Genomic DNA, 230,686 nt, shown 5'->3' with positions numbered 1-230,686 from the left:
TATAAGTAACAGCCCTCTCCAACACACTCACCTCACCATTCTCTCTTTATATCCTATTCATAGAGCGCTGCGCCGTGACAGCCGCCCAGGCGATATACACATTCCGATGTTTTCTGACAAGATCGGGGCTGGTCTTGTTGAAATCTGCGCTTTCCCGAGAAATACTTTATTTCTTATTGTATTCAGGTAAGCTGTGCGGACAAACCAATTTTTTTCTTTAATTTTGTTTGCCTTTCCGATAGATCAGCCATCCGATCAAAATCATCAAGAGTCCTGATGCATCATAAGCGAGGTCAAAGAAGAGCCGGTTCGGGCTGACCGGGTTGACGTGATGAATTTGGAGAAGATGATGGTTGATGATGCCTTCCGCAAAATTAAACCAGCCCGCTCCAAGCAAAAAGGCTCCCCAAAATATATGCTGCGGACGGAGATTATTAAGTTCTCCCCTGTTCCACAGCAAGATTCCCCCGATGAAAAGGATGACGAGGGAAAACAGATGGAAAAGTCCATCGCTCACGATTTGATGGGGGCGGTCCGTATTCATGTATACGCTGTGCCATTGAAGCACTTGATGAAAAACGATGCCGTCGATCATGGCGATGATTCCGGCGCCAAACAGAAATGGCCCCCAGAAGTGTTTGCTGTTTTTCATACATATCCTCCTTTAAATTGTTTATATGTTTTGTACCCTGTTGCACAATGAAAAAACCACATATTTACATTTCTTTCCCTGCGGTTATTTACCTCTTTTTTCATCTTATAAAAAAGCCCATCAAAATGATGGGACAGATGTATAGTTTACATAATATTATTATAATCAATTAATTTTCAGCAAATAAAAAAAGCCATTTTTATCAAAATGACTTAGGGGCTGCAATTGCCGTATGCAAGTAAGAAAGTTTTAAACCACACTCCTCAAAGTGGGTGTCTGCAGAAACTTTCCTGCCGTCCTTTCGAAGAAGGCTTGGCATTCCAGGTTCGATATAAAACTCCCTATTACAGCTTAAAGGTTAAAACTTAATTATCATTACGTACAATGCAGCGTATTTGAATTATAGTATAAATAAAGAAAAAAAGCAACCATTGATTGACGAGGGTCAATAAAAAGCTGAATATTGACAAAATTCTGTCATCCAGTGACAAGCGTACAACCCTTACGTACAGGCTTTTCATAGACTGTTTATTGAGGTGATGTCTTGTGGTTAAAATTTTCATCGATCCTGGTCATGGCGGCACAGATCCTGGTGCATCCGGCAATGGTTTGCAAGAAAAGCATCTAACATTGCAAATCGCCTTGGCGCTAAGAAACATTTTGCTTGATGAATATCAAAATGTTTCTGTGCAGTTGAGCAGGACAAGCGACCAGACCGTCAGCCTGACGCAAAGGACGAACGCCGCAAACAGCTGGGGTGCTGATTTTTATCTTTCGATTCACGTGAATGCCGGAGGCGGCACAGGGTATGAAGACTATATTTATTCCGGTGTCGGTGCTCCTACCAGCACCTACCGGAATGTCATTCATGAAGAGATTTTAAAAGTCGTCGATTTCAGGGACCGCGGAAAAAAAACCGCCAATTTTCATGTGCTGCGCGAGACGGTGATGCCGGCGCTGCTCACTGAAAATGGTTTTGTAGACAATACAAGCGATGCCAATAAACTGAAATCGTCCACTTTTATACAATCAATCGTCAGAGGCCATGCGAATGGCATCGCGAGGGCATTGAACCTTTCAAAAAAAGCGGCAGTTCTTTATAAAGTCCAGATTGGCGCTTTTGCAGAGAAGGCGCATGCCGATTCTCTTGCCGCCCAGGCGATTGCCAAAGGTTTTGACGCCATCGTCATGTATAGAGACAGCCTTTATAAAGTACAAATCGGCGCTTTTTCCTCTAAAGCGAATGCTGAAGCTCTTGCTCAGCAAGCAAAAAATGCGGGATTTGATGCCTTTATTTATCAGGATTAAGGACAATCATCCGAAAAGCCTGCAACCTTTCCATGAGATTGCAGGCTTTTTTTATGCTTTTACGCCTTCACTTTTGAACGTCGTTTTTTTATTCGATACATAGCTGTTCAGCATCATCCCGATCACGACAAGGGTGATTCCGGCCCAGGATATGGCGCCGGGCAGCGGGCTTGAAAGGATGGCGATTTCTCCCGCTGCGGCAAATAGGACTTCAAATGATTGTGTCGCTTCGACTGCCGCTAACCTGCGCATATCCCCTTTGACAAGATCTGTTGCGGCAAAGAATAGAATGGTGGCGCAGATTCCCGAAAAAACAGCCACTAAGCCGGATTGAAGCACTTGCCGGCCGCTTGGCGGGCCCGCTGTCGCAAGCCCGTACAGCGAGAGGATCAGCCAAAACGGAAGGCTTGCCAGCGTCATCCCTAATACCCGCTGATAAGCATCCAGACGCCCTTTGCAAATCTCCATCATTTGTCGATTTCCAAGCGGATATGCAAATGAAGCGAAGAGTACTGGGACAACACACAGCACCATCTCATGTAAAGAAAGCTGTGCCGCATGTTCCGCCTGCATCAGCACAACTCCCGCTAAAATAATGAGAGACATCAGCAGTCCCTTGTAAGGAATTTTCCCTCTTATATGTACGGGCCCGGCTTTTGTTTGTACCGTTTCATAAAAAAACGGGGCCAAAAGGGAGCCTGATATGATCGTCACTTGCCATGTTCCCGCTATCAACCAGCCCGGACCGTAAGCTGCAGCGAAACACAGCGGGGCATAAAAAAAGCCGAACCCGATGATGCTCCATTTCAGCCAGTCGAGCGGCGCTTTTTTGATCTCCCGAAAGACCTGCCCTACATTTCCTCTGGCCCAAACGATGATCATGAGGAGCGGCACCATTAGAATGAACCGAAGAGAAGCGCTCCAGATCCAGCTTCCTCCCTCAAGCTCCATCGCCCTGTTGAGAACGAATGTAAAGGCAAAAAAGAAAGCGGCGCAAATGCCCAAAATAATCGGCCTCACTTTACCTCACTCCTTTTCCTGATGTCCGGCCAATCGTTCTCCAAGGCTCAGCCAGTTTTCCTCTGCAAGCCTGGCTGCCGTTTCAGCGTTTCCCTGCTTGCACGCTTCGATGATTCTCACGTGCTGTTCAACTGATTGGCTGCTGCTGATGGAAGAAAACTGAGACATTTCAAGCCGGTAAATCTTTGAGGCGATTCTTTCCAATGCGCGAATGATTTCCGGATTTTTGGAAGCGTTTAAAAACACGCGGTGAAATGCCTCATCTGATTCAATTGCCTCGATAATGTCCCCCTTTTCAAGCGCAATTTCCAAACTTTTATTGTGGTTCTCCAATTCTCTTATGTTCGTCTCTGTTATGAAAGGGATCGAAATCCGGACCGCCAAAGCATGCAAAGCCGCCGTCACGGGAAATGCATGCTTGGCCTCCTCCGGATTCAGCGGTGCTACGCGCGTCGCCGACCCCGGAACTGCTTCGACAAGCCCTTCATCCTCAAGCCGTTTGAGCGCCTCTCTGACCGGTGTGCGGCTGATGCCGAACTGCTCTGCAAGCACCTGATCATGAAGGCGCTGGCCAGGCTTCAATTCCAAATGGACGATCGCGCGTTTAAGCGTCTGGTACACTTCTTCGCGAAACGAGATCCGTTTAATTGGTTTAATGTTTTTTTTCATCATAAAACCAATATATCGCATTTTGGTTTTTTAATCAATAAAAAAAGAGATCCGGCTTTCAGCCAAACCTCCTGCTTACTTGTTTTTCTTTCTCTCTAGACAATCCTTGCAGATGCCATATAACTCCAAGCGATGATGTGTCACTTTAAACCCTGTCATTTGCGAGACAAATTCCTTTACTTGATGTATGTACGGATCATAAAAATCGACGATTTTTCCGCAAGATTCACATATGACATGGTCATGCTCATCTTCAGCTAAGTCAAAGCGGGCCGGCTCATGAAATCCCATTTCTTTTATGAGGCCTTCTTGTTTAAAATAGCGGACCGTATTATATACGGTTGCCGCGCTGGCGGCCGGAAATTCCGCTTTTAATGACTGATAGATGTCAGCTGCGGTCGGATGATTCCTGTTCGCCAAGAAAACATGATAGATGGCCAGCCGCTGGGGTGTGACCCGAATTCCTTTTCGTTTCAGCTGTTTCAACGCTTCTTGTTTCACCACAGACGATACTCCTTTGGATTCCTCATGCCTGGGCGGCCTGAACGGAAGATCTTTGTGTTGATGTTTTTTGGATGTATTTGGTTGCTAGGCTCATACACATATCGTTCTGTCCAACGATCACATTCTCCTCCTTCTGGACCCGAAAAAATACAGAACCCCGTTCTAGTCTTTCGTTCCATTACTTGTCCTTTCTCTTATTCGATCGAAAGCCTGCCACGGCATGAGAGCGCAGTTATGTCGCGCCCTGAGCGGATGAACTCCGATAAGGGAAATCGCATCTCCTAAAAGGTCCTCCTCCGGTTCTTCCCCTTTTCTGATCATGTCTTCCATCGCTTTGCGCATGTCATCGGCCTCTTTTATGGTTTTACCTTTTAACAGTTCAGTCATGATCGATGAAGAAGCCATGCTGATGCTGCAGCCTTCTCCGATGAAAGCTGCATCCTTTATCTTCCCGTCCCTTATATCAATAAACAACGTGATCACATCACCGCATGTCGGATTTTTATAATGAACAGACGAAGCTGCAGTTTGATCGATTTGTCGAAAATTCCGCCTGTATTTTGAATGGTCCATGATCACGGATCGATATAGATCCTTCAGCATGAGCATGATTGATACTCCTTTCCTCCCGCTCTAGCTTTTGATTGAAAAGAAAAGCGGATTTGTTTATAATTCCGTTATAAATCGTAATTATTACGATTTAATAATAACCGATTGAGGAGCTTGGTGCAAATCATGAAGTCATCCATTTGATGAATCCGGTCTGCGTTCAGGAAGAAATAAATGCACGGCGCTTATCTGTTTTCGCCAGACCCGTCCAAAACGGGAATAAACGAACTTAGCTTAAAAGCGGCATTCCAGATTGGAAGCAGCACCGGACTATTTATCAAAGGGGATTGTTCAGCACGTCAGCAAAGCATATAACAAGGAGGAATAGCGGGTGAAGCAGCCATGCCATATTCAGCTTGATTCTTTTCATATCACGGTTTTATCTGATGGAGTATTCCCGGTTGAAAAGTCTTTTTTTCTGGCGGGGGCAAGCCCCCGGGAAAAAGAGCGCTACCCTGAACAGTTTGAAGCAGCTCTGAACTTCGTCTGCTTGGAGACAGACGGCAAACGAATTTTAATTGACGCGGGATTTGGAGAAACAGGCGGACAAGAATCAGGCCATTTGATTCAACACCTAAAGCAAGCGGGAATCCGGCCTGAATTGATAGACTATGTCATTGTGTCGCACAGCCATTTAGACCATATGGGAGGCCTCATGAAAAACGGAAAACCCGCTTTCCCAAACGCGGTTCACCTCATGAGCGAAAAAGAGTGGGAGTACGCAAAACAAACCCCGAATTCCAAACAATTGCAAATTTTGTCCGCCATTCAGCCGCTTTTCAAGCTTCTTACAGAGGACACTGAACTATTGTCAGGGCTGAGACTCATCCATACACCCGGTCACACACCGGGCCATCTGACGGTTGAAATGCAGACAAAAGACGGCGTCTGTCTGATCGTCAATGATGTATTTCATATCCCAGAAAGCATTTCCAATCCGGAGGTGCGGGTGTCGCTGGAGAACGATCCCGCGCATGGAGAAAAAACGAGGAAACAGCTGACTCAGCGGGCTTATGAAGAAGGTGTTCTTCTTCATGCCTGTCATTTTCCCTATCCCGGCTTCGGCATCATTGAAAAGCCGAATTCGGATTTTCAATGGCGGCCGGTACAATATGAAAAGAAAACTCGCTGAATCAGCGAGTTTTCTTTGTCTGCCGGGGTTATCCCCCATTTTCAATTAAACTACAATATCAACGACAAACTGTGACCATGATTCAAGTCTGTCATAGACGTTTTTCTCTTTAAGGTCAGACGCTTTCATCCAGCGGCCGGCAATTTGATCCTTTTCTTTCACTTCAACATGTGCGCCCGGCTTCAGTTCAAGTGCGGAGAGAATGCCGATATGTACTTTGCCGACGTTGTTTTCATCATCGTTAATCAGCCCGAGCGTCACCATTTTTTCTTTATCCGATTCCTCGATCAAAAGTTCTTCATCAAGCTCCCGATCTGTATTCAATTTCAGCATATCGGAAAAGCCAAGGCCTTCCGCAAAGTTCATATGTCCGCCGAAGCCGAGTGAAAGCTTGTTGTGAAGCCGCGCTTCCCCGCCGCCTGCAAGCCGTTCATAAACGAATATTTCATCATCTCTTTTAATGACAACATAAGGGATCGGCTGTTTAAAAGAAGGGTTCTCTTCAGCGTCGCCTCTTCTCATTTCGCTGAAATGGCGCTCAATATGTGTCATGATCTTCTGAATCGATTCTTGGTCGCTATTGACGCCTTGAAAGGTCAGCGTTTCATTTGCAAATACGTCTTCCCGCGGCGCCACGAGAATCATTTCATCCATTTTTCCCATCGTTTCGTTTCCTCCTCAAGATAAAAGAGCAGATCTGTTCTGCTCTCATTTTGCCGTGCCTATTTTTCTATCCTTTTGTTTCCGCCGAAAGGCCGGCGGCTTGGGGCGCGCTTAGGATGCCCCGACACCGCCTTACTTTTCGTCAAAATAAAAATCGTCGTCTTTTAACGGTTCAACGGTTGCTTTTTTATAGCCGTTTCCTTTCATGGAGAAGAAGTCGTGCGATTTCGTTTTCGTATTTAACCCGTTCAATACGATCGGGTTGATCTCTTCTTCTTCGAAATATGCTTCAAAGCCAAGATTCATCAGCGCTTTGTTTGCATTGTAGCGGATGAACTTTTTCACATCGTGTGAAAGGCCGACTTGATCATACAAATCTTCTGTGTACTCAAGCTCGTTTTCATAAAGCTCTTTCAATAGATCAATTGCAAACGAATAGAGCTCCTCTTTCATCTCCGGTGTCTGCTGGTTGTATATTTCCTGAGCGAGCAGACCGACATAGACACCGTGGATCGCTTCATCCCGCAGGATCAGGTTGATGATTTCACCGCTCTGCATGAGCTTTCCCTGTCCGTAAAAATAAAGCGGATAGTAAAAACCGCTGTAAAACAGAAAGCTTTCCAAGTAAACGGACGCGACCATCGCTTTAAACAGCGATATTTTGTCGCCCTGGCGGATTTTTTCATAGAGCCCAACGATGATTCGAGCTTTCTTTTGCAAGTATTTATTTTGTTTGACCCATTCAAAGACCTCATTGATCGTCTCTGTCGGGGCCAGCGTCATGAAAATGTTTGAATAGGATTTGGCGTGAACCGCATTTTCCATCATCGCCATGAAGTTCAGCACCGCTTTGCGCTGATGGCCTTCAATATGCTCTGCAACGAGCGGCATTCCGGTGTTGCCCTGTTCTGTATCAAGAAGGGTCAGCCCTGCGAGCACTTTCATGTATGTGTCCTGTTCATTTTTGCCCAAGTACTTCCATGTGAGGAGATCGCCGTTCAAGGCGATTTCCTCCGGAAGCCAAAACTGCTTTACATTTTGATTGTAAAACATCTGGGTAAAATCATCTTCATGCTTTGACCAGTTTGCTGCATCATATATTTTCGTCACTTTCGCATACTCTCCTTTAATCAAACGACACAAGAAAGGCAGCCTTCTTGCCCTGTATCCTTCGTTCTTGCATAGTAAAGTGTTTTAATCCCTTTATGGTGGGCATAAAGATCGATCCGGTTCAGATCGCGTGTCGTCATTGTATCTTTCAGGAACAATGTAAAGCTTATGCCTTGGTCAACATGCTGCTGGATCGTTGCGATCATATCGACGACTCTAAACATGTCCATATCATACGCTTCTTTGTAGAAGAACCAGTTGCTTGGCGCCAGACCAGGCATTGGATAGTATGTTTTCGAATTGCCGTATGTTCTTTCTTCAATCCGCTCCATAATCGGCATCACCGATGCGGTGCTTGACTGCACATATGAAATAGATCCTGTCGGTGCGATGCACAGTCTGTAGCTGTGGTACAGCCCGTGCTCTGCGACAAACTCTTTCAATCGCTGCCAGTCTTCTGTTGTCGGGATGTGCATGCCTTCAAAAAGCGCTGCAACCTTTTCGGATTGAGGCGAAAAATCTTTTGTAACATACTTTTCAAAGTATTCTCCCGTCGCATAAGCTGAACCTTCATACTGATGGAACGTCTCCCCTTTTTGTTTGGCGATCTCTGCCGACCGTTCAATGGAGTAGAAGTTCATCATCATAAAGAAAGTGTTCGCGAAGTCTCTTGCTTCTTCGCTTTCATAAGCGATATTGTTTTGCGCCAAATATCCGTGAAGGTTCATCGCTCCGAGACCGATTGACTTCATCGCTTTGTTTGCCTTTCTGACAGCCGGCGCGTTCGTGATGTTTGTTGTTTCCGATACGTGCGTCAGCGAGTCTGTCGCAAGCTTCACCGTCTGCTCCAGCGATTTGTTTTTCATCACATTCAGGATATTCAAAGAACCCAGGTTGCAGGAGATATCCAGCCCGATTTCATCTTCCTCGCCGTAGTCGGTATACGATGATGCTTGGGAAGCCTGAAGAACTTCCGAACAAAGGTTTGAAAATTTGACCTTTGAAACATGATTAAGCGCATGGGCTTTATTGACGTTGTCCTGGAACATGATGTACGGGTACCCGGATTCAGATCTTAATACCGCAAGCTTTTCAAGCATTTTCCGCGGGCTTACTTTTTCTTTCTTGACCCTTGGGTCTTCCACCAGACGGTCGTACATCTCGTTCATGTCCATTTCATCCAAATGCTCGCCGTACGCTTTATAAACGGTGTGAGGATAGAATACATAAGCCGCTTTATCCTCTCTCGCAAGCTCGATGAATTTGTCGGGAATCACAACCCCGATGGACAAGGTTTTCACCCTGACATCCTCATCAGCAGATATTTTCTTTGTATCAAGAAAATCATTGATATCGCGGTGAAAAATGTTTAAATAGGCTGCTCCGGAGCCTTGTCTCTGCCCCATCTGATCAGCATAGCGGAACGCGTTGTCTAGAAGTTTCATCACGCCGACGACGCCTTTTGTGGCATTTTCGACGTCTTTGATCGCTTCGCCCTTCGCACGAAGTTTTGACAGGTTCAGCGACACGCCGCCGCCCAGCTTTGAAAGCTGCATCGAAATGTCAACCGCTCTGGAGATATCGTTTAAGGAATCATTGACTTCCAGCAGGAAGCAGCTGACCAGTTCGCCCCGGCGCTTGCGTCCGGCATTTAAGAAAGTTGGCGTGCTCGGCTGATATTCCTGGTTGATCATCATTCTGACAAATTCCTTCGCCTTCTCCTTATCTCCGTTTGCAAAAAATAAAGCAACGATAGAGATCCGGTCTTCATAGCGCTCAAGAATTTTTTTCTTGTCGTTTGTTTTGAGCGCGTAGTCATTGTAAAACTTAAAAGCGCTCATAAAAGACGGGAATCTGAATTTTTTTGCATAAGCCTCTTTGAAGACTTCCTTGATTTCTGCAAAGGTGTAAAGGCTTAAAAACTCTTCTTCATAGTAGTCATTCTTTATTAAGTAATCGATTTTTTCTTTCAGATCATGGAAAAAAACCGTATTTTGGTTGATATAGTCTACAAAATAACTATGTACAGCTTCTTTATCTTTATCAAACTGGAATTTCCCGTCTTTTTGAATCATGATCTCATTGTTTAACTGGATCCATTTTGGCACCTGATTTTGTGACAACTCTTTCTACCTCCTGAGTAAACAGTTCAACATCTTTGGCCGTCCCGCTGAGCTCGAATTTGCGGAGAATCGGAACTTGATACTGTTTCGATATTTTTTCTGCGCTCTTCGCATAATTATCTCCCCAAACCTTGTTTCCGCTTGCCGCCACTCCTATTAAAAGGTGGGCGTTTTTCTCAAGAAACATCTCAGTTGTTTTCGGAACTTCCCCAAAACCTGTCGTGTACGTGATTAAAACAAACGGTTCGTCTAGATATTCCTCTGTGCTGACCTTCCGTTTATTTCGAAAAGGCGTTTTCTCCACAAAGCGCTGAACGTTTCCCGTTTTTGAATCAAATACGATCTGAATCATCATTATCACGACCTATTAAAATTGTTCCCGAGTCTCTCAACTCGATCCTTTCACAATATATAGTATACCATCATTCGAAAAAACACAATATATTGATACGCAAGTTGAGAAAGTTCACAATTTGTTTCAGTTAGGGGGCCTAAATGCCAAAGAAATATGAGTAGAATGAGAGCCGTTCGCTCACCCTACTCATTAAACCGAAATCTATCATAACATGAAAAAAATTGTGTTAGTAGACTAGACTTTTTCGCTTATTTTTTGTAAGTGTCGCAACACTTGTTCTCACATACTTCTTTAATATCGGCTTCAATGCCGAGTTCCTTAAGGACGGATTGAACGGCGGTCAGGATTGACGCTTCTCTGACAAGTTCTTTTCCGTTAACGAGAATACTTGTGCCGTATTCAAAGCACGACTCATCTTCACAGGTTTCTTCCCAGTGGTTAATGACAATTTTAGGTTTCATCGCTCACTCATTCCTTTGCATTTTAAAACTGATTTGAAGTAAACACTACTTAGTTTAGCGGTTAGTTGCCGCTTTGTAAATTTGAAAGCATCGGGATTTCACAGGACGTGATGACGGCGGCGTTCAGACAGGACGTCTGAGCAGTTAGCCGCCGTTATTAACACCGACTCGGCAGGCTCGACAACGACTGCAACGCTTTTAAGAGAACCTTGAAAATACCAAAAATACCAAAACTTTAAACCGTTTTAGGATTTTGACAGGCAATCTGAAAAAGACCATGCAAAGCATGGTCTTTTCGTCCGTGAATCGCTATTCGAGTTCGAGCTGAACGTTTTTTTGCGGGGCGAATGTCGAAATGGCATGTTTGTATATAAGCTGCTGCTTTCCTTCCGATTCAATCAATACTGTGAAGTTGTCAAATCCTTTTACTTGACCGCGCAGCTGAAATCCATTAAGTAAAAAGACCGTGACAAATGTATTTTCTTTACGAATCTGATTCAAAAACTGATCTTGAATATTTATCGATTTCATAATTCTGGTCCTCCTTGTTTCTCTATATCATATTGTTTCGATTAAAGTTCGAGCTTTCCTGCTATACAACTGAAAATTTCCTGTTTTTTCTGCTCGATTTTGACAGGGGGCGTCATATCAAACCAGGCGACATCCATTTTATTCCTGAACCATGTCAGCTGCCGTTTGGCGTAGCGCCTTGAGTTTCGCTTGAGCGTCTCGACTGCCTCTGGCAGCGATGCATTGCCTTCAAGATACGCATAAAGCTCTTTATATCCGATCGCCTGAACAGACTGGCAGTTTCTTACTTTTTCATCATAGAGCTGTTTCACTTCTTCCAAAAGCCCCTCATCCATCATGTGGTCCACACGCTTGTTAATTCTGTCATACAGCACATCGCGATCCATCGTCAAACCGACAAGGGCCGTGTTGTACAAAAGTTCTTTTTGCTGTATTTCCATATGATCAGACATGGTTTTTCCGGTCGTATGTAAAATTTCGAGCGCCCTGATGACTCTGCGCATATTGTTTGGGTGGATGGATTTTGCCGCTTCGGGATCGCGTTCTTTCAGAAGGCCATGGATATAATCAGAGCCCTTCTTCAAAGACAGCGCCTCCATCTCCGTCCGAAATCCGGGGTCGCCCGCTTCCTCTGTAAAGGAGTAGTCATAAAGGACGGACTGGATATAAAGTCCGGTTCCTCCGACGATCATCGGAAGCTTTCCGCGGCTTTCAATTTCGGCCATTTTCCCTCTTACAATCTCCTGATATTCAGCGACAGAGAAAGACTCCGTCGGCTCTTTTATATCAAGAAGATGATGCGGTATTCCATTCATTTCCTCGTCTTTGATTTTGGCTGTGCCGATATCCATTCTTTTATAGATCTGCATCGAATCGCCGCTGATAATTTCAGCGTTCAAACTCGCGGCCAGCATAATGCTTAATTGTGTTTTTCCGACAGCGGTCGGTCCGATCAAGACGATGACCGGCGGCTTCTTTTTATTCACTGATGATCACTCTCTTTAAACAAGCTCCTCCCATTATACCATTTTCACGATCAAAAACATCCATTTCATTTTACCCATTTTTATAGAATGGTAAACATTCCCTCACCAGCCGAGCGGCTCATTTCCGACGATCTCTCTTGTGATTCCTTTATATGAATGTCTGTGCCTTTCCTTGAAGCCGTCGCTTACATAAACGACCCCTCCGTATCTGATCGGGGGGGCGGCTGAGTACGCCAAATAAGTGGCGCCTTCGATCTCATGGTAGTGAGCCCCGTCAGCCCGCGGAATCGCGGGGCCGGTAATCCCGTAGTATCTGTGGTAATGGCCGTTATCAAATGAAGTGATTCCGGAATAAAAATGAACGTGCTGATCTGTATTGCTCCCATTCGCGGGCTGTGAAAATCCTTCAATCAAATGGTAATGGCCATTGGCTGTGGTTGTTCTCGCCCTGTACGCATGCGCATGAGCGGGCGCTTTTGCCCAATCCGACTGATACAGCGGCATGTCTGCTCCCTCCTTTCAAGGGCGGCTTTTAAAAGCTGGCCGTCTGCCCAAGCAAAAACAGCTGGGCAGAATACATTGGTGTTAGTCAGGTTTCATTTTATTAATGGAGGGGTTTTTTTATGAATCATTTCAGCCACAATCATATATATGGCGGGGAAGATCAGCGAATCATCGGCAGACCTTTCTTCGGGGGGCCTTTTGGCAGACCTTTCTTTGGCGGACCTTTCGGACGCCCGTTTTTCGGACCAGGCCCGTTTTTTGGAGGATTTCTCGGCGGCCTTACAGCGGGAGCGCTGCTCAGTCCGGCGGCATACCCTTATCCGCCGTATCCTTACTATCCGTACTACTAACAAATAAAGGCTCTTCAAGGGGCCTTTTTACATAAATTTTTTCTTGACTCAGAACTTTAGGATCACTTATGATGGACTTTACCAATCGGTTAGTAAAGCGGGGGTTTTTTTTATGTCTAAAAAAGATGAAATCTTTGAAGCGGCCTCTAAAACGATTACGGAAAAAGGTCTTAAACACCTGACTCTAAATTCGGTCGCAAAAGAAGCGAACATGACGAAAGCCGGTCTTCTTTATCATTTTTCAAGCAAAGAAGAACTGATCAGGGAAATGAATCAAAATGCCATTTCCAGCTTCCGTTCTCTCCTTCAGCAATACCAGGCGAAACTGGGGCCATGCCGGGGAGCATACGTAAAATCGTTTATGTTGGCTACGCTTGACGATTTCAGAATGAAAAATACGATTCAGCTATGTACAAGCGTCCTTGCTACGGCAGCTTATGATGAAGGGCTTCTTAAACCATGGCGCGAATTTTATGCAGAGTTCAAAAAAAGAGCTCTAAAAGAGCTGTCCAATCCGGCCTTGGCTCATCTGATCAGGCTGGCATGCGACGGCATCTGGTTTTCAGAAATGTTTCAATTGGAACCGCTGGATCATGAAGAGAAAGCTCTCCTTTTGAATCATGTCATGAAATTGATAGAGGAGGATTTTATATGATGGCAGGCTACATTTTTCTTCTTATTGCCATCCTGTCAGAAGCGGCAGCGGCAGCCATGCTGAAAGCGTCTGACGGATTTGCACGCTGGCAGCCGGGAATTCTCGTTGTGATGGGCTACGGCCTCGCCTTTTACATGATGTCTTTGACATTGAAATTCATTCCGCTCAGCCTCTCATATGCGACATGGAGCGGAGCGGGCACTGTATTAACGGCCATCATCGGCGTCATGTGGTTTAAAGAAAAACTGAGCCGACGGGCGATCGCCGGCATCATCTGTCTTGTTTCAGGTGTTGTCCTGATCAATCTGACATAAGGAGGAGATTCCCATGAAAGGCATTATATTTTTGGCGGCAGCCATTCTTTCAGAAGTATTCGGAAGTACGATGCTGAAGCTTTCAGAAGGTTTCAGCGCCCCTGGCCCCGCAGCTGGAGTCGTGGCAGGCTTTGCGGCGTCTTTTACGTTCCTGAGCTTTTCTTTAAAAACGATGTCCTTGTCTTCAGCCTATGCGACATGGGCCGGAACAGGGACTGCCTTGACGGCGGCTATCGGATATTTTATGTTCAATGAACCATTCAGCATGAAAACGTTGTTTGGACTTATCCTGATCATAGGCGGCGTCTTTTTGCTCAATTCAAAGCATGCTGACTCGGCGGATACCGAGCCTAGCCTCAGCATCGAAATGTAAGGCCGATCAAACGGTCACGGGAATGACCGTTTGAGGATGGTTAACGCATCGTCTTTCCAGTGATAATCTCAGGCTTAAGTTCAATGGCCACATTTCCTTGAACAGCCCTTGAGATCATACATGATGACTCCGCTTTTTCAGCCAGTTTTTCAGCAAGTTGAACCTCTTTTTCGGAAGCGTCTTTTTGCAGGCGGATCAGGGGTCTGTGAATGATTTTTTCATATGTAAATACGCCCCCTGTCACATCGACAACAGCTTCAGATTCCATCGTCAGCTCTTCTTTTTCAAGCCCGCTTCTTTCCATCATGGCAGCAAGTGTGATGATATAGCATGTCGCAGCCGCGCCAAGCAGCATCTCATCCGGATTTGTTCCTGCCCCCGGGCCGTCCATTTCCTTCGGTATGGATATGTTGGTTTTTAAATTTCCGCTCTCAATCCTTCCGACTCCGTTTCTGTTTCCAGGCCAGTCTGCCTGTAAATAAAAATGATGTTTGGCCATCTTAAACACACTCCTTCTTTGATTTCTCTTTTAGTCTACTGATGCTGCGCCTTCATGTCCTTTTATTTGCTTGGTGAATATCCTAAATCGTGACACCCGTCTAACACGCAGGACATTAGCGGAGCATACGATACAACGAATCCTAGCGAGAAAGGACGAAAGTGATGGAAAACAAAGAAAATATGCATATGATGGGGCCCGCGCCCCAGCCTCAACCGAACGTACAATTTCCGCAATATCCGCAGTCCGAAGCTTTAGCACATCACATCAAATGTCCATTATTTCCTCACCTTAAACCGGTCACACTATGCACAGTCGCACCCTTTGTTCATTATGGGCTAAATGAAGCGCAAGCGACTTCCTACCACCATGCAATGGAAGAAGTGGCAGCGATGGCATATTTAATGGGGATGGGAATGGATCCTCACACGGCTTACTGTACAGTTGAATCTTGGGAGATCAATGAAAAGTTTTATTGAAAAATTCGAGACTGAACGGTCAAAAAAGGAGAAACGACCGTTCAGTCCAAGCATGAAAACCGCAACCTTTAAGGGCCACTAAAAATAAGTCCCGCTTTGTACCAAACGTATTATACAGGCTCTGATGTGCTATGCCCAAATGACTGAGTAAACCCTGAAGCGACGCTCCTTCATAGCCATACTGTCCAAATACCTCCATCTCCTTGCGCAGGGCAAGGGCGGCATCAAATTCTTTGCTCCTTCCCAATTCGCACATCACTTCCATTAAGATGAAGAAGACAAAACAGTCAAGAAAAATTCCCCGTTTCTCTCAAGGGACCGGCCGACGCCCCTACTTCAGAAAAATCAGAGCATGATCTTTCCGCGCCAGACATAGACATAGCGTAAGATCCCACGGTCAAAATCAGAGGAATAAAGGAAGTGTGACAGTTGTTTATTTATACGGTTCAGCCTGGAGATTCATTGTTTGTCATCGGTGCCAAGTTTGGGATTTCGATTGATCAGATCCGAATGGCGAATGGGTTGGTCGAAACGAATATTGTCCCCGGACAGGCTCTTCTCATTCCGCTGTATACATACACCGTTCAACCTGGAGACAGTTTTTATTCCATTGCCCGTCAGGCATTTGTATCCGCAGAAAGCCTGCAAAGGGCAAACCCGGCCATAACACCTGGCAATATGAGACCCGGTATGAAAATGACCATTCCTGAACTGCCGACAAAACCGATTACTGCTTTAGGTTATTACACATTGAGAAATCCTCAGTTGGATCAGGAACTGATCAATGATTTTGCTCCCTATGCCACCTATTTGGCATTTTTTGAATATCATTTTTCAAGCGATGGATCGTTAAGCGAGCTCAATGATCTGACGGCAGTACAAACGGCATGGCGGCGCCGGGTCCCGCCTCTCATGACTGTCACCAATTTAACAGAAACAGGCTTTAGCCCCTCTCTGGCGCACCAAGTGTTAAATCAGCCTGACGCCAGAAAAAATCTGATAGAAAATATTTTCCTCACGATTTCAAGAAAAGGGTACGCAGGTGTCAATATTGATTTCGAACAAATTATGGAAGAAGACAGAGATTTATTTTCGGGTTTTCTGCGGCAGCTGAAAGAGCGCCTTCAGCCGTCCGGTTATGTATTAACGGTTGCCGTCCCGCCAAAAACAAACGAAAATATCGCCTGGCTAAAAGGTTATGATTACGGCGGAATCGGTTCGGCCAGTGATCTGATGTTTATCATGACCTATGATTGGCACCACGGGACAAGCGAGCCGGGGCCTGTTGCACCGATCAATGAAGTGCGGCAAACCATTCAATTTGCCCTCGGCCAAGTCCCAAAGCAAAAGATCATTCTTGGTTTCCCGCTTTACGGTTATAACTGGACGCTTCCTTACGAGCCCGGGACCGTCTACCCGGGAATTGCAAACCAGGATGCTGTTCAGCTCGCGATGAAACACCAGGCCCCCATTCAATACGAAAAACAATATGAATCCCCATTTTTTAAATATACAGATGAACAAGGCAAAAGGCATATCGTATGGTTTGAAGACGCGCGAAGCATTGGAAAAAAACTGCTGCTTATGCGCGAGTATGACCTTGACGGCGGAGGTGTATGGCAGCTAACCTTGAGTTTTCCCCAAGGAACATGGCTGTTGACCAAATTCTTTCGCGTCAGAAAAGTCTAACCCATTAAAAATGTAATGAATTACAAAATGATAAAACGGATAATCTGAAAAGATATATTGATAATAAATCACGAACAACAAAAAAATGTTTGAAAGGAATGTTTACTTATGAACAATGCGATCCATGAGACACTGGAGCTCCATGAGCTTCTTATGTTTAAAAATCTTTGTCTGACAAAGTCTTCAACGATGACCGGACTGGTGAAGGATCAGGAGCTTCGGGATATATTGGAGCGGGATGCCTCGCAAACGAAACACCAGATTGAGCATTTACAGGGCCTTTTGTCTATGAGGGGTGAAACAATATGAATGAATTGATCCAAAACATGACGGGAATGGGCGCAATGACTGAACAGGTCATCGCCACCGATTTTTTGATTACGGCGAAAACAGGTGTTAAAAACATCGCCACAGCCATCACAGAAACCTCTTCCCCTGAAGTGCGGGAAACACTGAAACAGTATTTAAATGATGCGATTGATACACATGAGCAAATCACGAATTACATGATATCCAAAGGCTACTATCATCCGGACAATTTGGACGAACAGCTTCATTTGGATACACAAGCTGCAGAAACGGCTAAAGATTTGCCTCAAATTTAAAAAAACGCATGAAGGAACCTATTTTACAGCAGATTCTCCAGAGAAAGTGAGGGTACTGACATCTGTCAGAAAAGCCCTCACCTTTTCTATTTCACAAGCTCCGGGTATTGTATTTCTGATTCATTCTATATGAGTGTACTTAAAATGTAAAAACGGCTGCCGAGATTTCCCCGACAGCCTAAAGAACCTGTAAACAGCAGGTTCTTTCTCCATTAAACCGTTTCTTCTTTTTTCTCATCATAATCGATAGCGGCTTTTGGCAAGGCCGTATATTTCGCCCAATAAAATATGCCGATTGAGCCCGCGGCGATCACTATCAGATCAAACGGTGTCCCTAACAGGCCCAACCCGTTTCCGAAAGACCCGAGGTAAGACAAAATCAAAAGCATGATGTAGTAGCCGACGAGCCACCAGCTTGATTTAAGCTGCTGAGCGAACGGAACATCGTCTGTCGGAACAAATTTTTTACAGGCCCAGTAAATCGCAAACATCACCAGCTGTGATCCGAGCAGCCATGACACCGTATTCCAGCCCGACCAGTAGACAATGTATGAGGCAAAAACGAATGAAATCGGCGTAATAACCGCCATTCCTTTAATGCGCAGCGGTTTTTTTAAATGTTTGGCATTGAGATTTAAAGCCGCTGCTGATACAGGAGCAATCGCATACGAAAGTATCAAGGCAACCGAACACACATTGACGAGCGCATCCCAAGACGGAAAAGGAAGCGTCCAGAAAACGGAGAGCGCAAATGACAGCCATAAAGACGGGCGGGGAATGCCAGTCGGCTTATTCACCTTTGTAAATACATGAAACAAAGTGCCGTTCCGCGCCCATGCATAAACCAAACGGGAAGTCGTATTCATGAAGATATTTCCGTTCCCGCCCGGAGACAAAATCGCGTCCAGCACAACCAAAGCTGCAAGCCAGCCCATACCAAGCAAAACGGCGATATCTTTAAACGGCAGAGAAAATTCCCTTCCAATCGCCCGCCAGCCATCCTCAAGCATATTTGTCGGAATCGCCCCGATAAACACGACTTGCAGAATCGTATAAATACAAGCTGAAACGATGATGCAAATCATCAAGGCAATCGGGATGTTCCGCTGCGGATTTTTAACTTCTCCGGCAACCGAAACAATCGGGTGAAGCCCGAGATATGCGAACATCACCCCTCCCGTTGATATGGATGCCTGAACACCGGCAAAGCCAAACGGCGAAAACTCCCCCACTGCAAAATTCGCCGCCTTAAAATGAAACATGAGGACAACGATGATGGTCAACGGAACAACATATTTAAAAATGGAAATAATCAAATTGGATTTGGCAAATGCTTTCACACTCCAATAATTCAGCAAAAAGAACAGACACAATAAAGCAAACTGCAAAAGCCAGCCGATGATCGTCGGTGATTCAGATCCTTCGATCGTCAAACCGGGAAACCAATAGGCCACATATTGCCGGACCGCCGTCACTTCAATTGAAATCAAACTCGTATACGCAACGATCGTAATAAATGAAATTAAGTATCCGACAAGATGGCCATGCGTATAGACCGGATAGCGAATAATCCCTCCCGTACGGGGCAGAGCAGCGCCGAGTTCAGCATAAACGAGTCCGATTAAAAGAATAATCACGCCTCCGATGATCCACGAAAAGCTTCCGGCGGGGCCTGCTTTTGAAGCGACATTGCTGACGGCAAAAAGCCAGGCGGACCCGAATATCGCACCCATCCCGATCAAGATCAGATCCAACAGTGAAATCGTTTTTTTGAAATTCCCCCGTTTTTCCATTGTACTTCCTCCTAGTCACCTGCGTTCTTAAAAATTCACCTATGAATAGAAGGTAGTATGTTCAAAACGCGATACTGTATACTTATTAGCTCCCTTTGTCTCCTCAATATAAAAAACCCGAAGAACTTTGACAGTTCCCCGGGCTAAAGCCTCTTACAACATTCACTTTACAGCAGCCAGCGCTAAAAACGCCTCAATTTCATCGGCGGCTCTTTCTGCGCCTCCGGCATCTTTTATGTTCTTCTGCATGTCTTTTACCCGTTTGATCACTTCCAAATCGCCATCTACTTGGCAAACGGCTTCCCGTAGCGAAGCAACAGTTGTTTCTTCAGGTTCAAGATGCGTTCCTAATCCAAGCTCTTCAACGCGGCGCGCAGTGATTTCCTGTTCAGGCATTTGCGGAACGGCAACCAGAGGAACACCTGCATTCAAACCTTCCATTGTACTGTTCATTCCCCCGTGGGTGATAAACAGCTGGGCTTTTTCAAGGATTTCAAGCTGTGGAACGTGCTGATGAATTGAAAAATTTTCAGGTATGTCTTCAAAGCGATCAGGATCAATCGTGGTGCCGACCGCCATCACGACTTGCCATTTTGTACCGCGAAACGCCTCAATGCACATCTGATAAAACTCTGGCCAGGCATTGAATGCCGTCCCCAACGAAATCAGCATAACAGGACGGCCGTTGTCGTTCAGCAGCTCTGTGTCTTTTTCTTGAAATTTGCGTTTAGCAAGAGAAGGTCCGACAAAAGAGAACCGTTCATCAAACGTATCGCCATAGGGTTGAAAAGCACGCGGCATAAAGACGATGTTCAGTTTTGCCGGCTTAAATGCGTCTTCAAAGCTAAACGACGGAAGATTCGCATTTTTCAAAGCGGCTTCTTGTTCAGACGTCAGTTCTATCTGAAAGTCTTCTTTAGAAAAATCGCTGAATTGGAAATGGTCGTTTTGCGCATATGTCGAGCACAGCCGAACCGCTTTTATTCCAAGCTTTTCCGCCAACATTTTGCCCGTCATCGCCATAAAGTCAAAAATGATGAGATCGGGCTTGTCATTCTCATACATCTCTTCAAACTGCGGCATCACTTCTTGAACCTCTTTCATAAACATCATCGGAGCTTGTGACATGTCTTTTTTATTTTTCATGAGCTCTCTGATTTGGCGGGGATCCATATTTAATGTTGAGTGGTAGCGGAGCGGCTCTGCACCTGTTTCTTCAATCGCCTTAACAAATTCATCTGTTACCGGGTATGTCACCCTGTAACCACGATTGACGAGATTCGCCGTTAAAGCAAGCGTGGGGTTGATATGTCCGTGAGCCGGGATATTCAAGATAGCGATATGTTTTTGTTCCATTTTTAAAAAACCTCCCATTATTTTTTCAGGGAATTTTCGAAGCATGTGAGTTGCCGGTTTGACATGGCCTCCTTTTTTACGTAATCCCTTCCATACATATTAATGAACATATTATAGATAATAAAGGAAAAAGCTTTTAAAATTAAACTAAAATTGAAAAATACTAATATAGTCCTTTTCTTCATGACAACTCTCAGATCTTTTGCCCTAACTTTAAGATGCACCTTGACTTTTGTCCTCATTTCGATACAGCAGACTTATATTTCAATAGTTTTCTATAAAAAAAGACACCGGAAAACTAGTGACCTGTCCGATGTCATAAATTTGTCTTATTTTAAATTTAGTTTAAATTATACTGTAAATGATGGTAAACATAAGAAAATTTTTATAATGTTATTTTGTCGATATTCCTTTCACAACATATCGTTTGCGATTCCATCCAACAATACTAGATATGAGAGGACTGGTTTTATTGGTACATACAGATGAACATCTCGATACTTACTTAATGGAACAGGCATCCAAAAATCATTTCCACGGCAGCATCCTGCTGGCAGACCGTAATGGAATAATTTTATCCAAAGGATATGGATACGCCAATTATAAAGAAAAACACAAAAATGAACCGGCTTCGCGGCATCAGATCGCTTCCTTGACAAAGCAGTTTACAGCAATTGCGATCATGCAGCTGCACGAAAAAGGGCTGCTCAATACAGCCGATCCCATTCAAAACTATTTAAACAACTATCCAAATGGAGACAGGATCACCATTAAACACTTATTAAGCCATACTTCGGGAATTCCGGATTTTTTAGAGGAAGAATTGCTCGATATTGAATTGGAACTAGCGCCGCTGGATCAATTTATCTCCCGTTTTATCGATAGGCCGCTCGAATTTAATCCAGGCCAAAGATTTAATTACAGCAATTCTGGATACATACTGCTTGCGAAAATCATTGAAACGGTCATGAATGATTCTTATGCGAACACCATTCAAAAGTTGATATTTGAACCTTTAGGGATGAAAAACTCCGGTTTTTTCACTTCTCCGTCAGATATTTCTCCAACCGTTGGATATTTAAGCCTTAATCGGGAAATGATCAAGGCGCCCAACGTATACGGCTATGGAGAAAGCGGCCTCTACTCGACTGTCGAGGACTTGTATTTATGGGACAGGGCGCTTTACACTGAGAAACTGGTCACAAAAAGCGCGCTGAAAGAAGCCCTTTACAGCTGTGTGAAGAAGCCTGCTTTTCCAACTGAAGGCCCTTCTCCGGCGCTCATTCAAAATAATTCGATCGGATATGGATGGTTTATTAATAAAGAAAACAAGTATAAAATATGGCATGATGGGGAAATTCACGGGTTCTTCAGCTCTATCAACCGATACATGGATCAGAAGAAGGTCCTCATCATGCTCAGCAACTGCAATCTGTCAAAAACAGACGAGATCTTGGCTTATTTAGAGCAGGCTTTGTTACAAATATAGATTCAGAAATTAATGTATAGAAAGGCAGCGGATGCGGTATGATGAAAAAGCTGTTCAGTATGATCGCCGTCATCGCCATCATGGCAATTGGATTGACCCATAAAGATTCCTGGCTTGACTTGATCAAAGCGGGAGGCATCTATTCTGTTTTGTTCAGCGTACTCTTTGTGGCGGCCTGCGTGTTTTTTCCGATCGTTCCATTTGCGATTATCGCCGGTCTGAACGGAGCCTTATTCGGAATCATAAACGGTGTATTGATTACATTGTCAGGGTCAATGCTCGGCACGATGCTGCTGTTTTTCCTTGCCCGTTATGGATTTAGAGATTGGGCGAGGATGAAATTAACGAAATACCCGAGAATACATGAATATGAAGCTTATTTTAACCGGAATGCCTTCACTGCCGTGCTTTTAGGCAGGCTGATACCAGTCGTTCCTTCCGTTGTCATGAACATCGTCTGCGGTTTAAGCAAAGTCAGATGGGCGGTCTTTTTTACGGCTTCAACGCTCGGAAAAATCCCGAATGTTCTCGTCATATCGATCGCCGGCGCCAATTTCAGCCAAAATAAGCTGATATCTTTCGGCATCTATGGAGTATACATGCTGATCATTGTATTGATGATCTATAGAAAATACCCTCATCTGATCAGTAAACATAAGGAAACAAGCCATCAGGAGAAAATGCCTTAGCATGTAAAGGCGGCCGCGTTGCACAGGCTGCCGCCGTATCTACTCATGCTCCAAAAAACGAAGAGCCGCTAATCGATTAAGACAGCCGTCCCATAGCCGATTAATTCTGACGTGCCCTGTCCTGCAGCAAGTTCAAATCTCAATCCGACGATAGCGTTTGCTCCTTGCGCTTCCGCTTGCTCCACCAAGCGTTCCTTGACGGCTTTTTTCGAGTCTTCAAGCATTTGCGTATAATTTTTCAATTCTCCGCCAATGACCGACTTCAGTCCAGAAAGGATATCCTTTCCGATGTTCCGCGACTGAACGATACTGCTTGTGACGATTCCTTTTACCTCTGCAATGTTTTGATTTGCAATTGTATCTGTTGTTACGATGAGCATAAAATATCCTCCAATTCATCATCTTACCGGTTATCATACCACATCACCGCTTAAGCGGCATTCAATCTATCCATGATATCGGCCATTTTGTATAAATGTTAAGTTTTACTTGCCGTTATTTTGATCAAGGCGCCTGATTTTTATTTGCACGTTTCACAAGCGGCTGGCGCCTTCCATATGTCAAACTGCGCCACAGCCATTCGGCAGGTCCGAATTGAAATGTTTTAAGCCAAAGGCCGCTCCCCCATATTTGCAGCGCAAAGAGCACAAGTGTGATGATGACCCAAAAAAGCGGGCCGAGTTTGCCGTATAAGCCGAAACCGTAATTGTAAAAAATCGTCGTACAAACGACAGACTGAATCAAGTAGTTGCTTAATGCAAGTCTTCCAACTGCCTGCAAAGGAGACAAGATTCGGTTCCAGACCTTTTTTTGACACAGCAGAATGATTGACGTCATATAAAAAAAGCAGAGCGCCGGCCCCCCTACCGCCATGCCGGCATAGTATGCCATCCACAATCCCGATCCGACGGAATCCAGCTGAACATAGCTGTACACAGCGAGGATATTAAATGGCAAACCAATCGCCAAGGTGATCAGCCAAATTTTTTTGTAAAAAGGAAGCTGGGCTGAAATCTGCTGAAAGCGGCCGGTCTTCGCGATATACACCCCAAACAAAAACATGCTTAAAATGATCGGAACCATGAATGCATAATTGGTCAGCATAAGGGAATAATCAGCAGCCCGCTGCCCCATAATCTCAGTAAAGGTGCCTGATCCATATGCAGCCAGCGATCCGCTTATTCTTTCTTCTGCAAATGCAGCGCTTTCCGCTCCAGAAACGGCTGCGCCTCCTTGAGCCGAGAGGACCAGAACGAAAAACAGAACCGCTGCCACGGGAATCAATAATACAAGATAAGCCCATTTCAGCACCGTTTTAGCTTTTCTTCTGCTGAATAAAAACAGCAAAACGCCTATCACCGAATAGACAATTAAAATATCTCCATACCAAATGCCGAATGCGTGAATCAGACCGATCCCAAACAAGATGACAAGCCTTCTAAAAAATATTGTACGCGGCCGGCTCGTTTTTTGCTCGACCCTCTGCAAAAAAATGATGAACCCTAGACCGAATAAAAAAGAAAACATTGTAAAAAATTTACCGGAAGCAAAGAACAGAATCAGCACTTCAGCCGTTTGATGCCACAGTTCCGGCCACCACTCCGTTTTCGTCATGACCATATAGACAGAAGGTGCTGCAAAATAAGCCATATTTGCCAGCAGGATGCCGAACAAAGCAAAACCGCGTATGATATCAAGCTCACGTACTCTTTCTCCCTGGGATACCGGCGCTATCAACGATTGGTTATTCACTCGTGTCTGTACCTCCTATTGGTGTTGATTTCATCAAATAAGCTCCCCCTTAAGTGCCGCAAGCCAGGGAGGACTTCTCATTCATCATATTTGCAAGTCTTGTACGATATTCATTGAAAGCCGAGATGTGGGTGCAGCCGGGCCAACGATCCATAGAGAAACCGAACTGCCGATGCATTTGAACCATAAAAAAAGTGCCGCTGAATCAATCAGCCGCACAACAAGACAAATCTTATTTTTTCAAAAGTAAGGCGAATAGAATCCGTTTCCTCCGGTCCATGATCCCCGCTTTTCTTGCGAGCCGGAGGAGTTAACACGCCTGATCTATTTGCCAAAGAAACCAATCTTCATCTGAAGCCGTCTGGGGTTTCCATTTATAATGGATGTCCCGGAAGAACTTCAAGTGCTGAACTTTTATCACTGCTAAACCAGTAATCTCTGAAAGCCGAATTGTGAAGTTTCCAGCGGCACAGACAAATCGTTCACGAATTTCATCATCGTCACTCTCTGTCCATTTTGCTGTGGGCCGGCAGATTCTCATCATCATAATATAACGCTTCTGGTTTATCCCGCAAATCACACAACGCTATGATTTATCAAGTTCCATATCATATACACCATTATCTAATACCTTTTTGTCATCATTATTCATGATGACCGCTGTAAAAAACTTATGACCTTGCGAGAAACTGTATCAGCTTCTTTTCCAAGCCATATTAAATGGCCCCACGCATCCGCCTCATACAGCTCTGATAAAGGGATATGTTCTTGTGCATGGTAAGCATGTTCGTTCGGAACAAGGCGGTCATGCTGACAATACATGATTAACACCGGACAAGAAATCATGCCTAAGTGACGGATCGATATTTCGTCAATGTTTTTTAAATCGATCAGAAACCCGCGGCCTGAACGCTGTCTGTTATTCATTTTTCTCATTTCTTCAATATCCCCCTCATTTATTTTCAGCATGGCCTGATCGACTGAAAGCGTCGTGAAGGACGATATCATTTTCTTAAAAATCCACTGCGGAAATCTGTTGTTCAGCGCAGAAATCAATTTCCATGCCGCCTTTTCAACAGGCGGACGAAACATGATGTTTCCGACTTTATATTCAATATCTTTCGGTATCAGCCACTCTTTTGTGACAGCACTTTGTAAAATCAAAGATTCCACTCTGTCAGGATATTTTGCTGCAAAATAAATTCCGCTGGGGCCGCCGGCAGACATGGCAAGCACATGAACCTTTTCCACTTTTAGTTCATCAAGCAGTTTCATATAATAATAACAGGCAAGCTTCAATTCAGCCCCGATTTCTTTGGATGTCCGGCCATAGCCCGCGCGAGTCGGAGTGATGATGGAAAAGCCGTTTTCATAAAGGCTTTGATAGCCAAACTCTTCGTGACAATTTGAGTGCCCCCCGTGCATCACAAGGATAGGCTTGCCTTCGCCTATCAGCGAATACTCAATTGTCATTCCGTCCATTTCAAAGATACCGATTTTTCTCTCCATGACTTTTCTCCTCTCAAGAAGCTTTCATGATATACGTTTTTCACCTTAATATGTTTCAATTTTAAAGAAATGTCAGCCAAAAAAGCGGCTGGGCTGTCCGTCCCGACTGCCAAACATACAGGATGTCTTTATTTTTTCTTCAAATGAAGCTTTGCCTTCCCCATCGATCCAGAACAACATATTGAACAGGCGGCGGCCTTAGGATGCATACATGATATCTTAAAACTGTTTTTCTTTTCATCTAGACGACAAACAAAACAGGCGCAGCCACTCAAAGCATCTATCAATTTCTCTATTTTTCGCCTAAAACCTTTTTCCCAAATTGGTAGCACAACGTAGAGATCGACCATTATTCCTGTCCGGTTTTCCATTCATTACAAAAGACCAATTAAGAATACTGATTCAGTAACCTTAATTGGTCTCTAAAAGGTGTAAGTGATGTGCTGAGCAAGCCTGGCTTGAAGTGTTCCAGCAGATTACCCAAATTCCCTATTCAAATATTTTTTCAATTCTCTTTTTCTTTTCTTTTTTACGAGAATATAAAGAATGTCTCCTGATTTAATTGTCGTTTCTCCATGCGGTGTGACCAGGTCGCCGTTCCGGATGATCGCACTAATCAAGGCGTCTTTCGGAAAGCTGATTTCTTTCAGTTTCTGCCCTCTGATGACGGTTGTATCATCAACTTCAAACTCGATGATCTCGGCATTTGCCTTCCCGATGGAAACGAGTTCTAAAGAATGAGGGGCTTCTACTTTCTTCGGACCATTCAAACCTAATGTTTCGGCTACGAACGAAATGGTTGAACCTTGGATTAAAGCGGATGTCAACACGACAAAGAACACGACATTAAAGAACAATTGGCTGTTTTCAAGTCCCATCGTCATCGGAAACGTAGCAAGTACGATTGGGACCGCCCCTTTTAATCCTGCCCAGGATAAAAAGATCTTTTCCTTCAAATGAAACCCCATTTTAATCGTCGAAAGAAATACAGCGACAGGCCGGGCAAGGAAAATTAAGATAAGAGAAAGCAAGAACCCTTTGAAAATGATGCCGAAGGATAAAAATTGGGCGGGGAACACCAATAAACCGAGGATGATGAACATCAGAATCTGCATCATCCATGCGAAGCCTTCATTAAATCTGAAAATGGAATGGCGGTATGTTAAATCTTTATTCCCAATGACAAGCGCGGCAATATATACAGCAAGCAGGCCGCTCGCCCCGATTAAATCTGTAAGGCTGTATGTAAGGAGCGCGAATGCAAGCGTAAAGATCGGATAAAGACCGCTCGAATCTAAATTGATTTTATTGATAGCAAAGCTGGCAAAACGGCCTAGTAGAAATCCCAGCAATAGTCCGATTCCCATCTGCCAAAAAAACGAACCGATCAGCACAAAAATGCTTGAGTTTTTGGCCGTCATCAATTCAATAAACGATAAGGTTAAAAACATTGCCATCGGGTCGTTCGTGCCTGACTCTGCTTCAAGTGTGGCGCTAAGCCTGTCGCGGATGTTCTGGCCCTTTAATACGGCAAATATAGCCGCAGCATCTGTGGAACCGACAATGGCTCCAAATAAAAAACCTTCCATCCAAGACACATTAAAGATCAGCTTCGCGGCAACAGCAATCACGATTGTAGTCAGCAACACGCCAACTGTTGCGAGCGATAATGAAGGAGCTGCTACAGCTTTAACCGATGACCATTTCGTTTGCAGTCCCCCTTCAAAAAGGATGATAACCAAAGCAATAATTCCAATTAGCTGTGCCAGCTCAGGATTATTAAAATAAATGATCCCGAGCCCGTCACTCCCCATGATCATCCCGACAAGCAAGAACAGCACAAGGGCAGGCACCCCTAACCGTGTAGAAAACTTCGTTGTCAATACACCTATTATGAGCAATAATGCCGTAAGCAAAATAAAATGTTCCATATTAATATGTTCCATATATCCTCCTCCCAAGAATAACCGTGTCTATATGCTTTGTTTGGCAAAAAAACCTCACCTGTTCTTTTACCCGCCAATCCGTTTCTGTAAAACATCATTTCAACCATGGCGCGGATGCGTTTAGCTTTCATCGTTTTGGATTCGTTTCAACTTGCGTTTTTGCCATGAAAGCGGGTGATGGCAAAAACGATGATTCCGATGATCATCACGATCGGAAGCCAAATCACAGCGAATGGACATACCGGTTCGGCAATCGCGGCAATCACGGCGCCGAGGCAGTATAATACAATCGTTAAGGCGCGGAGCAACGCATCTGTGTGAAGGATTTTTTTGTTGTTTATGCTGAGGGTCCGTTTTGTGACATCTTCAAAAAAGGTGGCGAGCGTACCTGTTAAAACGGTCGTGGAAATACCTGCTATATCGAGCTTTCTGGCTGCAGTTGTCTGAAGACCCATCGCAATGCTGAGCAGGATGATCAGAAAGTGTGCTGAACCTCGAAACAGAGACAGACATGCAAAAAGCAGTAAAACGAATGCCTCAACCACAAGTGTGACCGTGACGCCGGAAGGCCAGAAGGATTTTTCCTGTTTTGCGACAATTGCCGATGCAATGATCACGCCAATGATAAACCCAAGCAATGCGGTCAGTGAATACATGACTGTCTTTTGGAGAGAGTTGCCGATGGCTAAGCCTAAAAGGACGATGTTCCCGGTCATATTAGCGGTAAATACGTGACCGATACTTAAGTATCCAATCACATCGACAATGCCAGCTGTCAGACATAGAAGCAAAATCATGGTGTTTCGATATTGAGCCGCTTTCAATGTGATTCAAATCCTTTCTTGCTATTCTGTCCTGGGGATTCCATCCAGTATGTCATCGGGGGAGCGGAAACCAGCTTGCGATCTTGATGTATCACCCTTTTCCGTCTCATGTATCAAATTAAAATGAGATCAAACGAATACGTTGGTATGTAAAGGTTTTAAATGGCGGGGCACTTCAGGTTCAAGCAGAATGTAAAAACGGATCTTATATCTTTTCACAACCATTTTTCTCATCCTACCCTTTGCATTCTCCACTTTATTGTATCATAAACTTTAAAAATTTTTATAATGAAGCCTGTCCTTGAAATGAAGTTTTTCGGAATCTCCTTTTCATTTTGTTTAGGAAAGAAAAAACACGCTCGATGATTGAAAGTGTATGTAAATATTTTTTGTGCAAAGCGGCTCACCTCTTTAGAGAGTGATGATGATAGGACAACATTCGAAAGGTGACTCCTGCTCTATATCTGTTTTGTATAAGACTCATAGCCGCCGGCATTTTTATAGGTGGATTGTAGATTGCAGCTATAAATTCTCATGCCGCAATAAAAACACGACTCCTGCATATAGAAGATGCCATTTATATTCCGAATAGTTTGATTATTCAATTATATGGAACCAGCTGAATTCCTCTAAGCGAAAATCAAAAATCATCCCGGCTATCCGGGACTTGTTGACAGCGTGCACATCATGATGTTTTTCGAACGATGTTTCCTCCCTTTATATAAAAAACCTTCAAGCTGAAAGCTTGAAGTCAGACTGTTGAACATTTCTTGACTTAAAATCACAAGGAGAAAATGAGCTGATTCTTATGTTTAAAAAACGGCTTCTGTTGAGCGGGATAAGATATGATCTCTTGCCTCGACTGCTCTTTTCCTCACTTTATCAAGATCCACATCAACCAATTTGCCATTCTGCTTCAGTGCTTTTCCCGCAACATATACGGAGTCTACATTACCGGGATGAGTGCACTGAACGATAGCCCCTACCGGATCAGAAAAAGGGAGCAAATTGAGACTGTCGGTTTTCACCATGATAAAATCAGCTTCTTTGCCAGGCGAAAGCGAACCGATTTTGTCATCCAGCATTAAAGCACGCGCGCCGTCAATCGTAGCCGCTTCGAGGATTTGTTCGGCGAATATACCCAATTCAGGACCCGGCATGACGCCTTCTTTGAGAAGTGCTTCATTTTGTTTTGCCCGTTCTGCCTGAAGGGCAAATTTCATTTGCGCAAATAGATCTCCCCCCGTTGATGTGACAACATCCACACCAAGCGTAGGACGCACCCCGTGTTCGAGGGCAAATCCTGTGACAGGGTAGCCATGCCCCATCATCATCTCAATTTCCGGTGTAACAGAAATCGAGCTTCCATGCGCCGCCAGCATCTTCATTTCCTCTTCACTAATGGCATTGACATGCACCATATTCAAATCGGGACCGAGCAGCCCGGCTTGATGCAGTTTTTCAATTGAACGGTCTTTCGCCCCCCAATTGCCAAACGCAATATGCATGCTGCATAAGGCATCGAGTTCCCGGGCTGTTTTGATTTCAAAGACCGACGTATCCCATGATGAAAACTCAGGACCGCGAATCGCAAGCCCCATCGTCAGAAGCTGGTCTTTTGACTGAAAGTAAGCTTTTTTCACCCTCTTCGCTTCATCCATATTGGAAAGGGTGCTTTCTCTGTCCCAATAGGCGGCATCGCCTGATGTTCCAAAGGCAAATACAGCGCGAATCCCTGCTTGTTGGAGACCGGAAATTAGCTGATCGGTGTGATCAGGAGATTCGATCATCGTCCAGTCCAGCAAGGTGGTCACGCCTGCATCCAGCGCCTCAAGCGCTCCTAAATAGTTTGCAATCCAATCATCCTCAGGCCTGCGCATCGCACCATAATTCCCATAGTAAATCCGGTTCAAATAGGTTTGCAGCGACCAGTCCGCACCGACTCCTCGAATGACGGACTCCCATACATGACGATGCGTATCAACAAGCCCCGGCATGATCACCATATCAGAGGCATCAACAACCTCTGCGTCTGAAGCTTCAATAGACCCGGCAACATCCAAAATCGTTGAACCCTCAATCAGCATGTCTCCTTTTTCGATATGTTTAAGCTTCGGATCAAGGGTAAGTATCGTTGCATTTCGAAAAAGTGTTTTTCGCATGGCGATTCTCCTTTCTTAAGTGACAAAACAGTGCACAGTATTCTCAAATCCAGCAAGTTTTACCACTTATATACCATTTTAAAATAAAATAGATAGCAATCATATAAATAAGCTCACGAGTACTTCATTCTGAACTAAGCGGGCCAGCCATAAAGGGTCGATATGATGGTTGTGAAAGATCATGATCGGCTGACCGATTGAGCATGACACATTCAGGCTTCATCCTGGGAGGAATTGCTTTTCCGTGCAAGCAGGGGCTCACCGCTCGCGTTCCCCGTGACTATCGTACGCAATACTGCATAGACTCCAGCCGATCCTTCTGTGAAGCTGACGGCAAACATCATCATTCGATACATCCGGGTACACGAGAGATGCGCGTCTCCAGTTTTAATTAAAAAAGCGGCCACCAATCAGCTGCACAACATCAGTGTACAAAAGATCAGCGTCCGCAGGCTCTCCGTCTTGGACTTAGGTATTCATGTTCGTTTTTCTTGTCTTTATCTTATGACAAAATGGAATATAAAAAGTCCCCCGTTTTATCCTCCTTTTTTTCGGATTTTTCTCGGATTTGAACAAAAAAAAGCACTCAATCAGAGATTAAGTGCTTGAAAATGTGATTATTCCTCTTCTTCATACTCTCGTAGACTGTTGATTAGTTCAGTGAAGCTATCGCATATATAAAATACAGCTTTACCTGAATTCTCAAAGGCAATTTCATGATCCCAAAAACATATTGTTGGGTTATGCTGATTTTTTCTGAAATCAAAGCAAATCTCATTACCAAATGCATCATCCGCAAAGGGAATTAACCCCTTTGCCATTCTTCCATCTCTATATCGATTATAGGCATTCATAATATAAGAGTTACTATCTTCATGAAAACTATATAAATAACCAAAGACTGCTTCTTTTCTTTTACCAGCATCGAAAACTTCAGGAGTAGGCGTGCCACCCCCATTTTTTTTAACACACTCTATATAATCTGTAGGAAATTTAATTCCAAGTTTTGATTCAATCTTATGAATTTGATCCTCACTTACAGGTGATTCTGCAAAATCCCATTCAACCATTGTAAATTCCTCCATAACTATCTATTTTGGGAACCTCCACCCCAAATATTTCTTCCACCAGTATGACCCGTTTTACCGTGGATATCCGAATCGACAAGTTGCATAACTCCTTCTTTTTGATGATGATGCCAAGTATATCCTTCTGGTCTTTTTCCTTTGGAGATTTGTTGCAATTGCCTATCAGAAAAGTTCTTTTTTAATTCAGGGTTTTTCATTATCTTTTCTTTTAATAGTAATGTTGCCTGTCTAAATTGTACAGGATCAGAAGCATTGTAAAATTTCTTATCGATCTTTACTTCCCCAACATGTTTAAAGATTGGGAATCCATCTTTATCATACTGAACGCCAGTGACAGGATGCTTCTTGTTTTTAAGATGTCCCATTTTTAAATTGATTGTTTTCGTTACTCCTGAAGGGTCTTTAAATGTGTATGGAGCAGCTTGTACAAGCACACTTTTCTTTTTATCCTCGGCCAATTCTTTTAATATAGGCGGCGTATTCTTCACATTAATAGAATTCGGCGCATCCTGAAGAATCCCTTCCAATGCGGGAGTGTATCGATTAATAGGCGGCTTTACAAATTGTTTTACGGACTTATCGGCTTTCTTCACCTTGCTAACCGCGGTTTTCCCAGCCTTGACAAGGTCTTTCGATCCCGTTGAAGCTGAAGAAGGTCCGTCTTTCAAGCCCCAAAGACTCCCAATCAAGTAAGTGAAATAGTGCGCCCTTGAATACGCGTCCCCATTTACTACTTTTTCATCCCACTGTTCAACTAAGGTATCAACCATACTTTGAAAGGCGCCTTTATAATCGTATCGAAGAACTGTGTCTAAAACGACTTTCGGGTCTTTATGTAAATGGTCGATTGTCCATCCAACATTCCAACCCAGCTGTAATCCGCCCTCAATAAAATCCTTTCCAAGATCCATGGCACCGCCAACAATGCCGTCTTGAATATCAGTACCCATTTTATTAAATTTAGACAGATTGTAAATTACTTTCTGTTCAGTTGTCAGATTGTCATATCCGATCTCATCAGCAATTTTAATATATTCACCATTGTCAATTGTTTTATCGAGTTTCTTCTTTAACTTGTACATTTTAACATCATGTTCACTAACTTCGCTAACTTCTTTTTCGAGCTTTGATCTCTTATCAAGCTTATCCAACATGACTCCCATCGCTGTCTCTTGATTCCCGCGCAAAGCATCCATCTCATCCGGCTTTAAAATCGAGCCTTTTTGATAGCCGGCGATTTCAATTTTAGGGCCTGTATACATTTTTTCAAGCCTGGTTATGTATCTTTGCATGGTCTCAAGGTCACTTTCAGCGGTTTTGAGAGCGTTGGTCTGTTCGCGGTCAAAAGCGTGCAACTTTTCAATTGTCTGATTGATTTCCTTTAAGGCTTTCTGATTCTGCTCGTGAAAATCGTTGTCATTCAAATCAGGCAAATCGACAATATGACCGACTTTAGCGATCGTTGCGTTGGCTTTTGAGACCAAATGCTTCGTGATCCGATCAGCTGCGTTTAAGCCTTGTTCCAGATCGTGTTCGAGAAAGGCTTGCGAAATATATCCGTTGTGATTGGGTTCAAGTGAGTTGAGTGCATTTTTCATTTTTTTCAAAACCGATTGATATTCTTCGATGAAAGATTCATAGAAACGCAAAAACGGGGTGTGGCATTCTTCGTAGAAGGCGCGAATGGCGTCCCCGCCTTTTCCTTTTAAGGCATCATCAAGAGATGTGATGCCGTCGACGCTTTTTTTGACCTTAGCAATTTCATCTGATTGTTTTTTTAATTGTTCCAGCGTATCATCTATTCCATCGCGTAACGCCTGAACATCCAGAGTCTTCATAGCATTCTCCTCTATTTTGTTTTCATCGATGAAGCCAGCTGTTTGTCGGTATCCTTGATTGCTTCAACGGCTGATTCAGTTTGGGCGATTTGTTTTGAAAAAGCAGAAGCATAAGATGCAGCGATCTTATTGATCGACTGATTTAATTCCTCTATCTTTTTCGCCGTATCTAAATGATTCTGACCTTTGACATCCGTCGGAACCGACGCTTTCATTGAATCGCTTGAATGCTTCAATTTAGAAAGTGCTTCTTTGACTTCACCGGTCTTTACTTTAATTTCTTGACCCATTTTTCATTTACTCCTTGTTCTGAGTTTCTTTTTTCTCTCTTTCAATCTTTTTCTCTAGTGAGTGGATTTCTTGTCCGAGTGAGTGAATCTCTCCGTTTAACGCTTTGATTCGTTCATCGATTTTTTCCAGAACGTCTGAAAGCTGCTTGCCTTTAATATCATGAAAGGATGCCTTTATATCCTTTCTAATACGTTCAAATGATTCGGCAAGGCTGCCTTGCCATGTGTGAGACGCAAGCTCGGGTTCTGTGATCATTTTTTTGGAATCAGAGAACTCTGTTTTGTCGTTTTTCAGTGCTGTGCGGCAAGCTTTCAACTCTGCCAAAAATTCTTTTTTCATCGATAAATCGACTTTCATGATATCCAAAGCCAGCGTTTCTCCCAGGATAGAACCGATCATTTTCAACACCTCGCTTCCCGAAAAATGCATGACAAAAGTAATAGCCAGTATAGAGTTTACCACTATACGGAAAGGAATTGGTGAATAAATCCTGATGATCCATGAAAATGAATCTTATTGATCAGGTCAAAAAACCCAATTCAAAATGATGGCCTTTTCAAAATTCCAAAAAAGGAAATCTATCACAATTTTCAGTCTTTATGCCGCTGCCTTTTTTAAATGAGGGTGAAACTGGGAAATCAATTTATATAGAAGAAATATTTATTACATCAATCAGTATTCCATATCGTGGATTCCAAAGGAGACACAGACTTTATTAAATTTGAGGATGGTTTTGGTGTGAAAAAATAGGCCCTTAAAGAACTTGAAGGTTTAAAACTAATCAAAAAATAAGAGTGCAGTTTTCACCTGCACTCTTATTTTTTACCAGTTACCTGTTATCTTACATGCTTTTTTGATGCTTTCGTGTTTCTTTCCAAGTGCGTGAATGCTTTATAAGACCTAAAGTGTACAACATTCTGGAGCTAACATACTCCGCAGAGTCGATCGATTGAGATGCAGTTTGTTCTTTAGCTTCAGGTACTTCTTTTAGCATCTATATTAAAAGGAAAAAAGGCGATCATTTAATCAAAAAGCATGTTAGTAAAATAGATGAGGAGTCGTTCCAACATTTAAGTCTACGACATACCTAGGCAACAATAATGCTGAAAATTCAAAAGCACTTAGAATTTAATGTGGTCAATAAACGTTTTAACCGCTCATAACCGTTGATGTATCAGGGATTATGAGCGGTTGATCATTACATCACCCGTTTAAAAACAGCATTTCGTGAACATTCGTTTCCTTTCGATAGCTAAACAATTCTTAAGTTTGTATAAACATCATCTCTTCTTATTTTCATGTTTTTTCAAGAATTTTAAAAATTTGTGGTCATTTTGGTGGTCACGCTTAAATATGTGGTCAATAAAGCTCTACACTGCCAGTGTAGATAATGCCTTCTGAACAAATATATTGTATATTCAATTCTGATCCCCCCTTTTATTTCAAAGGCTATTGGATTGTACATCTGATGACTTCTGAATGAAAATGATGATTGTTGGCAGAATTGGACAACAATTCGCCAACAGTCTTCCATATAACTGCATATGGTGGAGAAGAAAAATCCCCCCTTTAAATTAAGGGGGGCCGGGGCAGATCACTGTCTTCCTCAACTTTTGGAGGGTTAACATACTCTATCTTGACGATTTTATTACCGTCTACCTACACACTGTAAGCTATGCCATCTAAAAACTAGTCATTTTTTATTCAGATTTAAGTTTTCTTCTTTCTATCAATTGGAAGTTTATGCAATATTGTACAAGTGTTTGTTTATCATGCTCATTCATCCTGATAAATTCAACTGTCATGATCTGTTTGTTTGTTCTACGATCAAGGTAAGTGCGTTTGACTTGAGCATGAACGTCAATCACAGTTTCATCATGCCCCTCATTTGGTAGAGAGATACTTAAATTCAAATCCTCTTCTGGTTTGTGTTTTTGCGTCTCTTCAATGATTAATGCAGCGCCTCCAGCACTGATATTTGTTGTATATGTTTTATACATTGAGCCAGATCCATATGGACGAACAGTGACAGGAATCGTTGTATTTACTCTAAAAAATTGCCGCCTTTGAATTTTTGTCATTTGATCTTCTTCAGGTAAATACACATTTAATATAGGTATATAACGATGGGTCTCTCGTCCTTGTATTACACTAGTAAATTTATATAGGACTTGTTGCTTATTCACGAAGTGAATCGTGACAATTGTATTTGTTGGAATAATAACAGTTCTTCCCGTTTCTACATCAACAGGATAATGTACTCTTAAAACATTTTCTTCAATAGATGACACTTTGCTTTTCGCAATGACATTTTCTTGATTTTCGTTTTCGAACTCTATTGTTATGATATCTCCTAAGGATAACAATGGGCATCACTCTTTCAATTCTACTTAATTATTATATCGGTACTATGACACATAAATTAAAGAAAAGAAAGGAGGAGACATTGAGAGTCCTTTCTTTTATCTTAAAATTTAAGTAGTCAATAAACGGTTAATAAAAAGATTTGGACATATGAAACTCAAAAGCCTTACTCCCCACCTCATAACAAAATATTATAATGATCTTTTAAGTGAAGGATTGACACTAGAGTACATTCAATATATACACTCTATCCTCAAACATCATCTAGGGTAGCTGTGGAATGGAAGTATCTAAAAAATAACTTTATGGATCATGTTAAAGCGCCAAGGCGTACTAAAAAATAAGGACTTGTGTTGCAATCTACTAAAACGAAAAGCGGAAATAGAAACATAGCCATCACCAAAGAAGATATTGAAGAATTATAAGCGTACAAAAGCAAGAACAGCTCTTAAAAGTAGGAATGAACCTTACAGGAAATCACTTTGTAATTTCTGCATTTGGCGGTGAACCAGTAAACCCAAATACAATTCACAAACAATTTTTATATGACATTAAATTGGCTGGTGTTAAGCTGATACGATTTCATGATTTACGACATACCCATGCAACAATAATGCTTGAAATTGGAGAAAATTCAATCGTTGATATATAAGGGATTATGAGCGGTTGAAAATTACATCACCCGTTTAAAAACGGCATTTCGTTAACAATCGTTTCCATTCAATTTTTGAACCACATAAGATTTTTTATAAACGCCGTTTCTTGTTATGTTCATGTTTTTTCACCGTGTTTTGAAAAATTTGTGGTCATTTTGGTGGTCACGTTTAAGTACGTGGTCAGCGCTACACTGCCAGTGTAGATGATGCCTTCTGAACAAGTATTTTCGATTCTGACCATTCCTTTTATCTCAAGGGCTATTTAATAGTACATCTGATGACTTCTGATTGAAAATGATGATTGTTGGCGGAGTTGGACAACAATTCGCCAACAACATTCCATTTTGCTACATCGTTTCATCAATTATGTTTAAGGTTTCCAAATAAACTCGACCAATGACCTCTTCCTTACCTTGGAAGAGCATCTTGAAAGTGATTCCCACATAGATGTAAATACACTTCAGCGACTAAAAACTCTAGATTCACTAAACCATCTTCTCCGTTATGTTATGTTAATTTTACAATAAACATTTAAGGGGGCGAACTTAATGAATAAAACAGACCGTTTGTTAGCCATCGTGCTCGAGTTACAACGTAAAGACGTTATACGGGCCGGAGATTTAGCGACCCAATTTGAAACTAGCGTACGAACGATCTACCGCGACATCCAAGCACTGTGTGAAGTAGGTGTACCGATAATAGGGGCACCTGGGACAGGATATTCCTTAATGGAAGGCTATTTCCTACCCCCAATTAGTTTCACGGTTCAAGAAGCCGTGAGTTTGCTGATTGGAATGGACTTTATCGAACAACAATTTGATGATGATTATCGTGTCAATGCTCAAGATGCCCGCTACAAAATAGAGGCCATTCTACCGGAGAGTGTACTCATTGAAACATCTCGTGTACGCAAGGTTATGCGTTTGCTCAATTCTGATAAGGATCATCAGTTAAAAGAAAAAGAATATCTAGAAAAGATCCGTCGAGCGATATTAGAAGAGAGAAAGATCGGCTTTCATTATTTAAAAAAATATGCAGATTCGGAGGGGAAACGGCATAGTGTTCGTACTGTTGCTCCCTATGGGTTGGTGCTAGTTGAAGGATCATGGATGCTTGTAGCCCAGTGTGATCTGCGTCAAGAAATTCGTCATTTCCGCTTGTCCCGAATGACAGAATTGATAGATTTGAGGGAACGATTCGAATTACCGATGCATTTTAAACTAAGTAAGTATACCCCACTGGATGATCGACACCTACTCGTCCGAATTCGGTTCAACCATGAAATCGCTGATAAGGTGAAGGAATCAAACTATCATTACATAGAGGATATGGAAGATCATCAAGATGGATTTCATGTGGTCTTACGTGTTCGTCACTTGGACGAAGTTTTGCAATGGGTCCTTGGTTGGGGAGCTGATGCGATTGTTTTGGAGCCTAAATCATTCCAGAATCGGATTCGTGAAGAAGCCCAAAAAATCTTAAAACGCTACTGACATACTGGTGTCAGTAGCGTCATTTTATAATCGGAGTAAGTAAACATAAAGGGGTGAGAGATAAATGCAAAGTTTGTCTTGCATCAGTAGGAGGACACTGACAATTAACATTGAGGTGAATTAATTTATTTCATTTGGATTAATTGAGAAACAGCCAGGCATCAAGCGTGGTCGAGGACCAAATGGTTCAGTTTCTAATTAATCGGACCTTTTAGGGAGCTTCGAGTGTTCTGACCCAAATTGATAGGATGGGATATTGTATCATTTATTATAGGAAGGATGGTATTTGTGAATTTTGCTTCTGTTCGTATCATTACTGAAGACGTGGATCGTCTTGTCCAATTCTATGAAAAAGTCTTGGGTGTTTCGGCTGAACACCCTGCGCCTGTCTTTGCCGAACTTGTTGTACCATCGTGTACTCTTGCGATCGGCCACTCGCAGACGGTGCCACTGTTCGGTACTGGTTCTGCAGTGGCGGCCGACAATCACTCCGTCATTATTGAGTTTCGCGTCTATAATATCGATGCCGAATACGAGCGCTTGAAACCGTTTGTAGACGAGTGGGTAAAGGAACCGACCACGATGCCGTGGGGGAATCGTGCTATGTTATTCCGTGATCCCGACGGAAACCTAATTAACCTCTTCGAGCCGGTAACCGAGGCGGCTATCAAACGGTTTAGCCGAAGGGGTTGAGAGAAACGTTTGAATGAGGCCTCAATTCGGGGTACTTTAACAGTATGTAAAATATATGGAATTTTAGCAAACGTACCTATAACATTTGTCTGGTGATAACATCTTTCATCGTTAGACAAACCACTAAGAAGCTTTGAACAAAAAAGGCCCCTCTCACAATAGATGGGGCCCTTTTATCACTTCAATAATGCTTCAAGTTTAGCTTTCGTTTTTGCACCATAAATGAAGTTTCTTTTTATCATGAACAGACAAAAAATCTCTTAATTTCATACTCATTTCTCCTTACCGAATAAACACCACCTTGCGCTATTCGCTTTTTTGATATAAAAATGGCTCCGGCAAATCTCCAGGAGGACGCAAAGATTATTGGAGCCATGTGAAAATGACTTCCTGTGCAAGTGGGATTTCACCGCTTGCGTTCCCCGTGACTATCGCGCGCAATCCTGCATAGACTCCAGCCGCTCCTCCTGTGAAGCTGACGACCTTCATCACCATTCGATACATCCGGGTACACACTTGATAAGGGAAAGGTGTGTCTCCCATTCTGGCCAATAAAAAAGCGGCCACCAATCAGCTGCACAACATCCGTGTGCAAAAGATCAGTGTCCGCAGGCTCTCCGTCTTGGACGTATTCAAAGGTTACGTTCGTTTATTTAAGTGTTCACAAATAATTAACATTTTTTTACAAGGTTTTTTCTTACAAATGAAGAATTCATTAAGTGTATTAAATCTAAAAAAGGGGTGTTTAAAATGAAATTGAAAAAAGTATTAACTGGTTCAGCTTTATCACTTGCTTTACTTGTTTCTGCAGCTCCAGCTTTTGCGGCTAGTCCAAATCCGAATCCTCAAAGTTCTTCAACTGAAGATTTTACGATTCAAACTTGGAAACAGTTTGAAAGTAAAACTGGAATTTTTGCAGAATCCTTTACGTTAAATGGTGTTAAATACATTTTCAAATACAGAGAGTACGACTATAATAGAGATATTTGGATTGGTCACTATAAATCCGTGGATTAAATTTTAAAATTTGCTGTCGAGATTATCTCGACAGCTTTTTTATCGTTAGGTTATCCATATTACCTCACCTTCCCGTCACAGGCCGTTTAATATAAAACTTTTTAGATTCGAAAGTGCCGATGTATTTGTTTTTAGCTGAATCCGTGTAACAGTCAAACTGGATGGCATAAGTCCCTTTTCCGGTGCGCTTGCGTATCTCGCTGACGCTGAAAGACTTCAATGGCATTGAATGGTTGAAGTATCCCCGCTGCACAAGGTTTGTATCAGTCAAGCCGCCGCCCGAGCGTTTTTTGTAGACGCCTGCCGTATAATAAAGTCTTCCTGATCCTTTCTTTTCAGCCCGCCAGTCAACCGTTTTCGCTCCTGAATAGTAATAAGGTGTCGTCAGTGAATATACGCGCTGTATGATAGAATATATGTACGCAATTCTCTGTATTATATTTCTGGTCAAGGACTTGTGTTGCAATCTACTAAAACGAAAAGCGGAAATAGAAACACAGCCATCACCAAAGAAGATATTGAAGAATTAAAAGCGTACAAAATCAAGAATCAAGAACAGCTCTTAAAAGTAGGAATGAACCTTACAGGAAATCACTTTGTAATTTCCGCGTTTGGCGGTGAACTGGTAAATCCATATACAATTCACAAACAATTTTTATATGATATTAAACCGGCTGGTGTTAAGCGGATACGATTTCATGATTTACGACATACCCATGCAACAATAATGCTTGAAATTGGAGAAAATTCAAAAGTTGTATCTGAACGGTTAGGCCATGCAAATACCTCTATAACTCTAGATAAGTACAGTCACGTAACAAAGAACTTACAAAAATCCTCTGCAGAAAATTATTCAAAAGCACTTAGAACAGACCAATTTGACAATTAATGTGGTCAAAATGTGGTCAAAAAACATACTAATCGCTCATAACCGTTGATGTATCAAGGGTTATGAACGATTAGAAATTACATCACCCGCTTAAACATCTTCTCCATCTCATACGTCGAATAATGAATAATAATCGGGCGGCCGTGCGGGCATGTGAAGGGGTCGGCCGTCCGGCGCAGTTCGTCGAGCAGGGCGCTGATTTCGTCGTCGCGCAGGTGGTGGTTGGCTTTGATTGATCCCTTGCAGCTCATCATGATCGCCGCCTCTTCGCGCAATTTTTTGATGTCGATGTTTCGGTTATCAAGGACTTGCTGGATGATGTCTTCAATGATCATCATTTCCTCGCCCTTTGGAAACCATGTCGGATGGCAACGGACGATATAGCTGCCCGCGCCGAAAGCCTCTAGAAAAACGCCGACCTTGGCCAGGTCTTCCAAGTGCTCTTCGATGATCATCGCTTCATTTTTTGAATAATGGAATGTCAGTGGAACAAGAAGATCCTGAACATTCGGTTCGACTTCACCGACTTTTTCGCGGAAGTATTCATATTTAATCCGCTCCTGTGCGGCGTGCTGGTCAATGATATACAGTCCATTTTCATTTTGCGCGAGAATGTAGGTGCCGTGCATCTGGCCGATCGGATACATGATCGGCACCCTTTCTTTTGGCACCGCTTCTTCGTTCAGCTCCGGCTCGTTTTGCGGAGGCGCTTCCTCCTGCTCATCCAGCATCTGCTCTTCCACAGCCGGCGGTTCGGGCTGTACGTCTCGCAGAGGGGCTTCCTTCTCTTCCTCCGGCGGGAGCGGCGCTTCCTTTACAACCGAACTTAGTTTCATCGCTGAAAAAGAAGGCGCTTGTTTTGGCTCTGTTTCAGTCTCAACCTTCGGCACAGGTGTATTGTCGAAATTCAATTTTTGCTGCTCGGGCTTCACAAGCGGAGGCGCCGTCTTTTTCGGAATTTGCGCGCTCGGGATGAGCTGCTGCTTTTTGAATACGTCTTTGATCGCATCGCGAATCAATTCGTGGAGCTCGGTCTCTTTGCTCAGCCTGACCTCAAGCTTGGACGGATGCACATTGACGTCGACAAGGAGCGGATCCATATTGATTTCAATAAAAGTGATCGGATGGCGGCCGATCGGAAGCAGTGTGTGGTAGCCCTCGTGAATCGCTTTAACGAGCGGGAAATTTTTAATGTATCTGCCGTTGACGACAGATGACATGTAATTTCGCGACGCCCGGGTGATTTCAGGGAGCGCGATATAGCCCTTCACTTCAAAATCAAGGGAACTGGCGTGAAGCGGAAGCATTTTTCTCGCAACCGCCGTTCCATAAATCGCTGCCAGCACATGGCGGACATCCCCGTTCCCGTTTGTCTGCAGCAAGGTTTTCCCTTGGTGGCGCAGCCTGATCGATACTTCCGGATGCGCCAAGGCGATTCTGTTGACCACATCTGTGATGTTGCCGAGCTCGGTATGGATCGTTTTCATATACTTCAGCCGCGCCGGCGTATTGAAAAACAAATTCGATACCGTCATTTCCGTTCCTCTCCGGCTGGACGATTTTTGCTCGGAAATGATTCTTCCTCCCTGAAGCGTCAGATGGGTTCCCGCTCCTTCTCCGGTGCTTGTTTTAATGGTTAAATGTGAGACAGATGCGATACTTGGCAAAGCTTCTCCGCGGAATCCGAGCGTTCTGACGCGGAACAGATCGTTTTCATCTTTGATTTTGCTTGTCGCATGGCGCAAAAAAGCCGTTTTGCAGTCCTCCGCATCCATCCCTTCGCCATCATCAAGAACTTTAATGGAAGAAAGTCCGGCCTCTTCGACATCGATTTCAATGACCGAGCTGTTTGCATCGATCGCATTCTCGACAAGTTCTTTAACGACCGATGCCGGTCTTTCCACAACTTCACCCGCCGCGATTTTATTTGATAAATCATCGGGAAGCTGGATAATTCTTGCCAAGTTGGGTCACCTCTCTTTATCTTAGTTTCTTTTGCAGCTTGTACAATTCATTCATGACTTGTAATGGCGTCATATCCAACAGGTTCATAGTTTTAAATTCCTCCAAAACGCCCTGTTCTTTCTTAGACAGCTTCACTTGCTTTTCCTTAGGCTTGTCCGTTTCAAAGAAAGACAGCTGGGCGGTCTCCTTGGCCGGCGGCGCCGGGATTTCCTCAGGAGTCTCTTTTACAGCTTCCGGAGCTGTTGAAACAGCCGATTCCTTTGCACCAGCTTCAAGCTCTTTCAAAATCGTTTTCGCCCGGCTGATTAAACCGTCCGGAAGTTCAGCAAGCTGGGCGACATGTATCCCATAGCTTTTGTCTGCGGCCCCTTCTTTGATTTGATGGAGGAATACGACTTTTCCTTCGTATTCTTCTGCACGGACGTGGACATTTTTCAAGTCGGCGAGCTTTTCTTCAAGCGCTGTCAGTTCATGATAGTGTGTGGAGAAAAGCGTTTTTGCGCCGATATGGTTATGAACGTATTCGATGATCGCCTGTGCAAGCGCCATTCCGTCGTAAGTGGATGTGCCGCGGCCGATCTCATCAAATAAAATTAAGCTGTTTTTGGTCGCATGGACGATCGCATTTTTGGCTTCAAGCATTTCCACCATAAAGGTGCTTTGGCCTGATATCAGATCATCGGCGGCGCCGATTCTCGTAAAAATCTGATCAAAGATTGGCAGAACCGCTTTTTGAGCTGGAACAAAACAGCCGATTTGCGCCAAAATCGAAAGCAGCGCCATCTGTCTCATATACGTACTTTTACCGGACATATTCGGCCCTGTGATCAACAGCATCTGTCTTCCGCCGCCCATTTCACAGCTGTTCGGCACATATGACTGGCTGTCCATTACTTTTTCAACGACCGGATGCCGCCCGTCGACAACTTGAACAATGTCATCAGAAAACTCCGGCTTCACGTAATGGCGATTTTCGCTGATGGTTGCAAAGCATTGCAGAACATCAAGCTCACTCATCATTTTCGCCAGCTGCTGCAGACGAGGGATATATTGCTTCACCTGATCGCGCAGTTCTGAGAACAGCTCGTATTCCAGCTCGCTTATATTGTCTTCCGCTTCAAGAATCAAAGTTTCTTTTTCTTTGAGTTCAGGTGTGATATAGCGTTCAGCATTCGTTAAAGTCTGCTTTCTTTCATATCGGCCTTCTTCAAGCAGGTGGATGTTCGCTTTCGTCACTTCAATATAGTAGCCGAAAACTTTATTGAAGCCGACTTTTAAAGAGCGGATGCCGGTGTATTCCCGCTCCTGCTTTTCAAGCCTTGCAATCCAGTCTTTTCCGTTCTTGCTTGCATCCCTGTATTCATCAAGTTTCGCATGATAGCCGTCTTTTATTAAGTTTCCTTCTTTTAAAGAAAGCGGCGGATTCTCATAGAGCGCGTCTTCTAAAAGCTTTAGCAGATCGCCGCAAGGGTCGATTCTTGCAGCGCGCTCTTTCGCTTTCGGGTGATTGAGAGAAGTGACAAGCTGTTTAATTGCCGGGACTTGTTTCAACGACTCCTTCAGCTGGATCAAATCCCTCGCATTCACGTTGCCGTAAGCGACCCGGCCGGCAAGCCGCTCAAGATCGTACACTTCCTTCAGCCGCTCGCGCAAATCTTCGCGTTCAAACAAATGGGCAATCAGCGTTTCCACGATTTCCTGGCGCTCTTTGATCTGGCCCTTCCTGATCAGCGGTCTGTCAATCCATTGTTTTAACAGGCGTCCGCCCATTGCCGTTTTGGTTTCATCCAAGAGCCAGAGAAGCGATCCTTTTTTATTTTTGGAACGGATTGTTTCAGTCAGTTCAAGATTGCGCTTGGAGTACAGGTCGATTTTCATCGCTTCTTCCAATTCATAAGGCTGCACATGCTGAAGGTGGTCAAGGTTTCTTTTCTGGGTGCGTTGTAAATAGGTGTAAAGCTTTAAAAACGTATCAACAAGCTCTTGAGACGGCAGGTCTTTTACAATGTCAGGCCTCTCATCTGCTTGTTCGTCTTCGAAGGAGATCGTCGCTCCGCACCGCTCTTTTAAAATTGTGATGTCCTTCTCGCTCAGATTTCGGCTGACGACGATTTCACGCGCACCGACTGAATAAATCTCAGAAACGACATCATCCAGCCTTTCGATTGTCGTCACTAAATTTTCGCCCGTCGTTAAATCTGAAAAGGCGAGTCCGTATGTATGCTGAAAACCGCTGACAGAGGCGATAAAGTTATTTTCATTTTCATGAATGCCCTTTCCGTCCATGACGGTGCCGGGTGTGATCAGCTGAACGACTTCCCTTTTGACAACTCCTTTTGCTGATTTAGGATCTTCCACCTGTTCACAGATCGCTACTTTATAGCCTTTTTTGATCAACTGTTCAATATAAGAAGCGCACGAATGATAGGGAACCCCGCACATGGGGATTCTTTCGCTCGATCCGCCGTCTCTGCTCGTTAACGTGATTTCCAGCTCCTGAGATGCTTTTTTCGCATCTTCAAAAAACATCTCATAAAAATCTCCTAGACGAAAAAATAAAAAGGCATCCTGATACTCTGCCTTAATCTTTAAATATTGCTGTATCATTGGCGTGTAGCCAGCCATATTAATCCCTCACTATGTCATAACGTTTCTATTGATTCCATCATTCATTATACCATAAAGATTTCCGCTAAAAAAAAGAAACTAGGGCGGTGTTTCCCTAGCTTCCTTTTACTCTTCTGGATCTCCGACCAAAAACTCAGGATTGATGTCTTCCAGTTCTTCGTCCAGCTCTTCTTCCCATGCTTCTTCATCATCGCTTTCTGTCCATTCGGAATTGACCTCGACGACGATTTTCGTTTCGCCGACCACTTCTGATAAAAATTCCCTTTCGGCTTGAACCACCACTTTGTTTCCGTTGGGAGAAATGGTCACTTCCAGGCAGTTCGGCTGCTGAAGCACCTTCGCAATCACTTCATGTTCATCATCTAAGTAATTTTTGTCGCGGTAGCGGAGCTTAATGACATCAACATAAGAGACCCGTTCTGTCACAACCTCGGTTTTTGTGTTGTCGGCATAGGAGTACCAAACATTAATATCATATGTCCCTTCAATTTCAACCGTTTTGCCGACTTTTTCGGCATCATACTTATGATTGATAATCCAACCGCCCAAAATACTGGTTGGCTTTTGCGAAGGGGAGATTGTATGGGTGCACTGGGTGAATTTCCGGCCTTTCGCGACTACCGCTTTTGTAATAATTTCCCTGTATTCAGACATTCGGTCATGCCTCCTTGTTTTTCCTCGTATTATCTTATGCTGGGCATTCGTCTAATGTGCGTTCCTGGAGAAATCAAAATAAATTCCCATTTAATGAATCTGTTTAAGTGTATGCAGATGAGCGGATAAACTTGACTTAAATCATTAAAGAAAAGACAGACCGAACGCCGAATCTTTTAAATAAGCCGTCGAGCGGCGGACATTTAAATAAAAAAACGACGCCTAGAAAGGCGCCGAATTATAATGAACAGCTCGGTGATGAATTTTTGAGTTTTGAACCGGTCTCGCCTGTCAGCAGGTCTCCCCCGGTCGATGTTATGATCTCATTTGTGACTTTGTTTGATATTGTATGGGCGACAAGCTGGAGAAGATCGTTGACTTCCATTTGGGAGTCTCTGAACTCCTGGATGATCGGAATCTCGTCAAGCTCTGCCTGAAGGGCATCGATTTTCGCTTCCGTCTGTTTCAGCGCTTCATGCTTTTCATAATGTTTAAAGTTGACGGCTTGCTTTTGCAGGGCTTTGATCTGATTAATGATGCTCGTAATCTTGGCATTTTCATTAATCTGCGCCTCAGCCTTTTTGAAGAAGTCGACTTCTTCTGTTTCTGCAATCATTTTGGCAAGCTCGCGCGCTTTTGTAACAATATCTTTTTTCGTGTAAAGAGTCATCTTATTTCACCTCGATTGCTTCTCCTACCATTTCTCCGTCAAGCGACCACGTTTTCGCCTGATGGATTTTCACGTTGACAAGCTGACCGATCGCTTCTTTTGGTCCTTTAAAGTTCACAAGCTTGTTTTTCCGTGTGTAGCCGGCAAGAATATCAGGATTGTTTTTACTTTCACCCTCTACTAATACTTCGACAACCTGCCCCTCGTATTCCTTCATTTTCTTGGCAGAAATTTCGTTGACAACTTCATTCAAACGCTGAAGACGTTCTTTTTTCACCCTCATCGGAACATTGTCTTTCATTTTTGCTGCAGGCGTTCCTTCACGAGGCGAGTAGATGAACGTATAGGCGCTGTCGAATTCAACTTCCCTGTATAAAGAAAGCGTTTCTTCAAATTGTTCATCCGTTTCATTAGGGAAGCCGACGATGATGTCTGTTGTTAAAGAAGCGTTTGGCATCGCTTTTTTAATTTTGCCGACAAGCTCGAGGTAGCGTTCACGGTCATATTTGCGCGCCATCAGCTTCAGTACTTCAGAGCTTCCAGACTGAACAGGCAGATGGATGTGATCCAGCAGGTTGCCGCCTTTTGCAAGCACCTCGATCAGATGGTCGTCAAAGTCGCGCGGATGGCTTGTTGTAAAGCGGATTCGCGGAATATCGATTTTGTGGAGTTCATCCATCAGGTGGCCGAGACCGTATTCCATGTCATCAAAGTCTTTACCGTAGGCATTGACGTTCTGCCCGAGAAGCGTGATTTCTTTATAGCCTTCAGCCGCAAGTCTTCTGACTTCCTGAATGATTTCCTCCGGCCGTCTGCTGCGTTCTTTTCCTCTTGTGTACGGCACGATGCAGTACGTGCAGAACTTGTCACAGCCGTACATGATGTTTACCCAGCCTTTAATTTTGCCGTGGCGGACTTTCGGCAGGTTTTCAATGACGTCTCCTTCTTTGGACCATACTTCGATGACCATTTCTTTTGACAGATAGGCTTCTGACAAGAGTTCCGGCAGACGGTGGATATTGTGTGTACCGAAAATCAAATCGATGAACGGATGTTTCTTTAAAATCCGGTTGACGACTGATTCTTCCTGGGACATACAGCCGCAGACACCGAGGATCAAATCTGGATTATCTTTTTTCAAAGCCTTTAAATGGCCGATTTCACCGAACACTTTATTTTCCGCATTTTCACGAATGGCGCATGTGTTTAACAGAATGACGTTGGCGTCTTCTGTCGAATCGGTCGGCTCATAGCCGAGCGTCATGAAAATGCCGGCCATGACTTCTGTATCATGCTCATTCATCTGGCATCCGTATGTGCGGATATAAAACTTCCGCCCCTCTCCAATGCCTTTGTACTGCTCAGATATTTTAAAATCGCTATGGTATTTAACGGCTTCTTTGCCGCGTTTTTTTGCATCCTTTAATGAAGGCGGAACATAAACAGCTTCAAAGTACTTGCTGTAATCCTTCTCGGATTTTTTGTCCGATGGATTGACCTGTCCGCTTTCAGTTCGCTGTTTTTCATTCATGTTTTTTTCTCCTTTCAAACAAAGCTCCACTCTTCAGTATAAAGGTTCTTAGCTGTCAGCACAACCGAGAACCCATTATTGTACACTAAATGAAAATGATTATCAATGGTAATTTGCTCTGTTTAAAAAGAAAACCTTCATCTTAAAGAAGACCCGCTTTGCGAGCACCGGTTTCGATGATCTCAAGCGCTTTGTCAAGCTCTTCTTTCGTATGCTGTGCGGTCATCATGGTTCTGATTCTTGCTTTTCCTTTCGGAACTGTCGGAAATACAATGGCCTGTGCAAATACGCCCAGCTCAAACAGCATATGGGAAAAGCGGCATGTCTCCGCTTCATCACCGATTAAAATCGGTGTGATCGGCGTCTCGCTCTTGATCAGCGGAAGCCCGATGTTTTCAAGCCCTTTTTTGAAATAGGCCGAATTATCCCAAAGCTTTTTGATGAATGAAGGTTCCTCCATCAGCACATTGAGCGCTTCAATGCAAGCTGCGGTAACGGCCGGCGGATGAGAGGTGCTGAACAGAAACGGACGGCCTTTATGTTTTAAATAGTCGATCAGCACTTTTGATCCTGCGGCATATCCTCCTAAGACGCCGATCGCTTTGCTGAGGGTGCCGACTTGAATGTGTACCTTTCCATCCAGACCGAAATGATGAACCGTTCCGCGCCCGTTTTCGCCGAGAACGCCGGAAGCGTGCGCATCGTCGACCATGACAAATGCATCATATTGCTCTGCAAGCCGGACAATGTCAGGAAGCGGCGCGATGTCGCCATCCATCGAAAACACACCGTCTGTAACGATAAGCCGTGTTCTATAATTCATCGACTTTTTCAAAATCTTTTCTAAGTCTTCCATATTCGCATGTTCATATACTTTTCTGCCCGCTTTGGTAAGCCTGATCCCGTCTATGATGGAAGCGTGGTTTAATTCATCAGATATCACGATGTCATCTTTTGTGAGAATGCTTGAAAGAATGCCCTGATTTGCTGTAAAGCCGGACTGAAATACGAGCGCCGCTTCCGTTTTTTTGAATGAGGCGAGCTTTTTCTCAAGTTCGGCATGCATTATGAAAGTCCCGGCGATGGTGCGGACCGAACCGGTTCCCGCCCCATATTGCTCCACCGCGTCTCTTGCCGCTTTTTGAAGCCGCGGGTGTGAGGTCAGTCCCAAATAATTATTGGAAGAAAGCTGAATGATATCTTTTCCTTTCATTTTGACAGTTGATCCTTGAAGCGATTCTATAATCGGCAGCTCTTGAAATGTGCCGTTTTCTTTCATTGTTTCAAGCTCTGAAGCTAAAAAAGTAAATTCCTTCATATTAATCTCTCCTTTCTAAGGTATCAATATAACTTTTCCACACTGCCCTTCCTTCATCAGCTCAAAGCCTTTTTCATATTCTTCAAGTGAAAAATGATGGGTGATGACAGGTTTGATCTGAATTGTACCGGCGTGCAGCAGTTCACTGACCTGTCTCCATGTTTCAAACATCTTCCGGCCGGTAATTCCTTGAACCGTAAGTCCTTTAAAGACAATGTCATTCGTCATGTCGATGCATACGGGATGCTCCGGCAAACCTAAAATATGAACCCTTCCCCCGTTTGCCGCCATTTTTAAGCTTTGCCGGATGGCTGTCGGATGGCCGGACATCTCACAAACCAGATCGACACCCTCTCCGTTCGTTAAAGCGCTTACATTTTTAAGCGGATCTTCTTTTGCAATGGAGATGGTTTCGGTCGCACCCATTTGTACAGCCAAGTCAAGTCTGTACTCGTTTTTATCGATCGCGATCACTTGAGAAGCGCCGGATGCTTTTGCCACCGCCACAGCCATCAGTCCAATCGGCCCGCAGCCGACAACGGCTACTTTCACTCCTGCCGTAATACCCGTCAGCACTGTATGAACGGCATTTCCGAGCGGTTCTTGGATGGAAGCAAGATCCTCAGGCATGCCAAGCGGATTTTTCCAAATGTTTTCCGCCGGAACCTTGACATACTCGGCGAAACAGCCTTCTATATCAACGCCGAGAATCTGAGTATTTCTGCAAACATGTTCTTTTCCCGTCAGACAGGGCACGCACTTGCCGCAGACGATATGCGTTTCGGCTGATACATACTCTCCCACTTTTACTGAAGTGACATTCTCCCCGACTAGAGCGACTTCACCGGAAAATTCGTGGCCAAAAACATAGGGCGGTTTTACTCTGTTTTTCGCCCATTCATCCCAATTATAAATATGAACATCGGTTCCGCAAATCGATGCTGCTTTGACCTTGATAAGCACTTCGTGTTGATCGATTTTCGGAATCGGAACGAGCTCACAGCTGGCGCCAGGCTCCCCCGGCTTCTTGATAAGCGCTTTCATATTTCCGTTCACTACGAACAGCCCCCTTTTCAAGAAATCGCTTTACAAAAGGATTGTAGCACGATTTCACATCTCGGTAAATACCACTGTCCGTATGAAGAGGACATTTGAGCGCCCTCTGAAAAATAACGGATATTTTTTAAAAAGGGATTCGGCTGACGAAATTTTCAAAGAGAAATCGGTTCACTTGTCTTGATGTAAACGAGCGTTCCAATGCTTCGATCAGGTTCTCATAATCCTTGTGGGATTCCAGATCCGGAATCACCCGGTCGATGCCGTCAAAATCCGACCCGAAGCCGATATGCCGTTCACCGCCTAAAGAACAGACATGATCAATATGTGAGAGTATATCTTTAATCCTCGGCGTTCCCCTGTGTTTCACAAATTCAGGAACAAATGTCAGGCCGATGACACCGTCTTTGTCAATGAGCGCTTTGATTTGATCATCCTTTAAATTCCTTGGATGGGGACAAAGACTGTATGCATTCGAATGGGAAGCGATCGGATACTTCGCAGCCGCAATCGCATCCCAAAAGCTGTTTTCCGACAAATGGGAGACATCTGTCCAAGCCCGGTTTTTGTTGGCGATTCGGATTAATTTTTTCCCCCAAGACGTCAGGCCGGCATTCCTTTTTTCTAAAGCGCCGTCAGCAAACGCGTTCGCCCAGTTCCATGTCAGGCCGAAGCTTCTGACTCCCAGCTGAAAAAAGACATCAAACAGCCTTAGGTTTTTTGAAATTGGCTCACAGCCTTCCATCGTTAAAATAATGCCTGTTTCATCACTCTTTAGCGAATCGATGTCTGTTTTGCTTGTGATCCGTTTAATCCGTTCATATTTGGAAATTTTTTCTTGAAACAATTGGATTTGAACAAGCGCCATTTCAAGGCGCATATTGGCAGGAACGGAATCGGGCAGAAAAATCGCTAGACACTGCACTTTCGCCTTACCGTTTAAAAGCGCTTTGAGCGGTGTTTGTAATGAAGGATCATGATATTCATCAAGCTTTGGATTTTTCCAGAGCTTGAAAAGCAGGTCGGAATGGGCATCAAAAATATTCAAGTTCATCCTCTCCCAGCTGCATGTTTTCAAAGCCAAACAAACCAAAAACAACCCGCTTACATGAAGTAAGCAGGTTGAAGCATGCTAAATATGATGTTCTTTTTCTATCAGCGAGGTTCTACAATCAATTTAATCGCTGTTCGTTCTTCACCGTCAATTTGAATGTCCGTAAACGCCGGAATGCAAATCAGATCAACTCCGCTTGGCGCTACAAACCCTCTGGCAATCGCGACCGCTTTAACAGCTTGATTCAAAGCTCCGGCTCCGATTGCTTGAATTTCTGCAGCACCTCGTTCTCTCAAGACTCCTGCGAGCGCACCTGCGACCGAGTTTGGATTTGATTTTGCTGAAACCTTTAATATTTCCATTCCTGCTCCCCCTTAATTTTACAATGGATAAGTGAGTGTTCATTAGAACAATCATTATTAGATGTTGCTATTTTCAAAGCCATCCCCTTTTAATTGCTTTTCAAAAATAGCAGGGTACCTTCCATTTTTACTATATTCACTAAAAGACCGGGATATTCCTGCTTTCTTTTTAATATTTTTCTAAAATGATTTTCTGTTCAGTTATTCAAAAAACATGTGGTCGTCATTGATTAATATCCGCTCAATTTTTACGGCCTTTTTGCTTTGGTCATCAATGTCAATAACGACTCCGCTTAAGGTTGTCCGGCCTTCTGCAATCTCAAAGCGGACAGGCAGACTAGTTTTGAACCGTTTGATAATCGTCTCTCGATTGACCCCGAGAACTCCGTCATATGGGCCTGTCATGCCGACATCAGTGATATATGCGGTACCCTTGGGGAGCACGCGGTTGTCCGCTGTCTGTACATGTGTATGCGTCCCGACAACGGCTGAAACCCGTCCGTCCGTATACCAGCCGATCGCCTGCTTTTCACTCGTCGCTTCAGCGTGGAAATCGATAAAGATAAACGGCGTTCTTTTAGACGCCTCTTCAATCAATTCATCCGCTTTTCGGAACGGGCAGTCGATCGGAGGAAGAAATGTCCTTCCCTGCAGATTGATCACAGCCAGCTCTTTGCTGCCGTTCGTTCTTATGTATGTAATACCTTTACCGGGGGTGCCTTCAGGAAAATTGGCGGGTCTGATCATTTGAGGGGCTTCATCAATAAAATCAAAAATTTCCCTTTTATCCCATGTGTGGTTTCCCATTGTGAGAACATCGGCTCCCGCTTGAATGAGCTCATGATATATTTTTTCGGTGATGCCCTTTCCATGCGCGGCGTTTTCTCCGTTAACGATGACGGCATGCGGTTTATATTTCAGCTTCAGTTTCGGCAAGTAATTTTTGATCATCTCTCTGCCGGGTGAACCGACGATATCTCCAATAAATAAAATTCGCATAATTTGACCCTTTCTTTTTTAAAATAGGATTCTCTAATAGTGTTACACAAGGAAACAAAAAAATAAAGTGATGCATTCGCATCACTTTATTTTGCGTATTCAACGGCTCTCGTTTCCCTGATCACGGTTACTTTAATATGTCCAGGGTAGTCAAGCTCGTCCTCAATTCGTTTTCGAATATCCCGCGCCAAACGATGGGCTTCAAGATCGTTGATCGAGTCTGGTTTGACCATAATCCGCACTTCTCGTCCGGCCTGTATCGCAAATGACTTTTCAACACCTTCGTACGATTCAGAGATTTCTTCCAATTTCTCGAGCCTGCGAATATAGTTCTCGAGAGTTTCGCTTCTAGCGCCAGGTCTTGCGGCTGACAATGCATCAGCTGCGGCTACAAGCACCGCGATGATGGAAGTCGGTTCCTGATCTCCGTGGTGTGATGCGATACTGTTGATGACGACTGGGTGCTCTTTATACTTGGTGGCCAGCTCCACGCCGATCTCAACATGGCTTCCCTCCACCTCATGGTCGATCGCTTTCCCGATATCATGAAGAAGTCCTGCTCTTTTGGCAAGTGTAACGTCTTCTCCGAGTTCTGAAGCCATAAGACCTGTCAGAAACGCCACTTCCATTGAATGTTTAAGCACATTCTGTCCATAGCTTGTTCTGAACTTCAAACGGCCGAGAATTTTGATTAAATCGGGATGGAGACCGTGGACTCCAACTTCAAACGTCGTCTGTTCACCCATTTCGCGAATATAATCATCCACTTCACGTCGGGATTTCTCAACCATTTCTTCGATTCTGGCAGGATGAATACGGCCATCCTGAACGAGTTTATCAAGAGCGATCCTGGCTGTCTCGCGCCTGATCGGGTCAAATCCTGAAAGGATAACAGCTTCCGGCGTATCATCAATGATAAGATCGATCCCCGTCAATGTTTCCAGCGTACGGATATTTCGTCCTTCACGTCCGATAATACGGCCTTTCATCTCATCATTTGGAAGATTGACAACTGAAACCGTTGTCTCGGCCACATGATCAGCGGCACAGCGCTGTAAAGCCAGTGAAAGAATATTTTTTGCTTTTTTATCAGCCTCTTCTTTCGCACGATTTTCAGTTTCTTTCATCATGATCGCGATGTCATGGGAAAGCTCATTTTCAACTCGTTCCAGAATGATTTGCTTCGCTTCATCACGAGTCAGACTTGAAATACGCTCCAATTCTGACTGCTGCATACGAATCATTTCATCCACTTTGCTTTCCATCTCTTCAATATGTTGTTGTCGTTCATTCAGAGAATGATCTTTCTTCTCCAACATCGCTTCCCGTTTATCTAATGATTCATCTTTTCGGTCAAGGTTCTCTTCCTTTTGAAGTAAACGGTTTTCTTGTTTTTGAAGCTCATTTCGTCTTTCACGAACTTCTTGTTCAGCTTCTATCCGAAGCGTGTGAATCTCGTCTTTTGCTTCAAGAAGGGCTTCTTTTTTCAACGCTTCAGCATCCCGCTTCGCGTCTCCAAGAATTTGTTCGGCTGCATGACGCGCACCTGAAATTTTTGCTTCGGCAATGATTTTACGAACATAGTAGCCAACAACTAAACAGAATAGGCTCAGCAAAATGGAGATGAGAATTGCTAAAGGACTCATAACTTTCACCTCCTCTTGCTATGAACTTGTTTCTTGCTAAAAGTAAGTGTCGGCATGTACATTGTACTTTCTTCTCAACATACAGAACCTTCACAGGGAATGAAGAAGCTTCACTGCCCTTGTCAAGTTTAAATGTTTATCAATCATGTTAAGAAAAACAAGTGATACAATTTCATTGTAATTGTGTGGGAAATACTTGTCAAGCTTGCTGTCTTAACGTTTACAAGATATTCGCTTTTTTCAAACCTATTCACTTGGGATTCCTTTAGGATTGTGAAGCGGGGCTTGCTTGCTGAGGATCGGCAAAAGAAAGCGAAAGGCTGCCGACCCGGGGTCAGCAGCCTTATAGATGTTTGTGATTAAAATTCGAGTTCTTCCTGGGCTTCTTCTTCCGGTTGAGAAGCGGGACTGCCGCCCGTATCCAAACCGTAGTGCTCCCGGATTTGCTCTTGAATCATCAACAGGATATCTTTGTTTTCTTTTAGAAACTGCTTTGCGTTTTCACGGCCCTGCCCAAGACGTTCCTCCTGATAAGAGTACCATGATCCGCTTTTTTGCACGATGTCAAGCTCTGTTCCAAGGTCAATGATTTCCCCTTCTTTTGAAATCCCTTCACCGTACATAATATCAACTTCAGCTGTCCGGAAAGGAGGCGCCACTTTGTTTTTCACGACTTTAATTCTCGTCTTGTTCCCCATGACCTCATTGCCTTGTTTCAGCTGTTCGGCACGGCGCACTTCAAGGCGCACAGAAGAGTAGAATTTCAGCGCTCTTCCGCCTGGAGTCGTCTCTGGATTGCCAAACATGACCCCGACTTTTTCACGAATTTGGTTAATGAAAATCGCGATGGTCTTCGATTTATTGATCGCTCCGGAAAGCTTCCGAAGCGCCTGGGACATCAGTCTGGCCTGCAAGCCGACATGGGAGTCTCCCATGTCTCCTTCGATTTCCGCTTTCGGGACAAGGGCCGCTACCGAGTCGATGACAACGATATCCACTGCTCCGCTTCTGACAAGGGCTTCCGCAATTTCAAGCGCCTGTTCTCCTGTGTCAGGCTGTGACAGCAGCAGCTCGTCAATGTTGACGCCGAGCTTTTGGGCGTAAACCGGATCAAGCGCATGTTCGGCATCTATGAATGCCGCCTGTCCTCCCTGCTGCTGAACTTCGGCAATCGCATGAAGCGCCACCGTCGTTTTACCGGAACTTTCCGGTCCGTATACTTCAATAATCCGGCCGCGCGGATATCCGCCCACTCCAAGGGCTGTATCGAGCGCTAAAGAACCGCTCGGAACGGTTGAAATTCTTGTTTCAGTTTGTTCGCCGAGCTTCATAATCGAACCTTTACCAAACTGTTTTTCTATTTGTTTAAGCGCCATATCTAAGGCTGCCTGACGATCACTCATTCTATTTTTTCCTCCTTTATCACTTCCGCTATATCTACTATACCTTGTTTGCGCGAATTTGCCAAGAAAAAAGCGAACGCATATTCGATTTTTTTGAAAGATAAAAAATGATTCCTGCAAGCGGAAGGTTCTTTTTTAAAAGGAAGATCTTCCGAAAAAGCTGTTATCGCTTATTTTTCTAGTATTTTCAGCAGCAGATGGCAGCCGTATTTGGCGGACCTCTTCCGGATGCCGGATCTGGAGCCGGCGAACATGAATTCAAACGACTCTTCATCTCTGCCCTTTACAGAGATGCCGATTAATACCTTTCCGGCCGGGTGGCCTTCCTGGGTATTCGGCCCCGCGACTCCCGTAAAGCTGATGCCGATGTCGCTTCCCGTTTTGTCTCTGATGCCTTTGGCAAGCTCTTTTGCGCATTGCCCGCTGACTGCGCCAAAGCGGTTCAGCGTATCTTCGGAGACACCGGCGGCTGAAACCTTCAATTCGTTCGTATAGCAGACAGCGCCGCCTTTAAAATATTGGGAAGCCCCGCTGATTTCTGTCAGCCAGCTTGAGAAAAGGCCCCCTGTAAAACTTTCCGCAGCAGACAGGGTGATCCCTTTTCGGGTGCATGCCTTCGCAAGCTCTTCCACAAGCGATGTATCATCATATCCGTAAAAGAACTCTCCGACGCGCTCCAAAATGCGGTCTTCCGTTTCTTTCAGCAGACGGCTTGTTTCATCCGGATCAGCGTGCTTGGCCGTCAGCCTGAGGGTGACTTCCCCATCTGCCGCCAAAGGGGCGATCGTCGGATTCGTCTGCGCATCAATAAGGTCTTCCAAATCCGTTTCAAGCTGGGATTCTCCGATGCCAAAAAACCGCAGCACCCTTGACACGATTTTTTCCTTTGAGCCGAGTTTTTCTAGAATCAGCGGCTTCGCTTCATTTTCAAACATCGGTTCAAGCTCTTTCGGCGGCCCGGGAAGAAGCATGTAGAAACGCGATTCATGTTCCAGGAACATGCCCGGAGCCATGCCGAACCGGTTTGGCAGGACATCCGATCCTTCAAGGATCAGCGCCTGTTTACGATTGTTCGGCGACATCGTGCGGTTTGTTTTTTTGAAATAATCCTCGATCGATTGAAAAGCATCCGCATCAAGCTCAAGGGGACGCCCGACAACCTCGGCGATTGTTTCTTTGGTCAAATCGTCTTTTGTCGGTCCGAGCCCTCCTGAAAAGATGATGAAATCAGACCTTTTCTGTGCGGTTTGAATCACTTGTTTGAGACGTTCGGGGTTGTCTCCGACCGCTGTATGATAAAAGACGTTCATTCCGATTTCGGCCAATTGTTTGCTGATAAACTGCGCATTCGTATTGGCGATTTGTCCGAGCAGCAGCTCTGATCCGACAGCGATAATTTCTGCTTTTCTTTCCAATTTCATTCTTTCCACTTCCTCACGCGTTTAGTTCGATGTTTTTAAAGCATCCCAGTTTTTAGCGAAATAATCCCAGCCTGATACGACGGTGAAAAAGACAGCCACCCATAAAGCAAGAGAGCCGAATGGGAACGAGACAAGCTCGAATGGAAGGTTGTGAAGCAAGAGAGCTGAGATGGCAATGATCTGGGCCCATGTTTTCACTTTTCCAAGCATGTTCGCTGCCACGACTTCCCCTGTCCCTGCCAATACGAGGCGAAGCCCTGTCACGGCAAATTCACGGCTGATAATGACAATCGCCATCCATGCCGGTGCAAGATGGTAATGAACCAAAATAATCAATGCCGATGATACGAGCAGCTTGTCGGCAAGCGGGTCAAGGAACTTTCCAAAGTTCGTCACAAGGTTCAGCTTTCTCGCGTAATAGCCGTCAACCCAATCGGTAACAGAAGCAAAAATGAACAAAAGAGCGCCGATTAAATGGGCGACTGGAATCGACTCGCTTCCAAAAGATAAGGATCCCCATTGAAATGGAACAAGCATGACGATCATGAAAATAGGAATTAATGCAATTCTTGAAAGCGTGATTTTATTTGGTAAGTTAAACATAAAGGTTCCTCCATATGTATCGTTTTACGAATGATGAACGCAAGAAAAAGTCATCTGGCATTTAAGATGACTTTTCCTCCTTTTTATTTTGAATCGTTATGTTTTGTGTCATCACATTCTTAGGATCTAGTTCATAGGAAAGAGCTTCTCCGTTGATTTTAATTTCCACACCGGGCGCATAGCCAATCCGCAGATCAATCTGTTCTTGCTCGGTTATATTCTTTTGAAAGGTTTCTCCTTTTTTCATCATGCCTTCTTTAAGAGAACTCCCTTTCTCATCCCTCACCCTCACCCAAGAGTCTGCCGATGCTTTCACCTCAAGCTCAAGCTTGTCGGCTCCTGAAATTTCATAGGTTGTGGAGGTGCCTTCACTGCTGACGGCTTTAATGCTCAGCTTTTCCTTCTCATCAGACTGCTGATCATCTTTTTCTTTGTCATCAGCGCCGCTGTTTTTATCAGCATTCGCATCTTTCTGATTTTCCTTTGTCAGCGGTGAATCCTTTGAGACGTCATACTTGCTTTGCGACTCTTCTGTTTTAGGCTGCTCGGCCGACTGCTGATTCCCTCCGCTGTTTACGGCTTGAATAATGACGTAAATGATCGCAACCACGACAATGACGCCGGCTACGACAAGCAAGGTGGGCAGAAGTTCGAGCGCTTTTGACGCTGACTTGGGAAGCTCCCTCTGCGGCTTGATTGAAGAAAGTTTATCAGAAACCTCATCATTGTAGGAATTGGGGATATCTTTTTTAAATTCTTCAAATAAGAGCTCTGAGTTCAGTCCGACAGCTTCCGCGTACTGTTTAATAAAAGCTCTCACATAAAACTTTCCCGGAATAATGTCATAGTTTCCTTCTTCAAGGGCTGTTAAGTATCTTTTTTGAATTTTCGTAGCCGCCTGAAGATCGTCCAATGACATCCCTTTTTCCTCTCTGGCTTCTTTCAGCCGATTTCCTAGTTCAGTCACAACAAACACCTTCCATTTTAAAAATCAAAACCGGAAAAACCAGAATGGTCAAACATTTGCGGTTCCTCGGCATGTTCATATGTAATAACCTCATCAGGGCTGTTACGCAATTCGATAATGTAATCAAAATCATCCATCGTATATTCCGTATTTTGCACAAAAATATCCGGATGCTCGACAACTTTGGTCGCGGGCAGCCGCATAATTTCACTGACGAGCTGCAAATGGCGCTCAGATCCTCTTCTTGTCGATACGATGCCGTCCAAAATAAAAACATTCTCCGGGCTGTATTCGTCGGCAATCAGCTGGCTTCTGATCGTTTGTTTCAAAAGCGTCGAAGACACAAAAAGCCATCTTTTGCTTGCACATACGCTTGAAGCGACGATTGATTCCGTCTTGCCGACGCGGGGCATTCCACGGATTCCGATCAGCTTATGTCCGTCTTTTTTAAACAGTTCGGCCATAAAATCGACAAGCAGGCCGAGCTCGGAGCGTTCAAAACGGAACGTTTTTTTGTCATCTGCATCCCGCTGAATATAGCGGCCGTGTCTGACAGCGAGACGGTCTCTTAATTTCGGCTCTCTCAGCTTCGTAACTTTTATCGTTTCCATCGTGTTTAAAATGGATTCCAGGCGTTTAATCTGATCTATATGACGGCATTTTAACAAAAGGCCTCTTCTTGAAGTATCAACCCCGTTAATTGTGACAATATTGATTGAAAGCATCCCCAGCAAAGAGGATATATCTCCCAGAAGTCCGGGACGGTTGACTTGGATTTCATATTCTAAGTACCATTCGAGCTTTGCCAAATGATAACCTCCCTATCCATCATCGTGGCAAAAATTTACCTTCCTTTATCATAAAGCATTTTAACTTAATTAGAAAGCAGAATGTTGTGATTAAATAAGAAAAACGTCCGTTTCCCAAATTCGGGAAAAAACGGGCTGCATCGTGTACTGAATCCTTTTTACCCTTTCTGCCTGAAAAGAAAACGCCCGAAGTGCTCAACCTTATATCAAATGATGGCAAATACCGAGGCATAAAACCTACAAAAAAGAGAGAGTGAACCACTCTCTCCTTAATGTGAGCTGTTGTTTTCAACAAGCTTGACCATCACGTTCGCAATGGCGTGCTGCTCTTCTTCTGAAGCAACGCTCCAAAGATCAGCGAGCACTCTTTCCTGATGGTTTTTTGAATCTACCTCACCGGCTAAATAATCACCGATCTCATATGCAAGATCTGAGATGGTTTCGTTTGACATTCCTCTTTCATGGGCGTAGTTGAGGCGGTCGCCCAAAAAGTTTTTCCATTGATCCCAATTATCCAGTACGGACATATCAGGCCCCTCCAATCTCTTAAAGTTACAGTTTTATTATTCTCGGAGGGATCATTAACTATACATTTTTTTAACAATGCCAGCCGCCATTTACAGATAATATCTGGCCTGTGATATATGAGGCTTTTTCTGAAAGCAAGAACTCGACGGCGTCAGCGACTTCTTCGGGTTTTGCGAGCCTGCCCATCGGAATGTCTTCTGTGATCATCTCCTCCTCCTCATTTGAGAACGCCCCCATCATCTTCGTTTTGACCGCTCCCGGGGAAACGGCGTTTACTCTGATGCCGCTTGGTGCAAGCTCTTTTGCAAGGGCTTTGACAAACAGGTTTTGCGCTCCTTTTGTCATGCTGTATAAAACCTCGCACGATGCACCGGTTTCGCCCCAAATCGAGCTAATGGCGACGATTGCGCCCGATTTTTTCCGAAGCATGGCCGGAAGCAGGTTTCTCGTTAACAGAAACGGGCTTGATACGTGAAGCTGAACCATTTCTTGAACAGCAGTGTCTGGCATATCGGTTATAAGACCGTGAAAGCTTTGTCCGCTGTTTAGCACGATAGCGTCAAGCGCCCGCCCGCCAATGGAGGCGGAGACGGTCTCAACACCGTCCGGGCCGGACAGATCGCTGTGAATGATTTCCGTTTGAATGCCGTATGTATCAGTCAGCCTGCCGCCTAAGGAAACGGCCTCTTTTTTGTTTGCATTGTAATGAAGGAGCAAATCGAAGCCGCTTTGCGCAAGCTTTTCGCTTATGCTTTGACCGATTCCGCCGCTTGCGCCGGTTACAAGAGCCAGTTTTGACATATTTCCCACCCTTTTTCGCAAAAAAGAAAGGTTCAGCATGGATTCTGTCCACACTGAACTTCTTGGTTTTTTTATGATTTTGGAACGACTTTGCAGACGGTGATCCTGTCTTCTTCAATTTCTTCTTCAATGGCCCTGTGAACGTCTTCAAGTGTAATGGACTCAAGAACGGTGACAATATCGAACAGACTCGTCTCCAAAAATGCGTATCGCGTGAATTGATTGGCAATGTATTCAGGCGAGTTCATCGATTTTAAAAACGTGCCGATTTTTTTCTTTCTCGCCAAATTCAATTTTTCGGCTGTGATCGTCTCTTTTGCCTTAAAGAGCACCTGCTTCAGTTCCTCGGCAAGCTGATCGGGTTCAGGCGTGTCGCCTCCGACAGATGCGAAGCCAAAGCCGTGTTCTTCTGTGTAATCATAGCTGAATGTCTCGTCAATGTAGCCTTTTTCATAAATTTTTTCATAATCGGCGGAGCTTTTGCCAAACAGACACTCGAGAATAATGTTCATGGTCAGTTCATGTTTTAGCATATCGTTTCCTGTATTTTTAGGGTTGACGCTTTTTAAGCCGACCAGGCATTTCGAGCTTTGAACATTCATTTTGATTTCCTGTTCTTTTCGGTATACAGCGGCAGGCTCCTCTACCTCTTTGCGGACGATTTCAGGCTGATCCGTATACGGCTTTTTCTCCTGATTTTTGCGGACCTGGCTGATCATGGCTTCTGGGTCTACCGGTCCGACGACAAACAGCAGCATATTGCTTGGGTGATAAAACGTTTCATAGCATTCATACAAAAGATCCTTTGTAATATGTGAAATGCTTTCAATCGTCCCTGCGATATCAATCCGGACGGGATGCTCTTTGTACATGTTTTCAATCAAGCCGAAGAAAAGGCGCCAATCAGGGTTGTCGTCGTACATATTGATTTCCTGTCCGATGATGCCTTTTTCTTTCTCAACCGTCTTTTCTGTAAAATAAGGGTCCTGCACAAAATTGACGAGCGTTTCAAGATTTTCTTCTACTTTTGATGTGCTTGAAAAAAGATACGCCGTTCTTGTGAAGGAGGTAAAGGCGTTGGCCGAAGCCCCCTGTCTGCTGAAATTCTGAAAGACATCCCCGTCTTCTTTTTCAAACAGCTTATGCTCCAGAAAGTGGGCGATACCGTCAGGCACGCGAACCATTTCTTCTTTTCCGAGCGGGACAAACTGATTGTCAATAGATCCGTATTTTGTCGTAAATACGGCATATGTCTTGTTGAATCCTTCTTTCGGAAGGACATAAACATCGAGCCCGCCGGGCATTTTTTCATAATATAGCGTTTCCTTCAGCTGTTCAAATTCGATCGTTTTCGTCAAGATGCTCCCTCCGTCCCTTTCAGAAAGTACGTTGTATCCAATTCGATTTTCTTTCCAACTTCAATAATGTCTTCTTTAGTGACATCGTCAATGCGCTGAAGCCACTCTTCCAAAGAAAATTCGGTTTGGGCGGCAGCCTGCTGATAAATGAATTCGATCAAGCCGTATGGTGTATCAATGGTTTCAAGAATCTGGTTCTTAATGACCGCTTTCGTCTGACTGATCGCCTCTTCCGTAAAGCTGCCTTTTTTCATCTCCTGAAACTGCTCCTTGATAATGTCGACCGCCTTTTGATAATTGCCGACTTCAATACCCGACATGACCATTAAAAGCCCTTTGAAGCTTTCGATCCTGGATGCAGCGTAATAGGCAAGGCTTGCTTTTTCCCTGACATTGATGAACAGCTTTGAGTGGGAAAAGCCGCCGAATAGTCCGTTGAAAAGCTGTAAAGCCGGATAATCCTCATCTGTGAAATGCGTATTTGTCCGAAAGCCCATGTTCAGTTTGCCTTGCTTGACATCTGAATCTTCAACGACTTCTTGAGGCTCGGGGCTGTAATTGCGCTGAATCTGGGGAGCCGGCCCGGCCTCCCGCTCTTTCGTGTTGAAATAGCTGGAGATGTATGCTTCCACCTGTTGTTCATCAACATCGCCTACGACGTAAATATCCAGCTGATCTTCATTGATCGCTTTTGTGTAAGCTTCGTACAGGCTCTGAGGTGTGATGTCTTCCACATCCTCAAGCTCACCGTTCACATGGAGGGCGTAGGGCTCATCTTTGCACATTTCTTGAATGAGCCTCAGATTGGAATATCGCATTTTATCATTGTATACAGCTTGAATTCTTTGCTTTAAAGTTCGTTTTTCCTGAGAAACATACAACGGCTGAAATGCCCCTTCTTCAAGCGCCGGCGAAAAAATAATCTCGGAAAGAAGCTCAAGTCCTTTTTCCAAAAGCGGAGTCTGATCTTTTAAGTATTTTTCATTGGCGATATCCAGCCGGAACGAAATGATATGCTGCTCCCCTTTTTTAGAGAGATCTGTGGATACAGAAGTGCCATAGAGCTCATCAAGGTACGTTCTAAGCTCAGCCGTCTTGGGGTGCGTGCTTGTGCCGCGCAAAAGCACATGCGGAAAAAGAGACCTGTTTGTCACATCTGCTTTTGTTAAAGGGGCAAGCATTTTAAAAATAATGGAAACGGTTTTGAACTTTTCCGTTTTCACGATATGGCTCGTTATCCCGCGATGTTCTCCTTTTATTTCATTAAGATATGTCATAAAGAACCTCCTTCGTCCTTGTTTATATTATGTATTATGACCCGATTGAAGCATATGCTTCTGAGCTGTTTGGTTGTAATTATATCAACTGGAGGGGATTTAAGGAAACTAAAACCCTTGTGAAAAAAAGAACGGTGCAGATTCACACCGTCTTTACCGTTTCATGATCATTTTCCTTTGGATCAATATTAAACAATACAAGCGCCAAAGCGGCCAAACTGCACAGAAGCGACACGATGAAAATCAGCCAGCCCGCATTAGTCATCATGTAGGCAAAGACCGGCGGGCCGAGAGCTACTCCGATAAACCGCATGCTGTTGTAAAATGACGATATCGTTCCGCGTTCTTCTTTTTCGATTCCCTCTGTAATCAGAGCATCAAGTGAAGGAAGGGATATCCCGATTCCGATGCCGCCGATACTCATAAACAAAAATAATGGATAGAAGCTGTGGTTCCACCATAATCCTCCGAAAGACAAAGCAAGCAGGATCATCCCGATGAGCACACAAATTTTCATTCTGATTTTATTGTTGCCGATCAGCTTGCCGGCGAGGTATGAACTAACGGATAGAAAAAGCAGCGGAATGCTGAGCAGCGCCCCTTTTACAATCCCTTCAATCTGGTACTCTTTCTCCAGGTTATCTGACAGGTAAAACAGCACCCCGAATAAAAGAAACATAATAATGCCGCCGATCATAAAGATGGACACCAGCCAGCGTCCTTCCCTTTTAAATACCTTCCTCACATTTTTCGTAAAATCTTTGAACGATCTCTTCTCATCACTTTTCTCCTTCGGCTTCGGCACAAAAAACAATACGAGAAAAAAGCTGACCAGAGACACAATCGGAATAAACCAGAACGGCATGAACCAAACCCATGATGCTAAAAAAGCCCCTAAGATTGGGCTTAATACTTTTCCGGCAGTATTTGCCGTCTCAATGTCTCCGAGACCTGCACTGATCTCTTCATCGTTTTGAAACAGATCCCCTATAAACGGCATGACGATCGGAGCAGCCCCCGCTGAACCGATGCCTTGAAGAACCCGTCCCGCTAAAATCATGGCATACGGCTCTTTGAAAAAAGATGAGGCAAAGCCTGCGAGAGCGCCTCCGGCTCCGGCAATCACCAAACATGGAAGCATGACCTTTTTTCTTCCAAACTGGTCGGACATATAGCCGGTAATCGGAATGCATATAATCGCAACAACCGAGTAAACCGTAATGATCAAAGAAACTTGAAAGGAAGAAATGTTTAATGTTTTTTCAATCACCGGCAAAACGGGAATCAGCATCGAGTTGCCAAGCGTCATGACAAGCGGGACCGAAGACAGCGCGATAATGCTTTTAACGCCTTTTTTTCTGCTCAACTTTTTTCACCCAATTCATTCATATTTCCAGCCATTATTGTGGCTTAGTGTGGGTGTATTTATGTATGACATGCAAAAAAACAGCCGCTCGTTCTGAGCGCCCGCCTTTATTCAAAACGTTTTCTGACGACATGAAACCTGAATTTATCAGCCCGAAAATAGTTTAATGAATATAATACTGGCCTGTCATTTTGATCATAATGGATCTGCTTTAATAGCAAGAGAGCGGTCTCCGGATCACACTCAAGAATTTGAGAGACCGTATCATGATAGCCGATTGGCACGATGTCTGCAACCGCATAGCTGATGACCGCACCTGACTTATTCTCCAGCCATCCAAACATCGATTCCTGCTCATGTGAAAACCCTTTGGGCAGAATCGCCATCGGTATTTTATCAAGGCAATAGACAACGGGTGTCCCATTTGCCGTTCTCACCCGCTCCAGCAGGAAGATTTCACTGTCTTCTGTAAGCTGAAAGCGGAGCATGTCGTCTTCAGTCGGATGGGTCACCTGTGAAGACATAAAAATGGTTCCCGGGGTCATGCTTGCCTGTTCAATCATTTTCGTGACGCTGTTCAGCTGCTCAATACCTGACAGGAATAAAGGCTTTGGGTTTACAAAAGTGCCGACGCCATGCCTTCTGACGATGACATTTTCTTCTTGCAATATGCTGAGCGCTTCCCGCAAAGCCGTTCTGCTGACGCCCATCATTTTTGACAGCTCGAATTCAGAGGGGAGCTGCTCATTTTCACGATAGACTCCGTTTTGTATATCATCTTTTATCCGATCAATCACTTTAAGACATAAACGTTGATTGTCAGCTTTTATCGACATGTTCTCCCTCCGTCTGACCAGATCAGATTCAAATTACCTTTAATTGAGGATAACTATATCATGTTTTGTCAAATAAATAAATAGACGCTTTTTCACACGAACAGTTTACATAATATTTTTATAGGAAACTGAGCTCTCTTCTCTTAAGAAGAGAGCTCTTCATATTGTTCTTTTGACATCAGAACTTCGCGGGGCTTTGATCCTTCATAAGGACCGACGACGCCCCGTTCTTCCATCGCATCGATCAGCCGGGCCGCCCGCGTGTAGCCGATGCGGAACCTTCTTTGCAGCATGGAAACGGAAGCCGTCTGCATGTTGACGACAAGTCCGACCGCTTCATCGTAAAGATCATCTGTCACTTCACTGAGCGTTTCCGTCGTTTCCTCAGGAATCATTTCCTCTTGATACTGGGCCTTTTGCTGAGTAATGACATGGTCAACGACTTTTTCAACCTCTTCATCTGATAAAAAGGCTCCTTGAACGCGAAGCGGCTTGTTGGCTCCGACAGGCAGAAACAGCATGTCCCCTCTTCCAAGAAGCTTTTCAGCGCCCCCCATATCGAGAATGGTTCTGGAATCTGTCTGTGAAGATACACTGAAAGCAATCCTTGAAGGAATATTGGCTTTGATCACACCAGTGATGACATCGACTGACGGGCGCTGCGTTGCGATGATCAGATGGATTCCGGCTGCACGGGCCATTTGCGATAGCCTTGTGATTGAATCTTCAACATCTGAAGAAGCGACCATCATTAAATCGGCAAGCTCGTCCACAATCACGATAATATACGGAAGCTCGGGCTGCTTTGCTTCTTCTGATGCATTCATCCGTTTAATGTAATCATTATACCCTTCGATATTTCTCGTCCCCGTGTGTGAAAACAATTCATAGCGACGCTCCATTTCATTGACGACTTTTTTTAAGGCCTGTGACGCCTTTTTCGGATCAGTCACAACAGGAGCAAGCAAATGAGGAATCCCGTTATAAACGTTCAGTTCGACCATTTTTGGATCGATCATCATCATTTTGACTTCATGCGGTTTTGCCCTCATTAAAACACTTGTGATAATACCGTTGACACAGACGCTTTTTCCGCTTCCCGTCGCACCTGCGACAAGAAGATGGGGCATTTTGTTTAATTCAGCCAAAACCGCTTCTCCGGAAATATTCCGGCCAAGTCCGATCATCAGCTTTGCATCTGGCCGGTCATTCAGCTTGGATTCGAGCACTTCTTTCAGGGAAACCATCGCAACCTCTGCATTCGGCACTTCGATGCCGATCGCCGATTTCCCGGGTATCGGCGCCTCGATGCGGATATCCTTGGCAGCAAGGGCCAGCGCCAAGTCATCGCTCAAATTGACAATCTTGCTCACTTTGACGCCGACATCAGGATAGACTTCATATTTCGTCACTGCCGGACCGAGGTGGACCTGGGTCACTTTCGCTTTGACCCCGAAGCTTTGGAATGTTCTCTCAAGCTTTCTCGCATTATCATAAATATTTTTTTTGTCGGTCTGCTGTCCCGTATGCTTCGGATCATCTAATAAATTGATGGATGGGAGCTGATAGTCCTTATTTTCAAGCTCTGTAAACGTAATTTCCGGAGCGGTTTGCATGTCCCCATCCGCTTCGGGTTCGGGAGCTGTTTCAGCCGGCTCTGGCGTTTCATAAGCTTGTACATCAGATGTTTCGTCACGGTCGGAAAAACTTGAGATTATCGGTTCGGATTGAATAACCGGATCCGGTTCCTGATCGGGTTCCGGCTCCTGTACAGGGTCTTCAGCAGCGGTGGGTTTCCGCTGCGTTTTGCGTTTTTTTCCTGATTTCTTTTTTGGTGTATTGTTTTTCAATTGCTTGAGATCGGCAAGAAACGCATGCCATTGATCTTTGATGAAAGACGCAACCGGAGCCGTCCATTTAATCAGCGTCTCCTGAAGCGAACGGTCAGTGATCAGCAGGAGGCCGATCAGAATCAGAAAAATGGCAATAATTTTAGATCCGGCAGAGGCGAACAGGAAATATGATGCCGCAAACAGCACCGCTCCAATCATTCCGCCGCCAAGATCAGGCGAGCCCGTCTTGCCTTTCAAGTCCATCATAAACAGCTCCCACGTATTTTGTATCACGCTAGGAGACTGGATCATTCCCCTGTCTGCCAAGTGCTGAAACAGCTGAACATGAGACAGGAGCAGAATGCTTGCAATGATGCAATAAAGCCCCGCTTTTCTTCTCGTCAGAAAGCTGGGCGTTTTTTTCTTCCAAAACAGCGATACACCAGTTAAAAAGAGAGCTAGCAGACACAGGATAAACCATTCTCCTGCAAAAAAACGGAACATGTAAATGAACGTTTGACCTGCAACACCAAGCTGTAAAACTGCAATGATCGATATGGCGATACAAATTAAACCGTACAATTCAAATTTAAGATTAATCCGTTTGACCTGTTTTTGTTTCTTTTTCGATTTTCTTTTTCTTTTTGCCATGTTCCATCACCTTACTGCATAATAAAAAATATAAAAACAAAGAGAAAGCAGCCTGCTTCCGGCTGCAATTTTTCCTCTGGATTCCCCTATTATAGCATATTTATCCTTGTGACACTTCAGCTATTTATAAAATGTCAGTTTCAGCGTCTGCCCTGGGGCTGTCTCCTGTTTTAAGAAATCCATTGGATTTGTGCTGAGAACCTGAACCACTCTGGCTTCTTCTCCATTCATTTCAACCAGGAGCGGGACGCCGTTTACATCGATTTGTCTCAAGTTCGTTCCTTCTGACTGCCCGGCGAAAACGATTTCCTGCGGCATGGTCGTATACAGAATCATTGAATCATCCTTTCCTCACCGCCGCGGTTCTGTTCAATCAATTCATTGAGCTTATTGATCGCTTGGCCGACTCCGCCCGTCTCATCGATTAAACCATCCTTGACCGCATCCTTTCCGACGACATTTGTTCCGATGTCACGGGTCAGATTCCCTTTTGAAAACATCAGCTCTTTAAATTTGTCTTCCGAAATGTTTGAATGGCTTGTCACGAAGTTAATAACTCTTTCCTGCATTTTGTCAAGGTATTCAAATGTTTGCGGCACACCGATAACAAGCCCTGTCAGTCTAACCGGATGAATCGTCATTGTCGCGGTTTCGGCGATATAGCTGTGGTCACAGGAAACGGCAATTGGAACACCGATTGAATGGCCGCCTCCGAGCACGATTGAAACCGTCGGTTTTGACAGCGACGCCAGCATTTCAGCTATCGCCAGTCCTGCTTCAACATCGCCGCCCACTGTATTCAATATAATGAGCAGCCCTTCGATTTTAGGATTTTGTTCTACTGCGACAATCTGCGGAATCACGTGTTCGTACTTTGTCGTTTTATTTTGGGGCGGAAGCTGTACATGCCCTTCAATTTGCCCGATGATGGTCAGACAGTGAATGTTTGAGTCCTGCCCCATTTGCGGAAGCGTCGTTTGGCCAAGCTGCTGAATTTTGTTGACAAGATTGTCTTTACCGTCCTGCTTGTCCGGCTGCCCTCCTTGTCCGTCCCCGTTTTGTATCCGGTTTGAATCCATCTGGCTCACCTCTTTCTCGAGTTTCTTTTGTATTATGGACAATGGCGTTTTTTTCATACAATATAAAAAAACCAAGAGGGATCCTCTTGGTTTCAGCTTGTTGAGAAACGCTTGCATTCGTCGTCACGGCTGCGCTTCGGTGCTCACGTATCAGTCATACGCTCCGCTCCGATGCTCGCCGTTCCTAGACTTCAAGCGTTTTCAAGCCAAGCTGGGCTTTAAGGTAAAAAACCAAGAGGGATCCTCTTGGTTTTTCTTTATACTTCCATGATGATTGGGATGATCATTGGTTTTCGTTTTGTTTTTTCATATAAGAATTGATTCAAGGCGTCGCGCATGGTTTGTTTTAAGGCGGACCATTCGACGACTGCGTTTTCTGTGCTTTCTTTGACGATATCTCTGACACGCTCTGTCGCTTCAACGATCAGCTGTTCAGATTCCCTGACATAGACAAAACCTCTCGTGATAATTTCGGGTCCTGATACAAGATATTTTTTCTTTTTATCAAGGGTAATGACAACGATTAAGATTCCGTCCTGGGAAAGGAGACGCCGATCTCTGAGTACGATGTTGCCGATATCGCCCACACCGAGCCCGTCAATCAGAATGTTGCCTGACTGCACCTTATCGCCGATTTTGACGTTTTGGCCGCGAAACTCAACGACATCGCCTTTTTCAACAAGAAAAATGTCGCTCCGCTTCATTCCGATTTCTTCAGCAAGCTTGGAATGCGCTTTTTGCATTCTGTATTCGCCGTTTACAGGAATTAAATACTTCGGCTTCAGAAGATTCAGCATCAGCTTCAGCTCCTCCTGGCAGCCGTGCCCTGAAACATGGACGCGTTTTTGTGCGAATACAACGTGGGCACCCGCTCTTGTCAAAAGATCGACGGCTTTGGAATACACCAATTCCTGGCCCGGTACTGGAGAGGATGCGATTAAAACGGTATCCCCTTCTTCAATATCAATCTGCTTATGCCCTTGTTTTGCGATTCTTGTCAAAGCAGCCAGCGGCTCTCCATGATTGTCTCCGGTCAAAATGGCAACTTCTTTTTTCGGGTGCTTTTTGACTTCCTGGACAGGGATGAACATATCCTCGTCTGCCGTTACATAGCCAAGCTTAATGGCGAGCTGCAGGATGGCGGAGATATTTTTTCCTGAAACCGCAAGTTTTCTGCCGTTTTGAAGAGCGGCATCAATCACCTGCTGAATCCGGTTAAAGTTTGAAGCGAATGCAGCAACGATCACACGGTTTTCCGCGTTATACATCACATCGGAAATTTCACCGCCCACAACGGCTTCTGACGGCGTATAGCCCGGCTTTTCAGCGTTGGCGCTGTCAGAAAGCAGACAAAGTACACCGCTGTTGCCGATTTTGGCGATTTCGCCGATGTCGCTCGTCTGGTTTAAAACTGGTGTTTGGTCAAATTTGAAATCGCCTGTGCTAACGATGGATCCAAGGGAAGTTTTAAAGCTGACACCGACGGAATCAGGGATGCTGTGGTTTGTTCTGAAAAATGACACTTTTGTTGACTCAAATGTAATAACGGACTTGGAATGGACCTCTCTTAAATCAGCTTTTTTATTTGAACCGTACTGCTTCAGCGTTTCTTTTAAAAGGGCAAGCGTCAGTTTTGTTCCGTAAACAGGCACGGATAGTTTGTTCAGGCAGTAAAAAACGCCTCCGATGTTTTCTTCATGTCCGTGTGTCAGAAAGATCGCCTTTACGCGGTCAGATCGTTCGATTAAATAGGAAATGTCAGGGATAACGACATCGATTCCCAACATTTCATTTTCTGGATGCATGAGTCCGGCATCAACCACGAATATGTCAGAGTCGATTTCAATGACATAAAGGTTTTTTCCGATCTCCCCGACGCCTCCTAAGGCGATGATTCTAATATTTTCTGTATTTTTTTTCAAATTGTAATCCTCCTAATCTAAGTACCCGTCCATCATCACTTGTCCCTATTATACCTGAATTTAATTTTAGAAAACAAGAACCATTATGTATATAACAAACGGCCATCCCCTCCAAAAGAGAATGACCGTTTTCGTCCGTATTGGTTTTTACAAGCCGTTGATCAGGCTGCTTAAACGGAGTCGTTCATCTTCATTTAGCGGAATCAAAGGGAGCCGGACAGATCCGACGTCAAGACCCTTCAGCTGAAGAGCCGTCTTTAAAGGAGACGGATTCGGAGCTGCGAAAAGGCCTTTCATCAGCGGGAGAAGCTTCTGATGGATCAAGGCTGCTTGTGCCGTATTCCCGTCGATATAATGTTTGATCATCTCCTGCATTTCCGGCCCGATGATGTGTGATGCAACGGAAACGATTCCTCTGCCTCCGACAGACAAAGCAGGCAGGGTGAGGCTGTCATCGCCTGAATACACGGCAAAATCATCAGGTGTTTCAGCAACGATTTTCGTGATGGCGTCGAGATCGCCGCTCGCTTCTTTAATCGCAACGATGTTAGGAATTTCCGCCAGACGGATCGTCGTTTCAGGAGCAAGCGAAGCCACCGTCCTGCCAGGCACGTTATAAAGCATGACCGGCAGCGATGTTTCTTCTGCAATCGCTCTGAAGTGGCGGTACATCCCTTCTTGAGAAGGCTTGTTATAATACGGCGTCACGAGCATCACGGCGTCTGCTCCGGCTTCTTCAGCTTTTTTTGTCAGTTTGATCGACGCCTTCGTGTTGTTGCTTCCTGTGCCGGCGATAATTGGCGCACGGCCGGCAGCTTCCTTGACGGAGTATTGAATGAGCGCTATTTTTTCTTCTTCTGACAGTGTCGGCGATTCCCCGGTTGTTCCGGCAACAACGAGGGAATCCGTTCCATTGTTCAACAAATAATCAATCAGCTTTGACAATTTATGAAAATCGATATTTTCATTTTTGTCAAAGGGTGTAACCATTGCAGTTGCAATATTTCCGAAATTCATTTTTTTCACCTCATCATGATTCAATCACATTTATTTTGATAGTTCAAACACTTCATGCAGCGCGTTTACGGCCGTCGCCATATTTTCCTCGTGAACAAGCACCCAAATCGTCGTATGGCTGTCTGCCGACTGAAGAATCGGAATGCCTTTTTCCGATAGGGCGGTAACGATTTTAGAGGTGACGCCCGGTACACCCATAATGCCCGCACCGACGGCTGACACCTTCGCACAATTTCTCGTTATGGCGGGTTCATAGCCCAATTCTTTCAGTATCCCGAGCGCACGGTCTGTCATGTTTCCGGCTACCGTGTATACAATTTCACTTGGGGTAATATTAAAGAAATCAACACTGATGCCGGCATTGGCCATCGCTTTAAACACTTCGGTCTGTACATTGTATTGTCCTTCTTTTGCCGGAACTTTAAACTGGGTCACGTCTTTTACATGGGCAATCCCTGTGATGAGCCGCTCAAACACGTCGCTTCCGGCCTTTGAAGTGTGGTGACTTGTCACAAGCGTTCCGGTTTCCTTTGAATATGTTGACCGAACCCGAATCGGCACCTTCGCCTGCATGGCAATCTCCACCGCTCTCGGATGGATTACCTTTGCACCTTGATAGGCTAAATTGCAGATTTCCGTATAGGTGATCACGGGCAGCGGCTTTGCTTTTTCAACGATTCTCGGATCTGCGGTCATGACGCCTTCTACATCTGTGAAAATATCTATAAATTCTGCGTCCAACGCGGCTCCAAGGGCAGCGGCCGATGTGTCGCTTCCGCCCCGGCCGATCGTTGTGATGTCCCCTTTTGCCGTGGCGCCTTGAAAACCGGCGACGACAACCGCATCATGTTCGGCCAGCATGCTGACAAGACGTTCCGGTTTCATTTCAAGAATTTTTGCGTTCGTATGCTGGTTATCTGTTAAAAAGCCGGCCTGTGCGCCCGTCAAAGCCGTAGCTTTCATTCCATTTTCCAAAAGCATGCTTGCAAATACAACTGAAGAAATCGTTTCACCGCATGACAGCAGCAAATCCTGCTCCCGTTCAGTGATCGCATCCTGTCCGCCGTAAAGCAGATCAAGCAATGAATCGGTTGCGTAAGGGTCTCCCTTGCGGCCCATGGCTGATACGACAACAACCGCTTTGTACCCTTCATTGACCGCTTCTTGAATGTGACTTAAGGCCAGTTGTCGGCCGCGGTCATCTTTTACAGACGTTCCGCCAAATTTTTGAACGATGATTTTCAATTTATTTCACTCCAAGTTCATTTCGGACGTAACAGAAGAGAGCAGGCTGATTTTAAGCCTTACTCTCTTCTCACATCTCCCGTTAGAAATCTTAACATATTTAAACTAAGTTTAAAGCTTTTAAGCTTTCTGCGATTTGAACGGAATTCCATGCCGCCCCTTTCAGCAGGTTATCGGAAACAATCCAAAGATGAAAGCCGTTCGGACGGTCGAGATCTTTGCGCACCCGTCCGACAAACACATCTTTTTTCCCTACTGCATCGGCAGGCATCGGATATACCTGTTCGGCCGGATCATCTTGCAGGATGACGCCAGGAGCTTCTTTTAACAGGTTTTGTATGTCTTCTGCAGTTACATCGTCACGGTCTGTTTCAATGTAGACGGACTCTGAATGCCCTGTTGCAATCGGCAGTCTGACACATGTCGCTGATACTTGAAGTTCAGGCATGTGCATGATTTTTTTTGTTTCATTTATCATTTTCATTTCCTCAAACGTAAACCCGTTATCCTGGAATTTATCAATTTGAGGAACAGCGTTAAATGCGATTTGATAGTGTTTTTCATCGCTCTTCACCGGCATGATCTCAGGCTCGAACGGCTTGTCGTTTAAAATGGCTTCCGTTTGGCCGTAGAGCTCTTCAACAGCTTCATTTCCGGCTCCTGATACCGCTTGGTAGGTCGACACGATGATTTTATTTAAACCGAAAGCCTTGCGGATCGGCTCAAGCGCAACAACCATTTGAATGGTTGAACAGTTCGGGTTTGCAATAATGCCGTTATGCTGATGCAAATCTCCCTCATTGACCTCAGGAACGACGAGCGGAGTGTTTTGATCCATCCGAAATGCGCTCGTATTGTCAATGACAATCGCACCGCGTTTGACAGCTTCATGAGCAAGCGCCTGTGAAACGCTGCCTCCAGCGCTGAACAGCGCGATGTTTACGCCTTCAAAGCTTTCTGGACGAGCTTCCTGCACAGTATACTCTTTACCTTTAAATGTAAGCTTCGTACCTGCTGAACGCTTTGAGGATAATAAAGTCAGTTTATCCAGTTCAAAATTTCTGTCTTCTAGTGTTTTTAACATTTGCTGTCCTACAGCGCCTGTCGCACCAACTACTGCTACATGTAATCCTCTGCCCAATTGTAAAACTCCTTCCACCTTAATCGTCGTGACGATTGGTTGACTATGCATTTTACATTTTATTTTAACATAGAAGTGAGCCGGGTGATTGATATTTTTTGTTACATCTTTATTTTTAGAAAGATTTATTGATCATTGTTTATCAGAACGGGCTGGATTTGTTTATAGGATAGCGCTTCTTCGACCGCCGGCAGCAAAAGATCCATTTTGGCGACGAGTGAATTCGGCTTTTGATAAGGGTCATCCTGACCGAACGGAATGAAGAAGATGTTTTTTGTCGTCATCAGTCTCATCAGGTTGACACCGTTAAGACCGAGCGCATCATTTGTTGATATGCCCAGGACGACCGGCCGGGAGTTTCGAATCGTCGCCTTGGCCGCCATGAGAACCGGAGAGTCCGTCATCGCGTTCGCAAGCTTGCTCATTGAGTTTCCCGTCAAAGGCGCAATCACCATACAGTCAAGCGGTGTTTTCGGCCCGAGAGGCTCCGCTTTCGGAATGGAATCAATCACTTCAAAACCTGTCAGCTCTTCAATTTTCTTCACCCACTCTGCCCCTTCTCCAAAGCGTGTGTCCGTCGATTTTACAGTATGCGTCACGATCGGTCTGACTTCCGCCCCTTTACTTACAAGCTCTTCAATTTGCGGAAATACGGCATCATACGTGCAATGTGAGCCTGTAAGGCCAAATCCGATTCTTTTCCCTTTGATCGACATTATGACAGCCCCTTTCGGTCGGTTGTTGATTGTGACAGAAGGTTACACAAAACATTGGCGATGATCTGACCTGCCGTTTTAGGCGCGACAATGCCGGGAAGTCCTGGAGCGAGCAGCGCTTTAATGCCCTGTTTCTCGGCAAAGTCAAAATCAGTCCCTCCTGGACGGGTCGCTAAATCAAGAATCAGGGTTCTGGGTGTCATTCGTGAGAGGACGTTTTTATCGAGAATGAGGCTTGGAATGGTATTGATGCAAATATCAGTATCTTCAACATGTTCTCCAAGTTCGTTTGTATGGAAAGGAGTGAGGCCCATTTCCATAATTCTGGCGAGGTGGGCGGAATCGCGGGCGCCGACTTTAACACGCGCTCCGAGAGCCGAAAAAGTCCGGCTGATGCTCATTCCTGTCCGCCCGAGCCCGAGAACCATGACATTTGAGCCGTGAATCGTATAATCAGTATGCTGTATGGCCATCATGATGGCCCCTTCAACTGTAGGTATCGAGTTGTAAATCGCAATATCGTCTCTTTCAAAAAGCTTGATAAGCCGGCGGTTTGCCCCTTTTGCCATTCCGTCTAAATATTGATTTGAAATCCCCGTATAGATGGTGCAGTGAGGCTCGGTTTTTTCCAAATGCTCCTGTTTTAACTTCACTTCTTCATTGGAGAAAACAGTCGCAACCGCACCTTCTGCGGATGTGCCTGATACAGGCAGAATCAAGCTGTCTACTGTTCCAAAGTCCAGTTCATTTAACTTTAATTTTGTAGCTCCGGTAAATCCGTGGTCAAGCTGATCAAAACCGACCAAAAAAACGTTCGCGTCCTGTTCCGTCAGCTTGCGGATGATTTCAAGCTGCCTCGCATCACCGCCGATGATTGCAATCGTCAATCCGGTTAACATGGCTCTAACATTCACCTTCTTTTTGACAAGGATCTAATTCCATAAGCTAATTTCATCATATGACAAAAAGGAAATAGCGGTGAATTGAAATAAAATTTATCAGAAGGAAAAATCATAAAACCCGCGGGCGGGGAATCCAAGAATATAAAAAAACCGGCTGCCGCCGGCTTATTCGTCTTTTATTCCGCTGTCTTCAGGAACATCGAGAATGATTATGTCCGATCCGATTTTTTGAATCTGCGCCCAGGGCACCTTGATATCATTTCCCTGTTTTCTGCCAAGACCGAACCATTTAACCGAAGGGATGATGAGGGCCGTAATCTGCCCGTCCTGTTCGTTGATCTCGAGATCTGTCTGCCCCAGAACGCCAAGGCGCTCAGCCCGCTTGATATCTACGATTTCTTTTCCCGAAAGTTCGCTCAGCCTCATGAAAAAACCCCCTTTTGTATGATGTATGTACGAACAGCAAAAAACATGCCTGCCTAAAAAGACAAGCATGTTTTCATGTTTATTTTGGAAGTTCCCCCGTCGGACTGATCAAAGCCGAAGAATAATCGTCCGTAAAAATCCGGTTTGCAAGGCTGTTGACCCGCTCGAGATTCACGCCGTTCAATTTTTCGATAATCTCATCCAGCGTCCGGTGTTTTCCAAGCAGCAGCTCGTTTTTCCCGTTTCGGCTCATTTTGCTGTTTGTGCTTTCAAGGCTGAGCATTAAGCTGCCTTTCATCTGCTCTTTGCTGTTTTCAAGTTCTTTCGGTGTGATGCCTTCTCTTTTTAACACGCGAAGCGTTTCGTGAATCGTTTCTGAAAGAACCTGAAGCTGGCCGGCGCCGGTTCCCGCATATATCGTCATCATACCGCTGTCTTCAAATGAACTGTGATAGCTGAACACGGAATAAGCGAGTCCTTTATCTTCACGGACATCTTGGAAGAGCCGGCTGCTCATGCTTCCTCCCAAAATATTATTGAGCACGATCAAGTCATAAATGTCAGGGTGCCCGGCCTCCAATCCATCGAAGCCGAGGCAGAGGTGGGCTTGTTCGGTTTCTTTTTTGCGCGTCATTTTTTCATGGTGAAAATCAGGTTTTGACATCCCCGTTCTTTTTCCTTTTGCTTCATAGGAGCCGAAATGCTTTTCAGCTTCCTGAATAAAGCGCTCAGGAACATTGCCGGCAATCGAAATGACGACGCGATCCGGCGTGTAATATTCGTCCATATATTTTCTTAAGGCATCACCGTCAAATTCAGCAAGCGTTTCTTCCGTGCCGAGAATCGGATAGCCGAGGGAATGGCTTCCGTATGATGCTTTGCTGAGCAGATCGTGGACGATGTCATCAGGTGTGTCCTCATACATTTTAATCTCTTCATAGACGACGTTTTTTTCTTTTTTCAATTCTTCCTCGTCAAATGTTGAATGAAAGAACATGTCTGAGAGCACTTCCAAAGCATAGTCCGCATGCTCATCAAGAACTTTGGCATAATAGCACGTATACTCCTTTGAGGTAAACGCATTGACCTGACCGCCTATTCTGTCAAAAGACTCCGCGATATCTCTGGCCGTGCGCGTTTTTGTGCCTTTGAAAAACATATGCTCCAGAAAATGCGAAATGCCGTTAATCTCCGGTGTTTCATGTCTTGATCCCGTTCCAATCCAAACTCCGATAGCCACCGACCGGACTGTAGGATTGTTTTCGAATACGATTCTTACCCCATTTTGACAAGTATACCGTTTAATCAAATCTGTTCCTCCTATTCAAAGAACGGGCCGCACATCCTATTCTTCAACAAGCCTTTCTTCATTGAGAAGCTGTGAGACAGTTCCGATTCGATAGCCTTTTTCATGCAGGTTTTGAATTAAAACATCAAGGCTTTCGGCAGTTGGATCTGTCGGATGCATTAATATCATGGCGCCGTTATGTACTTTGCTTAATACCCGCTGCTGCAAGACGGCCGGCTGCGGTTTCTGCCAATCGATCGTATCAACTGTCCACATCACCGTTCCCATTCCCATTGAATGGGCCTGATCGACGACCTCTTTGCGAAAACTGCCGCTCGGGGGTGCAAACCACTTCGGTTTTATCCCGAGGGTGTCTTTAATTTGCTCATTTGTCATCCTTAGCTGCTCTGAGATTCGTTCTCTCGTCAGTTTGCTCATATCCGGATGATTGTATGAATGGTTTCCGATTTCATGCCCGCCGCTTAAGACGGATTTCGCCAAGGCCGGATGATTCTTCACCCATTTGCCTTCCAGAAAGAAAGTAGCTTTCACATGATGTTTTTTAAAAACGGGAAGCATTTTTTCCAAATATTCATTTCCCCAGGCGACATTGATGAGAAACGATACCATCGGTTTATCAGGATGCCCGCGGTAGATCGGTTCGGGCTTCAGGGACGATAAATGGACTTCAGGTCTGACTTGGTCGTAGACAAGAAGCTTTTCATGAAATGCGCCGGCCCGTTTCATTTTTTTGTATGATTTTTCGATGTTCACTTTTACACCATTATAGCCTGGCATCGCTTTCCAAATCTTATCGATTTTTGCGTTTTGCGCTTTCACTTCGTATTCAGGCGCTTTTTGCAGCAGCTCCTGGTATAGATCGTCCTTTTGGGCTGCAACAGTGACCGCGTCTTTTCTCATCGCATCTATGTAATTTGGTGAGTATGGATGTTTCATCATCTGATAAGACATCACCATAAGAAAGATAAAAGCAGCAAACCGAACAATCGTTCTTTTCAATTGCCCTCTCCCCCCTTCCCCACAAAAATATGTGAGAAAAGGACAAGATAGAACCGATCCGTTTTTAGGCCTTAAAACAAAGAAGCCAGGTCACCCAGGCTTCTTTTTTGTTTTGATGACTATGACAGAAGAAGGACAGACTACGAATTTTGTTCTTCTTTTTCCTTCTGTTCGCGCAAGACAGCTTTTCTAGATAAGTTGACGCGTCCCTGTTTATCGATTTCCGTTACTTTTACAAGGAGTTCGTCGCCTATCTTGACGACATCTTCAACTTTGCCGACACGTTCAAGCGCAAGCTCTGAAATATGGACTAAACCGTCTTTTCCGCTGAACAGTTCAACGAAAGCGCCGAATTTTTCAATCCGTTTGACTTTACCTAAGTAAAGCTGTCCGACTTCAACTTCTCTGACAAGGTCTTCAATGATTTTCTTCGCTTTTTGGTTCATGCTTTCATCAGTGGAAGAAATAAAGATCGTGCCGTCTTGTTCGATGTCGATTTTAACGCCTGTGTCTTCAATGATCTTATTAATTTGTTTTCCGCTCGGCCCGATGACATCGCGGATTTTATCCGGATTAATCGCCATTGTCAAGATTTTCGGAGCATACGGAGACAGCTCTTTTCTTGATTCAGCCAATGTGCTCATCATGCTGTCAAGGATCTCCATTCTGCCTTTTTTCGCCTGCTGAAGGGCTTCTTCCAAAATTTCTCTTGACAAGCCGGCAATTTTAATATCCATTTGCAGGGCGGTTACGCCTTTTGCAGTTCCCGCTACTTTAAAGTCCATGTCTCCAAGGGCATCTTCCATTCCCTGAATATCCGTCAGGACCGTATAGTTTTCGCCCGATTTGACAAGGCCCATTGCAATTCCGGCAACCGGCGCTTTAATCGGCACCCCGGCATCCATCATGGCAAGCGTGCTTGCACAAATGCTCGCTTGGGAAGTCGAACCGTTTGACTCAAGTACTTCAGAGACAAGCCGAACTGTGTACGGGAAGTCTTTTTCAGACGGGATAATCGGTTCAAGCGCACGTTCTCCCAGTGCACCGTGCCCGATTTCGCGGCGTCCCGGTCCGCGCATCGGTCCTGTTTCCCCGACGCTGAACTGCGGAAAGTTGTAGTGGTGCATAAAGCGTTTTGATTCTTCAACGCCGAGACCGTCCAGAATCTGAACATCACCGAGCGCACCAAGCGTACAGATGCTGAGCGCCTGAGTCTGTCCCCTTGTAAAGAGTCCTGATCCGTGCGTTCTCGGAAGCAGTCCGACTTCTGAAGAAAGCGGTCTGATCACATCGACACCACGGCCGTCAGGGCGTACCTTGTCTTCGGTGATCAGGCGGCGCACTTCGTTTTTAACAAGCTGTGACAAAATGTCCTTTACTTGTTTCAGTGTGTCTTCATCATGCTCTTCTTCCTCAAATTTGGCCAAGACTGCTTTTTTCACTTCGCTGATCGCGTCTTCGCGCGCATGCTTTTCGTGAACCTGAATGGCTTTTAAAAGATCGCTTTCAGCCATTGCCTTCACTTTGTCTTTCAGATCGGAATCGATCTCATACAAGGTGATTTCTGATTTTTCTTTTCCGACAGCCGCGACGATTTCTTCCTGGAAGGCGATTAAACGCTTAATTTCTTCATGTCCGAACATGATGGCTTCAAGCATGATCTGTTCGGGAACTTCCTCTGCGCCCGCTTCCACCATGTTGATGGCGTCCTTCGTTCCGGCTACGACTAAATGGATATCGCTTTTTTCGAGCTGCTCAAGCGTCGGATTGATGATAAATTCGTTGTCAACCCGGCCGACTGTCACACCGGCAATCGGTCCTTCAAACGGAATGTCTGACACGCAAAGTGCAAGGGATGAACCGAACATCGCCGCCATTTCTGACGAACAATCCTGATCAACACTCATGACGATGCTGACAACTTGAACTTCATTTCGGAAACCGTCTGCGAACAGCGGGCGAATCGGCCGATCGATTAAACGGCTGGCGAGAATCGCTTTTTCGCTTGGTCTCCCCTCTCTTTTAATAAATCCGCCCGGAATTTTGCCGACGGCGTAAAGCCTTTCTTCATAGTTCACGGTTAAAGGGAAGAAATCAACGGTTTTAGGTTCTTTTGAAGCCGTGGCTGTGCTGAGTACCGCAGTATCTCCATAACGCACCATAACGGCTCCGTTTGCTTGTTTGGCAAGCTGGCCGGTTTCAACAGTCAGCTTTCGTCCGGCCCAATCTATGGAAAAGACGTGTTTCTCTTGTCCCATTCTTATATGAACTCCTCTCTTCGGATAGTTTTTAGGTTACTCCTATTATGAACGAAATGAATTGAACATATCAATGGCAAAGTGCTATGTAAAGATTGAATCATGTCATTTATGATCATTTATATGAACAACGTATTTTGGAATTGCCGGATATTCGTTCTTATACGATAAAAAAGCGGGAATCCTCCCGCTTTTTACGATTATCGACGTAATCCAAGTTTGTTGATCAACTCACGGTAACGAGTTACGTCTTTGTTACGAAGATACGTAAGAAGATTACGACGTTTACCTACCATTTTAAGAAGACCGCGACGTGAGTGATGGTCCTTCTTGTGAGTGCGTAAATGCTCGTTCAGATTGTTGATTGAATCTGTTAGGATAGCGATCTGAACTTCCGGTGATCCCGTGTCAGATTCGTGTGTTTTGAACTCATTGATGAGTTGGTTTTTACGCTCTTGAGTAATTGCCATCCTGTTTCACCTCCATATAATATTAGCCCCGGTTACCTAGCAAACGCCGGTGATTCGATTTGCCAAGTGAGCGGTTTTAAAGCTACAGACAATATGATACTAGAAAGACAGCCTTTATGCAACTATTTATTATTCACTCTTCATTGTTGACGAGTATTTGCTTTTCAATACATATTTTTGAAATATTCAGCAGCCTTCCGCTCTTTAAAAAAGCGGATCGCTTCTGCTTTGTCTTTTGAGATCTGTTCAACCAGCTCATCGACACTCCCGAATTTTTTCTCGCTTCGCAGCCGTTTATACCATTCGATCTTCATTTCGCTTCCGTATATTTCTCGATTAAAATCAAATAAGTTCACTTCAATTGAAGGCTGGCCGGGGCGTTGTTCGTAAAAAGTCGGCTTGTATCCGACATTGCAGACGCCATTGAATGATGATCCGGCTATTTCCGCTTTGACGGCGTACACGCCTGTAGGCGGCACAATGTATGTGCCTGAAAGGCCGATGTTGGCCGTCGGGAATCCGATCGTACGCCCTCTTTTATCACCGTGGATGACAACGCCTTTCACATAGTACGGTCTGCCGAGCAATTCAGCAGCATATTCGACATCGCCGGCTCCGAGAACGGAGCGGATCCTTGTGGAGCTGACCTTTTGATCCTGATCTGAATATTTTTCGACAGCCGTGCTTTTGACGCGGCCTTTTGCATACTCCTGGAAGTTTCCCATTGTGCCTTTTCCAAATTTCCCGAAGGTAAAATCAAAGCCTGCGACGACATGGGACACATTGAACCCGAGTATATACTGATCGATAAAGTCCTCCGGTGCGAGGGAAGCAAATTCAGGGCTGAATTCCACGATGTATAAAAAATCGGCTCCTAACTCTTCGATGATATTTACTTTTTCGCTCAAAGGCGTAATTAAGTCTTTCGGCTCCCGGCCTTTTTTCAGAACGGCTGAGGGATGAGGATGAAAGGTCATCACAGACGTTTTGACGCCTTCTCTGCCCGCCGTGTTTTTGGCCGTAAGAATCACTTGCTGATGTCCCAGGTGAACACCGTCAAAATAGCCTAATGCCATAACTGATTTTGGAAAATCCTCACGCTTCAGATCGTGGGGGTGGGAAATATGTATCGTCTTCAAGAACGGTCACCTTTTCTTATTGTTCGCTTTTTTGCACAAGTACTTTTGCCGGCTTCAACAGGCCGGGTTTTGTCGGATGCGGATAATAGATGGCTGTACACCGGCCCGCTTCTGTCAAGACTGCAAGACGGTCATCGCTTGTCAAGTCAGAAAAGCTCTCAGGTGTTTCCAGCACTGCTCCATTTTCCACTTTCTTAGCTAATGTATCACTAATTATCCATTTCGGCAAATGATCAAGCGCACGCTCGACTGCAACGAGCTGTTCAGACAATGTGCCGTTTTCAATACATTCTTTAATCTGTTCAAAGGTCAGACATTCATCAAGCGAGAATGGGCCTGATGCCGTTCTGATCAAGTGGGACATATGGGCGGGAAGCCCGAGCTTTTGCCCTATCGTGACCGCCAATGTCCTGACATAGGTTCCTTTTGAACACGTCACGCGAAACCGGAAGCGGGCCGTATCATGTTCGCGGCTGATCGCTGAGGCCAGTTCAATATGATGGATGGTGATGGTCCGCTTAGGTCTTTCAACCTCGATTCCCGCTCTTGCGTACTCATACAGTTTTTTTCCGTTGACCTTAACTGCAGAATACATCGGCGGGACTTGTTCGATCGTTCCTTCAAGACTTTTGAGGACGCTCTCAACGGTCTTTTCATCAGGCGGTGTGCCGACAGGTGTCTTTTCCGTGATCTCTCCCGTCTGATCCTCTGTCGTCGTTGAAAAGCCGAGGGTAATCTCGGCATCATATGTTTTTGATTTTTCAGTCAGGTACTCGACAATTTTGGTTGCCCTCCCGATACAGATGGGAAGAACACCTGACACTTCAGGGTCCAGTGTCCCTGTATGACCGACTTTTTTTGTTTTTAACAGTTTGCGGATCTTCATGACACAGTCATGGGATGTCATGCCGACCGGTTTATGTAAAAGCAGGACTCCGTTGTACATGCCGTTTTTCGCCCCTTTCTGATGTCAGCTAAAAAGGACAGGCAGTCGACCGCCTATCCTAGATTAGCTTCTTATTCTTCTTTGTTTGAATTCAGCTCGTGAATCAATGTTTCGATACGGTTTCCGTAATCGATGGATTCATCGAATTCAAACTGGATTTCAGGTGTTTTGCGAAGCCTGATTCTATTCCCCAATTCAGAACGAATGAAGCCCTTCGCTTTTGCCAAGCCATGCAGTGTCTCTTCCCTTTTCTTTTCATCGCCAAGAACGGAAATATACACTTTGGCAATTTGCAGGTCACCTGAGACTCTGACATCTGTTACTGTTAAAAATCCGATTCTCGGATCTTTCAGCTTTCTTCCGATAATGTCGCCAAGTTCTTTTTTCATCTGCTCCCCCACACGGGTAGCTCTCATCGTCATGATCATACCACCTCTACGTTAAAACCACTCTGTTCTCGTGATCGTCCGTTCAATTTCCGGAAAAGAGTCGATAAAGGCTAGAACCCGCTGCAGCTCTTTTTCCGTTTGAACGCGAGAGGAAGAAACGGCGGCGATTCCGAAGCTTGTGTGCTGCCAAGTATCCTGGTAGTCAATTTCTGAAACAGAAACGTTAAACTTCGCGCGGACTCTTGTGATGATCCGCTTCAGCACCGCCCGTTTTTCCTTGAGTGATGATGCATCATATATGATGCACTCGCATTCAACGAAACCGATCACTTTCTTTCAATTTCTTGCATAACATACGCTTCAATCATGTCGCCTTCACGTATGTCATTGTATTTCTTAATGGTGATACCACATTCATACCCTTGTGAAACTTCTTTTACATCGTCTTTAAAGCGTTTGAGAACATCAACTTCTCCTTCAAAGATGACGACGCCGTCGCGAATTAAGCGGATTCCGCTGTCACGCGTGATCGTTCCTTCCGTCACATAGCCTCCGGCAATCGTACCGATTTTGGAGACTTTGAATGTTTGACGGACTTCAACCATTCCGATCACTTTTTCTTCATACTCGGGATCAAGCATGCCTTTCATGGCCGCTTCAATCTCATCGATGACTTTATAAATGATACGGTGAAGGCGGATATCCACATTTTCGGCTTCGGCGGTACTCTTAGCATTTCCGTCAGGTCTGACATTAAACCCGATGACAATTGCATTTGATGCAGAAGCTAAAATAATATCTGATTCGGTAATCGCACCTACGCCTGTATGAATGATTTTTACTCTGACGCCTTCGACTTCGATTTTTTGCAGTGCTGCGGCAAGGGCTTCAGCAGAGCCTTGAACATCTGCTTTGACAACGAGATTAATGTCTTTGACATCGCCTTGTTTGATCTGTTCAAATAAATCGTCAAGGCTGAGCTTCGCTTTATCGCTGCGCTGTTCTTCGAGCTGTTTCGAAGCGCGCGCTTCTCCGACTGAACGGGCTGTTTTTTCATCTTTGAACACAAGGAACTGGTCCCCTGCATTCGGAACTTCGTTTAGCCCTGTAATTTCTACAGGAGTTGACGGGCCAGCTGATTTCACGCGTCTGCCGAGATCGTTGACCATCGCGCGCACGCGGCCGAATGTATTTCCAACAACGATCGGATCACCGACCTGCAGTGTTCCGTTTTGAACGAGCAATGTCGCCACAGAACCTTTTCCTTTATCAAGCTCGGCTTCGATGACCGTTCCTTTCGCTCTGCGGTTTGAATTCGCTTTGAGCTCCTCGACTTCACTGACAAGCAGGATCATTTCAATGAGTCCGTCGATTCCTTCTCCTGAAAGTGCTGAAAGCGGAACGAAAATCGTCTCGCCCCCCCATGCTTCAGGAACAAGGCCGTGCTCTGTCAGTTCTTGCATGACGCGGTCCGGATTGGCCGCCGGTTTATCGATTTTGTTGACGGCGACGATAATCGGCACCTCAGCCGCTTTAGCATGGTTGATCGCTTCAACAGTTTGAGGCATAACTCCGTCATCTGCCGCTACAACGAGAATCGTAATATCGGTTACTTCCGCTCCGCGGGCGCGCATTGTTGTAAATGCAGCGTGCCCCGGTGTATCGAGGAATGTAATTTTCTTCCCGTTTTCTTCAATTTGATAAGCGCCGATGTGCTGTGTGATGCCTCCCGCTTCACCTTCAACAACTTTCGTTTTTCTGATGCTGTCGAGAAGCGTTGTTTTCCCATGGTCTACGTGGCCCATGATCGTAACGACAGGAGGGCGGATTTCAAGATTTTCCTCTTGATCCGGCTCTTCGTATTTTTCAAATTCGGTCTCTTCATGGACGATCACTTCTTCCACTTCAACACCGTATTCTGAAGCGATCAGTTCTACCGTATCTTTGTCAAGATCCTGGTTGATCGTCGCCATGACGCCGAGCAGCATCAGTTTTTTAATGATTTCTGACGGCTCTTTTCCGAGCTCTTCAGCAAGAGCACCGACCGACATCGAATTCGTAAATTCAATTTTTTCAGGCAGCTCTTTTTTCGGCTTGAACTGTTTCTCCTGCGGAGACTGATGGTTTTTATTGCGCTTGTTCTTTTTGTTGTTGTTTTTGTTGTTGTTGTTTTTCTTTTTGTTTTTATTGTTAAATTGAGTATTCTGCACGTTATTCTTCTTTCCATCTCGATTTTTGTTTGGTTTAGTTCCGGCATTCTGTTTTGCGGCTTCTTGCTGCGGCTGTTTTTGGCCGCTTTGATCGGCGTTCCTTTTGTTTCCGGCCTGCTTATTTGCGGCAGGCTGGCCGCCTTTTTTGAATTTTTGGTCAAGCTGTCTGATTGCATTTTCTTCAATCATCGCCATATGGTTATTGACTTCAATATTCATACCTTTTAGTGCCGCTATAATATCCTTACTTGAAACATTTATGGCTTTTGCATATTCATAAACTCTCATTTTAGCCATTCGTTCACCCCCAAAAAAATTAATCGAGCTTTCGGAGCAACGTATTCGCAAAACCTTGATCAGTTACGGCGACAACCACACGGGAGTCTTTGCCGATTGAACGGCCCAGCAGCGTACGATCTGCGATTTTTCTGACAGGCACATCGTAGTGTTTGCATTTGTCTGTTACTTTTTTCTCCGTGTTAGCCGAAGCGTCGTCTGCAAGCAAAACAAGCTTTGCGCGTGAATGCCTGATTTCTTTCACAACCAGGTCTTCTCCGGACACGACCTTTCGAGCTCGATTCGCCAGACCCAGCAAGGAAAACCATTCTGACTCCGACATTTATCTGTTCTCCTTTTCTGCCAGTTCCAGCAATTCATCAAAAATCTGATCATCAATTTGTGCTTGAAGCTGATTTGCTAAGCTGTTTTTCTTTTTTGCAGTTAAAATGACGTCTTTCTCAAGCGTAAGGTAAGCTCCCCGGCCGTTCTTTTTGCCAGTCGGGTCTACGGAAACTTCCCCTTCTTTCGAACGGACGACGCGGATAAGCTCCTTTTTAGGCTTCATTTCCCCTGTTACGACGCACTTTCTAAGCGGGATCTTCTTTCGGCTTTTCACCAAAGGTCACCTCTTATTCATCTTCATCCGATTCTGGAGTTTCGCTTTCTAGGAAAAGCTCTTCAGGCTCTTCTTCAAGCTCCCTTGGATAAATACCAAGTTCTCTTGCATCTGTTTCGCTTTTAATATCGATTTTCCAGCTTGTCAGCTTTGCCGCTAGGCGGGCATTTTGACCCCTTTTGCCGATCGCCAGTGAAAGCTGGTAATCAGGAACGACGACCGTTGTCGCCTTGTCTTCCTCATTGACGATGACATCAAGCACTTTAGACGGGCTTAACGCATTGGCGACAAATTCCACCGGATCGTTTGACCAATGAACAATGTCGATTTTCTCGCCTTTCAGTTCATTGACGATCGCTTGGACGCGCTGGCCCTTAGGTCCGACGCAGGCACCGACCGGATCGATATCTTGATCATCTGTCCGGACGGAAATTTTGGAGCGGTCTCCCGCTTCTCTCGCCACAGATTTAAGCTCGACCGTTCCATCGTAAATTTCAGGGACTTCGATTTCAAAGAGCCGTTTTAATAAGCCTGGATGAGTTCTTGAAACATAAATCTGCGGACCCTTCGTGGTTTTTTCCACTTTTGTGATAAACACTTTGATTCGGTCATGAGGTTTGTAGACTTCATTTGGCATTTGTTCTGAGGCCGGCAGAAGCGCCTCGATTTTGCCCAAAGATACATAGATGAACTTACTGTCGATCCGCTGGACGATACCTGTCATGATATCTTCTTCACGGTCGATAAATTCTGAATAGATGACGCCGCGCTCCGCTTCACGGACGCGCTGAGTGACCACCTGCTTGGCTGTCTGGGCGGCGATGCGTCCGAAGTCCTTCGGTGTCACTTCTATTTCCACGACATCTCCGACAATATAGTTCGGGTTGATGCTTCTCGCGTCTTCAATCGAGATTTCCAGCCGCGGATCATAGACTTCATCCACGACGTCTTTGCGGGCGAAAACGCGGATTGAACCGGTGTCGCGATTCAAGTCGACCCTGACGTTCTGCGCCTGGTTAAAGTTCCGCTTGTAGGCGGAGATGAGCGCAGCTTCAATCGCTTCAATAATAATGTCCTTACTGATTCCCTTTTCTTTTTCAAGAACAGTCAGGGCATCTAACAACTCACTACTCATGTTTATGGTTTCCCCCTTAAACAGTCAAAAATTAATTGAACGTAACAGCCAGCCTTGCTTTGGCTATTTTTTCATATGGAATATTGATTTTTTTCTGCCGTGTTTTGATCGTGACTGTAATCTCCGCGATTTCACCGTCAAATGCAGAAAGCTTACCTTCAAACTCTTTATTGCCTTCAATAGGTTCATACGTTTTAATATATACGTTTTTTCCGAGCGCTTTCATGAAATCGGCTTCTTTCTTTAAAGGCCGTTCAGCTCCGGGAGATGATACTTCAAGAAAGTAATTTTGCTTGATTGGATCAGCCTCGTCAAGCTTTTCACTAAGAGCTTCGCTAACCTTGGCACATTCTTCGATGTCAACGCCGTCTTCAGAATCAATAAACACGCGAAGGAACCAGTTTGGACCTTCCTTGACAAATTCGATGTCAACGAGTTCAAGCTGAAGATTGTCTAGTATAGGCTGGACCATTTCGCTAGCGGTATCGATCACTTTGTTACTCATTCTTTTCCTCCTTGTGCAGGCTACAATTCATCAGCTCTCTCGTAAAAACCCTGCTTCATAAGCAGGGATTATAGAAAAAACGATGAACATGTCGAGACAAAATTGCCTGTTCAATACAAAAGAGCGGGTTTCCCCACTCTTCGCCTCGGCTATCGTTAGCATTTCCAATAAAACTATACCATAACCATTTTTTTAATGCAAATCATGACAGTGTTCAGTTAGGCTTTTGCCTGCGCACTGCTGATGGGACGTGCCCGTTTTTTCGTTCATCCGTTTGGCGTGTTCGGAAATGACGGAAGCGGCAGAACTTGGATAAACGATTCGAAAGCCGTCATAATCCGGGTAGAGAGTGCCGTCATCCTGAATGCCGGTCAAAATCCAAAATTGGCTCCCCGCTCCGCCTTGCTTTTCAATGAGATCAAGCCATGTTCGATAGACGTCATTCCGCCTTGTTTGATCCTGGTAGCCGTACTCCTCTAAAACAACGGGTTTGCCGATTTCTTTTCCATCGTTAATATGGTCTTTGATCCACTGATTCCCCCATTCAGCGGTTTTGCCCCAATGGTCTGGATAAAGGTGGTATGTGCCGTAGTCAATGTGGGGAAGCGCGGCAAGCCTTTTCCAATCAACGCCTTCTCCCCCGCCATACTGCCAGTCAGGATGTCCTTCTATATGATAAAACCCTTCATCTCCCACTGCGACAAGATGGTTTTTGTCAATGGATTTGATAAACGCACTCATCTCATCAGCCCATTGAACGAGCGTATTTCCGCTCCTGTCTGACTGCACCCTCGGCTCGTTGGCGAGCTCCCATGCCATGATCGCAGGATCGTCTTTATACTTGACGCCTGTATAAGTGTTGACCCGATTCAGCATATAGGACACATAGTCTTTATATGCCTGCTTAATGCCCGGATGTGTGTAAAATGTGTCATGTCCATCCGCCTGAAACCATCTGACATACTGATTCATTCCGCCAAAATCATCCCAGTTGTTCACAAAGGGGATGACAAGTTTGATTCCTGTTTGACCCGCCTTATAAATGGCGTAGTCAAGCTTTGAAAAGCCTGATTCATCATATTCGCCCGGTCTTGGCTGCATCACGGTGTTTTCCTGCGGCTGGCCGTCGAGAAATCCCCAGATGCGAATCACTTTCAAATTCATCGCTTTCATATCTGCAAACACATCATCAACCATTTTTTTAGATTTATAATGAAAATAATAGTTATTGGTCCCGGCAAAATAAAAGTCTTTTCCGTTTAAAACGAATCTCGTTCCAGATTTCTCAACAAAAGGAGATGCAGCAAATGCCTGCCGGGAGTATCCGGACTGAATGGCGGAGAGCGCCAGCAAAAACAGCATCAGCCATTTCAAAAAACCTTTTCTCATCGCTTTTCCCCGCTTTCTTCAAGAAAATATTAGAGGACGGCGGCATTTTAGAATATGAGCCGCCGTCCTTTGTCCAGGCAAATGTAGAGCCCTCAGATTCAAGGCGTTACTTTTACTTTCACGACTGCCTCGACGCCTTTCGGCCACATTTCAAAAGTGAAAGTGGAATCGCTTTTCAAATACTTTAAAACACGCTCTCTCAAATACAGATCTCCGTCTTTTTCGTAAAAATCTTCGTCATAGTTTAAATACGGCGTCCATGACCATACGTCTTCAAGAACCGGCCTTCCGGTAGAGTCGACGACTCCTTTAACAGTAGCCAGCTTCGTTCCGTTTAATGACGCCGGGATTTTGAGATCGCCGTCCACTGCCGATTGACTGATTGTAAATTCGCTTTTTTCAAGCTTTGGCGCATCATAAAGAATGACATCCATGACCTGGTTTGCACCTTTATCAAACGTAAAAGTGAGCTGTGCTTTTGTACCCGGCTGTTCCGACCCCGCAATCAGCTTTTTCAGAAAGGATGCTTTGATCTTGACTGTTTTTCCGTCATCAGCAACCGTATAGTCGCTTCCTTCCTGCAGCTGCTCAGATTGCCGGTAGATGCCGGTCAGCGTATTTCCGTTCTGCTGAATGTCTGTCGTCTGATCGCCAATGCTTTTCCCCTTCTTTATAAAAAGATCCGCCGGTTGGATGATCGCGTTGGGGACGCCGCGCCCTGCCTGAATGACCATGTCTTTTACGACAGGATCGCGCCATTTTCTCGCCATCCGGTCAAACTGGTCATTCCCGTTGTCCCACCACATCGGGATCATTTGATATTTATGGGCGAGACGGACAACCGTATCATGATACAGCCGCTTTGAATGATTTTCATTGGCGCCGAGGGTGCCGTACTCACCGATGATGACCGGGTATCCTTTGTTTACAAAGGTCTCATAGACCGGCCTGATGTCCTGTTCCATCTCTGCGATTTCTTTTGCTGCCCCCCAAGTCGTCCGGCCCCACCAGTTTGACACATAGTCCCACGGCGAATAGTAGTGATAGGTGAGAACGATCCGGTCATCATCAGGCGGCTCAAACGAATTGAGCAATTCATCTTTGTTATCTTCAAGTCCGCCGACAATCACGAGCCGCCGATCATTGTTGCCGCCGGTCGAACGGATGATGTTCAACATCTCCCTGTTAAGCAGGTTCAATTGATAGGCGCTCATTCCAGTCGGTTCATTGACAATTTCAAACAGCAGTCGCTCACTTTTATGTTGAAAACGCTCGGCAATCTGCCCCCAGACTTTCCCCAGTTTATCTAAAGTCTCCTGCTGGCTGTTTCCCATGCGGCTGATCCAAAGCCAAGAATCGTGATGAATGTTTAATACGACGTAAAAATTTCTTTCTAATGCCCAGTCCGTCACTTCTTCCACCCGGTTCATCCAAGCGGGGTCAATCGTATAATCGGGAGCGCTGCCGATGTGCGAATCCCATGTCACAGGAATGCGGACGCTTCTAAATCCCGCATCTCGAATATCATCAAACGTATGCTCTTTGACCGGCGGATTGTTCCAAGAGCCTTCTGTCGGGACGGCGTCAAGCGTGTTGCCAAGGTTCCATCCCGGACTCATGTTTTCCAAAAGATCTGCCGGCGAACTGAGGCCCTGCTTGTTTGCCTTCACTTCCCCGCTTGTTCCAAAAGCGTTCGGAACTGCGGCTGAAAAGGCCGTTCCCATGATCAAAAATAATAGTATGATCGATTTTAAACATAAGGTTAAGCGCTTTTTTCTCAATCTTTCAATCTCCTTTTTAGAGGATTCACGCACGGAAAACGTTTATATTTTTCTCCGCAGCTGTCTGTTGCTGATTTCATCATAAAGGCGGCTGATTTCAGGCGCCCTGCCTAAAACGCCGCCCTAAATGTTCTATTGACGCTTTCTGAAGCCAAAGACCTGGTTCATTCTCTTATATCTCCAACATTCTTTTTCTAAGCATCTCCGATTAAACGGTCATATTCAGCATAAGCTGTCGCCATATCAACCTGAGACCAGAAACGGTGATAAACAAAAGTTGGCAGGCCATTTTCCCATTTGCCCGTATTCGGATTCCATGAGGTTTGGTATTTATTTTCTAAATAAGCCCACATCGGATCGTTTTTTATTTTCGGACGTAGATCCGTATGACTGATATAGACGCCGTTTCCGCCTTTTGCCGGATCAGACGGCACAGTATTCGGCCCCGGAATGGTGTTGCCCTGGCCATTTCTTCCGCTCCAGCCATTCGGAAAGTAGATCTCCTTCGTAAAGTAGCGGATATAATCTTCATGTTCTTCTTCTGCTGCGATTCCGATTCCGTCATTTTTATTCCACGCCGTATCAAGCAGTTCTTTTGCCAGGTCTTTAGCTTGGTGTCCGAGATCAGTAAAGCTTGCGGTTTCAGCTTTTGTTCCGGCTGCAAAGAAGACGAGCGTTTTGATATAGCTGCCGAGAACGCCGACATCCTGAGACGGATTCTTAGTCGTGACACGCAGATCCGGATTTCCTGTAAATGAATCAAAGCCCTTCCACGGATCAGGCTGGCCGTTCCATTCAAGGTTCGCGGGAACCCAGAATTCGCCCGGGTCAGATTGTGCGGCAATCTGCGGGTTTTTGCCGCCAAGGACGCGTTCTCCTGCTTCGTTTAAATAGTAGCCTTCTTCATCAGACATCGGCCGTTCGTTGACAAATACATAATCCATTGAATATGCGACCCATTTTTCAATTACGTGTTTTGCCATTTTAAAGTTTTCTGACGATTTGTCGCCTTTCTGCGCAAAAATATAATACAGTTCCGCCACCCTTTCTATCGGCCAGACTTGCATTCCGAACCAATTGTTAGAAGGCGGATCATGATATACAGGCGCTTCAGTGTATGCCATGCCGTAAAACGTGCTGATATTCTGCGGGTATGCACTGTAGTTGCCGTTCCAGCTGTTTGTGGCGCCTCCTGCAACCGCCCCTTCTGAAGAAAGCAGCCATGTGTAGAGTTCAAGCTGCCTTTTCAGCGTCGTTTCCCAATCGCTGCGCGCTGAAGGTGAATTTGGAATCAGCCCCCCTTCAGCCGAAGACAGCGCATACGAGGCAACAGGGTTCTGATAGCCTTGATGCACATGGCTCGCGCCGATCCGCCACGCCCAGTTCGCATACTGCCCCAGTCCGCCTCCCCAAGCGGTGTACCAAGCCATTAAATAATGACAGGCATTCTTTCCAGAACCGCGGGAAGGAGAGCCGTCGGCAGCGCTTCCAATCTCTTGAAAGTATTTATCATACATGCCGTAGCGGAGAAAATCCCCCATCTTTTTGGCTTTATCTAAATACTTTGTATTGCTGTAGCCCCATTGTTTGGCCCAGTACATCGCCTGAACGGCGCGGGCATCGGCGTCTGTCGCGTTCGTATAGCGCCATTGCGGTGCAGGGGCCTGATTTTCTTTTGTAAACAGACTCATAAATCCTTCATTCGGTTTTCCGAATGTCTGATTATCCTGAGACGGGTGCGGAACCGTTTCCCAAACCGACTCCTGTTCACCGCGCTGATAAGTGTTGACATAAACGGCTGTATGCGGTGGGTTCAGCAGATTTCCGAATTCATACCAGTTGTCAACATCCAGCAGCCAGTGCATTAAATACGTTTCATTGCTTCCGTAAGCGGATCTAAGCTCTCCGTCAAGCGGATCGTTTCCGGCTGGGTATTGTCCGGTCAGCGCTGAAGGATAAAGGTCTGGGTAGGGATGTTCGGCGGCATATGTGGCAGGACTTGAGGGGTTGTAGTAGCTCATCGTCGGCTGTTCTTCTTTTCCATCGCCTTCATTGACCGGGATGATATATTTCTCCATATTGTCCCAAGCGGCTTCAAGCCTTGACCAGTCTTGCGTGTAGCGGCCATACATCGCTTCAAGCCACAGCCAATAGCTGTATGCTTCTGATGTCGTCATATGACCATAGTCAGGCGCTTCACATATAAGCGTTTCAACAGCGTGATAAGGAATACCTTCAGGTGAAAAATAACCGTTTTTCGGACTTTTTATTTGTTCATACAATTGCATAAAGCGTGTTTGATTGTCCACGATACGTCCTCCCTTTTGAAGCTGAGAGCTTCCGTTTCAATGTTTGGAACGCCGGGCATGTAATGACCGGCTTTTATGAGTCGGGTTCTTTTCCGAAAACAAGCCGTCCTTCATCATAAACAGGTATATATCGGGTTTTCGCAAGCGAATGTGAAAGCCCCTGATAAGAGTAGTCATTTTCCGGATTCCAAAAGGTTGTTCCAGTCGGGGCCGACATGCGGAACTGAACTTCTTTTTTATGGGCCGATTGACCGCCGGGATAAATCATTACCCCGCTGAAGCTGATTTCCGTATAATAAACATGTTTGCCGCTATGGTGAGGCTTCAGCTGGGACACTGTAGCCCCTTCGTTGTATCCTCCGATTTCGACCTTTATATGTTCGGGAGAATATCCGGCCTTCGCCGCTTCGGTCAAGTCAACGTAATAACGGAAAGACAGTTTATCGGTTTTCCTTGCCGGCCACCCTGACCGGTTATTGAGCTGCACCCTGATTTCTGAATAGCTGTCTCCCGAACTGTTGATGGATGCCTCTGCAAAAAACTCATCTTCAGGTGTTTCCTTTTCCGGAAAATGAGGAAGAGGCGTTTGTCCCGCGCCATACAGCTGGAACATTTTCGCTATATTACCGGTAAATGCGGCATTGTAATCGATCGCAACTTCGTTTGACACATAATCAGATATTTCATCCCGGTACGAATCATCTCTTCCCGGTCCGCCTACTAATGCGCCGTAAAGGGTATGGCGATGGTGTTCAGGCACATTCATTTGATCTGCCCACGAACCATGTGCTGTACGGTGATGCGGGTGCTTCGGCGGATTGGTTCCGTATCCGACAACAAAGCTGCGGTTATGAGGGTTATCTCCGAGCATATAGTTCATTTGCTGAACCGCAAAATCCCGATACCTGTTTGCTTTATCGGCATCTTTTACCCAATCGGAATAAACAAATGCGAGAAAAGCGGCATTTGAAGCATAGCGCAGCGCTCCCCACTGCTCCAGCCAGGCCAGCCCGCCCGGCGTATAAGTGATTCGCTCTGTGCTTCCATTTTGGCTGTAACCTGTCGACCAATAGTCAAGGTTGCGTTCGACAGATGCGGTAAAACGGGAATCATTCGTCAGACGGGCCAACAACAGCTGTGCCCCGTATGTGACGTCATCCCATGAAAGCGTCCAGCGGTAAGGCCAGCTTGAGAGTGCACCCCAGTCAGAGACCGAGACCAGCGCTTTATCCAAATATTTTTGTTCATCAGTTGCCAAATACAGCCAGACGGCTCCCCATGTCAGTTCATCTTGATATCCGCTCCACGAATTATAGTATTGCTGTGCGTCGGTAATGCAGTCTGAATATTTGCCGCGGTAGCGGTCGGCAAAATCGTACAGCTCTTTGGCATGTGATAATAGTTTAGTTGAATAAGAGGAATCTGTCGGCTTGAAGATGATCGATGCTGAAGCAAGCGCTGCAGCTGTACCGCCGGCCAGGTCTGAACCCGGGCAGCTTGCATCAATCTTATAGGCCGGCCGCTTCATCGGCATCACTTCAGCCGGTCCCCACCAGGCATGATCTTGTGCTCCATTGCCGACCTGGCCCCATAATTCGTTAGGGGCTGTATGCGCCTTCATAAAATAGTCTGTTGCCCATTTTATATTGTTTAATATCGCATCAAGCTGTCCTGCCTCTTCATATGCATCACGGTATTCATAGACAGACCAGGATAGGACAGCCGCAGAATAAGCCATTGGCAGGCCAAACTTCACATGGTCTCCGGCATCATACCATCCTCCTGTCAAATCATGACCGACATCTTTTCCATCCTCAAGAGCCGAGTCTCCTCTCCAATTCAGCCGACTATTTTCCGAAAGCTTTCCAGAGCGCTGTGCCTCATAGAATAAAATCGATTTTTGCAGCAGTTCGGCATAATTTTGCGGGTTCCCTTCCGCATATACCGCACCGGATCTGTCAGCAGCCGGCATCATCATGCCAAACACAAGCAGTAATCCGAAGAAAAACGTTTTCATTTTTAAATAAGCGTTCTGTTTCAACTGACTCCTTCCTCCTCACCGATGTTTTCCTCATGAAACAGCCAACTGTTTACATCACACTCACCCCCTTTTAGTGAAAAACGCATGGTGTCTGCCGTTAAATGGAGATATGGCCTGAATGTAACTTTAAAACAGCTTTTAGAGAAAATAGAGTAGTTGATTTTGAATAAATGAAATGGTTTTATTTTTGAGGATTGACAGCCGCTCAATATAAATTTTTAGGTTTAAGAAGAGGTAAACCTTTGCAGGCTGTACGATTGAAGACTTAGTTTGTTCATGCAAGAAACTAACTTGTGAGATATAACAGCGGGCTCTGCTTATCGATCTGACATTACTTTGAAAATATTAACATTACTGTATATTCATTGTCAATGGATCTGACAGCCCTTTATGGCGGATGTGACAGCCGCCTTCGTGATCCGTTAGATGATCTTCAGCCTTTATTCAGTATAAAAAGAGACTGCCGAAAACAGTCGGCAGTCTTTAGAATTTAGAATAAAGAAAGCTGGTTTTGATCTGGAAGCGACTCTAAACAGCCGTGACGATCCAGATATTCCATAATCGTTTTTGAAACCTTTCCTCTTTTTTGCAAATCCTCTTTTGAAAGAAATTCGCCTTCTTTCCTTGCATTGACAATATTCAAGGCGGCGTTTGTCCCAAGGCCCGGGATAGAATTAAAAGGAGGAATCAGGCTGTTTCCGTCAATGATGAATTCAGATGCACTCGAACGGTAAAGATCGACTTTTTGCAAAGAGAAGCCTCTTTCACACATTTCAAGCGCCAATTCAAGTACGGTGAGCAAACTCTTCTCTTTCGGAGAAGCGTCAAGCCCTTTGCTGTTGATGTCATCCATGACGGCTTTGATCGCGGTGGAGCCTTTGATCATCGTATCAATGTCAAAATCATCCGCACGCACTGTAAAGTAGGCTGCGTAATAAAGCAAAGGATGATGGACTTTGAAGTAGGCGATCCGGACGGCCATCAGCACATATGCCGTGGCGTGGGCTTTCGGGAACATGTACTTGATCTTTTTACAAGAATCAATATACCAGTCCGGAACATTGTTATTTTTCATTTCTTCTTCCCACTCAGGTGTTAATCCCTTTCCTTTTCTGACGAATTCCATGATCTTAAAGGCGAGGGAGGGCTCAAGCCCCTGATAGATTAAGTACACCATAATATCGTCACGGCAGCCGATGACTTCGCTCAGCTCGCAAATTTTATTGTGAATCAGCTCTTGTGCGTTGCCGAGCCAGACGTCCGTCCCGTGTGAAAGACCGGAAATCTGAACAAGCTCGGAAAATGTCGTCGGTTTTGTATCCTCAAGCATCTGCCTGACAAAACGGGTTCCGAATTCAGGGATGCCAAGCGTTCCTGTTTTACAGCCGATCTGTTCTTCAGTCACGCCTAAAGACTCCGTTCCCTGAAATATTTTCATCACCTCTGGATCGTCCGTTGGAATCGTTTTTGGATCAATTCCGCTTAAATCCTGGAGCATGCGGATCACCGTCGGATCATCGTGTCCGAGGATATCCAGCTTCAGCAGGTTGTCATGAATGGAGTGGAAATCAAAGTGTGTCGTTTTCCATTCCGAACCTGTGGCATCTGCCGGGAACTGAATCGGTGAAAAGTCATAAATATCCATGTAATCGGGAACAACGATAATTCCGCCCGGGTGCTGGCCCGTCGTCCGCTTGACGCCTGTGCAGCCCTGTACGAGGCGGTCGATTTCCGCACCGCGCATATGCAAGTTGTTGTCGTTTGCATATCCTTTAACATATCCGTAGGCCGTCTTTTCAGCAACCGTGCCGATCGTTCCCGCACGGTAGACGTTATCTTCCCCGAATAATACTTTCGTATAGTTATGGGCGTGCGGCTGGTATTCTCCCGAGAAGTTCAAGTCGATATCCGGAACCTTGTCCCCTTTAAAGCCGAGGAACGTTTCAAACGGAATATCGTGGCCGTCTTTTTTATAGGCGGCTCCGCATTTCGGACAGTCTTTATCAGGAAGGTCAAACCCTGATCCGACAGAACCATCGTTGAAAAACTCTGAATGGCGGCAATCCGGGCAGACATAGTGCGGTGCCAGCGGATTGACCTCGGTAATTTCCGTCAATGTTGCGACCAGTGAAGAACCGACAGATCCCCTTGATCCGACGAGATAGCCATCATCGAGAGACCGTTTTACGAGTTTATGAGAGATCAGGTAAATGACGGCAAATCCGTGGCCGATAATGCTTTTCAGCTCTTTTTCAATCCGCTCTTCCACAATTTCGGGAAGGTCGTCGCCATAGATGCTTCTCGCTTTCTCATAGCTCATGCGGCGGATTTCTTCGTCCGCTCCGTCGATTTTCGGTGTATAAAGATCATCTTTGATCGGTTTGATTTCTTCGATCTGCCCGCTGATCTTCCGGGTGTTGGCGACAACAATTTCTTTCGCTTTTTCCTCGCCCAAAAATGAAAAGGCATCAAGCATCTCATTTGTTGTGCGGAAGTGAACATTCGGCAGCTCGTGTCTGTTGAGCGGATTTGCGCCGCCTTGCGAAGCAATCAAGATCTTCCTGTAGATCTTATCCTCGGGATTCAAATAGTGGACATTTCCCGTTGCCACAACAGGTATATCCAGTTTGTCGCCAAGCTTTGTTATATTTGTGATGATTTCTTTCAGCGCTTTTTCATCCCTGACCAGTTCAAGCTGGAGCAGATGGCGGTAGACCTCCGGCGGCATCACTTCAAAGTAGTCATAAAATGAAGCGATCTCTTCTACTTCTTCCGGCGATTTTTGCATCATGCCTTCAAATACTTCGCCCTTGTCACACGCCGAACCGATTAAAATGCCTTCCCTGTGCTTTTCAAGCTGTGATCTCGGAATTCTCGGCACCCTGTAGAAATAATGGATGTGTGACAGTGAGACAAGTTTAAAAAGGTTTTTCAGCCCTGTTTCGTTTACTGCCAGAAGGGTCGCGTGATAAGGTCTTGAACGCTGATAAGCATTGGACTGCCCCATATTTTCATTGAGCTGGTCATGATACAGAATATTTTTTTCAGCCGCGTCTTTCAGCATTTTCACGAGAAGATAGCCCGTCGCTTCAGTATCATATATCGCCCTGTGGTGCTGTGTGAGATCAATATCGAACTTTTTACAGAGCGTATTCAGCCTGTGGTTTTTAAACTCCGGATAGAGAAAACGCCCCAGTTCGAGAGTGTCAATGACAGGGTTCTGCACTTTTTCCGTTTTCAGCAGCCGCTTATAGGCCACATTGATGAATCCTATGTCAAAGCTTGCATTGTGCGCAACAAGCGTGTGATCCCCGATCCATTCCTTAAAATCTCTGATGACCTCTTCAACTTCAGGCGCATCTTTCAGCATGTCATCCGTAATTCCCGTCAGCTCAATAATCGTAGCTGATAAAGGGCGGTGCGGATTCGCAAACCGTTCAAATCGCTCAATGATTTCCCCGCCTTTTACTTTTACCGCGGCCAATTCGATGATCGTATCGTAGACAGCCGACAGGCCCGTCGTTTCGACGTCAAATACGACATAGGTTTCCTCTTCCAGAAGGCGGTGTACGGGATTGTAGGCGATCGGCACGCCGTCATCGACAAGGTTGGCCTCAAGTCCGTAGAGCATTTTCACACCATGCTTTTTGCTTGCCGCATAAGCATCTGGAAACGACTGTACGACAGCATGGTCTGTGAGAGCGATAGCAGGATGCCCCCATTTTTTTGCCTGTTCGACAAGCTTGCCAATGCCTGAAACGGCGTCCATCTGACTCATCGGCGAATGAAGGTGGAGCTCGATGCGTTTTTCTTCATCCGGAGCTGTATCCTCACGCGTTTTCGCTTTTATTTCATTGACATCATTGGCAATCATCACTAAATCACGGACGAACGTATCGTTCTGGATGCTTCCTCTCGCTTTCACCCACATGCCTTTTTTCAAGGATTTCATCAAGGTCGCATCTTCTTTTTCTCTGGCAAACATTTTGATGAGAATGCTGTTTGTATAATCGGTAATTTTAAAGATGCAAAGCGTTCTGCCGCTTTTCAGCTCTCTTGTTTCAGCATCGAACACATAGCCTTGAACCGTGATTCTCCGCTCTTCATCCATGATGCTGTCAAGCGTTCTGATTTCCTCCGAGTCTTTAATCTGATAGCCGATCTGAAGCGGGCCTGACGGTGTTTCATCATCTTGAGCTTCTTTATCCTGCTTCTCCATTTCGATTAAAGCCTGGAGAGCTCTTTCCTGATCTTCAGCCTGTTTTTGCTCTCTGAATTTCTGAATCTCTTGATCTGAGACAAAAATTTCAGTATCAAGCTGAAACTCTGGAAAACCGAATGTCCGATAGCTTGACTGAATGAATGAGCCGTATTTTTTCTTTAAAGCGGAAGCTTCTGTATCTGTTTTCGTTTTCAGCAGTATTTTGTTTCCTGCAAGCTTTGGTTTTTGCTCATTCAATAGCGTTAAAATCGGCGGAGAAATGCCGTCCAATTCTTGAATACAGCGCGTCCAGTAGTCTTGGACAAGCTGTTCGTCCACCGATTGGTCCTCAGCTTCAATTGAGCAGGTGACTTGTGCGATATGGGAAAAGGTGCGTGTCAGCTGAAGGTGAAACCGCTCGAAGATCTGATAAGGCAGCACTGCTTTTAATCTAAAGTGAAAATGCCATGTCTTCTTGTGCTTATGAACGGTCAGCTTCATGATTTGTCCGCCTTCAAGATGGCGGATCAATGTATCTTCCGTTAAATTCAGCTGCTGCAGAAGAATTTGAAACTGTCTTCTGTTGACAGAAAGCTGGTCTTCCAAGACAGATTCCTCCCTAAAAGAAAATCATAATTGAAGGTACCTCAGAGGGAATTTCCGAGGTACCTTCCTTTACCCTAGTTTAACATGTTTATGAGTGAGAAGATAAGCTCTTGACTTGCTCTTCGATAAAGCCAAACAGCTCGTCACAAGCGATTTCAAAGGATTCACCGTTTTGGCGGATTTTCACTTCCACTACTCCTTCATCAGCTCTTTTTCCGACTGTAATGCGAATCGGCAGCCCGATTAAGTCAGAGTCGGCAAATTTAACGCCGGCCCGCTCAGCACGGTCATCAAATAAAACATCAAAGCCTTTCGCTTGAAAATCTTCATACAGTTTTTCCGCAAGCTGAACTTGTGCATCGTTTTTCATGTTGAGCGCCAGAATGTGAAGATCATACGGACTTACGGCCAGCGGCCAAATCAAGCCTTTATCATCATGATGCTGTTCGACGATGGCTGAAAGGGTCCGTGAAATTCCGATTCCGTAGCAGCCCATCAGCATCGGTTTGGCGCGTCCGTTTTCATCCAGATAAGTCGCATCCATCGCCTCTGAATAGCGGGTGCCGAGCTTAAAGACCTGCCCGACTTCGATCCCTTTTGCAAAATGAATCGTTCCTTTGCCGTCAGGCGATGGGTCTCCCTCCTGAATCAAGCGGAGATCAGCGTAAGTCACATGGTCGGCATCACGGCTGACATTGACATTTTGATAATGGTGATCGGTTTTATTCGCTCCTGCCACGGCATTTGCCATCGCCTTCACGGCAAAATCAGCGTATATTTCGATTTCAGTGTTCAAGCCGACCGGTCCGACAAATCCCGGTTCTGTACCGGTGATCTCCGCCACTTCTTCAGGGTTTGCGAACTCAATCGTTTCCGCATGAAGCAGATTTTTCACTTTAATATCGTTGACTTCATGATCCCCTCTTGTCAAAACGAGCACAAACCGGCCGTCTGCCTTGAGCAGGATAGATTTAATGCAGTTTGACGGAGAGACGCTTAAGAATGCGGCCAGCTCTTCTATCGTCTTCACGGAAGGTGTGTGAACTTCCTGCAATTCTTCCATTTCCGCATTTTGCGCCTCAACCGTTTCCGCTATTTCAGCCATTTCGATATTGGCGGCGTATGAAGACTGGTCAGAATAAGCAATCGTATCTTCACCGATATCAGCCAGCGCCATGAATTCATGGGTGTCTTTTCCGCCCATCGCGCCGGAATCTGCGATAACCGGTCTGAAATTCAAGCCGCAGCGCGTAAATACATTCGTATAGGCCTGATACATGTCTTTGTATGTCTCATCAAGGCTTTCGGCAGAAGCATGGAACGAATACGCATCTTTCATGATAAATTCGCGGCCTCTCAGCAATCCGAAGCGGGGGCGCTTCTCATCGCGGAATTTGGATTGAATCTGATAGAGGGTCAGCGGAAGCCGTTTATACGATTTCACTTCGTCTCTCACAATGCTCGTCATGACCTCTTCGTGTGTGGCGCCGAGTGCAAATTCACGGCCGTGGCGGTCTTTCAGCCTCATCAATTCAGGACCGTACGTATACCATCTTCCTGATTCCTGCCATGTTTCCGCCTGCTGCAGCGCCGGCATCATCATTTCAACAGCATTTATGTTTTCCATTTCTTGACGGACAATGCCCTGGATCTTTTGGATGACTTTATTGGCAAGAGGCATATAGCTGTATACGCCGCTCGTATTTTGTCTGATAAACCCTGCTCTGAGAAGAAGCTGATGGCTTTTTGCTTCCGCATCAGCCGGCACTTCCCTGAGCGTAGGAATTAGCGTCCTGCTCTGTCTCATTTCGTTCGCACCTCATTTATTCAGTTGGTTACTTTTTCAGTCGGGAGTGGCTTCCCTAAAAAAGAGCCTTTTAAAAGGCTAGACTGCTCTTTAAAAAGGCAATGGATATTATAAGAATAAGCGTTGGATATCGTTCCAAGTGACGACAAGCATCAAGAGCATCAAAAATGCCACGCCGATAAAGACGACAAACGCTTCTTTTTCGCGGTTGATCGGCTTTCCGCGGATCGCTTCAATAAACAGAAACAAAAGTCTTCCGCCGTCCAAAGCAGGAATTGGCAAAAGGTTGACGATTCCGAGGTTGATGCTTAAAAATGCTGCCAGCTTCAGCAGGTTGATGACGCCTGTTTTCGCCACTTGATCTGTCATATCATATATTCCGACAGGACCTGCCAGCATGTCAATTGAAAATTGTCCCGTTACAAGTTTACCGAGGTTGGTAAAGATATTTTGCGCCACGGTCACAGTTTCGGTCGCACCGTAAGAAATCGATGTGAAAATGCCTTTCTGCACGGGATTGTAAGCGCCGAAGCGGCCGATGGTCTCGTCTCCCGATTTAACTGCTTCCGGGGTCACATATTTCGTCAGTTTGACATTGTCGCGCATCAGGACGACCTTCAATTCCTTTTCAGGGTTTGCCCGGACCGTGTTGACAATATCCGTCCATGAATTCGTCTTCTCTCCGTTGATGTTCTGAATGCGGTCACCTTCTTGAAGCCCGGCTTCAACGGCCCGTCCGTTGTCAATCAGTTTGCCGAGTACAGGCTCGTCTGACGGTACGCCTTGAATCAACCCCAGAAGGACGAGTATCACATAAGCTAATATGAAGTTCATGAGCGGGCCTGCCGCAATCGCTTTAATGCGCTGCCAAACCGTTTTTGAATGAAATTGGCGGTTGTAAGGGGCAATCTGCACTTCTTCACCGTCTACAATGAAAAAGGAAGTCTCACTGACAGAAAATGAAGCAAGATGATCTTCATTGCCTTGCTCATAGCCCGTGATTCTCATCTGATGCTCCAAATCAGCCTGTTCGACTTCAATGACCAGTGCATCAGGATATTTTTCTTTTTGGTTCAAAATGATCTTTTCGACTTTGTTTTCTTTGTTAAATAAAAGTCCAACCGTATAACCGGGCTTGACTTCAATCATTTCGGGATCTTCCCCGGCCATTCTGACAAAGCCGCCGATCGGCAGCAGTCTGATGGTATAAACGGTCTCATTTTTCTTGAATGAAAAGATTTTCGGACCGAAGCCGATGGCAAACTCCCGGCACAGTATTCCAGCTCTTTGAGCAAGGATCAAATGTCCCAGCTCATGGAAAAAAACGAGCGTTCCAAAAATAAGAATAAACGCTATCACAGTATTCACGAACATACCACCTTATGTGAGTAATGTTTGGGCAAACTTTCTGGCCTCTTTGTCCACTTCACGGATCTCCTGAAGGCTTGGCTTTAAAATGACCTGATGACGTTCCAAAGCTTTTTCGATGATGTCTTCGATTCCGAGAAAAGTAATCTTGCCTGCCAAAAATGCCGCAACGGCTTCTTCATTGGCCGCATTTAAAACAGTCGGCATTGTACCGCCTATTTTACCTGATTCATAAGCGAATTGTAAGCAGCGGAACCTTTCAAAATCAGCTTGGGCAAAATTCAGCTGGCCGATTTCCCAGAGGTCGAGGGACTTTGCCTCCTCAAACGGCAGGCGGTCAGGATAGCTCAGCGCATATTGGATCGGCACTCTCATATCAGGGGTGCCAAGCTGGGCGATGACGCTTCTGTCATGGAATTCAACCATCGAATGGATGATGCTTTCTTTGTGGAGCAGCACATCAATCTGATCGTAAGGCAGATCAAAAAGCCAATGCGCTTCAATAACCTCAAGCCCTTTATTCATCATTGTAGCCGAATCGATCGTAATTTTTGCACCCATCGACCAATTCGGGTGATTGAGAGCCTCCTCCACTGTCACGCCTTCAAGCTCTTTTCTCGTTCTGTCCCTGAAGCTGCCGCCGGAAGCCGTCACGATCAGCCGTTTGATATGTTTCGGATTTTCTCCTTGAAGAGCTTGAAAAATCGCAGAATGTTCACTGTCGACAGGCAGTATTGGAACATGATATTTTTTCGCGTGTTCTTTCACTATATGACCGGCTGTTACGAGAGTTTCCTTATTTGCGAGTGCAATCGTTTTTTTATGCTCGATCGCCTTTAGCGTCGGAAGAAGGCCGACGCTTCCGACAAGAGCGTTGACGACGATATCCGCTTCGGGGATAACGGCCGCCTCGATTAAAGCTTCCTCCCCTATTCCCGTTTGGAATGAATGGGAAAAAGAATACTGTTTGAATGTTTCATATGTATGCTCATCTCCGACGGCTACATACTGCGGTTTAAATGTTTCAATGATTTCAGCCGCTTTTTCCGCATTTTTGCCGAATGTCATGGCTGTGAGCCGAAATTGATCGCCATGCGCTTTGATCACTTCAAGCGTCTGTTCTCCGATGGAGCCTGTCGCTCCCAATAGACATATGTTCTTCAATATTGCCGCACCTCTGTTTCTTTCTAGCTATCAGTACACTTCTATATCATAGCCCGAACGGCTGAAAAAGAACAAGCAAGAAGTATAAAACTGGCATGACAAATAAAAAGCTGTCAAAGCGGTCCAGCATCCCGCCGTGCCCGGGGAGGATCCGGCCCGAGTCCTTTACTTGGTAATGCCGCTTAAACGCTGATTCCGCCAAATCGCCGATCTGTCCGACGATCGACAGCAGCACGGTAATCAGCAGTACAAACAGATAGGCGTGCGGAAAACCTGTGGCGGCCTGATAGATGGCCGAAAAAATGACCGCTGTCAAAATCCCGCCCCAAAAACCTTCGACTGTTTTGTTGGGGCTGATTTCAGGCCAGAGCTTTCGTTTTCCAAATGCCTTCCCGATAAAATAAGCGCCGGAATCTGTCGACCAGACGACCCCGATGGCAAAAAAGACATAGCTGAGGCCGATGTTTCTGATTTCGATAAAATAATAAAAGCCAAATCCGATATAGATTGCAGCCAATGTAACAAACGCCGCCTCATCAAAAGAAAATGAGTTTTTGCTGAGTACCGTAAAGGCCAAAAGGAGAAGAACTGCCAAAAACACGGTCTCTCCTTTGGAAATGCCCAGATTCACGGCTTCGCCAAGCTGGTTCGGATATAGCAAAATCCCTAAAAGCAAGAGGCTTATGACGCCCGGAACGCTTAAAAGCTTCATGCCTTTCATTCTTAAAAGTTCAAAAAGAGCGAGTATGCCCATTGCATAGACCAGTACGGTGAACGGCAGCTCGCCTAAAATTACGAGCGGTAAAAAAATCGCTGCCGCTATAACACCCGTCAATATTCTCTGTTTCATCTGCACCATCCTCTAAATTCCGCCAAACCTTCTCCCGCGACGCTGATATTCTCCGATGGCCTGAAGAAAATGAACCTCTTTAAAATCAGGCCATAATACATCAGTAAATAAAAATTCACTGTAGGCAAGCTGCCAAAGCATAAAATTGCTCAGTCTGATCTCACCGCTTGTTCGAATCAGCAAATCGGGGTCCTGCAAAGTTTCTGTCATTAAATAATCAGAAAAAAGCTTTTCATCGATCTCTTCAATATTTAATGCGCCATTTTTTGCTTCTTCGGCAATTTTCTTTGCAGCTCTGGCGATTTCTGCACGTCCCCCATAGTTCAATGCAAAATTAAGAATAAGTCCGTCATTGTTTTCCGTATCGCGGATGGCTTTTTCAACCGCGCGGATCGTGTGGGGAGGCAGGCCTTCCTTATCACCGGTAATGCGCACCTGAACATTCTCTTCAATCAGTTCAGGCAGATACGTGTTGAGAAACTCTTCAGGCAGCTTCATCAGAAAATCAACCTCAAGCTTTGGCCGTTTCCAATTTTCAGTAGAGAAAGCGTACAAAGTCAATGCTTTGACACCCAGTTCATTTGCAAGCTTTGTTGTCGCTCTGACCACCTTCATACCTTCATGATGACCCGCAATGCGGGGCATCGCACGTTTTTTTGCCCAACGGCCGTTTCCATCCATGATAATGGCGATATGTTCAGGAATTTTTCCCTTTAAAATATTTTCTTTTGTGTAACTTTCCATGTTGGAAGCCGCTGAATGCTGATTCTTCCAATTTTTGAGTATATTGAGCATGAGATTCCTCCATCACCCAAAAGGTTGCTTTCCTGTTATATCCCGCTAGATAACAACAGTATTAACAAAAAAACCCCCTGTAAACATGAGAGGGTCTTTTCACTATTATCTATTGTACAGAGTTTTTCATTAAACTTCCATGATTTCTTTCTCTTTATCTTTTGTGATCTCATCAATTTTTGACACATATTCATCTGTCAGCTTTTGCACGTCTTCCGTTGAAGAGCGCAATTCATCCTCAGTCATTTCACCATTTTTCTCTAATTTTTTCAGGTCGTCGTTTGCATCGCGGCGGATGTTGCGGACAGCTACTTTAGCTTCTTCAGAGTATTTTTTCACAAGCTTGACAAGCTCTTTTCTCCGCTCCTCTGTTAATGGAGGAATGGTAATCCGGATAATGCTTCCGTCGTTTGTCGGAGTGACGCCTAAATCGGCTTTTTGAATCGCTTTTTCGATGTCTCCGAGTGCTGTTTTATCATAGGGTGTGATGACGAGCATGCGCGCTTCAGGTACGTTGATGGACGTAAGCTGATTCAATGGCGTCTGCGCTCCGTAGTATTCAACTGTTACTTTATCCAAGAGCGATGGATTCGCACGTCCTGCACGGACGGTGGCCAATTCGCGCTGATACGCGGATGCCGCTTTTTCCATCCGTTCTTTTGTTTCATTCATCACTTGATTTGACACGTTATTTCCCCCTTACAATTGTTCCGATTGGTTCGCCGATAACGGCTCTTTTAATGTTTCCTTCTTCCATGATGGAAAAGACGATCAGCGGGATGTCGTTATCCATGCATAGAGATGAAGCGGTTGAGTCCATGACGGCCAAACCGTCTTTTAATACGTCGAGATAAGACAATTTTTCATATTTTACGGCATTTTCGTCCGTTCTAGGATCGGCATTGTATACACCGTCGACATTATTTTTGGCCATTAAGATGACATCGGCCTCAATTTCAGCCGCTCTGAGCGCTGCTGTCGTGTCCGTTGAGAAATATGGATTGCCTGTACCGGCAGCGAAGATGACGACGCGCTTTTTTTCAAGGTGGCGAATCGCTTTTCTTCTTATGTATGGCTCAGCGACCTGCCGCATTTCAATCGATGTCTGAACTCTTGACTGAATTCCGAGTGTTTCAAGGCTGTCCTGAAGGGCAAGGGAATTCATGACCGTTGCAAGCATTCCCATGTAGTCCGCTGTCGCGCGGTCCATTCCCAGATCACTGCCTGTCTTTCCGCGCCACAGGTTGCCGCCTCCGACGACAACTGCCACTTCAACATCAAGCTCGGCAATTTCTTTCACCTGCTTGGCGATGGACTGGATCACGGTCGGGTTGATGCCGTTGCCCTGTTCGCCCGCAAGCGCTTCTCCGCTAAGCTTTAATACGATACGATTATACTTTGGTTTTTCCATAATAACCTCCAAGTGCATGCTTGCCGTTATTTATTATGCAAGAGAAAAAAAGGTTTGTAAACTGTTTTAAAAATAGGGACACAAATTGTGTCCCCTATTTTCCTTGAAAAGATCCTGCCGTGTTTTCAGCAAGCGGCTTTTCAATCTTATTTTTTCACTTGGTTCATAACTTCTTCAGCAAAGTTTTCTTGGCGTTTTTCGATTCCTTCTCCAACTTCGTAGCGGATAAATGTTTCAACTGTCGCGTTTTTCGCAGCAACGACTTGCTTCACTTTTTCATCCGGGTTTTTAACGAATGCTTGATCAAGCAGGCAGATTTCTTCGAAATATTTGTTCAGACGGCCTTCAACCATTTTAGCCACGATGTTTTCAGGCTTTCCTTCTTGAAGCGCCTGCTGAGTCAGAATTTCGCGCTCACGGTTCGCTTCTTCCTCAGACACTTGATCACGGGAAATGAAGCGAGGGTTGACAGCTGCAACGTGCATTGCGATGTCTCTTGCTGTTTCTTCATCAGTTGTACCGTTTAGCACAGTAAGTACGCCGATGCGCCCGCCCATATGCAGGTATGAGCCAAATGCAGCGTCATCGCCTTTTGTCAAGACAGCGAAGCGGCGAAGCGTGATTTTTTCTCCGATTTTAGCAACAGCGCTAGTGATATATTCTTCAACAGTTGAACCGTTTGCCATTTTTTGCTCAAGAGCGGCTTCAACGCTTTCCGGTCTTTCGGCAAGAATATGTTCAGCCAAGTCGTTTAAAAGCTCTTTAAACCCTTCGTTTTTTGCAACGAAGTCCGTTTCAGAGTTCACTTCTAAAATGACGCCTGCGTTGCCGTCAGTTTTAATTAAAGTCAATCCTTCAGCAGCGATGCGGTCAGCTTTTTTAGCAGCTTTTGCAATGCCTTTTTCTCTTAGAAGCTCGATTGCTTTTTCCATGTTTCCGTCAGTTTCAGTTAACGCTTTCTTGCAGTCCATCATGCCCGCCCCGGTTTTTTGGCGAAGCTCTTTTACCATTTGTGCACTAATTGCCATTTTGATTTCCTCCTTATAATCCAAACAAAATATGTAAGTTTTTATCTGGTGAAAAAAAAGGTGATAAAAGGCAGTTCCCCCTTATCACCTTTTGATCAGGTTAAGCAGTTGTTGTTTCAGTTGTTTCTGCTTCTTTTTCTTCTGTTTCAGCTGTTTCTTCACCTTGTTTTGCTTCCAGAATTGCATCTGCCATTTTAGAAGTAAGCAATTTAACAGCGCGGATCGCGTCATCGTTCGCAGGGATAACAACGTCGATTTCATCCGGATCACAGTTTGTGTCAACGATTCCGATGATCGGAATGTTCAGCTTGCGCGCTTCTGCAACAGCGATGCGCTCTTTACGAGGATCGATGATGAACAGTGCATCAGGAAGCTCTTTCATGTCTTTGATTCCGCCTAGGAATTTTTCAAGACGCTCTAATTCTTTTTTCAATTGAACGACTTCTTTTTTAGGAAGTACGTCAAATGTGCCGTTTTCTTGCATTTTTTCGATATCTTTAAGGCGTTTGATACGCTTTTGAATGGTTTCAAAGTTTGTTAATGTACCGCCAAGCCAGCGTTGGTTGACAAAGTACATTCCAGAACGTTCCGCTTCTTCTCTAACAGAGTCTTGAGCTTGCTTTTTCGTACCGACGAAAAGGATTTTTCCTCCGTCAGCTGCAAGATTTTTTGTAAAGTTGTAGGCTTCCTCAACTTTTTTAACTGTTTTTTGAAGATCGATGATGTAGATTCCATTACGCTCTGTGAAGATGTAACGTTTCATTTTTGGGTTCCAGCGGCGTGTTTGGTGGCCGAAGTGAACACCAGCTTCAAGCAATTGCTTCATAGAAATGACTGACATGTGTTATTTCCTCCTAATATAATGGTTTTTTTCCTCCGCTTAGGTCATTTTTATGCAGGACTGCACGAGCCTCGCACAGCACCGCTTGCATAAATCGTTAAGCGTGTGTAATTAACACCAAGAATTAATATACCATAAGCTTTCCCGACAATCAAGAATCGTTTTTCATCTTTCCGCGAAATTTTAAGAAAAGCTCAACCTCTGTTTTGCCGGTTTTTAATTGTCTTGCAATGTCTTCAGGAGAAAGGCCCTCTTCATATAAAGCCGAAGCTTTTTCTTCAAACGAGGCGGAGTCTTCATGTTCCTGCTGATGAAGCTCATCCTCTTTTCTTTCAACTTCATCGATCATCGATTCAATATGAAGCGGCAGGCCGGCGGTTTCTTCCGTTTCAGGGAAGACGGAGCCGGATTCGGCAGGAGTCTCCGACTGATGGGTCTGATGTTTTTCTTTTTGAGGCTCGCGTTCGGCATCCTGCTGAAACTCCCTGACGAGTTTTTCATTTTCGTCTTTCAGCTCCATCAGAAATGCGGTCAATGTATTCTCGGTTTCTTCCAGAAGCTGTTTTTGCTCTTTCTCTGCGGCCTTAAAAGCGCTGAGCCTCGCATTCAGAATGATGACAAAATAGATCAGTATACCGTGGAGCGTAAAGCTCACAAGCCATAATATTGTTGACATATTTTTCACTCGCTAACCATGAATTTTTAAAATGTCTTTTCAAAAGATGTTCCCTGAAAACAGCCTAAAAAATGCTGCCGGCGAAAAGCCAGCAGCTTACATATTATTGTACCACTTTATCAAGAAGATGCTTCAATTTAAAAAGCGCCTTGGAGTGAATCTGGGAAATGCGCGAGGTCGATAAGTTCAGAACCTGGCCGATTTCCGTCAGCGTCAGCTCTTCTTTATAAAATAAGCTGATAACAAGCTGTTCTTTTTCGGAAAGCTCATTTATTTTTTCGGCAAGCTGGGAAATCAGCTCGTCTTTGAGCATTTTTTCTTCAGGTGTGGTCGTTTTGTCATCCCTTATCATCACTTGGACATTCTCACCGTCTTCATGGTCGTGAAGCTTTTCATCAATTGAAAGGAGGTTTGCAAAAAAACCTTCATTAATTGTCGTCACGACGTCTTGCTCCGTCATTCCCAATTCCTCTGCGATTTCGCTCGGCGATACATTTCTTAAATAGCGCTGTTCAAGCTTTTCAATCGCAGCTTCGACTTTTTTTGTTTTTTCCCGGGATGTTCTCGGAAGCCAATCTTCTTTTCGAAGGCCGTCGATAATAGCGCCTCTGATTCTGAATGAAGCGTATGTATCAAACTTCAAATCCCTTCCCGGATCAAATTTTTCAAGGGCATCGTACAAACCCAGCATGCCGAGGCTTACCAAATCATCTTTGTGAACGGACTTGGGCAAGCCGACGGCTATCCGGCCGACATGATATGTGACAAGCGGCATATAGCGGCGGATTAAATCATCGCCAGCCTGAGGATCTTTCCATTCTTTCCATCGCGACCAAAGCATCTGATCTTCATAGTTCAAGGATTGCATCTTTATCCCCCTAAATTGCATATTAAATCGTTGTTACACCTTGTTTAACTGTCCGGATGACAAGCTCAGCTGATTGCGGATCAAACTCGATGGTCCTTCCGCTGTTTCCGCCTGTATCCTCGCTTACAATCGGAATATTCAAGAGAGATAGATGTTTTTTAATCGCAAGCACATTTCTTGGCCCGACTTTCATCAAATCATTTGTCATCTTAAACTTAAACATTTCGGCTCCCCCGGCCATTTTCGCTTTCAAGGCGAATTTTCGGCAGCCTGCTTCAAGCAGCATGTTGACCGTTGCCGCCACAGCGGTGTCTGCGTATTTTGCCAGATTGATATCCGGCGTCTTTGAAAGGGAAGAATCGGGAAGCATGACATGGACGAGCCCTGCCGTTTTTGCTTCCAGATCATAAAGCACAAGCCCAACGCAAGAACCGAGTCCTGATGTTCGGATTCGATCGGGAGTACGGACTATTTTTACATCGGCAATGCCGACTCTGACAACAGATGTCTCTTTTTCTATGATTTTCATAGTGCAGCACCCAATGAATGAAAGAGCTTTTCAAAAGAATCGTAGTCGGGCAAAAGGAATAAATGCGCTTTTACCTTCCGGTTGTGCTCTTCATCAAAAATCGAGTTGTCAATGACGATGACCTGGTCTCCGACTTGGCTGAGCTCGATCAGCCCCTCGCTGATGACAGCTCCAAACATATCGAGCGTCAGTTCCGGGACGCTCGGGTACATTTGCCGGTTTGTCAAATCAGCTAACGCGGTCAAATATGAGCCAGCCATTATATTCCCCAGCTCGTGCAGGGCGGAGGCCCCTATATCGTCAGGGGTCATGCTTTCGATTTCAAATTCGGGGTTGCAGACAAGCTCTCTGATCAATTGTTCAGCCTCTGAAAAAGGCATAATAACGAACATCGAGCCCGGAAAATCCCCTTCCATACGCAGAAAGATGCTGGCGACGGGAAGGTCTGCACCGCCGAAAAGGTTGACGAGCTCATCAAACGACATGAGCTTGACAAACGGCACTTCCATTTCGATTTTTCTGTTCAACAAATTTGCCAAGGCAGAAGCGGAATGGCCCGCTCCTATATTGCCGACTTCCCTTAAAATATCAAGATGCTCTTCTTTAATTCCGTTAAAAATGCTCATCTCGAGGCTCCTTATTTCTTAGCACTTTCGGAAGCTGCAACAAGGCTTGACTTCCTATTTAAAACAGCTTCAGAGTCGATCAGGTTGAGTAGTCTGGAGCCCTGTTTTACAATGCCTTTAATCCATTGTCTGCCGTCTTTCCCAACCGTTTCAGGAGCCGATTCAATCTCCTCTTCTTCGACGGTGATGACGTCGTTCGCCTCATCTACCACCCAGCCGACTTCAATGTCCTGATGGGTGATGATGATGATTCTTGTTTCATCCGTAATTGTGTCTCCCGGCGCCTCAATCCGCTTTCTCAAATCGATGACAGGTGTGACAACACCTCTTAAATTAATGACGCCGCAGATATATGGTTCGACTCCGGGCACCCTTGTAGGATGCTGCCATTTTTCAATGGACATGACTTCTGAAACAGATATGGCATACTCTTTATGATTCACTTTGAATACGATCATTTTTTCACCGGTGGTTGTCTGTATGGTCAAGAGGATCGCTCTCCTTTCGCTTTCTATTTAATAAGGGCGTTGCAATCAATGATCAGCGCAACTTGTCCGTCTCCCAAAATCGTCGCTCCAGAAATGGCAAAGACATTTGTTAAATAATCACCTAATGATTTTAATACGACTTCCTGCTGTCCGATAAAGGAATCGACGACAAATGCAGTCAGCTTGTCTCCTTTTTTCACGACGATGACATGAAGCTGGTCAAGGTCATCTGAAGAATCCTCAACTTTAAACTGCTCTTTCAGGTAAACAACCGGTACGATATGGCCCCTGAAATCAATCACTTCGCGGTCATGTGTCTGAAGGATATCTTTCTTTTCAACGACAGCCGTTTCTATAATAGAAGAAATCGGGATCGCGAATGTTTCTTTTTCAAGTTTGACTAAAAGCACGGAAATGATCGAAAGTGTCAGCGGCAGCTGGATCGAAAAGAGCGATCCTTCACCTTCGCTTGATTTAATGCTGACAGATCCGCCCAATGATTCGAGCTTGCTTTTGACAACATCCAAGCCGACGCCGCGCCCGGAAATATCTGAAATTTGATCAGCGGTTGAAAATCCCGGAGCAAAAATCAGCGCATCGATCTCATGATCTTCAATTGTTTCCGCATCCCGTTCAGTAATGACGTTTCGTTCGAGCGCTTTTTCGAGCACTTTTTTGCGGTTGATCCCCGCTCCGTCATCCTCAACCTCGATAAAGACATGGTTTCCGCTGTGATATGCTTTCAGGCGGACTTGACCTGTTTCAGGCTTTCCGTTTTTAACCCTGATTTCAGGTGCTTCAACACCGTGGTCAAGGCTGTTTCTTAATAGATGGACGAGCGGATCGCCGATTTCGTCGATGACCGTCCTGTCAAGTTCTGTATCCGCTCCGAATATGGAAAGTTCAATCTTTTTATTTAATTCCTTCGTCAGCTGGCGGACCATGCGCGGGAAGCGGTTGAAGACAGTCTCAACCGGCACCATTCTCATATTCAGGATGATCGATTGCAAATCTCCGGAAATCCTTGTCATTCGCTCGACGGTTTCCGTTAATTCACTGTGCTCAAGTTCTTTGGCGATTTGTTCCAAACGCCCCCTGTCAATGACAAGCTCTTCAAAGAGGTTCATGAGAGAATCGAGGCGGTCGATGTTGACGCGGATCGTTTTCGTTCCTCCGCCTGCTGCCGGTTTTGCAGCTTCATTTTTGCCATTCGCCTGCTTTGCCGGTTTTTCCGGCTTTTTCTCCTTTTCTGTTGGAGCTGCTTCTTTTTCAGGGGCCGGCTTTTCTGGTTCGGCCGCCGCTGAAAAATCGTTTTTCAGCTCTGTTACATTTATTTTCTCGATTTCAGAAACGCTGTTTATTTTATTGAAAATCTCCTCTTCCGTAAGTTTGCTTAAAAAGCAAATGACAAACTCGGAATCAAAATCCTCCGCCTCAAGCACTTCCGTGTCCGGGATGGTTTTGACGACCTCGCCGATATCGTTCAGCTGTTCGAAAACCATGTAGACCCGAACGCCTTTTAATAGGCAGTCCTCTTTAAGAGAAACGGAAATTTCATAGCATTTAAAGCCTTGCTCCTCCGCTTCGGCAATGACCGTTCTTTGGAATTCGTCATACGACCATTTCGTTTCCGAAGATGCTTCAGCTGTTTCTGCTGCTGCAGTTTCTTTGCTTGCACCGGTTACATCGAGCTTGGCGCAGACTTCGGAGACATCCCGCTTGCCGTCGCCTCCCTCAATGATCGAAAGGACGATCGCTTCCAGGTCATCAAGCGCTTCAAACATGACATCCATCCATTCGGGAGTAATCGTCATCTCCTCATTGCGGATGGCATCCAGCACATTTTCAAGGGTGTGTGTTAAATGAGCCATATCTTCATAGCCCATTGTTGCGCTCATGCCTTTTAAGGTGTGAGCCGCTCTGAAAATATCATGGACAAGCTGAAGATCTGTTGGATTTTTTTCGAGTTCGAGCAATTTTTCATTACAGGTTTGCAAATGTTCTTTACTTTCTTCAATAAAGACGTCTAAATATTGATTCATATCCATATGAGTCACGCCCTTTCTTTTTTCATATACGTCATAATAGCTGCAGCAATCTCATCAACATGTCTGATCTCATCTGCAAGTCCGGTGTTTATGACCGCCTTGGGCATCCCGAATACGACGGATGATTCGGCAGATTCGGCGATAACCTTGCCGCCCGCATGTGTTAAAAGACCTTTGACGCCTTCAGTCCCGTCGCTTCCCATTCCTGTCATAATGACGGCGATTTTTTCAAAATCTCTGAGAGATGCGAGCGAGCTGAACAAGTAGTCGACAGATGGTTTATGGCGGCTGGCTGTGTCGCGGTCATCGAGTGAAATCACCAGTTCGCCCTGCTCAAGATGCACTGCCATGTTTTTTCCTCCGGGTGCAATATAGACCCAGCCGTCCTGAGCTCTCTCACCGTTTTCAGCCTCCTTCACGGTTACTTCTGAGAGGTGGTTCAGCCTGTTTGCCAATGAGGCCGTAAACCCTGCGGGCATATGCTGAACAACAAAAACAGGCGCCTTTAGGGTTTTGGGAAGCTTAGGGAGCACTCTTTGCAGCGCTCTCGGTCCCCCTGTTGATGTACCGATGCAAACAAGCTGTTTTGCAGCTGGCGAACGGACGGGCCGGCTGCCGCTCATCAAAACTGGTTTTTTATCTGATGCAGGCTTTGGCTCCGGTGCAGGTCGGGCCTTCACTTTCGCCCGTCCAGCTGTCAAAACCTTTTCAATCATGATGTCCCTTACTTTGTACAGGTCGATGGAAATGGAACCTGAAGGCTTCGCGACAAAATCAACCGCTCCGTGCTCCAGACACTCAATGGTGATCTCCGCTCCCTGCTGCGTCAGGCTCGAAACCATGATCACGGGAAGAGGATCTGTGGCCATGATCCTTTTTAATGTTTCTTTTCCGTTCATCACAGGCATTTCCATGTCTAATGTGACCACATCCGGACGGAGTTCCTTGATTTTTTGGAGCGCTTCCTCTCCGTTTCTCGCCGTTCCTGCTACAGCAATCTCATGATTGGAGGTTAAAAACTTGGTGATCATTTTTCTCATAAAAGCAGAGTCGTCAACGACAAGAACACGAATCATAATGTATTGCCCCTCCTCAAAAATGAAGATAATTTATCGATAAACGACCGATTTTCATCGCTGTGTGCCCTGCCGTCTTCAAGCAGTGAATCTGCCAAAAGGTAAACCGCCCTGCTCAGTTTTGAGCGCGGGTACTTAAGGAGAAAAGGCTGCTGTTCAACAACAGCTTTTGATACTAAAGGGTCTTCAGGAACCGGCCCTGCATATGCCAGCTTTTGCTGCAAAAAAGCGTTTACCGTGCCGGAAAGGCGCATAAAGGCGGATATTCCGTCTTTTTGGTTTGTGCAGCGGTTGACAATGACCTTGATCTTCAGCTTCTGTCCGGTTAAAGCTAAATGCTTAATCGCACTGTAAGCATCCATAATCGATGTCGGTTCCGGAGTGGTGACAACCAGGATTTCATCCGCTGAAAGGACGAAGGGCAGCTGATTTTTTGACAGCCCTGCTCCCATGTCAAACAGTACATAATCAAAATTCCCCAGAACAGATGCCAGTTCTTTGAGAAAAAACGACCAGTTCTCTCTGTTCAATTCGAACATCGCGTTCAGCCCCGTCCCTCCGGAGATATATTGAATGCCTTCCGGACCTGTTGACACAGCGCGGTCAAAAGGCAATTTTTGATTCAGCACATCCACCATGGTATAGAGCGTCTGCCGGCCGATCAGAATGTCAATATTACCCATTCCGACATCAAGGTCGATCAAAAGTACGTTTTTCCCTTTTTTTGAAAGCGCAAGAGCCGTATTCAGCGACAGGTTGGATTTTCCGACACCGCCCTTGCCGCTTATCACCGCCAGCGTTTTCGCTTTTTTTTGGTAGACGGCGGGCGGTTCGGCAAGCCGAAGCTCCATTCGTTTTCGTAAGCTTTCTGCCTGATCCATGTTCAACACCCCGTAAGCAGTCTGGCAAATGATGCATTCGACAAGTAGCGGATATCTTCAGGGACGTTCTGGCCGTTTGTCATATAGCCGAGGCCGATTTTCGATTCAGCAAGCAGGTTCATGACGCTCCCCAATGAATCGGTTTCATCCACTTTCGTAAAAATCAATTGATCGATCGGGATGCTTGAAAACTGCCTGATAAGCTCTTTCATATCTTCGTATTTGCTCGTTGCGGACAAAACGAGAAATGCCTGAATCCGCCGCTCAAACGGAATCATGTCCTTCAGTTCCTTGACATATTGTCCGTCTTTAAAATTGCGGCCCGCCGTATCGATAAAGACATGGTCGAAATCAGCGAATTTTTGCTGTGCAGCTTTAAATTCCTCTTTCGTATAGCACACTTCAAGCGGAGCGTTCAGCAGCTCTGCGTATGTTTTCAGCTGGTCGACCGCCGCTATCCGGTACGTGTCTGTCGTAATAAAGGCGATCCTTTTTTGCTCTTCCAAAACAGATGAAGCGGCAAGTTTGGCTAATGTCGTTGTTTTGCCGACTCCGGTCGAGCCGAAAAGCACGACATATTGAGAACGAATCGCCAAGCCTTCATCAAGATTTTCGGGAAGGAGCTCGGCTAAAGCGTCTGTTAAGCGTTGAAGCGCCTTTTCTTCCGTCCATTCTTCTCCGTTTCTTAAAGAAGTACTGATCAAACGGCCCAATGCTTTCGTTCGGATGGCTGGCGATACCCCTTGTTTAGCCAGGAGCTGGTCTGCTTTTTTCAGCGGCTCTGGCAGCACATCGACAGGCTGTTCATGATCGCGCTTTTCCAGCAGTTCTTTCAGCTCTTTTACCTGATTGGCCAAATCAAGCTGATCAGACTTTACAGGTAAAGGGCTTTGTTCAGGCAATGCAGCCTTTGGCTGCTTTGGTTTTTTCGCATCGGAGAAGTCCTGATCCAACACAGCTATCACTTCAACACCTTGTTTTTTGATCAAGCCGAAACATTTTCTCTTCTCAATCTTTTTGGAGTTTAAGATAACGGCGTCATTCCCAAGCTCATGTCTAATTTGCTTTGTGGCTTCCTGCATCGAACCAGCTACAAATTTTTTGATTTTCATTGAATATCCACCACTCCGATACTTTGAACTTCTACATTGGCCTCCAGTTCGTTATATGAAAGAACCGGAAGATCAGGGAAATAGCGTTCCAAAAGCTGTTTGACGTACATCCTCACAGGCGGTGAGCAAAGCAGAATCGGCACTTCCTGCCTCAATGAAAGCTGCTCGATTTCCCTTGCTACAGACTGAATGATATTTTCAGAAATGACCGGTTCAAGAGATAAATAGTTGCCGTGTTCAGTCTGCTGGATGCCTTCGGCAACAGCCTTCTCAACGCGTCCAGAGCAGGTCACCACTTTCAGCGTCTCATGTTCCCTTGCATATTGGGCTGTAATCTGCTTAGCGAGAGCCTGTCTTGCATACTCTGTCAGCATGTCTGAATCCGTCGTCAGTTTTCCGTAGTCAGCCAAGGTTTCAAAAATCGTCACCAAGTTCCGGATGGACACTTTCTCTTTCAGCAGTTTTGCCAGCACTTTTTGAATATCACCGACAGACAGCGGATTCGGTGTTACTTCTTCGACCAGGACAGGATACGATTCTTTCAAATGGTCGATCAGCTGTTTTGTTTCCTGTCTGCCAATCAGTTCATGAGCGTGCTTTTTCACTTGTTCCGTAATATGGGTCGAAACGACGGAAGCTGGATCGACGACCGTATACCCGAGCATTTCGGCCTGATCTTTTTGAGATTCGGAAATCCATTTAGCCGGGAGGCCAAAGGATGGTTCGACCGTGTCAATCCCTTCGATCTGATCATCTTCGCCAGTCGGTGACATCGCCAAAAAGTGATCAAGGAGAAGCTCGCCTTTAGCCGCTTCATTTCCTTTGATTTTCAGCCGGTACTCATTCGGCTGAAGAGCGATGTTATCCCTGATCCTGACCACCGGAATGACAAGGCCGAGCTCAATGGCAAGCTGCCGTCTGATCATGACGATTCTGTCCAGCAGGTCACCGCCTTGATTCGTATCAGCAAGAGGGATCAGCCCGTAGCCGAATTCGAATTCAATCGGATCAATATCAAGCAGATGCACAACGCTTTCCGGACTTTTTAACTCGTCCACTTCCGCTTCTTCCTCTAAGATATCTTCCACTTTTTCCTTTTCTTCTCCAGCTTTGGAAAGCATGTAGCCGCCAAAAGCGAGCAGGAACGCCAAAGGTCCTGTCAGCAGAATACCGATCGGCGTGAAGATTCCGAGTAAACAAATCGTTCCGGCTGTCACATATAGGAGCTTAGGATAGGCAAACAGCTGGCCGGTAATATCGTGGCCAAGATTTCCTTCTGAGGCGGCTCTTGTCACGACAATCCCCGTCGCCGTTGAGATCAGGAGTGCAGGCAGCTGTGATACGATCCCGTCCCCTACAGACAGCAGCGTAAAGTGCGATGCGGCATCCTGAATGCTCATCTGCTTTTGCAGCATGCCAATGACAATTCCGAAAATGACGTTGATGAGAACAATAATGATGCCGGCGATCGCATCTCCTTTAACAAATTTGCTGGCACCGTCCATCGCTCCATAAAAGTCTGCTTCACGCGCCACTTTTTCACGACGGACTTTCGCTTCCTGCTCGGTCACCATCCCGGCATTGAGATCGGCGTCGATGCTCATCTGTTTTCCCGGCATGGCATCCAGCGTAAATCTCGCAGCAACTTCTGAAACCCGTTCCGCCCCTTTGGTAATGACGATAAACTGGATGATAATTAATATGATGAAGACGACGAGACCAACCAAAACGTTGCCGCCGACAACGAAAGATCCGAAAGTCTCGACTACTTTTCCCGCATCTCCGTTTGACAGAATCGAACGTGTTGTCGATACATTGAGCCCTAAACGAAACAGCGTAAGCAGCAGCAATAAAGAAGGGAAAATCGAAAATTGCAGCGGTTCTTGCATGTTCATTGTGGTGAGAAGCACGATCAACGCAAGAGAAATATTAACGATAATTAAGATGCTCAACATCCATGTTGGAAAAGGAATAATTAGCATTGACACAATGAGGACAACGCCGGATAAAATAGATAAATCTCTTGCAGACATGCTGTTTCTCTCCTTTTAAAACTAAAAAATTCACTAGATTTTTTGCTTTGTTTTATACACGTAGGCTAAGATTTCGGCAATGGCCTTAAAAAATTCTTCCGGAACGGCCTGGTCAATCTCAACCTGATCATAAAGCGCTCTAGCCAACGGTCTGTTCTCGACCGTCATGACATCATGCTCTTTGGCGATCTGCCTGATCTTCAGCGCCATGAGATCGACCCCTTTAGCCAGGATAAACGGCGCATCCATTTTGTTTTCGTCATATTTAAGAGCGACGGCATAATGGGTCGGGTTCGTGATGATGACGTCCGCCTTCGGAACTTCCTGCATCATGCGGCGCATCGCCATTTCTTTTTGTTTTTGCTTGATTTTGGACTTAATCAGCGGATCGCCTTCAGTCTTTTTATACTCATCTTTAATGTCCTGTTTAGACATTCGAATATTTTTTTCATAATCGAACTTCTGATAGAGATAATCGAGAACTGCAAGAAAAATCAATGCCACCGCTGCCGAAACCCCCATTAAAAAGGTGAGCCAGCCGACAAATGATAATGCCTCCCCCGGAGACAAAAGCGGGGTTCTGAGAATCTTGCCGAAGTTCAGCCATAAAACGGCGAATGTCACTCCGCCGACGATGACGATTTTCAAAATGGATTTTAACAGTTCAACGATCGCCCTGATACTGTAGATCCGCTTGAATCCCTTGATCGGGTCGAGCTTTTTTAAATCGGGTTTAACCGCTTCAGGAGCAAATAAAAATCCGACTTGCAAATAGTTGCTTAAAATACCTGAAATGAGCGCCGTCAGCAATATCGGGCCCATGAGCAGGCCGCATTCCAGCACCAAGTCGCGAAACAGCCCGGGAATATTCGCCACCGTCACCTTCATCGTGATCGAATCTTTATAAAACCTCTCGATCAAGCCGATCAAACGATCCCTCATCAATGGCCCGATAAACAATAAGGCCATAAAGATGATGAGAAGCGTGACCGCTGTATTGACATCGGCGCTTTTGGCAACCTGTCCTTTTTTCCGCGTCTCGCGCCGTTTTTTCGGCGTCGCTTTTTCTGTTTTTTCACCTGCGAAAAATTGCAAATCCAACGTCAGCTTCATCCTGCCACCCCAAGCAAACTTAATAGATCTCTCATTGTCCGAATGGCAAATTCGAACACATTCTGCATCATGCTGAACATCACTGCCATACAGATGATGAGCATGATAAAGGTGACCGCGATTTTCAGAGGAAGCCCGACGACAAACACGTTCAGCTGCGGTACCGTTCTCGCCACAATTCCCAGTGCCAGATCGACTAAAAACAGACAGGCCACAACAGGTACAGACAGTTGAAAAGCCGTAATGAACATCGTGTTGAAGCTTTTCGCGATAAACTCTGCAAACTCTTCACTGCCAAACGACAGCGCCAGACGGTCGACTGGGATGTATTGATAGCTGTAGTAAATTCCGTCAAGCAGCAAATGGTGCGCATTCAAGCTCAGCATGAGAAGCAGAGCCATCGTGTACAAAAATTGTCCGACCAGAGGGCTTTGCGCGCCTGTTTGAGGATCAATCACATTTGCCACAGCAAATCCCATTTGAAAATCAATGAATGATCCGGCGATTTGGACGGCTGAAATCATCATGTAGGCAATCAGCCCGAGAAGAAGTCCGACCAGCGCCTCCTTCATGATCAAAAGCATATAAAGTCCGTCAACATCAAGCTGAGGAGGCTTTTCAATCGTGCTGAAACTGACAATCGCAAGAAAAAATGCAAAACCTATTTTATGAACGGCTGGAATTGACCGATAAGAAAATAGAGGCACCGTGACATAAAATGCCGTAATTCTGACAAACACAAGCAAAAAGGCTGGAAATGATTCAATAATTGACATCATGTTAAAACTACCCTGCAAAACGATTTAAATTGGAGAACAGCTCAGTCGCAAAAGACAAAATTGTCGACAGCATCCACGGTCCAAAAATGATCAGTCCCACCAAAACGGCGACAATTTTCGGTATAAATGCGAGAGTCTGTTCCTGGATTTGGGTCGTTGCCTGAAAAACGCTGACGATCAGCCCAACCGCAAGAGCGAGCGCCAACAGGGGCCCGCTGATGAGCAAAGTCACGTACACCGCTCTTTCAGCCATCGATATAACAAATTCTGAATTCATGTTTAGCACCTACTCTAAAAGCTTTGCAGCAAAGATTTAACGATTAAATACCAGCCGTCTACAAGGACAAAAAGCAAAATTTTAAACGGCAGTGAAATCATGACGGGCGGAAGCATCATCATCCCCATCGACATCAAAACACTCGCCACGACCATATCGATAATCAGGAACGGAATAAAAATCATAAATCCCATTTGAAATGCGGTTTTCAACTCTGAGATGACAAACGCGGGAACCATTGTTGAAAGAGGTATATCCTCAACCGCTTCAGGCGTTTCCATCTTTGCGTAATTCATAAATAAAGCTAAATCCTTCTGCCTTGTATGCTTGCTCATAAACTCTTTGATCGGAGCTTCAGCTTTCGTATATGCTTCATCTAAAGTGATCTTGTTGTTCATTAAAGGGGTCAGAGCGTCTTTATTAATCTCTGAAAACGTCGGTCCCATAATGAAAAACGTTAAAAATAAAGCCAGTCCGATCAGCACCTGGTTTGGCGGCATTGACTGCGTCGCCAAAGATGTCCGGACAAAAGACAACACAATGACAACCCTTGTAAAACACGTCATCAGGATCAAGATTCCCGGCGCGATCGAAAATACAGTTAAAAGCAGCAAGAGCCGGACGCTGGCGCTGACATTTCCCGCATCGCTTGAATTAAATAAATCAATAAACTCATTCATGTTGATTTTGGCCTTTCTTTCTGCCTTTTGCATGATTTTGTTTCAGTTCCGAAAGCTGTGCTTTTAATGATTCAGAAAAAGAAGCTTTAACGCCTTGTTTTTGCGCACCCGGAACTTTGACTTGATCCACCCATTTCTGCCATTCGATCTTGCTGCTCACAGCTGCTTCATGCTGTGCGAGAATGTCTTCATATTCTTTTTCATCATCAATCTCTTTCAACAGCTGGATGTTTTCGCCGACACCGACGACAAGCACCCTGTTCCCCACTTTAATCAGCTGCACGGACTTGTTCTGGCCGAGCGAAGTTCCGCCGATATTTTCGACATACTGAAAGGGTTTTAACAGGCGGTTCCGTTTGTTCATAAATTTAACCAAAGCGTAAATCAGAAAAATCACGAACAGCAAGGCGCCGATCATTTTTACAAAATCGAATATGGAAACGGAAGGAGACGGGGGATCGCTCTCCGTCTCTTCCTTAATAGAATGGCTGCTTTTATTCTCGGTTTTGTCTTCTTTTTTCTCCTTGCTTTTGCCGGTATCCTTATCAAACAGCTGATCTACCGTCTGATCGGCGGATTCCTCAGCAGAAGCGGAGGAATGGGGCATGGCGAGAAAGAGAAGAAGGCAAATGCCGGCTATGAAAATAAGAGATTTCTTAAACAAGTTGTACACCCTTTAGCTTAGCGTTTTGTTGATCGCTTCCATGACGCGGTCAGCTTGGAACGGTTTGACGATAAAGTCTTTTGCTCCCGCCTGGATGGCGTCGATTACCATGGACTGCTGACCCATTGCAGAACACATGATGATTTTTGCCTGCGGATCGATTTCCTTGATTTCTTTAAGAGCGGTGATTCCGTCTTTTTCCGGCATCGTGATATCCATTGTGACCAGGTCAGGTGAATGCTCTTTAAATTTTTCAACAGCCTGAGCTCCGTCTTGCGCTTCTGCAACCACTTCAAAACCGTTTTTCACCAAAATATCTTTGATCATCATTCTCATAAATGCTGCATCATCAACTACTAAAATCTTATAAGCCATTATTAATCTCTCCTTAATCAAATCTGTTGTTATCTTAATTTATTGATTCGCTCCGCCTGACTTAAAATGTCCGTTACCCTGACGCCGAAGTTTTCATCAATCACGACGACTTCTCCTTTTGCGACAACACGCTGGTTGACGAGGATGTCTACGGGTTCACCAGCTAATTTGTCAAGCTCAATAATGCTGCCGGAGGACAGTTCAAGCACCTCTTTCACACTGCGGTTAGTCCTGCCAAGCTCGACTGTCACCGATAAAGGAATGTCCATGAGCATGTCAAGATTATTGAGATGCGGCTGTGCTTCTGCCTGAGAATCAAACGAGGCAAACTCAGCAGGTGTGACCTGAACAGGCTCAGACACCTTTGTTGTTCCCTGCCGCTTAGGAGCAGGCTCTTTTTTCGGACTCGGCGTTGGCGTTGGTGCCGCTGAAGCGGCCGCTTTTTCCTGAACAGGCGGTGCTTCCTCAGTCTGGACCGGCTGTTCCCCGCTGTCCTGATTCGTTAGTTCATCGATCAGATCTTTCGCAAAGGTGAGCGGATAAAGCTGCATAATATGAGAGTCGATCAGTTTTCCGACTTTCAATCTAAAGGAAACTTTGACAAGCGGATCTTCCTCTGGGATATGATCTGTCCCTTCTCCTTCTTTCACATCGAGAAGATCAACCTCAGGCGGAGAAATATCAATCTTTTTGCTGAAGACGGTGGACATGGATGTGGCCGCTGAGCCCATCATCTGGTTCATCGCTTCCTGAACCGCGCTTAAGTGGATTTCGCCAAGCGACGGATCGGCGTTTGTCCCGTCTCCCCCCATCATCAAATCAGCGATAATCGCGGCGTCATCTTGTTTGATGACAAGAAGGTTGTTTCCTGAAAAACCTTCTGTATAGCTCACACCGATCGATACGTAAGGATGAGGAAATTCTTCGTTCAACTGACTTCTTTCAACAACCGTCACGGTCGGTGTTGTAATTTCTACCTTTTGATTTAACAAAGTGGACAAAGCTGTTGCAGAGCTCCCAAAGGAAATATTTCCGATTTCCCCGATCGTATCCTGTTCCATCGGGGACAATCCTGATTCTGGCTGCTCCCCATTATTGTCATCGCCGCCTTTAAGCAGCGCATCAATTTCATCCTGTGATAACCTATTGTTATTCTCCATATTCTTCACCTCTTATGTCGTGATCTAGAATTTGAATCGCAGTTTTTCGATTCATTCGGCCGGCTTGTCCTAGAAATTTCGGTTTATCTCCGACCAAAACAGTAAGAGGTTCTGCTACTGATTTGTCCAAAGTGATACAATCTCCAATTTCTAAATTTAAAAACTCTTCAATGGTCAATTCTGATGATCCGAGTTCTGCGACAATTGGAATGCGCGCCGTCATAATCCGCTTTTCTATCGACTTTGTTTCCTCCGGTTTTGGTTCAATTCTGTCTGACTGCATCCAATAATGGACGGAAAGCTTCGGAATAATCGGTTCAAGCACGACATGCGGGATACACAGGTTGATGACCCCGCTGATATCTCCAATTTGTGTGTTCAATGAAATGACAACGACCGTCTCATTAGGCGAGACCATTTGCACAAACTGCGGATTCACTTCAAAATCGGACATTTCCGGCTCGATTTCTGTGATGGACTCCCACGCATCTTTATAATTCGTGAGGCAGCTTTCAAATAAATTGGACATGATCTTCGTCTCGATTTCCGTCATGCTGTCAATTTTGTTATGGCTTGCGCCGATCCCGCCCATCACCCTGTCCATCATCGTATAGGCGATGGTCGGGTTGATCTCCATCATGATTCTTCCTTCAAGGGGGCGAACCTCAAAAAGATTGAGGATCGTCATGTTCGGAATCGATCTGATAAATTCCTCATACGGAACCTGATCAACCGAGCTGACAGAGATCTGGATATAGGTTCTCAGCTGCGCTGAGAAATAGGTCGTCAACAGCCTCGCAAAGTTATCGTGAATCCTCGTCAGACTGCGGATCTGATCTTTTGAAAAGCGGAGCGCCCGTTTAAAGTCATATACTTTGACTTTTTTAACGGCCTCTTCTTTTTTCAGCTCATCGGCATCCATTTCACCGGTCGATATCGCTGAAAGTAATGCATCGATTTCATTTTGGGAGAGCACTTCTCCTGCCATCTGTTTTTCACCTCCATGGTTCTGTCGAATATCTTTCCTACTGCAGATTAAAGGAGGTAATGTATACTGTTTTTACTTTGCCCTCTTTCATGTAGTGCGAGTTCAGCTTTTCTTTCAGCTTTTCTTTGAAATGCTCTTTTCCCTTGTTTCCTTCAAGATCATCAGCATTTGTATTTGCCAAAAGGGAGATCACCGTATCTTTGATTTGGAAATCCCGTTTTTCAAGCTCTTCTTTCGCTTCTTTAGAATCGGTTTCAAGCTTGATTGACAGGCGGACAACATGATCGGATTTTAAGTTTGTCGTGATTTCGTCGACTTCAACTGAAGATTCCACCACTTCATCGATCGACGGTTCTTGATGTTCATCCTTTTCGCTTGCGCTTCCTTTGATGACAAAGAACGCAGCGGTTCCCAGCACAGCAATTGCCAAAATAATAGTCATCATGATTCCTAGAAGTTTTTTATTCATTCAGATTCCTCAATTCTCTGGTCACAAGAAAGTATTTGGATTTTTTGATAGAAGGACACAATATGGTCTACAACTGTATCTTCATCTTCTCTGACAACAAATTTCTTTCCGTTTGACAATGTGATCGTCGTATCCGGAAAACATTCAATTTGTTCAATCAATATTGCATTCAGAATAAAGGGCTGTCCGTTTAATCGCGTAACTTTAATCATGGTTTACCGAGGGGCGGCCTAAGGGGACGCCCCCTCCCTCCTTATCGCTTCAGATTGACGAGCTCCTGAAGAATTTCATCAGAGGTTGTAATGATTTTCGCATTCGCTTGGAAACCGCGCTGTGAAATAATCATTTCGGAAAATTCTTCGGAAAGGTCAACGTTTGACATTTCTAAAGCACTTGTTTGCAGCTTGCCTGATGAACCTTCTCCAGGTGTAACGACTTGCGGATTTCCAGAGCTCAATGAATCGCGGTAAAGGTTGTCGCCCGCTTTTGTTAATCCGGCTGTATTGCTGAATGTCGCAAGAGAAATTTGGCCTGCCGGCTGGTTCACGTTATTCTGATCTACATATGTCACCGTTCCATCTGTTGCGATGCTGAAGCTTTGCGCATCTGCCGGAATATTAATTCTCTGATCGTCTGCCGTTAATACGAACAGCCCGTCAACAGTGACTAAATCACCTTCGTCGGAAAGATAGAAGTTACCTGACCGTGTATAGTATGTCTCATCCCCTGTCCCGACGCGAAAATACCCGTCTCCTGTAATCGTCATGTCAAGCTGGCGGCCTGTTGTGGACGGAGCAGAATTTGTATGGATGATATCGATTGAGCCGATTGTGCCACCAAGCCCTACTTGCTGGCCGTTGACCGAGCCCCTGTCAGCAGTTGAAGCAGATGCACCTGCAAGCTGCTGGCTGACAATATCTTTAAAGGTAACCCGGCTTTTCTTATATCCGGCAGTATTGACGTTTGAAATATTGTTAGCGATGACATCAAGCTTTGTTTGAAAGTTTTTCATTCCGCTAATTCCTGAGTATAGTGAACGTAACATGATTAGTCCTCCCTGTATTCTCTGTTTTTATTTGTCAGAATCGCCGACCGCGGTCACATTCCATGGACTGACTTCGGTTCCGTCGTCAAGGACAAGCAAGTATTGGCCCTCTGCGCTTTTGACTGATTTGATAAGCGCTGTTTTTTCCTCTTCGTTGGCATCCTCAAATGTGACTTCTTTTCCAATCCAGCCGACATACATTGACATCGGGTCTTGAAGTCCGACAAACGACGACATCGTTTTATTTAAGTTGGTTAATTGCTCAAGGCTTGAAAAAGTCGCCATTTGCGAGATGTATTCGCGGTCATCCATCGGGTTTAAAGGATCTTGATATTGCAGTTGTTTCATAAGCAATTGCAAAAATTCATCCTTCCCCAAATTTGAGCCGCTTGATTTCTCCGTTTTTTTTGCATCAGACAAATAATTGGACGTTGTCGACTGCGTTTTTGTATTTCCTATTTGGGTCCTTGTGTCAACTGATGTATCAGACATTAGATCTCCTCCTCGCTATCCTGGACTCGGGTCTCGATCAGTTCATCCAAAAATTCTCGAAAATCGTCGTTTTCTTGGTCTTTTTCCTGATCCTGCTTCTGCTGCTGGTGATTTTTTTGATCATCACTCGATTGGCCTAAGGTTTGATCTCCATTTTGAACCGGCACGCCAAAGCGGTCTATTTGCACAGCCATGTTTGGCAGGGCCTGTTTGAGATGTGTCAGATTGTGTTCCAAAAGCTCTTTTGCCGACTCGGTCGAGGCAATGATTTTGCTGGAAAACATCCCGTGCTGTTTGACCAATTTAATCGTAATAAATCCCAGATTTTCAGGATTCAGACGGATCGTAAAACTGCCTGTCGATCTCCCGAACGGTGTGAACTTCATCTGTTTCCAGGAGCTCAGAATTTGTTCCGGGAAGCTTTTGGGCTGAGCTGAAGCTTCATCTGCGGTCCCCGTTTGAAGGCCCTGAAGCAGAGCTGTGCCTGTCCGATGCTGGTTCATCAGTCCATTAGATTGAATCGGCTGTTCGTGAAGAACCGGCTTCCCGTTCTCTTGAATGTCTCTGTTTTTCAGAATAAATGACAGAGGTTTATCAAAAATCGGGATATCGGTTTTCTTGTTCATCAGCATGGCTTTCAGTTCGCTTTCCGCCAGCTTCCACTCTTTTTGCCCCGTTTCGGAGCTGTCATTCATCATCTGCTCCATTACACTTTTCAGGCTTTTCAGTTCAGCAGTTGACATGGCCAAAAGCTGAGACTGGCTCGGATCTTTTGTGAAAAATTGGCGTTTGAGCTCCTCTGCCAGCCCCTCGGAACCTGCTTTTGTCTGCAGTGCAGCGAGAAATGCAGGCGCCTTCTCGAATAATTCGGCAATCTGAGAAGCTTTTTGTGACGGCTGATTCTCATGGATCATCAGAGAAAGCAGCTGCTGTATTTGACTAAGAGCGTTGCTATCCGGCAGCTTCGGCTCTTTTGTTTCAGGTTCTTCGCCAAGGGATGCCTCTTCGTTAAACGTTTCCGTTTCTTCAGATGGCTGCATTTCAACGGCATCCCCAAGGAGCGCCCTTAATTTATGTAAGAGTTGTTCGGCCAGTGCCAGTTCTTCTTGAGAAGCGGACACATCATCAAGCGATTGAAAGGCGCTCAGCCAGTCTTCGTCCAATTCAGCTCCGTTCTTTCCGGAGAGGAAATTTTCAAGCTCCTTAAGCAGCTGTTCCAGCTGGCTTTCTGAAGAGTCCTCTCCACCTTTTTCACTGACGGAGAGCATCCCGTTTTCTTGTTGCAGCACGTTCTGAAATAAGGAGCCTGCAAATGTCCGGCTTGTTGTTTTTGCAGATGCATTCTCCGCCGGCGGTAAAGCATCAAAAGAGATCGTGTCAAGAAGCCTCAACCTATTCCCCCCCTTCTTTTTCCTCTTCATTTTTTGCCAGCTTCTCAGTGAAGAGAGCCGCTTTATCAGGAGACATTTTTGAGAGGATTTCCGTCACTTTCTTTTTGCTTAATGAATCTAAAATCTTGATTGCCTCTTGCTCTTTTAATTCGCTTAATATCTTTGCAGCTTTATTGCTTTGCATGCTTTCATAAATTTTGACGACTTTTCCGACCTTCTGATCTTCTGCGTTTTCGCCATCCTGCTCTTTTTCGTCTTTTTCCGTTTTTTCCAGTGAGCTGATTTTTTGTTTGAGCCTTTTAATCTCGGTATCGCTCGTTTTTAAGTCACTCGTCAGCGTTTCGATTTCACTTTTTTGTTCATCGATTGTTTTTTGAAGCTTATCCGCTGTGTTTTCCTGCTGCTTCGCTGCACGATCTTTCTCCTGATTCTCGTCCTTGTTTTGAACAAAATCCTTTACGACGGGAATTTTGGAGGCTGCATCCTGAACGTTAACACCTAAAAGCCACATGCCGACGAACCCTATAATGACTATAAAGATCAGCGGAATGACGACCACAAACAAAAATGTCTGAAATTTACCGGTTTTTTTTTCTTCGGCCATCGTTTTTCTACTCCTAGTTTCCTTGAGTCATGAATTGGGTCATGGAGATGTCGTCCATTTCTTTCAATTCATTTGCTTTGTTTTGTAATGCGTACATTTCAAACTGCTTCTCTCTCATTTTTTCAAATTTTTTGAGTTCAATATTTTTTTCTGTCAGGTCGTTTTGCTTTTCATTCATTTCGTTTCTTTTCATCATGACAAGCTTTTGATAATGGAAAATGGTCGTCTCAAGGTTTGTGACAAACTGCTGATAATGTCTCATTTCCTGAACGCTCATCCCCGTCTGGAGCTTGCTTTCTTTGTTTTTCTCAAGCGTTTCTTTTTGATGCATGCTTTCATAGAGCTTTTCAGCAACCTTTTCAAATTCAGAGACTGAATGTTGATATTCAGCGAATGATTGGTCTTTTTCATTTTCTTTAAGCTCTAACAGCTTTTGAAATTTAAATGAATAAGCCATTCTTAATCCTCTCTTCCTATAAGACTCTTTAATAAGGAAATGCTGTCTTCCAGAACTGCCGCTTCATCGACTTCCTGCTTCAGAAAGCTGATCAGCTTGGGATGAAACTGTATGGCTTCATCAATTTCTCGGGAAGATCCTTTTTTATAGGCTCCGATGTTGATAAGATCCTCTGAATTTTGATAGGTTGACAGCATCTCTCTGAACCGGTTCGCCGCTCTTATATGGTCTTTATCAGCAATATTGGCCATGACCCTGCTGATGCTTTTTAAGATATTGACTGCGGGAAACTGGCCTTTATTCGCCAGACTCCGGTCAAGGACGATATGACCGTCCAAAATCCCTCTGACAGTATCGGCAATCGGTTCATTCATATCATCACCATCGACAAGAACCGTGTAAAAAGCCGTAATCGATCCGCTTTCGGTTGTCCCCGTTCGTTCTAAAAGCTTAGGTAAAATAGCGAACACCGAGGGTGTATAACCCTTTGTTGTCGGCGGTTCTCCCGTCGCTAAACCGATTTCTCTCTGAGCCATGGCAACCCTTGTCACCGAATCCATCATAAACATGACATTTTGGCCTTTGTCGCGGAAATATTCGGCGATTGCCGTTGCGGTATAAGCCGCTTTCAGTCTCATCAACGCGGGCTGGTCAGAAGTCGCCACAACGATGATCGAGCGCTTTAACCCTTCTTCGCCAAGGTCTTTCTCAATAAATTCCCTGACTTCCCGTCCCCGCTCTCCGACTAGGGCGATAACATTCAGATCTGCTGCCGTTTGCCTCGCAATCATTCCCATCAGCGTGCTTTTCCCGACACCGCTTCCTGCGAATATTCCGACGCGCTGTCCTTTTCCGACGGTTAACAAACTGTCAATCGATCTGACGCCAACCGCCATTTTTTCTCTGATCGGCGGCCTTTTCATCGGATTGGGCGGCGCCTGATCTGTTGAAACAGGAGCCAGGCCTTTGGGCAGTATACTGCCGTCAAGCGGGGTGCCGAATGCATCGACTACCTGCCCGATCAATCCGGAACCGACCTTGATCCGCAATGATTCGCCAGTTGCTTCAACAATGCTGCCAGGAGCGATGTTTGATGCTTCAAGATAAGGCATGAGAAGAATATTTTGGTCTTTGAAACCAACGACTTCCGCGGTGATTGCTTTCGGACTGTCTCCTTTTGTATAAATCTTGCAGACGTCACCGATCGAGCATTCGGGTCCTTTTGATTCGATCATTAAACCGACGGCCTGTTTGACTTTGCCGTATCGCTTATAAGAATCCGCCGTTTCAATACATTCAAGCAGCTGGCTGAGCATCAACGTCCTTCACCTGCCGTTTCCAGCAGACTGATAAGTTTTTGTTTCAGCTGCTGCAATTGCGTATCGATCCCTGCATCGATTCTTCCGAAGGCCGTCTCAACATAACACGTTCCTTTTGCCGCTTTGTCATCGGCATAAATCGCTATATGGGAACCGTATTGGAGAAGCGCTTCGAGTTCGTTTTTATGGCTTTGAACTTCTGTATAGTAGTCCGGGTCCACATAAATCGAAATGTCATCAAACTCTTTCATTTCAGACAGCACCTGTTTCACAAGGGTCATGAAAGCTGCCTTGTCATCAGACTTTTGACCCCATACCTTTTTGGCCAGGGAAACGGCAAGTGTGACGATTTCTTCGGCAGATTGCTCAATTTTTTCTTCGTAGTCCCGCCTTGCTGTTCTGACGATGGTATTGGCATCTTCCAAATAAGATTCATAGGTTTTTCGAGCCTCATTCTTTCCCAGTTCAAACCCTGCCTCAAATCCTTCTTTTTTTGCCTGTTCAATCAATGCCTCGCGTTCTGTTTCCCAGCTCGATCTTTCCTCTTCGATTTGCCGGCGGATTTGTTCAAGTTCAGCATTGGCCTTTTCATATATTTTGCCTGCCTCTTGCTGAGCAGATTTGAGAAGAAATTCCGGATCCTGCTCAGCGGAAAAGTCAGCCTCGCTTTCGGGAAGTTTGATTTCCCTTAATGAAATCGTCCGCCGTTTCTTTTCCGGCATTGATGATGATCGCTGTTTAATAATATTAGACAATGATATCATCTCCTCCGCCTCTGGCGATGACGATCTCACCTGCTTCTTCAAGTCTCCGGATGACGCTGACGATTCTTGACTGAGCTTCTTCTACATCACGCAGACGCACAGGCCCCATAAACTCCATTTCTTCCTTAAATGTCTCAGCCATACGCTGCGACATGTTGCTGAAGACAATGTCTTTGACCTCTTCGCTGGCCACCTTCAGGGACAGCAGCAGGTCATCGTTTTCAACGTCGCGGATAACCCTTTGAATGGCTCGGTTGTCAAGTGTCACGATATCTTCAAAGACAAACATCCGTTTCTTGATCTCATCGGCCAGCTCTGGATCCTGAATCTCAAGGGCATCAAGGATCGTTTTCTCCGTTCCTCTGTCAACTCCGTTTAACACTTCCACAACGGCTTCGATGCCGCCGGTCTGTGTATAATCCTGAGTGAAGGTAGATGAGAGCTTCTGCTCTAAAATCTGTTCGACTTCATTGATGATTTCCGGTGATGTCCTGTCCATGACAGCGATCCGCCTTGCAACCTCAGCCTGTACGTCCTGGTTCAGTTCAGATAAGATCTGCCCGGACTGCACAGGGTCTAAGTAGGATAAAATCAGAGCAATGGTTTGCGGATGCTCGTGCTGGATAAAGTTCAGGATCTGCTCAGGGTCTGCTTTTCTGGCAAAATCAAACGGCCTGACTTGAAGAGATGATGTAAGCCGGTTGATAATGTTGGCGGCTTTGTCTTCACCGAGCGCTTTATCAAGCACCTGCTTTGCATAGTGAATCCCGCCTTGTGAAATATATTCCTGAGCGACAGCCGTTTCATGAAATTCCTGGATGATATCATCTTTTTTCTCAGGTGATACAGATCTGACATTTGATATTTCAAGGGTCAGTCTTTCAATTTCTTCATCTGTTAAATGCTTGTAAACCGAAGCTGACACATCGAGCCCTAAGGATATCATGAGAATGGCCGCTTTTTGTTTGCCTGTAAGCCTGTCTTGTTTCGATTTTGCCATTTCAATACTCCTCCTAATCCTCGGTCAGCCAGCTGCGCAGTAATTTAGCGAATTCTTCAGGCTTATCTTTCGCCATTTTTTCAAGCTGTTTTCGTCTGACAGTTTCTTCCGTCTCTTTTTCATTGTTAACATCTTCAACCCTTATTGGTTCCTGCGGCACCTCATACCATTCTTCCTCATACTCTTCATCTGCATTTTTGCGTCTTCTTGCCAGCCAGATGATGAAACCGATCAGCGCAATCAGTAGAGCTCCGCCTGCAATATAAGCCCAAAGCGGAATGCCGCCTGTTTCTTCCTCTTGATCCATTGTCTGCTTGCCGTCAAACGATTGAACAGATACAACGATTTTGTTTTCAACATCTTCGTCTGTCAGAGGCTCTTCCTCATAGTTTTTATCAATTGATGTTTTAACAATCGTAGAGAGGATTTTCTTAATGTCATCTTCCCTTTCGGCAGGGAGTGACTGCGGATTGTCGGCATCAGGCGGTTCAACCATGACCTGAACACCCAAATCTCTGATTTTATAAGGGCTCTCAGCGATTTCTTTGTGAATTCTGTTGACTTCGTTATTAATTCTTTCTTCGCTTTTTTCGTAGTCTCCGTTGCCGTTTTCGCCTTCTGCTTCGGCATAGTTGGTCACATCATTTTCGCCTGTTCCGTTGATGCCTCCGGCTTGTGCTCCCTGTCCGGAATAGGTTTCACTGACGCGTTCTGCACTGACGGTGATCCCTTCCATGTTTTCTTTGTCAACGGGCTCGACCAGGTCTTCCGTCCTGTTTTCTTTTGTAAAATCGATGTCAGATGTAACGGATACAACCACTTTATCCTGTCCCATCATGGTGCCCAGCATCGATTGAACTTGTCTTTGAAGGTCCTTTTCGATTTGAGCCTTGACTTCCCTCTGGGAAGAGTAGCTGTCCGCATAAGAGCCTGATTCTTTGCCAGTTTGATCGTAGTATGTGGAGTTTTGGTCCATAATGACGATGTTTTTCGGATCAAGGTTTGGCACACTTTTCGATACGAGATGATAAAGGCCGTTGATTTCATTCTGATCAAGCGTATAGCCCGGCTTCACTTGAAGCACGATCGAAGCCGAAGCTTCCGGCTTTTCCTCCCCGACAAAAACGGAGTCTTTCGGAAGGTTGATCATGACTTTTGAATCTTTAATGCCCTCGATGCCCTTTATGAGATTTGAAAGCTCGGTTTGGGTCGCTTTCACTTTCAAAACATCAAATTCGTTGTCCGTCATACCAAAACCGGCGTTTTCGCCAAAGAATGAGTAATCGATGCTTCCGCTTTTCGGAAGGCCCTCTGCCGCCAGATCAACTTTCAGTGTATCGACTTTTTCTTCAGGAACTTTGATGACAGAACCGTCGGTTGCAACTTCTGAAGGAATTCCTTTTTCATCGAGGACTTGTTTAATTTGGCCGGTTTCTTCAGCTGACAAATCCTTATATAGCGGCGCCATCTTATTTGACGAGGCAAAAATACCTATGATGATCGACAGGATGACCGCTGCAGCAAAAACGCCGACAATCAGTGTTTTCTGCAGTTTAGATCGATTTTTCCAAAAATCAGTTATTTTCGTTTTAATTTGCAATAAAGTACGATTCATCTTACTCCCCCGGTAGTTACACTAATTCTCTTCGCTTTCAGACTCCTTTCCTACATTTGCATTCTCATGATTTCCTGATAAGCTTCGACCGCCTTGTTGCGGAACTCTGTCGCTGCGGTTAGTGTAACACTAGCCTTCTGAGACGCGATCATGACTTCGTCCAGATTGACATCCTGACCGAGTGCAAGCGCGTTTGTCAGTTTATCAGATTCATTTTGAGATTGGTTTAAAGCATTGATAGAATCTTTCAGCACGTTTGAAAAGCTGACTTGGTTTTCAGAACCGGTCGGCTTGTTATGGATTTGGCTTGTTACGTTTGTTCCCGCTTGTGCGGATTGTACTTGAAACGGAGAGATTCCGTTGATCATCAGTGTCATCACCCTACTTTCCGATTTCTAAAGCTTTCATGAGCATTCCTTTCGTTGCGTTCATCGCAGTGACGTTCGCTTCATAAGACCTTGTGCTGCTCATTAAGTCCACCATCTCTTTTAGAGGATCGACATTTGGCATCTGAACATAGCCATCTTCGTTGGCGTCCGGATGTGTTGGATCATATACGAGTTTAAACGGTGTTTCGTCTTCGCTGATATTTGTCACCTTTACCCCTTCACCGATTCTGCTTGAGGCATTCATTGATGATTGAAGGACGGATGAAAAGGATTCGCCTTTCGGAGCTGTCGATACGAGCTTTCTTCTGTAAGGCTGCCATTCTCCGTCCACTCGTTTCGCTCTTGTTGTATCCATGTTTGCCAAGTTGGAAGAAACGGTATCCATTCTGACCCGCTGTGCAGTCAGAGCTGAAGCTGAAATGTTGATGCTATTGAATACCCCCATTATTTACCTCCCGTAATCGCACTCTTGAGTGAATTGAGTTTTCCGCTCATTCTTTCGACTAATGCTTGGTATTGGATCTGGTTTTTCGCCATGTCGCTCATTTCCTTGTCAATGTCGACATTATTTCCGTTTTCCTGATATGATGTCTGATTACTCGACACGACTGAATAATTTGACTCATTGCTTTTAAAGTCAATGTGTCTATAGTCTGTTTTTATAGCATTAAGGCGAGAGGACTCCTCATTCAGCACGTTTTTGAAAGATACTCTTTTCGCCTTATAGTTCGGTGTATCTACATTAGCGAGATTATTGGTTATGACTTTTTGCTTAACATTCGCTTGTCCCAAGGCTCCCTCTAGTCTATGTATTGTTCCTGAAAATATATCCACCACCAAATACCTCCAATCTTTTTCCAGCTGTCTTAAAATCTTGTCGAGAATTGTAAAAACCATAAGCCTATTGTAAGGAATAATAGGCTTAAAGTCTATGATCTGAGCGTAAAAAAAAATCGTAATATATATCTATTTTACGAATAGGTCTTTTGTACTAGATTATAAGGACTATGTAATGTTACAGATGTTAAACTTCTTGAAAATTATACTAACAAAACTTTATTTCGGTAATTCATCGCTTTGAATAAGCATTAATAGCGTTTTAGCTGCGAAAAAAATTACTATAGTATAATTAAAAAATGAAATAAAAAAAAGCTGCAGAACATATCGTTCTGCAGCGTCTTTCTTTAATGAGATTTCAACTTTTCTAATTCCATCAGGAATTTGTTGTTTAGGACTTTGATATACGTGCCTTTCATCCCTAACGATCTTGATTCGATGACACCGGCGCTCTCCAATTTACGCAGAGCGTTAACGATCACCGAGCGCGTAATGCCGACGCGGTCTGCAATTTTACTTGCGACGAGGAGACCTTCATTTCCGTCCAGCTCTTCAAAAATATGCTCGATCGCTTCAAGCTCACTGTATGACAATGAGCTGATCGCCATTTGGACGACTGCTTTGCTCCGCGCTTCCTCTTCAATTTCCTCAGCTTTCTCCCTCAGAATCTCCATTCCGACGACTGTTGCTCCATATTCAGCAAGAATGAGGTCATCGTCTTCAAATTTTGCTTGAAGACGGGAAAGAATTAAAGTTCCCAGTCTCTCGCCACCGCCAATAATCGGAACAACCGTTGTCAGCCCCGCTTGGAAAAGGTCGCGGTTTTCTACAGGAAATGCCGTATATTCGCTGTTGATATCAAGGTTAGATGATGTTTCCGGAATGTTGAACAGGCTTTTCGTATAATCTTCGGGAAATTGGCGTTCTTCAAGCATTTTCTTCATCCGGTCATTTTCAATCTGCTGATTAATAGAGAAACCGAGAAGCTTTCCTCTGCGGCTGACGACGAAAATGTTCGAATCAATTACATCGCGAAGCGTTTCAGCCATTTCTTTGAAGTTAACCGGCTTCCCTGCCGCGTTTTGCAGCATTGCATTAATCTTTCTTGTTTTTTGTAATAAAGCCATAATAAATGATCCTCCTAAATTACTCATATTTAATTGTTTATAAAATAAACTGGCTTAAATCCTTATTCTTGGCGATCGAACCTAGCTTTTCTTCCACATACTGCGGTGTGATGACGACTTGTTCCATCATCACGTCCGGAGCCTCGAATGACAGTTCTTCCAAAAGCCGTTCCAGAATGGTATGAAGCCTTCTCGCCCCGATGTTGTCTGTGTCCTGGTTCACATGATAAGCCACTTCTGCAATCTTACGAATAGCATCGTCAGAAAATTCAAGAGATATACCTTCAGTCTTCAATAAAGCTTTGTACTGCTTAAGAAGAGCATTGTCCGGTTCAATTAAGATTTTCACAAAATCTTCGATGCTCAGCTTTTTCAATTCAACCCTGATCGGAAAACGGCCCTGAAGCTCAGGAATTAAATCAGACGGCTTTGCCATATGGAATGCGCCTGCCGCAATAAAAAGCATGTGATCTGTTTTGACTGCGCCGTACTTCGTCATAACGGTCGAGCCTTCGACAATCGGCAGGATATCGCGCTGCACGCCTTCTCTTGAGACGTCCGCTGAAGAAGATGCTCCGCTTTTTTTGGCGATTTTATCGATTTCATCAATGAAGATGATGCCTGATTGTTCAGCTCTCAGCACAGCTTCCTGAGCGGCTTCATCCATATCGATCAGCTTTGCCGCTTCTTCATTTGTCAGCACCTTTCTCGCTTCTCTGACAGTAAGCTTGCGGGGTTTTTTCTTTTTCGGCATCAGGCTGCTGAGCGCATCTTGCATGTTCATGCCCATCTGTTCCATACCCGAGCCTTGAAGCATATCAAACATCGATGGCTGCTGTTCCTCAACCTCGACTGTGACATAATGGTCTTCAAGTTCGCCGAGGGCAAGCTGATGGGCGATCCGTTTCCGGTTATTTTCAATGTCTGCTTCTTCTTGTTTTTCCGCATCATCATTTTGCTGGTCCTGATTTCCGCCAAACAGCATTTCAAAGGGATTTTTTGCGCCCGACTGTTTTTTTCTTCCCGGTACGAGCAGGCGGACAAGCCGTTTATTTGCATTTTCTTCGGCGATGCCTTTTACTTCGTTCATTTTTTCTTCTTTGACGAGGCGGACAGAGGTTTCAACAAGATCTCTGACCATTGATTCAACATCTCTGCCTACATAGCCGACTTCCGTGAATTTCGTCGCTTCGATTTTCACGAACGGAGCTCCGACGAGCTTTGCGATCCGTCTTGCAATCTCGGTTTTCCCCACTCCCGTCGGGCCCATCATGAGTATGTTTTTCGGAACGATTTCTTCGCGCAGCTTTTCATCAAGAAGACTTCTTCTATAGCGGTTTCTTAAAGCAACGGCAACCGCTTTTTTCGCTTCGATCTGGCCGATGATGTACTGATCAAGCCGTTCGACAATCTGCTTCGGAGTCAGCGGCTTTTTTTCCATATGCCTCATATCCTTTCTACTCAAGTTCTTCTACAATGATTTGATCGTTCGTATACACACAGATTTCGCCCGCAGTTTCAAGAGCAGCTCTTGCAATTTGTTTAGCCTCAAGCTGTTCACCGGCATGACGTTTCAGCGCCCTTCCCGCAGCGAGGGCGTAATTTCCTCCGGAGCCGATCGCCAATATGCCGTCATCAGGTTCAATCACTTCCCCTGTTCCTGAAACGAGCAGAAGATTGTCGGCATTCATGACGATCAGCATCGCTTCAAGCTTTCGGAGAATTTTATCGCTGCGCCACTCTTTCGCAAGCTCGACAGCCGCCCGCTGCAAATTGCCGTTGTACTCCTCCAGCTTTGCTTCGAACTTTTCAAAAAGCGTGAAAGCGTCTGCAACAGAGCCCGCAAACCCGGCCATCACTTTTCCGTTAAACAGCTTCCTGACTTTTCTTGCCGTATGTTTCATGACGACAGCCTGGCCGAAGGTGACCTGGCCGTCTCCCGCCATCGCGCTTTTTCCGTTATGCCGGACGGCAAATATCGTTGTTGCGTGAAAAGATGACATAAATGAACCTCCTTTATTTCCCTTTATGTGCCCGAGGGTGATGAGACATATATGTCTTTCTGAGCATATCTTTAGATACATGCGTATACACTTGGGTTGATGAAAGATTTGAATGTCCAAGCAGTTCCTGAACGCTTCTGAGATCCGCCCCCTCATTTAATAAATGGGTGGCAAATGTATGGCGAAGCATGTGCGGATGTATATGTAATGTACCCGAAGTCTTCTTGACCAGTTCTCCTAAAATATAACGGACCCCCCTCGGGGTTAAAGGCCCGCCCCTTTGATTCAAAAAGACAAAGGGCCCAGGCTCTTTTGCTTTTGCCAGAAGGATGCGTCTTCCATTTTGAAAATATAGATCCAAAGCATCTCGGGCGAAAGAACCGAACGGAACATATCTTTGCTTTTTGCCTTTCCCGTGAACCAGCGCCGTATCTAAAAACAGGTCCACCTCAGATTCCTTCAAACTGCAAAGTTCGCTCACCCGCATGCCCGTAGCATAAAGAAGCTCTAACAGCGCCTGATTTCTTTGCCCAAGCGGAGTGTTCAGATCAGACATCCCGAACAATTCTTCAAGCTCCTTTTCATATAAAAACTTCGGAATCCTTTTATCCTGTTTCGGGAGACTGACAAGCAGAAACGGGTTTTCTTTTACTAGGTTTTCCCTTAACAAAAACTTATAGAAGCTTCGCAGAGCTGAAAGCTTTTTACTGATCGTTCTGCGAGTGAGGCCTTTTTCATGAGCTTCCGTCAAGAAAATTCTCACGTCCGTATAGGTCACGTCCTCAAAGCCCTTGATTCCCTGAACGCTTAAAAACAGTTCAAACTCTTCAATAGAAGAAATGTAACCCACAATTGTATATTTTGAATAATTCTTTTCTATTTGTAAATATTCAATGAATAAAGTTAAAAAATTCTTAACATTTGCCATGACTCCACCTCTTCGAAAAGGGCTTTTAAATGTTATCACATAACAAGTTGATCTGGCAATGAATAACTATAGCGTTTTCGCAATATTTCGAATTGTCTCTAATGCGCGCGAAGCGTACTGTTCATTTCGCTCCTGCTTATTTTTGATTTTAACCCCCAATTCCTTGAAAAGCCCAAAATTCGCATTCATCGGCTGAAAGTTTTTCTTGTTCGTTTCCGTAATGTAATGGGCCATGCTGCCGATCGCCGTCTCATTTGAGAATGTGACCGGTTCTTTTCCCAGGACAAGGCGAGCTGCATTGATGCCGGCGGCAAGCCCTGAAGCCGCTGATTCCACATAGCCTTCAACCCCTGTCATCTGTCCGGCGAAAAACAGATCGTCACGCTTTTTAAACTGATAGGTTGCGTTTAACAGACTCGGCGAATTGATGAACGTATTTCTGTGCATCACCCCGTAGCGGACGATTTCAGCCTGTTCCAATCCGGGAATGAGACGGAGCACTTCTTTTTGATCGCCCCATTTGAGGTGGGTTTGAAAGCCGACAATATTGTAAAGCGTCCCTGCAGCGTCGTCCTGTCTCAGCTGAACGACGGCATAAGGGCGTTTATCCGTTTTAGGATCTTCAAGCCCCACCGGCTTCATCGGGCCGAACAGCATCGTTTTTTTGCCCCGTTTGGCCATGACTTCGATCGGCATGCATCCTTCAAAAAAGATCTCTTTTTCAAACTCTTTCAATGGAACGGTTTCCGCCGACACAAGGGCGTCATAGAACCTGTCAAACTCTTCTTCTGTCATTGGACAGTTCAGATAGGCGGCCTCTCCTTTGTCATAGCGGGATTTTAAATATACTTTGTTCATATCAAGGCTGTCTTTTTCAACAATCGGTGCGGCGGCGTCATAAAAATACAGGTAATCTTCGCCTGTCAGCTGCCGCAGCTGTTCAGAAAGAGATTCAGAAGTAAGCGGGCCTGTCGCGATGATTGTCGGCCCTTCCGGAATGCCCTTCACCTCTTCGTTGAGGACTGTGACATTCGGGTGATTTTTGACCTTTTCGGTTACATTTGCAGCGAATTCATGCCTGTCAACGGCAAGCGCTCCGCCGGCAGGAACTGAACATTGATCAGCGGCATCGATAATCGCAGAGTCCAAAATCCGCATCTCTTCCTTTAATACACCTACAGCATTCGTTAAAGAATTGGCGCGAAGCGAGTTGCTGCAGACAAGCTCTGCGAATTTATCCGTATGGTGCGCCGGTGTCTGTTTGACAGGCCTCATTTCATATAAGCGGACATTGATTCCGCGTTTGGCCAGCTGCCATGCCGCTTCGCTTCCGGCAAGTCCTGCACCGATCACATTAACTGTTTGATTCATATTTACATCTCCTAATATTATGAATTGAATTGTCCTTTTAACACAACAAAGAAGGTGAGCAAAGTCCTGCTCACCGCTACTTTTGTTGTTCTTCCTTATAATCGCAATTCACGCATTGTACCTGAACACCTTTTTTAAGCTTTTTCTCTACAAGCATGTCCTCGCATTTCGGACATTTTCGTTCAAGCGGTTTATCCCAGGATACAAATTCGCATTCAGGATAGCGGTCACATCCGTAAAAAATACGGCGTTTTTTCGATTTACGCTCGACAATGTTGCCGGTTTTGCAGGATGGACATTTAACCCCGATCTCTTTTACGATCGGTTTTGTGTTTCGGCAGTCTGGAAAATTGGAGCACGCCATGAATTTTCCGTAGCGGCCCATTTTATATACCATCGGGTTGCTGCATTCTTCACAATCGACCCCGGCATACTCAGGTTCGATTTCGACTTCCTGCATCTCGGCTTCCGCTTTTTCAACGCGCTTTTCAAAGTCCTTATAGAAGGAATCGATGATCTGCACCCACTGAATGTTCCCGTCTTCAACGCCATCCAGTTCTTTTTCCATTTTGGCCGTAAACTCGACGTTAATGATTTCAGGGAAAAATTCCATAATCAAGTCAAGCACGATTTGTCCGAGCTCTGTCGGTAAAAAGCGTTTATTATCAAGGGCTACATATCCCCGTTTTTGAATGGTGTCAAGCGTCGGAGCGTATGTGGAAGGACGCCCGATGCCCAGCTCTTCAAGGGTTTTGACGAGCCTTGCCTCCGTATAGCGCGGAGGCGGCTGGGTGAAGTGCTGTTCAGGTTCGATATCCTTCGAAAGAACAGTGTCACCTTCAGCCAAGTTAGGAAGCATTTTATTCTTCTCTTCCATCTGGTCGTCTCTGCCTTCAACATAGACTTTCATAAAACCTGAAAACTTGACTTTACTCCCGTTTGCGCGAAATGTCAACCCGTTGTTTTCAAGGTCAACGCTCATCGTATCAAGGATAGCCGGAGCCATTTGGCTTGCCACAAAGCGCTCCCAGATCAGCTTGTAAAGGCGCAGCTGGTCTCTTCCCAATAAAGCCTTCAGATCAGCAGGCTTTCTCATGACAGAAGTCGGCCTGATCGCTTCGTGCGCATCCTGTGCATTTTCATTTTTTTTGGCCGGCTTTCTTTTGTTCCCCAAAAATTCTTTGCCGTAATTGTCGCCGATATATGATGATGCCTCTTCCTGAGCAGAGTTTGAGATCCGGGTTGAATCCGTTCTCATATAAGTGATCAGCCCGACTGTTCCTTCTTTTCCAAGGTCGATCCCTTCATATAGCTGCTGAGCGATCATCATCGTTTTCTTCGCCCGGAAATTCAGTTTTCGCGCCGCTTCCTGCTGAAGCGTAGAAGTTGTAAACGGCAAAGCCGGGTTTCGTTTACGTTCTTTTTTCGTTACCTTTTTGACATCAAACGCATTGCCTTTGATCTGTGAAAGAATTTTTTTGACATCATCTTCGCTTTTCAGCGGATGCTTTTTGCCGTTCATTCCGAAGAAGCTGGCTTCAAACGATTCTTTTCCTTTTAAAAATGTGCCTTCAATCGTCCAGTATTCTTCCGGTTTAAATTCGTTGATTTCTTTCTCGCGGTCAATGATCAGGCGGAGTGCAACCGATTGTACGCGTCCGGCGCTCAGCCCTTTTTTGACTTTTTTCCATAATATCGGACTGATCTTATAGCCGACAAGCCGGTCAAGAATCCTTCTCGCCTGCTGGGCGTCGACAAGATCCATGTTGATCATGCGCGGATGCTTAAATGAATCTTTGATCGCTTCTTTTGTGATTTCATTAAACACCACTCGGCAGTCAGAATCCAAGTCCAAATCAAGACTGTGGGCAAGATGCCATGCAATGGCCTCCCCTTCTCTGTCGGGGTCGGCTGCAAGAAAGACTTTTTTAGCTTTTTTTGCGGCTGTTTTTAATTCCTTCAACACGGGGCCCTTCCCGCGGATCGTAATGTATTTTGGTTCAAAATTCTGCTCGATGTCAACTCCCATTTGGCTTTTCGGCAAGTCTCTGACATGGCCCATCGATGCTTTGACTTTGTATTTTTTTCCTAAGTATCGTTCAATCGTTTTGGCCTTCGCAGGCGATTCCACGATGACTAAGTATTCGGACATAACATTATCCCCCTCAAGAGGTCTTCTCTCTCTTTTCAATTTAGCCTTTTTATTGTATTCATCATAATCGTCGTTTATATAGTCATTATTTTAATAAAAAGCGTCTGAATGTAATCTTCCTATATGATGAACGCCGATTAAAGCGTTTAAACTTGAAATCCTCACTATTATTAAATATTCGAATACAGTTTGTCAAACGATAATTCTAAACAGGTTCCGTATATTGAACATTGGAAGGCGGAAGTTCGCTGAGAATATCATTGATATCACATACAAGTTTCGCCCCTTCCTGAATCAGCCTTGCGGGTCCCAGCGAGTTCCTGTCAAAGATTGAACCCGGCACTGCAAACACTTCCCGCCCTTGTTCAAGTGCCTGATAAGCTGTGATGAGCGAACCGCTTTTTTCCTTTCCTTGGATGACAATAATTCCTTCTGTCAAACCGCTGATCAGCCGATTTCGCATTGGAAAGTGCCATTTTTGAGGTTTTGTGCGGGGAAGGTGCTCAGATACCAAGAGGTGGTCTTCAGCCATCTGTTCGGCAAGCTGGCGGTTTTCACGGGGATATAAGTGGTTGAATCCGCCGGCGATGACTCCGATTGTCGTTCCATTTGAACGGATGCTCTCTTGATGGGAGAGGCCGTCGATTCCTTTTGCAAGCCCGCTGACGATCGTCCAGTCTTTTTTACTAAGCTCCCTCGCCAGGTAGGCTGCGGCTCTTTTCCCATATGAAGAAGGATTTCTCGTTCCCACGATGCCGATCAGTCTATGCTGATCAAGAAGTTTTTTATGGCCTTTTAGAAAAAGTACAGGGGGCGGGTCATGGATCATTTTCAATGAGGGCGGGTAATCAGGAGAGGAAATCGCAATCATGTCCACTCCGTCTGCCTGATAGGCTCTGATGAGGCGCTTGACATTTGGGAGCTCTTTTTCGGCAAGCTTTCGAATGGCGGATAGATCAGATCGATTGGCCGAAAGCTTTGTTAAAGGGTGTGTGTTTTTGCCTGCAAGTGATAAAGAAGGGTCTGCTTTCCACCATTTAGAAAGCTGAACAGGGGGGAGAATGCCGTGAAGGCGGAGCAAAATCAAAAGTTCGCTTTTTTCATTCATTCAAAAACCTCCATAAAGATTGATCACGAAAACATTCGGAAAGTACCATACAAACATCATCAAGATCAAAAATCGGGAATAGACCATCCGGCCTATTCCCTCATCACCTGAAGTTTAGTGGGTCTTGCATTTTTCGTAAAGACCTTTTTCTTTTAAAACGTTGATGAGTGTTTCACCCATGACAGAAGGCGTTTCCGCGACTTCGATTCCACAGGCGTTCATCGTTTTAACTTTTTCATCTGCCGTTCCCTTTCCTCCGGAAATGATGGCGCCGGCATGCCCCATCCGTTTTCCTGGAGGAGCCGTTTTTCCGCCGATGAAGCCGACAACAGGTTTGGTCATATTTGCTTTGACCCATTCAGCCGCTTCCTCTTCAGCCGTTCCGCCGATCTCTCCGATCATGATCACGGCATGTGTATCAGGATCTTCATTAAATGCTTTCAACACATCGATGAAGTTCGTGCCGTTCACCGGATCTCCGCCGATGCCGACTGCCGTCGACTGACCGACCCCAGCTTCAGAAAGCTGATGAACCGCTTCATATGTAAGGGTTCCTGAACGCGATACGACACCGACGTGACCTTTTTTATGAATGTAGCCGGGCATGATCCCTATTTTGCATTCCTCCGGCGTAATGACTCCAGGGCAGTTCGGACCGACAAGACGCGTTTTCTTGCCTTCCATATACCTTTTCACTTTCACCATGTCAAGCACCGGAATATGCTCGGTAATGCAGATGACGAGATCAAGCTCTGCATCTGTCGCTTCCATAATCGCGTCTGCTGCAAAAGCTGCCGGAACATAAATGACAGACGCGTTCGCTCCTGTCTCTTTTACAGCGTCTTCCACCGTGTTGAACACAGGCACTCCTTCAACCTCTGTGCCGCCTTTTCCCGGTGTCACACCGCCGACAATTTTCGTGCCGTATTCAAGCATCTGCTTTGTATGAAACAAAGCGGTTGAACCTGTTATCCCCTGAACAATGACTTTTGTGTCTTTATTAACAAATACACTCATTTTGGTCCCCTGCCTTTCTTACTTCACTAAGGATACGATTTTCTGCGCGCCGTCAGCCATTGATTCCGCAGACGTAATATTGAGTCCTGAATCATCGAGAATCTTTTTGCCGAGATCTACATTTGTTCCTTCCAAACGAACGACAAGAGGCAATGTCAGCCCCACCTGCTTCGTCGCTTCAACAACACCTTCGGCAATGATGTCACATTTCATGATGCCGCCGAAAATATTGACAAAGATCCCTTTGACATTTTGATCTGATAGAATGATCTTGAACGCTTCCGTTACCTTTTCTGCTGTTGCGCCGCCTCCGACGTCAAGAAAGTTGGCCGGTTCCCCTCCGTAATGTTTAATAATGTCCATGGTTGACATCGCAAGTCCCGCTCCGTTAACCATGCAACCGATGTTTCCATCGAGTGAAATGTAGCTTAAATCATATTTTGACGCTTCAATTTCTTTAGGATCTTCTTCATCTAGATCTCTGTACTCCAATATGTCTTTTTGCCTGTATAATGCATTGCTGTCAAAGTTAAGCTTGGCGTCGAGCGCCATCACTTTTCCGTCCCCTGTCACGACGAGCGGGTTGATTTCAGCAATGGAACAATCCTTTTCAATAAATGCTTTGTACAAGCCCATCATAAACTTAACGGCCTGGCCGACAAGTTCTTTTGGAATATTGATGGCGAAAGCGATTTTTCTCGCTTGATAACTTTGCAGTCCGACAGCCGGATCGATTACTGTTTTGACGATTTTTTCCGGCGTTTTTTCAGCGACTTCCTCAATTTCTGTTCCGCCTTCTTCAGAAGCCATCAGGACGATTCTCGAAGTCGCCCTGTCAAGGACAAGACCGACATAGTATTCCTTTTTAATGTCGCAGCCTTCTTCAATAAGTAAGCGTTTTATTTCTTGGCCCGCCGAACCTGTCTGGTGTGTGACAAGCGTTTTGCCCAGCAATTCATCCGCATAGGCCTTTACTTCGTCTTTTGATTTTGCAATTTTTACCCCGCCTGCTTTGCCTCGGCCGCCTGCGTGAATCTGAGCTTTCACGACATAAACCGAGCTGGTCAGCGCTTCTGCCGCTTTGACCGCTTCATCTGCTGTAAAGGCCACTTTACCTTCCGGAACAGCCACTCCGTATTTTCTGAGGACCTCTTTCCCTTGGTACTCATGGATATTCATTTCCCATCCTCCTAACTTATGTAGCAAAAATAAAAATAGACTGCGCTTTCATTTTATATAATCATAGAAAGATTGTCTAGGTTTCGATGAGAAATCGTAAAATCCTTCTAAACATTCAAACTTTTATTTTATTAAAAATATAAAAATTAATAGAGGGAATGTCCTTTTTCACAAGGTCATTCCCTCTTTTTCATCTTTTCGTCAAGCGTATAGATAAATGAAAAAATCTCAGCGACGATCTCATAGAGCGCTTCCGGAATATGATCGTCAAGCTCCAAATGGCGCATTAATTCGACAAGAGTCGGATCTTCCTGAATCGGAACCCCTGCTTTTTGCGCCTCTTCAATGATCTTTTCGGCTGTGTATCCAGAGCCTTTGGCCACCACTTTGGGCGCTTTGTCTTTCATCTCATTATAATGCAGTGCAACGGCTTTTCTTAATGGAGAAGATTCCTTCATATTTTCACATCCAAGGCACTTTCTGTGACCTGTTCAAACTGGCTTTCCATAAACGGGGCGATTTCAATGTTCTCCCGTTTTTTTGCGGTGACGCCCGATAGACTGTAGCCTAATTTTTTCAGGTTTTCCTTTAAAGGGGGGATCAGCGGTTCGATGAGCGGCCCCACATCATAGCCGGTCTCAAGCGTGACGGTCATGACGTTTTGCTGGATCAAGCAATCGACCACCGTCTCTTCCAGCGCCTCCAATTGAAGATAAAACATGAGACGGCATTGGGAAGGATCAATTTTTCCGTCCTCTTTCTTTTGTCCTTTCAAGAAAACCGTTAAATCTTGCACCCCATTCTTTGAAAACAGGGGGTATGAAAGAAACAGCTGGTTTTGGGCCGACTGGTCATTCTGCAAAAACAGCTGTCCGTTTAAGCGGTGAAAAATTTGGTCGGCTTCCTGCTTGACAGGTGCGGGAAGATCGGATGAATGCCTGATTTCATTGAGCACTAGCTTTAAAGACTGAAGCCCTTGATCTTTGAGTGTACCTCCGTTTTCAATCGCTTTCAGAAAAGAGAGTTCATCTTTGACGCCCAAAAGGGTTTTCATTTTGGCAAGAACAGCTAGTGCATCCGCTTTATTCGTCAATGCGGGCGCTGTTTCTTTGATGATATTCTGCAATACTTCCTTTTCTTTGTTCGTTAAACCCTCCAAGCCGGTTTGAGCCGCTGCCGATTCCCTCGCTTCCAGCGATTTGATCCAGTTTGCCGCTTCTTTGACCGGAATTGTTCCGTTTCGCTCAGCGAGTGCGGTCAATTTTGCGAGCAGCTCTTTTGCAGCCTCTGCTTCCAGGCTCTGCGACTTCGGAAGAACACCTTTTGCTTCTTGTCCGGCAAAACTCGCCGGGATTTCGGCTGCCGTTTTTGGCTGGGAAAGTCCCCGTTCAGCTGTATGTGCCGGCTGAAGCGGCTGAACGTTCTGCTGCTCTTTGCCTGCCGGACTGAGTTGCTCTCTGAGCGTTTGCATCAGCTTTTCGGCATGCACTTCAGTCTCCGCTTCCAAAATCGGCAGCAGCGCATTTTTTAATTTTTCCAAGCCTGCCGTATGCTGCTGCTCCCGGCTCGCCATTTCATAAGTCCGGGCGATCTGCCGGTTGAGCGGCACAGGATCTTTCACGGCCAGAATGGAATCAAGCACGCCCGGATGGACGGGAAGCTCGCGCTTGATAGCGAACATAACGGCATCCGCTCCTTTTTGAGCGTCAGCCTTCGGCAGGTTTTCAAGCCATTTGATGGCTGCCTTTAAATCATTTTCTCTGATGGGCTGCTGCTCTTTCAGCAAAGCCCCGACTAAAAATACGGCTTCCTTCGTTCTTTTCAGCGAGAGCCCGTTTAACAGCTTGTGGGCGGCATCCTGCACCGTCTTTGGGTTTTTGTCAAACGCTTCAACGACCTGAAGGCGGCCCATCTGTTCATCAAGCTGTTTTTCATATGAAAACCAATAGTGCGCGCCTGCTTTAAGAGGCGCTTCAAGCTTTCCTTGCCATTTTGTATTGCCGATCTGAATTTCGGCAAACTGCTCACTGATGAAGCGAAGCACTTTGCCGAGCACCAGTCTTTTCTGGTCCGTCTCTGTCCCGCTGATCCGTTGGAGAGAATCGGCATGTTCAAGTTGTTTTGTTAAGCTGTTATGTATATCGTTCAGCATCATCAAAGTCCGTCTCCCTCCGGCAAGTTATTCATAAGCTTTAACAGGGGCGAACGATCTTCGGTGAATCGGCGACGGTCCGTTTTTGGCAAGGGCTTCGAGATGCTCCTTTGTTCCGTAGCCTTTATGCTTATCAAACCCGTAGAGCGGATACTTTTCAGCATATTCATCCATCAGCCTGTCTCTCGTCACTTTTGCAATGCATGCACCGGCAGCGATAGACGCGCTTTTGGCATCCCCTTTTATGATCGAGGACTGCTGTATATGTAGAGGAAGTGACATCGCGTCGATTAATAGATAATCCGGATCGGTATTCAGCGCTTGGACCGCTTTCATCATCGCCGATTTTGACGCTTCATAAATATTCAGTTCATCGATCTCTGCTGCGTCCGCAATTCCGACGCCGATAGCGAGCGCTTCTTCCATAAGGTATGAATAGTAGTCTTCTCTTTTTTGTTTTGAAAGCTTTTTCGAATCCGTGAGCCCTAATATTTCACAGTCTTTTCTTAAGATGACGGCGGCGGCAACGACCGGACCTGCCAAAGGGCCCCTTCCGGCTTCATCGATTCCGGCGATGTATTGATAGCCGCGTTCACTCAGCGAGTTTTCAAAAGACATCATCATCCGCCAATCTTCCTGCATGGCCAAAAGCCTTTCATTTTTCTTCAGCCACGCGTTTATGAGCGTTTGAACGCTCTTTCGTTCATCTTTTTTGCACTGTGCTATAAAAGGGTCTTTTTCATCCTTCACCGATTGAAGATGTTCTTTAATTTCTTTTACGGTTAATGTTTTCACTTTCTCTTCTCCCCTAGTTTTCTTATCGGCGCTCCTCTCCCAAAAATAAAGGCCCGCCTTTTTTAAAAGCGCGCCTTTTTTACATGTTTTCCGGTTTTTCAAAAGAGAGCGGGCCGAACTTTTCCGTACGGATATCCCGAATGATCACTTCTGTCGTCTTGTCATAATTAATGGCGCCTCCCGCCATGAGACAGCCGCGTTTTTTTCCGATCTCATCAAACAGCTCTGCGATTTCTTGAGGAATTTCAGCTAAGTCATAACGTTTTTTTAAACGATCGGGATAGTGTTCTTCCAAAAAGCGCAGACCGAAAACAGCGACATCCTGCAAGTTGATAATGGAATCTTTAATGGCGCCTGTTGCCGCCAGCTTTAACCCGACAAGCTCGTCCTCAAACTTCGGCCATAAAATCCCCGGCGTATCGAGAAGCTCAAGCTCTTTTCCGACTTTCACCCATTGCTGGGCAGTCGTGACGCCCGGTCTGTCACCTGTTTTGGCGATATTTTTTTTCGCGAGACGGTTGATCAAGGTCGATTTACCGACGTTTGGAATGCCGACGATCAGCGCCCGGATCGCCCGCGGCTTCACACCTTTCGCTTTCATTTTATCAAATTTTTCTTTGAGCAGCTCTTTGGAGGCCGGAAGAATTTGATTCAGTCCCTGTCCGTTGACCGAGTTAATGGCGAGCGAGGGAATCCCGTCTGCTTCAAAATGCTTTTTCCACTGGTTTGTCACGGCCGAATCTGCTTTATCGGCTTTATTGAGCAGCATGATTCTCGGTTTGTTTTTCAAAATGTCTTCGATCATCGGATTTCTTGAAGACATCGGAAGTCTGGCGTCGACCAATTCATACACAATGTCGATCAGCTTTAGTTTTTCCGTTACTTCCCGCCTGGCTTTGGCCATATGCCCGGGAAACCACTGGATTGCCATATGATGGACACCTTCTTTCTGTTATTGCTATTCTTTTAATGGTGCGGTGCATTTATACTTCTTTTACAAAAAAAGAGCTTGTTATGGTTAACAAGCTCTTTTCGTTCGTTATCATTATCGTCTGATTTCTTTAATACGAGCCGCTTTTCCACGAAGGTCGCGCAAGTAATAAAGTTTCGCACGGCGTACTTTACCATGACGGACAACTTCGATTTTCGCGATTTTCGGTGTGTGCAATGGGAATGTACGCTCAACTCCGACACCGTAAGAAATCTTACGAACTGTGAAAGTTTCACTGATTCCGCCACCACGACGCTTAATCACAACACCTTCAAATACCTGAATACGCTCACGGTTACCCTCGACAACTTTAACGTGTACACGTAAAGTATCACCAGGACGGAACGCAGGCAAATCAGTGCGCAATTGTTCTTTTGTGATATCTTGAATCAATTTTTGCATCGTCTTCAACTCCTTCCAACAGATGCTCATGAGCGAATAGCCGCCACAGCGGAACATCGTTTTCAAACTTGAACGAGTTCGCCCGTTCAAGTCACAAGTAGTATCATATCATACCTTTTCACAAGGTGCAATAGAATCTAGCGGTTTTCCCACTCAGAAACCCATTTTCTTTCTTCATCTGACAAAGGATAGTTTTCGAGAAGGTCGGGCCGTCTTAAAAAGGTTCGTCTGAGCGACTCTTTCCGTCTCCATTCTTTGATTTTCGCATGGTTTCCGGATGTGAGTACATCTGGCACCTTTAAGCCATTATAATCTGCCGGCCGTGTGTAGTGAGGGTGTTCGAGCAGCCCGGTGCTGAAGGAATCTTCAAGGTGTGACTCTTCCTTGCCGAGCACACCCGGCAAAAGCCTGACGACGCTGTCGGCAATCATCATCGCCGGCAGCTCTCCGCCTGTCAGCACAAAATCCCCGATTGAAATCTCGTCTGTTGAAAGGTGCTCTCTGATCCGTTCATCATACCCTTCATAATGGCCGCAAATGAACATTAAATGCTTTTCTTTCGCCAGCTCTTCCGCTTTCCTTTGTGTATAGCGCTCCCCTTGGGGGCAGACAAGAATGATTCTTGGAGATCCTCCGGCTTCATCGGTCAGCTTTTCGACCGCATCAAAGACAGGCTGCGGCTTCAATACCATACCTGCACCCCCGCCGTACGGATAATCATCCACTGTCTGATGCTTATTGTCGGAATAAGCGCGGAAATTCACCACATGAAAATCGACGGCGTTCTTTTCCTGTGCCTTCTGCAGAATGGACGAGCCAAGCACACCTTCAAACATTTCCGGAAAAAGCGTTAAAAAATCAATTCTCATTCGTCAAGTAACCCTTCCATGATATGAATCTTGATTGTTTTGTCTTCGATGCTGATGTCTTTGACGACGGCATCGATATAAGGGATGAGCGCGTCTTTCTTTCCAGGCCTGGCCACCACCCAGACATCATTGGCGCCTGGCGTTAAAATTTCTTTTACCTTGCCGATTAAATCCCCGTCTTCTGTGAAAACGTCACAGCCGATAATCTCATGAAAGTAGTATTCGTCTTCTGCCAATTGGCTTAATTGATCTTCGGGAACTTTAATCAAGGCATTTTTTAGTTTTTCGGCTTCCGTAAGCGTTGGGACCTCTTCAAATTGCAAGAGGTGAAATTGTTTATGAAGCCTGTGTGTGCTGACGGTTGCCTGAACAGGCTCCTCTTTTCCCTCCATAAACAAGTACAGCGTGTTTCCAGGCTTGTACCGTTCTTCGGGAAAATCGGTTCTAGAAATCACGCGGACCTCACCTTTTACTCCATGAGTATTTACAATTTTCCCTACATTAAACCATTGTTTCAGCATTTCTTCACCTCGGACGAATTTCAATGACGATTCCGTCTTCAATCACGATTATTTTTCCAGCCGTCATATCATGCCAATTGTCACCGACTTCAATGTTCAACAAAGCATCAATTTCTTTCTCTTTCACTTCACTGCCTAATGGAAGTGTGTGAATTTGATTGATTTGAAAAACGATCATTTTGATTTTGTCCTGGCGTTTTTCAATTTCTTTTTTAAATGATTCAGTTGCTGCCGGGTTGTGGTGTTCCTTTTCGTGTTTTCTGAGCTGAAAATAAAGCTGGTTGCATTCGCGCTCAAGAATTTCTTTTCGTTCTTCAAAAGAAGACAGCAGCTTTTTCTTGCTGTTTTCAGTTAAAACTTGCATGACGGTAACACGTTGGATAATTTGCATGGCATCATCACCTACTGTCCCGTGATTTTTACTTCCTCTGAAATCTGGCAGCCTGGCATGCTGGCAATTGGAATCGTTCATCTTTTTCTATTTTTCTCTCATGATAAAAAAGGGGGAGGTTTTCACCCTCTCCCCTTAGTCTGCGATCTCAAGTTGAACTTTCTTAGAAGACTGTGCGCCGGCCGCAAATACGACAGAACGTATCGCTCTTGCAGTCCGCCCTTTTTTTCCGATGATCTTGCCGGTATCCTCTTTGTTGACAGAAAGGCGGAAGATCATCCGTTGAGGATTTTCCTCTTTGAATACCTGAATATCATCCGGGTGATCCACAAGCGGTTTGACCAATGATACAATCAGCTCTTCCAAGTGCAGATCACTCATTACTTGCTTTGTTTAGCGTTGTGGAATTTTTCCATAATGCCTTCTTTAGAGAAAAGGTTGCGAACCGTATCAGACGGTTTAGCTCCTGTTTGAAGCCATTTAAGCGCAAGCTCTTCGTCAATTTTGACTTCCGCTGGTTTTACCACCGGGTTGTAAGTTCCGACTGTTTCGATGAAACGGCCGTCACGCGGTGAACGAGAATCTGCTACAACAATACGATAGAAAGGAGATTTTTTAGCTCCCATACGTTTTAAACGAATTTTTACTGCCATTTTACTAGCACCTCCGAAAATATTTCAACAAGATAGTATATTAACAATGATAAAAGTGTTTGTAAAGTGTTTTTTCTTAACAACGTTTTTATCATTTGAAAACAGGTTACATAAAGGGCAGTTTAAACCCTTTTTTCTTCCCTTTTGACATGTTTGTCATCTGTTTCATCATTTTTTTCATTTCTTCAAACTGCTTCAAAAGACGGTTGACTTCCTGGACGGATGTTCCGCTTCCTTTTGCAATTCGTTTGCGTCTGCTGGCATTGATGACCTCAGGCTGCTCTTTTTCTTTCCCGGTCATCGACCTGATGATGGCTTCCACATGGCTGAGCTGCTTTTCGTCAACCTGCACGTTTTTCAAGCCTTTCATCTTGCCTGCCCCGGGCATCATTTGAATCAGCTCATCAAGCGGTCCCATATTGCGGACCTGTCCGAGCTGTTCTAAAAAGTCATCAAGCGTAAAGCTCATATTTTTCATTTTCTGCTCGAGCTCTTTTGCCTTTTCTTCATCTACGTTGGCCTGGGCTTTTTCGATCAGGGTCAGCACGTCGCCCATGCCGAGAATCCGCGAAGCCATACGCTCAGGATGAAACGGCTCAAGCGCATCAAGCTTTTCGCCCATTCCGGCGAATTTGATCGGCGTGTTGGTCACAGCGCGGATCGACAAGGCCGCACCGCCTCTTGTGTCGCCGTCGAGCTTTGTCAGGATGACGCCCGTCACACCGAGCTGTTCATTAAAGCTTTTGGCAACGTTGACAGCATCTTGACCTGTCATGGAGTCAACGACAAGGAAAATCTCTTCCGGCTGAGCGGTTTCTTTTACCTTTTCAAGCTCATCCATCAGCTCTTCATCGATATGAAGGCGTCCGGCCGTATCGATGATGACATAGTCGTGGTGGTCTTCTTTCGCCTTTTCGATCGCCTGTTTGGCAATATCGACAGGGCTGACCTGATCCCCCAGTGAAAATACAGGCATATCAAGCTGCTTCCCAAGCGTTTCCAGCTGTTTGATTGCAGCCGGGCGGTAAATATCTGCTGCGACGAGCAGCGGGCTGCGGTTATGTTTTTTGCGAAGCAGGTTGGCAAGCTTTCCTGTCGTCGTCGTTTTACCGGCCCCTTGCAGACCGACCATCATGATGACGGTTGGCGGACGTTTTGCAGCCGCGATTTTGCTTTCTTCGCCGCCCATCAGCTCCGTCAGTTCTTCTTTGACGACTTTAATGACCTGCTGCCCCGGTGTCAGGCTTTGCATGACGTCCTGTCCGACAGCGCGTTCGCTTACCTTTTTCACAAAGTCTTTGACAACTTTAAAGTTGACATCCGCTTCAAGAAGCGCTAAACGGACTTCGCGCATCATCTCTTTGACGTCTTGTTCCGTTACTTTTCCTTTTCCGCGGATTTTGGAAATCGTTTGCTGCAGTCGGTCGGCTAATCCTTCGAATGCCATATTAAGTGCCGCCTCCTAATCTAATTTCTCAAGCGCATCAATCAAGGAAGCTGCTTCAGGCTGACCGTCAGCCAGCTCTCTCAGCTGCTCGAAAATCTGTTTGCGCTCTTGAAATTTTTTAAACAAAAGTAGCTTTTCTTCATATTGCTCAAGCATTGCTTCGGTCCGTTTAATGTTATCATAGACAGCCTGCCTTGAGACATGATATTCTTCAGCTATTTCGCCAAGGGAGAAATCGTCTAGGTAGTAAAGCGACATGTAGCTTTTTTGTTTTGATGTCAACAACGACTGATAGAAATCAAATAAATAATTCATTCTCGTTGTTTTTTCAAGCGTCATGAGACTCTCCCCTTTGTTAAGTCAAATCCCTTTACGATACATTAGTTTACGCTGAAATTTTTCATCTGTCAAGTTTTTATCTTGTCATGATGATGTTTGTTTTGATTGAAAAAGAACCCCCCGGAAAAAGGAGGTTCTCTCGCGCCTATTCTTCGTTCTCGATCAGATCGGAAAACAAGCCGTACACATAAGATTCAGCTTCAAACGGCTGCAAGTCGTCCATTTTTTCTCCGAGGCCGACAAACTTGACCGGAATCTTCAGTTCGTGGCGGATGGCGAGGACGATTCCGCCTTTTGCCGTTCCGTCGAGCTTCGTCAAAACGATCCCTGATACATCTGTCGCTTTAGCAAACTCTCTCGCCTGTGTCATCGCATTTTGGCCTGTTGTCGCATCCAATACGAGCAGCACTTCATGAGGCCCTTCAGGGACTTCGCGCTGAATGACGCGCTTTACTTTTTCAAGTTCTTTCATCAAATTCACCTTGTTTTGCAGACGGCCTGCTGTATCGCAAAGCAGAACATCGGCACCGCGCGCTTTTGCAGCTTGAACGGCATCATAAATGACGGCTGCGGGATCTGAGCCTTCCGCCTGTTTGACAACATGAGCCCCGACGCGCTCCCCCCATACTTCAAGCTGATCGATTGCTCCGGCTCGGAATGTGTCTCCGGCCGCAAGCACAACGTTTTTGCCTTCTTTTATAAACTTATGGGCAAGCTTGCCGATCGTCGTTGTTTTTCCGACACCGTTGACTCCGACAAACAAAATGATGTTTAAGCGGCCGTCTTCAACGCGGAGCTCTGATGCTTCATGCTCCCCGCCTTCATAAATGTCGACAAGCTTTTCAGAAATGACGGACTGAACCTCTTTCGGATCCTGGATATTTTTTAATTTGACCTCCCGCTTCAGTTCATCAATCAGCTCCATCACAGTTGCAACGCCGACGTCTGCTGAGATTAGAACTTCTTCAAGCTCTTCAAAAAAGTCTTCATCCACTTTTCGGTAGCGCGAGATCAGCTCATTGACCCGCTCCTGAAAAGAATTTCTCGTTTTGGCCAGACCCTCTTTAAATTTGCCTGAGACCGAATCGGTCTGCTGTGTGATTTTTTCTTTCAGTTTTTTAAAAAAGCTCATGACTGGTAACCTCGCTTTATTGAACTAATTCTTTTGTTTCTTCAAGCTTGACTGAGACAAGCTTGGAAACGCCTGATTCCTGCATCGTCACGCCATAGAGAACATCGGCTTCCTCCATTGTCCCTTTTCTGTGCGTGATGACGATAAACTGGGTTTCATGGCTGTATTTTTTCAAGTATTGTGCAAAGCGGAACACATTCGCTTCATCAAGCGCAGCCTCGACTTCATCCAGCACGCAGAACGGGACCGGTCTGACTTTGAGGATCGAAAACAATAGTGCGATCGCCGTCAGAGCCCGTTCTCCTCCCGAAAGCAGGCTTAAATTTTGCAATTTTTTCCCCGGCGGCTGTGCGATAATATCGACGCCGGATTGAAGCAGATCATTCGGATCTGTCAGTTTCAGCTCGGCTTTTCCTCCGCCGAACAGCGCCCGAAAGACGTCTTCGAAATGGGAGCGGATTTGCGAAAATGTCTCTGCAAACCGCTTCGTCATTTCCTCATCCATTTCTTCAATCACTTGAAAGAGCGTATTTTTCGCTTCAATCAGATCATCTTTCTGCTCTGTCAGGAAGACGTAGCGTTCATTAACTCTTTCATATTCTTCAATGCTTCCGAGGTTGACTGTTCCCAGCTCTTCAATCGCAAGCTTGATCAGTTTGACGCGCTTTCTCGCTTCTTCAGAAGAAAGCTCCAAAGGATATTTTTCTTTAGCTCCTTCAAATGACAGGCCATACTCCTCGCGCAGGAATGAAAGCAGGTTGTCCAGTTCCACTTCCATGCGGCCGAGCTTGACCTCTTCATCTTTGAGAAGCCCTGCCATCTGTTTATACTGGCGTTTCATTTCTTTCAGCTCGAGCTCTTCTGTTTCAAGTCCTTTTTGCAGCTTTATCCGCTGTTCTCTTCTTGAAGCGATAAGCTCGGCTGTTTTATTTTTATCGTTTAGTTTCTTTTTCGCCGCTTCTTCCAGCTTTTCCTCACCTGATGAATTGGATGACATTTCGGTTGTCAGGAATGAAAGATCTTCTTTTGCCATTTGTAATGCTTCGTCATTCTCAGCATACTCTTCTTCCAATCTGCTGAGCTTTTCCCGCTCATTTGCACACGATTGCTCCGTTTTTGCGAGCACCACTTTCAGATCGATCAGCTCGCTTTGGAGCGATTCTTTCGTCGAGGTCTGCGTCTGTTTTCTTTCGGTCAGTCTCTCGATTTCTCCGTCGAGCTGCTTCAGATGTTCAGAAATGGCTGCAAGTTTTTCTTCGAGCTTTTTTTTCCGCTGCTTCTTCTCTCCGTCCTCTTCCAAAAGCGCCGATTTTTCCTGGTCATAAAGCTCCAAATGGCTGTTGACGTTTTTCTCGGCGATTTCAAGCTCATACAGACGGCCTTTGATCTCCTGCTGTTCAGCCCTCAAATGTTCTCCGTCTTCGCGCAGGGATTGAAGCTCAGAATCGACCTTCTGGATCGTCTGCTTTAAGCCTTTTACTTCGCTTTCAAGCGTTTCCGTTTTTTCTTCCATCTCGCCAAGGCGCTTTGTTAAATCTTCCAGCTCTCTGCCGCGGCCCAACAGCGAGCTGTTTTTCTTCTTGACGGCTCCGCCTGTCATGGAACCGCCGGGATTGACGACATCCCCTTCAAGCGTAACGATGCGGTATCTGTGGCCGAGCCGTTTGGCAAGCTCATTGGCTCCTTTTAAATGTTCGGTGATCAGAACGGTGCCGAGCAGATTTTGCACGACCGTTTGATACGCAGGGTTAAACGAAACAAGTTCGCTCGCAATTCCGATAAAGGACGGGTTTTCTTTTGCCGCCTCAATGTCCTTGGGCTGAATGCGGCGCTCTTTGATAACCGTCAGCGGGAGAAAGGTCGCCCGGCCGAATGAATGTTTTTTCAAGTATTGAATCGCGCGTCTTGCGGCATCTTCGTTTTCTGTTACAACGTGCTGGGCTGATGCGCCCAAAGCGATTTCGACGGCCGTTTCGTATCTTTGATCCGTCTTGATAAGCTCAGCGATTGCCCCGTGGATGCCCGGCAGTTCGCCGCGGGCCTTCAATACTTCTTTTACACCTTGGTAAAATCCGGAAAAATCCTCCTGCATCGCCTCAAGCATCTCTTTTTTCGAGCGCGCCTGCTGTACATATTGATACGCCTGGTAAAGCGCGGATTCCTTCTTTTCATACTCGCTTTTTTTCTGTTCATATTTTTTTTGCGCGTCCCGATATGCCTGGATCTGGCTGTGCAGGCGCTCATCAAGCAGGCTGAATTCATGCTCGGTTTTTTCTTTTTGTCGGGCAAGCTCCCGGCGTTCGATTAAATACTTCTCGTTGTTTTCCGCAAGCCGTTTTTGCTGGCTGGCGGACTGGGACATTTGGTCTTCCAAAAACTGAAGCTCGTTGCGGATGGATGCCTGTTCATTCAACAGTTCGAAATAATCGCTTTTCAGCTGTTCGATTTCTTCCTCGACGTTTTCGCTGTATACAGAAAGAGACTGATTTTTTTCCTTCACCTGCTTTGTCAGCTCTTTTACTTCGGCTTGCAGTTTGTCGAACACAAGCTTCTGCCCGGCTATTTTTTCCTGTAAGCTGCGTTCTTTTTCCCCGCGCTGAACGATCGTTTCTTCAAGCTGGGTTCTGTTTTGGGTTGCGTTCTTTTTCCGTTCTTTCAGAACTTCTTTTCTGCCTTCAAGCTTTTCCAGCTCCTCGCTTGTCAGGAGCAGCACCTGCTGAAGCTCGTCGACCGATTCGTCGAGCGCATGAATTTTATCTCTCGCTTCTTCAATTTTCGCTTCCTTTGTCTGGATAGCTGAAGAAGAGGACATTTCCTCGTCTTTTGCCTTTTCGACTTTTTTATGGAGCGACTCCCATTTTTGGTGAAGCTCTTCTATATCAAACGCCGTCAAAGCGATTTCAATTTTTTCGAGCTCGTCCTTTTTCTCAAGGTAATCTTTGGCAATCGATGCCTGGATCTTTAACGGCTCCACCTGATCTTCAAGCTCATGGAGGATGTCTTCCACCCGGTTCAGATTATCCTGGGTTTCAAACAGCTTGTTTTCGGCTTTTTTCTTTCTTGTTTTATATTTTAATACGCCGGCCGCTTCTTCAAAGATGCTTCTTCGCTCTTCAGCCTTGCTGCTTAAAATCTCTTCGACTTTCCCCTGGCTGATGATCGAAAACGCTTCTTTTCCGAGGCCTGAATCCATAAAGAGATCGATGATATCTTTCAGGCGGCAGGATTGATTGTTGATGAGAAATTCGCTTTCTCCCGATCTGTACACCCGTCTCGTCACGCTTACTTCGTGAAAGTCGATCGGCAGGAAGCGGTCGTCATTATCAAGCGTCAGCGTCACTTCGGCGAGATTCAGTTTTTTGCGCGAGTCGCTTCCGGCAAAAATGATGTCTTCCATTTTGCCGCCCCTGAGCGATTTGGCAGACTGTTCCCCCAGCACCCAGCGGATCGCATCGGTGATATTGCTTTTTCCGCTTCCGTTTGGGCCGACGACGGCTGTCACGCCTTTAACAAAATCTACAGAAATTCGTTCTGCAAATGACTTAAATCCTATTACGTCTAAACGTTTGAGGAACATCGTGATCCTCCTTATGTATTAAAGTATTCCAATTCTATCATACCCTAAGGCAAAGGGCTTCAAATATACCGAAATCCCCCTGATTTTTAGCAAGGGGGATTTATTGTTTCATATGGTGTTTTTGCAGCTTTGCAAGTGCTTCCTGAGCGGCATGCTGTTCAGCTTCTTTTTTGGAACGGCCGGTTCCCACCCCAAGCACTTCTCCTTTTAGCGATACGTTTGCTTCAAATTCACGGTTGTGCGCCGGGCCTTTTTCGTGAAGAATCTTGTATTCTAAAGTGCCGCGTCCATCGCGCTGTACAAATTCCTGCAGCTGGCTTTTAAAATCCATCACATGAGAAAAAGCACCATCGTCGATTTTAGGGAAAACGTATGCTTTCAGGAAGTCAACAGCAGAATCAAGCCCTTGATCCAGATAAAGCGCGCCGATAAAGGCTTCAAACACGTCGGCTAAAAGCGCCGGCCGCTTTCTGCCGCCTGTCATTTCTTCTCCTTTTCCAAGAAGAACAAGCTCTCCGAAAGAAAGCTCATGGGCGAGAGAAACCAAAGAAGGCTCGCAAACGATCGCCGCTCTCAATTTTGTCAAATCGCCCTCGCTCATCGCCGGGTATTTGGCATATAAAAATTGAGAAATCGTCAGTTCCAAAACAGCGTCTCCTAAAAATTCAAGCCTTTCATTATCTTCATACGGCTTCTTCCGATGCTCATTCACATAAGATGAATGTGTAAATGCTTGATGTAAAAGCTTCTCATTTTGAAATTGAACCGAAATTCGTTCTTGAAATTTTTTAAACTGCTCCGCTTTCTTTTGAAACATTTTTCTGTCTCTGAAATGTGAATTTTTTGACATAGCAACCTCCGTATGGGCACATCAAGTTCACCTCACCTCCCGTAAAAAAAGGCAGGTTCTTTGTATCATTCGGCAAAACATTAAAAATGAAAGCCGCATTTATAAAGGGATAAAGCCCCGTCTTTAAACGGGACTTTAAGTTAGCTTACTGCTTACTATTTATGTAGTTCACAGCGTCACCGACTGTTGCAATCTTTTCAGCATCTTCGTCAGAAATCTCCATATCAAACTCGTCTTCAAGTTCCATGACAAGTTCAACTACATCCAGGGAATCAGCACCTAAATCCTCTTTAAAAGAAGCTTCAAGAGTGACGTCAGCTTCGTCTACGCCAAGGCGGTCTACGATGATTTTTGTTACACGCTCTAATGCGTCTGCCATAGCTATTCACCTCCCCTCAAGTATTATAGTTGATTCGTTTTTAAAAAACCAGCGATAATTAAAATTTTGGCTATGTTTATACCATGACCATTCCGCCGTCGATCGTCAGCGTCTGGCCGGTCATGTAGCGCGATTGGTCAGAAGCAAGGAAAACAACGACATTGCTGATGTCCGCTGGCTCGCCGAATCGGGCAAGAGGAATCTGCTTCAGCATTTCATCCTGAACGTCTTTTGTCAGCTTGTCCGTCATTTCCGTCGAAATAAATCCAGGAGCAATCGCATTGACGGTAATGTTTCGTGAAGCGAGTTCCTTTGCCAGCGTTTTCGTTAAGCCGATGACACCTGATTTGGCAGCGACATAGTTGGCCTGTCCGGCATTTCCAATCACGCCTACAACTGAAGCCACGTTGATGATCCGGCCGCTTCTTTGCTTCATCATCTGCCTTGTGACGGCTTTGGAACAGTTGAAGACACCTTTTAAGTTTATGTTAATGACTTCGTCCCATTCATTTTCCTTCATTCTCATGAAAAGGTTGTCTTTTGTTATGCCGGCGTTGTTCACAAGAATGTCAATTGAACCGAAGCGCTCAATTGCCTCTTTCATCATCGCCTGAACCTCATCCGCATTTGAGACGTCGGCTTTGACAGCAAACGCATCGCGGCCGAGCGCTTTAATTTCATCGACGACTTCATTTGCTTTCGCTTCATTTCCTGCATAATTGACGACGACATTCGCTCCGTTTTTAGCGAGATCAAGGGCGATCGCACGTCCGATTCCTCTTGAAGCGCCGGTGACGACGGCTGTTTTATTTTCAAGCATTTTCATTTTCCTCCTTCAGCGTTTGAACAGCAAGTTCGATTGTGTGCGGGTCTGATACAGCAATCGTTTTGACTCTGCGGTTTACTTTCTTCACAAGCCCCGATAAAACCTTTCCCGGACCGATCTCGATGAATGTTGTGACACCTTCGTCAATCAGCCTGCTGATCGTCTCTTCAAACCGTACAGGCGAGTACAATTGCTCGATCAGCTTGTCCTGAATCTCGGCTTTGTCTGTTACAATGTCGGCCGTTACGTTTGAGATCACGGGAATCGATGCATTGTTGATGGTGCACGCATCAAGGACTTCGCGAAGTTTTTCGGCTGCCGGCTTCATCAGTTCAGAGTGGAACGGTCCGCTGACTTCAAGAGGAATCGCGCGTTTCGCGCCGTTTTCTTTGGCAAGCTCTGAAGCGAGCTCCACCCCTTTGGCTGTACCTGAGATGACGATTTGTCCAGGGCAGTTCAAATTAGCCAGCTGAACGAGGTTTCCTTCTTCAGTCACCTTGTCCGTCACTTTTTTCAACGCTTCACTGTCCATGCCCAGAATCGCAGCCATTGCGCCTTCTCCGGCCGGAACTGCTTCATTCATGAATTCGCCGCGTTTTCTGACGGCGTAGACGGCGTCTTTAAATGACATGGCGCCGGCGGCCACTAGAGCGGTGTATTCGCCAAGGCTGTGTCCCGCCGCAAAATCGGCTTTAATGCCGTATTCCTTTAATTTTTCAAGCGCTGCGATGCTCGCTGTCAAAAGACTCGGCTGCGCATTGTATGTAAGCGTTAATTCTTTTGCATCTCCTTCAAACATAAGAGAGCTTAAGCTGGTTTCAAGCGTCTGATCCGCTTCTTCAAAAATCTGCTTTGCTTTCGGCTCTTTCTGATACAATTCATGTCCCATGCCGATATGCTGTGAACCTTGGCCTGGGAATAGAAAAGCAATCTTACCCATATTATAAACCTCCAGACTATTCATCTGCTTTTTGTTGAATTTTTTCTTCAATAAATGCCGCAACATTTTGGCTGACCATCTCTCTCGCCTGGCGGATGGCATGGTAAACGGCCCGGCCATCGGAAGAGCCGTGCGCTTTGATGACTGGCGCCTTTAAGCCGAAAAGCCCGGCACCGCCGTATTCGGAGTAGTCCATTTTCGTTTTCATTTCTTTCAGCTTCGGCTTGAGCGCGGAAGCCGCCAATTTCGCTGTAAAGCTCGATGTCAGCGTGCTTCTCAGCATTTTAAAAATGGACAGAGCCGCTCCCTCGACCGTTTTTAAGGCGACGTTTCCGGTAAAGCCGTCTGTCACGATGACATCTGCGACTCCGTCCAGCATGTCGCGCGCCTCCACATTGCCGATGAAATTCAAATCGGTTTCCTTCAATTTTTGAAAGGTCTGCTTGGCAAGCTCATTGCCTTTTTTGTCTTCTGTGCCGACATTTAAAAGTCCGATCCTCGGATTTTTGACACCGAGAACCTGCTCTCCGTAAACAGAACCCATAATCGCATATTGGACGAGGTGCTCAGGCTTTGCATCCACATTCGCTCCGACATCAAGAAGGAGAAAACCGTCTCCTGATACTGTCGGCAAAGTCGGCGCCAATGCCGGTCTTTCGATTCCTTCAATTCTGCCGACGATAAATAATCCGGCTGTCATTAAAGCCCCGGTATTGCCTGCGGAGATGCAGGCGTCCGCCCTGCCTTCTGCAACTTCTCCGGCCATCAGAACCATCGATGAATTTTTTTTTCTTCTCACGGCTCGGACAGGTTCGTCAGTCGCTTCGATCACTTCTTCCGCGTGTTTGACGGTGATCCGCCCGTGTTCTTTTAAATGGGCGGCAATTTTTTCTTGATCTCCGATGAGTGTGACTTCAAGGTCTCCGAAGTCTTCGACCGCTTTCATCACTCCGTCGATGACCGCTTTGGGGGCATTGTCGCCTCCCATGGCATCTACAGCAATTCTCATGACTTACGCGCCACCTTCTATGATTGTTTTGAACGATACATCACAAATTCACCTGAAAAAACAGGCTCTTCGCCAACATAGCTGTTGACTTCAACAACCGTTCTGCCTTTTTCTTTACCAAGTCTACCGACCTTCGCTTTGGCAACGACCCGTTCGCCTTGTTTGACCTGCCTTGTAAAGCGGATGTCCGCTTTGGCGGTTAATGCAAGCTCATCATCAATGACGGCTACTGCGAGCGAGTTGGCCTGGGCAAACAAATGGTGCCCCCTGGCAATTTGATTGCGGCTGAAAACGTGCTCCCTTCTGATTTCAAGAATTGAAATCGCCTGCTCATCCAGCTCAAGGTCAATGATCTCTCCAATGACCTCATCAAGCGGAAGGGATTTGACTTCATCTTCAAGAGATTTTTCGGCAACACTTTTAATTCTTTCTCTGAGTTCAGGTATGGAAAGTTCTAAACGGTCTAAACGAATCGTCTGAATGCTGACTTTAAATTTCTCCGCCAACTCCTCGTCTGTAATGAACGGGGTTGTTTTGATCGTCTGCTGCAGCAATTCTTGGCGTTCTCTTTTACTTTTTCTCATTTTTTTAAACACCATCCGCACAATTGTGACTAGGTACTAATAGTAGTATATAATTTCATAGATTGGAATGCAATCTTTCTTTATCCGCTAAAAGACCATTTTTCCCGAACACCGGTCAGCTCAGCTTTTCGCCGTCCATGATTCCGCTTTTTTGCAAATGCTCTCTTAAAACCGCATATTCGGCATCCGTCCAGAACGCATTTGACGAAACGAGTTCTGCGGCGTCTCTTCTTGCCGTCTCCAGCGCGCGGTAATCGTGAACCATATCTGCGACTTTAAATTCCGGCATTCCGCTTTGCTTCTTGCCGAAGAAATCGCCGGGCCCTCTTAATTCCAAATCCTTTTCAGAAAGCTCAAAGCCATCCGTTGTCTCCGACATGATGCTCATCCGTTCTTTGCCCGTTTCAGATTTAGGGTCTGCCATCAGAATGCAATACGACTGATGATCGCCCCGTCCGACACGGCCGCGAAGCTGGTGAAGCTGTGAAAGGCCGAACCGGTCGGCATCATAGATCAGCATGACGGTCGCATTCGGAACGTTCACACCGACTTCAACAACAGTTGTTGAGACGAGTATTTGGCACTCGTTGCTGCTGAACTGCCTCATCACCTGTTCTTTTTCATCATTGGACAGTTTTCCGTGCATCAAGCCGACCTGCCATCTTCCCCCCAGAGCATGAGTCAGCATGCTGTGCACATCGATCGCATTCTGTACATCAAGCTTGTCTGATTCTTCAATCAGCGGACATATGACATACGCCTGTCTGCCTTTTTTCAGTTCTTTTTCAATAAAGGTGAGAATCCGTTCCAGCATATCGTGCTTGACCCAGTATGTCTCGATCCGCTTTCGCCCCGCCGGCATTTCATCGATGACTGAAACATCCATTTCTCCAAACACCGTGATCGCAAGTGTTCTCGGAATCGGCGTCGCTGTCATAAACAGAACATCGGGGTCTTTCCCCTTGCTTCTTAATTTTTTTCTCTGCTCAACGCCAAAGCGGTGCTGTTCATCAGTGATCACAAGCCCCAGCTGTTTAAAGTGGACATCATCCTGAATCAGAGCATGTGTGCCGACTAATATATCAATTTCCCCTTCTTTTAATCTTTCTAAAAGCTCTCTTCTTCTCTTCCCTTTAACAGAGCTTGTTAACAGCGCAACATTGATATTGTGCTTTTCAAACAGGGAAACCAATGAATCTGCGTGCTGTTCGGCCAAAATTTCAGTCGGCACCATCATCGCCCCCTGAAAACCAGACAGAAGGGAGGCATATAACGCGATCGCGGCGACGGCCGTTTTGCCTGATCCTACATCCCCCTGAAGCAGCCTGTTCATTTTATACTCGGAAACCATATCTCTTAAAATGTCGCCGAGCGCTTTCGCCTGAGCGTTTGTCAATGTGAACGGAAGGCTTTTGACAAACGCATCCACATCACCTTGTTTAAAGGTGTGTCTGATCCCGTCAGACTGTTCCCGCTCAAATTTTCGCAGAGCCTGCATTTTGAGCTGAAACAGCAAAAATTCTTCGTAAACAAAACGGCGCCGCGCTTGTTTTAAAGCTTCCCTTGACTCAGGCTTGTGAATCGCTTTTAACGCATCCTGGTAAGAAAGAAGCTTATAGGAGAGACGAAGCTTTTCAGGCAGGGGATCTTCGGCAAACTGTAAATAGCTCTGGACGGCTTCCTGAATCAATTTCCTCATCGTCTTCACCGTGATATTTTCTTTTACAGAATAGACGGGTTCAATCGTCTGGTCACCTTGATGCGGCCCGTTTTTAAGCTCCTGGACCATCACCGACTGCCGATGCTTGTCCCATTTTCCCGAAATGGTGGCAACCGACCCGATGGCCAGTTTCTTTTTCAAATACGGACGGTTAAAGCAGACCGCCGTGATCAGATAGTTTCCGACCAGCAGCCGAAACGTGAGGCGGCTTCGCTTTTTTCCGTAATAGGTAAGAGAAGGTTCGCTGTGAACCTTCCCTTCAACCGTCACTCTTTCCTCGTGTGCCACTTCTTCCAAATCGCGCAATTCATAATCGTCATATCGGTACGGGAAGTAGTTCAAAAGATCGGAAATGTCATAGATGCCAAGCTCGTTTAATGTTTTTTCCGTTTCCGTCCCGACTCCTTTTATAACAGATATACTATTTTGCAGATTGTTTTTCACGTGCAGCTGACGCCCCTCCGAATATTTTTTTCTCCAGTTCTTTCCCGGTCGGCGTTGCGGCGAGGCCGCCCCGGCCTGTTTCTCTCAATGCCGTCGGCATCGTCTGGCCGATTTTATACATCGCATCAATCACTTCATCACACGGAATGCGGCTTGTAATACCGGCAAGCGCCATATCTGCCGCAACCATTGCATTTGCGGCGCCCATCGCATTTCGTTTGACACAAGGAACCTCGACAAGGCCTGCGACAGGGTCGCAAACGAGGCCGAGCACGTTCTTCAAGGCGATTGCCATCGCTTCGGCACACTGTTCAGGTGTTCCTCCCGCCATTTCCACGATAGCCGCTGCCGCCATTCCGGAGGCTGAGCCGACTTCAGCCTGACACCCTCCTGCAGCTCCTGAGATGCTTGCATTGTTGGCGACGACAAATCCGAACGCCCCTGATGTGAATAAAAAACGGACCATCTGCTCTTTTGTCGGATGAAGTTTGTCTTTAACCGCGAACAACGTTCCGGGAACAACGCCTGCCGAACCCGCTGTCGGGGTTGCACAGATCGTTCCCATCGCGGCATTGACTTCATTTGTCGCGACCGCTTTGCTGACAGCATCAAGGATGACATCTCCAGAAAGTCCTTTTCCCGATTTGAGATAAGCGTGAAGCTTTACAGCGTCTCCTCCCGTCAGTCCGGAGTGTGAGACAACACCGTTGATTCCTTTTTGGACAGCGTCTTCCATGACGGTTAAGTTGGCTTCCATCTGCTTGAAGATTTCTTCCCGCGTCCGGCCTGACACCGCGATCTCCTGGGTGATCATGATTTCGGATATGGAGACGTTCTTCTCTTTTGTCAGCTGAATTAATTCTTTCACATTTCGAAACATCTAATCTCCCCCTTCCATGTCCTTTTAGTCTGCGATCTGTGTCACCTCAATGATATTCGGCAGCGCTCTCAATTCTTCAAATACGGACGGATCGATCATTTGATCGATTTCAATGGTCATGAGCGCTTCCTGGCCGATGTCTTTGCGGGCCACTTCCATATGGCCGATGTTGATCGCAAATTTCGCCAGTACATTGGCAACGCCTGCGATCGTTCCATACCGATCGTTATGGACGACTAAAATGGCGGGGTGGTTTCCCGACAATCTCAATTTAAAGCCGTTCAGCTCGATGATTTCGATTTTCCCCCCGCCGATTGATATGCCTGCAAGCTCTAGGGAGCCTTCATCATCTGAGATGAGGAGGCGGGCTGTATTCGGATGTTTGGGCACCGCTTCTTCTTCCCGGAACTCTAAGTCAATTCCCTTTTCTTCGGCAAGGCGGATCGAATCTTTGATTCTTTCATCAAATGTATCAAAATCTAAAACGCCGCCGATGATCGCCACATCTGTTCCATGTCCTTTATAGGTCTCGGCAAAAGAGCCGTAGAAGGAAACTACGATTTTTTTCGGTTCTCTCCCAAACACGCTTCTGGCGACCCTGCCGATTCTGGCTGCGCCGGCCGTATGGGAGCTTGACGGACCGATCATGACGGGCCCGATAATATCAAACACACTTCTGTACTTCATCATTATCCCCCTTTACACAGAGATTCCCCCGCTTTACGGAGGAAAAAAGCCGTTTTTTTTAGACTAATCGATCACACAGCAATTGGCAAGCAGACAATCGCCCTTTAGACTTTTAAGGCTTTAAAAAAAGCCAAAAGAAGAGAAGGGCCTCGGAAAAATGCCCTTCTGCTTCAATCATTATTCCGCAGCCAAAATATAAGAATACAGCGGCTGATTTCCGTTGTGAACTTCAACTTCAACCTCTTCATAAGTTTCACTGATGAATTTGGCAAGCTCTTCCGCCTCTTCCGCTGAAGCGTCTTCGCCTTTGATGATCGTGACGATTTCACTGTCTTCATCGATCATTTTCGCCATCAGTTTTTTGGCCGCCGTTAACTGCTCAGGTGCGGTTTCAACGATTTTTCCATTTAATATGCCCATAAAGTCGCCTTTTTTGATGTCGATGCCGTCTATGTTTGTATCTCTGACAGCGTAGGTGATTTGTCCGCTTTTGACATCATCTTTCGCTTCAAGCATGTTCGTCTCGTTCTCTTCGGCATCCAGAGCAGGATTGAATGCGAGCAATGCAGCCATCCCCTGAGGAACGGTCTTTGTCGGAATGACGATGACGTTTTGTTCAGCGACGTCTGCTGCCTGGTTTGCCGCCATGACGATGTTTGAGTTATTCGGCAGAATCACGACGGTTTCCGCATTGGCATCTTGTATCGCCTGCACGATGTCTTCTGTGCTTGGATTCATCGTTTGGCCGCCTTCTATCACAGCTGTAGCCCCGATGCTTTCGAAAAGCTCAGCAATTCCTTCTCCCATCGCCACCGTGACAATGCCGTACGGCTGTTTTGCAGCGGCAGTCTTTGGCGCCGGAGCAGCGGTCTCGATTTTATTTTGGCTGAGGATCGCGCTGTGCTGTTCTCTCATATTTTCAATTTTCATATTGATCAAGCTGCCGTACTTTTGAGCATAGGTCATGACCTCTCCGGGATATTCGGCATGAATATGCACCTTGGAAAGGTTTTCGTCTGACACGACAAGCAGAGAATCCCCGAAGCGGCTTAAATCCTGACGGAAAGTGTCTTCATTAAAGCTTCTTTTACCTTGATCAAGCTTAACCATGAACTCCGTACAATAGCCGAATTCGATGTCTTCGGTGTTCATTTGGCTTTGCGCATTTTTGTGATGTTCAGCGCTGACAAGATCGTCCAATGATGGAAGAGCGGCCCCCTTATCAGAAAGCTTTTCTCCTTTTAAGGAAGCAAGAAATCCTTCATATACGTAGAGAAGCCCTTTTCCGCCGCTGTCCACAACACCGACTTCCTTTAAAACAGGGAGCAGTTCGGGGGTCCGCTTCAATGAAGCGGACGCTTCACTTACCACGGCTTCCATAACACTGATGATATCGGTTTCAGTTTGCGCGGTGTGGACGGCTTTTTTGGCCGCATCTTTGGCAACCGTCAAAATCGTGCCTTCAACAGGTTTCATGACCGCTTTATAGGCGGTGTCAACCCCTGCCTGAAACGCAGCGGCAAATTCCTTTGCGTTGATTTCGCTCTTTTGTTCAATCGACTTTCCAAAGCCTCGGAACAGCTGGGACAGAATAACCCCTGAGTTGCCGCGCGCTCCCATCAAGAGCCCTCTTGAAAGGCTCGCCGCCACTTTTCCGATATTTTCAGTATCGATTTGCTCCACTTCTTTTGCACCTGAAGTCATCGATAAATTCATGTTTGTTCCCGTATCTCCATCTGGAACCGGAAATACATTTAACGCATCAACTACATTTGCGTTTTGAGACAGATGGTGCGCACCGTACAGAACCATGTCTGCAAAAGCTTTCCCATCTAAAGTTCGCATAGACACTCTTGTTTTCCTCCTAACTACGGGTTCGTCACTCGTACTCCTTGAACGTAAATATTTACAGAATCAACTGCAAGACCTACTGTGTGGTCCAGCGTGTATTTGACTTTTGTTTGAACATTGTGTGCCACTTCTGAAATTTTCGTTCCGTAGCTGACAATGATGTACATGTCAATATGAATACGATCTTCTTCCTGACGGACAATAACACCCCGGCTGAAGTTTTCTTTTCTGAGGATTTCAGTCAGTCCGTCTTTGATTTGGTTTTTAGATGCCATACCTACGATCCCGTAGCAGTCGATCGCCGCACCTCCGGCAACCATGGCGATGACTTCATTTGATATATCAATCTGTCCGTATTTTGTTCGAAATTCAATGGACACGTCGGTTCCTCCTTTTTGAGTCTGCAAGACCGAGTTATCATCATTCTACTATAAGGACCTTCTTTTTAAAAGAACAGGCAAGCTTCTGTCTAACCTAACCCTACTTATACTACAGCGCGTTCATTTTTTCAAGATGTCAAGTGATTATTCTTGAAAGTATCGTAATCAATAGTTGCAAACGGTTTTCAGCTGTGGTAAATTATTAAAGTATCTGAAGCATCACAATGATCAAATCGATAAAGAATGATGATGTTTTTTTGAGAGTTAGGAGGGAAACAAATGGCACGTAAATGCGTTGTTACAGGCAGAAAAGTACGTTCTGGCAATTCTCGTTCTCACGCAATGAACGCTTCTAAACGCACATGGGGCGCTAACGTTCAAAAAGTGCGTATCCTTGTGAACGGCAAGCCTAAAAAAGTATATGTATCTGCTCGAGCTTTGAAATCTGGAAAAGTTGAGCGTGTATAAGAAAAAATAAACGCCTGCCTAAGCGACTGTATCCTAAGGCAGGCGTTTTCACGTTCTTTTTTAGTCCGGGAAGGAGCAGCCGATTTTAAAAAAACACTCAAAAAAAGCGCACGGGCGCTTCTAATCTTTCCGAAACGAGCCAAGCATCGCCCGGACGATCCCCCCTAAAAACTTCGGTAATTTAATGGTATAAAATTTCATTGCGTTCCCTCCTCAAGAGTCCCGTAACCGCATGTATCGCCAGTCTTTTCTGACAACCGGATCTCCAAACATCCGCCGAGCGGGTAGCCAGGATATTTTAATCAGTGCTTCTTATCATTATTAATATGCCTTCTGTAAACGAAAAAGCACCTTGTGAATGGATGAGTTCGTTACTAATACATAGTGTGGAACCGAGAGCAATATGACACTTATTTAAAGAATACTTAAATCCTTCGAGAGAAAGGTTTTTAACCGTTTCTGCAAACGGCAGGAATGAGACATACGGCTTTGTTTCATCCTGCTTGACGGTATAGGAGCCCGGGGAAAACATGCTGATCTCATTCTGCCGGTCGATCATCACAGTAGTGACTTTTTTTGGGAGCGTTTGATAAAGAAGCTGCAGATTTCCGAGAAAATGATCTGCTCTTCCTCCCGAAATGCCAAACATCCTGATGGAAGAAGGCTGCTGCTCGATCGACCAGCTGAGTGCGAGGTCCAAATCGGTCTTATCTTTTTCTGCTTGATAGATATGAAGGCGGGGGGCGGCTTTTTCAAGCGCTTTTTTCTGCTCTTCTGTAATGCTGTCAAAGTCTCCAAACGCTTCATCGGGCACGATTCCTGCTTCAAGAAGCGCCGCCGCGCCTCTGTCGACGCCGATCCAAAGTGTATTTTTTTCTTGATACAATGACAAATCAGGAATGAGATGGCTGGGTCCTCCAGCTACAATATTGATATTCTTCATCGCTTTATCCTTTCTGTACCCGCTCTAAAAAAGAGCGCAGCTCAGGGAGCCGGCTCTTTTTTTAGAGCGGAATACGCCTGAACGTTTCTATTCAGAGCGCTCCTTTTATGTCGGAAATCGCTTTTTTACGGTCTTTTTCATTATAGATGGCAGAGCCCGCGACAAGCAGGTTTGCCCCCGCCTCTATACACTGGGCCGCAGTCTCTCTGTTGACGCCTCCGTCAACTTCGATCAGCAGGCCGGAAAGCCCTTTTTGTTCAGCAAGCTCTTTGACCTGCCTGATTTTCGGAACGACTGAAGAAATAAACGACTGTCCGCCAAATCCCGGATTCACGGTCATCAGCAGCACGAGATCAAGGTCTTCCAGCACGTGTTCGATCAGCTGAACAGGGGTATGCGGATTTAATACGACACCCGCTTTAATTCCTTGTTCCTTGATCAGCTGGATTGTCCGATGAAGGTGCGGACAAGCTTCGGCATGAACGGAAAGAATGTCCGCTCCCGCTTTTGCAAATGCAGGGATATAGCGATCCGGATGCTCGATCATCAAATGAACGTCAAGCGGAAGTTCCGTAATCGGGCGGACGGCTTCAACAACAAGCGGTCCAATGGTCAGGTTTGGAACGAAATGCCCGTCCATCACATCAATGTGGATGAAATCGGCACCGCCTTGTTCAACATCTTTGATCTCTTCCCCTAAACGGGCAAAATCGGCTGAAAGAATCGAAGGAGCAACATATACCATATCTTAATACCTCGGCTTTCTATCTTTTATCTCTGTTAAAAATTCAACGTAATGATCATATCGGTATGAAGCGATTTCCCCGTTTTCCACCGCTTTTTTAACGGCGCAATTCGGCTCTTTTATATGCAGACATCCGCGAAATTTGCATTCTGCGCTCTTTTCGCCGATCTCCAAAAACGTATATCCTAGGTTTTCTGCTTCAATGCCTGTGAACTCAAGCGAACTGAACCCCGGTGTGTCAGCGACAAGCCCTCCGTTTATATGAATCAGCTCGACATGGCGCGTTGTATGCTTTCCTCTTCCCAAATGGGCGGAAATACCGTCGGTTTTCAGTTTAAGGTCCGGACTGATTGCATTTAAAAGCGAAGATTTTCCTACGCCGGACTGGCCTGCAAAAACGGTGATCCGGTCTTGAAAGTGAGGTATAACCTCTTCCATGCCGCTCCCGCTTTCGGTTGACGTCAAATAAACAGGATACCCGATATTTCGATAGTCTTCCGCATACTGATGAATCTGCTCTCTCGAATCCTCTGCCAAATCCATCTTTGTAATACAAATAATCGGTTGAATATCATTGGCCTCAACAAGCACTAAAAAACGATCCAAAAGCGACGTGCTGAAAGTCGGCTCTTTCGCTGAAAATACGAGAACAGCCTGATCCACATTGCTGATCGGGGGCCTGACCAATTCATTGACTCTTGTCTTGATTTCAAGAAGATAGCCTTCCTTATCATGATCCGCTTGATACACGACATCGTCACCGACAAGAGGGGTTATTTTGTTCTTTCTGAAAACGCCTCTTCCTCTGCACTGAATCACTTTTTCGCCATCCAATACATAGTAAAAGCCGCTTAATGCTTTAATGATTTTGCCCTCAGGCATACTGCACCTCCTTTATTCTTCATCAGGATATTCAATCGTTTTTGTCCTGACTACTTTATTATTGACGGTTACTTGATAATACCCTTTTTGGCCTGGTGCAATCCTGAATTTGATCGTGCGCTCGGCCGGCGCCGTGATTTTGAAATTTTCATAGACATCAGAAATGCTGTGCTCTTCATCATCGATCGAGATCTGGACCGTCAGCTCCTCCCCCTCCGTATCCGGATCATAGGGGATATCGATTTTTTCAGTCACCGTTTTGACCGGTTTTTTTTCAGGGCCTAGAGAAAATGTAACCTCTACTTTATCTCCGGGTTTGACAGTCGATCCGGCTTCCGGCTTTTGTTTGATGACTTGGCCTTCGGGAACGTCTTCAGAGTGTGCTTCCTTTTCAACGAGGACGAGCTGATGATCTTCCAAATAGCCTGAAGCCGCTTGTTTGCTGTATGTTTTTAAATCTCTTAATGTAATATCTTCCGGTCCGAGGCTGACCGTTAATTTGATCTCATCGTCGCCAGGGATGATCTCCGTTCCTGCCGACGGCTGCTGTTCAATGATGGTGCCTGCTTCCTCCTCATCATGCACCTCTTCTGTCTTTATATGTTTAAAGCCTTTTTGCTCAAGAAGCTTTTGGGCGGCATCGGCTTTTTGGCCGACGACATCGTCCACTTCTTTTTTCTCTTTCCCTGAGCTTTTATAAAGCTTGACTGTCGAGCCTTCCTTCACGACATCGCCGGCTGCCGGGTCTGATTTGACGATCAGCCCTTCTTCAATTTTTTCGTCGGCCACATCTTCGGCATTCGGATCAACTTCAAACCCTTCCCCTTCAAGCGTTGTGACGGCCTCTTCATAATCAAGTCCCGCAACATTCGGAACCTCTACATCTTTAGGCATGAACAGCGATGGAAATACCGTCAGAGCCAGGATGGCTGAGGTGATCAGAATGAAAAACAGCGTCAGCAAAACAAGAGGCCATTTCTTTCTTTTTTTCTTCTTGTTTGCTTTTGCCTGTTTCTTTTTTTCTTTTTTTGATAAAGCCGGAGCCTCCTCCGCGTCATCCGGGGCGCCGGCTTGTCCATCCGTGTCTTGAGGCAGATCTTTGATGACCGGGATAGCTTTAGTCATCTCATCATCAGACGGAATGGCGAATTTTTTTTGATTGATTCTGTCCGGATCAAAAGCCGCCTTCAAGTCGCTTTCCATTTCTTCGGCTGCATCATACCTGTGGAACGGATCTTTGGCCATGGCCTTGAGCACGATGTTTTCTATGCTTTGCGGCACGGCCGGATTCCACCTTTTCACTGAAGGCGTTTCCGATTGCAGATGCTTGAGTGCGATGCTGACCGCTGATTCTCCTTCAAACGGGGTGCGCGCCGTCAAAAGCTCGAACAGCACAATGCCAAGCGAATAAATATCTGATTTTTTCGTAGACAGTCCGCCCCTTGCCTGTTCAGGCGACAGATAATGGACAGAGCCTAAAACGGAGTTGGTGTGCGTGATGGTCGTTGAGCTTAATGCCATGGCAATGCCGAAATCGGTCACTTTAATGTGCCCCATATGGTCAATCAGAATGTTGTGAGGCTTGATATCCCGGTGAACGATTTGATTCTCGTGGGCGTGCGCGATGGCGGACACGATCTGCTCCGTGATTTGGACCGCTTCTTTTGGATGAAGGGGGCCGGTTCGGTTTATGTATTCCTTCAGGGTCATCCCCTCTACATGCTCCATCACGATATAATAGATGTCATCTTCTTCCCCGACATCATAAATGCTGACGATATTAGGGTGATCGAGGCTCGCAGCGGATTGTGCTTCCCTTCTGAACCGCCTGATAAAATCGGTGTCATGAACGAAGTCAAACCGCAGAACTTTAATCGCGACTTCCCGATCGAGTATGATGTCCTCAGCTAAGTAGACGTTAGCCATTCCTCCGCCGCCGATTGCGCGCAGGATTTGGTAGCGTCCGCTGATCCTTTTGCCGATTAGCACTTGTCTTCACCTTCTTCATTTTGTGAAGGAAGTTCCAATAACGCAACGGTTATGTTATCTTCACCGCCGTTGTCATTAGCCATCTGAACAAGCTGCTCAGCTTTTTCCTCAAGAGAGGAAGAAGCTTGAAGCAGCTCTTTCAGTTTCACATCATCGACTTTGTTCGTCAGACCGTCAGAGCATAAAAGCACTTGGTCACCAGGTTCGATTTCAAAGGAGTGTGTCTCGACCTGCACTTCCGGATCTGTACCGAGCGCTTTTGTCAGCACGTTTTTCCGCGGATGGTGTTCAGCGTCTTCTTTCGAAATCCCCCCTGTCCGCACAAGTTCATTGACAAGTGAATGGTCTTCGGTCAGCTGAGTCAAGCTTTCTTCATGCAGGAGATAGCAGCGGCTGTCTCCGATATGGGCGATCGTCAGCGTTTTCCCCGTATAAAAAGCGCAGACGACAGTCGTCCCCATTCCCTGGCATTCTTCATGCGCCCTTGAATGGTCATAGATTTTTTGATTGACGGCTGTAATCTGCTCTTTCAGCCATGCTTCGCTCTCAGCCGGTGCCGCCGGAATATCCTCGGTCTGCTCCCAGATGTCTTGAAGGGATAAGACCGCCATCCTGCTCGCCACATCGCCGGCAAGATGACCTCCCATTCCGTCGCAGACAACGGCCAAAATAAACTCCTCTTTTTTTGTAAAAATGCCCGCATCATCTTCATTGTGCTGGCGTATTTTTCCCCTGTCCGTCTTTAAGGCTGTCTTCAACCTTTTTCACCTCGTCTCTTCTTGTCGCTCCTTCGCACGCAGCTGTCCGCAGGCAGCGTCAATATCATGGCCTTGCTCTCTTCTGATCGTGACATTTACTCCATGAGACTTTAATGTTTTTTCAAAGGCGAAAATCTGTTCTTTAGGTGTTCTGACATAGTCTCGTTCAGGTACATAATTGACGGGAATCAAATTGACATGGCATTTGACTCCTTTTAACAGTTCAGCCAGTTCTTCCGCGTGTTCGACCTGATCGTTGACACCGCCGAAAAGGCCGTATTCAAAGGAAACCCTTCTGCCTGTTTTCTTAATGTAGTAATCGATCGCCTTCATCAGGTCTGGAAGCTTGTATGCTCTATTGATCGGCATCAGCCTGCTTCTGATCTCGGTGTTTGGCGCGTGCAGTGAAATCGCAAAGTTGATTTGCAGTTTTTCATCAGCGAACTCATAGATTTTCGGAATGATGCCGCTCGTTGATACTGTGATGTGACGGGCTCCGATATTCAGCCCTTTATCATGGTTGACGATTTTTAAGAACGCAAGCATTTCCTGAAAATTATCGAACGGTTCACCGATCCCCATGATGACGATTGAGCTGACGCGTTCATCTGTTTCATCAAGCGCCTGCTGCACCTTGACAACCTGTGCGACGATCTCGCCTGCTTCCAGATTCCGCTTCAGCCCCCCGAGCGTCGACGCGCAAAATGTACAGCCAATTCGGCAGCCTACCTGTGTTGTGACACAAACAGAATTGCCATAATCATGCCTCATTAATACGGTTTCGATCGTGTATCCATCATGCAGCTCAAATAAAAACTTCATCGTTCCATCCTGAGATGTCTGCTTGACGGCCGTTTTCAGCGTTGTTAATACAAAATGCTCCTTCAGCTTGGCGCGAAGCTCCTTTGAAAGATTTGTCATCTCATCAAACGAAGTGACTCTTTTTTCATAGAGCCATTCGAAAACCTGCGAGGCGCGGAAAGGCTTTTCGCCGTTTTCCGCAAGCCAGCTTTTTATTTCATCTATTTCAAAAGAATAAATGGACGGTTTCTCTGTCCGCAATTCTTTTCTCACTTTTTGTTTTGATTCCATCATTGTGATCCCTTCTTTCTCATGCTGCAAATAAAGAAGCCGTCTGTACCGAAATAATGAGGAAGAATTTGAACGCTCCCGCTTTGCACATAAGGCGCCGCTTTTTCCGGCAGCCGTTCTGAAAGGCTATGGTCAGGCTCAAATTCATCGTGTTCTTCTAAAAAAGCATGCATGACTTGTTCGTTTTCTGTCCGGTCCATCGTACACGTACTGTAGACCAGTGTTCCGCCTTTTTTCAGCAAAGGTGCGATTTCGTTTAAAATCGCAAGCTGAATCCCGGCAAGACGGGCGCTGTCTTCGGGTGTTTTGCTGTATTTGAGATCCGGTTTTCTGCGAATAACGCCAAAGCCTGAGCATGGCGCATCAACGAGAATCCGGTCAAACTGCTGCGGCTGAAAAGCTTCCCCCGCTTTTCTGGCATCCATCGCCTTTGTTTCGATGTTTGAAAGCCCGAGCCGCCCCGCAGCTTCCCTGATCAGCTTGACTTTATGCTGATGAAGATCAAGGGAAACGACCTTCCCTGTATTCTGAAGGAGCTCGCTGATATGGGTCGATTTTCCGCCCGGAGCTGCACACGCGTCAAGCACGGTTTCTCCCGGTTCAGGCCCGAGGGCCCTTGCAACGAGCATCGAACTTTCATCCTGAATGGTTACATCGCCTTCTTTGAAAAAAGGACTCGCGGCAATGGTTCCTTTTAGCAGTTTTACGGCGTCTTTGGACAAGTCGCCTGCTTCCGCCTCGAATCCTGCTTCACTGAGGCGTTTGAGCAGTCCGTCTCTGTCGTTTTTCAAGGTGTTGACCCGAAGCGTCTGCTTCGGCGGAATCATATGGACCCGGCAAATTTGCTCGGCCGCTTCAAATCCGTAAGCATCGGTCCATTCACTGACCAGCCATTCCGGATGGCTCGTTTCAACCGCCAATCGCTCAATCGGGTCGGCAATCTCATCAAAAGAAGGAACACCCTCCCTCTGAACGGAGCGCAGCACCCCGTTAACGAATGAAGAAATGCCTTTATGTCCGCGTTTTTTCGCGATTTCAACCGCTTCAAAAAGTGCGGCGCGGTCAGGTATTTTCTCCAAGTATTCCATTTGGTACAGCGACATTCTTAAAAGGTGAATCACCCATAGTGTCACCTTTTCCGGCTTTTTCATAAACGGCTTCAGCATATAATCGAGAGCAAGCTTGTTTTGAAGGGTTCCGTAAACGAGTTCTGTCAGCAAACCTCTGTCCTTATCGTTTAAATCGTTCGCTTTCATGACGGACTGGAGCAAAAGGTTGCTGTATGCCTGATTTTGGTCGAGCTTGATCAGCGCATCGAGAGCAACTTCTCTGACATTACTTTTCTTCATCGTTATGACCTAATTTCATTCCGGGCTGAAGGGCCGCACCCCTTACAAAATCTTCGCCCTTCATTCTTTTTTTGCCTGCAGGCTGCACTTCCGTCAATTTTAATGCCGTTTCATTTCCCGAAGCGACGACAATGCCGTCTTTTTCAATGCTGATAATCTCTCCCGGCTTTGCCTGTTTTGCACCCGCAGCCTTTTGAGCCGCCCAGACTTTCAATGTCTGGCCGCCGAGCAGCGTGTAGGCGACAGGCCAAGGGTTTAAGCCCCTGACTTGGTTGTATAGAATTTCGCCGGGCTTTGACCAGTCGATCTGCTCTTGCTCCCGTTTAATGTTTGGCGCATATGTCGCTTTTTCTTCATCTTGTTTTTCAGGAGTCACTGAGCCGTCAATGACTTTCGGAACCGTTTCAGAAAGAAGCGCGGCTCCCGCTTTGCTCAATTTATCATGAAGCGCGCCGACATTATCTTCTTCCTCGATTTCAACTTCGACTTTGGCGAGCATATCACCGGCATCCAATTTTTCGACCATGTACATGATCGTCACGCCTGTCTTAGTTTTGCCCTCGAGAATGGAGTAATGGATAGGCGCTCCTCCGCGCAGCTCCGGCAGAAGGGACGCATGGACATTGATGCAGCCGTATTTTGGATAATCCAAAAGCTTCTTCGGCAGGATTTGGCCAAAAGCTGCCGTTACGATTAAATCCGGCTCAAGCTGAAGAATCCTGTCCGTCTCCTCCTCTATTTTCACTTTTTCAGGCTGAAGCACAGGGATGCCGTGTCGCAGCGCTTCTTCCTTAACCGGAGGCGGTGTCATGATTTTTTTTCTGCCTTTCGGACGGTCGGGCTGAGTGACAACACCCACCACATCATAGCCGTCTTTAATCAGCGTATTGAGCACCGGAACTGAAAAATCCGGCGTCCCCATAAAAACGATCCTTGTCATCCAATCATCCTTCCATTTCCTCAAGTTCTTTCACATCATAATAGCGCGTTACCTTTGATGTAAACAAAATGCCGTCTAAATGGTCGATTTCGTGCAGCAGCGCTCGCGCCAAAAAACCTTCCGCTTCTATTGTGAACGATTTTCCGCGGCGGTCGAATGCCTTCACCTTTACATAATCGGACCGCTTCACTTCACCGTAGAGATCAGGAAAGCTCAAGCAGCCTTCAGGCCCCGTTTGTTCGCCGCTTTGCTCGATGACCTCCGGATTAATCAGCTCGATTTTTCCTGTTTCATCGCCGATATCGACGACCGCCGCTCTCTTTGAGACGCCGATTTGCGGGGCGGCAAGTCCGACTCCATCGAGTTCAAGCATCGTATCGTACATATTATCGAGTAGTTTTTTTAATGATTTATCAAAAACCGCAACGGGCTCGGCAGGGGTTTCCAAAACTTCTGCCGGGTACGTCACGATCGGTTTTACTGCCAATCTAAAAGCCCTCCATCACGCTGTTATTTCTTACATCATCATATAAGGATTCATATCAATCGAAATCGTCAGCTGTTTTTGTTCAATATCGCGTTTGTAATGATCCATAATGGTTTTAAACAAAGATGCAAGCTGGTTTTCCTGTTTGTATTTTATCACGCATTGATAGCGATATCTATCTTTGATCCTGGCGATCGGCGAGGCGACAGGTCCGAGGATTTTCGCATCGCCGGTAATGTTCGCTTTTAAGTAGTGGGCGATTTTTTCCGTGACAAGCGCCGCCTTCGTCACTTCCTCGTGTGAAACGCTGACAAGCGCCAAATAATAATACGGCGGATAAGCCTGTTCCTTCCTGTGCAGCATTTCCTGCTGGAAAAACGTTTCATAGTCATGCGTTTTCGTCAGCTGAATGCTGTAATGTGACGGAGTATAAGTTTGAATAATGACTCTGCCCGGTTTTTCGTGGCGCCCCGCTCTTCCGCTGACCTGTGTCATCAGCTGAAACGTTTTTTCAGCTGCCCTGAAATCGGGGATGTGAAGCATCGTATCGGCGCTCAGCACCCCGACGAGCGTGACGTTTTCAAAATCAAGCCCTTTGGCGATCATTTGCGTGCCGAGCAATATATCGGCTTCCCCTCTTCCAAAGGATGAAAGCAGTTTTTCATGGGCTCCTTTTCTTGAGGTTGTATCGACATCCATGCGAATCACCCTGGCTGCCGGCAGTATTTTCGTCAATTCTTCTTCAACCCGCTGTGTTCCTGTTCCAAAATAACGGATGTGCTCGCTGCCGCATTCAGGGCAGCTTGACGGCATCCCGGTTTCATAGCCGCAGTAGTGGCATTTAAGACGTTGTCCAAACCTGTGGTATGTCAGGGAAATTTCGCAATGCGGACACTGAATGACATAACCGCAGTCCCTGCACATGACAAACGAGGAATAACCTCTTTTATTTAAAAACAGGACGGCCTGTTCACCTTTTTCAAGCGTTGCTTCAAGCTCTGCCATTAAGTCTTTGGAAAACATGGAGCGGTTTCCGCTTCTCAATTCCTCTCTCATATCGACGAGAGAAACGTCAGGCATGACCTGATGGTTGACGCGGTACTTGAGAGAAAGAAGCTTGTACACGCCTTTTTTGGCCCGAGCAAATGATTCAAGCGTCGGTGTCGCACTGCCGAGGACGACCGGACACCGGTGGTATTCGGCCCGTTTAATCGCCGCTTCTTTCGCATGGTATCTCGGCATTTCCTCCTGTTTGTATGATGTTTCATGCTCTTCATCGATAATGATCATGCCGAGGTTTTCAAACGGGGCAAAAATGGCCGACCTTGCGCCAACGACAAGACGGACCTCTTTGCGGTGGATTTTCCGCCATTCATCGTATTTTTCCCCTGTTGAAAGTCCGCTGTGCAAAACCGCCACCTGTGAGCCGAAGCGGCCTTTAAAGCGGTTGACCATCTGCGGCGTCAGAGAAATTTCAGGAACGAGGACAATCGCTTCCTTACCGGCTTTCAGCACTTTTTCAATCGATTGCAGATAGATTTCCGTTTTGCCGCTTCCGGTGACACCGTGAAGAAGAAACACGTCATGAGCCTGTTTTTCGATCGCTTCTGAAATCGCTTTGTATGCGTGCGCCTGCTCTTCTGTTAAAGCAAGCGGTTCGGTTTTTTTGAACATTCTGTCCTGATAAGGATCTCTGTAAACCTCCTGCTCGCTTTCCTTCAGCAGGCCTTTCTGGATCAGCGCTTTTAAGGATGCCGAAGACCCTCCGGTTTTGCCCAAAAGATCCTGTGCCGGCACTGCCATCCCCTCATCACTCCCGATGAAAAACTCAAGAATCACTTTTTGTTTAACAGCCTGCGGGGAAAGTTCAGTCAGCGCTTCTTTTAATTCTGTTTTCGAACAGAGGGGCGTTATCGTTCTGCGCATTTTCTTGTTTGTTTTTTGCTTTACCTTGTATGCCACTTCAAGGTTGCCCTCTTGAACTTGACGCTGGATAAGTTTTAACAGCCGGTGATCTTCTATATCAGAATAGGAAAGTGCTTTTTTTTCCGAAAACAGGCTCTTGAGCGGTTCAGGGAGCGGAAGGTCTCCGATCACCTTGATTTCTTTGCCGTACTTCGCTTTCATTGCCGCAGGCAGCATCGCCTGCAGCGCCGTAATTTTATAAGACAGCGTTTTTTCTGTCAGCCAGTCAGACAATTCAAGCAGCTCTTCCGTTAAAACAGGCGTCAAGTCAAGGATTTCCTCGATCTCTTTGACCGAACGCCCAGCGAGATCTGAAGCTTCTTTTACACGAATGACAAATCCTTGTATTTTACGGGCGCCAAAAGGAACGATCACCCGCATCCCTTTTTTGATCATCCCCCTCCATTTCTCGGGGATGCGGTAGTCAAACGGTCTGTCGATATTTTTTGTGGTGACATCGACGATCACTTCTGCGAAATTCATGAAGATTTCCCGCTCCGTCCGGTAAGCTCAGCGGCTTCCTTTAAGATTTCAGCGGCAACCTCTTGTTTCGTCATCAGAGGGTGTGCTGTCTTTCTCCCGTCTTGATGATAAACCGTTACAACGTTGGTCTCCGTTCCAAAACCGGCGCCTTCTGCTGTGACATTATTGGCGACAATCATATCGGCGTTTTTTGCTGTCAGCTTTTTTTTGGCATAGTCTTCAACACGTTGCGTTTCGGCAGCAAAGCCGATCAGAATTTGCTTTGTTTTCCGCTGGCCCAGCTCTTTTAAAATATCCTTTGTCCGTTCAAGTTCAATCACCAGATTGCCGTCTTTTTTCTTCATTTTGTGGTCGTGGACATATTTCGGCTTATAATCCGCGACAGCCGCGGTTTTAATGACAATGTCGCTGTCTTGGAATACGGATAAGACCGCATGATACATCTCTTCTGCCGATTGGACTTGTACAACGTCAACCCCTGCCGGAGCTTCAAGCGATGTCGGCCCGCTAACCAGCGTCACGCGCGCGCCTTGTTTAGCCGCTTCTTCAGCAAAGGCATAGCCCATTTTCCCCGTCGAACGGTTTGAGAAAAAGCGGACAGGGTCGACTTGCTCCCTTGTCGGACCTGCTGTGACCACAACATGTTTCCCGGCTAATGAGGCGGTTTTGGCGACTGCAAAATGCTCTTCAGCCAATTGGACGATCCGTTCCGGCTCCTCCAGTCTGCCTTTGCCGACATAGCCGCACGCAAGATAGCCTTCACTCGGTTCGATAAACCGGCAGCCGTCATTGTAGAGAACGCTGATATTCCGTTTCACGGCCGGGTGGTCATACATATGAACGTTCATGGCTGGAGCGATCCACACAGGTGCTGTTGTCGCTAATAGCGTCGTCGTCAGCATGTCATCAGCAATCCCTGAGGCAAGCTTGCCAATGATATTGGCTGTTGCAGGTGCAACAATCACCAGATCAGCCCAGTCCGCAGCGTCGATATGGGCAATCACGCGAGGATTCCGCTCTTCAAATGTATCTGTATATACGTCATGACGCGAGAGCGCCTGGAAGGTGAGCGGGGAAACAAATTCGCAGGCGGATTTTGTCATGATAACTTTTACATTGGCACCTGCCTGCACAAGCTTGCTTGTCAATGCGGCTGCTTTGTATACAGCAATTCCTCCGCTTACACAGAGCAGGATGTTTCGATCTTTCAGCATCGTTTTCTCCCCCTTATGTTCTGTTGGATGGCCCTGAAAAAAATAACAACCTAATGTATAGGTTGCTATTTTTACAGCTATTAGCGATTTTCTTTTTCAAAAGTAAGCAGGCCGGCATCAATTTCTTCCAAAGCTTTGCCGACATATTTATGCGACTTCGGATTTTCGATATGCTGATTTTTGTTTATCTGCATTTCGCGGGCGCGTCTTGCTGACACAGTCACAAGTGTATATTTCGAATCCAGTTTATTCATTAAAGAGTCAATTGACGGATCTAGCATAAGTTATTCAACCTCCAGCATTTTCTTATATCTTGGGGCAACGCGGTCACGCCTTAAATGTTCAGCGAGAACGATTGCTTTGATTCTTTCGCATGCAAGTTCGATATTGTCATTTTCGACAACATAGTCATAGGCGTCCATCAGTTCGATTTCTTCCTTCGCCGCGTTCATCCGGTTTTCAATCAGGGCTTCTGTTTCCGTCCCTCTTGTCACGATCCGGTTTTTCAGCTCGGAAAGGCTCGGCGGCGCCAAAAAGATAAACAAGCCTTCAGGAAAAGCCTTCCTGACCTGAAGCGCACCCTGCACCTCGATTTCAAGAAAAACATCCTTTCCGTCCTCTAGGGTCTGTTCAACGTAATCGACCGGCGTTCCGTAATAGTTGCCGACATATTCGGCCCATTCGAGCAGCTTGTTATTCTCGATCATGTTTTCAAACTCTTCACGTGTTTTAAAAAAGTAATCGATGCCGTCTCTCTCGCCTTGCCTCGGCTTTCTGGTCGTCACCGAAATCGAATATTCAAATTTCGTGTCCTCCTGAGCAAACAGCGCCTGTCTGACTGTTCCTTTTCCGACGCCTGAAGGGCCGGAGAGAACGATTAATAATCCTCTTTCTTTCATATAGCTCTTATCCCTGCCCTTCATCCATAATTTCTTCTTTAACGGAAAGCCTTTGTGCTACTGTCTCAGGCTGGACGGCAGATAAGATGATATGGTCACTATCCATTATAACAACCGCACGGGTTCTTCTTCCATATGTAGCATCTATAAGCATGCCGCGGTCTCTCGCGTCCTGGATCATCCGTTTGATCGGCGCGGACTCCGGACTCACAATCGAGATGAGCCGATTCGCGGATATGATATTTCCAAAGCCGATATTAATCAGTTTAATCGTCATCTTATACGTTCCCCCTGTACTTGGACGTCTCTAGTTTAACCTGTTGAGATCGTCCGTAAACAATACGCACAATCGCTATTCTATATTTTGCACTTGTTCTTTTATTTTTTCAATAGAGCTTTTCATTTCGACCACATGTTTTGTGATTTGGTGATCATTTGCTTTTGAGCCGATCGTGTTGGCTTCGCGGTTGAGCTCCTGAACGAGAAAATCGAGTTTTCGCCCTGCCGCGCCGCCCGTCTCGCAAATATCGCGGAACTGGCGGAAATGGCTTTTCAGCCTTGTCACTTCTTCCGTGATGTCGGAACGGTCAGCAAACAAGGCCACTTCAGTCAGCAGGCGGCTCTCATCGAGACGGTCTGACGACCATTCTTCAAGCCTCGCCTCAAGGCGCTCCCGATAATGGTCGACAACCCTGGGAGCGAGCTTTTCGATGTCGTCTGTCAGCTTTTCAAGCTTAGCAATGTGCAAAAGACAATCTTCTTTAAGCCTCAGCCCTTCTGCTTCGCGCATGGTGCACAATTCAAGAACAGCCGCCTCAACCGCTTCAAGCAGCACCTGTTCAAGCTGTTCATTGTGAACGGGCTCCTCTTCGATTTGGATGACGTGTTCAAACTGAAAGGCGTCATGTAGCGTAATCTCGCCTGACAGCCGGCAGCGGTCTTTCATTTCGCCTGCGGCTTTCAGGTACTCATCAAGCAGCGGCCAGTCAACCTGGATTTTCCGGCTGACCAAAGCCTCGTCATCAACCGAAACGAACAGCTCCAGCCTTCCTCTTTGTATATGTTTAAAAATCGTTTGCTTTATTTTGTCTTCTAAATAGAGCAAAGTTCTTGGCATGCGGGCGTTCACTTCTTTAAACCGATAGTTGACAGATTTCAGCTCAACAGCTGCTGTCAGCCCATTCTTCGTTTTGCTCGCACTGCCGAAACCGGTCATACTGCGTATCATAAAACACACCCAATTCTGTATAAGTGAAAAAGACTTCAATTTAAATTTACGCAAGATGAAAAGGCAATAGAAACCTCTATTACCTTTAAGATTATATCATACAAGCCTATTTTTTTCTTGTCAAAAGTGACCCGGCAAGCAAAAAAGTTGGAATGGCCGACATGCCGATAATCAAGAGCCAGTCTGCCATTAAAATCGGAACAGTGTGGAAGATCGGCTGAAGCGGCGGATAATAAATCACAACCAGCAGCAATAAAACGGAAGACAGCACAGCACCGAGCAAATACAGGTTCTCAAACGGATTTCGGTCAAAAATGGACCGCTCACTCCGACAGTCAAACACATGAATAAGCTGGGCAAGCACAAGTGTTGCAAAAGCGACAGTTTGAGCGTATTCAAGCGCTTGCGGATTGCGGTTGTAAATAAACATGAACGCTCCAAGCGTTGCAGCCCCGATTAAAAACCCGCGCGAGACAACTTTCCAGCCGAGCCCCCTCGCAAACACGCCCTCTTTCGGGTTCCGCGGTTTTCTCTGCATGACATCGCCCTCAGGCTGATCCATTCCAAGTGCCATGGCAGGAAGCCCGTCTGTCACAAGGTTGACCCAGAGAATTTGAATCGGCACCAGCGGCAGCGGCAGGGCCAGCAGCATCGCAAACAGCATGACAAGAATTTCTCCTACATTGGATGCGAGCAGATATCTGATGAACTTTCTGATATTTTCATAGATGTTCCGTCCTTCCTTGATCGCCGCTTTGATTGTAGCAAAGTTATCATCTAAGAGAATCAGTGACGAAGCTTCTTTGGCGACATCTGTCCCGGTGATCCCCATGGCGACCCCGATATCGGCCTGCTTGATGGCCGGCGCATCATTGACGCCGTCTCCCGTCATGGCGACGATATGGCCTTTTTCCTGATAAGCGGTAACGATTTTCAGCTTGTGTTCGGGCGATACTCTCGCAAACACGTAGACATCGTCAACGATATCAGTCAGCTCTTCCTGTGAGAGCTCGTTCAGCATCTGCCCGTCCATGACTTTTCCGCTTTTCGGCAAGAGGCTCAGGTCTTTGGCGATCGCGGTCGCTGTCGTTACATGATCTCCGGTGATCATCACGGTTTTGATGCCCGCTTCCCGGCATTCTTTGATGGCTTTTTTCACTTCCGGCCGCGGCGGATCAATCATACCTAAAAGGCCGATAAATGTTAAACCGGATTCCGCTTTTTCAAGCGCAAGGGTCTCTGTTTCCTTTATCGGTTTATAAGCGACAGCGATGGTCCTCAGGGCCTGTGAGGCGAGCCGCTCCAGTGCTGCGCTTGTTTCTGCATGCCTTTCTTTTGTAAACGCCTCTCGTTTCCCCTCTTTCAGCGTGTGTGATGACCTTTTCATCAAGACATCAGGGGCGCCCTTTGTAACGACAAACCGCTTGCCGCTTCTGTCTTCAACAATGACCGACATCATTTTCCGCGAGGAATCAAACGGATACTCTTCGATCACTTTAAAATGTTCGTCAACATACCGATCTGTAAAACCCGCTTTTTTGGCCGCCGTCAGCAAGGCGCCCTCTGTCGGATCTCCGTCCAAGCGGAATTCGCCGTCTTCTTCGATGATTGAAGATGAATTGCATAGCGCACCGAACAGCAGCACCTGCTGCAGCGATTTGTGATTTTTGATTTGAATGCCGCGCCCGTTTATGCTGAAAGAGCCTTCAGGATCATACCCGATGCCTGACACGTTCCACGTATTTCCCCCAGACCAGACATGTGTGACCGTCATTTTGTTTTGCGTCATCGTCCCCGTTTTATCGGAACAAATAATGGAGGCACACCCTAGCGTCTCGACAGCAGGCAGCTTTCTGACGATCGATTTCTGCTTGATCATCCGCTGTACGCCGAGGGACAGGGCGACCGTGACGATCGCAGGCAGCCCTTCAGGTATAGCGGCGACGGCGAGTGAAACACCGGCTAAAAACATACTGTACAGGTCATGACCTTGGACCACACCTGCCACGACAACAAGAAGCGTTAGCAGAAGGGCGGCCACAATCAGAATCTTGCCGAGCTCTTCCAGCCTTCTTTGCAGCGGAGTCGCTGTGTTTCCGGCCGATTCAAGCATATCGGCGATTTTCCCCATCGCTGAGTTCATTCCAGTGCCTATCACAACACCGGTGCCGCTCCCCCTTGTGACAAGGGTTCCCATAAAGGCCATATTCGTTAAATCGCCCAAAGAAACGTCGGAAGCCTGAAACACGTCCGAATGTTTCGATACAGGAAGCGATTCACCGGTAAGTGCCGATTCTTCAATTTCAAGGCTTTTCGTCTCGACGAGCCTGAGATCGGCGCCGATTCTGTCGCCGCTTGAAAAGCGCACCACATCGCCCGGCACAAGCTCTTTTGAAGGGACTTTAACCCAGCTTCCCTCCCGAAGAACGGTCACTTGAGGGGCAGAAAGCTCCTTCAGTGCCTCAAGGGATCTTTCCGCCCGCCTTTCCTGAAAAAATCCGAGAATACCATTCACAAAGATGATCGCAATGATGGCGATCGCATCAATATATTCTCCTAGAAAACCCGAAATCAGCGTCGCCGCCAGCAGCACAAGAACCATAAAATCTTTAAATTGAGAAAAAAACAATGCGAGCGCCGAGGTTTTTTCCCCTTCTTGAAGTTCGTTTGCCCCGTGTCTTTCAAGCCGCTTTTCGGCCTCTTTTTCTGTCAAACCTTTGTTAATGGACGTTTTTGTTATGTTTAACAATTCGGTTTGTCCCATCTCGTGCCATTTCATTGAATCGTCCACTCCTCCTGCCCTTAAAGCTTTCTGAGAACCCCGTCTCTTATAAGTCAATTTATTCAGACTCGTCCCAAATCATGCTATAATTATTGAATGGTCATTTGACGTTAGAGGAATAATGAGAAAAGGGTGTTTTGAATATGTCTTTCGACGGCATTTTTACATATGGAATGATAGAAGAATTAAACAAAACGATTCAGGGCGGGCGGATTGCAAAGATCCACCAGCCGTTTAAGCACGAGCTTGTTTTCCACATCAGGGCGAACGGGCGGAATGTTAAATTGCTGCTCTCCGCCCATCCAAGCTATGCACGGGTTCACCTCACAAACGAAACATATGATAATCCGAGCACTCCGCCGATGTTTTGCATGCTGCTTCGCAAGCATCTGGAAGGCGGATTTATCGAACACATTGAACAAAACGGAATGGACAGAATGATGGTTTTTCACATTCGAAGCCGCAATGAAATCGGCGATACGCTCATCAGAAAGCTTTTCGTTGAGATTATGGGAAGACACAGCAACATTGTCTTGACTGACGGGGAAAAAGACGTGATTATTGACAGTTTGAAACACCTTTCTCCTTCCGTGAACAGCTACCGGACCGTCCTTCCCGGCTACGATTACATTCTGCCTCCCGCACAGAACAAAATTTCACCGCTTGAGGCTGAAAAAGAGGACATTCTCCGCCACCTGAATTTTCAGGAAGGAAAATTGGACAGACAGATTGTTGATACCTTTTCCGGCGTCTCTCCTCTGTTTGCAAAAGAAGCCCTGCACCGCGCAGGGCTCGCCAACAGGGCGACGCTTCCGAATGGGCTGATGGAGATGTTTGCTGCTGTCAAACAGCGGCGTTTTGCCCCTCAGCTTGTGACACAAGGCGGAAAAGAATATTTTTATCTGCTTGATTTGACCCATTTAAAAGGCGATAAACGAATGTTTGAGACGCTGAGCGGACTCCTGGACCGCTTTTATTTCGGCAAAGCGGAACGGGATCGCGTTAAACAGCAGGCCCATGATTTAGAACGGTTCGTCATCAATGAAAAGAAAAAGAACGAAAATAAAATCAAGAAGCTTGAAAAAACGCTGGCACATTCTGAACATGCAAAAGAGTATCAGCTTTACGGAGAGCTTTTGACAGCGAACCTCTACCAGCTGAAAAAGGGCGATAAATCGGCGAAAGTGATCAACTATTATGATGAAAACGGCGGAGAGATCACCATTCCGCTCAATCCGAACAAAACGCCGTCAGAAAACGCACAAAGCTATTTTACAAAATATCAGAAGGCTAAAAATTCCGTGGAAGTCGTTCAAGAGCAGATCAGACTGGCTGAAGAGGAAATTGCTTATTTCGATCAGCTGATTCAGCAGCTGTCATCAGCCTCGCCAAAGGATTTAAATGAAATTCGCGAAGAGCTTGCCGAAGGAAAATATTTACGCGCCAAACAGCCGCAGGGCCAGAAAAAGCCAAAAAAACAGGCGCCTTCCCTTGAAACATATGAATCTTCGACTGGAGAAACGATTCTGGTCGGAAAAAACAACAAGCAAAATGAGTATTTAACGATGAAGCATGCCGCCCGCGACGACATCTGGCTTCATACGAAAGATATTCCCGGTTCACATGTCGTCATTAAAACGAGTGAGCCTGATGAGAAAACCATTCTTGAAGCGGCTCAGATCGCAGCCTACTACAGCAAAGCCAAAAATTCCGCATCAGTGCCTGTTGACTATACAAAAATACGCTATGTCAAAAAGCCGAATGGCGCAAAACCGGGGTTTGTCACCTATGACCGCCAGCAAACCGTGTTTGTGACTCCTGATGAAGACCTTGTCATCAAGCTGAAAAAATCGCGCTAAATACAAAAAAGGCCTGAACCATCAATGGTTCGGGCCTCTTCTTTTGTTGAAAAGCTCTCCGATTTCACGGACAAGCTGATCATCGACCAGCTCTTCGATCTGTCCGGCCAGTTCGATCGTGTGGCGCGGACTTGCTCCGTTTGTCGAGACAGAGATTGTAATGTTTCCTTTATTTATGATTTTTGGAACGTATACATTGCCGCGTTCCGCTTCACTTGCAACATTCACTAGCTGATGATCTGAGGCTGATTGGGCAATCCGCTTGTTCACTTCAGGATCATCGGTTGCGAGAATGATCAGAAACGCTCCTTTGAAATCGGCTGGCTCCGCTTTCTTTTTCTTCCAATGTACACGGTATGTCTCAATCAATTCAAGCATTTCAGCAGATGCTTCAGGGCTGATCACGGTAACGGCTGCACCTTCACTGATGACCGTTTGCAGCCGTCTTGCCGCAATCCGCCCTCCCCCGGCAATCGCCACCCTTTTTCCGCTTATATTAATGTGCAGAGGCAGCATCGGATACTCCTTTGAAATCAAAGCGGCTGTCTTCATTTAAAACGGCCTCTTCAACGCGGTTTAAAAAGGCTTGTTGAATATGGGGGTGAAAGCCGAGATATTCAGTGAGCACAACATCAGGATTGGTTTCTTTCAGTTTTTCGACTTCTCTTTCGATCTCACTCATCAGCATTCCGGTAAACAGTAGATACGGAACGATGAAAGTCGTTTTTCCGCGGGCCTCCTCCAGCTCTGCAAAAACATCCCGATAATACGGCTTGCAAGCTGTCATGAAACAGGGAATGACCGTTTCAACAGGAGCGAGCTCTTTAAGGCGGACACATATTTCATTGACATCCCGCTTGACATCGGGATCTGGGCTTCCTCTTCCGATCAACACGACCCTTGCATTTTCATAAGGTGTTCCCGTTTCTTCAATCCGCGTTAAAACGGCTTTGACAACTTCCTGGTCGACCCCGATCGGTTTACCGTACGTGACGCGGATGGAAGGATACCGGGAAGAAACATCGGCGAGCTCCTCGGGGATGTCTTTTTTGGCATGCGCGGCGGTCAAAAGCAGAAGCGGAACGGCCGCAATATGTGTCGCTCCCTTTTCCACGCATGTTTTAAAGCCCGTTTCGATATCCGGCGCTGCCAGTTCCAAAAAAGAGACTTCCTGAATCGGTTCGGACATGTTTCCTTTGCAGCCTTCCAGAAAAGCGACCGCCTCTTTTTGGGCTTTTTTCAGACGGCTGCCGTGGCCGATATACAATATAGCTTGTTTCATCCTATAACGCCTCGCTTAATGCCGTATTTTTCAGCTCGGTTTCAAACCAGTTTAATTTCGAGCGGAAATGAACCACATCGCCGATGACAATCAGGCTCGGATTCGTAATATTCTCATTTTCGACGGTTTCAGCCAACGTTTCTACCGTGCAAAGCACCGTTTTTTGCTTATCGGTCGTGCCCCAATGAATGAAAGCGGCAGGAGTTGACCGGTCTCTGCCATTTTCAATTAACAGCCTTTCGATTTGGTGAATGTTTTTCATCCCCATATAAATCACAAGGGTATCAATCCCTGTGGCGAGCGCTTTCCATTTCTCTTCAAATTCTTCTTCTTTTTTGTAATGGCCTGTCACGAAAGCGACGTTTGAGCTTGCCTCCCGATGAGTCACGGGAATGCCGGCATATGCGGCTGCGGCTATCCCAGAGGTGATCCCGGGAATGATTTCAAAAGAAATCCCGTTCTCAGCAAGGGTTTCTGCTTCCTCTCCTCCCCTGCCGAATACGAAAGGGTCTCCCCCTTTCAGCCTGACAACGGTTTTCCCCTTCTTCGCATACTTGACGAGAAAATGGTTGATCGTCTCCTGCTTCATCATATGGTAGTCTGGAAGCTTTCCGCAGTAAATCAAATCTGCTTCCGCTTTGGCATGCTGTAAAATCTGTTTATTCACAAGCCTGTCATACAAAATGACGTCGGCTTTTTGGATGGCTTTTAAAGCTTTGATCGTCAGTAAATCGGGGTCTCCTGGACCTGCCCCAACGATATATACTTTCCCCATCTTAGATCTCCCCCCGATCTGATCAGCATCTTCCTCAACTCATTATAAATCATAAAGAAAGCGTTTGGCGCCCGAAAATATCACAAAAACCAAACGTTTTCTTTATGAAATAGGAAAGTGCATCAGCTGCACTTTCCTATTGATCGCGCTTTTTATTTTCCGAATGATTTTGCATGTGTTTTCACGTATTCGACGAGCTGGTTTTTGCATGCGTTTCGGTCGTTTTGACTCGTATCAAGCACAAGCTCCGGTGCTTCGGGTTCTTCATAAGGCGAATCGATTCCGGTGAAAAATGGAATCTCCCCGTTTCTCGCTTTTTTGTATAAGCCTTTCGGATCCCGCTGTTCGCACGTTTCTAAGTCGCAATTGACATAGACTTCATGAAACTCATCTTCCTCAACCAGCTGCCTGATGACATCGCGGTCTTCTTTAAAAGGAGAAATAAATGCCGTAATGACGATGGTGCCTTGTTCGACAAACAGTTTTGCGACCTCGCCGATCCGGCGGATATTTTCTTTTCTGTCCTCGTCAGAAAATCCGAGGTCTTTGTTCAACCCGTGCCTGACATTATCGCCGTCAAGCACTGTCACCTGGTATCCTTCTTCAAACAACTCGCGGGCAGCGGCATTGGCGATCGTAGATTTTCCAGAACCGCTTAGGCCCGTCAGCCAAATGATCGAGCTTTTATGTTTATTTTTTTCATGATATTCATGCTTAGTAATGGATGCTTCATGCCAAACGATATCTTTATTCACCAAAGCTGCTCCTCCTTAAGAAACTCCGGCTGCTAAGCCTTTGATTAATGTTTGAATGACTTCCGGGCGGCTGAATGTGCTCGGCGGAAATTCGCCGTTTCTCAGCATTCCCCTTACCTTTGTGCCTGATAAAATAACATGGTGTTCTTTATCGTGCGGGCATGTTTTCGCCGTTGCCATTGATCCGCAGATATTGCAGTAAAAGCTGTGTTCAAACTTGAGCGGGGTAATGCCGATCTCTTCAAGTTTGAATTGATCAAACAGCTCCTGTGCTTCATATGTTCCGTAGTAATCGCCGACTCCTGCATGGTCTCTTCCGACGATAAAGTGTGTGCAGCCGTAATTTTTTCTGACGAGGGCATGGAAGATCGCCTCTTTCGGACCAGCATAGCGCATGGCCGCCGGGAAAACGCCGAGGAAGACGCGGTCTTTCGGGTAATACCCGTCAAGCAGCACCTGATAGCTTTCCATGCGGACGTCTGCCGGGATATCATCTGATTTCGTTTCTCCGACCAGCGGATTGAGGAAAAGACCGTCAACCGTTTCAAGCGCCGTCTTTTGAATGTATTCGTGTGCTCTGTGAACCGGGTTTCTCGTTTGGAATCCAACGATCGTTTTCCAGCCCAGCTCAGCAAATTTTTGTCTCGTTGCCGCAGGTTCAAACGTGTGCGCTGGAAATTGCTTTTCGCTCCGTTTGATGAGGGTGATCGGGCCGCCGACATAGACGTCTCCCCGTTCAAATAATTTTTTGACGCCCGGATGCTCAAGTTCGTCAGTTTTATAGATTCGTACGGCTTCCGTTTTCTTATCCGGTGTATAGATATCTTCGATGTCAATGACGCCGTATGTTTCTCCGTTGTAAGTGAGGCGGACGGTATCGCCTGTTTTTAATTGAACCGCTTTTTGTTCATCTACCGGAAGAGTGATCGGGAGCGTCCATACCTCACCGCCGGCCAGTCTCATATTCTCTACTACTGAGAGATAGTCTTTCTCTGTCAGAAAGCCTTGAATCGGGCTGTATGCTCCGATTCCGATCAGTTCCAAATCTGCAAAAGCGATCAGATCAAGCTCAATTTCCTGTGCAATATGTTGATAATCATATGCTTCATTTACGCGGTTGACCAATACACCGCCATGTGGTGCTAAACTCATAAGACTTTTTCCTCCTACTCGATGTTTAAATTCCTCCGCCCTGTTCATGGACAGAGCTGTGTTCTTTTCTTACCGCTCTCACCAGGCTGATCGTTCCGACAGATGCCAAAAGAACGCTCGTGACGACGATGAGAGCGTAATAGTCTCCTTTTAATAAAAGGCTGACCAGCATGTACGATAGGCTTAACGAAAGGAACGGCGATACGATCCACACTTTCAGCATCGTTTTGACCACCTGTTTATGAAAAACATTGCCGCCGTTTTTTGCCATCCCCATTCCTATAATAGAAGATGAAGTTACTTGCGCAAGCGGAACAGGGAGGCCGAAAATTGAGCTGATCATCACAAGCCCCGCTCCTGTTCCCGACAGAAGGATCCCCTCTCCTTTTGAGAATCTCGTAATCTTTTTGCCGTTCGTTTCAAGAACGCGCCGCCCCAATAAAAGGGCGCCGAGCGCGACAAACAGTCCGCCGTACAACGTTCCTTCTCCGACTGTCAAAACATGCGCCGCCACCAAAGGACCCACAGCATTTGCCACATTGTTCATACCCGCTGAGAAGGCCTCGAAAAATCCGGTCATTAAAAGAAGGACCGTCAAAACCTTTGCTTTTTTTCCTGAGGCTGGACGTTTTATCGTTTTTTTGATGACCTTCGCCATAAAAAATGTAAAAGAAAAAGCGACGATCGGAACAATCACCCAAAATGAGACGATAACAAGCAAAGATTTGACAAACAAAACTTGGTATGCGACACCGACTCCGACGACAGATCCGACTGTCACTTCACTTGTCGAAAGCGGAATACCGAGAACATTTGCGATAAAAAGCGACAACGCGGCTGAGCCGATGATAATGCAGACGATTTCAAGCGTAATCACCCGTTCTGGAATGATGCCTGAGCTGATCGTTTTCACGACGTTTCCTCCGCCGATGACGGCTCCCGAGAGAACGCCGGCCGCACAGATCAAGAGCGCGTGGAGCTTTTTTTTCACCGCTTCCGATCCGTAGGCGATGCCCATAGAAGCCGCTGCACCGCTCGCTCCGATGTTCACCGCAAAAAACATGCTAAATATAATGGCGGCAAGTTCCATGACTCATCTCCTTACTCGTGTAGTCCGCATTCTGTTTTATTTGATCCGTTCCAGCGTCCGGAACGAAGATCTTCCATCGTAAAGGCCGGAGAGGTGCACGGCGCACAGCCGATGCTCGGATATCCTTGGTCGTGAAGCGGATTGTACGGCAGGTCGTGTTTTGTCACATATCTCCATATATCCTTCCACGTCCAATGGATGAGCGGACAAACTTTAATGGACTTGAATTTTTCGTCTTTATTTAAGAAGTTCGTATTTCTGCGTCCTTCGGATTGTTCGCGGCGCAGGCCTGACAGCCATGCCGGATAACCTGAAAGCGTCTCCCGGAGAGGAATGACCTTCCTCATTTCACAGCAGGAATTCGGAGCGGTCTTCCAAAGTTCGTCTCCGTATTCCCGCGCTTGCTGTTCGACGGTGAGCTCCGGCTTTTTCATGATAATCTGAAGGCCCGGATATCGTTCTTTGACAGCGTCGATCGTTTCATACGTTTCTTTAAAATGAAGCCCTGTATCAAGAAAAACGATTACGGCATCTTTTTTTACTTTGTAAATCAAATCGATCAGGACGATCCCTTCAATCCCGAAACTGCATGCATATACGAGCTGGTCTCCGTAATGGCCGTACGCCCATTTCAGAACGGAAAGCGCTCCTTTGTATAAGTCATCCTCTTGAAAAGAGATGTTCGGTTCCTCCCATGTACTGTAAGTAAAAATTTTCGGTTCCCCCTTTTTTCGCCAACAAAAAAGACGGCTTCCAACAGAAAAAAACTGTGAAAACCGCCTCTAGTTTGTCTAGTCAGCTATTTCAATCTTATTTTTTCATTTTTTTCGATTTGAATGACTTTGCCGTCTTGAACAACGAATGTGATAGATCCGTAATTCATGTCTTTCAGCATGTCTTTCATTGTGATGATCACTTTTTCGAGCTGCTCATCTGTTTTCACTTCTAGCTCCTCCTCTGCCCCGTAAAAATTAAAATCTTTCTTCCAAATTTGAAAGAAAGATGAGGAACTTCTGATATTCCTTATCTCTCAAAATGAGGGCATTTTGCTGGAAGTAGCACCTTACGTTATACGCAGGTTGCCGGGTTTCATCGGGCCAGTCCCTCCACCACTCTTGATAAGTTTGCTTTTGTTATTTTAAAATTTTAGCACAATTCGAATAAAAGTCAACCCGACTTTTTTTATAGGATTAATAAAAAATAAAAATGATGCTATTTTACTAGTATCCAGCCTGAAAAAAGACGCAAAAAAGCCGCTCCCCTTTAAAGGGAACACGGCTTTTATCACTTTTTCATCCAAGTTTTGGACTCGGGATTGACTTTCCATTTTTTCAGCTTTTCGGCATCCGCTTCACTAATATAGCCGCCGGCAAGAGCGGCTTCTGTCAAGGTGTCATAGTCAGTCAGTGTATCATAGTCGACATTTGCTTCACTGAAAGCGCTAGCTGCTTTGGGGAGGCCGTATGTGAAAATGGCGGTGACGCCCAGCACATCACATCCGGCCGCTTTTAACGCGGCTGCGGCTTCAAGAACGCTTCCGCCGGTTGAAATTAAATCTTCAATCACAACGACTTTCTGCCCTGCTTTGACTGCCCCTTCAATTTGGTTTCCTTTTCCGTGCGCCTTCGGCTTGCTTCTGACATAGCACATCGGCAGACGGAGTCTGTCAGCGGCGAGTGCGGCATGCGGGATACCCGCGGTCGCCGTACCGGCGATCATGTCCGCTTCCGGAAACTTGTCTTTTATCAGTTCGGCCAGACCTGAAGCGATGTCATCCCTCACTTCTGGATATGAAAGTGTCAGACGATTGTCGCAGTAGATCGGCGATAAGATGCCGCTCGCCCATGTAAACGGCTCATTCGGCCGCAGGAAAACCGCCTTGATCTTTAGTAGATGGTTTGCTATATCTGTTTTCATGCCTTCGTTCCCTCCCACTGAAGTGCTATTTTCTGATAGGCTGATACAGGGTCTTCAGCTTGTGTGATCGAACGGCCGACGACGATCGCTGAAACGCCATTTTCCCTTGCATAAGACGGCGTCGCCACTCTGACCTGATCATTGTTTTTGTCCTCCTCTAAGCGGATTCCCGGTGTGACGGTCAGAAAAGTAGGCGCCACAGCCTGATAGATGTGTTCGGCTTCATGAACGGAACAGACAACACCGTCAAGTCCGCTTTCTTCCGCCAGTCTGCTGTAGTGAAGAACGGTGTCATTCAGCGGCGTTTCTATCAGCAGTTCATGTTTAAGCATGTCTTGCGACGTGCTTGTCAGCTGTGTCACCGCGATTAAGGACGGCCGCTTTTGTCCTGCTGCTGTTCCTGCTTCAAGACCTTCCAGCGCCGCTTCCATCATTTGCTTCCCTCCAGCTGCGTGGACGTTGACTAAATTGACACCAAATCCCGCCAGCCTTTTCATTGCTTTATATACGGTCGTCGGAATGTCATGGCATTTTAAATCCAAGAAAATACGGCAGTCCCTCATGTTGAGTTCTTCAAGGACGGAAGGGCCTTCTTGATAAAAAAGCTCCATCCCAACCTTCACAAACAGTTTTTCTCCTTGAAAACGATCTAAAAATGCCAATGATTCCTGTGCTGATGCAAAATCAAGCGCGATGATGGGCGGCGTATGTTTCATCCTTCCAGCTCCTTCCGATACACTCGTTCAAAGATTTGTATCCGTATTTTTCTAAAACGCGCGGCAGATCCTTAATGATCTCCGGGCAGGCAAACGGATCGACGAAGTTGGCCGTGCCGACGGCGACCGCGCTTGCTCCAGCCAGCAAAAATTCGAGCGCATCTTCAGCAGACTGAACGCCGCCCATGCCGATAATCGGAATGCTGACTTTCTGGCTGACTTCATATACCATCCGGATCGCCACCGGTTTTACGGCAGGGCCTGATAATCCTCCGGTTTTATTGGCCAAGATCGGTTTTCCCGTTTTTAAATCCAGCCTCATGCCCACCAAAGTGTTAATCATTGTCAAGCCGTCCGCTCCCGCTTCTTCAATCGCAAGAGCGATTTCGGCAATGTCGGCGACATTCGGCGACAGTTTCACATAGACGGGCACCCTCGAAACCTCTTTAACCGCCTTCGTCAGCTCACTCGCCATTTCGGGACTCGTCCCGAAGGCGATTCCTCCGGTTTTTACGTTCGGGCAGGAAATATTGAGCTCAAGTGCGTGAACGTTCGGAGCCTTACTGATTTCTTCGGCAACCTCCACATAATCCTCAAGCTGCGAGCCGGCGACATTGGCTATAATCGGCGTGTCGAATTGTTCAAGCCATGGCAGCTCTCTCTCCATGACAGCCTGAAGACCCGGATTTTGCAGGCCGATCGCATTGAGCATGCCTGCCTGTGTCTCAGCGACTCTCGGTGTCGGATTTCCGAAGCGTGGCTCGCTCGTCGTCGCTTTAATCATGATTGCGCCAAGACAGGAAAGGTCGTAAAAGTTGGCAAACTCTTTTCCGAAGCCAAAGCAGCCTGAGGCCGGCATGATCGGATTTTTCAATTTAAGGCCTGGCAAATTCACTTCAAGCATTACAAAAGCACCTCCTGCGCTTTAAAAACAGGGCCGTCGAGACAAACTTTCACATACGATGTTTCACTTTGCTCCGTATGGCATACACAGGCAAAACAGGCGCCGATTCCGCAGCCCATCCGCTCTTCCATTGAAAGATAAACGTCTTTGTCCGGATAGCGATGTTTCAAAGCTTTCAACATCGGCGTCGGTCCGCAGGCAAGAAGGTAGTCAAACTGAAGCCCCTCGGCTTCGATGACGTCCGTAACAAACCCTTTTGATCCGTGTGTGCCGTCGGCAGTCGCGATATACACTTGTCCGTACTCACTGAATTCCCGCTCATAAAAGACATCTTTTGCCGAAGCAAATCCCAGCACGTGGATAACGCTGATCCCTTTCTTTGTCAGCTGTTTAGCAAGCTCGTAAAGGGGCGGCACACCGATGCCTCCTCCGACAAGCAATGCCGTTTTTCCGGGGTCGAGCGAATCGGCCGGAAATCCGTTTCCGAGCGGGCCAAGGACATCGACCTGATCACCTTTTTGTTTTGAAGAAAGAAGGCTTGTTCCTTCCCCTTCCTTGCGATAGATCATCGTGATCTCCTGCTTGGCCTTGTCAACATTTGCGATGCTGATCGGCCTTCTCAACAGCGGGGTCACAGAATCTGAGACTTTTAAGTGAAGGAACTGGCCGGGGGTGCTGCACGCGTCGGCAAGCTCTCCCCCAAGCACCAATTGATAAATGTCGTCGGCTATGCACTCGTTTGAACGAACCGTCATATATTCTTTTTTCATCTGACAATAGCCGCCTCTTGCTCGATCTTGGCCGCAGGCATATGATCTGCGCGGAAGCTCATGCTTTCAAGCACCCGCAAAATCGCTTCGGCGGTATCGAGGGATGTCAGGCAGGCCACTCCGTTTTCAACAGATTCACGTCTGATTCTGAAGCCGTCTCTTGCCGGCTGTTTTCCTTTTGTGAGCGTGTTGACGACGAACTGTGCTTCTCCGTTTCGGATGACGTCAAGCAGATTTGTGCCTTCTTCACCGATTTTACCGACGGTTTTAACCGGGACGGATGCTTCCCGCAAATAGCCGGCCGTTCCTTCTGTAGCCAAAATCTTGTAGCCGATGGCATGGAACCGTTTGGCGATCAAAAGCCCTTCCTCTTTATCTTTATCAGCAACGGTCAGAAGCACTGACCCGTAATTCGGAATCTGGATGCCTGATGCAATCAGTCCTTTGTAAAGCGCCTTTTCCAATGTGCTGTCTTTGCCCATGACTTCTCCAGTCGATTTCATTTCCGGTCCGAGAGTAATATCTACTCTTCTCAGCTTCGCGAACGAGAAGACCGGCACTTTGACATATACGCCTTCCTGTTCTTTTTGCAAGCCTTCTGTATAGCCCATGTCACCCAGCTTCCGGCCGAGAATGACTTTAGTCGCGAGATTCGCCATCGGAATTCCTGTGATTTTGCTGAGGAACGGCACCGTGCGGCTCGATCTCGGATTCACTTCAAGGACGTAAACTTCATCTTTTGATAAAACAAATTGAATGTTGAGCAGTCCGATAATGTTTAAGCCTTTCGCAAGTTCAATCGTATATTGTTCAATCTTTCTCTTAATTTCATCTGAAAGAGATTGCGGCGGGTACACGGCAATCGAGTCTCCCGAATGGACGCCGGCGCGTTCGATATGTTCCATAATGCCCGGAATGACGACCGTTTCACCGTCAGAGATTGCATCCACTTCGATTTCTTTTCCGATCAAATATTTATCGATTAATACAGGGTGCTGCGGATTAATCTTTACCGCGTTCTCCATGTAATGAAGAAGCTCTGCTTCATGGTAAACGATCTCCATCGCCCGTCCCCCGAGAACATACGATGGGCGGACAAGGACCGGATACCCGATATGAGCGGCGATTTCAACGGCGCCTTCTACAGATGTAGCGGTTTTTCCGAGCGGCTGCGGTACGTTCAGCGTTTCAAGCGCCTGTTCGAACTTGTCGCGGTCTTCTGCACGATCCAAATCTTCAAGCGACGTTCCAAGGATTTCAACTCCCCGCTCCGCCAGTTCATCGGCGAGGTTGATCGCTGTCTGCCCGCCAAACTGGACGACGACACCTTTCGGCTGCTCTAAATCAATGATATGCATGACATCTTCAACAGTGAGCGGCTCAAAATAAAGCTTGTCAGAAATGCTGAAGTCTGTTGAAACCGTCTCAGGGTTGTTGTTGATAATGATCGCTTCATAGCCGGCTTCTTTAATGGCCCAGACCGAATGAACGGTCGCATAGTCAAATTCGACTCCCTGGCCGATCCGGATCGGCCCTGAACCAAGAACGATGACGCTGTTTTTCTCCGTTCTGACTGATTCGTTTTCTTCTTCATACGCACTGTAGAAATACGGTGTTTCCGATTCAAATTCGGCCGCGCATGTATCGACCATTTTATAAACAGGCGTGATGCCGGCTTCTTTTCTTTTCTCATACAGCTTCTTTTCAGGCATCTCCCAGAGAAGACTGATGAAGCGGTCTGAGAAACCAAGTTCTTTCGCTTCTTTTAAGAGGCCGAGGTCGCCGCGCCCGGCTTTCAGCATCTCTTCAAAACGAATGATCCCCTCCAGCTTGTGCAGGAAAAACAGGTCAATCGCTGAAAATTCGTGGAGATCGTTGACTGTGTAGCCTCTTCTGAACGCCTCGGCCAAGTAAAAGAGTCGTTCGTCTCCCGCTTTTTTAATCCGTTTTTCGAGCACTTCATTCGTAATCTTAGCCGCATCTTTCAGCTCAAGGTGGTAGACATCCGCTTCAAGAGAACGGACCGCTTTAAGGAGTGATTCCTCCCACGTTCTTCCGATCGCCATCACCTCGCCCGTCGCTTTCATCTGTGTGCCGAGCTTACGGTTGGCCGATTCAAACTTGTCAAACGGCCAGCGCGGAATTTTTGAGACGACATAGTCGAGTGCAGGTTCAAAAGATGCGTACGTTTTCCCTGTAACAGGGTTCATCATTTCATCAAGAGACAGTCCGACGGCGATTTTGGCCGCCAGCTTTGCGATCGGATAGCCCGTCGCTTTTGAAGCAAGCGCTGATGAACGGCTGACCCGCGGGTTGACCTCGATGATGTAGTATTGAAAACTGTCCGGATCAAGCGCCAGCTGCACATTGCATCCGCCTTCGATTTCAAGCGCGCGGATGATTTTCAAGGACACATTGCGAAGCATTTGGTATTCCCGGTCGCTTAACGTCTGGCTCGGCGCGACAACGATGCTGTCCCCGGTATGAATCCCGACCGGATCGATGTTTTCCATATTGCAGACGACGATCGCGTGGTCGCTCGAGTCTCTCATGACTTCATACTCGATTTCTTTGTAGCCGGCGATGCTCTTTTCGAGCAGGCATTGATGAACCGGGCTCATTTTCAAGCCGTTCTCAACGATTTCCTTCAGCTCGTCCTCGTTTGAGCAGATACCTCCGCCTGTTCCGCCAAGCGTGTATGCCGGTCTAACGATGACGGGAAAACCGATGCGCTCGACAAACTCGTGCGCTTCATCGAGCGAGTGGATGATCTCGCTCTCCGGAACAGGCTCATTCAGTTCATTCATCAAGCTTCTGAACAAGTCGCGGTCCTCCGCTTTTTGGATCGCTGACAGTTTCGTGCCGAGCACTTCGACGCCGCACTCAGCCAAGATTCCGTGCTCTGACAGTTCGACCGCCAAGTTGAGGCCCGTCTGTCCGCCCAATGTCGGCAAAATCGCGTCCGGTCGTTCTTTGCGGATGATCCGTGTTAAGAATTCGAGCGTCAGCGGTTCGATATAAACACGGTCGGCCATTTCTGTATCCGTCATGATCGTTGCCGGATTTGAGTTGACGAGAATGACTTCATAGCCTTCTTCTTTTAAAGCGAGGCAGGCTTGGGTGCCCGCATAATCAAATTCCGCCGCCTGGCCGATAATAATCGGCCCTGATCCGATCACCAAAATCTTTTTGATATCTACGCGTTTAGGCATACCGCTTCCCCTTCTTTCTCTGTGGTTTCAATCATGTCTAAAAATTGATCAAATAAATGGTTTGCATCTTCAGGACCCGGTGAAGCTTCCGGATGGTATTGAACCGTGAACGCCGGTTCGTGTTTATGCTTGAGCCCTTCGATTGTGTCGTCGTTAATCGCCACATGCGTCACCTCAAGCGGCGTGTTTTCAACAGATGATACCGTGTAGCCGTGGTTTTGCGCCGTTATCGATACTCTTCCGGTTTCAAGCTCTTTGACCGGATGGTTGGAGCCACGGTGGCCGAATTTCATTTTCGCTGTCTTTGCTCCGCAGGCGAGTGCAAACAGCTGGTGGCCGAGGCAGATGCCGAATAAAGGAACCTTGCCGAGAATGTTTTGAATCATTTCAATCGCTTCCGGTACGTCTGTTGGATCTCCAGGTCCGTTTGACAGCATCACGCCGTCAGGCTTGAGCTGCATCACTTCTTCTGCCGTTGTATTATGGGGAACGACGATCACATCGCACTTGCGTTTGTTCAGTTCCCTTAAGATGCCGTGTTTCATTCCGAAATCTACGAGCACGATCCGTTTCCCTCTTCCAGGGCTCGGGTATGCCGTCTTTGTTGAAACTTGGCTGACCTGGTCGGTCGGAAGGCTTGTTTCTTTCAGCTTTTGAATCAATGCGTCCGCATCTTCGTCAGGGCTGGCAAATACTCCTTTCAGCGTACCCGCCGTTCTGATCATCCTCGTCAGCTTTCTCGTGTCAATCCCTGAGAGCCCCGGGATATTCTTCATTTTCAAATATTCATCAAGCGTATAAGCAGAACGCCAGTTTGACGGAAGTTGACATAACTCTTTTACAATAAACCCTTTGACATAAGGTGTGATCGATTCAAAATCGTCTCTGTTGATGCCGTAGTTTCCGATCAATGGGTACGTTAGGGTGACGATCTGTCCGCAGTACGACGGATCTGAAAGGATTTCCTGGTAGCCTGTCATCCCTGTGTTAAAAACGACTTCTCCCATGCTGTTTTCCAGACTGCCGAATGCTTCCCCTTCAAATATCGTGCCGTTTTCTAATACAAGACGTCTTTTCATTTTACAAGTCTCCCCTCTTGGTAAACGAGTTTTCCCTTCGCCATTGTCATGGCCGGCCAGCCAAAGCAGCTGATGCCGTCAAACGGTGTATTTTTTCCTTTAGAAAGAAAGGTGTTTTTATCAATTTTGTTTTCTCGTTCAAGATCAATCAGCGTGATATCAGCTGACCGCCCTGCTTCAAGTTTCCCATAAGGCAGTCCGAACGCTTCACAAGGCTTGATTGTCATATAATCAAGCAGCTGTTTCAAAGTCCATGAACCATTTTTGACAAAATGCGTGTAAAGAAGCGGAAAAGCCGTTTCCAAACCGACGATGCCAAATGGCGCAAGGCTCATCGACTGCTGTTTTTCCGCTTCTGTATGCGGCGCATGGTCTGTTGCGATGAAATCAATCGTACCGTCAAGCAAACCTTCCAGAAGCGCTTCTCTGTCTTCTGTGCTTCTGAGCGGCGGATTCATTTTGTAATTTGTATCAAGACCGGGGATGTCGCTGTCAGAAAGCAGCAAATGATGCGGTGTCACCTCTGCTGTCACACGGATTCCCGCTTTTTTGGCGTCACGGACGACTCTGACCGATTCCTTCGTGCTGATATGACAGACGTGGTAATGGCAGTCTGCCGCTTCCGCCAGCAGGACGTCCCTTGCAATATGAACCGCTTCACATACGGAAGGAATGCCGTTAAAGCCGTGAGTTTTCGCAAATGCTCCGTCATGGACGCTCCCGCCGTAGATCAGTGTATTGTCTTCACAATGGGCAACAATTGCTTGATTTAAAGAGGCCGCTTTTTTCATCGCCTCGAACATCATTCCCGCGCTCTGAATGCCGACGCCGTCATCGGTAAAGGCGAATGCACCGGCTTCTTTCAGTCCATCGAAATCAGTCATTTCTTCGCCGATCTGTCTGATGGTAATCGAGGCGTAAGGAAGAACTCTTACAGACGCCGTTTCTTCAATGCGGTTCATCAGCCATTCCATTTGTTTTTTCGTATCTGGCACAGGACGTGTATTCGGCATCGCGGCTACCGTGGTAAATCCGCCTCTTGCCGCAGCTTTTGCACCCGTTTCAATCGTCTCTTTTTTCTCTCCGCCCGGCTCTCTGAAGTGGACATGAAGATCGACAAACCCCGGGGAAACAAAAAGTCCCTCTGCATCAATAACCGTTTCCCCTGGTACAGCCTCAAGGCTGCCGATTTCGCTTATGGCTTCTCCGTCAATCCGGATGTCGCGCTGTACATTTTCGCCGTATTCATCCAACATGATTCCGTTTTTAATTAAATAAGACATAAGCTTGATCTCCCCTTTTTTCATTTTCGCCTTCTTCAAGCGCTCTTTTTAAAACCGCCATTCTGATATAAACACCGTTTTCCATCTGTTTAAAAATCCTTGACCGGGAGGATTCCACCAGTGTGCTGTCAATCTCAACACCGCGGTTGACCGGTGCCGGATGCATAATGACTGCATGCTTTTTCATCCGTTCCGCCCGCTCCAGCGACAATCCGAATGTTTGCAGATAATCGCGGTCTGCCGTTTTCCTCGTATGACGCTCATGCTGAATCCGAAGCAGCATGACGACATCTGAGTTTGCCACCGCTTCATCTGCCGATACATATGTCCCGTACGCATTATCCTCATCCCGCCATTCGTCAGGCCCGGAAAAAAGGACAGTCGCGCCGAGTCTTGTCAATACTTCGGCATTTGATCTGGCCACTCGGCTGTGTTTGATATCACCGTGGATCGATACAGTCAGTCCGTCAAATCTGTTAAACTCCTCGTGAATCGTCATTAAGTCGAGCAAAGATTGTGTTGGATGCTGGCCGCAGCCGTCTCCGGCATTGATCACCGGAATGCCGACATGTCCAACCAATTCCTCATAGTAGTGATCCTGGGAGTGTCTGATCACACACACATCAGCGCCGATGGATTCAAGCGTCCGCACCGTATCGTACAAAGTCTCTCCTTTTTGGACGCTTGTGGAAACACCGTCCAGATTTAAAATATTCATACCGAGTTTTTTCTCTGCGACTTCAAAGCTGAAGTGCGTCCTTGTACTCGGTTCAAAAAACAGATTGGCAGCAAACTTCCCGGAGAGGACGGAATCAGGCTTTCCTTTCTTCAGCTCTCTCGCCTCTTCAATCAGCCCGTAAATCTCCTCAAGACTAAGCTCGTTCATTGCAGTCAGATGTTTCATTTTTCTCCCCCTCTGCTTTTATCGATCTTTTTTGCAAAAAAACCCCAAACCATTGAGGCTTGGGGTACAGTGAATCAGAGAATGTGACAGCACTTCTCTTTCAGCAACCCTTTCAAGCCTCTCTGGACTTCATTTAAAAGGTCTTCTATATATGTTCTTCTATTTCGATCCCATCCTGATCTTCTCTTGATTCCGGCAGGACAAGGTTTAACACCACACCGACGATCGCCGCTAGCGCCATGCTGGACAGCTCAAATCCAGAAATTTTGATAAATGCGCCTCCGACGCCGATGACGAGAATGACAGATGAAATGATTAAGTTTCGTTTGTTTTCCAAATCAATTTTATGATCGATCAGCATGCGCAGCCCGCTTGAAGCGATGATGCCGAACAGCAGGAACGAAACGCCGCCCATGACTGCGGAAGGAACCGAGCTGATCAGCGCCGATATTTTGCCGATAAATCCGAAGCACAGTGCTATGACAGCGGCTCCTCCGATGACAAATACGCTGAATACCCTTGTTATCGCCAGGACGCCGATATTTTCGCCGTAAGTCGTTGTCGGCGGTCCGCCTAAGCATGATGCCAGTATCGTTGCGACGCTGTCGCCAAAGATTGAACGGTGAAGCCCCGGCTTTTGAATGAAATCCTGGCCGACAACTTTGCTTAACACCATTTGATGTCCGATATGTTCAGACATCGTCACAAAGGCAACAGGCACCATGGCTAGTCCGATGCCGAGAGCCGCTGCAGTCGGCGTATAATCAACAAACGGGACAACGAAATCCGGTACTGCAAACCATTTGGCGTCAACAACCATCTGGAAGTCTACGATTCCCTGGGTAAGAGCGAACAAGTACCCTCCGATAATCCCGATCAATACAGGGATCAGGCTGAAAAAGCCTCTTAAGAAAATCGCACAAATCACTGTCAGAGCAAGCGTAAATCCGGCTACACCGAAGTGTTTGGCGCTGTATACAAGCGTCTCTGCCCCAGGATTTTCGTACATTGCCATATTGACCGCCGTACTGGCAAGACCGAGTCCGATCACGATAATGACCGGTCCGACAACAATTGGAGGCAGCAGCTTCATCAGCCACTTCGTACCAAGCTGCTGGATCAGAAGGGCGATCAGCCCGTAGGCAATCCCCGCCATAAAGGCGCCGATCATGGCAGCCCCAGGCCCTCCGGCGGCTTTTGCCGCGATAATCGGGGCGATAAAAGCGAAGGAAGAACCTAAGTAAGCAGGGATCTGGCCTTTTGTAATCAGCAGATACGCCAGCGTTCCAAGACCGCTCGTTATCAGCGCGACCCCCGGGCTCAAGCCTACCAGCTTCGGCACGAGGATCGTCGCTCCGAACATGGCAAACAGATGCTGAAGGCTGAAGGATAGCCAATTTAACGGCTTTGGTACTTCTCTGACACCTAAGTTAACTTTTTTCCGACTCATATTTTTTCCTCCTGATGATCGACTCACTGTCTATGATGTCTTAATACCTGAAAAGAAAACGTCCATTAAAAAAACCTCTTTGCTGGGTGCAAAGAGGCAGACAAAGATCGTCACACTGCTGGTGACTTTCGTTTCTTCCCTCTTTGCAAACTCACTGGAATGCATTTAAAAAAGGATACAATCATTCATTTTTTGTAGATCGCCGCAAGGTCGCGGCCGTCGACTTCCTCGAGCTGAACCATGACCTTTTCGGCCTTTGAAGTCGGGATGTTTTTCCCGATAAAGTCTGCTCGGATCGGCAGCTCTCTATGTCCGCGGTCAACCAGTACCGCAAGCTGGATGGATGAAGGGCGTCCGACATCGACGAGCGCATCCATCGCTGCCCTGACCGTCCGTCCCGTATAAAGGACATCATCGACGACAATCACCTTTTGGTCGGTGATGTCCACCGGGATATCAGCGCCTTTGACTAGCGGTTCTTCATTGGACGTTTTTTTGGACAGATCGTCTCTGTACAGCGTAATATCGAGCTCTCCTACCGTCACACTGTTTCCTTCAATTTGTTCGATTCGCTCGGCAAGACGCTTCGCCAAGTAGATGCCTCTCGTCTTAATGCCGACAAGAATACAGTTGTTCATTCCCTTGTTTCGCTCAATCATCTCATGGGCGATTCTTGTCAGCGCCCTTCTGATCGCCTGTTCGTCAAGTACAACAGCCTTTTCTTGTTCCTCCATGACTTTAGCACCCCGTCTCTTGATAAGGATAAAACAAAAACCCCTTCTGCTAAAAAGGCAGAGAGGGGTTCTGTAAGCGAATCAAATCTTCACTTGTCCGATATCCTTCTCAGCCTCTCTGGACTGTGTTAAAGAATCTGATTTAACTTCATTTATTATTTCAAAAAAGAAATCGTCTGTCAATGATTATTTCGAAGATTGTCGAGAAGATTTTTCATATCCTCGGGCAAAGGAACCTTAAATTCAACATATTCCCCTGTGCGCGGGTGATCAAATCCCAAAACCCCGGCATGCAGAGCCTGCCCGTTGAAATCGATCGTTTTCTTAGGACCGTACTTAGGGTCCCCTGCCAGAGGGAAACCAATGTATTTCATATGCACACGAATTTGATGGGTTCTCCCTGTTTCCAGCTGGCACTCAACGACCGTAAAATCTTCGAACCGTTCTTTGACTTCAAAATGAGTCACGGCGTGTTTTCCGTTTTCTCTCGTTACCGTCATGCTTTGCCTGTCCTTTTTATCCCTGCCGATCGGCGCGTCGATTGTTCCGTGGTCATGAGGAATGATGCCGTGGACGAGCGCCGTATATTTTCTTGTCACCGTCTTGTTGACAAGCTGGTTCACTAGCGATTCATGGGCCATATCGTTTTTAGCAACCATCAACAGGCCTGATGTATCTTTATCGATCCGATGGACAATTCCTGGCCGCATAACGCCGTTGATGCCGGACAAGTCATCACAATGCGCCATCAAACCGTTGACAAGCGTTCCGGCCAAATGGCCGGGAGCCGGATGAACCACCATTCCGCGCGGTTTGTTGACGACAAGGACATCCTCATCTTCATAATAAATATTAAGATCCATCGGTTCAGCTTCGACATCAAGCGGCTCTGGATCGGGAACATCGACTTTGACCACATCTCCCGGCTGAACTTTATAATTGGCTTTGACTGCCTTTTCGTTGACTTGGACGCGTTCTTCCTTGATCCACTGCTGAACTTGAGTCCGCGACCAGTCTGTTTCTATCACGATCAAGTATTTATCAAGCCGTTCACTTTTATGATCTTCATGAACGGTCATTTCATAATGCTCCATTTTACAGCTCCTTCTTCTTCTTTCCGTCTAACAGCATTTGTATAAATAAGAGCAGGACACCGATGCATAAAGACGAATCAGCGATGTTGAAAATCGGGTAATGATAGTTGACGATCGTTACATGGATAAAGTCGACAACTTCTTGTCTGACTACACGGTCGATAAAATTGCCGATGGCTCCGCCAAGCATCAATCCGAGCGCCGTTCCAAGCAGGACCTGCCCCTTTGCATGCTTTTGGATGTAGTAGACGATGCCGATAATGACAACCGTTGTTATAATGTAAAAAAACCACATCTGCCCTTCAAGAATGCCCCATGCGGCACCTGTATTCCGATGCGAGGTGATCTGAAAGAAGCCGTCTAGGACAGGAATGCTTTCTCCATACTCCATCTTGCTGACGACAAGCCATTTGGTTAATTGATCGATACCGATCATAATCAGTGCAATTATGTAATAGGGCACAGACTGTTCCTCCAGTTTCTGTTTCTCTTCATTTAAGCATTTTATCAAGAAAAAGAATAGGAGTAAAGGAATATTCGTTGACATCCTTAAAGAGGGCTGCACATCACGCCCTCTTTAAGAACCGTTGTCCCATTATCACGAATACAGTGCATGACTGTATCCCTCATCGGTTTCAGCCCAGATGGGCAGCGTCTTTTTTTCAAACTGAATATGGTACAGAAAATCGTTCGCCGTTCTTGCTGTTGGCAGAACGGCAAGCTTTGAAAGAGGGATCTCCTGGCCTGTTTCCTCACAAATACCATATGTTCCATTTTCTATTTTAGAAAGGGCCAAAAGCACATCCTGTAGTTCTTCTTTTACATGATACATGAGAGTCGCCTGCTGATATGCATTGATGTTTTGAGAATGTTGTTGAAAAAAGGAATACTCAAATAGTCTTGATTCCAGTTCTTCCTTCGTTTGAAGAAGCTCTGTATGAATCTTTGACAGCTGATGATCCACCTGAATCAACTCCTGCTCTTCGCGTTGTGCCTTTAGTGTTGCCGACAAATCGAATCTCCAAGCTGATAAGATTTTTCCTGACGTTCAAAACGATGTCAGCTTTGGGATGATGCTTTCTTAAAATGCTTTAAAAAAGCGGTTTTTAAAGCAATAAAAAAAGCAGTTCGGAAAACCGAACCGCTTGTTGGTTAATTTTGATAATATGTTTTCACAATCCCTGCACAGCGAGGGCAAAGTTCAGGATGGTCAGCATCCTGGCCGATTTCTTTTGAGACCATGCGGCACCGCTCACAAGTCTCACCTTCAGCCTGTGTGACGACGATTTTGCCTGTTTCAAACGACTGCGCCTCTTCTGGAGCTTCTGCTTCCGTTCCGCCGATTGCAAGTTCTGAAACGATAAAGAGCTGTTTGACATCCTCCTTAATGGAAGAGAGCAAAGCCTTTGATTGTTCGTTCGGATAAAGCGTCAGGCTTGCCACTGAAGACTTTCCGATGATCTTTTCATTACGGGCCGTTTCCAGCGCTTTTAAGACATCATCACGAAGCTTCATGAAACGGTCGAATGTCTCCTCCGTCTCTTTCGCATTCGGAATCTCCTGCGTTTCCGGCATATCGCTGAGCTGAACGCTTTTTTCCGTTACAAATGTGAAATGGGTCCACATTTCATCAGCTGTATGCGGCAGGATCGGCGCAATCAGTTTAACGAGCGCAAGCAATGTTTCGTAAAACACGGTCTGCATGCTGCGGCGGTCTTGATGATCTGCATGCTCAATATAGACGACGTCTTTTGCAAAATCCATATAGAATGAGCTGAGCTCGATTGCACAGAAGTTATGAACGGCATGATAAATCACCGCAAAATCATATTCCTCATACGCTTTTTTGACTTTTTCAATAAGGCTGTTCAGCTTGATCAGGATATATTGATCCACTTCGCGAAGCTCTTCTACAGCGACCGCATCTTTTGCCGGATCAAAATCGGCAATATTGCCGTGCAGGAAGCGGAACGTATTGCGGATTTTCCGATATACTTCAGCGACTTGTTTTAAAATCGCGTCAGATACGCGGACATCTGCTTGATAGTCGACAGATGCAACCCACAGCCGCAGAATATCCGCTCCAAATTGGTTCATGATTTTCGCTGGAACAACGACATTGCCAAGCGATTTACTCATTTTTCGGCCTTCTCCGTCAAGTGCAAATCCGTGTGATAAAACGCCTTTATAAGGTGCTTTTCCCGTCACGGCGACAGCGGTTGAAATGGATGAGTTAAACCAGCCGCGATATTGGTCAGACCCTTCCAAATATAAATCCGCAGGTCTGACCAAGTCATCACGCTCTTCCAATACAGCCTGATGGGATGAACCGGAATCAAACCAGACATCCATGATGTCCTGCTCTTTTGTAAACTTGCCGTTCGGGCTTTCAGGGTGTGTAAAACCTTCAGGAAGCAGTTCATTCGCTTCTTTTTCAAACCAAATATTTGATCCGTGCTCCCTGAACAAAGCGGAAACATGTTCAATCGTCTCATCGGTGATGATCGGTTCGCCGTTTTCCGCGTAAAATACCGGAATCGGCACGCCCCATGCGCGCTGTCTTGAGATACACCAGTCACCGCGGTCGCGGATCATATTGTAAAGGCGGGTTTCGCCCCATTCAGGCACCCATTTTGTTTCCTGAACCGCCTCAAGCAGCTCGTTTCTAAAGTCTTTAATAGATGCGAACCATTGGGCTGTCGCACGGAAAATCGTCGGCTTTTTCGTTCTCCAGTCATGCGGATAAGAGTGGGTGATAAACTCCAGCTTCATAAGAGCGCCGTTTTCTTCGAGCTTTTCTGTAATCGGCTTGTTGGCCTGATCGTAAAACAGCCCTTCAAAGCCAGGCGCTTCACTTGTCATCGTTCCTTTTTCATCTACAGGGCAAAGGACGTCAAGTCCGTATTTCTGGCCGATGATAAAGTCGTCTTCCCCGTGTCCCGGAGCGGTATGAACGCAGCCTGTACCTGCCTCAGTTGTGACGTGTTCACCGAGCATGACGAGAGAATCTCTGCCGTATAAAGGATGAGCGGCCACAATGTGCTCCAAATCTTTTCCTTCGACAGTTTGCACGACTTCCGGATTTTCAAAACCGAGCACATTTGCAACACTTTCAACCAATGCGCTTGCGACCACATAACGCGAGCCGCCCGCAGCCACCACACTGTATTCCAACTCAGGATGTACGGCGATTCCGAGGTTTGCCGGGATCGTCCATGGCGTTGTTGTCCAGATGATGAATTTTTCGCCGTTTGTCAAAACGCCTTGTCCGTCCTTCACATCAAAAGCAACATAGATAGATGGTGAACGTTTATCATGATATTCGATTTCCGCTTCAGCTAAAGCGGATTCGCTTGAAGGAGACCAGTAAACCGGCTTCAGCCCTTTGTAGATGTAGCCTTTTTTCGCCATCTCGCCAAACACTTTAATTTGCTGGGCTTCAAATTCAGGCTTTAGCGTGACATATGGGTTTTCCCAGTCTCCTCTGACGCCCAGGCGTTTAAACTGTGCTTTTTGGCCTTCGATCTGCTGCCATGCATATTCTTCGCAAAGCTTGCGGAATTCGGCTACCGTCATTTCTTTGCGCTTTACTTTTTTGTTTTTTGTAAGTGCCGTTTCAATCGGCAGTCCGTGAGTATCCCAGCCGGGCACATAAGGTGCATGGTAGCCGCTCATCGATCTCGAACGGACGATAAAGTCCTTCAAAACTTTGTTAAGCGCATGCCCCATATGGATGTCACCGTTCGCATATGGAGGTCCGTCGTGCAAAACAAACATCGGTCTGCCTTCCGTCCGTTTCTGAACGAGCCGGTAAATGTCCATGTCCTCCCATTTCCCCTGAATTTCAGGCTCCCGGTTTGGCAGGTTTCCTCTCATCGGAAAATCTGTTTTCGGCATTAAGAGCGTGTCTTTGTAATCCATCATCATTCCTCCAAAACATTCTTTTCTAAAACAAAAAAAGCCTTTTCATCCCATAAGGGACGAGAAGGCTTTGATCTCGCGGTACCACCCTTTTAGATAAGCCAATTTCAGCTTATCCGCTCAAACATCGTAACGTGATGGAACGTCCTTTCCTACTGTACGGTTCAGAAAGGAAACTTGAGGGCTGATCCACATGAATTCCAACAATCCCAGGCTTGCACCGCCCCTGGGTCGCTTCGATTGCTGTTCGGAATCGATGTCTGTCCCTCTCAAACGTTTTTCATCGCAATTATGAACGTATTATATGCGAACAGGTGATATCATGTCAAGATTGAAAAGAAAAACTATTCCTTTTCATCAAAAACCGCATCCACTTCATATTCAAGCAAGTGGTCCCAATCATCATTTTTCAGCAGGTCAAGCTGTGCTTCAATCAGCATTTGGAAGCGGGTTCTGAACACTTTTGACTGTTTTTTCAGCTCTTCAATTTCCATCGCGATTTTTCTTGATTTAGAGAGAGATTCATTAATGATCCGGTCGGCGTTTTTCTCAGCCTCGCGAACGATGAGCTTCGCTTCTTTCTCAGAGTTGCGTTTTACGTCCTCTGCCGCTTCCTGTGCGACAAGAATCGATTTATTCAGGGTTTCTTCGATCGTCGAGAAATGTCCGAGACGATCGTCCAGCTCATTCACCTTTGCTTCAAGCTCATTTTTTTTGCGCAGAACGATTTCATAATCTTTTCTCACCTGGGTCAGAAACTCGTTCACTTCATCTTCATCATAGCCGCGGAACGCTTTCGTAAATGTTTTATTATGAATATCATTTGGCGTCAAAGGCATGCTGCCCACCTCCATTATTTTCTTTATGTACAATTGTCCTAGTCAACATTATAAAGCAAAATTCGACCGGGCGGAGAAAAAACTGTGAAAACGTCTCACTTTTGTTTTTCGAATGACAATCTCCATTTGCCCTTTTTTGTTTTGCCGTCAATGTTTTTCAGCTTGAAACGGCCAAAGCCGCGCACAGACAGCATATCTCCTTCTGCGAGTGAATATGAGGGGTCTTCAATGACCTTCCAATTGACTTTCACAAGCCCGTTTTTAACGAGAACGTGTGCTTTTTGCCGGGATTGTCTGCTCACTGCCGAGCAAATCGTATCAAGCCTCAGAGATGAAACTGTGTCATCTCTTATTTCGACATCCTGCTCTGGTACTTTAAGCTTTAAAAGCGGAATTTTTTCAAGAGACACCTTCACTCTGCCGATATGGGTCAGCTGCGAAAACACGAAGTCAGCAACCTCTTCCGAACAAATAAACTGCCATGTCCCGCCGGCAAAGATCAGGTCGCCGAACTTTTGCCGCTTTAGTCCGATCCCCATTAAAGAGCCGAGGAGCTTACGATGTTCAATGGAGGCGAACTTTTCCGGGTACAGGACTTCATAAGCCTGAAGCTGATAATCTTCCGCAGACGGCTCGGCATATTCCGGATAAAGGACAGCTCTCTTCCGCTCGGCTTCAGGAACACCGCCGAAAAAATCAAGTTTCACTTCATCTGACTGGCCGATGACAGAGGTTAATATCACTTGTTCCCGCGGATCCAAAAAATCGGTCAGCTTCAGCCGGTATTGTTCCGCCACAATTCTTTTCCATTCAAGAGCCTGGTCAATGAACGGCTCTTCGTCTTTTCTAAAATGCTGGTAAATATCGCTCATTGTCTTTCCTTTCTATGTAAAGAGGCTTGGCTTTCAGCCAAGCCCAAAAGCTTGCCCGAAAACGTTGATTCGTCTTCACGGCTGTGCTTCGGCGGTTATAGCAAGGGCAAGGCCCTCCCTTTTGTAAGACAAGGCCAAAAGCCGCAAAGCTCGGCTCTTTCAGCCGACCCTTTGCAGCCAAATTCCGCAAAACACCCTCATTAAATAGAGGAAATGAACCGGAAGACCTGCAGTAAACCCATATCCGCAAACCGCAGTACGAAAATGGCCACGAGTGGAGAAATATCAATCATGCCGAGGGGCGGAATGAACCTTCTGAACGGCTCCAGATAAGGTTCGCAAACAGATGCCAGCATTCTGCCGATCGATGATTCTCTCGCATTGGGCACCCAAGACATAAAAATGTAGATAATGAGCGCAAAGGAATAGACGGTTAAAAGTGTGCTTAAAATTTGATATATAAAGTTCATCTGCGATTTACCACCTCTGATGTTCTTCTTCAATGAGCTCGGAAATCGTCCCGGAGACATCTACGTTTTCCGGCGTGCATAAAAAGATGTCGGCTCCGATCCGCTGAATATCGCCGCCGAGGGCATAGACCGTACCGCTCAAGAAATCGACGATTCTTTTCGCCTGATCATGCTGGATGCGCTGCAAGTTGACGACAACGGCGCGGCGGTTTTTGATATGATCTGCGATTTCCTGGGCTTCCGCGTACACCCGAGGCTCACTTAACACTACTTTAGAAGATTTTTGAACGCTTTGCAAACTTACCACATTCTGCTTCCCAGCCGATTTCGACTGGTAGGCGGTTCTGTCTTTGGTCTCCTGCTCTTCAGGGATTTCTTCCCTGTCCGTTTCAATATATTCGTATTCATATTCCTCATCATCCATGGCAAAAAAGTTTTTGAATTTGTTTTTCAGACTCATGATTGTCCACCTCCAGTTTCATTTCCGACTAAGGAAGATCCGATTCTGACGAATGTTGCGCCTTCCTCTACAGCGATCGTGAAGTCGTTTGACATTCCCATTGAAAGTTCGCTGCACGGCGCGTTCCATTGGTTCAGCCGCTGCACCTCGCCGCGCAGCTCTCTCAACGAGCGGAAACAGCTTCTGATTTCCTCCTCGTCATCCGTAAAAGGCGCCATTGTCATTAATCCGGCGATTCGAATGTTTTCATAAGCAGACAGCTTTCTCACAAAAGGAATAACCTCTTCTTTTGTCATGCCGTGTTTTGAAGATTCAAGCGATGTATTGACCTGTACAAAACAGTCAACAGGCTTTTTCGCCCTCTTTTGAATTTCATCGGCTAATGACAGCCTGTCTAAAGAATGAATATATGAAACATGATCGATGATCGCTTTTACTTTTCTCGTTTGCAGCGTGCCGATAAAATGCCAGACCGGCCTGCTGTCTATTAATATGTCGAGCTTATGCAGCAGGCCGGAATCCCGGTTTTCTCCCAAATGTTTAACCCCCGCGTCAAGCGCTTCCTGCGCTCTTTCGGGTGAAACATATTTTGTGACAGCGATGACAGATATCTCGTCAGGCGTTCTGCCCTTTTCTTTACACGCTTCGTTTATTCTGTCATTTATATGTCGTAAATTGCTTTTTACATCCACCTGTAAGCTATACCTCCTTTACCCCGATGAATGACATCATTCTTCCCGTCTTTCCCTGATCTCTGCGATGGGAGAAAAACAGTGAATGCTCGCAGCTCGTACACAGTGAACTCACATTGATCTGATCATTCGGAATTCCCGCGTGCAAGAGAAGCTGCCTGTTCACTTCTTTTAATTCCAGACGGTACTCCCCTTCTTTTATCGGCAAAAAGGCTTTGTCTTCTTGCTGAAGAGGAAGATTTCTGACTTTGTTTATCACATGATCATCGACAATGTAGCAGCATGCGCCGATCGAAGGCCCGATTACGGCATGGATGTCGGCGGGATTCGATCCTTCCCGGCTAATCCATGTATCAACCATTTTGCCGGCGATCCCTTTGACGGTTCCTTTCCACCCGGCATGGGCGATCCCGACAAGCGAACGGACGGGGTCATAAAAATACACGGGGACACAGTCCGCGAAACAGAGCGCCAAAAATATATTGTGTCTGTCCGTATAAAGGCCGTCTGTTGCAGCTAAAGCCGTGCCGTATTGTAAAGCGCCTTTTCCGCGGTGCTCATCTGTCACTTTTTGAATGCGGTCTTCATGCGTTTGATCGGCAAATACCCAGTCGTTTAGATCTGTTTGAAGAATGTCGGCAATCTTTTCTCTGTTATGAGTGACGTGCTGCTCATCATCCTGAACGTGCAGCCCTGTATTTAATGATTGAAAAGGCGGTTTGCTTTCTCCGCCGTTTTTTGTCGTAAATCCGGCTGTAATTGCTCCGCCGGTTTCCGCCGTCTGATTCCAATCCTCAATCAAGAGCATTGACGGAGCATCAAGACGAAAGGGTTTATATGTACTCATGGTGATCAGCCTTTCGACAAACATCGTAGTCTTTCATCATATCGCTCCTATTTTAACACATCTTGATGCATTCGTTTAGCTTCGTTTCAAAAAACTAAACGAAATGTATTTTTTGAAACATAAATCCCATTCTTGTTTCTTTAAATCGATGAAAAGCCGGCTTATCTAAAGATGCAGATCGGCCCCCATCCAATACAAAGGCTAATTGCCGCCGTGTAAGTCAGCTTAAGCGAACGAGGATCACATCTTCCCCAATTTTAACTATATTTCGCCACGGGATGACGATTTCCTCTTCTTTTCCGAAAAATCCAAAAACTTTCCCCGTTCCTCCGATGATGATCGCCTGTATCTTTCCCGTCGTTACATTAATATCAATATCGCCGATGCTGCCGAGCTTTTTACCATTTGATACATTCACAACATCCTTCACCTGGAAATCGGAAATGTTCATCATGTGCGCCGCACGCCTCCCTAAATCAAGTGTCCTTTTAAGATTATATGAAAGGCAGTCTTTCATTTAGACTGCCTTGCCATCACTTTATTTCGCTTTTTTCCTGCCAATTAAAATATCGAGATTAACGCTCATTGTAGCTGCTTTTTTCTTCATTAAATAGCTCTTGATCCGTTCTTCGTCCGTACGCCAGGATAAAGGCGTCATCCGTATCAGCTGCGCCAGCTGCCGACGGTCCAGCACGCTGCGGTATGACAGCTCCCTCCTTTTTGCCACATCAAAATGGGCGCTGAAGCGGTCCACCGTCAGTTGATTGGAATAGGCGCGCTTTTCTGGTTCATCATAGAAAGCTTCCCTTAGCTCTTTCAGATAGCCGCTCTTTGGGATCACTTTGATGACCGCGCCTTCATCTGATAAAAGCCTTGTGAACTCCTCATAATTGGAAGGCGACAATATGTTAAGAATGACATCAAATGTACCGCTCTGAAAAGGAGCTTTCGCCAGATCGGCGACAAGCCAGACCAGCTCCGCATCACGCCTTGCAGCTGCCAAAACGCCCGCTTTCGACAAATCGATCCCCGCTCCAAAGAGCCGGCTGCCGAAGCTGGGTTTGAGTTTTTCTGTGATCCGGATCAAATGCGATCCTTCCCCGCAGCCCGCATCAAGGATTTTGGCGCCTTTTTTATCAAGCGGCAAGCCATCTTTGATTTGGCCACTTAGCATTTCACATAAAGGTTCGAAAAATCCGCTCTCAGCTAACGCTTTCCGGGCTTCAAACAAATCTTTGTCATATTTCCCAGAGGAAGAATGTGTCGCGACATTCACATACCCCTGTTTCGCAAGATCAAATGTGTGATCATTTGGACAAACCAAGCTTTGGGGGCTGACCACTTTCATTTCCCGGGCGCAGAGCGGGCATTGAAACACCGTTTCAAACCTCGTCATCAGCGCCGCACTTCTCATTTTTTTATTCAACATGATGTACACCTCATTCATTCACAATTTAGATAAATGAAAAAGGCATAGACAAATAAACCCGCCCCATCAGCATTTTTCAAAGCTGACGGTGTGGACTTGCTCAGTTTGTCTATACCTTACATTATCTATAGCGAATGAATTGGATGATCATGACGATGAACTCCTTTTATGAAGAGATTCTATTTTATATTAGCAAGGTATTGATTTGTTGGGAAGCGATTTGGGGGAATTTAAAACTGAAACCGGACAGAACAGGCGGTTTGATAGCCGCCTGTCTGATCCTAACCGTTAACAGAGGCCGCCTTTTTCTTAGACAAATAGGGCCTGTCATCCGTCCAGACGGCTTGAACCGGTATATCAAAAAAAGCGGACAGAACGTCGCCCGACATCATATCCCTCGTCTTTCCCTGTGCAAATACCTCTCCTTTTTTCAGCAGCAGCGTTTTGCCGAAAACCGGGAGAATTTCCTCGGCATGATGTGTAACATACAGCATGGATGGGGCTTCCGCTTTGTTTGCAACGTGTTCAATCATATCCAGCACCTGCTCCCTCGCGATGAAATCAAGGCCTGTAACAGGTTCATCAAGAATCAGTAGCTCAGGGTCCGCCATTAAGGCTCTTGAGATCAGCACCTTTTGCTTTTCTCCCTGGGAAAGCGTCTCATATCTCCTGTCCGCATAGCCGATTGAGCCGAATTCCTCCAATAGGGAGATGGCTTTCTCCCTGATGGTCTGTGACGGTGATTCATATAAGCCGATTGAGGCGAAAGCGCCGCTCAGCACAATTTCAAAGGCGCTGTCCTCAGGGTAAAATTTTTGCTGTAAAGCGGAGGACACGAGGCCGATTTTGCGGCGGAGCTTTTCACCAAGCTCTGTCTTGCCGAATTCATGGCTCAGCACATTCACTATTCCTTTTGTGGGAAAATAGTAAGCGCACAGCATGTTGAGCAATGCGGTTTTTCCGGCTCCGTTTAAACCGTATAATGCCCAGTGCTCCCCGTTTTTCACCGTCCAGTCTATACCCTTGAGTATCCACTTTCCATTACGTTTTAATGAAGCTTGTTCAAGCTGCAACACCATGTTTGATCCCCTTTCACTTTTATGTAAATATTCTGATAAATAAAAATATAATTCTTTTATTATAGCTTATTTGTGTGGCAAAGTGAATGAGAGAATTTCCATTTTTAACATGTAAAAGCCGCAGGGTTTCTGCGGCTTTAATGTATATTCTTATTCATTTGTTTAATTGCGGCCTTTTCCAGCCGTGATACCTGGGCTTGAGAGATCCCGATCTCATCGGCGACTTCCATCTGCGTCTTGCCTTGAAAGAAGCGTTTTCTGAGAATCATTTTTTCCCGTTCATTCAGTCGTCTCATCCCTTCTTTTAAGGCGAGCTCTTCAATCCATTGCGAATCTTTATTCCGCTCATCACTGATTTGATCCATGACATAAATCGGATCGCCTCCGTCATTGTAAATCGGCTCAAACAGTGATACAGGATCTTGAATGGCATCAAGTGCAAAGACAATCTCTTCGTGGGACACTTCGAGCACTTTGGCGATTTCCTCCGCCGTCGGCTCCCTGCTTGTCTCACTGATGAGACGTTCTCTCACTTGCAGCGCCTTGTACGCGATATCTCTGAGTGACCGCGATACGCGAATCGGATTGTTGTCGCGCAAATATCTGCGGATTTCTCCGATGATCATCGGTACAGCATATGTTGAAAACTTAACATTGTGGCTCAGGTCAAAATTATCAATTGATTTCATTAGTCCGATGCAGCCGACTTGGAATAAGTCATCAACATATTCTCCTCTGTTGTTAAACCTTTGAATGACGCTTAAGACAAGGCGCAAATTGCCGTTAACAAGCTTTTCTCTTGCTGAGCGGTCTCCTTCATCCTGCATTTGCTTGAATAACTTTCTCATCTCTTCATTCTTGAGCACGGGCAGTTTTGATGTATCAACCCCGCAGATTTCAACTTTATTTCTCGACACTTTTTTCCCTCCCTACAGGAGCTGCTGTACAAAGTTCAGTATCTCCTTGGGTGGGAAAAATATGCATCTTCAATTTCCAAAAATAAGAAGATCGAGGGTTGAACCCTTGGCTGCCAACGCTTTAAATTTCATAAAAAAATTAAACCATTTTGTTGAACTCTTTTCTCAGCCTTTTGATGATTCTTTTTTCAAGCCGGGAAATATATGACTGCGATATACCGAGCATATCGGCAACGTCTTTTTGCGTTTTTTCTTCTCCTCCGACAAGTCCGAAGCGAAGCTCCATGATTTGTTTTTCTCTGTCGTTCAGCTGCTCAAGCGCTTTTTTCAATAACTTTTTATCCACATTTGCTTCGATATCTTTCGTGATGATGTCATTGTCTGTTCCGAGGACGTCTGAGAGCAGAAGCTCATTTCCATCCCAGTCGATGTTTAATGGTTCGTCAAACGATACTTCAGAGCGGATTTTATTGTTGCGCCTTAAATACATTAAAATCTCATTTTCAATACATCTGGAAGCATATGTAGCAAGCTTGATTTTTTTCTCCGGATTAAAGGTGTTCACCGCTTTAATAAGACCGATTGTGCCGATAGAGATTAAATCCTCGATGTTGATGCCTGTATTTTCAAACTTTCTGGCAATGTATACAACAAGCCGCAGATTTCGTTCGATTAATATGGCACGCGCCGCCTGATCGCCGTCAGGCAGCTTGTGAAGAAGCACCTGTTCTTCATCTTTTGATAAAGGCGGCGGCAATGCTTCGCTCCCACCAATATAATAAATTTCATCGCTTTTTAAACCCAATTTTATTAAAAGTTTGTACCAGAGATAGGTTAATCTTAATTTTAGTTTTTTCATCTTCCTCCCCCTTCTAAATAAACGTCCTCAGGAGTATGATAATGTAACAGCTCCCAAGTTTTTAGGAAACGTGTTTGACCGGGTTTCCCGAGAGCATTTTCGGATGAACAATGGCATCAAATTCGCCGTCAGCAGACAGCGGCGATGTGCTGATTCCGATCAGACATTTAGGCGCTTCAATGATCTCTGTTTTCGTATATATCAGCACATCATCCGGTTTTAAGCACAATAAAAACTGGTGCTGATGACCGACGCCCCGATATGGGATCAGACGGAGCCGCCCGATATACGGCAGTGCATCGTCGAGCAGGCCGATGGCATCAAGAGGGCTTTTTTCCATCATGACCCCGCTCGCCCCTTCCCCCAATACACTTTTCAACTTTTCAATGTTGACGATCATGACAGGCGTTTTTGAAATTGGATCATAAAGCTGGTTTCCGGAATCAATCAATCCATTCATATGAAGCGTATGCTCACCTACATCAGCTTGAAGTCGAACCCGCTCTTCATATTGAATCTTTTTCGCTTCGGCGTCTTCAAAGCGCTTTTTTGAAAACAGCCATACAGCGGGAAATCCCGCTCCGACAAACAGCCAGCTGACGGGGTCTCCGAAGCCGGACCAATTCGTCATAAAGACTCCGTTTTCCATGATCGAATCCGTCTCCAGCAATGAATGGGCCCCTATGATCCCTCCTCCCATTAAAAAAGTGGCAAAATAAAAAGAAAACAAATTTTGCAGAAAAAACCGAAATCGTTTAAAACCAAATGTCACAAGAACGATCACAACCGAAAAAGACAGCTTGCCCGCAGGGTGAAGGACATATGGCGAGACAGGGGTGAACATAAACAGGACGATGCTTGAGGCGACCAGCGCCCCTAAGATAAACCTCCGCTTTTTTACCCTTCGCTTTAAAATAAAGGCGGTCATCATTAAAAGCAGCAAGTCAAAACAAAAGTTTAGCAGCCATATCGCATCTAAATAAATTTCCACGTCCGTCCCCTTTCTTTACATATTCCTTCTCTCGTTTGGCGGCCTAGCGTTTGTTTCCATAAGTATAAATCAAGCCCAAAGGTAAAGTCTGTCAATTATTGTTGCGCAAATGGTACATTTTTTGAGAAATTCATACTGAATTTGTCGATGTCCGGACGAAAAAAAACGCTGCCTTTTAAAGACAGCGCTTTTTTCTTATTTTAGTTTTTCATTGATATACAGTTTACCTTTTGCCGTTTTTCTCGTTTCATTGCCGTAATCATCGCGGACGATGACTTCGATTTCCGCTCCTTTAGCTTTTGCAGCGGAGGTTGCCGTCCAATATCCTTCATACTTGCCTTTTGATACTTCTCTGATCGGCAGTTCGGTCACGTTTTGCGAAGCTGTTTTGAAATTGGTCAAAGGCATTCTGATCACAAAAACGGCATCCAAATCAGCAGCGCTTTCAAACTCGATTTTTACGGTTTCCCCCGTTTTGAGCTCAAGATCCTCAGCCGGCTTCAAACTGGTGATTTGCGGTGCTTCAAAATTGACGTCGACGGTTGCTTTTTTGGTTGTCTTGTTGCCGGCCGCGTCAGCCGCTGTCACTTTGATTTCGTTTTTCCCGTTATCAAGCATAATGCGGGCCGAGTATTCGCCATTTTTAACAGCTGCTTTCTTTCCGTTCACTTTGACCGATTCCAAATGATCATCCGACACCGTGCCTTTCACAGTGACTGTCTCTTGATTGAGCTTTGATCCGCTTTCAGGTGTATCAATAGAAAGCTTTGGCTTTGTTTGATCAAGCACAATCCGGACCGGATCAGATGCATCCGTTGTCCCGGAGGCAGCAGATGATTTAGCAGTCACGACATTTTCCCCTTTATTCAATTGAATTTCTTTTGAAAAGGTGCCGTCTTCTGCGGTTTCTGCCGTGCCGATTTTTTCCCCGCCGTTAAAAAGATGAACGGTCGTTGTCGGAGAAGATGTCCCTTCGATGACGGTTTTCTCCTGATTGGTGATCAGCCCGTCTTTAGGCGACGTGATCACAGGCACTGAAACTTCATAGTCGACCAATGCGCGAATCATGAAATTGCCTTGGTCTGAAGGGGTTTTTGACCAGGCGCCTTCCGTATACTGCCAGTTCCGGCCGGAGTATTCCCCGTCTTCATCTGCCGCAAGGCCTGGCGAGTGATCCATATCATTTGTTTGGACATAGACAAGGTAAAAATCTTTTCCAACCAAAATGCCCTCATCGCTCAGATCCACATTTGTCCATTCTCCGTTGCGGAGGGCTTCCCCTTTGAGCGGACCAGCGATTTTTTTGCCCGGAGCGCCTTTTTCACCTGAAGCATCATAGACTTCAACTGCAAAATCAGTGCCGCCCGGATCTGGAAATCCAGCATCCCAGAATTTGAATAAGCCGCCTTTCAGCATCGCTTTTTCCTGCCCTTTTTCAAGCGACATTTTAACAGCCAATCCGTAGCCTGATTCATAAAATGCCCATGCGTTCTCACCGGTTCCGTCATCATAGCCTATTTCGCCCGGATAGCCGATGAAAGGCTCAAGTTCAATATTTTTCGAGACATTGCCTTTTAAATCAACCGTAAATTCGCTGCTGTAGTACCCATTTGCGGTTACTTTTACGGTGTACGAATTTTCGTAGGCTGTTAATGAATATTGGCCGTCTTTGTCTGTTTGTACAGGTTGAACGGCTGCATCTTCAACAACATAGAGCTTCGCATTTTGAACAGGCTCTCCGGTCTTTTTATTTTTGACAGCTCCCGTGAGTGTGCCCTTTTTCAATTCTTTCAAGACAAAGTCGGCAGAGGTTGTCTGATCGGCCTCGATGGTTACGGTTTGTGTGCTTGATTCATAGCCGTACGCTTCGGCTTTCATCGTATAGGTCCCCGGCAAATGAGCCAAGCTGTATGCACCGGTTGCCTCGCTTGAGTAAGTCGATTTTCCCGTTTCAAGAACGCTCACCTGCGCTCTGAGCGGAAGGACGGCCGGTGATGCTTTTCCGGTCTGGATGTTTTGCTGGAGGGTGTCAGCCGGCTGGGCTTTTTTCGGGTCAATCGTTTGTTTTTTCGTATGTTTCCCTTTCATTTTTCCAGTTCGTTTTTCAACGCCCAGACGCATTTTCTTTCCTGCTTTTTTCGATTCGTTCACAAGCTCTACATCATCGATATAAAGCCCGTCTGCTCCAACGCTGCCATCTGATTGAAGATTAAACATGACCTTAATGTTCTGGCCTTCATAAGCTGATAAATCAATTTCTTCGTCCTTCCACTCTGAAGTTGTGCCGCTGTATTCGGCAGCCTGAACCCAATCTTTTTCCCCTTCAGGCTGAACATACACGAAGCCAAAATCAAAATCCTCTTCAATGTCATGCCAATATTTGAATTTCAGAAAAAGTTTCTCATTCTTCGGTACCTGTACAGGAGGCATAAGAAGATTCATATTGGCCGAATTCTCATATTGTCCTGCCAGATTCGTGGCGTAGACTTGTTTTCCTGATGCAGCAGATCCCGGTCCTGACTGAGCGACTCCCAGCTGCCAGGAATTTTTGGCACCAGAGCTTCTCCAGCCGTGTGCAGCAGCCTCAAAATCTTGTTTATAACCGGTCGTCACAGCCGGAGAAATCGGCACTTCATACACCTCTGACTCCGTTTTGTTTCCGCCGTAGTCTGTGACAGTCCATTTATAAGAAAGTGTTTTGCCTTTCAGAGAAGGAATGACCGCTTCATATGTTCCTTTTTTATAATCGCCTCCGGTTTGTTTGGCCGTGACGGTCTGCCAGTCGGAAGAATCCGTTTTATAGCTCAGTTTGACTGATACAACGCTGATGTCGTCTTCCACTTCAACTGTGAACGGAATGTCTGAACCTGAAAAAACTTCATGTAAGTCTTCATGTTTGATAGACGGCGGCTCTTGGTCTTCGCCTTCTTTGCCGATCCGTCCCTCCGCTTTGCCCAATCCGTCTGTGACAGCGGCCACCGCATCAAACGCGTTGACAAGCCCGTGGCCGTATCCGTTATTTGGCGATTCGGAAAATGTGCTGTCAGTGAGCGGTGTGGCCGTATCCATTAAAATATTTTCGAGGTCATCAACGGTAAGCGATGAGTCTGCTTGTTTTAAAAGGGCTGCAACAGCTGCAACATGCGGTCCTGCCATCGATGTGCCATCCCAGCCGTCTTGATACCCGCTTCCAGGCACAGAGGAACGAATGTTTACCCCTGGTGCAGAGATTTCCGGCTTGGTCTCATCATAAGGAGACGGGCCTTGCAGCGAAAAATCTCCCAATTGATTATCGATGTCGGTCGCACCGGTTGCAAATGCTTCGGGATAGTTTGCCGGATTTGCAATTGAAGCAGGCCCGCCAGGATTAAAGAGATCGGCATTGCCCGCAGAAAATTCCGGGAAAATATCGGCAGCGCGCCAAGCTTTCACCATATCTCTGTACCACTCATCAAGACCTGCGCCCCCTGACCATGAATTATTGACGACATCAGGAGCCATTTCGGGATGCGGATTGCCGTCCTGATCTTTTGGCGCTAAAATCCATTCTCCTGCCTCAAGGAGGTCTTCATCTGTTCCGCCATCTTCAGAAAAGGCTTTGACCGCGATCCACTTCGCTCCAGGCGCCACTCCGATTTGGTTTTGACCGTCAGGCTCCGAGCCGACCATCGTGCCTGTCACATGTGTTCCATGTTCGAGATCATCAAAAGGCTCGTCCTCGCCTGATATCGCGTCAAACCAATTAAATTCGTGATCAGGATTGTCCGGATGCTCAGGGTCATATCCGCGGTATTTCTCTTTAAGCGCCGGATGATCCCACTGTACGCCTGTATCGATTGATGCAACGACTGTTCCTGTGCCGTCATACCCTAATTCCCACGCTTTCGGGGCGCCGATTTGATCAATGTTCCATCCAATTCCATCTTGAGACGGAGTCGATTTTTGTTTGCCTGATTGTTTGTCCGGTTTAATGAGCTGCCTTTTTTCATTTGGAAGCACTTTTTCGACCTCAGGAAAGGCCGCTACCTGCTCCATCACCTCTTTTGTCGCATGAACAGCCATACCGTTGACAATATAAAATGAGTGGATATCTTTGGCATTTCCCTTTTTGACTTGCTTTTTCAAGTAGGTTTTCAGCTGACTTTGCGTCTCATCCGCTTTGATTCTTAGTGATGACACCACTGCCGAACGCTTTTGGTACTCCGTTTTAGCCGAACTGAGCGATTTTGCTTTTGCTTTCTTTTCCGCTTGTTTCGCTACTTTTTGCGTGTCGACTTGATCTTTCATCTTAATCAAAAAAGTGACTTTATCTTCTTTTTTGAAACGTTTGACAAGTGATGTCGAGATCTTTTTTCCAGCGGAAGCATGATGTTTCACTTGTTCTTTCAAAGAGGTGAGCGCTGGTTTTTGTGCTGCTTCGGAAGCGGCGGGCATGAACATTGAACCGATTAAAAATCCGCTTAAGATCGTGCAGAACGCCTTTTTTTTCAGCTTGCTTTTCAAATGAATATCCCCCTTTTTAATTGAATGGCTGTCTATTCGATCCCCCTTTCTTTTGACTGAATATGTAGTCTCAACTTTGATGTCTCTTCAATATAGTAAATATTGGTTAAGTTTTTTGTCGTTATTTGTCAAGGAAATGTTTAAATTTAGTTAAAAAAAGACAAAACCTTTTCATCGGTTTTGTCTTTTCATGACATCTTTATTTTTTCGCTTCAGTAAATGCTTTTAAGGCATTGACTAATCCGGATCCATATCCGTTGTTTGGCGATTTTTCAAACGTTTTGTCTGTCAAAGGCTTGGCCGTTTTCAACAGAATGCGTTCGATTTCATCAACAGTGATATTCGGATTGGCTTCCCTCATTAAGGCGACGATACCGGATACATGCGGAGTCGCCATTGATGTGCCGTCCATTGTTGCATATCGGTGTCCCGGATATGCGGAGCGGATGCTGACACCCGGCGCGGATAGGTCAGGCTTTACTTCATCATATGGAGAAGGCCCCTGCAAAGAAAAGTCTGCTAGCGCGTTCGTGCTGTCAACTGCACCGATCGCAAAAGATTCGGGATAGTTGGAAGGATTCTCAACTGAACCCGGTCCGCCTGGCTCAAATTCACTGACATTACCTGCTGCAAATGAAGGAAAAATGTCAGCAGCCCGCCATGCCTTCACAATGTCGCG

General features: G+C 45.8%; 228 protein-coding genes, 1 other RNA gene, 2 pseudogenes, 1 riboswitch and 1 other annotated feature (2 of these 233 only partly in view). Of the genes and pseudogenes, 20 read left to right on the top strand and 211 right to left on the bottom strand.

Annotated elements, in window-relative coordinates; all coding sequences use genetic code 11:
- The 3 genes from spoVK to ssrS form a co-directional block, all read right to left on the bottom strand.
- A protein-coding gene (gene spoVK / locus BTA30_RS07540) for a stage V sporulation protein K (RefSeq protein WP_076760638.1) crosses the window boundary here: on the bottom strand, positions 1 to 25 show its beginning. The gene continues 941 nt to the left of window position 1, outside the view; 25 of the gene's 966 nt are visible here — the first part of the coding sequence; its start codon is at positions 23 to 25; its stop codon lies off the left edge, out of view.
- Between the two features lie 192 nt (positions 26 to 217).
- Complete coding sequence (locus BTA30_RS07535) at positions 218 to 652, bottom strand: DUF2243 domain-containing protein (RefSeq protein WP_076760637.1); 435 nt, start codon at positions 650 to 652, stop codon at positions 218 to 220.
- 212 nt (positions 653 to 864) lie between these two features.
- Positions 865 to 1,048: non-coding RNA, 6S RNA (gene ssrS, locus BTA30_RS07530), on the bottom strand.
- Between the two features lie 150 nt (positions 1,049 to 1,198).
- Here ssrS and BTA30_RS07525 point away from each other — a divergent pair.
- Entirely contained in the window at positions 1,199 to 1,960 is a 762-nt protein-coding gene (locus BTA30_RS07525; protein WP_076760636.1) for an N-acetylmuramoyl-L-alanine amidase, read from the top strand.
- A gap of 51 nt (positions 1,961 to 2,011) precedes the next feature.
- On the opposite strand, the gene BTA30_RS07520 is transcribed toward BTA30_RS07525, so the two are convergent.
- From BTA30_RS07520 to sufU, 4 genes are all read right to left on the bottom strand, one after another.
- The gene (locus BTA30_RS07520) at positions 2,012 to 2,980 is read right to left on the bottom strand and encodes a DMT family transporter (RefSeq protein WP_076760635.1); all 969 of its coding nucleotides are present in this window, start codon (positions 2,978 to 2,980) and stop codon (positions 2,012 to 2,014) included.
- A gap of 6 nt (positions 2,981 to 2,986) precedes the next feature.
- Positions 2,987 to 3,652 carry a GntR family transcriptional regulator gene (locus BTA30_RS07515; RefSeq protein WP_076760634.1) on the bottom strand — a complete coding sequence of 222 codons (666 nt, stop codon included), beginning with the start codon at positions 3,650 to 3,652 and terminating at the stop codon, positions 2,987 to 2,989.
- Positions 3,653 to 3,724: 72 nt separating this feature from the next.
- A complete protein-coding gene (locus BTA30_RS07510) occupies positions 3,725 to 4,153 on the bottom strand; it encodes a Fur family transcriptional regulator (RefSeq protein ID WP_076760633.1) in 429 nt (142 codons plus the stop codon).
- 162 nt (positions 4,154 to 4,315) lie between these two features.
- Complete coding sequence (gene sufU / locus BTA30_RS07505; protein WP_076760632.1) at positions 4,316 to 4,762, bottom strand: Fe-S cluster assembly sulfur transfer protein SufU; 447 nt, start codon at positions 4,760 to 4,762, stop codon at positions 4,316 to 4,318.
- A 331-nt stretch (positions 4,763 to 5,093) separates the two neighbouring features.
- On the opposite strand from sufU, the gene BTA30_RS07500 reads away from it, so the two are divergent.
- The gene (locus BTA30_RS07500) at positions 5,094 to 5,894 is read left to right on the top strand and encodes an MBL fold metallo-hydrolase (protein WP_076760631.1); all 801 of its coding nucleotides are present in this window, start codon (positions 5,094 to 5,096) and stop codon (positions 5,892 to 5,894) included.
- Positions 5,895 to 5,939: 45 nt separating this feature from the next.
- Here the strand turns inward: BTA30_RS07500 and BTA30_RS07495 are convergent, their stop codons facing one another.
- The 8 genes from BTA30_RS07495 to BTA30_RS07460 all read right to left on the bottom strand — a co-directional run bounded on the left by BTA30_RS07495 (position 5,940) and on the right by BTA30_RS07460 (position 12,627).
- The gene (locus BTA30_RS07495) at positions 5,940 to 6,557 is read right to left on the bottom strand and encodes a hypothetical protein (RefSeq protein ID WP_076760630.1); all 618 of its coding nucleotides are present in this window, start codon (positions 6,555 to 6,557) and stop codon (positions 5,940 to 5,942) included.
- A gap of 132 nt (positions 6,558 to 6,689) precedes the next feature.
- A complete protein-coding gene (gene nrdF / locus BTA30_RS07490) occupies positions 6,690 to 7,667 on the bottom strand; it encodes a class 1b ribonucleoside-diphosphate reductase subunit beta (protein WP_076760930.1) in 978 nt (325 codons plus the stop codon).
- Between the two features lie 20 nt (positions 7,668 to 7,687).
- Positions 7,688 to 9,790, bottom strand: a complete 2,103-nt coding sequence (gene nrdE / locus BTA30_RS07485; protein WP_076760629.1) for a class 1b ribonucleoside-diphosphate reductase subunit alpha — start codon at positions 9,788 to 9,790, stop codon at positions 7,688 to 7,690.
- Positions 9,747 to 10,142 carry a class Ib ribonucleoside-diphosphate reductase assembly flavoprotein NrdI gene (gene nrdI / locus BTA30_RS07480; RefSeq protein ID WP_076760929.1) on the bottom strand — a complete coding sequence of 132 codons (396 nt, stop codon included), beginning with the start codon at positions 10,140 to 10,142 and terminating at the stop codon, positions 9,747 to 9,749. Before nrdI ends, nrdE begins: the two co-directional genes overlap by 44 nt.
- A 251-nt stretch (positions 10,143 to 10,393) precedes the next feature.
- Entirely contained in the window at positions 10,394 to 10,606 is a 213-nt protein-coding gene (locus tag BTA30_RS07475; protein ID WP_076760628.1) for a hypothetical protein, read from the bottom strand.
- Positions 10,607 to 10,915: 309 nt separating this feature from the next.
- On the bottom strand, positions 10,916 to 11,137 hold the full coding sequence (gene hfq, locus BTA30_RS07470) for an RNA chaperone Hfq (protein ID WP_003182047.1): 222 nt from the start codon (positions 11,135 to 11,137) through the stop codon (positions 10,916 to 10,918).
- A gap of 41 nt (positions 11,138 to 11,178) precedes the next feature.
- Positions 11,179 to 12,123 carry a tRNA (adenosine(37)-N6)-dimethylallyltransferase MiaA gene (gene miaA / locus BTA30_RS07465; protein ID WP_076760627.1) on the bottom strand — a complete coding sequence of 315 codons (945 nt, stop codon included), beginning with the start codon at positions 12,121 to 12,123 and terminating at the stop codon, positions 11,179 to 11,181.
- A gap of 102 nt (positions 12,124 to 12,225) precedes the next feature.
- Entirely contained in the window at positions 12,226 to 12,627 is a 402-nt protein-coding gene (locus tag BTA30_RS07460) for a YmaF family protein (RefSeq protein WP_076760626.1), read from the bottom strand.
- A 119-nt stretch (positions 12,628 to 12,746) separates the two neighbouring features.
- On the opposite strand from BTA30_RS07460, the gene ymaG reads away from it, so the two are divergent.
- The 4 genes from ymaG to erbB all read left to right on the top strand — a co-directional run bounded on the left by ymaG (position 12,747) and on the right by erbB (position 14,319).
- On the top strand, positions 12,747 to 12,977 hold the full coding sequence (ymaG, locus tag BTA30_RS07455; protein ID WP_076760625.1) for an inner spore coat protein YmaG: 231 nt from the start codon (positions 12,747 to 12,749) through the stop codon (positions 12,975 to 12,977).
- A 112-nt stretch (positions 12,978 to 13,089) separates the two neighbouring features.
- Positions 13,090 to 13,632: a TetR/AcrR family transcriptional regulator gene (locus tag BTA30_RS07450; protein WP_076760624.1), complete on the top strand. Its 543-nt coding sequence runs from the start codon at positions 13,090 to 13,092 to the stop codon at positions 13,630 to 13,632.
- Positions 13,629 to 13,946: an SMR family multidrug efflux transporter EbrA gene (gene erbA / locus BTA30_RS07445; RefSeq protein ID WP_076760623.1), complete on the top strand. Its 318-nt coding sequence runs from the start codon at positions 13,629 to 13,631 to the stop codon at positions 13,944 to 13,946. Before BTA30_RS07450 ends, erbA begins: the two co-directional genes overlap by 4 nt.
- A gap of 13 nt (positions 13,947 to 13,959) precedes the next feature.
- A complete protein-coding gene (gene erbB / locus BTA30_RS07440; protein ID WP_076760622.1) occupies positions 13,960 to 14,319 on the top strand; it encodes an SMR family multidrug efflux transporter EbrB in 360 nt (119 codons plus the stop codon).
- A 40-nt stretch (positions 14,320 to 14,359) separates the two neighbouring features.
- Here the strand turns inward: erbB and BTA30_RS07435 are convergent, their stop codons facing one another.
- On the bottom strand, positions 14,360 to 14,818 hold the full coding sequence (locus tag BTA30_RS07435) for an OsmC family protein (protein WP_076760621.1): 459 nt from the start codon (positions 14,816 to 14,818) through the stop codon (positions 14,360 to 14,362).
- 164 nt (positions 14,819 to 14,982) lie between these two features.
- Between BTA30_RS07435 and BTA30_RS07430 the strand changes: the two genes are divergently transcribed.
- Positions 14,983 to 15,297: a hypothetical protein gene (locus tag BTA30_RS07430; RefSeq protein WP_076760620.1), complete on the top strand. Its 315-nt coding sequence runs from the start codon at positions 14,983 to 14,985 to the stop codon at positions 15,295 to 15,297.
- 67 nt (positions 15,298 to 15,364) lie between these two features.
- Here BTA30_RS07430 and BTA30_RS07425 read toward each other — a convergent pair.
- Positions 15,365 to 15,544: pseudogene (locus tag BTA30_RS07425) on the bottom strand (TetR/AcrR family transcriptional regulator); the annotation flags it as partial.
- 182 nt (positions 15,545 to 15,726) lie between these two features.
- Here BTA30_RS07425 and BTA30_RS07420 point away from each other — a divergent pair.
- The 3 genes from BTA30_RS07420 (at position 15,727) to BTA30_RS07410 (ending at position 17,591) form a co-directional block, all read left to right on the top strand.
- Positions 15,727 to 16,986 carry a glycosyl hydrolase family 18 protein gene (locus BTA30_RS07420; RefSeq protein ID WP_076760619.1) on the top strand — a complete coding sequence of 420 codons (1,260 nt, stop codon included), beginning with the start codon at positions 15,727 to 15,729 and terminating at the stop codon, positions 16,984 to 16,986.
- 108 nt (positions 16,987 to 17,094) lie between these two features.
- Positions 17,095 to 17,295: a hypothetical protein gene (locus BTA30_RS07415; protein WP_076760618.1), complete on the top strand. Its 201-nt coding sequence runs from the start codon at positions 17,095 to 17,097 to the stop codon at positions 17,293 to 17,295.
- Positions 17,292 to 17,591, top strand: a complete 300-nt coding sequence (locus tag BTA30_RS07410; protein ID WP_076760617.1) for a spore coat protein — start codon at positions 17,292 to 17,294, stop codon at positions 17,589 to 17,591. Before BTA30_RS07415 ends, BTA30_RS07410 begins: the two co-directional genes overlap by 4 nt.
- 212 nt (positions 17,592 to 17,803) lie before the next feature.
- Here the strand turns inward: BTA30_RS07410 and BTA30_RS07405 are convergent, their stop codons facing one another.
- Positions 17,804 to 19,384 carry an APC family permease gene (locus tag BTA30_RS07405; protein ID WP_076760616.1) on the bottom strand — a complete coding sequence of 527 codons (1,581 nt, stop codon included), beginning with the start codon at positions 19,382 to 19,384 and terminating at the stop codon, positions 17,804 to 17,806.
- Between the two features lie 162 nt (positions 19,385 to 19,546).
- Entirely contained in the window at positions 19,547 to 20,740 is a 1,194-nt protein-coding gene (locus tag BTA30_RS07400; RefSeq protein ID WP_076760615.1) for a macrolide family glycosyltransferase, read from the bottom strand.
- A gap of 472 nt (positions 20,741 to 21,212) precedes the next feature.
- On the opposite strand from BTA30_RS07400, the gene BTA30_RS07390 reads away from it, so the two are divergent.
- Both BTA30_RS07390 and BTA30_RS07385 read left to right on the top strand, forming a co-directional pair.
- Entirely contained in the window at positions 21,213 to 22,229 is a 1,017-nt protein-coding gene (locus BTA30_RS07390) for a serine hydrolase domain-containing protein (protein ID WP_076760613.1), read from the top strand.
- 38 nt (positions 22,230 to 22,267) lie between these two features.
- Positions 22,268 to 22,918, top strand: coding sequence for a TVP38/TMEM64 family protein (locus tag BTA30_RS07385; protein ID WP_076760612.1), 651 nt, complete (start codon positions 22,268 to 22,270; stop codon positions 22,916 to 22,918).
- A gap of 68 nt (positions 22,919 to 22,986) precedes the next feature.
- Here the strand turns inward: BTA30_RS07385 and BTA30_RS07380 are convergent, their stop codons facing one another.
- The 12 genes from BTA30_RS07380 to BTA30_RS07320 form a co-directional block, all read right to left on the bottom strand.
- Entirely contained in the window at positions 22,987 to 23,298 is a 312-nt protein-coding gene (locus BTA30_RS07380) for a YbjQ family protein (protein WP_076760611.1), read from the bottom strand.
- Positions 23,299 to 23,422: 124 nt separating this feature from the next.
- Positions 23,423 to 24,670 carry a DUF418 domain-containing protein gene (locus BTA30_RS07375; RefSeq protein ID WP_083696858.1) on the bottom strand — a complete coding sequence of 416 codons (1,248 nt, stop codon included), beginning with the start codon at positions 24,668 to 24,670 and terminating at the stop codon, positions 23,423 to 23,425.
- Between the two features lie 648 nt (positions 24,671 to 25,318).
- Positions 25,319 to 26,179, bottom strand: coding sequence for an alpha/beta fold hydrolase (locus BTA30_RS07365; RefSeq protein ID WP_076760609.1), 861 nt, complete (start codon positions 26,177 to 26,179; stop codon positions 25,319 to 25,321).
- Positions 26,180 to 26,655: 476 nt separating this feature from the next.
- Positions 26,656 to 28,125: a potassium/proton antiporter gene (locus BTA30_RS07360; protein ID WP_076760608.1), complete on the bottom strand. Its 1,470-nt coding sequence runs from the start codon at positions 28,123 to 28,125 to the stop codon at positions 26,656 to 26,658.
- A 146-nt stretch (positions 28,126 to 28,271) separates the two neighbouring features.
- A complete protein-coding gene (locus BTA30_RS07355; RefSeq protein WP_076760607.1) occupies positions 28,272 to 28,949 on the bottom strand; it encodes a YoaK family protein in 678 nt (225 codons plus the stop codon).
- Between the two features lie 812 nt (positions 28,950 to 29,761).
- Entirely contained in the window at positions 29,762 to 31,111 is a 1,350-nt protein-coding gene (locus BTA30_RS07350) for an amidohydrolase family protein (RefSeq protein ID WP_076760606.1), read from the bottom strand.
- A 212-nt stretch (positions 31,112 to 31,323) separates the two neighbouring features.
- The gene (locus BTA30_RS24090; RefSeq protein WP_275666959.1) at positions 31,324 to 31,458 is read right to left on the bottom strand and encodes a hypothetical protein; all 135 of its coding nucleotides are present in this window, start codon (positions 31,456 to 31,458) and stop codon (positions 31,324 to 31,326) included.
- A gap of 270 nt (positions 31,459 to 31,728) precedes the next feature.
- A complete protein-coding gene (locus BTA30_RS07340; protein WP_076760605.1) occupies positions 31,729 to 32,181 on the bottom strand; it encodes an SMI1/KNR4 family protein in 453 nt (150 codons plus the stop codon).
- Positions 32,182 to 32,198: 17 nt separating this feature from the next.
- Positions 32,199 to 34,037 (bottom strand): T7SS effector LXG polymorphic toxin, encoded by a 1,839-nt coding sequence (locus tag BTA30_RS07335; RefSeq protein ID WP_076760604.1) that lies wholly within the window; start codon positions 34,035 to 34,037, stop codon positions 32,199 to 32,201.
- 11 nt (positions 34,038 to 34,048) lie between these two features.
- Positions 34,049 to 34,327: a YwqI/YxiC family protein gene (locus tag BTA30_RS07330; protein WP_076760603.1), complete on the bottom strand. Its 279-nt coding sequence runs from the start codon at positions 34,325 to 34,327 to the stop codon at positions 34,049 to 34,051.
- 7 nt (positions 34,328 to 34,334) lie between these two features.
- Entirely contained in the window at positions 34,335 to 34,727 is a 393-nt protein-coding gene (locus BTA30_RS07325) for a YwqH-like family protein (RefSeq protein ID WP_076760927.1), read from the bottom strand.
- A 1,301-nt stretch (positions 34,728 to 36,028) separates the two neighbouring features.
- Positions 36,029 to 36,694, bottom strand: coding sequence for a flagellar brake protein (locus tag BTA30_RS07320; RefSeq protein WP_076760602.1), 666 nt, complete (start codon positions 36,692 to 36,694; stop codon positions 36,029 to 36,031).
- Between the two features lie 130 nt (positions 36,695 to 36,824).
- Here BTA30_RS07320 and BTA30_RS24305 point away from each other — a divergent pair, with 130 nt between their 5' ends.
- The 4 genes from BTA30_RS24305 (at position 36,825) to BTA30_RS07310 (ending at position 39,534) form a co-directional block, all read left to right on the top strand.
- Positions 36,825 to 36,965, top strand: coding sequence for a hypothetical protein (locus tag BTA30_RS24305; protein ID WP_125921346.1), 141 nt, complete (start codon positions 36,825 to 36,827; stop codon positions 36,963 to 36,965).
- Between the two features lie 187 nt (positions 36,966 to 37,152).
- Positions 37,153 to 37,344 carry a site-specific integrase gene (locus tag BTA30_RS24380; protein ID WP_125921345.1) on the top strand — a complete coding sequence of 64 codons (192 nt, stop codon included), beginning with the start codon at positions 37,153 to 37,155 and terminating at the stop codon, positions 37,342 to 37,344.
- 552 nt (positions 37,345 to 37,896) lie between these two features.
- Entirely contained in the window at positions 37,897 to 38,841 is a 945-nt protein-coding gene (locus BTA30_RS07315) for a helix-turn-helix transcriptional regulator (RefSeq protein ID WP_076760601.1), read from the top strand.
- 288 nt (positions 38,842 to 39,129) lie between these two features.
- Positions 39,130 to 39,534, top strand: a complete 405-nt coding sequence (locus BTA30_RS07310; protein ID WP_076760600.1) for a VOC family protein — start codon at positions 39,130 to 39,132, stop codon at positions 39,532 to 39,534.
- Positions 39,535 to 39,897: 363 nt separating this feature from the next.
- Here the strand turns inward: BTA30_RS07310 and BTA30_RS24085 are convergent, their stop codons facing one another.
- The gene (locus BTA30_RS24085) at positions 39,898 to 40,029 is read right to left on the bottom strand and encodes a hypothetical protein (protein ID WP_275666961.1); all 132 of its coding nucleotides are present in this window, start codon (positions 40,027 to 40,029) and stop codon (positions 39,898 to 39,900) included.
- 255 nt (positions 40,030 to 40,284) lie between these two features.
- Here BTA30_RS24085 and BTA30_RS07300 point away from each other — a divergent pair, with 255 nt between their 5' ends.
- On the top strand, positions 40,285 to 40,551 hold the full coding sequence (locus BTA30_RS07300; RefSeq protein ID WP_076760599.1) for an LCI fold-containing protein: 267 nt from the start codon (positions 40,285 to 40,287) through the stop codon (positions 40,549 to 40,551).
- Positions 40,552 to 40,615: 64 nt separating this feature from the next.
- Here the strand turns inward: BTA30_RS07300 and yqgA are convergent.
- Positions 40,616 to 40,964 (bottom strand): annotated as a pseudogene (gene yqgA, locus BTA30_RS07295) (cell wall-binding protein YqgA); the annotation flags it as partial.
- Between the two features lie 47 nt (positions 40,965 to 41,011).
- Between yqgA and BTA30_RS07290 the strand changes: the two are divergent.
- Positions 41,012 to 41,440, top strand: a complete 429-nt coding sequence (locus BTA30_RS07290; RefSeq protein WP_076760598.1) for a tyrosine-type recombinase/integrase — start codon at positions 41,012 to 41,014, stop codon at positions 41,438 to 41,440.
- A 77-nt stretch (positions 41,441 to 41,517) separates the two neighbouring features.
- Here BTA30_RS07290 and mutL read toward each other — a convergent pair whose 3' ends face one another.
- The 125 genes from mutL to BTA30_RS06665 all read right to left on the bottom strand — a co-directional run bounded on the left by mutL (position 41,518) and on the right by BTA30_RS06665 (position 172,928).
- Positions 41,518 to 43,404 carry a DNA mismatch repair endonuclease MutL gene (gene mutL / locus BTA30_RS07285; protein WP_076760597.1) on the bottom strand — a complete coding sequence of 629 codons (1,887 nt, stop codon included), beginning with the start codon at positions 43,402 to 43,404 and terminating at the stop codon, positions 41,518 to 41,520.
- Between the two features lie 16 nt (positions 43,405 to 43,420).
- Positions 43,421 to 46,030: a DNA mismatch repair protein MutS gene (gene mutS, locus BTA30_RS07280; RefSeq protein ID WP_076760596.1), complete on the bottom strand. Its 2,610-nt coding sequence runs from the start codon at positions 46,028 to 46,030 to the stop codon at positions 43,421 to 43,423.
- A gap of 108 nt (positions 46,031 to 46,138) precedes the next feature.
- Positions 46,139 to 46,687, bottom strand: a complete 549-nt coding sequence (gene cotE / locus BTA30_RS07275) for an outer spore coat protein CotE (protein ID WP_076760595.1) — start codon at positions 46,685 to 46,687, stop codon at positions 46,139 to 46,141.
- Between the two features lie 238 nt (positions 46,688 to 46,925).
- Entirely contained in the window at positions 46,926 to 47,357 is a 432-nt protein-coding gene (gene ricA / locus BTA30_RS07270) for a regulatory iron-sulfur-containing complex subunit RicA (protein ID WP_076760594.1), read from the bottom strand.
- Position 47,358: 1 nt separating this feature from the next.
- The gene (gene miaB / locus BTA30_RS07265) at positions 47,359 to 48,888 is read right to left on the bottom strand and encodes a tRNA (N6-isopentenyl adenosine(37)-C2)-methylthiotransferase MiaB (protein ID WP_076760593.1); all 1,530 of its coding nucleotides are present in this window, start codon (positions 48,886 to 48,888) and stop codon (positions 47,359 to 47,361) included.
- A 142-nt stretch (positions 48,889 to 49,030) separates the two neighbouring features.
- Entirely contained in the window at positions 49,031 to 50,206 is a 1,176-nt protein-coding gene (locus BTA30_RS07260; RefSeq protein WP_076760592.1) for a glycine C-acetyltransferase, read from the bottom strand.
- Between the two features lie 15 nt (positions 50,207 to 50,221).
- Positions 50,222 to 51,250, bottom strand: coding sequence for an L-threonine 3-dehydrogenase (tdh, locus tag BTA30_RS07255; RefSeq protein ID WP_094777309.1), 1,029 nt, complete (start codon positions 51,248 to 51,250; stop codon positions 50,222 to 50,224).
- Positions 51,251 to 51,389: 139 nt separating this feature from the next.
- A complete protein-coding gene (locus BTA30_RS07250; RefSeq protein WP_076760590.1) occupies positions 51,390 to 52,310 on the bottom strand; it encodes a dipeptidase in 921 nt (306 codons plus the stop codon).
- A gap of 107 nt (positions 52,311 to 52,417) precedes the next feature.
- Positions 52,418 to 52,678 (bottom strand): stage V sporulation protein SpoVS, encoded by a 261-nt coding sequence (gene spoVS, locus BTA30_RS07245; protein ID WP_003181955.1) that lies wholly within the window; start codon positions 52,676 to 52,678, stop codon positions 52,418 to 52,420.
- Positions 52,679 to 52,879: 201 nt separating this feature from the next.
- Positions 52,880 to 53,677, bottom strand: coding sequence for a TIGR00282 family metallophosphoesterase (locus tag BTA30_RS07240; RefSeq protein WP_076760589.1), 798 nt, complete (start codon positions 53,675 to 53,677; stop codon positions 52,880 to 52,882).
- A gap of 86 nt (positions 53,678 to 53,763) precedes the next feature.
- A complete protein-coding gene (gene rny / locus BTA30_RS07235) occupies positions 53,764 to 55,323 on the bottom strand; it encodes a ribonuclease Y (RefSeq protein WP_076760588.1) in 1,560 nt (519 codons plus the stop codon).
- Between the two features lie 359 nt (positions 55,324 to 55,682).
- Positions 55,683 to 56,726: a recombinase RecA gene (recA, locus tag BTA30_RS07230; RefSeq protein ID WP_076760587.1), complete on the bottom strand. Its 1,044-nt coding sequence runs from the start codon at positions 56,724 to 56,726 to the stop codon at positions 55,683 to 55,685.
- A gap of 170 nt (positions 56,727 to 56,896) precedes the next feature.
- Positions 56,897 to 58,147 (bottom strand): competence/damage-inducible protein A, encoded by a 1,251-nt coding sequence (locus tag BTA30_RS07225; RefSeq protein WP_076760586.1) that lies wholly within the window; start codon positions 58,145 to 58,147, stop codon positions 56,897 to 56,899.
- Between the two features lie 21 nt (positions 58,148 to 58,168).
- Positions 58,169 to 58,750, bottom strand: coding sequence for a CDP-diacylglycerol--glycerol-3-phosphate 3-phosphatidyltransferase (gene pgsA, locus BTA30_RS07220; protein WP_076760585.1), 582 nt, complete (start codon positions 58,748 to 58,750; stop codon positions 58,169 to 58,171).
- Positions 58,751 to 58,811: 61 nt separating this feature from the next.
- Positions 58,812 to 59,717: a helix-turn-helix domain-containing protein gene (locus BTA30_RS07215; RefSeq protein WP_076760584.1), complete on the bottom strand. Its 906-nt coding sequence runs from the start codon at positions 59,715 to 59,717 to the stop codon at positions 58,812 to 58,814.
- Between the two features lie 17 nt (positions 59,718 to 59,734).
- Complete coding sequence (locus BTA30_RS07210; protein WP_076760583.1) at positions 59,735 to 60,526, bottom strand: YmfK family protein; 792 nt, start codon at positions 60,524 to 60,526, stop codon at positions 59,735 to 59,737.
- A gap of 269 nt (positions 60,527 to 60,795) precedes the next feature.
- The gene (locus BTA30_RS07205; protein ID WP_076760582.1) at positions 60,796 to 61,053 is read right to left on the bottom strand and encodes a DUF3243 domain-containing protein; all 258 of its coding nucleotides are present in this window, start codon (positions 61,051 to 61,053) and stop codon (positions 60,796 to 60,798) included.
- 70 nt (positions 61,054 to 61,123) lie between these two features.
- Positions 61,124 to 61,855, bottom strand: a complete 732-nt coding sequence (ymfI, locus tag BTA30_RS07200) for an elongation factor P 5-aminopentanone reductase (RefSeq protein ID WP_076760581.1) — start codon at positions 61,853 to 61,855, stop codon at positions 61,124 to 61,126.
- 71 nt (positions 61,856 to 61,926) lie between these two features.
- Positions 61,927 to 63,213 carry an EF-P 5-aminopentanol modification-associated protein YfmH gene (yfmH, locus tag BTA30_RS07195; protein WP_076760580.1) on the bottom strand — a complete coding sequence of 429 codons (1,287 nt, stop codon included), beginning with the start codon at positions 63,211 to 63,213 and terminating at the stop codon, positions 61,927 to 61,929.
- Positions 63,210 to 64,490 carry an EF-P 5-aminopentanol modification-associated protein YfmF gene (gene yfmF / locus BTA30_RS07190; protein ID WP_076760579.1) on the bottom strand — a complete coding sequence of 427 codons (1,281 nt, stop codon included), beginning with the start codon at positions 64,488 to 64,490 and terminating at the stop codon, positions 63,210 to 63,212. The genes yfmH and yfmF overlap by 4 nt, the downstream gene beginning before the upstream one ends.
- A 142-nt stretch (positions 64,491 to 64,632) precedes the next feature.
- The gene (gene bcbE / locus BTA30_RS07185) at positions 64,633 to 65,856 is read right to left on the bottom strand and encodes a bacillibactin exporter BcbE (protein WP_076760578.1); all 1,224 of its coding nucleotides are present in this window, start codon (positions 65,854 to 65,856) and stop codon (positions 64,633 to 64,635) included.
- A gap of 107 nt (positions 65,857 to 65,963) precedes the next feature.
- Complete coding sequence (locus BTA30_RS07180; protein ID WP_076760577.1) at positions 65,964 to 66,692, bottom strand: GntR family transcriptional regulator; 729 nt, start codon at positions 66,690 to 66,692, stop codon at positions 65,964 to 65,966.
- 143 nt (positions 66,693 to 66,835) lie between these two features.
- Positions 66,836 to 69,175 (bottom strand): DNA translocase FtsK, encoded by a 2,340-nt coding sequence (locus BTA30_RS07175; RefSeq protein WP_076760576.1) that lies wholly within the window; start codon positions 69,173 to 69,175, stop codon positions 66,836 to 66,838.
- A gap of 120 nt (positions 69,176 to 69,295) precedes the next feature.
- A complete protein-coding gene (locus tag BTA30_RS07170; RefSeq protein WP_076760575.1) occupies positions 69,296 to 69,511 on the bottom strand; it encodes a YlzJ-like family protein in 216 nt (71 codons plus the stop codon).
- Complete coding sequence (locus BTA30_RS07165; protein ID WP_076760574.1) at positions 69,508 to 70,254, bottom strand: ClpP family protease; 747 nt, start codon at positions 70,252 to 70,254, stop codon at positions 69,508 to 69,510. Before BTA30_RS07165 ends, BTA30_RS07170 begins: the two co-directional genes overlap by 4 nt.
- Before the next feature lie 257 nt (positions 70,255 to 70,511).
- A complete protein-coding gene (gene rnjB, locus BTA30_RS07160) occupies positions 70,512 to 72,176 on the bottom strand; it encodes a ribonuclease J2 (RefSeq protein WP_076760573.1) in 1,665 nt (554 codons plus the stop codon).
- 147 nt (positions 72,177 to 72,323) lie between these two features.
- Positions 72,324 to 73,193 carry a 4-hydroxy-tetrahydrodipicolinate synthase gene (gene dapA / locus BTA30_RS07155; protein WP_076760572.1) on the bottom strand — a complete coding sequence of 290 codons (870 nt, stop codon included), beginning with the start codon at positions 73,191 to 73,193 and terminating at the stop codon, positions 72,324 to 72,326.
- Between the two features lie 30 nt (positions 73,194 to 73,223).
- On the bottom strand, positions 73,224 to 74,438 hold the full coding sequence (gene dapG / locus BTA30_RS07150) for an aspartate kinase (RefSeq protein WP_076760571.1): 1,215 nt from the start codon (positions 74,436 to 74,438) through the stop codon (positions 73,224 to 73,226).
- A gap of 100 nt (positions 74,439 to 74,538) precedes the next feature.
- Positions 74,539 to 75,579 carry an aspartate-semialdehyde dehydrogenase gene (gene asd / locus BTA30_RS07145; RefSeq protein WP_076760570.1) on the bottom strand — a complete coding sequence of 347 codons (1,041 nt, stop codon included), beginning with the start codon at positions 75,577 to 75,579 and terminating at the stop codon, positions 74,539 to 74,541.
- A 125-nt stretch (positions 75,580 to 75,704) separates the two neighbouring features.
- On the bottom strand, positions 75,705 to 76,298 hold the full coding sequence (dpaB, locus tag BTA30_RS07140; protein ID WP_094777305.1) for a dipicolinate synthase subunit B: 594 nt from the start codon (positions 76,296 to 76,298) through the stop codon (positions 75,705 to 75,707).
- Complete coding sequence (dpaA, locus tag BTA30_RS07135) at positions 76,295 to 77,194, bottom strand: dipicolinic acid synthetase subunit A (protein WP_076760568.1); 900 nt, start codon at positions 77,192 to 77,194, stop codon at positions 76,295 to 76,297. The genes dpaB and dpaA overlap by 4 nt, the downstream gene beginning before the upstream one ends.
- A gap of 168 nt (positions 77,195 to 77,362) precedes the next feature.
- Positions 77,363 to 77,623 (bottom strand): YlmC/YmxH family sporulation protein, encoded by a 261-nt coding sequence (locus tag BTA30_RS07130; RefSeq protein WP_076760567.1) that lies wholly within the window; start codon positions 77,621 to 77,623, stop codon positions 77,363 to 77,365.
- 79 nt (positions 77,624 to 77,702) lie between these two features.
- Positions 77,703 to 78,932: a M16 family metallopeptidase gene (locus tag BTA30_RS07125; RefSeq protein WP_076760566.1), complete on the bottom strand. Its 1,230-nt coding sequence runs from the start codon at positions 78,930 to 78,932 to the stop codon at positions 77,703 to 77,705.
- Positions 78,933 to 78,968: 36 nt separating this feature from the next.
- A complete protein-coding gene (locus BTA30_RS07120; RefSeq protein ID WP_076760565.1) occupies positions 78,969 to 79,931 on the bottom strand; it encodes a polysaccharide deacetylase family protein in 963 nt (320 codons plus the stop codon).
- A gap of 140 nt (positions 79,932 to 80,071) precedes the next feature.
- Entirely contained in the window at positions 80,072 to 82,189 is a 2,118-nt protein-coding gene (pnp, locus tag BTA30_RS07115) for a polyribonucleotide nucleotidyltransferase (RefSeq protein WP_076760564.1), read from the bottom strand.
- 200 nt (positions 82,190 to 82,389) lie between these two features.
- Entirely contained in the window at positions 82,390 to 82,659 is a 270-nt protein-coding gene (gene rpsO / locus BTA30_RS07110) for a 30S ribosomal protein S15 (RefSeq protein ID WP_003220957.1), read from the bottom strand.
- Between the two features lie 164 nt (positions 82,660 to 82,823).
- Complete coding sequence (gene ribF, locus BTA30_RS07105; RefSeq protein WP_076760563.1) at positions 82,824 to 83,798, bottom strand: bifunctional riboflavin kinase/FAD synthetase; 975 nt, start codon at positions 83,796 to 83,798, stop codon at positions 82,824 to 82,826.
- A 16-nt stretch (positions 83,799 to 83,814) separates the two neighbouring features.
- On the bottom strand, positions 83,815 to 84,744 hold the full coding sequence (gene truB, locus BTA30_RS07100; RefSeq protein WP_076760562.1) for a tRNA pseudouridine(55) synthase TruB: 930 nt from the start codon (positions 84,742 to 84,744) through the stop codon (positions 83,815 to 83,817).
- Between the two features lie 71 nt (positions 84,745 to 84,815).
- On the bottom strand, positions 84,816 to 85,166 hold the full coding sequence (gene rbfA / locus BTA30_RS07095; protein ID WP_076760561.1) for a 30S ribosome-binding factor RbfA: 351 nt from the start codon (positions 85,164 to 85,166) through the stop codon (positions 84,816 to 84,818).
- Between the two features lie 18 nt (positions 85,167 to 85,184).
- Positions 85,185 to 85,463, bottom strand: coding sequence for a DUF503 domain-containing protein (locus BTA30_RS07090; RefSeq protein ID WP_076760560.1), 279 nt, complete (start codon positions 85,461 to 85,463; stop codon positions 85,185 to 85,187).
- Entirely contained in the window at positions 85,460 to 87,640 is a 2,181-nt protein-coding gene (gene infB, locus BTA30_RS07085) for a translation initiation factor IF-2 (RefSeq protein ID WP_076760559.1), read from the bottom strand. Before infB ends, BTA30_RS07090 begins: the two co-directional genes overlap by 4 nt.
- 19 nt (positions 87,641 to 87,659) lie before the next feature.
- On the bottom strand, positions 87,660 to 87,962 hold the full coding sequence (locus tag BTA30_RS07080; protein ID WP_076760558.1) for a YlxQ family RNA-binding protein: 303 nt from the start codon (positions 87,960 to 87,962) through the stop codon (positions 87,660 to 87,662).
- Positions 87,963 to 88,238: an RNase P modulator RnpM gene (gene rnpM, locus BTA30_RS07075; protein WP_076760557.1), complete on the bottom strand. Its 276-nt coding sequence runs from the start codon at positions 88,236 to 88,238 to the stop codon at positions 87,963 to 87,965.
- 13 nt (positions 88,239 to 88,251) lie between these two features.
- Positions 88,252 to 89,373, bottom strand: a complete 1,122-nt coding sequence (gene nusA, locus BTA30_RS07070) for a transcription termination factor NusA (protein WP_076760556.1) — start codon at positions 89,371 to 89,373, stop codon at positions 88,252 to 88,254.
- Positions 89,374 to 89,404: 31 nt separating this feature from the next.
- Complete coding sequence (rimP, locus tag BTA30_RS07065) at positions 89,405 to 89,878, bottom strand: ribosome maturation factor RimP (protein ID WP_076760555.1); 474 nt, start codon at positions 89,876 to 89,878, stop codon at positions 89,405 to 89,407.
- A 192-nt stretch (positions 89,879 to 90,070) separates the two neighbouring features.
- Positions 90,071 to 91,240 (bottom strand): glycoside hydrolase 5 family protein, encoded by a 1,170-nt coding sequence (locus BTA30_RS07060; protein ID WP_239693594.1) that lies wholly within the window; start codon positions 91,238 to 91,240, stop codon positions 90,071 to 90,073.
- A gap of 125 nt (positions 91,241 to 91,365) precedes the next feature.
- The gene (locus BTA30_RS07055; RefSeq protein ID WP_076760554.1) at positions 91,366 to 93,048 is read right to left on the bottom strand and encodes a cellulase family glycosylhydrolase; all 1,683 of its coding nucleotides are present in this window, start codon (positions 93,046 to 93,048) and stop codon (positions 91,366 to 91,368) included.
- 194 nt (positions 93,049 to 93,242) lie between these two features.
- Positions 93,243 to 95,357, bottom strand: a complete 2,115-nt coding sequence (locus BTA30_RS07050; RefSeq protein WP_076760553.1) for a glycoside hydrolase family 48 protein — start codon at positions 95,355 to 95,357, stop codon at positions 93,243 to 93,245.
- 73 nt (positions 95,358 to 95,430) lie between these two features.
- Positions 95,431 to 97,332: a glycoside hydrolase family 9 protein gene (locus BTA30_RS07045; protein ID WP_411813151.1), complete on the bottom strand. Its 1,902-nt coding sequence runs from the start codon at positions 97,330 to 97,332 to the stop codon at positions 95,431 to 95,433.
- A 556-nt stretch (positions 97,333 to 97,888) separates the two neighbouring features.
- Entirely contained in the window at positions 97,889 to 102,205 is a 4,317-nt protein-coding gene (locus BTA30_RS07040; RefSeq protein WP_076760551.1) for a PolC-type DNA polymerase III, read from the bottom strand.
- An 88-nt stretch (positions 102,206 to 102,293) separates the two neighbouring features.
- A complete protein-coding gene (locus BTA30_RS07035; protein WP_076760550.1) occupies positions 102,294 to 104,012 on the bottom strand; it encodes a proline--tRNA ligase in 1,719 nt (572 codons plus the stop codon).
- A 108-nt stretch (positions 104,013 to 104,120) separates the two neighbouring features.
- The gene (gene rseP / locus BTA30_RS07030) at positions 104,121 to 105,386 is read right to left on the bottom strand and encodes an RIP metalloprotease RseP (protein WP_094777304.1); all 1,266 of its coding nucleotides are present in this window, start codon (positions 105,384 to 105,386) and stop codon (positions 104,121 to 104,123) included.
- A gap of 6 nt (positions 105,387 to 105,392) precedes the next feature.
- On the bottom strand, positions 105,393 to 106,544 hold the full coding sequence (gene dxr, locus BTA30_RS07025; RefSeq protein ID WP_076760548.1) for a 1-deoxy-D-xylulose-5-phosphate reductoisomerase: 1,152 nt from the start codon (positions 106,542 to 106,544) through the stop codon (positions 105,393 to 105,395).
- A gap of 46 nt (positions 106,545 to 106,590) precedes the next feature.
- A complete protein-coding gene (locus BTA30_RS07020) occupies positions 106,591 to 107,394 on the bottom strand; it encodes a phosphatidate cytidylyltransferase (protein ID WP_076760547.1) in 804 nt (267 codons plus the stop codon).
- 12 nt (positions 107,395 to 107,406) lie between these two features.
- Positions 107,407 to 108,189 (bottom strand): undecaprenyl pyrophosphate synthase, encoded by a 783-nt coding sequence (uppS, locus tag BTA30_RS07015; protein WP_076760546.1) that lies wholly within the window; start codon positions 108,187 to 108,189, stop codon positions 107,407 to 107,409.
- Between the two features lie 129 nt (positions 108,190 to 108,318).
- Positions 108,319 to 108,861, bottom strand: a complete 543-nt coding sequence (frr, locus tag BTA30_RS07010; RefSeq protein ID WP_404802504.1) for a ribosome recycling factor — start codon at positions 108,859 to 108,861, stop codon at positions 108,319 to 108,321.
- Between the two features lie 16 nt (positions 108,862 to 108,877).
- Positions 108,878 to 109,600 carry a UMP kinase gene (pyrH, locus tag BTA30_RS07005; RefSeq protein ID WP_076760544.1) on the bottom strand — a complete coding sequence of 241 codons (723 nt, stop codon included), beginning with the start codon at positions 109,598 to 109,600 and terminating at the stop codon, positions 108,878 to 108,880.
- 146 nt (positions 109,601 to 109,746) lie between these two features.
- On the bottom strand, positions 109,747 to 110,628 hold the full coding sequence (tsf, locus tag BTA30_RS07000; protein ID WP_076760543.1) for a translation elongation factor Ts: 882 nt from the start codon (positions 110,626 to 110,628) through the stop codon (positions 109,747 to 109,749).
- A 100-nt stretch (positions 110,629 to 110,728) separates the two neighbouring features.
- Positions 110,729 to 111,469 carry a 30S ribosomal protein S2 gene (rpsB, locus tag BTA30_RS06995; protein WP_076760542.1) on the bottom strand — a complete coding sequence of 247 codons (741 nt, stop codon included), beginning with the start codon at positions 111,467 to 111,469 and terminating at the stop codon, positions 110,729 to 110,731.
- A gap of 151 nt (positions 111,470 to 111,620) precedes the next feature.
- Positions 111,621 to 112,145, bottom strand: coding sequence for a DUF6115 domain-containing protein (locus BTA30_RS06990; RefSeq protein ID WP_076760541.1), 525 nt, complete (start codon positions 112,143 to 112,145; stop codon positions 111,621 to 111,623).
- 103 nt (positions 112,146 to 112,248) lie between these two features.
- Entirely contained in the window at positions 112,249 to 113,013 is a 765-nt protein-coding gene (locus BTA30_RS06985) for a FliA/WhiG family RNA polymerase sigma factor (RefSeq protein WP_076760540.1), read from the bottom strand.
- A 22-nt stretch (positions 113,014 to 113,035) separates the two neighbouring features.
- Positions 113,036 to 113,542: a chemotaxis protein CheD gene (locus BTA30_RS06980; protein WP_076760539.1), complete on the bottom strand. Its 507-nt coding sequence runs from the start codon at positions 113,540 to 113,542 to the stop codon at positions 113,036 to 113,038.
- A complete protein-coding gene (locus BTA30_RS06975; protein ID WP_076760538.1) occupies positions 113,539 to 114,168 on the bottom strand; it encodes a chemotaxis protein CheC in 630 nt (209 codons plus the stop codon). The genes BTA30_RS06980 and BTA30_RS06975 overlap by 4 nt, the downstream gene beginning before the upstream one ends.
- 11 nt (positions 114,169 to 114,179) lie before the next feature.
- Entirely contained in the window at positions 114,180 to 114,656 is a 477-nt protein-coding gene (locus BTA30_RS06970; RefSeq protein ID WP_076760537.1) for a chemotaxis protein CheW, read from the bottom strand.
- Between the two features lie 23 nt (positions 114,657 to 114,679).
- Positions 114,680 to 116,704: a chemotaxis protein CheA gene (locus BTA30_RS06965; RefSeq protein ID WP_076760536.1), complete on the bottom strand. Its 2,025-nt coding sequence runs from the start codon at positions 116,702 to 116,704 to the stop codon at positions 114,680 to 114,682.
- A 5-nt stretch (positions 116,705 to 116,709) separates the two neighbouring features.
- Entirely contained in the window at positions 116,710 to 117,780 is a 1,071-nt protein-coding gene (locus BTA30_RS06960) for a protein-glutamate methylesterase/protein-glutamine glutaminase (RefSeq protein ID WP_076760535.1), read from the bottom strand.
- Positions 117,777 to 118,661: a MinD/ParA family protein gene (locus tag BTA30_RS06955; protein WP_076760534.1), complete on the bottom strand. Its 885-nt coding sequence runs from the start codon at positions 118,659 to 118,661 to the stop codon at positions 117,777 to 117,779. Before BTA30_RS06955 ends, BTA30_RS06960 begins: the two co-directional genes overlap by 4 nt.
- A gap of 2 nt (positions 118,662 to 118,663) precedes the next feature.
- Entirely contained in the window at positions 118,664 to 119,773 is a 1,110-nt protein-coding gene (flhF, locus tag BTA30_RS06950; protein ID WP_076760533.1) for a flagellar biosynthesis GTPase FlhF, read from the bottom strand.
- Positions 119,770 to 121,806 carry a flagellar biosynthesis protein FlhA gene (flhA, locus tag BTA30_RS06945; protein ID WP_076760532.1) on the bottom strand — a complete coding sequence of 679 codons (2,037 nt, stop codon included), beginning with the start codon at positions 121,804 to 121,806 and terminating at the stop codon, positions 119,770 to 119,772. Before flhA ends, flhF begins: the two co-directional genes overlap by 4 nt.
- Positions 121,807 to 121,839: 33 nt before the next feature.
- Positions 121,840 to 122,919 (bottom strand): flagellar biosynthesis protein FlhB, encoded by a 1,080-nt coding sequence (gene flhB, locus BTA30_RS06940; RefSeq protein ID WP_076760531.1) that lies wholly within the window; start codon positions 122,917 to 122,919, stop codon positions 121,840 to 121,842.
- A complete protein-coding gene (gene fliR / locus BTA30_RS06935) occupies positions 122,916 to 123,698 on the bottom strand; it encodes a flagellar biosynthetic protein FliR (protein ID WP_076760530.1) in 783 nt (260 codons plus the stop codon). The genes flhB and fliR overlap by 4 nt, the downstream gene beginning before the upstream one ends.
- Positions 123,699 to 123,705: 7 nt before the next feature.
- Positions 123,706 to 123,975, bottom strand: a complete 270-nt coding sequence (fliQ, locus tag BTA30_RS06930) for a flagellar biosynthesis protein FliQ (RefSeq protein WP_076760529.1) — start codon at positions 123,973 to 123,975, stop codon at positions 123,706 to 123,708.
- 14 nt (positions 123,976 to 123,989) lie between these two features.
- A complete protein-coding gene (gene fliP / locus BTA30_RS06925; protein WP_076760926.1) occupies positions 123,990 to 124,655 on the bottom strand; it encodes a flagellar type III secretion system pore protein FliP in 666 nt (221 codons plus the stop codon).
- The gene (gene fliZ / locus BTA30_RS06920) at positions 124,648 to 125,262 is read right to left on the bottom strand and encodes a flagella biosynthesis regulatory protein FliZ (RefSeq protein ID WP_239693590.1); all 615 of its coding nucleotides are present in this window, start codon (positions 125,260 to 125,262) and stop codon (positions 124,648 to 124,650) included. Before fliZ ends, fliP begins: the two co-directional genes overlap by 8 nt.
- A 69-nt stretch (positions 125,263 to 125,331) precedes the next feature.
- Positions 125,332 to 125,694, bottom strand: a complete 363-nt coding sequence (gene cheY, locus BTA30_RS06915; RefSeq protein WP_076760527.1) for a chemotaxis protein CheY — start codon at positions 125,692 to 125,694, stop codon at positions 125,332 to 125,334.
- A 29-nt stretch (positions 125,695 to 125,723) separates the two neighbouring features.
- Positions 125,724 to 126,854 carry a flagellar motor switch phosphatase FliY gene (fliY, locus tag BTA30_RS06910; protein WP_076760526.1) on the bottom strand — a complete coding sequence of 377 codons (1,131 nt, stop codon included), beginning with the start codon at positions 126,852 to 126,854 and terminating at the stop codon, positions 125,724 to 125,726.
- Entirely contained in the window at positions 126,844 to 127,842 is a 999-nt protein-coding gene (gene fliM, locus BTA30_RS06905; protein WP_076760525.1) for a flagellar motor switch protein FliM, read from the bottom strand. The genes fliY and fliM overlap by 11 nt, the downstream gene beginning before the upstream one ends.
- Positions 127,843 to 127,879: 37 nt before the next feature.
- Positions 127,880 to 128,311 carry a flagellar basal body-associated protein FliL gene (gene fliL, locus BTA30_RS06900; protein WP_076760524.1) on the bottom strand — a complete coding sequence of 144 codons (432 nt, stop codon included), beginning with the start codon at positions 128,309 to 128,311 and terminating at the stop codon, positions 127,880 to 127,882.
- Complete coding sequence (gene swrD / locus BTA30_RS06895) at positions 128,308 to 128,523, bottom strand: swarming motility protein SwrD (RefSeq protein WP_076760523.1); 216 nt, start codon at positions 128,521 to 128,523, stop codon at positions 128,308 to 128,310. The genes fliL and swrD overlap by 4 nt, the downstream gene beginning before the upstream one ends.
- A gap of 41 nt (positions 128,524 to 128,564) precedes the next feature.
- Positions 128,565 to 129,356: a flagellar basal body rod protein FlgG gene (flgG, locus tag BTA30_RS06890; RefSeq protein ID WP_076760522.1), complete on the bottom strand. Its 792-nt coding sequence runs from the start codon at positions 129,354 to 129,356 to the stop codon at positions 128,565 to 128,567.
- A gap of 27 nt (positions 129,357 to 129,383) precedes the next feature.
- Positions 129,384 to 129,848, bottom strand: a complete 465-nt coding sequence (flgD, locus tag BTA30_RS06885) for a flagellar hook assembly protein FlgD (RefSeq protein WP_076760521.1) — start codon at positions 129,846 to 129,848, stop codon at positions 129,384 to 129,386.
- Positions 129,848 to 131,239: a flagellar hook-length control protein FliK gene (locus BTA30_RS06880; protein WP_076760520.1), complete on the bottom strand. Its 1,392-nt coding sequence runs from the start codon at positions 131,237 to 131,239 to the stop codon at positions 129,848 to 129,850. The genes flgD and BTA30_RS06880 overlap by 1 nt, the downstream gene beginning before the upstream one ends.
- A 1-nt stretch (position 131,240) precedes the next feature.
- Positions 131,241 to 131,843 (bottom strand): MotE family protein, encoded by a 603-nt coding sequence (locus BTA30_RS06875; RefSeq protein WP_076760519.1) that lies wholly within the window; start codon positions 131,841 to 131,843, stop codon positions 131,241 to 131,243.
- Between the two features lie 13 nt (positions 131,844 to 131,856).
- The gene (gene fliJ / locus BTA30_RS06870) at positions 131,857 to 132,300 is read right to left on the bottom strand and encodes a flagellar export protein FliJ (protein ID WP_076760518.1); all 444 of its coding nucleotides are present in this window, start codon (positions 132,298 to 132,300) and stop codon (positions 131,857 to 131,859) included.
- Positions 132,301 to 132,302: 2 nt separating this feature from the next.
- Entirely contained in the window at positions 132,303 to 133,616 is a 1,314-nt protein-coding gene (gene fliI / locus BTA30_RS06865; protein WP_076760517.1) for a flagellar protein export ATPase FliI, read from the bottom strand.
- Positions 133,616 to 134,383, bottom strand: coding sequence for a flagellar assembly protein FliH (gene fliH, locus BTA30_RS06860; protein ID WP_076760516.1), 768 nt, complete (start codon positions 134,381 to 134,383; stop codon positions 133,616 to 133,618). The genes fliI and fliH overlap by 1 nt, the downstream gene beginning before the upstream one ends.
- Positions 134,367 to 135,383: a flagellar motor switch protein FliG gene (gene fliG, locus BTA30_RS06855; RefSeq protein WP_076760515.1), complete on the bottom strand. Its 1,017-nt coding sequence runs from the start codon at positions 135,381 to 135,383 to the stop codon at positions 134,367 to 134,369. Before fliG ends, fliH begins: the two co-directional genes overlap by 17 nt.
- A 13-nt stretch (positions 135,384 to 135,396) precedes the next feature.
- The gene (gene fliF, locus BTA30_RS06850; protein WP_076760514.1) at positions 135,397 to 136,998 is read right to left on the bottom strand and encodes a flagellar basal-body MS-ring/collar protein FliF; all 1,602 of its coding nucleotides are present in this window, start codon (positions 136,996 to 136,998) and stop codon (positions 135,397 to 135,399) included.
- Between the two features lie 50 nt (positions 136,999 to 137,048).
- Entirely contained in the window at positions 137,049 to 137,366 is a 318-nt protein-coding gene (gene fliE, locus BTA30_RS06845) for a flagellar hook-basal body complex protein FliE (RefSeq protein WP_076760513.1), read from the bottom strand.
- A gap of 13 nt (positions 137,367 to 137,379) precedes the next feature.
- Positions 137,380 to 137,832 (bottom strand): flagellar basal body rod protein FlgC, encoded by a 453-nt coding sequence (flgC, locus tag BTA30_RS06840; protein ID WP_076760512.1) that lies wholly within the window; start codon positions 137,830 to 137,832, stop codon positions 137,380 to 137,382.
- Positions 137,832 to 138,221, bottom strand: coding sequence for a flagellar basal body rod protein FlgB (flgB, locus tag BTA30_RS06835; RefSeq protein ID WP_076760925.1), 390 nt, complete (start codon positions 138,219 to 138,221; stop codon positions 137,832 to 137,834). Before flgB ends, flgC begins: the two co-directional genes overlap by 1 nt.
- Before the next feature lie 350 nt (positions 138,222 to 138,571).
- Positions 138,572 to 139,351 (bottom strand): GTP-sensing pleiotropic transcriptional regulator CodY, encoded by a 780-nt coding sequence (gene codY, locus BTA30_RS06830; protein ID WP_076760511.1) that lies wholly within the window; start codon positions 139,349 to 139,351, stop codon positions 138,572 to 138,574.
- Positions 139,352 to 139,388: 37 nt separating this feature from the next.
- A complete protein-coding gene (hslU, locus tag BTA30_RS06825) occupies positions 139,389 to 140,792 on the bottom strand; it encodes an ATP-dependent protease ATPase subunit HslU (RefSeq protein ID WP_076760510.1) in 1,404 nt (467 codons plus the stop codon).
- Between the two features lie 16 nt (positions 140,793 to 140,808).
- A complete protein-coding gene (hslV, locus tag BTA30_RS06820; RefSeq protein WP_076760509.1) occupies positions 140,809 to 141,354 on the bottom strand; it encodes an ATP-dependent protease subunit HslV in 546 nt (181 codons plus the stop codon).
- A 13-nt stretch (positions 141,355 to 141,367) separates the two neighbouring features.
- Positions 141,368 to 142,282 (bottom strand): tyrosine recombinase XerC, encoded by a 915-nt coding sequence (gene xerC / locus BTA30_RS06815; RefSeq protein WP_076760508.1) that lies wholly within the window; start codon positions 142,280 to 142,282, stop codon positions 141,368 to 141,370.
- Positions 142,283 to 142,348: 66 nt separating this feature from the next.
- Positions 142,349 to 143,653 (bottom strand): FADH(2)-oxidizing methylenetetrahydrofolate--tRNA-(uracil(54)-C(5))-methyltransferase TrmFO, encoded by a 1,305-nt coding sequence (gene trmFO, locus BTA30_RS06810; RefSeq protein WP_076760507.1) that lies wholly within the window; start codon positions 143,651 to 143,653, stop codon positions 142,349 to 142,351.
- A 76-nt stretch (positions 143,654 to 143,729) separates the two neighbouring features.
- Complete coding sequence (gene topA, locus BTA30_RS06805) at positions 143,730 to 145,805, bottom strand: type I DNA topoisomerase (protein WP_076760506.1); 2,076 nt, start codon at positions 145,803 to 145,805, stop codon at positions 143,730 to 143,732.
- Between the two features lie 205 nt (positions 145,806 to 146,010).
- Entirely contained in the window at positions 146,011 to 146,913 is a 903-nt protein-coding gene (dprA, locus tag BTA30_RS06800) for a DNA-processing protein DprA (protein ID WP_076760505.1), read from the bottom strand.
- Positions 146,914 to 147,027: 114 nt separating this feature from the next.
- Positions 147,028 to 147,930 (bottom strand): succinate--CoA ligase subunit alpha, encoded by a 903-nt coding sequence (sucD, locus tag BTA30_RS06795; RefSeq protein WP_076760504.1) that lies wholly within the window; start codon positions 147,928 to 147,930, stop codon positions 147,028 to 147,030.
- A gap of 18 nt (positions 147,931 to 147,948) precedes the next feature.
- A complete protein-coding gene (gene sucC, locus BTA30_RS06790; protein WP_076760503.1) occupies positions 147,949 to 149,109 on the bottom strand; it encodes an ADP-forming succinate--CoA ligase subunit beta in 1,161 nt (386 codons plus the stop codon).
- 176 nt (positions 149,110 to 149,285) lie between these two features.
- Positions 149,286 to 149,567, bottom strand: coding sequence for a FlhB-like flagellar biosynthesis protein (locus BTA30_RS06785; RefSeq protein ID WP_076760502.1), 282 nt, complete (start codon positions 149,565 to 149,567; stop codon positions 149,286 to 149,288).
- On the bottom strand, positions 149,564 to 151,264 hold the full coding sequence (locus tag BTA30_RS06780) for a hypothetical protein (protein ID WP_076760501.1): 1,701 nt from the start codon (positions 151,262 to 151,264) through the stop codon (positions 149,564 to 149,566). Before BTA30_RS06780 ends, BTA30_RS06785 begins: the two co-directional genes overlap by 4 nt.
- A 24-nt stretch (positions 151,265 to 151,288) precedes the next feature.
- Positions 151,289 to 152,056, bottom strand: coding sequence for a ribonuclease HII (gene rnhB / locus BTA30_RS06775; protein ID WP_076760924.1), 768 nt, complete (start codon positions 152,054 to 152,056; stop codon positions 151,289 to 151,291).
- Positions 152,057 to 152,135: 79 nt separating this feature from the next.
- A complete protein-coding gene (gene ylqF, locus BTA30_RS06770; protein ID WP_076760500.1) occupies positions 152,136 to 152,987 on the bottom strand; it encodes a ribosome biogenesis GTPase YlqF in 852 nt (283 codons plus the stop codon).
- 114 nt (positions 152,988 to 153,101) lie between these two features.
- Complete coding sequence (gene rplS, locus BTA30_RS06765; RefSeq protein ID WP_076760499.1) at positions 153,102 to 153,449, bottom strand: 50S ribosomal protein L19; 348 nt, start codon at positions 153,447 to 153,449, stop codon at positions 153,102 to 153,104.
- Between the two features lie 137 nt (positions 153,450 to 153,586).
- Entirely contained in the window at positions 153,587 to 154,318 is a 732-nt protein-coding gene (trmD, locus tag BTA30_RS06760; RefSeq protein WP_076760498.1) for a tRNA (guanosine(37)-N1)-methyltransferase TrmD, read from the bottom strand.
- The gene (gene rimM / locus BTA30_RS06755) at positions 154,315 to 154,839 is read right to left on the bottom strand and encodes a ribosome maturation factor RimM (protein ID WP_076760923.1); all 525 of its coding nucleotides are present in this window, start codon (positions 154,837 to 154,839) and stop codon (positions 154,315 to 154,317) included. Before rimM ends, trmD begins: the two co-directional genes overlap by 4 nt.
- A gap of 4 nt (positions 154,840 to 154,843) precedes the next feature.
- Positions 154,844 to 155,230, bottom strand: coding sequence for a YlqD family protein (locus tag BTA30_RS06750; protein ID WP_076760497.1), 387 nt, complete (start codon positions 155,228 to 155,230; stop codon positions 154,844 to 154,846).
- 135 nt (positions 155,231 to 155,365) lie between these two features.
- The gene (locus BTA30_RS06745; protein WP_076760496.1) at positions 155,366 to 155,611 is read right to left on the bottom strand and encodes a KH domain-containing protein; all 246 of its coding nucleotides are present in this window, start codon (positions 155,609 to 155,611) and stop codon (positions 155,366 to 155,368) included.
- A complete protein-coding gene (gene rpsP, locus BTA30_RS06740) occupies positions 155,611 to 155,883 on the bottom strand; it encodes a 30S ribosomal protein S16 (protein WP_076760495.1) in 273 nt (90 codons plus the stop codon). The genes BTA30_RS06745 and rpsP overlap by 1 nt, the downstream gene beginning before the upstream one ends.
- Positions 155,884 to 155,989: 106 nt before the next feature.
- On the bottom strand, positions 155,990 to 157,330 hold the full coding sequence (ffh, locus tag BTA30_RS06735) for a signal recognition particle protein (protein WP_076760494.1): 1,341 nt from the start codon (positions 157,328 to 157,330) through the stop codon (positions 155,990 to 155,992).
- 15 nt (positions 157,331 to 157,345) lie between these two features.
- Positions 157,346 to 157,669 (bottom strand): putative DNA-binding protein, encoded by a 324-nt coding sequence (locus BTA30_RS06730; RefSeq protein ID WP_076760493.1) that lies wholly within the window; start codon positions 157,667 to 157,669, stop codon positions 157,346 to 157,348.
- Between the two features lie 145 nt (positions 157,670 to 157,814).
- The gene (ftsY, locus tag BTA30_RS06725; protein ID WP_076760492.1) at positions 157,815 to 158,801 is read right to left on the bottom strand and encodes a signal recognition particle-docking protein FtsY; all 987 of its coding nucleotides are present in this window, start codon (positions 158,799 to 158,801) and stop codon (positions 157,815 to 157,817) included.
- Positions 158,802 to 158,817: 16 nt separating this feature from the next.
- A complete protein-coding gene (gene smc / locus BTA30_RS06720; protein WP_076760491.1) occupies positions 158,818 to 162,378 on the bottom strand; it encodes a chromosome segregation protein SMC in 3,561 nt (1,186 codons plus the stop codon).
- A 100-nt stretch (positions 162,379 to 162,478) separates the two neighbouring features.
- The gene (rnc, locus tag BTA30_RS06715; protein WP_076760490.1) at positions 162,479 to 163,228 is read right to left on the bottom strand and encodes a ribonuclease III; all 750 of its coding nucleotides are present in this window, start codon (positions 163,226 to 163,228) and stop codon (positions 162,479 to 162,481) included.
- A gap of 145 nt (positions 163,229 to 163,373) precedes the next feature.
- Positions 163,374 to 163,607 (bottom strand): acyl carrier protein, encoded by a 234-nt coding sequence (acpP, locus tag BTA30_RS06710; RefSeq protein ID WP_003181706.1) that lies wholly within the window; start codon positions 163,605 to 163,607, stop codon positions 163,374 to 163,376.
- Between the two features lie 76 nt (positions 163,608 to 163,683).
- A complete protein-coding gene (gene fabG, locus BTA30_RS06705) occupies positions 163,684 to 164,427 on the bottom strand; it encodes a 3-oxoacyl-[acyl-carrier-protein] reductase (protein ID WP_076760489.1) in 744 nt (247 codons plus the stop codon).
- Positions 164,420 to 165,373: an ACP S-malonyltransferase gene (gene fabD, locus BTA30_RS06700; RefSeq protein ID WP_076760488.1), complete on the bottom strand. Its 954-nt coding sequence runs from the start codon at positions 165,371 to 165,373 to the stop codon at positions 164,420 to 164,422. Before fabD ends, fabG begins: the two co-directional genes overlap by 8 nt.
- Positions 165,374 to 165,389: 16 nt before the next feature.
- On the bottom strand, positions 165,390 to 166,382 hold the full coding sequence (gene plsX / locus BTA30_RS06695; RefSeq protein ID WP_076760487.1) for a phosphate acyltransferase PlsX: 993 nt from the start codon (positions 166,380 to 166,382) through the stop codon (positions 165,390 to 165,392).
- Between the two features lie 17 nt (positions 166,383 to 166,399).
- Positions 166,400 to 166,966: a transcription factor FapR gene (fapR, locus tag BTA30_RS06690; protein WP_076760486.1), complete on the bottom strand. Its 567-nt coding sequence runs from the start codon at positions 166,964 to 166,966 to the stop codon at positions 166,400 to 166,402.
- Between the two features lie 115 nt (positions 166,967 to 167,081).
- A complete protein-coding gene (gene recG, locus BTA30_RS06685; protein WP_239693587.1) occupies positions 167,082 to 169,130 on the bottom strand; it encodes an ATP-dependent DNA helicase RecG in 2,049 nt (682 codons plus the stop codon).
- Positions 169,108 to 170,010 (bottom strand): L-serine ammonia-lyase, iron-sulfur-dependent, subunit alpha, encoded by a 903-nt coding sequence (gene sdaAA, locus BTA30_RS06680; protein ID WP_076760484.1) that lies wholly within the window; start codon positions 170,008 to 170,010, stop codon positions 169,108 to 169,110. Before sdaAA ends, recG begins: the two co-directional genes overlap by 23 nt.
- 24 nt (positions 170,011 to 170,034) lie before the next feature.
- Positions 170,035 to 170,697 (bottom strand): L-serine ammonia-lyase, iron-sulfur-dependent subunit beta, encoded by a 663-nt coding sequence (sdaAB, locus tag BTA30_RS06675; protein WP_076760483.1) that lies wholly within the window; start codon positions 170,695 to 170,697, stop codon positions 170,035 to 170,037.
- Between the two features lie 177 nt (positions 170,698 to 170,874).
- Complete coding sequence (locus BTA30_RS06670) at positions 170,875 to 172,548, bottom strand: DAK2 domain-containing protein (RefSeq protein WP_076760482.1); 1,674 nt, start codon at positions 172,546 to 172,548, stop codon at positions 170,875 to 170,877.
- A 17-nt stretch (positions 172,549 to 172,565) separates the two neighbouring features.
- The gene (locus BTA30_RS06665) at positions 172,566 to 172,928 is read right to left on the bottom strand and encodes an Asp23/Gls24 family envelope stress response protein (protein WP_076760481.1); all 363 of its coding nucleotides are present in this window, start codon (positions 172,926 to 172,928) and stop codon (positions 172,566 to 172,568) included.
- A 279-nt stretch (positions 172,929 to 173,207) separates the two neighbouring features.
- On the opposite strand from BTA30_RS06665, the gene rpmB reads away from it, so the two are divergent.
- The gene (rpmB, locus tag BTA30_RS06660) at positions 173,208 to 173,396 is read left to right on the top strand and encodes a 50S ribosomal protein L28 (protein WP_076760480.1); all 189 of its coding nucleotides are present in this window, start codon (positions 173,208 to 173,210) and stop codon (positions 173,394 to 173,396) included.
- A 120-nt stretch (positions 173,397 to 173,516) separates the two neighbouring features.
- Here the strand turns inward: rpmB and spoVM are convergent, their stop codons facing one another.
- The 17 genes from spoVM to BTA30_RS06575 form a co-directional block, all read right to left on the bottom strand.
- Positions 173,517 to 173,597, bottom strand: a complete 81-nt coding sequence (gene spoVM, locus BTA30_RS06655; RefSeq protein WP_003221545.1) for a stage V sporulation protein SpoVM — start codon at positions 173,595 to 173,597, stop codon at positions 173,517 to 173,519.
- 97 nt (positions 173,598 to 173,694) lie between these two features.
- A complete protein-coding gene (locus BTA30_RS06650) occupies positions 173,695 to 174,339 on the bottom strand; it encodes a thiamine diphosphokinase (protein WP_076760479.1) in 645 nt (214 codons plus the stop codon).
- 91 nt (positions 174,340 to 174,430) lie between these two features.
- Positions 174,431 to 175,084 (bottom strand): ribulose-phosphate 3-epimerase, encoded by a 654-nt coding sequence (gene rpe / locus BTA30_RS06645; protein WP_076760478.1) that lies wholly within the window; start codon positions 175,082 to 175,084, stop codon positions 174,431 to 174,433.
- Between the two features lie 3 nt (positions 175,085 to 175,087).
- Entirely contained in the window at positions 175,088 to 175,966 is an 879-nt protein-coding gene (gene rsgA, locus BTA30_RS06640; protein ID WP_076760477.1) for a ribosome small subunit-dependent GTPase A, read from the bottom strand.
- A 12-nt stretch (positions 175,967 to 175,978) separates the two neighbouring features.
- On the bottom strand, positions 175,979 to 177,955 hold the full coding sequence (pknB, locus tag BTA30_RS06635) for a Stk1 family PASTA domain-containing Ser/Thr kinase (protein WP_076760476.1): 1,977 nt from the start codon (positions 177,953 to 177,955) through the stop codon (positions 175,979 to 175,981).
- Positions 177,949 to 178,713: a Stp1/IreP family PP2C-type Ser/Thr phosphatase gene (locus BTA30_RS06630; RefSeq protein WP_076760475.1), complete on the bottom strand. Its 765-nt coding sequence runs from the start codon at positions 178,711 to 178,713 to the stop codon at positions 177,949 to 177,951. Before BTA30_RS06630 ends, pknB begins: the two co-directional genes overlap by 7 nt.
- Before the next feature lie 6 nt (positions 178,714 to 178,719).
- On the bottom strand, positions 178,720 to 179,808 hold the full coding sequence (rlmN, locus tag BTA30_RS06625; protein ID WP_076760474.1) for a dual-specificity RNA methyltransferase RlmN: 1,089 nt from the start codon (positions 179,806 to 179,808) through the stop codon (positions 178,720 to 178,722).
- Complete coding sequence (rsmB, locus tag BTA30_RS06620; RefSeq protein WP_076760473.1) at positions 179,805 to 181,154, bottom strand: 16S rRNA (cytosine(967)-C(5))-methyltransferase RsmB; 1,350 nt, start codon at positions 181,152 to 181,154, stop codon at positions 179,805 to 179,807. The genes rlmN and rsmB overlap by 4 nt, the downstream gene beginning before the upstream one ends.
- Positions 181,141 to 182,094 carry a methionyl-tRNA formyltransferase gene (gene fmt, locus BTA30_RS06615; RefSeq protein WP_076760472.1) on the bottom strand — a complete coding sequence of 318 codons (954 nt, stop codon included), beginning with the start codon at positions 182,092 to 182,094 and terminating at the stop codon, positions 181,141 to 181,143. The genes rsmB and fmt overlap by 14 nt, the downstream gene beginning before the upstream one ends.
- 4 nt (positions 182,095 to 182,098) lie before the next feature.
- A complete protein-coding gene (gene def / locus BTA30_RS06610; protein ID WP_076760471.1) occupies positions 182,099 to 182,581 on the bottom strand; it encodes a peptide deformylase in 483 nt (160 codons plus the stop codon).
- A gap of 30 nt (positions 182,582 to 182,611) precedes the next feature.
- The gene (gene priA / locus BTA30_RS06605) at positions 182,612 to 185,029 is read right to left on the bottom strand and encodes a primosomal protein N' (RefSeq protein WP_076760470.1); all 2,418 of its coding nucleotides are present in this window, start codon (positions 185,027 to 185,029) and stop codon (positions 182,612 to 182,614) included.
- Positions 185,026 to 186,243, bottom strand: a complete 1,218-nt coding sequence (coaBC, locus tag BTA30_RS06600; RefSeq protein WP_076760469.1) for a bifunctional phosphopantothenoylcysteine decarboxylase/phosphopantothenate--cysteine ligase CoaBC — start codon at positions 186,241 to 186,243, stop codon at positions 185,026 to 185,028. The genes priA and coaBC overlap by 4 nt, the downstream gene beginning before the upstream one ends.
- An 80-nt stretch (positions 186,244 to 186,323) precedes the next feature.
- The gene (gene rpoZ / locus BTA30_RS06595) at positions 186,324 to 186,524 is read right to left on the bottom strand and encodes a DNA-directed RNA polymerase subunit omega (protein ID WP_076760468.1); all 201 of its coding nucleotides are present in this window, start codon (positions 186,522 to 186,524) and stop codon (positions 186,324 to 186,326) included.
- Positions 186,525 to 186,527: 3 nt separating this feature from the next.
- Entirely contained in the window at positions 186,528 to 187,142 is a 615-nt protein-coding gene (gene gmk / locus BTA30_RS06590; protein WP_076760922.1) for a guanylate kinase, read from the bottom strand.
- Between the two features lie 7 nt (positions 187,143 to 187,149).
- The gene (gene remA / locus BTA30_RS06585; protein ID WP_003181657.1) at positions 187,150 to 187,419 is read right to left on the bottom strand and encodes an extracellular matrix/biofilm regulator RemA; all 270 of its coding nucleotides are present in this window, start codon (positions 187,417 to 187,419) and stop codon (positions 187,150 to 187,152) included.
- Between the two features lie 75 nt (positions 187,420 to 187,494).
- Complete coding sequence (locus tag BTA30_RS06580; protein ID WP_076760467.1) at positions 187,495 to 188,370, bottom strand: YicC/YloC family endoribonuclease; 876 nt, start codon at positions 188,368 to 188,370, stop codon at positions 187,495 to 187,497.
- Between the two features lie 106 nt (positions 188,371 to 188,476).
- Entirely contained in the window at positions 188,477 to 191,149 is a 2,673-nt protein-coding gene (locus BTA30_RS06575; RefSeq protein WP_076760466.1) for a calcium-translocating P-type ATPase, SERCA-type, read from the bottom strand.
- Between the two features lie 146 nt (positions 191,150 to 191,295).
- Here BTA30_RS06575 and BTA30_RS06570 point away from each other — a divergent pair, with 146 nt between their 5' ends.
- A complete protein-coding gene (locus tag BTA30_RS06570; protein WP_076760465.1) occupies positions 191,296 to 193,011 on the top strand; it encodes an Rqc2 family fibronectin-binding protein in 1,716 nt (571 codons plus the stop codon).
- Positions 193,012 to 193,032: 21 nt separating this feature from the next.
- Here the strand turns inward: BTA30_RS06570 and BTA30_RS06565 are convergent, their stop codons facing one another.
- The 36 genes from BTA30_RS06565 to BTA30_RS06385 form a co-directional block, all read right to left on the bottom strand.
- Positions 193,033 to 193,527, bottom strand: a complete 495-nt coding sequence (locus tag BTA30_RS06565) for a precorrin-2 dehydrogenase/sirohydrochlorin ferrochelatase family protein (protein WP_076760464.1) — start codon at positions 193,525 to 193,527, stop codon at positions 193,033 to 193,035.
- Positions 193,508 to 194,293, bottom strand: coding sequence for a sirohydrochlorin chelatase (locus tag BTA30_RS06560; protein ID WP_076760463.1), 786 nt, complete (start codon positions 194,291 to 194,293; stop codon positions 193,508 to 193,510). Before BTA30_RS06560 ends, BTA30_RS06565 begins: the two co-directional genes overlap by 20 nt.
- A gap of 1 nt (position 194,294) precedes the next feature.
- A complete protein-coding gene (gene cobA / locus BTA30_RS06555; protein WP_076760462.1) occupies positions 194,295 to 195,068 on the bottom strand; it encodes a uroporphyrinogen-III C-methyltransferase in 774 nt (257 codons plus the stop codon).
- Positions 195,069 to 195,220: 152 nt separating this feature from the next.
- Entirely contained in the window at positions 195,221 to 195,826 is a 606-nt protein-coding gene (gene cysC / locus BTA30_RS06550) for an adenylyl-sulfate kinase (RefSeq protein ID WP_076760461.1), read from the bottom strand.
- A 12-nt stretch (positions 195,827 to 195,838) separates the two neighbouring features.
- The gene (gene sat / locus BTA30_RS06545) at positions 195,839 to 196,975 is read right to left on the bottom strand and encodes a sulfate adenylyltransferase (RefSeq protein WP_076760460.1); all 1,137 of its coding nucleotides are present in this window, start codon (positions 196,973 to 196,975) and stop codon (positions 195,839 to 195,841) included.
- 25 nt (positions 196,976 to 197,000) lie between these two features.
- On the bottom strand, positions 197,001 to 198,065 hold the full coding sequence (gene cysP, locus BTA30_RS06540; protein WP_076760459.1) for a sulfate permease: 1,065 nt from the start codon (positions 198,063 to 198,065) through the stop codon (positions 197,001 to 197,003).
- Positions 198,066 to 198,076: 11 nt separating this feature from the next.
- Entirely contained in the window at positions 198,077 to 198,778 is a 702-nt protein-coding gene (locus tag BTA30_RS06535) for a phosphoadenylyl-sulfate reductase (protein WP_076760458.1), read from the bottom strand.
- An 86-nt stretch (positions 198,779 to 198,864) separates the two neighbouring features.
- A complete protein-coding gene (locus BTA30_RS06530) occupies positions 198,865 to 198,981 on the bottom strand; it encodes a YezD family protein (protein WP_395948150.1) in 117 nt (38 codons plus the stop codon).
- A gap of 104 nt (positions 198,982 to 199,085) precedes the next feature.
- A riboswitch (SAM riboswitch) is annotated at positions 199,086 to 199,190 on the bottom strand.
- Positions 199,191 to 199,349: 159 nt separating this feature from the next.
- Complete coding sequence (gene pyrE, locus BTA30_RS06525) at positions 199,350 to 199,982, bottom strand: orotate phosphoribosyltransferase (RefSeq protein WP_076760457.1); 633 nt, start codon at positions 199,980 to 199,982, stop codon at positions 199,350 to 199,352.
- The gene (pyrF, locus tag BTA30_RS06520; RefSeq protein ID WP_076760456.1) at positions 199,979 to 200,698 is read right to left on the bottom strand and encodes an orotidine-5'-phosphate decarboxylase; all 720 of its coding nucleotides are present in this window, start codon (positions 200,696 to 200,698) and stop codon (positions 199,979 to 199,981) included. Before pyrF ends, pyrE begins: the two co-directional genes overlap by 4 nt.
- Positions 200,667 to 201,602, bottom strand: coding sequence for a dihydroorotate dehydrogenase (locus BTA30_RS06515; protein WP_076760455.1), 936 nt, complete (start codon positions 201,600 to 201,602; stop codon positions 200,667 to 200,669). The genes pyrF and BTA30_RS06515 overlap by 32 nt, the downstream gene beginning before the upstream one ends.
- On the bottom strand, positions 201,602 to 202,372 hold the full coding sequence (locus BTA30_RS06510) for a dihydroorotate dehydrogenase electron transfer subunit (protein ID WP_076760454.1): 771 nt from the start codon (positions 202,370 to 202,372) through the stop codon (positions 201,602 to 201,604). Before BTA30_RS06510 ends, BTA30_RS06515 begins: the two co-directional genes overlap by 1 nt.
- Positions 202,369 to 205,584 (bottom strand): carbamoyl-phosphate synthase large subunit, encoded by a 3,216-nt coding sequence (carB, locus tag BTA30_RS06505; protein WP_076760453.1) that lies wholly within the window; start codon positions 205,582 to 205,584, stop codon positions 202,369 to 202,371. Before carB ends, BTA30_RS06510 begins: the two co-directional genes overlap by 4 nt.
- Positions 205,569 to 206,663: a carbamoyl phosphate synthase small subunit gene (locus BTA30_RS06500; protein WP_076760452.1), complete on the bottom strand. Its 1,095-nt coding sequence runs from the start codon at positions 206,661 to 206,663 to the stop codon at positions 205,569 to 205,571. Before BTA30_RS06500 ends, carB begins: the two co-directional genes overlap by 16 nt.
- Complete coding sequence (gene pyrC, locus BTA30_RS06495) at positions 206,660 to 207,946, bottom strand: dihydroorotase (RefSeq protein ID WP_076760921.1); 1,287 nt, start codon at positions 207,944 to 207,946, stop codon at positions 206,660 to 206,662. Before pyrC ends, BTA30_RS06500 begins: the two co-directional genes overlap by 4 nt.
- Positions 207,930 to 208,850, bottom strand: coding sequence for an aspartate carbamoyltransferase catalytic subunit (locus BTA30_RS06490; protein ID WP_076760451.1), 921 nt, complete (start codon positions 208,848 to 208,850; stop codon positions 207,930 to 207,932). The genes pyrC and BTA30_RS06490 overlap by 17 nt, the downstream gene beginning before the upstream one ends.
- A 145-nt stretch (positions 208,851 to 208,995) precedes the next feature.
- Positions 208,996 to 210,300, bottom strand: coding sequence for a uracil permease PyrP (gene pyrP, locus BTA30_RS06485; RefSeq protein ID WP_076760450.1), 1,305 nt, complete (start codon positions 210,298 to 210,300; stop codon positions 208,996 to 208,998).
- Between the two features lie 185 nt (positions 210,301 to 210,485).
- On the bottom strand, positions 210,486 to 211,034 hold the full coding sequence (pyrR, locus tag BTA30_RS06480; RefSeq protein ID WP_076760449.1) for a bifunctional pyr operon transcriptional regulator/uracil phosphoribosyltransferase PyrR: 549 nt from the start codon (positions 211,032 to 211,034) through the stop codon (positions 210,486 to 210,488).
- 179 nt (positions 211,035 to 211,213) lie between these two features.
- Positions 211,214 to 212,128, bottom strand: a complete 915-nt coding sequence (locus BTA30_RS06475; RefSeq protein WP_076760448.1) for an RluA family pseudouridine synthase — start codon at positions 212,126 to 212,128, stop codon at positions 211,214 to 211,216.
- A 1-nt stretch (position 212,129) separates the two neighbouring features.
- Positions 212,130 to 212,675 (bottom strand): signal peptidase II, encoded by a 546-nt coding sequence (gene lspA / locus BTA30_RS06470; protein WP_223831615.1) that lies wholly within the window; start codon positions 212,673 to 212,675, stop codon positions 212,130 to 212,132.
- Between the two features lie 51 nt (positions 212,676 to 212,726).
- Positions 212,727 to 213,092 (bottom strand): TraR/DksA family transcriptional regulator, encoded by a 366-nt coding sequence (locus BTA30_RS06465; protein WP_076760919.1) that lies wholly within the window; start codon positions 213,090 to 213,092, stop codon positions 212,727 to 212,729.
- 188 nt (positions 213,093 to 213,280) lie between these two features.
- The gene (gene ileS / locus BTA30_RS06460) at positions 213,281 to 216,049 is read right to left on the bottom strand and encodes an isoleucine--tRNA ligase (protein ID WP_076760447.1); all 2,769 of its coding nucleotides are present in this window, start codon (positions 216,047 to 216,049) and stop codon (positions 213,281 to 213,283) included.
- 52 nt (positions 216,050 to 216,101) lie between these two features.
- Positions 216,102 to 216,332, bottom strand: a binding site (T-box leader).
- Between the two features lie 61 nt (positions 216,333 to 216,393).
- Entirely contained in the window at positions 216,394 to 216,888 is a 495-nt protein-coding gene (divIVA, locus tag BTA30_RS06455) for a septum site-determining protein DivIVA (RefSeq protein WP_076760446.1), read from the bottom strand.
- A gap of 95 nt (positions 216,889 to 216,983) precedes the next feature.
- Positions 216,984 to 217,760: a YlmH family RNA-binding protein gene (locus tag BTA30_RS06450; protein ID WP_076760445.1), complete on the bottom strand. Its 777-nt coding sequence runs from the start codon at positions 217,758 to 217,760 to the stop codon at positions 216,984 to 216,986.
- A gap of 200 nt (positions 217,761 to 217,960) precedes the next feature.
- Entirely contained in the window at positions 217,961 to 218,230 is a 270-nt protein-coding gene (locus BTA30_RS06440) for a YggT family protein (RefSeq protein ID WP_076760443.1), read from the bottom strand.
- 7 nt (positions 218,231 to 218,237) lie between these two features.
- Positions 218,238 to 218,690, bottom strand: coding sequence for a cell division protein SepF (gene sepF / locus BTA30_RS06435; protein ID WP_076760442.1), 453 nt, complete (start codon positions 218,688 to 218,690; stop codon positions 218,238 to 218,240).
- A complete protein-coding gene (locus BTA30_RS06430; protein ID WP_076760441.1) occupies positions 218,687 to 219,382 on the bottom strand; it encodes a YggS family pyridoxal phosphate-dependent enzyme in 696 nt (231 codons plus the stop codon). The genes sepF and BTA30_RS06430 overlap by 4 nt, the downstream gene beginning before the upstream one ends.
- Before the next feature lie 7 nt (positions 219,383 to 219,389).
- Positions 219,390 to 220,229, bottom strand: a complete 840-nt coding sequence (gene pgeF / locus BTA30_RS06425) for a peptidoglycan editing factor PgeF (RefSeq protein WP_076760918.1) — start codon at positions 220,227 to 220,229, stop codon at positions 219,390 to 219,392.
- A 220-nt stretch (positions 220,230 to 220,449) separates the two neighbouring features.
- Complete coding sequence (locus BTA30_RS06420) at positions 220,450 to 220,683, bottom strand: YlmC/YmxH family sporulation protein (RefSeq protein ID WP_076760440.1); 234 nt, start codon at positions 220,681 to 220,683, stop codon at positions 220,450 to 220,452.
- 84 nt (positions 220,684 to 220,767) lie between these two features.
- The gene (locus tag BTA30_RS06415) at positions 220,768 to 221,658 is read right to left on the bottom strand and encodes a putative RNA methyltransferase (RefSeq protein WP_076760439.1); all 891 of its coding nucleotides are present in this window, start codon (positions 221,656 to 221,658) and stop codon (positions 220,768 to 220,770) included.
- A gap of 281 nt (positions 221,659 to 221,939) precedes the next feature.
- Positions 221,940 to 222,737, bottom strand: a complete 798-nt coding sequence (locus BTA30_RS06410) for an ABC transporter ATP-binding protein (RefSeq protein ID WP_076760438.1) — start codon at positions 222,735 to 222,737, stop codon at positions 221,940 to 221,942.
- Positions 222,738 to 222,874: 137 nt separating this feature from the next.
- Positions 222,875 to 223,654 carry an RNA polymerase sporulation sigma factor SigG gene (sigG, locus tag BTA30_RS06405; protein WP_076760437.1) on the bottom strand — a complete coding sequence of 260 codons (780 nt, stop codon included), beginning with the start codon at positions 223,652 to 223,654 and terminating at the stop codon, positions 222,875 to 222,877.
- A 139-nt stretch (positions 223,655 to 223,793) separates the two neighbouring features.
- On the bottom strand, positions 223,794 to 224,513 hold the full coding sequence (gene sigE, locus BTA30_RS06400) for an RNA polymerase sporulation sigma factor SigE (RefSeq protein ID WP_076760436.1): 720 nt from the start codon (positions 224,511 to 224,513) through the stop codon (positions 223,794 to 223,796).
- A gap of 61 nt (positions 224,514 to 224,574) precedes the next feature.
- Complete coding sequence (spoIIGA, locus tag BTA30_RS06395; protein ID WP_076760435.1) at positions 224,575 to 225,504, bottom strand: sigma-E processing peptidase SpoIIGA; 930 nt, start codon at positions 225,502 to 225,504, stop codon at positions 224,575 to 224,577.
- Positions 225,505 to 225,699: 195 nt separating this feature from the next.
- Positions 225,700 to 230,007, bottom strand: a complete 4,308-nt coding sequence (locus BTA30_RS06390; protein WP_076760434.1) for a S8 family peptidase — start codon at positions 230,005 to 230,007, stop codon at positions 225,700 to 225,702.
- 199 nt (positions 230,008 to 230,206) lie between these two features.
- Positions 230,207 to 230,686 carry the 3' portion of a S8 family serine peptidase gene (locus BTA30_RS06385; protein WP_076760433.1) on the bottom strand. Its footprint extends 1,023 nt past the window's final position, so 480 of the gene's 1,503 nt are visible here — the last part of the coding sequence; the start codon falls outside the window, past its right edge; its stop codon occupies positions 230,207 to 230,209.

Source organism: Bacillus swezeyi, assembly GCF_001969815.1.
Taxonomy (GTDB): Bacteria; Bacillota; Bacilli; order Bacillales; family Bacillaceae; genus Bacillus; species Bacillus swezeyi.
The sequence above is the reverse complement of the archived record's forward strand: the minus strand, read 5'-3'. Positions and strand labels throughout refer to the sequence as shown.

Bases quoted from the DNA above. Each gene is read 5' to 3' on its own strand.
- BTA30_RS07495 (WP_076760630.1), bottom strand. From the start codon at position 6,557: ATGGGAAAAATGGATGAAATGATTCTCGTGGCGCCGCGGGAAGACGTA.
- tsf (WP_076760543.1), bottom strand. From the start codon at position 110,628: ATGGCAATTAGTGCACAAATGGTAAAAGAGCTTCGCCAAAAAACCGGG.
- fliE (WP_076760513.1), bottom strand. From the start codon at position 137,366: ATGATCAACGGAATCTCTCCGTTTCAAGTACAATCCGCACAAGCGGGA.
- fliM (WP_076760525.1), bottom strand. From the start codon at position 127,842: ATGGCAGGAGAAGTGCTCTCCCAAAATGAAATCGATGCATTACTTTCA.
- BTA30_RS07430 (WP_076760620.1), top strand. From the start codon at position 14,983: ATGGAAAACAAAGAAAATATGCATATGATGGGGCCCGCGCCCCAGCCT.
- rny (WP_076760588.1), bottom strand. From the start codon at position 55,323: ATGAGTCCTTTAGCAATTCTCATCTCCATTTTGCTGAGCCTATTCTGT.
- xerC (WP_076760508.1), bottom strand. From the start codon at position 142,282: ATGGCAAATGTTAAGAATTTTTTAACTTTATTCATTGAATATTTACAA.
- rpoZ (WP_076760468.1), bottom strand. From the start codon at position 186,524: ATGCTAGATCCGTCAATTGACTCTTTAATGAATAAACTGGATTCGAAA.
- coaBC (WP_076760469.1), bottom strand. From the start codon at position 186,243: ATGCTGAAAGATCGAAACATCCTGCTCTGTGTAAGCGGAGGAATTGCT.
- pyrR (WP_076760449.1), bottom strand. From the start codon at position 211,034: ATGGAGGAACAAGAAAAGGCTGTTGTACTTGACGAACAGGCGATCAGA.
- BTA30_RS07330 (WP_076760603.1), bottom strand. From the start codon at position 34,327: ATGGGTCAAGAAATTAAAGTAAAGACCGGTGAAGTCAAAGAAGCACTT.
- rpmB (WP_076760480.1), top strand. From the start codon at position 173,208: ATGGCACGTAAATGCGTTGTTACAGGCAGAAAAGTACGTTCTGGCAAT.
- gmk (WP_076760922.1), bottom strand. From the start codon at position 187,142: ATGAAAGAAAGAGGATTATTAATCGTTCTCTCCGGCCCTTCAGGCGTC.
- spoVS (WP_003181955.1), bottom strand. From the start codon at position 52,678: ATGGAAATATTAAAGGTTTCAGCAAAATCAAATCCAAACTCGGTCGCA.
- ymaG (WP_076760625.1), top strand. From the start codon at position 12,747: ATGAATCATTTCAGCCACAATCATATATATGGCGGGGAAGATCAGCGA.
- BTA30_RS07315 (WP_076760601.1), top strand. From the start codon at position 37,897: ATGAATAAAACAGACCGTTTGTTAGCCATCGTGCTCGAGTTACAACGT.
- BTA30_RS06450 (WP_076760445.1), bottom strand. From the start codon at position 217,760: ATGAGCGATATTTACCAGCATTTTAGAAAAGACGAAGAGCCGTTCATT.
- BTA30_RS07240 (WP_076760589.1), bottom strand. From the start codon at position 53,677: ATGCGAATTTTATTTATTGGAGATATCGTCGGTTCACCCGGCAGAGAG.
- BTA30_RS06510 (WP_076760454.1), bottom strand. From the start codon at position 202,372: ATGAAAAAAGAATATATGACGGTTCGTTCAAACGAGTGCATAGCCGAC.
- BTA30_RS06990 (WP_076760541.1), bottom strand. From the start codon at position 112,145: ATGTCAACAATATTATGGCTTGTGAGCTTTACGCTCCACGGTATACTG.
- flhA (WP_076760532.1), bottom strand. From the start codon at position 121,806: ATGTCTGCAAGAGATTTATCTATTTTATCCGGCGTTGTCCTCATTGTG.
- BTA30_RS07385 (WP_076760612.1), top strand. From the start codon at position 22,268: ATGATGAAAAAGCTGTTCAGTATGATCGCCGTCATCGCCATCATGGCA.
- fliG (WP_076760515.1), bottom strand. From the start codon at position 135,383: ATGGCAAAATCGAAACAAGACAGGCTTACAGGCAAACAAAAAGCGGCC.
- BTA30_RS07405 (WP_076760616.1), bottom strand. From the start codon at position 19,384: ATGGAAAAACGGGGGAATTTCAAAAAAACGATTTCACTGTTGGATCTG.
- BTA30_RS06565 (WP_076760464.1), bottom strand. From the start codon at position 193,527: ATGCTGCCTCTGCACATTAATATAAGCGGAAAAAGGGTGGCGATTGCC.
- fapR (WP_076760486.1), bottom strand. From the start codon at position 166,966: ATGAGAAAAAGTAAAAGAGAACGCCAAGAATTGCTGCAGCAGACGATC.
- rimP (WP_076760555.1), bottom strand. From the start codon at position 89,878: ATGAGTAACAAAGTGATCGATACCGCTAGCGAAATGGTCCAGCCTATA.
- acpP (WP_003181706.1), bottom strand. From the start codon at position 163,607: ATGGCAGACGCATTAGAGCGTGTAACAAAAATCATCGTAGACCGCCTT.
- BTA30_RS07165 (WP_076760574.1), bottom strand. From the start codon at position 70,254: ATGGATTCAAACCGGATACAAAACGGGGACGGACAAGGAGGGCAGCCG.
- BTA30_RS07060 (WP_239693594.1), bottom strand. From the start codon at position 91,240: ATGCTGTTTTTGCTGGCGCTCTCCGCCATTCAGTCCGGATACTCCCGG.
- fliJ (WP_076760518.1), bottom strand. From the start codon at position 132,300: ATGGCTTATTCATTTAAATTTCAAAAGCTGTTAGAGCTTAAAGAAAAT.
- pyrP (WP_076760450.1), bottom strand. From the start codon at position 210,300: ATGAGTCGGAAAAAAGTTAACTTAGGTGTCAGAGAAGTACCAAAGCCG.
- rpsB (WP_076760542.1), bottom strand. From the start codon at position 111,469: ATGTCAGTCATTTCTATGAAGCAATTGCTTGAAGCTGGTGTTCACTTC.
- sufU (WP_076760632.1), bottom strand. From the start codon at position 4,762: ATGCTCATGCTGAAGGATCTATATCGATCCGTGATCATGGACCATTCA.
- BTA30_RS07350 (WP_076760606.1), bottom strand. From the start codon at position 31,111: ATGCGAAAAACACTTTTTCGAAATGCAACGATACTTACCCTTGATCCG.
- BTA30_RS06975 (WP_076760538.1), bottom strand. From the start codon at position 114,168: ATGAGCATTTTTAACGGAATTAAAGAAGAGCATCTTGATATTTTAAGG.
- pyrC (WP_076760921.1), bottom strand. From the start codon at position 207,946: ATGTCTTATTTAATTAAAAACGGAATCATGTTGGATGAATACGGCGAA.
- BTA30_RS07175 (WP_076760576.1), bottom strand. From the start codon at position 69,175: ATGGCAAAAAGAAAAAGAAAATCGAAAAAGAAACAAAAACAGGTCAAA.
- recA (WP_076760587.1), bottom strand. From the start codon at position 56,726: ATGAGTGATCGTCAGGCAGCCTTAGATATGGCGCTTAAACAAATAGAA.
- smc (WP_076760491.1), bottom strand. From the start codon at position 162,378: ATGTTCCTCAAACGTTTAGACGTAATAGGATTTAAGTCATTTGCAGAA.
- pyrE (WP_076760457.1), bottom strand. From the start codon at position 199,982: ATGAAAACAGATATAGCAAACCATCTACTAAAGATCAAGGCGGTTTTC.
- sdaAB (WP_076760483.1), bottom strand. From the start codon at position 170,697: ATGAAGTACAGAAGTGTGTTTGATATTATCGGGCCCGTCATGATCGGT.
- BTA30_RS06420 (WP_076760440.1), bottom strand. From the start codon at position 220,683: ATGATGAACATTTCCGATTTCCAGGTGAAGGATGTTGTGAATGTATCA.
- rseP (WP_094777304.1), bottom strand. From the start codon at position 105,386: ATGTTCGTGAATACTGTGATAGCGTTTATTCTTATTTTTGGAACGCTC.
- BTA30_RS07515 (WP_076760634.1), bottom strand. From the start codon at position 3,652: ATGATGAAAAAAAACATTAAACCAATTAAACGGATCTCGTTTCGCGAA.
- BTA30_RS06955 (WP_076760534.1), bottom strand. From the start codon at position 118,661: ATGGATCAGGCAGAAAGCTTACGAAAACGAATGGAGCTTCGGCTTGCC.
- trmD (WP_076760498.1), bottom strand. From the start codon at position 154,318: ATGAGAATTGATTTTTTAACGCTTTTTCCGGAAATGTTTGAAGGTGTG.
- BTA30_RS07535 (WP_076760637.1), bottom strand. From the start codon at position 652: ATGAAAAACAGCAAACACTTCTGGGGGCCATTTCTGTTTGGCGCCGGA.
- BTA30_RS07435 (WP_076760621.1), bottom strand. From the start codon at position 14,818: ATGGCCAAACATCATTTTTATTTACAGGCAGACTGGCCTGGAAACAGA.
- BTA30_RS06490 (WP_076760451.1), bottom strand. From the start codon at position 208,850: ATGAAACATCTGACTGCAATGAACGAGCTTAGTCTTGAGGAGATTTAC.
- BTA30_RS07335 (WP_076760604.1), bottom strand. From the start codon at position 34,037: ATGAAGACTCTGGATGTTCAGGCGTTACGCGATGGAATAGATGATACG.
- BTA30_RS07475 (WP_076760628.1), bottom strand. From the start codon at position 10,606: ATGAAACCTAAAATTGTCATTAACCACTGGGAAGAAACCTGTGAAGAT.
- BTA30_RS07410 (WP_076760617.1), top strand. From the start codon at position 17,292: ATGAATGAATTGATCCAAAACATGACGGGAATGGGCGCAATGACTGAA.
- BTA30_RS07205 (WP_076760582.1), bottom strand. From the start codon at position 61,053: ATGTCCGTACTGGATAATTGGGATCAATGGAAAAACTTTTTGGGCGAC.
- trmFO (WP_076760507.1), bottom strand. From the start codon at position 143,653: ATGAATCAAACAGTTAATGTGATCGGTGCAGGACTTGCCGGAAGCGAA.
- ileS (WP_076760447.1), bottom strand. From the start codon at position 216,049: ATGGATTACAAAGACACGCTCTTAATGCCGAAAACAGATTTTCCGATG.
- lspA (WP_223831615.1), bottom strand. From the start codon at position 212,675: ATGTCAACGAATATTCCTTTACTCCTATTCTTTTTCTTGATAAAATGC.
- pyrF (WP_076760456.1), bottom strand. From the start codon at position 200,698: ATGAAACATACGCCGCCCATCATCGCGCTTGATTTTGCATCAGCACAG.
- plsX (WP_076760487.1), bottom strand. From the start codon at position 166,382: ATGAGAATTGCTGTAGATGCCATGGGAGGCGACAATGCCCCCAAAGCG.
- sdaAA (WP_076760484.1), bottom strand. From the start codon at position 170,010: ATGTTTCGAAATGTGAAAGAATTAATTCAGCTGACAAAAGAGAAGAAC.
- fliL (WP_076760524.1), bottom strand. From the start codon at position 128,311: ATGAATAAAAAACTTCTAGGAATCATGATGACTATTATTTTGGCAATT.
- flhF (WP_076760533.1), bottom strand. From the start codon at position 119,773: ATGAAAATCAAAAAATTTGTAGCTGGTTCGATGCAGGAAGCCACAAAG.
- rplS (WP_076760499.1), bottom strand. From the start codon at position 153,449: ATGCAAAAATTGATTCAAGATATCACAAAAGAACAATTGCGCACTGAT.
- BTA30_RS07180 (WP_076760577.1), bottom strand. From the start codon at position 66,692: ATGTCGATAAAAGCTGACAATCAACGTTTATGTCTTAAAGTGATTGAT.
- remA (WP_003181657.1), bottom strand. From the start codon at position 187,419: ATGACGATTAAACTGATTAATATCGGCTTTGGAAATATCATATCCGCG.
- BTA30_RS07035 (WP_076760550.1), bottom strand. From the start codon at position 104,012: ATGAGACAGAGCAGGACGCTAATTCCTACGCTCAGGGAAGTGCCGGCT.
- yfmF (WP_076760579.1), bottom strand. From the start codon at position 64,490: ATGACATATCTTAATGAAATAAAAGGAGAACATCGCGGGATAACGAGC.
- truB (WP_076760562.1), bottom strand. From the start codon at position 84,744: ATGTACAACGGAGTCCTGCTTTTACATAAACCGGTCGGCATGACATCC.
- frr (WP_404802504.1), bottom strand. From the start codon at position 108,861: ATGAATGAAACAAAAGAACGGATGGAAAAAGCGGCATCCGCGTATCAG.
- hslV (WP_076760509.1), bottom strand. From the start codon at position 141,354: ATGTCATCTTTTCACGCAACAACGATATTTGCCGTCCGGCATAACGGA.
- BTA30_RS06560 (WP_076760463.1), bottom strand. From the start codon at position 194,293: ATGAAACAAGCTATATTGTATATCGGCCACGGCAGCCGTCTGAAAAAA.
- BTA30_RS06580 (WP_076760467.1), bottom strand. From the start codon at position 188,370: ATGATACGCAGTATGACCGGTTTCGGCAGTGCGAGCAAAACGAAGAAT.
- BTA30_RS06745 (WP_076760496.1), bottom strand. From the start codon at position 155,611: ATGAGTGATCTGCACTTGGAAGAGCTGATTGTATCATTGGTCAAACCG.
- rsmB (WP_076760473.1), bottom strand. From the start codon at position 181,154: ATGAAGAAAAGTAATGTCAGAGAAGTTGCTCTCGATGCGCTGATCAAG.
- BTA30_RS06475 (WP_076760448.1), bottom strand. From the start codon at position 212,128: ATGGAGCATTATGAAATGACCGTTCATGAAGATCATAAAAGTGAACGG.
- BTA30_RS07300 (WP_076760599.1), top strand. From the start codon at position 40,285: ATGAAATTGAAAAAAGTATTAACTGGTTCAGCTTTATCACTTGCTTTA.
- BTA30_RS24090 (WP_275666959.1), bottom strand. From the start codon at position 31,458: ATGATGATGTTTGCCGTCAGCTTCACAGAAGGATCGGCTGGAGTCTAT.
- spoVM (WP_003221545.1), bottom strand. From the start codon at position 173,597: ATGAAATTTTATACCATTAAATTACCGAAGTTTTTAGGGGGGATCGTC.
- BTA30_RS07400 (WP_076760615.1), bottom strand. From the start codon at position 20,740: ATGGAACAAAAACATATCGCTATCTTGAATATCCCGGCTCACGGACAT.
- pyrH (WP_076760544.1), bottom strand. From the start codon at position 109,600: ATGGAAAAACCAAAGTATAATCGTATCGTATTAAAGCTTAGCGGAGAA.
- sucD (WP_076760504.1), bottom strand. From the start codon at position 147,930: ATGAGTGTATTTGTTAATAAAGACACAAAAGTCATTGTTCAGGGGATA.
- hslU (WP_076760510.1), bottom strand. From the start codon at position 140,792: ATGGAAAAAAAGCCGCTGACTCCGAAGCAGATTGTCGAACGGCTTGAT.
- dapA (WP_076760572.1), bottom strand. From the start codon at position 73,193: ATGAATTTCGGAAATATTGCAACTGCAATGGTTACACCCTTTGACAAA.
- BTA30_RS06785 (WP_076760502.1), bottom strand. From the start codon at position 149,567: ATGAAGGAATCTTCTCCATTAAGAAAAGCCGTTGCACTGCATTATAAT.
- flgD (WP_076760521.1), bottom strand. From the start codon at position 129,848: ATGTCTGATACATCAGTTGACACAAGGACCCAAATAGGAAATACAAAA.
- BTA30_RS06575 (WP_076760466.1), bottom strand. From the start codon at position 191,149: ATGAAATGGCACGAGATGGGACAAACCGAATTGTTAAACATAACAAAA.
- fabD (WP_076760488.1), bottom strand. From the start codon at position 165,373: ATGGGTAAGATTGCTTTTCTATTCCCAGGCCAAGGTTCACAGCATATC.
- BTA30_RS07340 (WP_076760605.1), bottom strand. From the start codon at position 32,181: ATGGTTGAATGGGATTTTGCAGAATCACCTGTAAGTGAGGATCAAATT.
- BTA30_RS07450 (WP_076760624.1), top strand. From the start codon at position 13,090: ATGTCTAAAAAAGATGAAATCTTTGAAGCGGCCTCTAAAACGATTACG.
- pgeF (WP_076760918.1), bottom strand. From the start codon at position 220,229: ATGAGTACATATAAACCCTTTCGTCTTGATGCTCCGTCAATGCTCTTG.
- BTA30_RS06440 (WP_076760443.1), bottom strand. From the start codon at position 218,230: ATGAACTTTATATATCAAATTTTAAGCACACTTTTAACCGTCTATTCC.
- BTA30_RS07080 (WP_076760558.1), bottom strand. From the start codon at position 87,962: ATGTCGGAGTCAGAATGGTTTTCCTTGCTGGGTCTGGCGAATCGAGCT.
- BTA30_RS06875 (WP_076760519.1), bottom strand. From the start codon at position 131,843: ATGGCCGAAGAAAAAAAAACCGGTAAATTTCAGACATTTTTGTTTGTG.
- BTA30_RS07170 (WP_076760575.1), bottom strand. From the start codon at position 69,511: ATGATTCTGTATACGACCATGCCGCAGGAAATCGTTTTCGCCGGGCAG.
- BTA30_RS06960 (WP_076760535.1), bottom strand. From the start codon at position 117,780: ATGATTCGTGTTCTTGTCGTTGACGACTCTGCTTTTATGAGAAAAATG.
- fliY (WP_076760526.1), bottom strand. From the start codon at position 126,854: ATGGAGAATAACAATAGGTTATCACAGGATGAAATTGATGCGCTGCTT.
- BTA30_RS07045 (WP_411813151.1), bottom strand. From the start codon at position 97,332: ATGATGCCGGCTGCTGACAGATCCGGTGCGGTATATGCGGAAGGGAAC.
- flgG (WP_076760522.1), bottom strand. From the start codon at position 129,356: ATGTTACGTTCACTATACTCAGGAATTAGCGGAATGAAAAACTTTCAA.
- BTA30_RS06780 (WP_076760501.1), bottom strand. From the start codon at position 151,264: ATGATGCTGAACGATATACATAACAGCTTAACAAAACAACTTGAACAT.
- fmt (WP_076760472.1), bottom strand. From the start codon at position 182,094: ATGACAAGGATCGTTTTTATGGGGACGCCGGATTTTTCAGTTCCGGTG.
- dpaA (WP_076760568.1), bottom strand. From the start codon at position 77,194: ATGTTAACCGGATTGACGATTGCAATCATCGGCGGTGATGCGAGGCAG.
- BTA30_RS07020 (WP_076760547.1), bottom strand. From the start codon at position 107,394: ATGAAACAGAGAATATTGACGGGTGTTATAGCGGCAGCGATTTTTTTA.
- carB (WP_076760453.1), bottom strand. From the start codon at position 205,584: ATGCCTAAACGCGTAGATATCAAAAAGATTTTGGTGATCGGATCAGGG.
- infB (WP_076760559.1), bottom strand. From the start codon at position 87,640: ATGGCTAAAATGAGAGTTTATGAATATGCAAAAGCCATAAATGTTTCA.
- rbfA (WP_076760561.1), bottom strand. From the start codon at position 85,166: ATGACGATGAGAGCTACCCGTGTGGGGGAGCAGATGAAAAAAGAACTT.
- topA (WP_076760506.1), bottom strand. From the start codon at position 145,805: ATGTCCGAATACTTAGTCATCGTGGAATCGCCTGCGAAGGCCAAAACG.
- fliZ (WP_239693590.1), bottom strand. From the start codon at position 125,262: ATGCCCCATTCCTCCGCTTCTGCTGAGGAATCCGCCGATCAGACGGTA.
- uppS (WP_076760546.1), bottom strand. From the start codon at position 108,189: ATGCTCAATATACTCAAAAATTGGAAGAATCAGCATTCAGCGGCTTCC.
- fliQ (WP_076760529.1), bottom strand. From the start codon at position 123,975: ATGAATTCAGAATTTGTTATATCGATGGCTGAAAGAGCGGTGTACGTG.
- BTA30_RS24085 (WP_275666961.1), bottom strand. From the start codon at position 40,029: ATGGTGATGAAGGTCGTCAGCTTCACAGGAGGAGCGGCTGGAGTCTAT.
- BTA30_RS06750 (WP_076760497.1), bottom strand. From the start codon at position 155,230: ATGCAAATTATCCAACGTGTTACCGTCATGCAAGTTTTAACTGAAAAC.
- fabG (WP_076760489.1), bottom strand. From the start codon at position 164,427: ATGCTTGAAAATAAAACAGCCGTCGTCACCGGCGCTTCAAGAGGAATC.
- BTA30_RS06965 (WP_076760536.1), bottom strand. From the start codon at position 116,704: ATGGATATGAATCAATATTTAGACGTCTTTATTGAAGAAAGTAAAGAA.
- erbA (WP_076760623.1), top strand. From the start codon at position 13,629: ATGATGGCAGGCTACATTTTTCTTCTTATTGCCATCCTGTCAGAAGCG.
- ricA (WP_076760594.1), bottom strand. From the start codon at position 47,357: ATGACTCTTTACACGAAAAAAGATATTGTTACAAAAGCGCGCGAGCTT.
- BTA30_RS07380 (WP_076760611.1), bottom strand. From the start codon at position 23,298: ATGCTCATCGTAACAACAGATACAATTGCAAATCAAAACATTGCAGAG.
- BTA30_RS24380 (WP_125921345.1), top strand. From the start codon at position 37,153: ATGAACCTTACAGGAAATCACTTTGTAATTTCTGCATTTGGCGGTGAA.
- flhB (WP_076760531.1), bottom strand. From the start codon at position 122,919: ATGAAGCTGACGTTGGATTTGCAATTTTTCGCAGGTGAAAAAACAGAA.
- mutS (WP_076760596.1), bottom strand. From the start codon at position 46,030: ATGGCTGGCTACACGCCAATGATACAGCAATATTTAAAGATTAAGGCA.
- fliH (WP_076760516.1), bottom strand. From the start codon at position 134,383: ATGATATCATTGTCTAATATTATTAAACAGCGATCATCATCAATGCCG.
- BTA30_RS06415 (WP_076760439.1), bottom strand. From the start codon at position 221,658: ATGTTGAATAAAAAAATGAGAAGTGCGGCGCTGATGACGAGGTTTGAA.
- rpe (WP_076760478.1), bottom strand. From the start codon at position 175,084: ATGGTATATGTTGCTCCTTCGATTCTTTCAGCCGATTTTGCCCGTTTA.
- flgC (WP_076760512.1), bottom strand. From the start codon at position 137,832: ATGGGGGTATTCAATAGCATCAACATTTCAGCTTCAGCTCTGACTGCA.
- swrD (WP_076760523.1), bottom strand. From the start codon at position 128,523: ATGATTAAAGTTACGCGATTAAACGGACAGCCCTTTATTCTGAATGCA.
- BTA30_RS07325 (WP_076760927.1), bottom strand. From the start codon at position 34,727: ATGATCGGTTCTATCCTGGGAGAAACGCTGGCTTTGGATATCATGAAA.
- rnc (WP_076760490.1), bottom strand. From the start codon at position 163,228: ATGTCAAAAAATTCACATTTCAGAGACAGAAAAATGTTTCAAAAGAAA.
- fliF (WP_076760514.1), bottom strand. From the start codon at position 136,998: ATGAATCGTACTTTATTGCAAATTAAAACGAAAATAACTGATTTTTGG.
- fliI (WP_076760517.1), bottom strand. From the start codon at position 133,616: ATGCTCAGCCAGCTGCTTGAATGTATTGAAACGGCGGATTCTTATAAG.
- codY (WP_076760511.1), bottom strand. From the start codon at position 139,351: ATGGCTTTATTACAAAAAACAAGAAAGATTAATGCAATGCTGCAAAAC.
- sucC (WP_076760503.1), bottom strand. From the start codon at position 149,109: ATGAATATCCATGAGTACCAAGGGAAAGAGGTCCTCAGAAAATACGGA.
- rsgA (WP_076760477.1), bottom strand. From the start codon at position 175,966: ATGCCTGAGGGCAAAATCATTAAAGCATTAAGCGGCTTTTACTATGTA.
- priA (WP_076760470.1), bottom strand. From the start codon at position 185,029: ATGAATTTCGCAGAAGTGATCGTCGATGTCACCACAAAAAATATCGAC.
- BTA30_RS06985 (WP_076760540.1), bottom strand. From the start codon at position 113,013: ATGCAATCCTTGAACTATGAAGATCAGATGCTTTGGTCGCGATGGAAA.
- BTA30_RS06500 (WP_076760452.1), bottom strand. From the start codon at position 206,663: ATGAAAAGACGTCTTGTATTAGAAAACGGCACGATATTTGAAGGGGAA.
- ffh (WP_076760494.1), bottom strand. From the start codon at position 157,330: ATGGCATTCGAAGGATTAGCCGACCGACTGCAGCAAACGATTTCCAAA.
- cobA (WP_076760462.1), bottom strand. From the start codon at position 195,068: ATGGGGAAAGTATATATCGTTGGGGCAGGTCCAGGAGACCCCGATTTA.
- nrdI (WP_076760929.1), bottom strand. From the start codon at position 10,142: ATGATTCAGATCGTATTTGATTCAAAAACGGGAAACGTTCAGCGCTTT.
- BTA30_RS06515 (WP_076760455.1), bottom strand. From the start codon at position 201,602: ATGCTTGAAGTGAATTTGCCAGGCCTTAAATTGAAAAATCCGATCATG.
- rpsO (WP_003220957.1), bottom strand. From the start codon at position 82,659: ATGGCAATTACTCAAGAGCGTAAAAACCAACTCATCAATGAGTTCAAA.
- tdh (WP_094777309.1), bottom strand. From the start codon at position 51,250: ATGAAAGCGCTTATCAAGAAGCCGGGGGAGCCTGGCGCCAGCTGTGAG.
- BTA30_RS07130 (WP_076760567.1), bottom strand. From the start codon at position 77,623: ATGAGGCTGAGCGAACTTTCGGGAAAAGAAATCGTAGATATCAAGCGG.
- BTA30_RS06730 (WP_076760493.1), bottom strand. From the start codon at position 157,669: ATGACGCTTGAAAAAACAACGAGAATGAATTATTTATTTGATTTCTAT.
- BTA30_RS06570 (WP_076760465.1), top strand. From the start codon at position 191,296: ATGTCTTTCGACGGCATTTTTACATATGGAATGATAGAAGAATTAAAC.
- BTA30_RS06980 (WP_076760539.1), bottom strand. From the start codon at position 113,542: ATGAAAATCATAGAAAAAGAGACATCTGTTGTCAGAGTCGGCATTGCC.
- ylqF (WP_076760500.1), bottom strand. From the start codon at position 152,987: ATGGCAATCCAGTGGTTTCCCGGGCATATGGCCAAAGCCAGGCGGGAA.
- BTA30_RS07415 (WP_076760618.1), top strand. From the start codon at position 17,095: ATGAACAATGCGATCCATGAGACACTGGAGCTCCATGAGCTTCTTATG.
- BTA30_RS06650 (WP_076760479.1), bottom strand. From the start codon at position 174,339: ATGAAGAATATCAATATTGTAGCTGGAGGACCCAGCCATCTCATTCCT.
- ymfI (WP_076760581.1), bottom strand. From the start codon at position 61,855: ATGTCAAAACTGGCTCTTGTAACCGGCGCAAGCGGCGGAATCGGTCAA.
- BTA30_RS07360 (WP_076760608.1), bottom strand. From the start codon at position 28,125: ATGGAACATATTAATATGGAACATTTTATTTTGCTTACGGCATTATTG.
- sat (WP_076760460.1), bottom strand. From the start codon at position 196,975: ATGAGTTTAGCACCACATGGCGGTGTATTGGTCAACCGCGTAAATGAA.
- erbB (WP_076760622.1), top strand. From the start codon at position 13,960: ATGAAAGGCATTATATTTTTGGCGGCAGCCATTCTTTCAGAAGTATTC.
- BTA30_RS06410 (WP_076760438.1), bottom strand. From the start codon at position 222,737: ATGGTGTTGCAGCTTGAACAAGCTTCATTAAAACGTAATGGAAAGTGG.
- hfq (WP_003182047.1), bottom strand. From the start codon at position 11,137: ATGAAATCGATAAATATTCAAGATCAGTTTTTGAATCAGATTCGTAAA.
- dprA (WP_076760505.1), bottom strand. From the start codon at position 146,913: ATGAATGAAAAAAGCGAACTTTTGATTTTGCTCCGCCTTCACGGCATT.
- divIVA (WP_076760446.1), bottom strand. From the start codon at position 216,888: ATGCCTTTGACGCCAAATGATATTCATAATAAAACATTTACGAAAGCG.
- BTA30_RS07225 (WP_076760586.1), bottom strand. From the start codon at position 58,147: ATGAAATTGGAAAGAAAAGCAGAAATTATCGCTGTCGGATCAGAGCTG.
- rimM (WP_076760923.1), bottom strand. From the start codon at position 154,839: ATGCTGAAACAATGGTTTAATGTAGGGAAAATTGTAAATACTCATGGA.
- BTA30_RS07260 (WP_076760592.1), bottom strand. From the start codon at position 50,206: ATGAAGGAATTTACTTTTTTAGCTTCAGAGCTTGAAACAATGAAAGAA.
- rlmN (WP_076760474.1), bottom strand. From the start codon at position 179,808: ATGATGGAATCAAAACAAAAAGTGAGAAAAGAATTGCGGACAGAGAAA.
- sigE (WP_076760436.1), bottom strand. From the start codon at position 224,513: ATGAAAAAACTAAAATTAAGATTAACCTATCTCTGGTACAAACTTTTA.
- fliR (WP_076760530.1), bottom strand. From the start codon at position 123,698: ATGATGTCAATTATTGAATCATTTCCAGCCTTTTTGCTTGTGTTTGTC.
- ftsY (WP_076760492.1), bottom strand. From the start codon at position 158,801: ATGAGCTTTTTTAAAAAACTGAAAGAAAAAATCACACAGCAGACCGAT.
- nusA (WP_076760556.1), bottom strand. From the start codon at position 89,373: ATGAGTAGTGAGTTGTTAGATGCCCTGACTGTTCTTGAAAAAGAAAAG.
- pnp (WP_076760564.1), bottom strand. From the start codon at position 82,189: ATGGGACAAGAGAAACACGTCTTTTCCATAGATTGGGCCGGACGAAAG.
- BTA30_RS07460 (WP_076760626.1), bottom strand. From the start codon at position 12,627: ATGCCGCTGTATCAGTCGGATTGGGCAAAAGCGCCCGCTCATGCGCAT.
- cheY (WP_076760527.1), bottom strand. From the start codon at position 125,694: ATGGCTTATAAGATTTTAGTAGTTGATGATGCAGCATTTATGAGAATG.
- BTA30_RS07365 (WP_076760609.1), bottom strand. From the start codon at position 26,179: ATGGAGAGAAAAATCGGTATCTTTGAAATGGACGGAATGACAATTGAG.
- cysP (WP_076760459.1), bottom strand. From the start codon at position 198,065: ATGGAACTTGCCGCCATTATATTTAGCATGTTTTTTGCGGTGAACATC.
- pgsA (WP_076760585.1), bottom strand. From the start codon at position 58,750: ATGTTTAACTTACCAAATAAAATCACGCTTTCAAGAATTGCATTAATT.
- fliP (WP_076760926.1), bottom strand. From the start codon at position 124,655: ATGAATGAGTTTATTGATTTATTTAATTCAAGCGATGCGGGAAATGTC.
- cotE (WP_076760595.1), bottom strand. From the start codon at position 46,687: ATGTCTGAATACAGGGAAATTATTACAAAAGCGGTAGTCGCGAAAGGC.
- sepF (WP_076760442.1), bottom strand. From the start codon at position 218,690: ATGAGTCTGAAAAACAAATTCAAAAACTTTTTTGCCATGGATGATGAG.
- rpsP (WP_076760495.1), bottom strand. From the start codon at position 155,883: ATGGCAGTAAAAATTCGTTTAAAACGTATGGGAGCTAAAAAATCTCCT.
- miaB (WP_076760593.1), bottom strand. From the start codon at position 48,888: ATGAATGAAAAACAGCGAACTGAAAGCGGACAGGTCAATCCATCGGAC.